The organism is Enterococcus sp. AZ129, from assembly GCF_051714505.1.
Classification (GTDB): Bacteria; Bacillota; Bacilli; order Lactobacillales; family Enterococcaceae; genus Enterococcus; species Enterococcus faecalis.
This window is the reverse complement of sequence record NZ_JBIORY010000001.1, coordinates 2,540,343-2,771,028: the sequence shown is the minus strand read 5'-3', so window position 1 is coordinate 2,771,028 and position 230,686 is coordinate 2,540,343. Positions and strand designations below refer to the sequence as shown.

The 230,686-nt window shown below is 39.5% G+C and carries 212 protein-coding genes, 2 pseudogenes, 1 riboswitch and 1 other annotated feature (2 of these 216 only partly in view); of the genes and pseudogenes, 167 read left to right on the top strand and 47 right to left on the bottom strand.

The genetic code is table 11. The annotated features are described in order from the left end of the window. The 15 genes and pseudogenes from IGJ90_RS13600 to IGJ90_RS13530 all read left to right on the top strand — a co-directional run. Window positions 1-921, top strand: the 3' portion of a protein-coding gene (locus IGJ90_RS13600) for an FUSC family protein (RefSeq protein WP_002354721.1). 114 nt of this gene lie to the left of the window's left edge; only the last 921 of its 1,035 coding nucleotides appear in the window; its start codon lies beyond the left edge, outside the window; its stop codon occupies window positions 919-921. A gap of 179 nt (window positions 922-1,100) precedes the next feature. Beyond that, a complete protein-coding gene (locus IGJ90_RS13595) occupies window positions 1,101-2,021 on the top strand; it encodes a peptidase U32 family protein (RefSeq protein ID WP_002367519.1) in 921 nt (306 codons plus the stop codon). Between the two features lie 27 nt (window positions 2,022-2,048). Next, window positions 2,049-3,296, top strand: a complete 1,248-nt coding sequence (locus IGJ90_RS13590; RefSeq protein WP_002367517.1) for a peptidase U32 family protein — start codon at window positions 2,049-2,051, stop codon at window positions 3,294-3,296. A 23-nt stretch (window positions 3,297-3,319) separates the two neighbouring features. After that, window positions 3,320-4,882 (top strand): PucR family transcriptional regulator, encoded by a 1,563-nt coding sequence (locus IGJ90_RS13585; protein WP_002367516.1) that lies wholly within the window; start codon window positions 3,320-3,322, stop codon window positions 4,880-4,882. Window positions 4,883-5,016: 134 nt separating this feature from the next. Continuing rightward, the gene (locus IGJ90_RS13580; RefSeq protein WP_002367515.1) at window positions 5,017-6,291 is read left to right on the top strand and encodes a cytosine permease; all 1,275 of its coding nucleotides are present in this window, start codon (window positions 5,017-5,019) and stop codon (window positions 6,289-6,291) included. A 19-nt stretch (window positions 6,292-6,310) separates the two neighbouring features. Then, window positions 6,311-7,405: a DUF917 domain-containing protein gene (locus tag IGJ90_RS13575; protein WP_002354727.1), complete on the top strand. Its 1,095-nt coding sequence runs from the start codon at window positions 6,311-6,313 to the stop codon at window positions 7,403-7,405. Beyond that, the gene (locus IGJ90_RS13570) at window positions 7,406-8,959 is read left to right on the top strand and encodes a hydantoinase/oxoprolinase N-terminal domain-containing protein (RefSeq protein WP_002367514.1); all 1,554 of its coding nucleotides are present in this window, start codon (window positions 7,406-7,408) and stop codon (window positions 8,957-8,959) included. A gap of 74 nt (window positions 8,960-9,033) precedes the next feature. Then, window positions 9,034-9,406 (top strand): annotated as a pseudogene (locus IGJ90_RS13565) (hypothetical protein). An 86-nt stretch (window positions 9,407-9,492) separates the two neighbouring features. Continuing rightward, window positions 9,493-10,842: a glutathione-disulfide reductase gene (gene gor, locus IGJ90_RS13560; protein WP_002372598.1), complete on the top strand. Its 1,350-nt coding sequence runs from the start codon at window positions 9,493-9,495 to the stop codon at window positions 10,840-10,842. Window positions 10,843-11,039: 197 nt separating this feature from the next. Continuing rightward, window positions 11,040-11,402 (top strand): dihydroneopterin aldolase, encoded by a 363-nt coding sequence (gene folB, locus IGJ90_RS13555; protein ID WP_252671902.1) that lies wholly within the window; start codon window positions 11,040-11,042, stop codon window positions 11,400-11,402. Continuing rightward, the gene (folK, locus tag IGJ90_RS13550) at window positions 11,403-11,888 is read left to right on the top strand and encodes a 2-amino-4-hydroxy-6-hydroxymethyldihydropteridine diphosphokinase (RefSeq protein ID WP_002365443.1); all 486 of its coding nucleotides are present in this window, start codon (window positions 11,403-11,405) and stop codon (window positions 11,886-11,888) included. Then, window positions 11,882-12,451 (top strand): GTP cyclohydrolase I FolE, encoded by a 570-nt coding sequence (gene folE / locus IGJ90_RS13545; protein WP_113794733.1) that lies wholly within the window; start codon window positions 11,882-11,884, stop codon window positions 12,449-12,451. The genes folK and folE overlap by 7 nt, the downstream gene beginning before the upstream one ends. A 3-nt stretch (window positions 12,452-12,454) precedes the next feature. Next, a complete protein-coding gene (locus IGJ90_RS13540) occupies window positions 12,455-13,048 on the top strand; it encodes a non-canonical purine NTP pyrophosphatase (protein WP_002367510.1) in 594 nt (197 codons plus the stop codon). Next, window positions 13,041-13,832 carry a dihydropteroate synthase gene (gene folP / locus IGJ90_RS13535; protein WP_002387594.1) on the top strand — a complete coding sequence of 264 codons (792 nt, stop codon included), beginning with the start codon at window positions 13,041-13,043 and terminating at the stop codon, window positions 13,830-13,832. Before IGJ90_RS13540 ends, folP begins: the two co-directional genes overlap by 8 nt. A 452-nt stretch (window positions 13,833-14,284) precedes the next feature. After that, a complete protein-coding gene (locus tag IGJ90_RS13530; RefSeq protein ID WP_438768337.1) occupies window positions 14,285-16,333 on the top strand; it encodes a hypothetical protein in 2,049 nt (682 codons plus the stop codon). Window positions 16,334-17,189: 856 nt separating this feature from the next. Here IGJ90_RS13530 and IGJ90_RS13525 read toward each other — a convergent pair. The 4 genes from IGJ90_RS13525 to IGJ90_RS13510 form a co-directional block, all read right to left on the bottom strand. Beyond that, the gene (locus tag IGJ90_RS13525; RefSeq protein WP_002358954.1) at window positions 17,190-18,176 is read right to left on the bottom strand and encodes a polyprenyl synthetase family protein; all 987 of its coding nucleotides are present in this window, start codon (window positions 18,174-18,176) and stop codon (window positions 17,190-17,192) included. A 37-nt stretch (window positions 18,177-18,213) separates the two neighbouring features. Further along, a complete protein-coding gene (locus IGJ90_RS13520; RefSeq protein ID WP_002354743.1) occupies window positions 18,214-18,771 on the bottom strand; it encodes a Gx transporter family protein in 558 nt (185 codons plus the stop codon). 11 nt (window positions 18,772-18,782) lie between these two features. Then, window positions 18,783-19,205 carry a NusG domain II-containing protein gene (locus IGJ90_RS13515; RefSeq protein ID WP_002358956.1) on the bottom strand — a complete coding sequence of 141 codons (423 nt, stop codon included), beginning with the start codon at window positions 19,203-19,205 and terminating at the stop codon, window positions 18,783-18,785. A gap of 217 nt (window positions 19,206-19,422) precedes the next feature. Next, window positions 19,423-21,369 carry an NAD(P)/FAD-dependent oxidoreductase gene (locus IGJ90_RS13510; protein ID WP_002354747.1) on the bottom strand — a complete coding sequence of 649 codons (1,947 nt, stop codon included), beginning with the start codon at window positions 21,367-21,369 and terminating at the stop codon, window positions 19,423-19,425. Between the two features lie 277 nt (window positions 21,370-21,646). Between IGJ90_RS13510 and pplA the strand changes: the two genes are divergently transcribed. From pplA to IGJ90_RS13485, 5 genes are all read left to right on the top strand, one after another. Continuing rightward, window positions 21,647-22,576 (top strand): extracellular electron transfer flavoprotein PplA, encoded by a 930-nt coding sequence (gene pplA / locus IGJ90_RS13505; RefSeq protein ID WP_002367507.1) that lies wholly within the window; start codon window positions 21,647-21,649, stop codon window positions 22,574-22,576. Window positions 22,577-22,830: 254 nt separating this feature from the next. Further along, on the top strand, window positions 22,831-23,898 hold the full coding sequence (locus IGJ90_RS13500; protein ID WP_002354751.1) for an FAD:protein FMN transferase: 1,068 nt from the start codon (window positions 22,831-22,833) through the stop codon (window positions 23,896-23,898). 13 nt (window positions 23,899-23,911) lie between these two features. Then, window positions 23,912-24,859, top strand: a complete 948-nt coding sequence (gene menA, locus IGJ90_RS13495; protein WP_002367506.1) for a 1,4-dihydroxy-2-naphthoate polyprenyltransferase — start codon at window positions 23,912-23,914, stop codon at window positions 24,857-24,859. A gap of 384 nt (window positions 24,860-25,243) precedes the next feature. Beyond that, complete coding sequence (locus IGJ90_RS13490; protein ID WP_438768284.1) at window positions 25,244-25,612, top strand: LPXTG cell wall anchor domain-containing protein; 369 nt, start codon at window positions 25,244-25,246, stop codon at window positions 25,610-25,612. Then, window positions 25,593-28,610, top strand: coding sequence for a WxL domain-containing protein (locus IGJ90_RS13485; protein ID WP_438768282.1), 3,018 nt, complete (start codon window positions 25,593-25,595; stop codon window positions 28,608-28,610). The genes IGJ90_RS13490 and IGJ90_RS13485 overlap by 20 nt, the downstream gene beginning before the upstream one ends. Window positions 28,611-28,839: 229 nt before the next feature. Here IGJ90_RS13485 and IGJ90_RS13480 read toward each other — a convergent pair whose 3' ends face one another. Beyond that, window positions 28,840-30,456 (bottom strand): phosphatase PAP2/LCP family protein, encoded by a 1,617-nt coding sequence (locus IGJ90_RS13480; protein WP_438768280.1) that lies wholly within the window; start codon window positions 30,454-30,456, stop codon window positions 28,840-28,842. 91 nt (window positions 30,457-30,547) lie between these two features. Next, a riboswitch (M-box (ykoK) riboswitch) is annotated at window positions 30,548-30,714 on the bottom strand. Between the two features lie 428 nt (window positions 30,715-31,142). Between IGJ90_RS13480 and IGJ90_RS13475 the strand changes: the two genes are divergently transcribed. Continuing rightward, the gene (locus tag IGJ90_RS13475; protein ID WP_173961900.1) at window positions 31,143-31,781 is read left to right on the top strand and encodes a lytic polysaccharide monooxygenase; all 639 of its coding nucleotides are present in this window, start codon (window positions 31,143-31,145) and stop codon (window positions 31,779-31,781) included. A 303-nt stretch (window positions 31,782-32,084) separates the two neighbouring features. On the opposite strand, the gene IGJ90_RS13470 is transcribed toward IGJ90_RS13475, so the two are convergent. Beyond that, entirely contained in the window at window positions 32,085-33,077 is a 993-nt protein-coding gene (locus tag IGJ90_RS13470; protein WP_002358973.1) for a biotin--[acetyl-CoA-carboxylase] ligase, read from the bottom strand. Window positions 33,078-33,215: 138 nt separating this feature from the next. Between IGJ90_RS13470 and IGJ90_RS13465 the strand changes: the two genes are divergently transcribed. The 5 genes from IGJ90_RS13465 to rpoC all read left to right on the top strand — a co-directional run bounded on the left by IGJ90_RS13465 (window position 33,216) and on the right by rpoC (window position 41,978). Further along, window positions 33,216-33,431, top strand: coding sequence for a zinc ribbon domain-containing protein (locus IGJ90_RS13465; RefSeq protein WP_002354768.1), 216 nt, complete (start codon window positions 33,216-33,218; stop codon window positions 33,429-33,431). A 170-nt stretch (window positions 33,432-33,601) separates the two neighbouring features. Further along, window positions 33,602-33,832: a type II toxin-antitoxin system PemI/MazE family antitoxin gene (mazE, locus tag IGJ90_RS13460; protein WP_002367500.1), complete on the top strand. Its 231-nt coding sequence runs from the start codon at window positions 33,602-33,604 to the stop codon at window positions 33,830-33,832. Then, on the top strand, window positions 33,832-34,173 hold the full coding sequence (locus IGJ90_RS13455) for a type II toxin-antitoxin system PemK/MazF family toxin (protein ID WP_002360937.1): 342 nt from the start codon (window positions 33,832-33,834) through the stop codon (window positions 34,171-34,173). The genes mazE and IGJ90_RS13455 overlap by 1 nt, the downstream gene beginning before the upstream one ends. Window positions 34,174-34,543: 370 nt before the next feature. Next, window positions 34,544-38,158, top strand: a complete 3,615-nt coding sequence (gene rpoB / locus IGJ90_RS13450; RefSeq protein WP_002389470.1) for a DNA-directed RNA polymerase subunit beta — start codon at window positions 34,544-34,546, stop codon at window positions 38,156-38,158. 166 nt (window positions 38,159-38,324) lie between these two features. Beyond that, window positions 38,325-41,978 (top strand): DNA-directed RNA polymerase subunit beta', encoded by a 3,654-nt coding sequence (gene rpoC, locus IGJ90_RS13445; protein WP_002354777.1) that lies wholly within the window; start codon window positions 38,325-38,327, stop codon window positions 41,976-41,978. 48 nt (window positions 41,979-42,026) lie between these two features. Here the strand turns inward: rpoC and IGJ90_RS13440 are convergent, their stop codons facing one another. Beyond that, window positions 42,027-42,719, bottom strand: coding sequence for a prepilin peptidase (locus tag IGJ90_RS13440; RefSeq protein WP_002367498.1), 693 nt, complete (start codon window positions 42,717-42,719; stop codon window positions 42,027-42,029). Between the two features lie 108 nt (window positions 42,720-42,827). Here IGJ90_RS13440 and IGJ90_RS13435 point away from each other — a divergent pair, with 108 nt between their 5' ends. The 6 genes from IGJ90_RS13435 (at window position 42,828) to IGJ90_RS13410 (ending at window position 47,561) form a co-directional block, all read left to right on the top strand. Then, complete coding sequence (locus tag IGJ90_RS13435) at window positions 42,828-44,348, top strand: gluconokinase (protein ID WP_002367497.1); 1,521 nt, start codon at window positions 42,828-42,830, stop codon at window positions 44,346-44,348. An 83-nt stretch (window positions 44,349-44,431) separates the two neighbouring features. Next, complete coding sequence (locus IGJ90_RS13430) at window positions 44,432-45,151, top strand: DUF5105 domain-containing protein (protein WP_002367496.1); 720 nt, start codon at window positions 44,432-44,434, stop codon at window positions 45,149-45,151. 127 nt (window positions 45,152-45,278) lie between these two features. Further along, the gene (locus IGJ90_RS13425) at window positions 45,279-45,746 is read left to right on the top strand and encodes a Dps family protein (RefSeq protein WP_002354782.1); all 468 of its coding nucleotides are present in this window, start codon (window positions 45,279-45,281) and stop codon (window positions 45,744-45,746) included. Between the two features lie 236 nt (window positions 45,747-45,982). Then, on the top strand, window positions 45,983-46,411 hold the full coding sequence (gene rplM / locus IGJ90_RS13420; protein WP_048670019.1) for a 50S ribosomal protein L13: 429 nt from the start codon (window positions 45,983-45,985) through the stop codon (window positions 46,409-46,411). A 13-nt stretch (window positions 46,412-46,424) separates the two neighbouring features. Then, window positions 46,425-46,817, top strand: coding sequence for a 30S ribosomal protein S9 (gene rpsI, locus IGJ90_RS13415; RefSeq protein ID WP_002354786.1), 393 nt, complete (start codon window positions 46,425-46,427; stop codon window positions 46,815-46,817). Window positions 46,818-47,000: 183 nt separating this feature from the next. After that, window positions 47,001-47,561: a hypothetical protein gene (locus IGJ90_RS13410; protein WP_002372704.1), complete on the top strand. Its 561-nt coding sequence runs from the start codon at window positions 47,001-47,003 to the stop codon at window positions 47,559-47,561. 146 nt (window positions 47,562-47,707) lie between these two features. On the opposite strand, the gene IGJ90_RS13405 is transcribed toward IGJ90_RS13410, so the two are convergent. The 5 genes from IGJ90_RS13405 to IGJ90_RS13385 form a co-directional block, all read right to left on the bottom strand. Then, window positions 47,708-50,227 carry a sigma 54-interacting transcriptional regulator gene (locus IGJ90_RS13405; protein WP_104659722.1) on the bottom strand — a complete coding sequence of 840 codons (2,520 nt, stop codon included), beginning with the start codon at window positions 50,225-50,227 and terminating at the stop codon, window positions 47,708-47,710. A gap of 148 nt (window positions 50,228-50,375) precedes the next feature. Continuing rightward, window positions 50,376-51,203, bottom strand: coding sequence for a PTS system mannose/fructose/sorbose family transporter subunit IID (locus tag IGJ90_RS13400; RefSeq protein ID WP_002360964.1), 828 nt, complete (start codon window positions 51,201-51,203; stop codon window positions 50,376-50,378). Next, a complete protein-coding gene (locus IGJ90_RS13395) occupies window positions 51,200-52,015 on the bottom strand; it encodes a PTS mannose/fructose/sorbose/N-acetylgalactosamine transporter subunit IIC (RefSeq protein ID WP_002365419.1) in 816 nt (271 codons plus the stop codon). The genes IGJ90_RS13400 and IGJ90_RS13395 overlap by 4 nt, the downstream gene beginning before the upstream one ends. A 16-nt stretch (window positions 52,016-52,031) precedes the next feature. Beyond that, a complete protein-coding gene (locus IGJ90_RS13390) occupies window positions 52,032-52,523 on the bottom strand; it encodes a PTS system mannose/fructose/N-acetylgalactosamine-transporter subunit IIB (protein ID WP_002354800.1) in 492 nt (163 codons plus the stop codon). Between the two features lie 12 nt (window positions 52,524-52,535). Continuing rightward, on the bottom strand, window positions 52,536-52,955 hold the full coding sequence (locus IGJ90_RS13385; RefSeq protein WP_002354802.1) for a PTS sugar transporter subunit IIA: 420 nt from the start codon (window positions 52,953-52,955) through the stop codon (window positions 52,536-52,538). 256 nt (window positions 52,956-53,211) lie between these two features. Here IGJ90_RS13385 and IGJ90_RS13380 point away from each other — a divergent pair, with 256 nt between their 5' ends. The 3 genes from IGJ90_RS13380 (at window position 53,212) to IGJ90_RS13370 (ending at window position 56,073) form a co-directional block, all read left to right on the top strand. Further along, window positions 53,212-54,147, top strand: coding sequence for an ABC transporter ATP-binding protein (locus IGJ90_RS13380; protein ID WP_010821951.1), 936 nt, complete (start codon window positions 53,212-53,214; stop codon window positions 54,145-54,147). After that, window positions 54,140-54,910: an ABC transporter permease gene (locus IGJ90_RS13375; RefSeq protein WP_174121003.1), complete on the top strand. Its 771-nt coding sequence runs from the start codon at window positions 54,140-54,142 to the stop codon at window positions 54,908-54,910. The genes IGJ90_RS13380 and IGJ90_RS13375 overlap by 8 nt, the downstream gene beginning before the upstream one ends. A 188-nt stretch (window positions 54,911-55,098) precedes the next feature. Then, a complete protein-coding gene (locus IGJ90_RS13370) occupies window positions 55,099-56,073 on the top strand; it encodes a tRNA dihydrouridine synthase (protein WP_174121002.1) in 975 nt (324 codons plus the stop codon). A 57-nt stretch (window positions 56,074-56,130) separates the two neighbouring features. Here IGJ90_RS13370 and IGJ90_RS13365 read toward each other — a convergent pair whose 3' ends face one another. The 5 genes from IGJ90_RS13365 to rpsN form a co-directional block, all read right to left on the bottom strand. Beyond that, the gene (locus IGJ90_RS13365; RefSeq protein WP_073437793.1) at window positions 56,131-57,666 is read right to left on the bottom strand and encodes a zinc ABC transporter substrate-binding protein AdcA; all 1,536 of its coding nucleotides are present in this window, start codon (window positions 57,664-57,666) and stop codon (window positions 56,131-56,133) included. A gap of 20 nt (window positions 57,667-57,686) precedes the next feature. Further along, complete coding sequence (locus IGJ90_RS13360; protein WP_002383181.1) at window positions 57,687-57,809, bottom strand: putative metal homeostasis protein; 123 nt, start codon at window positions 57,807-57,809, stop codon at window positions 57,687-57,689. Between the two features lie 33 nt (window positions 57,810-57,842). Further along, the gene (locus tag IGJ90_RS13355) at window positions 57,843-58,817 is read right to left on the bottom strand and encodes a CobW family GTP-binding protein (RefSeq protein ID WP_002367488.1); all 975 of its coding nucleotides are present in this window, start codon (window positions 58,815-58,817) and stop codon (window positions 57,843-57,845) included. A 15-nt stretch (window positions 58,818-58,832) separates the two neighbouring features. Next, the gene (rpmG, locus tag IGJ90_RS13350) at window positions 58,833-58,982 is read right to left on the bottom strand and encodes a 50S ribosomal protein L33 (protein ID WP_002354818.1); all 150 of its coding nucleotides are present in this window, start codon (window positions 58,980-58,982) and stop codon (window positions 58,833-58,835) included. Between the two features lie 110 nt (window positions 58,983-59,092). Then, window positions 59,093-59,362, bottom strand: a complete 270-nt coding sequence (gene rpsN / locus IGJ90_RS13345) for a 30S ribosomal protein S14 (RefSeq protein WP_002354822.1) — start codon at window positions 59,360-59,362, stop codon at window positions 59,093-59,095. Between the two features lie 200 nt (window positions 59,363-59,562). Here rpsN and IGJ90_RS13340 point away from each other — a divergent pair, with 200 nt between their 5' ends. The 8 genes from IGJ90_RS13340 to lrgB all read left to right on the top strand — a co-directional run bounded on the left by IGJ90_RS13340 (window position 59,563) and on the right by lrgB (window position 66,366). Beyond that, window positions 59,563-59,961 (top strand): OsmC family protein, encoded by a 399-nt coding sequence (locus IGJ90_RS13340; RefSeq protein ID WP_025186712.1) that lies wholly within the window; start codon window positions 59,563-59,565, stop codon window positions 59,959-59,961. 362 nt (window positions 59,962-60,323) lie between these two features. Then, window positions 60,324-61,046: a methionine ABC transporter ATP-binding protein gene (locus tag IGJ90_RS13335; protein ID WP_002354824.1), complete on the top strand. Its 723-nt coding sequence runs from the start codon at window positions 60,324-60,326 to the stop codon at window positions 61,044-61,046. Beyond that, the gene (locus tag IGJ90_RS13330; protein WP_002367485.1) at window positions 61,043-61,714 is read left to right on the top strand and encodes a methionine ABC transporter permease; all 672 of its coding nucleotides are present in this window, start codon (window positions 61,043-61,045) and stop codon (window positions 61,712-61,714) included. Before IGJ90_RS13335 ends, IGJ90_RS13330 begins: the two co-directional genes overlap by 4 nt. Before the next feature lie 12 nt (window positions 61,715-61,726). Beyond that, entirely contained in the window at window positions 61,727-62,545 is an 819-nt protein-coding gene (locus IGJ90_RS13325; RefSeq protein ID WP_002354826.1) for a MetQ/NlpA family ABC transporter substrate-binding protein, read from the top strand. Between the two features lie 91 nt (window positions 62,546-62,636). Then, window positions 62,637-64,406, top strand: coding sequence for a sensor histidine kinase (locus tag IGJ90_RS13320; protein ID WP_002367484.1), 1,770 nt, complete (start codon window positions 62,637-62,639; stop codon window positions 64,404-64,406). Beyond that, window positions 64,387-65,115 carry a LytR/AlgR family response regulator transcription factor gene (locus tag IGJ90_RS13315; RefSeq protein ID WP_002367483.1) on the top strand — a complete coding sequence of 243 codons (729 nt, stop codon included), beginning with the start codon at window positions 64,387-64,389 and terminating at the stop codon, window positions 65,113-65,115. The genes IGJ90_RS13320 and IGJ90_RS13315 overlap by 20 nt, the downstream gene beginning before the upstream one ends. A 151-nt stretch (window positions 65,116-65,266) precedes the next feature. Next, on the top strand, window positions 65,267-65,686 hold the full coding sequence (gene lrgA, locus IGJ90_RS13310; protein WP_002354829.1) for an antiholin-like murein hydrolase modulator LrgA: 420 nt from the start codon (window positions 65,267-65,269) through the stop codon (window positions 65,684-65,686). After that, the gene (gene lrgB, locus IGJ90_RS13305; RefSeq protein ID WP_002372721.1) at window positions 65,683-66,366 is read left to right on the top strand and encodes an antiholin-like protein LrgB; all 684 of its coding nucleotides are present in this window, start codon (window positions 65,683-65,685) and stop codon (window positions 66,364-66,366) included. The genes lrgA and lrgB overlap by 4 nt, the downstream gene beginning before the upstream one ends. 213 nt (window positions 66,367-66,579) lie before the next feature. Here lrgB and IGJ90_RS13300 read toward each other — a convergent pair whose 3' ends face one another. Then, entirely contained in the window at window positions 66,580-67,125 is a 546-nt protein-coding gene (locus IGJ90_RS13300) for a cysteine hydrolase family protein (RefSeq protein WP_002383189.1), read from the bottom strand. Window positions 67,126-67,290: 165 nt separating this feature from the next. On the opposite strand from IGJ90_RS13300, the gene IGJ90_RS13295 reads away from it, so the two are divergent. Together IGJ90_RS13295 and IGJ90_RS13290 are read left to right on the top strand one after the other, a co-directional pair. Continuing rightward, window positions 67,291-68,304, top strand: a complete 1,014-nt coding sequence (locus tag IGJ90_RS13295) for an alpha/beta hydrolase (protein ID WP_174120999.1) — start codon at window positions 67,291-67,293, stop codon at window positions 68,302-68,304. Window positions 68,305-68,670: 366 nt separating this feature from the next. Continuing rightward, window positions 68,671-73,530, top strand: coding sequence for a hypothetical protein (locus IGJ90_RS13290; RefSeq protein ID WP_438768273.1), 4,860 nt, complete (start codon window positions 68,671-68,673; stop codon window positions 73,528-73,530). 126 nt (window positions 73,531-73,656) lie between these two features. On the opposite strand, the gene IGJ90_RS13285 is transcribed toward IGJ90_RS13290, so the two are convergent. Then, a complete protein-coding gene (locus IGJ90_RS13285; RefSeq protein WP_002414768.1) occupies window positions 73,657-73,821 on the bottom strand; it encodes a hypothetical protein in 165 nt (54 codons plus the stop codon). Between the two features lie 19 nt (window positions 73,822-73,840). On the opposite strand from IGJ90_RS13285, the gene IGJ90_RS13280 reads away from it, so the two are divergent. From IGJ90_RS13280 to IGJ90_RS13235, 10 genes are all read left to right on the top strand, one after another. Then, the gene (locus IGJ90_RS13280) at window positions 73,841-73,939 is read left to right on the top strand and encodes a hypothetical protein (RefSeq protein ID WP_229201436.1); all 99 of its coding nucleotides are present in this window, start codon (window positions 73,841-73,843) and stop codon (window positions 73,937-73,939) included. Further along, window positions 73,896-74,630, top strand: coding sequence for a WxL domain-containing protein (locus IGJ90_RS13275; RefSeq protein ID WP_002365407.1), 735 nt, complete (start codon window positions 73,896-73,898; stop codon window positions 74,628-74,630). The genes IGJ90_RS13280 and IGJ90_RS13275 overlap by 44 nt, the downstream gene beginning before the upstream one ends. Before the next feature lie 4 nt (window positions 74,631-74,634). Next, window positions 74,635-75,435 (top strand): WxL domain-containing protein, encoded by an 801-nt coding sequence (locus tag IGJ90_RS13270; protein ID WP_002385162.1) that lies wholly within the window; start codon window positions 74,635-74,637, stop codon window positions 75,433-75,435. Then, on the top strand, window positions 75,436-76,194 hold the full coding sequence (locus tag IGJ90_RS13265; protein ID WP_025186889.1) for a WxL domain-containing protein: 759 nt from the start codon (window positions 75,436-75,438) through the stop codon (window positions 76,192-76,194). A gap of 105 nt (window positions 76,195-76,299) precedes the next feature. Further along, window positions 76,300-77,382 carry a DUF916 and DUF3324 domain-containing protein gene (locus IGJ90_RS13260; protein ID WP_438768271.1) on the top strand — a complete coding sequence of 361 codons (1,083 nt, stop codon included), beginning with the start codon at window positions 76,300-76,302 and terminating at the stop codon, window positions 77,380-77,382. Between the two features lie 101 nt (window positions 77,383-77,483). Further along, window positions 77,484-77,969: a hypothetical protein gene (locus tag IGJ90_RS13255; RefSeq protein WP_033594251.1), complete on the top strand. Its 486-nt coding sequence runs from the start codon at window positions 77,484-77,486 to the stop codon at window positions 77,967-77,969. Continuing rightward, window positions 77,944-79,404, top strand: coding sequence for a helix-turn-helix domain-containing protein (locus IGJ90_RS13250; RefSeq protein WP_002406503.1), 1,461 nt, complete (start codon window positions 77,944-77,946; stop codon window positions 79,402-79,404). Before IGJ90_RS13255 ends, IGJ90_RS13250 begins: the two co-directional genes overlap by 26 nt. 120 nt (window positions 79,405-79,524) lie before the next feature. Further along, entirely contained in the window at window positions 79,525-80,022 is a 498-nt protein-coding gene (locus IGJ90_RS13245) for an RNA polymerase sigma factor (RefSeq protein ID WP_002372752.1), read from the top strand. Between the two features lie 24 nt (window positions 80,023-80,046). Next, window positions 80,047-80,931 (top strand): RsiV family protein, encoded by an 885-nt coding sequence (locus tag IGJ90_RS13240; protein WP_002383197.1) that lies wholly within the window; start codon window positions 80,047-80,049, stop codon window positions 80,929-80,931. A 129-nt stretch (window positions 80,932-81,060) separates the two neighbouring features. Next, a complete protein-coding gene (locus tag IGJ90_RS13235) occupies window positions 81,061-82,197 on the top strand; it encodes an ArgE/DapE family deacylase (RefSeq protein ID WP_101732081.1) in 1,137 nt (378 codons plus the stop codon). Between the two features lie 52 nt (window positions 82,198-82,249). On the opposite strand, the gene IGJ90_RS13230 is transcribed toward IGJ90_RS13235, so the two are convergent. Beyond that, the gene (locus tag IGJ90_RS13230; RefSeq protein ID WP_002367471.1) at window positions 82,250-83,041 is read right to left on the bottom strand and encodes a hypothetical protein; all 792 of its coding nucleotides are present in this window, start codon (window positions 83,039-83,041) and stop codon (window positions 82,250-82,252) included. 163 nt (window positions 83,042-83,204) lie between these two features. Between IGJ90_RS13230 and IGJ90_RS13225 the strand changes: the two genes are divergently transcribed. The 3 genes from IGJ90_RS13225 to IGJ90_RS13215 all read left to right on the top strand — a co-directional run bounded on the left by IGJ90_RS13225 (window position 83,205) and on the right by IGJ90_RS13215 (window position 84,790). Then, window positions 83,205-83,588, top strand: a complete 384-nt coding sequence (locus tag IGJ90_RS13225) for a YccF domain-containing protein (protein WP_002358999.1) — start codon at window positions 83,205-83,207, stop codon at window positions 83,586-83,588. 88 nt (window positions 83,589-83,676) lie between these two features. Continuing rightward, the gene (locus tag IGJ90_RS13220; protein ID WP_002383201.1) at window positions 83,677-84,102 is read left to right on the top strand and encodes an Rrf2 family transcriptional regulator; all 426 of its coding nucleotides are present in this window, start codon (window positions 83,677-83,679) and stop codon (window positions 84,100-84,102) included. Window positions 84,103-84,160: 58 nt separating this feature from the next. Further along, window positions 84,161-84,790: an NAD(P)-dependent oxidoreductase gene (locus tag IGJ90_RS13215; RefSeq protein ID WP_438768267.1), complete on the top strand. Its 630-nt coding sequence runs from the start codon at window positions 84,161-84,163 to the stop codon at window positions 84,788-84,790. A gap of 77 nt (window positions 84,791-84,867) precedes the next feature. On the opposite strand, the gene IGJ90_RS13210 is transcribed toward IGJ90_RS13215, so the two are convergent. Further along, entirely contained in the window at window positions 84,868-86,073 is a 1,206-nt protein-coding gene (locus IGJ90_RS13210) for a sunset domain-containing protein (protein ID WP_438768266.1), read from the bottom strand. A 191-nt stretch (window positions 86,074-86,264) separates the two neighbouring features. Here IGJ90_RS13210 and IGJ90_RS13205 point away from each other — a divergent pair, with 191 nt between their 5' ends. The 12 genes from IGJ90_RS13205 (at window position 86,265) to pepG1 (IGJ90_RS13150) (ending at window position 99,823) form a co-directional block, all read left to right on the top strand. Continuing rightward, window positions 86,265-87,509, top strand: coding sequence for a competence/damage-inducible protein A (locus tag IGJ90_RS13205; RefSeq protein WP_104659720.1), 1,245 nt, complete (start codon window positions 86,265-86,267; stop codon window positions 87,507-87,509). Between the two features lie 113 nt (window positions 87,510-87,622). After that, on the top strand, window positions 87,623-88,669 hold the full coding sequence (recA, locus tag IGJ90_RS13200) for a recombinase RecA (protein WP_002367466.1): 1,047 nt from the start codon (window positions 87,623-87,625) through the stop codon (window positions 88,667-88,669). A 396-nt stretch (window positions 88,670-89,065) separates the two neighbouring features. Next, window positions 89,066-90,622, top strand: coding sequence for a ribonuclease Y (rny, locus tag IGJ90_RS13195; RefSeq protein WP_002354863.1), 1,557 nt, complete (start codon window positions 89,066-89,068; stop codon window positions 90,620-90,622). 159 nt (window positions 90,623-90,781) lie between these two features. Next, a complete protein-coding gene (locus tag IGJ90_RS13190) occupies window positions 90,782-91,579 on the top strand; it encodes a TIGR00282 family metallophosphoesterase (protein WP_002354864.1) in 798 nt (265 codons plus the stop codon). A gap of 73 nt (window positions 91,580-91,652) precedes the next feature. Beyond that, a complete protein-coding gene (locus IGJ90_RS13185; protein WP_002359008.1) occupies window positions 91,653-92,039 on the top strand; it encodes a RicAFT regulatory complex protein RicA family protein in 387 nt (128 codons plus the stop codon). Next, window positions 92,040-94,616 carry a DNA mismatch repair protein MutS gene (gene mutS, locus IGJ90_RS13180; protein ID WP_002354867.1) on the top strand — a complete coding sequence of 859 codons (2,577 nt, stop codon included), beginning with the start codon at window positions 92,040-92,042 and terminating at the stop codon, window positions 94,614-94,616. 31 nt (window positions 94,617-94,647) lie between these two features. After that, complete coding sequence (gene mutL, locus IGJ90_RS13175; RefSeq protein WP_438768263.1) at window positions 94,648-96,780, top strand: DNA mismatch repair endonuclease MutL; 2,133 nt, start codon at window positions 94,648-94,650, stop codon at window positions 96,778-96,780. 24 nt (window positions 96,781-96,804) lie between these two features. Further along, entirely contained in the window at window positions 96,805-97,359 is a 555-nt protein-coding gene (locus tag IGJ90_RS13170; RefSeq protein WP_002419630.1) for a Maf family protein, read from the top strand. 132 nt (window positions 97,360-97,491) lie between these two features. Beyond that, entirely contained in the window at window positions 97,492-97,929 is a 438-nt protein-coding gene (msrB, locus tag IGJ90_RS13165; RefSeq protein ID WP_010715474.1) for a peptide-methionine (R)-S-oxide reductase MsrB, read from the top strand. 174 nt (window positions 97,930-98,103) lie between these two features. Next, the gene (locus IGJ90_RS13160) at window positions 98,104-99,075 is read left to right on the top strand and encodes a ribose-phosphate diphosphokinase (protein ID WP_002381060.1); all 972 of its coding nucleotides are present in this window, start codon (window positions 98,104-98,106) and stop codon (window positions 99,073-99,075) included. A gap of 231 nt (window positions 99,076-99,306) precedes the next feature. Next, on the top strand, window positions 99,307-99,450 hold the full coding sequence (pepG1, locus tag IGJ90_RS13155) for a type I toxin-antitoxin system toxin PepG1 (protein WP_170965521.1): 144 nt from the start codon (window positions 99,307-99,309) through the stop codon (window positions 99,448-99,450). 229 nt (window positions 99,451-99,679) lie between these two features. Then, the gene (gene pepG1 / locus IGJ90_RS13150) at window positions 99,680-99,823 is read left to right on the top strand and encodes a type I toxin-antitoxin system toxin PepG1 (RefSeq protein ID WP_002367458.1); all 144 of its coding nucleotides are present in this window, start codon (window positions 99,680-99,682) and stop codon (window positions 99,821-99,823) included. A gap of 368 nt (window positions 99,824-100,191) precedes the next feature. On the opposite strand, the gene pgmB is transcribed toward pepG1 (IGJ90_RS13150), so the two are convergent. Both pgmB and IGJ90_RS13140 read right to left on the bottom strand, forming a co-directional pair. Next, on the bottom strand, window positions 100,192-100,842 hold the full coding sequence (gene pgmB, locus IGJ90_RS13145) for a beta-phosphoglucomutase (protein WP_438768260.1): 651 nt from the start codon (window positions 100,840-100,842) through the stop codon (window positions 100,192-100,194). A gap of 14 nt (window positions 100,843-100,856) precedes the next feature. Further along, window positions 100,857-103,601 (bottom strand): glycoside hydrolase family 65 protein, encoded by a 2,745-nt coding sequence (locus IGJ90_RS13140; protein ID WP_174120994.1) that lies wholly within the window; start codon window positions 103,599-103,601, stop codon window positions 100,857-100,859. A 260-nt stretch (window positions 103,602-103,861) separates the two neighbouring features. On the opposite strand from IGJ90_RS13140, the gene treR reads away from it, so the two are divergent. Then, a complete protein-coding gene (gene treR / locus IGJ90_RS13135) occupies window positions 103,862-104,575 on the top strand; it encodes a trehalose operon repressor (protein WP_002415630.1) in 714 nt (237 codons plus the stop codon). A gap of 398 nt (window positions 104,576-104,973) precedes the next feature. Further along, the gene (locus IGJ90_RS13130) at window positions 104,974-105,684 is read left to right on the top strand and encodes a WxL domain-containing protein (protein ID WP_192211684.1); all 711 of its coding nucleotides are present in this window, start codon (window positions 104,974-104,976) and stop codon (window positions 105,682-105,684) included. A 40-nt stretch (window positions 105,685-105,724) separates the two neighbouring features. Here IGJ90_RS13130 and mscL read toward each other — a convergent pair whose 3' ends face one another. Beyond that, window positions 105,725-106,174, bottom strand: a complete 450-nt coding sequence (mscL, locus tag IGJ90_RS13125; protein ID WP_002359018.1) for a large conductance mechanosensitive channel protein MscL — start codon at window positions 106,172-106,174, stop codon at window positions 105,725-105,727. A 208-nt stretch (window positions 106,175-106,382) separates the two neighbouring features. Between mscL and yfmF the strand changes: the two genes are divergently transcribed. The 5 genes from yfmF (at window position 106,383) to IGJ90_RS13100 (ending at window position 111,968) form a co-directional block, all read left to right on the top strand. Further along, entirely contained in the window at window positions 106,383-107,651 is a 1,269-nt protein-coding gene (gene yfmF, locus IGJ90_RS13120; protein ID WP_438768257.1) for an EF-P 5-aminopentanol modification-associated protein YfmF, read from the top strand. After that, window positions 107,644-108,948: an EF-P 5-aminopentanol modification-associated protein YfmH gene (gene yfmH / locus IGJ90_RS13115; protein ID WP_438768255.1), complete on the top strand. Its 1,305-nt coding sequence runs from the start codon at window positions 107,644-107,646 to the stop codon at window positions 108,946-108,948. Before yfmF ends, yfmH begins: the two co-directional genes overlap by 8 nt. A 167-nt stretch (window positions 108,949-109,115) precedes the next feature. Continuing rightward, window positions 109,116-109,982: a helix-turn-helix domain-containing protein gene (locus IGJ90_RS13110; RefSeq protein WP_010778005.1), complete on the top strand. Its 867-nt coding sequence runs from the start codon at window positions 109,116-109,118 to the stop codon at window positions 109,980-109,982. Window positions 109,983-110,106: 124 nt separating this feature from the next. After that, on the top strand, window positions 110,107-110,685 hold the full coding sequence (pgsA, locus tag IGJ90_RS13105; RefSeq protein WP_002365382.1) for a CDP-diacylglycerol--glycerol-3-phosphate 3-phosphatidyltransferase: 579 nt from the start codon (window positions 110,107-110,109) through the stop codon (window positions 110,683-110,685). A 494-nt stretch (window positions 110,686-111,179) separates the two neighbouring features. Continuing rightward, a complete protein-coding gene (locus IGJ90_RS13100) occupies window positions 111,180-111,968 on the top strand; it encodes a hypothetical protein (protein ID WP_002367449.1) in 789 nt (262 codons plus the stop codon). Between the two features lie 998 nt (window positions 111,969-112,966). Here the strand turns inward: IGJ90_RS13100 and IGJ90_RS13095 are convergent. After that, window positions 112,967-113,854, bottom strand: coding sequence for a MurR/RpiR family transcriptional regulator (locus tag IGJ90_RS13095; protein ID WP_002383224.1), 888 nt, complete (start codon window positions 113,852-113,854; stop codon window positions 112,967-112,969). A gap of 376 nt (window positions 113,855-114,230) precedes the next feature. On the opposite strand from IGJ90_RS13095, the gene gnd reads away from it, so the two are divergent. From gnd to IGJ90_RS13030, 13 genes are all read left to right on the top strand, one after another. Continuing rightward, window positions 114,231-115,166 (top strand): phosphogluconate dehydrogenase (NAD(+)-dependent, decarboxylating), encoded by a 936-nt coding sequence (gnd, locus tag IGJ90_RS13090; protein ID WP_002378821.1) that lies wholly within the window; start codon window positions 114,231-114,233, stop codon window positions 115,164-115,166. Window positions 115,167-115,178: 12 nt separating this feature from the next. After that, window positions 115,179-116,180, top strand: a complete 1,002-nt coding sequence (locus tag IGJ90_RS13085; protein WP_002375530.1) for a D-isomer specific 2-hydroxyacid dehydrogenase family protein — start codon at window positions 115,179-115,181, stop codon at window positions 116,178-116,180. A 14-nt stretch (window positions 116,181-116,194) separates the two neighbouring features. After that, entirely contained in the window at window positions 116,195-117,298 is a 1,104-nt protein-coding gene (locus tag IGJ90_RS13080) for an iron-containing alcohol dehydrogenase family protein (protein WP_438768252.1), read from the top strand. Window positions 117,299-117,310: 12 nt separating this feature from the next. Continuing rightward, window positions 117,311-118,147: a PTS mannose/fructose/sorbose/N-acetylgalactosamine transporter subunit IIC gene (locus IGJ90_RS13075; protein ID WP_002372794.1), complete on the top strand. Its 837-nt coding sequence runs from the start codon at window positions 117,311-117,313 to the stop codon at window positions 118,145-118,147. A 20-nt stretch (window positions 118,148-118,167) separates the two neighbouring features. Then, entirely contained in the window at window positions 118,168-119,040 is an 873-nt protein-coding gene (locus IGJ90_RS13070) for a PTS system mannose/fructose/sorbose family transporter subunit IID (protein ID WP_002354903.1), read from the top strand. Window positions 119,041-119,061: 21 nt separating this feature from the next. Then, window positions 119,062-119,568, top strand: a complete 507-nt coding sequence (locus IGJ90_RS13065) for a PTS system mannose/fructose/N-acetylgalactosamine-transporter subunit IIB (RefSeq protein ID WP_002354904.1) — start codon at window positions 119,062-119,064, stop codon at window positions 119,566-119,568. 77 nt (window positions 119,569-119,645) lie between these two features. Then, window positions 119,646-120,098: a PTS sugar transporter subunit IIA gene (locus IGJ90_RS13060; RefSeq protein WP_002354905.1), complete on the top strand. Its 453-nt coding sequence runs from the start codon at window positions 119,646-119,648 to the stop codon at window positions 120,096-120,098. 23 nt (window positions 120,099-120,121) lie between these two features. Further along, window positions 120,122-121,195: a mannonate dehydratase gene (uxuA, locus tag IGJ90_RS13055; RefSeq protein ID WP_438768250.1), complete on the top strand. Its 1,074-nt coding sequence runs from the start codon at window positions 120,122-120,124 to the stop codon at window positions 121,193-121,195. Between the two features lie 4 nt (window positions 121,196-121,199). Continuing rightward, a complete protein-coding gene (locus tag IGJ90_RS13050; RefSeq protein ID WP_002354907.1) occupies window positions 121,200-121,853 on the top strand; it encodes a bifunctional 4-hydroxy-2-oxoglutarate aldolase/2-dehydro-3-deoxy-phosphogluconate aldolase in 654 nt (217 codons plus the stop codon). 171 nt (window positions 121,854-122,024) lie between these two features. Then, on the top strand, window positions 122,025-122,495 hold the full coding sequence (locus IGJ90_RS13045) for an ASCH domain-containing protein (RefSeq protein WP_002354908.1): 471 nt from the start codon (window positions 122,025-122,027) through the stop codon (window positions 122,493-122,495). 175 nt (window positions 122,496-122,670) lie between these two features. Further along, complete coding sequence (locus IGJ90_RS13040) at window positions 122,671-122,889, top strand: YdbC family protein (protein ID WP_002381076.1); 219 nt, start codon at window positions 122,671-122,673, stop codon at window positions 122,887-122,889. A 16-nt stretch (window positions 122,890-122,905) separates the two neighbouring features. Then, window positions 122,906-123,790: a YicC/YloC family endoribonuclease gene (locus IGJ90_RS13035; protein ID WP_438768248.1), complete on the top strand. Its 885-nt coding sequence runs from the start codon at window positions 122,906-122,908 to the stop codon at window positions 123,788-123,790. Between the two features lie 55 nt (window positions 123,791-123,845). Continuing rightward, the gene (locus IGJ90_RS13030) at window positions 123,846-124,151 is read left to right on the top strand and encodes a hypothetical protein (protein ID WP_002383233.1); all 306 of its coding nucleotides are present in this window, start codon (window positions 123,846-123,848) and stop codon (window positions 124,149-124,151) included. A 42-nt stretch (window positions 124,152-124,193) separates the two neighbouring features. Here IGJ90_RS13030 and IGJ90_RS13025 read toward each other — a convergent pair whose 3' ends face one another. Then, the gene (locus IGJ90_RS13025; protein ID WP_438768246.1) at window positions 124,194-125,675 is read right to left on the bottom strand and encodes a DUF1958 domain-containing protein; all 1,482 of its coding nucleotides are present in this window, start codon (window positions 125,673-125,675) and stop codon (window positions 124,194-124,196) included. Between the two features lie 222 nt (window positions 125,676-125,897). On the opposite strand from IGJ90_RS13025, the gene gmk reads away from it, so the two are divergent. The 11 genes from gmk (at window position 125,898) to IGJ90_RS12970 (ending at window position 137,610) form a co-directional block, all read left to right on the top strand. After that, window positions 125,898-126,512: a guanylate kinase gene (gmk, locus tag IGJ90_RS13020; RefSeq protein WP_002354915.1), complete on the top strand. Its 615-nt coding sequence runs from the start codon at window positions 125,898-125,900 to the stop codon at window positions 126,510-126,512. Between the two features lie 4 nt (window positions 126,513-126,516). Beyond that, window positions 126,517-126,819, top strand: coding sequence for a DNA-directed RNA polymerase subunit omega (gene rpoZ / locus IGJ90_RS13015; protein WP_002354916.1), 303 nt, complete (start codon window positions 126,517-126,519; stop codon window positions 126,817-126,819). Window positions 126,820-126,973: 154 nt separating this feature from the next. Then, window positions 126,974-129,406: a primosomal protein N' gene (gene priA, locus IGJ90_RS13010; RefSeq protein ID WP_002415651.1), complete on the top strand. Its 2,433-nt coding sequence runs from the start codon at window positions 126,974-126,976 to the stop codon at window positions 129,404-129,406. A gap of 26 nt (window positions 129,407-129,432) precedes the next feature. Further along, a complete protein-coding gene (gene def, locus IGJ90_RS13005) occupies window positions 129,433-129,927 on the top strand; it encodes a peptide deformylase (RefSeq protein ID WP_002371656.1) in 495 nt (164 codons plus the stop codon). Then, a complete protein-coding gene (gene fmt, locus IGJ90_RS13000) occupies window positions 129,920-130,861 on the top strand; it encodes a methionyl-tRNA formyltransferase (protein ID WP_002368448.1) in 942 nt (313 codons plus the stop codon). Before def (IGJ90_RS13005) ends, fmt begins: the two co-directional genes overlap by 8 nt. A 5-nt stretch (window positions 130,862-130,866) precedes the next feature. Then, window positions 130,867-132,246 carry a 16S rRNA (cytosine(967)-C(5))-methyltransferase RsmB gene (rsmB, locus tag IGJ90_RS12995; protein ID WP_002354921.1) on the top strand — a complete coding sequence of 460 codons (1,380 nt, stop codon included), beginning with the start codon at window positions 130,867-130,869 and terminating at the stop codon, window positions 132,244-132,246. A gap of 1 nt (window position 132,247) precedes the next feature. Continuing rightward, entirely contained in the window at window positions 132,248-132,997 is a 750-nt protein-coding gene (locus tag IGJ90_RS12990; RefSeq protein WP_002354922.1) for a Stp1/IreP family PP2C-type Ser/Thr phosphatase, read from the top strand. After that, a complete protein-coding gene (gene ireK / locus IGJ90_RS12985; RefSeq protein WP_438768243.1) occupies window positions 132,994-135,150 on the top strand; it encodes a serine/threonine protein kinase IreK in 2,157 nt (718 codons plus the stop codon). Before IGJ90_RS12990 ends, ireK begins: the two co-directional genes overlap by 4 nt. 248 nt (window positions 135,151-135,398) lie before the next feature. Then, window positions 135,399-136,292 (top strand): ribosome small subunit-dependent GTPase A, encoded by an 894-nt coding sequence (gene rsgA / locus IGJ90_RS12980; protein WP_002372815.1) that lies wholly within the window; start codon window positions 135,399-135,401, stop codon window positions 136,290-136,292. A 23-nt stretch (window positions 136,293-136,315) separates the two neighbouring features. Beyond that, complete coding sequence (gene rpe, locus IGJ90_RS12975; protein ID WP_002354925.1) at window positions 136,316-136,969, top strand: ribulose-phosphate 3-epimerase; 654 nt, start codon at window positions 136,316-136,318, stop codon at window positions 136,967-136,969. Beyond that, window positions 136,966-137,610 carry a thiamine diphosphokinase gene (locus IGJ90_RS12970; RefSeq protein ID WP_002367432.1) on the top strand — a complete coding sequence of 215 codons (645 nt, stop codon included), beginning with the start codon at window positions 136,966-136,968 and terminating at the stop codon, window positions 137,608-137,610. Before rpe ends, IGJ90_RS12970 begins: the two co-directional genes overlap by 4 nt. 105 nt (window positions 137,611-137,715) lie before the next feature. On the opposite strand, the gene rpmB is transcribed toward IGJ90_RS12970, so the two are convergent. After that, window positions 137,716-137,904 carry a 50S ribosomal protein L28 gene (gene rpmB, locus IGJ90_RS12965; RefSeq protein ID WP_002354928.1) on the bottom strand — a complete coding sequence of 63 codons (189 nt, stop codon included), beginning with the start codon at window positions 137,902-137,904 and terminating at the stop codon, window positions 137,716-137,718. A 208-nt stretch (window positions 137,905-138,112) separates the two neighbouring features. Between rpmB and IGJ90_RS12960 the strand changes: the two genes are divergently transcribed. The 20 genes from IGJ90_RS12960 to IGJ90_RS12865 all read left to right on the top strand — a co-directional run bounded on the left by IGJ90_RS12960 (window position 138,113) and on the right by IGJ90_RS12865 (window position 161,230). Then, window positions 138,113-138,868, top strand: coding sequence for a LytR/AlgR family response regulator transcription factor (locus IGJ90_RS12960; protein ID WP_438768240.1), 756 nt, complete (start codon window positions 138,113-138,115; stop codon window positions 138,866-138,868). Window positions 138,869-138,963: 95 nt separating this feature from the next. Next, window positions 138,964-139,245, top strand: a complete 282-nt coding sequence (locus IGJ90_RS12955; RefSeq protein ID WP_002367429.1) for a hypothetical protein — start codon at window positions 138,964-138,966, stop codon at window positions 139,243-139,245. A gap of 87 nt (window positions 139,246-139,332) precedes the next feature. Further along, window positions 139,333-140,016: an ATP-binding cassette domain-containing protein gene (locus tag IGJ90_RS12950; protein WP_010713717.1), complete on the top strand. Its 684-nt coding sequence runs from the start codon at window positions 139,333-139,335 to the stop codon at window positions 140,014-140,016. Between the two features lie 85 nt (window positions 140,017-140,101). Further along, window positions 140,102-141,157 (top strand): ABC transporter permease, encoded by a 1,056-nt coding sequence (locus tag IGJ90_RS12945; protein WP_025186705.1) that lies wholly within the window; start codon window positions 140,102-140,104, stop codon window positions 141,155-141,157. Window positions 141,158-141,405: 248 nt separating this feature from the next. Further along, window positions 141,406-141,768 carry an Asp23/Gls24 family envelope stress response protein gene (locus IGJ90_RS12940; protein WP_002354933.1) on the top strand — a complete coding sequence of 121 codons (363 nt, stop codon included), beginning with the start codon at window positions 141,406-141,408 and terminating at the stop codon, window positions 141,766-141,768. Between the two features lie 82 nt (window positions 141,769-141,850). Further along, window positions 141,851-143,527 (top strand): DAK2 domain-containing protein, encoded by a 1,677-nt coding sequence (locus IGJ90_RS12935; protein ID WP_002354936.1) that lies wholly within the window; start codon window positions 141,851-141,853, stop codon window positions 143,525-143,527. Between the two features lie 251 nt (window positions 143,528-143,778). Beyond that, the gene (recG, locus tag IGJ90_RS12930) at window positions 143,779-145,815 is read left to right on the top strand and encodes an ATP-dependent DNA helicase RecG (RefSeq protein WP_002367426.1); all 2,037 of its coding nucleotides are present in this window, start codon (window positions 143,779-143,781) and stop codon (window positions 145,813-145,815) included. 102 nt (window positions 145,816-145,917) lie between these two features. Further along, window positions 145,918-146,919, top strand: coding sequence for a phosphate acyltransferase PlsX (plsX, locus tag IGJ90_RS12925; RefSeq protein WP_002354938.1), 1,002 nt, complete (start codon window positions 145,918-145,920; stop codon window positions 146,917-146,919). A 136-nt stretch (window positions 146,920-147,055) separates the two neighbouring features. Continuing rightward, window positions 147,056-147,295 (top strand): acyl carrier protein, encoded by a 240-nt coding sequence (acpP, locus tag IGJ90_RS12920; RefSeq protein ID WP_002354939.1) that lies wholly within the window; start codon window positions 147,056-147,058, stop codon window positions 147,293-147,295. A gap of 263 nt (window positions 147,296-147,558) precedes the next feature. Then, window positions 147,559-148,599, top strand: a complete 1,041-nt coding sequence (gene opp2D, locus IGJ90_RS12915) for an oligopeptide ABC transporter ATP-binding protein Opp2D (RefSeq protein WP_002367425.1) — start codon at window positions 147,559-147,561, stop codon at window positions 148,597-148,599. Then, a complete protein-coding gene (gene opp2F, locus IGJ90_RS12910) occupies window positions 148,599-149,543 on the top strand; it encodes an oligopeptide ABC transporter ATP-binding protein Opp2F (protein ID WP_002354942.1) in 945 nt (314 codons plus the stop codon). The genes opp2D and opp2F overlap by 1 nt, the downstream gene beginning before the upstream one ends. Continuing rightward, window positions 149,543-150,505 carry an oligopeptide ABC transporter permease Opp2B gene (gene opp2B / locus IGJ90_RS12905; protein ID WP_002354943.1) on the top strand — a complete coding sequence of 321 codons (963 nt, stop codon included), beginning with the start codon at window positions 149,543-149,545 and terminating at the stop codon, window positions 150,503-150,505. The genes opp2F and opp2B overlap by 1 nt, the downstream gene beginning before the upstream one ends. 27 nt (window positions 150,506-150,532) lie before the next feature. After that, entirely contained in the window at window positions 150,533-151,456 is a 924-nt protein-coding gene (opp2C, locus tag IGJ90_RS12900; protein ID WP_002365358.1) for an oligopeptide ABC transporter permease Opp2C, read from the top strand. 28 nt (window positions 151,457-151,484) lie between these two features. Then, window positions 151,485-153,263, top strand: coding sequence for an oligopeptide ABC transporter substrate-binding protein Opp2A (gene opp2A, locus IGJ90_RS12895; protein ID WP_002408275.1), 1,779 nt, complete (start codon window positions 151,485-151,487; stop codon window positions 153,261-153,263). Between the two features lie 329 nt (window positions 153,264-153,592). After that, entirely contained in the window at window positions 153,593-154,285 is a 693-nt protein-coding gene (gene rnc / locus IGJ90_RS12890; protein WP_002354946.1) for a ribonuclease III, read from the top strand. Between the two features lie 20 nt (window positions 154,286-154,305). Beyond that, window positions 154,306-157,884 carry a chromosome segregation protein SMC gene (smc, locus tag IGJ90_RS12885; protein WP_002367423.1) on the top strand — a complete coding sequence of 1,193 codons (3,579 nt, stop codon included), beginning with the start codon at window positions 154,306-154,308 and terminating at the stop codon, window positions 157,882-157,884. 24 nt (window positions 157,885-157,908) lie between these two features. Then, window positions 157,909-158,736, top strand: coding sequence for a Cof-type HAD-IIB family hydrolase (locus IGJ90_RS12880; protein WP_002367422.1), 828 nt, complete (start codon window positions 157,909-157,911; stop codon window positions 158,734-158,736). Window positions 158,737-158,738: 2 nt separating this feature from the next. Further along, a complete protein-coding gene (ftsY, locus tag IGJ90_RS12875) occupies window positions 158,739-160,067 on the top strand; it encodes a signal recognition particle-docking protein FtsY (protein WP_025186704.1) in 1,329 nt (442 codons plus the stop codon). 159 nt (window positions 160,068-160,226) lie between these two features. Then, window positions 160,227-160,712 (top strand): cupin domain-containing protein, encoded by a 486-nt coding sequence (locus IGJ90_RS12870; protein WP_002381091.1) that lies wholly within the window; start codon window positions 160,227-160,229, stop codon window positions 160,710-160,712. A gap of 119 nt (window positions 160,713-160,831) precedes the next feature. Beyond that, window positions 160,832-161,230, top strand: a complete 399-nt coding sequence (locus tag IGJ90_RS12865; RefSeq protein WP_002367420.1) for a VOC family protein — start codon at window positions 160,832-160,834, stop codon at window positions 161,228-161,230. A 50-nt stretch (window positions 161,231-161,280) separates the two neighbouring features. On the opposite strand, the gene IGJ90_RS12860 is transcribed toward IGJ90_RS12865, so the two are convergent. Next, entirely contained in the window at window positions 161,281-162,177 is an 897-nt protein-coding gene (locus IGJ90_RS12860; protein WP_002365354.1) for a YitT family protein, read from the bottom strand. A gap of 302 nt (window positions 162,178-162,479) precedes the next feature. Continuing rightward, entirely contained in the window at window positions 162,480-162,980 is a 501-nt protein-coding gene (locus tag IGJ90_RS12855) for a cysteine hydrolase family protein (protein ID WP_002372831.1), read from the bottom strand. A gap of 170 nt (window positions 162,981-163,150) precedes the next feature. Between IGJ90_RS12855 and gshAB the strand changes: the two genes are divergently transcribed. Beyond that, complete coding sequence (gshAB, locus tag IGJ90_RS12850) at window positions 163,151-165,421, top strand: bifunctional glutamate--cysteine ligase/glutathione synthetase (protein ID WP_438768236.1); 2,271 nt, start codon at window positions 163,151-163,153, stop codon at window positions 165,419-165,421. 188 nt (window positions 165,422-165,609) lie between these two features. After that, window positions 165,610-165,711, top strand: coding sequence for a putative holin-like toxin (locus IGJ90_RS12845; protein WP_021164441.1), 102 nt, complete (start codon window positions 165,610-165,612; stop codon window positions 165,709-165,711). Between the two features lie 181 nt (window positions 165,712-165,892). On the opposite strand, the gene IGJ90_RS12840 is transcribed toward IGJ90_RS12845, so the two are convergent. Next, window positions 165,893-166,345, bottom strand: coding sequence for a YueI family protein (locus IGJ90_RS12840; protein WP_010710887.1), 453 nt, complete (start codon window positions 166,343-166,345; stop codon window positions 165,893-165,895). Window positions 166,346-166,529: 184 nt separating this feature from the next. Here IGJ90_RS12840 and IGJ90_RS12835 point away from each other — a divergent pair, with 184 nt between their 5' ends. From IGJ90_RS12835 to IGJ90_RS12790, 10 genes are all read left to right on the top strand, one after another. Next, a complete protein-coding gene (locus IGJ90_RS12835) occupies window positions 166,530-167,477 on the top strand; it encodes an ABC transporter permease (RefSeq protein WP_002354960.1) in 948 nt (315 codons plus the stop codon). Then, the gene (locus IGJ90_RS12830) at window positions 167,474-168,439 is read left to right on the top strand and encodes an iron chelate uptake ABC transporter family permease subunit (protein ID WP_002367415.1); all 966 of its coding nucleotides are present in this window, start codon (window positions 167,474-167,476) and stop codon (window positions 168,437-168,439) included. Before IGJ90_RS12835 ends, IGJ90_RS12830 begins: the two co-directional genes overlap by 4 nt. Continuing rightward, entirely contained in the window at window positions 168,436-169,191 is a 756-nt protein-coding gene (locus tag IGJ90_RS12825) for an iron ABC transporter ATP-binding protein (RefSeq protein ID WP_002354962.1), read from the top strand. The genes IGJ90_RS12830 and IGJ90_RS12825 overlap by 4 nt, the downstream gene beginning before the upstream one ends. Before the next feature lie 38 nt (window positions 169,192-169,229). Further along, window positions 169,230-170,183 (top strand): siderophore ABC transporter substrate-binding protein, encoded by a 954-nt coding sequence (locus tag IGJ90_RS12820; protein WP_002367413.1) that lies wholly within the window; start codon window positions 169,230-169,232, stop codon window positions 170,181-170,183. A gap of 322 nt (window positions 170,184-170,505) precedes the next feature. Continuing rightward, window positions 170,506-170,751 (top strand) — a binding site (T-box leader). 49 nt (window positions 170,752-170,800) lie between these two features. Further along, window positions 170,801-172,444, top strand: coding sequence for a peptide ABC transporter substrate-binding protein (locus tag IGJ90_RS12815; protein WP_002368425.1), 1,644 nt, complete (start codon window positions 170,801-170,803; stop codon window positions 172,442-172,444). A 21-nt stretch (window positions 172,445-172,465) separates the two neighbouring features. Beyond that, the gene (gene pepT, locus IGJ90_RS12810) at window positions 172,466-173,686 is read left to right on the top strand and encodes a peptidase T (RefSeq protein ID WP_438768233.1); all 1,221 of its coding nucleotides are present in this window, start codon (window positions 172,466-172,468) and stop codon (window positions 173,684-173,686) included. A gap of 85 nt (window positions 173,687-173,771) precedes the next feature. After that, window positions 173,772-174,329, top strand: a complete 558-nt coding sequence (locus tag IGJ90_RS12805; protein ID WP_025186703.1) for a GNAT family N-acetyltransferase — start codon at window positions 173,772-173,774, stop codon at window positions 174,327-174,329. A 34-nt stretch (window positions 174,330-174,363) separates the two neighbouring features. Next, window positions 174,364-174,975, top strand: coding sequence for a YktB family protein (locus IGJ90_RS12800; RefSeq protein ID WP_010818564.1), 612 nt, complete (start codon window positions 174,364-174,366; stop codon window positions 174,973-174,975). Window positions 174,976-175,357: 382 nt separating this feature from the next. Next, window positions 175,358-175,726, top strand: a complete 369-nt coding sequence (locus IGJ90_RS12795; RefSeq protein WP_002367408.1) for an LPXTG cell wall anchor domain-containing protein — start codon at window positions 175,358-175,360, stop codon at window positions 175,724-175,726. Beyond that, window positions 175,707-178,715, top strand: a complete 3,009-nt coding sequence (locus IGJ90_RS12790; protein WP_438768230.1) for a WxL domain-containing protein — start codon at window positions 175,707-175,709, stop codon at window positions 178,713-178,715. Before IGJ90_RS12795 ends, IGJ90_RS12790 begins: the two co-directional genes overlap by 20 nt. A gap of 54 nt (window positions 178,716-178,769) precedes the next feature. Here IGJ90_RS12790 and lepB read toward each other — a convergent pair whose 3' ends face one another. The 3 genes from lepB to rpsD all read right to left on the bottom strand — a co-directional run bounded on the left by lepB (window position 178,770) and on the right by rpsD (window position 180,687). Continuing rightward, window positions 178,770-179,306, bottom strand: coding sequence for a signal peptidase I (gene lepB, locus IGJ90_RS12785; RefSeq protein ID WP_010712890.1), 537 nt, complete (start codon window positions 179,304-179,306; stop codon window positions 178,770-178,772). 61 nt (window positions 179,307-179,367) lie between these two features. Continuing rightward, on the bottom strand, window positions 179,368-179,916 hold the full coding sequence (locus tag IGJ90_RS12780; RefSeq protein ID WP_002354975.1) for a biotin transporter BioY: 549 nt from the start codon (window positions 179,914-179,916) through the stop codon (window positions 179,368-179,370). A gap of 159 nt (window positions 179,917-180,075) precedes the next feature. Then, window positions 180,076-180,687, bottom strand: a complete 612-nt coding sequence (gene rpsD, locus IGJ90_RS12775; RefSeq protein ID WP_002365342.1) for a 30S ribosomal protein S4 — start codon at window positions 180,685-180,687, stop codon at window positions 180,076-180,078. Window positions 180,688-181,010: 323 nt separating this feature from the next. On the opposite strand from rpsD, the pseudogene IGJ90_RS12770 reads away from it, so the two are divergent. From IGJ90_RS12770 to IGJ90_RS12760, 3 genes and pseudogenes are all read left to right on the top strand, one after another. After that, window positions 181,011-181,815, top strand: a pseudogene (locus IGJ90_RS12770) (formate/nitrite transporter family protein). A 71-nt stretch (window positions 181,816-181,886) separates the two neighbouring features. Beyond that, window positions 181,887-182,540 (top strand): DNA alkylation repair protein, encoded by a 654-nt coding sequence (locus IGJ90_RS12765; protein ID WP_002354978.1) that lies wholly within the window; start codon window positions 181,887-181,889, stop codon window positions 182,538-182,540. Window positions 182,541-182,549: 9 nt separating this feature from the next. Next, window positions 182,550-183,326 (top strand): HAD family hydrolase, encoded by a 777-nt coding sequence (locus IGJ90_RS12760; RefSeq protein ID WP_002361040.1) that lies wholly within the window; start codon window positions 182,550-182,552, stop codon window positions 183,324-183,326. 46 nt (window positions 183,327-183,372) lie between these two features. Here IGJ90_RS12760 and def (IGJ90_RS12755) read toward each other — a convergent pair whose 3' ends face one another. After that, entirely contained in the window at window positions 183,373-183,936 is a 564-nt protein-coding gene (gene def / locus IGJ90_RS12755; protein ID WP_002354981.1) for a peptide deformylase, read from the bottom strand. A gap of 279 nt (window positions 183,937-184,215) precedes the next feature. Here def (IGJ90_RS12755) and rpsO point away from each other — a divergent pair, with 279 nt between their 5' ends. The 8 genes from rpsO to IGJ90_RS12715 all read left to right on the top strand — a co-directional run bounded on the left by rpsO (window position 184,216) and on the right by IGJ90_RS12715 (window position 191,664). Then, on the top strand, window positions 184,216-184,485 hold the full coding sequence (rpsO, locus tag IGJ90_RS12750) for a 30S ribosomal protein S15 (RefSeq protein ID WP_002354983.1): 270 nt from the start codon (window positions 184,216-184,218) through the stop codon (window positions 184,483-184,485). 186 nt (window positions 184,486-184,671) lie between these two features. Next, window positions 184,672-186,786, top strand: a complete 2,115-nt coding sequence (pnp, locus tag IGJ90_RS12745; RefSeq protein ID WP_002367402.1) for a polyribonucleotide nucleotidyltransferase — start codon at window positions 184,672-184,674, stop codon at window positions 186,784-186,786. Window positions 186,787-186,967: 181 nt separating this feature from the next. Next, on the top strand, window positions 186,968-187,828 hold the full coding sequence (gene mreC, locus IGJ90_RS12740) for a rod shape-determining protein MreC (protein ID WP_002383273.1): 861 nt from the start codon (window positions 186,968-186,970) through the stop codon (window positions 187,826-187,828). Further along, on the top strand, window positions 187,825-188,334 hold the full coding sequence (gene mreD / locus IGJ90_RS12735; RefSeq protein WP_002354987.1) for a rod shape-determining protein MreD: 510 nt from the start codon (window positions 187,825-187,827) through the stop codon (window positions 188,332-188,334). The genes mreC and mreD overlap by 4 nt, the downstream gene beginning before the upstream one ends. 331 nt (window positions 188,335-188,665) lie before the next feature. After that, on the top strand, window positions 188,666-190,087 hold the full coding sequence (locus IGJ90_RS12730; protein WP_002394023.1) for a CHAP domain-containing protein: 1,422 nt from the start codon (window positions 188,666-188,668) through the stop codon (window positions 190,085-190,087). 177 nt (window positions 190,088-190,264) lie between these two features. Next, complete coding sequence (locus IGJ90_RS12725; protein WP_002354991.1) at window positions 190,265-190,834, top strand: TetR/AcrR family transcriptional regulator; 570 nt, start codon at window positions 190,265-190,267, stop codon at window positions 190,832-190,834. Between the two features lie 40 nt (window positions 190,835-190,874). Continuing rightward, window positions 190,875-191,345 (top strand): low molecular weight protein-tyrosine-phosphatase, encoded by a 471-nt coding sequence (locus IGJ90_RS12720; RefSeq protein WP_002367399.1) that lies wholly within the window; start codon window positions 190,875-190,877, stop codon window positions 191,343-191,345. A gap of 88 nt (window positions 191,346-191,433) precedes the next feature. Beyond that, a complete protein-coding gene (locus IGJ90_RS12715) occupies window positions 191,434-191,664 on the top strand; it encodes a hypothetical protein (RefSeq protein ID WP_010717733.1) in 231 nt (76 codons plus the stop codon). 47 nt (window positions 191,665-191,711) lie between these two features. Here IGJ90_RS12715 and IGJ90_RS12710 read toward each other — a convergent pair whose 3' ends face one another. Continuing rightward, window positions 191,712-192,446 (bottom strand): class A sortase, encoded by a 735-nt coding sequence (locus IGJ90_RS12710; RefSeq protein ID WP_002354994.1) that lies wholly within the window; start codon window positions 192,444-192,446, stop codon window positions 191,712-191,714. A gap of 233 nt (window positions 192,447-192,679) precedes the next feature. Here IGJ90_RS12710 and IGJ90_RS12705 point away from each other — a divergent pair, with 233 nt between their 5' ends. The 3 genes from IGJ90_RS12705 (at window position 192,680) to thiT (ending at window position 194,933) form a co-directional block, all read left to right on the top strand. Beyond that, window positions 192,680-193,465: a hypothetical protein gene (locus tag IGJ90_RS12705; protein WP_002354996.1), complete on the top strand. Its 786-nt coding sequence runs from the start codon at window positions 192,680-192,682 to the stop codon at window positions 193,463-193,465. Window positions 193,466-193,541: 76 nt separating this feature from the next. After that, entirely contained in the window at window positions 193,542-194,195 is a 654-nt protein-coding gene (locus IGJ90_RS12700; RefSeq protein ID WP_025186700.1) for a PepSY domain-containing protein, read from the top strand. Window positions 194,196-194,357: 162 nt separating this feature from the next. Further along, window positions 194,358-194,933, top strand: a complete 576-nt coding sequence (gene thiT / locus IGJ90_RS12695) for an energy-coupled thiamine transporter ThiT (RefSeq protein WP_002354998.1) — start codon at window positions 194,358-194,360, stop codon at window positions 194,931-194,933. Window positions 194,934-195,052: 119 nt separating this feature from the next. Here thiT and IGJ90_RS12690 read toward each other — a convergent pair whose 3' ends face one another. Continuing rightward, window positions 195,053-195,415, bottom strand: a complete 363-nt coding sequence (locus tag IGJ90_RS12690) for a hypothetical protein (RefSeq protein WP_002354999.1) — start codon at window positions 195,413-195,415, stop codon at window positions 195,053-195,055. 216 nt (window positions 195,416-195,631) lie between these two features. Here IGJ90_RS12690 and IGJ90_RS12685 point away from each other — a divergent pair, with 216 nt between their 5' ends. Both IGJ90_RS12685 and IGJ90_RS12680 read left to right on the top strand, forming a co-directional pair. Further along, window positions 195,632-196,408 carry a peptidase C39 family protein gene (locus IGJ90_RS12685; protein WP_002355000.1) on the top strand — a complete coding sequence of 259 codons (777 nt, stop codon included), beginning with the start codon at window positions 195,632-195,634 and terminating at the stop codon, window positions 196,406-196,408. A 76-nt stretch (window positions 196,409-196,484) separates the two neighbouring features. After that, window positions 196,485-197,036 (top strand): DNA-3-methyladenine glycosylase I, encoded by a 552-nt coding sequence (locus IGJ90_RS12680; protein WP_002367393.1) that lies wholly within the window; start codon window positions 196,485-196,487, stop codon window positions 197,034-197,036. Between the two features lie 37 nt (window positions 197,037-197,073). On the opposite strand, the gene IGJ90_RS12675 is transcribed toward IGJ90_RS12680, so the two are convergent. Beyond that, on the bottom strand, window positions 197,074-198,729 hold the full coding sequence (locus IGJ90_RS12675) for a peptide ABC transporter substrate-binding protein (RefSeq protein WP_002355011.1): 1,656 nt from the start codon (window positions 198,727-198,729) through the stop codon (window positions 197,074-197,076). 318 nt (window positions 198,730-199,047) lie between these two features. Next, entirely contained in the window at window positions 199,048-199,389 is a 342-nt protein-coding gene (locus IGJ90_RS12670; protein WP_002355012.1) for a PepSY domain-containing protein, read from the bottom strand. Window positions 199,390-199,695: 306 nt separating this feature from the next. Between IGJ90_RS12670 and pepA the strand changes: the two genes are divergently transcribed. From pepA to ytpR, 4 genes are all read left to right on the top strand, one after another. Beyond that, window positions 199,696-200,772 carry a glutamyl aminopeptidase gene (pepA, locus tag IGJ90_RS12665; protein WP_002355013.1) on the top strand — a complete coding sequence of 359 codons (1,077 nt, stop codon included), beginning with the start codon at window positions 199,696-199,698 and terminating at the stop codon, window positions 200,770-200,772. A gap of 11 nt (window positions 200,773-200,783) precedes the next feature. Beyond that, on the top strand, window positions 200,784-201,098 hold the full coding sequence (locus tag IGJ90_RS12660) for a thioredoxin family protein (RefSeq protein WP_002355015.1): 315 nt from the start codon (window positions 200,784-200,786) through the stop codon (window positions 201,096-201,098). A 147-nt stretch (window positions 201,099-201,245) separates the two neighbouring features. Next, window positions 201,246-201,701 (top strand): universal stress protein, encoded by a 456-nt coding sequence (locus tag IGJ90_RS12655; protein WP_025186699.1) that lies wholly within the window; start codon window positions 201,246-201,248, stop codon window positions 201,699-201,701. A gap of 210 nt (window positions 201,702-201,911) precedes the next feature. Then, on the top strand, window positions 201,912-202,532 hold the full coding sequence (ytpR, locus tag IGJ90_RS12650; protein ID WP_002361057.1) for a YtpR family tRNA-binding protein: 621 nt from the start codon (window positions 201,912-201,914) through the stop codon (window positions 202,530-202,532). Between the two features lie 46 nt (window positions 202,533-202,578). Here ytpR and IGJ90_RS12645 read toward each other — a convergent pair whose 3' ends face one another. Further along, on the bottom strand, window positions 202,579-203,877 hold the full coding sequence (locus IGJ90_RS12645) for a S1C family serine protease (protein ID WP_002368406.1): 1,299 nt from the start codon (window positions 203,875-203,877) through the stop codon (window positions 202,579-202,581). A 400-nt stretch (window positions 203,878-204,277) separates the two neighbouring features. On the opposite strand from IGJ90_RS12645, the gene rlmH reads away from it, so the two are divergent. Continuing rightward, window positions 204,278-204,757, top strand: coding sequence for a 23S rRNA (pseudouridine(1915)-N(3))-methyltransferase RlmH (rlmH, locus tag IGJ90_RS12640; RefSeq protein WP_002355021.1), 480 nt, complete (start codon window positions 204,278-204,280; stop codon window positions 204,755-204,757). Between the two features lie 47 nt (window positions 204,758-204,804). After that, on the top strand, window positions 204,805-205,647 hold the full coding sequence (locus IGJ90_RS12635) for an LEM-3-like GIY-YIG domain-containing protein (RefSeq protein WP_002367391.1): 843 nt from the start codon (window positions 204,805-204,807) through the stop codon (window positions 205,645-205,647). 97 nt (window positions 205,648-205,744) lie between these two features. On the opposite strand, the gene IGJ90_RS12630 is transcribed toward IGJ90_RS12635, so the two are convergent. Next, a complete protein-coding gene (locus IGJ90_RS12630) occupies window positions 205,745-207,148 on the bottom strand; it encodes a dicarboxylate/amino acid:cation symporter (RefSeq protein ID WP_025186698.1) in 1,404 nt (467 codons plus the stop codon). Between the two features lie 332 nt (window positions 207,149-207,480). Here IGJ90_RS12630 and gst point away from each other — a divergent pair, with 332 nt between their 5' ends. From gst to IGJ90_RS12590, 8 genes are all read left to right on the top strand, one after another. Beyond that, window positions 207,481-207,990 (top strand): DinB family glutathione transferase, encoded by a 510-nt coding sequence (gene gst / locus IGJ90_RS12625; RefSeq protein WP_438768226.1) that lies wholly within the window; start codon window positions 207,481-207,483, stop codon window positions 207,988-207,990. 137 nt (window positions 207,991-208,127) lie between these two features. Next, window positions 208,128-208,592 (top strand): RNA polymerase sigma factor, encoded by a 465-nt coding sequence (locus IGJ90_RS12620; RefSeq protein WP_002383292.1) that lies wholly within the window; start codon window positions 208,128-208,130, stop codon window positions 208,590-208,592. A 2-nt stretch (window positions 208,593-208,594) separates the two neighbouring features. Beyond that, window positions 208,595-209,521, top strand: a complete 927-nt coding sequence (locus tag IGJ90_RS12615; protein ID WP_002367388.1) for an anti-sigma factor — start codon at window positions 208,595-208,597, stop codon at window positions 209,519-209,521. A 151-nt stretch (window positions 209,522-209,672) separates the two neighbouring features. Further along, window positions 209,673-211,454 (top strand): hypothetical protein, encoded by a 1,782-nt coding sequence (locus tag IGJ90_RS12610; protein ID WP_002391386.1) that lies wholly within the window; start codon window positions 209,673-209,675, stop codon window positions 211,452-211,454. Window positions 211,455-211,565: 111 nt separating this feature from the next. Further along, the gene (gene truA, locus IGJ90_RS12605; RefSeq protein ID WP_002367386.1) at window positions 211,566-212,306 is read left to right on the top strand and encodes a tRNA pseudouridine(38-40) synthase TruA; all 741 of its coding nucleotides are present in this window, start codon (window positions 211,566-211,568) and stop codon (window positions 212,304-212,306) included. A gap of 102 nt (window positions 212,307-212,408) precedes the next feature. Beyond that, the gene (locus IGJ90_RS12600) at window positions 212,409-212,792 is read left to right on the top strand and encodes a potassium channel family protein (RefSeq protein WP_002367385.1); all 384 of its coding nucleotides are present in this window, start codon (window positions 212,409-212,411) and stop codon (window positions 212,790-212,792) included. A gap of 128 nt (window positions 212,793-212,920) precedes the next feature. Next, window positions 212,921-214,183, top strand: a complete 1,263-nt coding sequence (gene sstT / locus IGJ90_RS12595; RefSeq protein WP_002355037.1) for a serine/threonine transporter SstT — start codon at window positions 212,921-212,923, stop codon at window positions 214,181-214,183. A gap of 149 nt (window positions 214,184-214,332) precedes the next feature. Continuing rightward, complete coding sequence (locus tag IGJ90_RS12590) at window positions 214,333-216,885, top strand: cation-transporting P-type ATPase (RefSeq protein ID WP_438768223.1); 2,553 nt, start codon at window positions 214,333-214,335, stop codon at window positions 216,883-216,885. Between the two features lie 5 nt (window positions 216,886-216,890). Here IGJ90_RS12590 and IGJ90_RS12585 read toward each other — a convergent pair whose 3' ends face one another. The 5 genes from IGJ90_RS12585 to IGJ90_RS12565 all read right to left on the bottom strand — a co-directional run bounded on the left by IGJ90_RS12585 (window position 216,891) and on the right by IGJ90_RS12565 (window position 223,469). Continuing rightward, window positions 216,891-218,330 (bottom strand): helix-turn-helix domain-containing protein, encoded by a 1,440-nt coding sequence (locus tag IGJ90_RS12585; protein WP_002367383.1) that lies wholly within the window; start codon window positions 218,328-218,330, stop codon window positions 216,891-216,893. Between the two features lie 99 nt (window positions 218,331-218,429). Then, complete coding sequence (locus IGJ90_RS12580; RefSeq protein WP_002367380.1) at window positions 218,430-219,611, bottom strand: hypothetical protein; 1,182 nt, start codon at window positions 219,609-219,611, stop codon at window positions 218,430-218,432. 43 nt (window positions 219,612-219,654) lie between these two features. Next, the gene (locus tag IGJ90_RS12575; protein ID WP_002355045.1) at window positions 219,655-221,079 is read right to left on the bottom strand and encodes a DUF1116 domain-containing protein; all 1,425 of its coding nucleotides are present in this window, start codon (window positions 221,077-221,079) and stop codon (window positions 219,655-219,657) included. Continuing rightward, window positions 221,066-222,625: an acyl-CoA synthetase FdrA gene (gene fdrA / locus IGJ90_RS12570; protein ID WP_025186696.1), complete on the bottom strand. Its 1,560-nt coding sequence runs from the start codon at window positions 222,623-222,625 to the stop codon at window positions 221,066-221,068. Before fdrA ends, IGJ90_RS12575 begins: the two co-directional genes overlap by 14 nt. After that, window positions 222,603-223,469 carry a DUF2877 domain-containing protein gene (locus IGJ90_RS12565; protein ID WP_002367377.1) on the bottom strand — a complete coding sequence of 289 codons (867 nt, stop codon included), beginning with the start codon at window positions 223,467-223,469 and terminating at the stop codon, window positions 222,603-222,605. Before IGJ90_RS12565 ends, fdrA begins: the two co-directional genes overlap by 23 nt. Before the next feature lie 127 nt (window positions 223,470-223,596). Here IGJ90_RS12565 and IGJ90_RS12560 point away from each other — a divergent pair, with 127 nt between their 5' ends. The 4 genes from IGJ90_RS12560 to IGJ90_RS12545 all read left to right on the top strand — a co-directional run bounded on the left by IGJ90_RS12560 (window position 223,597) and on the right by IGJ90_RS12545 (window position 228,665). Beyond that, entirely contained in the window at window positions 223,597-225,258 is a 1,662-nt protein-coding gene (locus tag IGJ90_RS12560) for a PucR family transcriptional regulator (RefSeq protein WP_002367376.1), read from the top strand. A 103-nt stretch (window positions 225,259-225,361) separates the two neighbouring features. Continuing rightward, entirely contained in the window at window positions 225,362-226,951 is a 1,590-nt protein-coding gene (locus IGJ90_RS12555) for a type I restriction-modification system subunit M (protein ID WP_002367375.1), read from the top strand. Further along, window positions 226,948-228,051 carry a restriction endonuclease subunit S gene (locus tag IGJ90_RS12550; protein ID WP_438768220.1) on the top strand — a complete coding sequence of 368 codons (1,104 nt, stop codon included), beginning with the start codon at window positions 226,948-226,950 and terminating at the stop codon, window positions 228,049-228,051. Before IGJ90_RS12555 ends, IGJ90_RS12550 begins: the two co-directional genes overlap by 4 nt. 122 nt (window positions 228,052-228,173) lie before the next feature. Beyond that, a complete protein-coding gene (locus IGJ90_RS12545; protein WP_002367372.1) occupies window positions 228,174-228,665 on the top strand; it encodes a hypothetical protein in 492 nt (163 codons plus the stop codon). Between the two features lie 34 nt (window positions 228,666-228,699). Here IGJ90_RS12545 and IGJ90_RS12540 read toward each other — a convergent pair whose 3' ends face one another. Both IGJ90_RS12540 and IGJ90_RS12535 read right to left on the bottom strand, forming a co-directional pair. Continuing rightward, window positions 228,700-229,629, bottom strand: a complete 930-nt coding sequence (locus IGJ90_RS12540; RefSeq protein WP_002367371.1) for a site-specific integrase — start codon at window positions 229,627-229,629, stop codon at window positions 228,700-228,702. 83 nt (window positions 229,630-229,712) lie between these two features. Continuing rightward, window positions 229,713-230,686: the 3' portion of a restriction endonuclease subunit S gene (locus IGJ90_RS12535; protein ID WP_438768217.1), read on the bottom strand. The gene runs 85 nt beyond the window's last position; only the last 974 of its 1,059 coding nucleotides appear in the window; its start codon lies beyond the right edge, outside the window; the stop codon is at window positions 229,713-229,715.

The window sequence follows — 230,686 nt, the reverse complement described above, 5'->3', positions numbered from 1 at the left end:
AATCATCAATTATTGATTTCAAGCTTTGGCTCGTTAGGTATTTTTACTTTTTTATATTATCAGCCGTTACCATTAAAACAGTTAATGACTCGTTTATCTGTGGTCGGTAGTTACCTTTTTTTAGGAAATTTGTTAGGCATGTTATCGACCCATATTGCATGGCTCATTCCCATTGTTGTTGCACTGGTTGGTTTTGGCGGCCGCTTTTTCTTTGAAGTCTACGATATTTCAAAACCAGGGGCCTTCTTTGGTGTGATGGTGACAGCGATGGGTGCCAGTACGAGTATTCCGTTAGCAAAAATTCCGTTCATGAGTGGCTGTATGTTATTAGGTATTGGCTTTTCTATTTTGTTTGCACTAGTGTTGCATTTTACAGAGAAGGAAATCAGTGCCCCGCTAGCTAAGCGATCATTACGGGAACGAATTTATCGGCATCCAGAAGCGCCATTAGATAGCATATATTATAGCTTTGTCTTATTTTTTGCTGTATATATCAGCGAAAGTTTACATTTACAAAATCCGTATTGGTTAGTCGTTTCCTGTGCATCCATTTTACAAGGAGACAATTTACGTGCGATTAAGCAGCGAAATATTCAGCGAATTTTTGGCACAACGATTGGTTTGGTTATTTCCGCTTTTCTGCTTAATTTAGCTTTGACAACTTTTGAATCGATTGTCGTGATTACAATCTTATTTGTGACCGTTGAGTATTTTATTCGTCGTAATTATGGATTGGCGCAATTTTTCACAACGCCTATGGCTCTGATGCTTTCATTGCTCGTTCGTCAGCAGTACGTGATAACGTTGATTCAATTCCGCTTTTTAGGGATTGTTTTAGGCAGCTTGTTAGGCTTAGCAGCAGCGTGGCTATTCACCGTTGTAGTAACGTTTTATGAACGAAAATATCACTTGAACGAGTGACCAAAGAACAGATGACCAGTAATTAAAAAAAGAGCATTTGGTAGGTAAGCGGTTGGCGCTTTTCTACCAAAATTTTTTCGGAAACATTGTGAAAAATGTACGTTTAATACAGATAGGCTCTTTTAAAGTTTGTGAACGTATGATACTATTAAACGGTCATAAAGAAGGAGGCTATATTTATGATTGAACTGATTGCAACTGCAGAATCTGTTGAGCAGGCTGTAGAATTACTCGCAACAGGTGTGGATACATTATATATTGGAGAAGAAACATTCGGGTTGCGTTTGCCCGTATCTTTTACACGAGATGAACAACGCGAGATTGTGAAACGTGCACATGAAATGGGCAAACAAGTGCTAGTTGCAGTAAATGGCATTATGCACCCTGAAAAAATGAAATTAGTCCCAGAGTATCTGACATTTTTAAAAGAAATCAACGTCGATAAAATTACTTTGGGTGATCCAGGTATTGTGTTTATTATGCAACGAGATGGATTAGAAATTCCTTACGTTTATGATGGCGAAACCTTAGTAACGAGCTCACGTCAAATCAATTTTTGGAGTAAACGAGGAGCCATCGGAGCTGTCCTAGCTCGGGAAGTACCTTTTGAAGAAATGGTCGCAATGGAAGAAAACTTAGCAGTTCCAGCTGAAATTCTTGTCTATGGGGCGACGTGTATTCATCAATCGAAACGCCCATTAATTCAAAATTACTACAATTACACAAAGAACGACAAAGGGGTTACGAAAGACGAAGGGCTGTTTATTTCTGAACCCAAAAAACCAGAAACCCACTATTCCATTTATGAAGATAGTCATGGTACGCATATTTTTGCCAATAACGATGTGAACTTGATGAATGAGTTAACAAACTTGTATGACCATCACTATCGTACATGGAAGCTCGATGGCCTTTACACGCCAGGTGAAAATTTTGTCGCGATTGCTCGCTTATTTGCTGAAGCGAAAGCAGCACTTAAAGCGGGAACTTGGTCAGAAGATCAAGCAGCTCATGCAACAGCTGAAATTGAAAAATTACATCCAACAGGTCGTGGCTTAGACAATGGTTTCTTTGATTTAAGTGCCGATGCAATAAAATAAATTGATTCATTTAAGGGGAAGAAGAACATGAAAGTAATGACAGAACGAACATTGAAGCGTCCCGAGGTGTTGGCTCCAGCCGGGACGCTAGAAAAACTAAAAGTCGCAATTCGTTACGGTGCCGATGCCGTTTATATCGGAGGGAATGCCTACGGTCTGCGTAGCCGCGCAGGAAATTTCACGCCAGAAGAAATGGCGGAAGGCGTATCCTTTGCCCGCGAACATAATGCGAAAGTTTATGTCGCTGCCAATATGGTCACTCATGAAGGAAACCAGGAAGGGGCAGGAGCGTTTTTCAGAGAATTGCGAGACATCGGAATTTCAGCTGTGATTGTTTCCGATCCAGCTTTAATCGAAATTTGTGCGACAGAAGCACCAGGTTTACCCATCCATTTATCGACACAAGCTTCAGCAACCAACTATGAAACATTAGAATTTTGGAAAAATGAAGGCTTAGAACGTGTGGTTTTAGCGCGCGAAGTTTCAATGGAGGAAGTTGCAGCGATTCGTGAAAATACGGACATTGAAATTGAAGCCTTTATTCATGGAGCAATGTGTATTTCATATTCAGGACGTTGTACTTTATCCAACCATATGTCGATGCGGGATGCCAATCGTGGCGGTTGCTCTCAATCTTGTCGTTGGAAATACGAGTTATTTGATATGCCTTTTGGGACAGAACGTCGGAGCAAAACCAGCGAAGGGGAAGTTGAAGAAGAGTTTTCAATGAGCGCCGTAGATATGTCTATGATTGAACATATTCCAGAATTAATTGAAAATGGTGTCGATAGTTTTAAAATTGAAGGCCGCATGAAATCCATTCACTATGTTTCGACAGTCGCTAATGTGTATAAAAAAGCCGTCGATTCTTACATGGAAGACCCTGAAAACTATGTCTGCCAACAAGAGTGGATTGATGAATTATGGAAAGTAGCACAACGTGAATTAGCAACTGGATTTTATTACAATACACCAAGTGAAAATGAACAATTATTCGGCGAACGTCGTAAAATTCCGCAATATAAATTTGTTGGCGAAGTGATTGCGTACAACGAAAAGACGCAAGTCGCAACGATTCGTCAACGGAACCTTTTCAGTGTCGGCGATGAAATTGAATTTTATGGTCCTGGGTTTACCCATTTCCACCAAACCGTTAAAGAGATGTATAATGAAGACGGTGAAGCGATCGATCGGGCACCTAATCCCATGATGTTATTAACAATGGAAGTGACGCAACCTGTTGCAGTCGGCGATATGATTCGTAAGAAAAAATAAACCAGCCAAAAGGAGGAGTAAATATGAGTGTCCGCGTGAATGATTTATTAAAATTACCGTCTTTGCGAGAAGCAACGGTACTTTCTGGTAAAAACCAATTGGACACATCTGTTGCTTCTCTTTCTTTTTTAGAAGTCTCTGATATGTCTTTGTTTTCGGAAAAACTTCACAAAACAAATGAATACCATGCTGGCGAAATTTTGATTGGTTCATTTTGTGCCATTCGTCATGATGTGGTGAAGCAATGCGAAACGATTCGGCATCTCCATGAATTAGGCGAAGTAGGCCTAATCTTGTACTACGTTGGGATTATCGTACCGAAAGTTGCAGAGGAAGTGATTCAATTAGCGGATTCTTTAGGTTTTATTTTAATCCAAATGCCTAAAAACGATCCCACATTACGCTATAACGAAGTCATTTATGAAGTCATGAAATTGTTAGTCAATAAAAATAAAATGACTTCTTTTGCAACGGACCTCTTGGAAAAAGTTTCCCTTTTGCCTGAACAAAACCGCAGTGTGGAAATGACCTTGAAAATCCTATCCGATTTTTTAAAAGTCAACATTGCGTTAACCACCTATACCAATGAAATCATCAGCACCATCAATTGGCCGCGAAGCACGAAATTACCCTTAACCAAGTTACTTTATCAATCACAAGAGAAAGTAGCGCTGGGAGAAACGACCTACTTCATTACCTCGCAAAAACTTCCTCAGAAAGATGGACAAACATTGAAGCTTTACTTCATTCGAGAAGAAGAGCAGTTAACCTCTTTTGAGATGAATCAAGCGGTGGAAGTCGTTCAGATGGCTCTGAATTTATGGGGGAAAAACTATGACGAAGTCAGTGAGTATGCCTTAGTCCAAGCAATCATTAACGACGAAAGTGATAAGATGTACCAATTAGCCAAAAAATTAATGATTGATATTTCTTCTGTCGAAACGATGTGGCTTTTGCCTATTTGGCAACAAGGACAAGAAATCCACGCTATTCAGCAAGATTTGAAAGATTTCCTACGTTACTATTACCAAACAACGATTGTCCAGCAAACAGAAAATTACCTGATTGTTCTCTTAGGTAATTATTTACACAAGCAGCCTGAAGCCACGATTAGTAAAGAATACTTGCAAGCCACAGACTATCAGGACTATTTAGGTGAAATCATCCTTTGTCCGAAAGTTCGTAACACGACTGAAGTGCGTGTCAGCTACCAAACCGCTAATCAAGTCGCGCCGTTTTTAAAGCGCGTCTATCCACAAAGAAAAGTGTTATCAATCGCGGAAATTCGTACAGTTCAACAAATGATGACGTGTCTCCAAGCAGGAGAAGAAGCAATCCAACAACGCTTAGCAGTTATCCAACCTCTCTTAAAAGAATCAGAGCAGTTAATGACATTAGGAACGTTTTTACTAGATGCAAGTAGTGATTTTAAAGAATGCGGCGAACGCCTATTTGTTCATAAAAATACGGTCAAATATCGTATCAGTAAAATTAATGAAGCGCTCGGCTATGATATGACCAACGCCGCCGAAGCCTATGAAGTCTATTTGGCGATGATCTTATATCGCTTGGTCACGAATGAATGAAAAAAGCAGACAATCGGCAGTAGCCGATTTGTCTGCTTTTTTATTTTTAGCCAAAACTTCCTCGATATTTTTTTCAATTTGAAAAAGACCTATGACTGATTTTTCGTTATAATTGAAAAAATAATTAAGGAGGAATGAGAATGAAATTAAAAAACGAGCAACAACAATCGTGGCTTAGCTTAGCATTTGTTTGGGCGGGCGCAATGATTAGCGTGCCAGGATTAATTATTGGAGGAACGTTAGTTGCAGGCATGCCTTTATGGGAAGCTTTGTTAACAGGATTTATTGGTTACGGTATTATTGTTATTTTAATGATTTTACAAGGAATTCAAAGTTCCGACTTACAAGAACCTTCTGTCAAAGTCGCTTCTCAAGTGTTTGGCATTCAAGGTTCGCAAAAGATTATTTCCATTATTCTAGCGATTGCTTGCTTAGGTTGGTTTGGTTTGCAAGCCAATGTCAGCGGTGGCGCCTTCACGAACTTTTTAAAAATTTACGGCATTGATTTACCTGTGTCGCTTTCTTCCTTAATCTGGGGAATTATCATGCTTATTTCGGCTCTTTATGGCATAAAAATATTGAAAATTCTGAATTATTTTGCGGTTCCTGTGTTAGTTCTGGTTTGTATTTATGGCTTGGTGGCTTCGTTAAGAAACAACGGTTGGGAAGCTGTTAGTCAATATACACCTCAAACAGCAGGAAGCTTTATGTCGGGTCTTTCAATGACTGTCGGTTCTTTTGCATTAGGCGCAGTAATTGCCGGAGATTACTCTCAGTATGTTTCTTCTCGTAAAGATGTGGTTAAAGCGGCCACCTTAGGGATTTTACCGACAGGCTTGTTGATGATTGGCGTTGGTGCGGTCTTGACCATTGCTTCGAACACCGCAGATATCACGGAAGTTTTTATGAATCTCGGTTTTCCAGTTTTAGGAATTATTGCGCTAATTTTAGCAACTTGGACCACGAATGCCGTGAATGCTTTTTCTGGCGGACTGGCCTTGATTAATGTCTTTGATATTCCAAAAGAAAAAGAAAAAGTCGCTGTCGGTGCGGCCGGCGCCATTGGAACCTTATTAGCAGTTGTGGGGATTTTAAATTACTTTACGCCGATTATGTCTGTCCTTTCTGCGATGGTTCCACCAGTGGCTGGTGTAATGATTGCTGCCTATTGGCTGATTAACAAAGGCGATCGAACCAAATGGCAGCCAACGCCTGGCGTGAATAAATTAGGTGTTTTTTCATGGCTAATTGGTGCTGCAGTGGGGGGCATTCCGGTGATTATGAGTTTCTTTCCCAATGCCCCTCAATTGCCTAACCAACCGCTAATTGGCATTGTTTTATCGTTTGTTATTTATTATTTCGGTGCAAAACGTCAACAGATGAACACCGAATCATTAGAAATGGAATGAAGAAGAGGAGTGTCGGAGAATGCGTTATTTAGATGCAGAAGCAATTGAGAATATAGCCACAGGAGCAGCTTTTTTAGGGACAGGAGGTGGCGGTGATCCCTACATTGGTAAAATGATGGCTTTGTCCGCCATCGAAGAAAACGGACCTGTCAAACTGGTTTCTCCAGAAGAAATTGCCGCGGAGGATTTTTTCCTACCCGCCGCAATGATGGGTGCCCCATCTGTCGCAATTGAAAAATTTCCCAAAGGCGACGAATTCGTCCGTGTCTTTGAGAAGTTAGGAAAATATTTAGACCAAGAAACGATTGCGGGAACCTTTCCAATGGAAGCTGGGGGCGTCAATTCAATGATTCCAATTGTTGTTGCAGCGAAGCTAGGCATTCCCTTGGTGGATTGTGATGGTATGGGTCGGGCCTTTCCAGAATTGCCTATGGTAACGTTCCATTTGAATGGGATGTCAGCGACCCCTATGGCAATTACCGATGAAAAAGGAAATATTGGCATTATGGAAACGATTGATAATACTTGGACAGAACGTCTTGCTCGTGTTCAAACGGTTGAAATGGGCGCCAGTGCTTTAGTGAGCATTTATCCCGCGACAGGCAAACAATTACAAGACTATGGTATTCACAACATCGTAACATTATCAGAAGAAATTGGCAAAGTGATTCGAGGTACCTATGCAGATGAACAAGAAAAACGCCAAGCATTAGTAGAAGTTACGGATGGGTTTGAATTGTTCCAAGGAAAAATTCTAGATGTAGAACGAGAAGTAAAAGGTGGCTTCAATTTGGGACGTGTCAAATTGAGTGGCTTAAACAGTGATGCTGGTTCAGAAGCAGTCGTCCATTTTCAAAATGAAAATTTAATTGCCGAGAAAGATGGTCAGGTGATTGCGATGACGCCTGATTTGATTTGTATGGTAGATTTAGAAACTTTAACGCCTGTGACAACAGAAAGCTTGAAATACGGCAAACGTGTCCAAGTAATGGGCTTGAAAGCGAATGCCGCTTGGCGAACGAAAAAAGGTATCGAAACAGTGGGTCCTCGGTATTTCGGCTACGAAATGGATTATCAACCACTAGAAAACTTAGTAGCGAAGGAGGACAAATAAATGTATAAAATCGGTATCGATGTCGGCGGCACAAATACAGATGCTGTTATTTTAGATCATCAATTAAACTTGATTCATTCAGTGAAAGTTCCAACAACCGATGATATTCAAACAGGGATTGCCGGTGCCTTAAATAAAGTCTTGGCAGAATCAGCAGTGGACCCAACTAAAGTCACACATGCAATGTTGGGCACGACCCAATGTACGAATGCCATTGTTGAGCGAAAAAAATTAGCAAAAGTTGGGGTCCTTCGTTTGGGCTATCCAGCAACCGCTTCGGTCTTGCCTTACACAGCTTGGCCCAAGGATTTAGTGGTCACTCTTTCAGAAACGTATGCTTTAGCACATGGCGGCTACGAATATGATGGACAACCATTGACTGCACTGGACGAAGAAGAATTACGTGGGATTTTGGCCTCTTGGCGAGGAGAAGTAGAGGCAATCGCAGTAATTGGCGTTTTTTCTTCTTTAAAAAATGACCAAGAATTGTTTGTTCAAGCACTTGCGAAGGAAGTGTTAGGGGCAGATGTTCCTGTATCTTGCTCCTCAATGATTGGGTCTGTCGGTTTAATTGAACGGGAAAATGCGACAATTTTGAATGCTGCGTTGCACAAAGTAATTAAAGTGACCAGCGAAGGCTTTGAACAAGCCTTAGAACAAGAAAAAATTCATCACGCCCAAGTGTACTTATGTCAAAATGATGGTACGTTAATGTCGTTAACGTATGCCAAACAGTTTCCTATTTTAACCATTGCTTGTGGACCAACAAATAGTATTCGTGGCGCTTCTTACTTAGCTGGTTTGAAAGATGCGGTTGTTTTAGATGTTGGTGGCACAACGTCCGACATTGGCGTGTTAGTGGATGGCTTTCCAAGAGAATCTTCACTGGCCGTTGATGTTGGCGGAGTACGGACCAATTTTAGAATGCCAGATATCGTGTCAATCGGTGTCGGCGGCGGCAGTCTAGTGCGTGAACAACCAGATGGTTCTGTGACAGTTGGCCCCGATAGTGTCGGCTACCGTATTACACAAGAGGCCCTTGTTTTTGGCGGCACACAATTAACGACCACTGATATTGCGGTTCGCTTAGGTCATGCCCAAGTCGGTGATCCTAGCAAAGTGGCTCATTTAGACCAAACGTTTGCGGAAAAAGTGTACCAAAAAATTGGCGAATTGGTCAGTGAAGCGATTGATCGCATGAAAACCAGTTCCGCAGACGTGACGGTCGTTTTAGTTGGTGGTGGGAGTATTATCATCCCCGAAGAATTGACAGGCGTTAAAGCGCTAATTCGCAACGAAAACGGAGCAGTGGCGAATGCCATCGGTGCCTCTATCGCTCAGATTAGCGGACAATACGAACAAATTTATGTCTATTCAAAAATCCAACGGGACGCGGCGTTGGCCGATGCCCAAGAAAAAGCCGTCCAACAAGCCGAACTTGCGGGTGCAGTCCCTGGCACAATCGAGTTAGTCGAGGTGGAAGAAACACCACTCGCCTATCATCCAGAAAATGCAACCCGCTTACGAGTAAAAGTGGTTGGGAATATGTATTAAAAGAAAGGAAATCCTCTGGCATATGAGGGTTTCCTTTTTGTGCTATAGTAAAAGAAAAAGAAGGAGGAATAACTATGGCTAAATTATTCGCCTACCAAATTGGTCAAAACCCATGTATTCAAACGGACCTTTTGGTAGATCCTCAGCTGTTTGAAGATGAGCATGGCTGTGCGGGGGGTGTGGGCTTCGGGTTAGCAGATTGTGTTCAAACTGGAATGTTTACAGATATTGAAGTGATAAAACGGTATCTTCACGAAGCAACCTACGTTTTTATTAATGGTGACTTTGACCGACTAAGTTATTTAGACATTGGGATTGCACTTTCCGTAGGCAAAACACTTTACGTCATTTCAATGAATCCAAACGTAACGAAAGAAGATTTAGGAATTCCTTTCCCCAAATGCTATTACAGAACGAATCAACGAAACAGAAACAGCAGAAAACTAAACAAAAGTAAGTAATACGACTGTCTTTTTTTGCTATTTTTTGCGATAATAAAGGAGAAAGTTCAAATTGAAAGGGAGCCAGAATAAATGAAAACCTATGATTATATTGTTATTGGTGGCGGTAGTGGCGGGATTGCTTCTGCTAACCGCGCAGGAATGCACGGAGCCAACGTCCTTTTAATTGAGGGCAACGAAATTGGTGGGACCTGTGTCAACGTTGGTTGTGTGCCTAAAAAAGTCATGTGGCAAGCCAGCAGCATGATGGAAATGATGGAAAGAGACACAGCAGGCTATGGGTTTGATGTTGAAATCAAAAATTTTAGCTTTAAACAATTAGTTGAAAATCGTGAAAAATATATCGACTTCTTACATGGTGCGTATAATCGTGGTTTAGACAGTAACAACATTGAACGTATCCATGGTTACGCTACGTTTACTGGGGAGCAAACAATTGAAGTCAATGGGACAGAATATACGGCGCCGCACATTTTAATCGCGACAGGTGGTCGTCCGAAAAAACTAGGTATTCCAGGAGAAGAATATGCCTTAGATTCAAACGGCTTCTTTGCATTAGAAGAAATGCCAAAACGTGTGGTCTTTGTCGGTGCGGGTTACATCGCAGCCGAATTAGCAGGAACCTTACATGGCTTAGGCGCAGAAACACATTGGGCCTTCCGTCACGAACGACCATTACGAAGCTTTGATGACATGCTTTCTGAAAAAGTCGTAGAACACTATCAAGAAATGGGCATGCAAATTCATCCGAATGCAACACCAGCTAAAATTGAAAAAACGGCGCAGAATGAGTACGTTATTACATTTGAAAATGGTGAATCAATCACGACAGATGCCGTGATTTTCGGGACAGGCCGTCAGCCGAACACGGATCAATTAGGCTTAGAAAATACGAAAGTAGCTCTTGATGAAAAAGGCTACGTCAAAGTAGATAAATTCCAAAATACCACGCAAAATGGCATCTACGCAGTCGGCGATGTCATTGGGAAAATCGACTTAACGCCAGTCGCGATTGCCGCTGGTCGGCGCCTGTCTGAACGTTTATTTAACGGACAAACCGATTTATATTTGGATTATAACTTGGTACCAACGGTGGTCTTTACCCATCCACCAGTTGCGACAATTGGCTTGACGGAAAAAGCAGCGCTTGAAGAATATGGTGAAGACCAAGTGAAAATCTATCGCTCTAGCTTTACGCCAATGTATTTCGCTTTAGGAGAATACCGTCAAAAATGCGACATGAAATTAATCTGTGTCGGCAAAGAAGAAAAAATTGTCGGTTTGCATGGCATCGGCATCGGTGTTGACGAAATGCTACAAGGCTTTGCAGTCGCTATTAAAATGGGCGCGACCAAAGCAGATTTTGATAATACTGTTGCGATTCATCCAACAGGCTCAGAAGAATTTGTAACAATGCGATAAAAGGCTAATAAACCCCAAAAAAGAGCGTTGCATCAGCAACGCTCTTTTTTGAATACACGAGTTATACTATTTGATTCGTAAAAAGTAATTTTTTATATCATACCAATAACCACTTTTCCATCTTTTAACTACTGACTTTTCCAAGAAATATGCTATGATTAAAAAAATTAGCAAAACAGAGGGTAGGGAGTTAGAAGATGGATAAAATTAGAATTAACAACTTGAAATTTTTCACAAAAAATGGTGTTTTGGAAGAAGAAAAACGTCTAGGACAGCAATTAGAAATCGACCTTGAAATGCAGTTGTCACTAGCCGAGGCGGGGCGAACAGATGATGTCACCCAAACCGTCAATTATGCCGAAGTGAATGAATTGATTGCCCAACGAGTAAACAATCACTCGTACGATTTAATCGAAGGTTTAGCGAGTGCTATTTTAGATGATATTTCCGCAGATTATCAAGAACAATTGAACAAAATTATCATTAAAATTAGAAAATATAGTGTGCCGATGCCCGGCCTTTTTGACAATATTGAAATTGAAATGGAGCGAGAAGTATAGATGATTGGCTATGTAGCATTAGGTAGTAACGTCGGCGATCCATACGCAAATTTAGTGAAAGCCCGCAATTATTTAAACGAAGACCCGCAGATTCAGGTCGTGGCTTCTTCAAAACTTTATGAAACGGATCCTTACGGCTATACAGACCAAGATGATTTTTTGAACGCTGTATTGAAAATTGATACTAGCTATACCGCTGAAGAATTACTGGCTGTTACCCAAGGGATTGAGCAAGCAATGAAACGTAAAAAATTAATTCACTGGGGTCCGCGGATTATTGATATTGATATTTTATTATTAGGGGAGCAGTCAGTCACGTTGCCTCACCTACAAGTTCCTCATCAAGAATTAACAAAACGGTCATTTGTTTTGATTCCCTTAAGTGATGTTTACGCAGAGGAACAACTATTGGGCGCGCCAATAGCTACGTGGATTCAGCGCAGTGGCAATCAAGAAGAAGTGCGAGTAAGCGAAAAGGAATGGTAGAGATGGAACAGGAAAAACAAGCGCAAATTGAGCAGGCAGTTACCACAATCTTAGAAGCAGTGGGGGAAGATATTCAAAGGTCAGGACTCATTGATACACCCAAACGCGTAGCTAAAATGTATGCAGAAGTTTTTAGTGGATTAACCGAACCTGAATTTGACGATTATAAATTATTTGATAGCTTAAATGAAGGCGAAATGGTTCTAGTAAAAGATATTGCCTTTTATTCAATGTGTGAACACCATTTATTGCCATTTTATGGAAAAGTACATGTCGCTTATCTGCCAGAAGGTGGCAAAGTATTGGGACTAAGCAAGTTACCAAGATTAGTAGAACATTGTGCCAAACGTCCCACAGTTCAAGAAGATTTAACAGTGACAATTGCCCGCAAACTCCAAGAAAATATTCCCGTCAAAGGCATTGCAGTAGCCATTGAAGCGGAACATATGTGTATGACGATGCGCGGCGTGAAAACACCACAAAGTAGCACCAAAACATTTCAATTTACCGGACTATTTAAAGAACAAGAGTGGAAAAATCAATTTTTAATGGAGATACGTTAGAAAATGGAAATCATTGTTGGCACGAATAACCAAGGTAAGTTAAAAGAAATGCAATCAGGACTTAAGGACCCAACTATTCAACTTGTCTCTTATCGAAAGTATACCACCAGTCAAGAACAACCTGCAGAAACTGGCACTACGTATGCTGAAAATGCTTATCTAAAAGCACGCTTTTTCCAACAATTAATTGGACGCCCAGTGTTAGGTGATGATGGCGGCTTAACGTTAACTGCTTTTCCTGATTTATTAGGTATTTATACAAGCCGCTTTTTCCATTCAGCTAATCCGGAAGAACAGAACCGCGAACTGTTGCACTTATTTGAAGGGCAACAGTCGACTCGCGAGTTAACCTTATCAGCCACGTTGGTCTATGCACTCGATGACGACAAACTGTTGCAAACGGAAGCCACTTTGACTGGTGAATTAGTTGAACCGCGCGGTACAGGCGGTTATGGCTTTGATCCGATTATTTATTTACCAGACCGAGGCAAAACCTTAGCGGAGTTGTCCATGAGTGAACGAATGAAGATAAGTCCTAGGATGCGGGCTTTACGAAAGATGATTCAGCAGATAAAGGAGCAATGTGACAATGATTGATTTAAAAAAGAATTACCAAATTATGGGGATTGTCAACACGACCCCCGACTCTTTTTCTGATGGCGGTAGCTACACAACGGTCGACGTGGCCTATCAACATGCGCTTCATCTACTAGAAGCGGGGGCTGATATTTTAGACATTGGCGGCCAATCCACACGTCCTGGCTACGAAGAAGTTTCTCCACAAGTTGAGGCAGACCGAGTATTACCGTTAATTAAAAAAATACGTGAGACTTCTCTAGCGCCGATTTCTGTGGACACCTACTATCCCGAAGTAGCAGAAGCCGCGATCCAAGCTGGCGCCACAATGATTAATGACATTAAAGGATTAGACACTCCGGGGATGGCAGAAGTCCTCGCACAATATCCTGAAGTCCAAGTTGTGATTATGCATTCTAGAAAACGCCAATCCCTTTCTTTAAAAGAAGAGTTGCACCAATTTTATACAGAAAAAATTGAACAATGCCAAAAATATGGGCTTTCCTTAGAAAAAATTTGTTTCGATCCAGGGATTGGCTTTCATAAAACTGTTGCAGAAAACCTTCAACTGTTAAAAGATCCTAACGCCTTTCGCTACCAAGATTATCCGTTACTGTACGGCGTTTCTCGCAAACGAACCATCGGCGCTTTAACGAACGAACCAGAACCAGCCAACCGTGATTTTGGCTCAGCCGCTGCTTCCTTGTATGCAGCACAACAAGGCGTAGAAATTTTACGTGTTCATAATGTCCAAGGCTTAAAACAAACATTTGATGTCTGGCGAGCATTGTCGGAGAAGGAGTAAAGGCGGAGCAATAGACTAAACAGACCGACCATCTTTTTTGATGGTCGGTCTGTTTAGTCTATTGCTAAAATCAGTAATAAAAAATAAATCTGTCATAACTTTTACCGAAGGTTGATTATAATTAAAGATGACGTCTTAAACGTTCGCAACCTAATAAACGGCAGAAACAGAACCAACGCCTTCGGAACTAATTGGTTCTGTCCTGACCTCTTCATGTTTATCGTGTTTATTATGCTAAGTTGAAACGGGAAAGTCGATTGTTAAATAAGCTTTCGTTTTTTAGGTATTTTTAAGAAATATTTTAGAGTAGATACAGCATAGAAATTCTATTACAATTGTCTTTGGATCTTCAAATAATATCAATTGTTATTTAATATTTATTTTATTTTTTACAAGTAAAAGTAAGGAGGTTGTAATCTCAATTGAAAAAACATAACTATTTATTGATTTTATTGTGGATAGTTGGAGGGATCTTTTTAGGAGTTGAAAAAGTAGAGGCTGCTCCTAGACCATTAACAGAACTGGGCTATTTCCATTGGGCAAATCAATCGATTACACCAGCGGCAAACACATTTATTATGCATTACGGCGAAAATACATCCGTCGAACCAATTGAAGGCGAAGTGTATTCAAACTACATGGCAGTTAGTCGAACGACAAATAAAAGTAAAGCATTAGTAAAAAATGTGGGGTTCTATGAAGGAAAAGCAGTTAATTTATTAGTTACATTACAACGGAATAAAAGTAATTTGGATGGAGGATCAATTAGTTTTACTGAAAGCTATTTTTTAGGAATTACGATTAAAGGCGAAATGCTGGTTACCTATGATTTTGTTGATAATTATGGTCAGCCCTTAACGATAAAAACAACGTTTAATTACTATGGGTTAAATTCAAACAAATATGTTGGCTATAAAAACCCTGGAACGATAATTGATGCCTTATATGCGGAAAATCCTACACATATTCTTTACGATACGTGGGATGGCGGAGACGATGATTATTGGTTATATCTAAAAAACGTTACTGCAGGGGTACCTTGGCGGGACCCTCGCCAGCGTTTTGAAATGACGACCAAAAGTATTTCTACTGTTACGTTTGTAGTCCACAACAATGACACAACGCCGTCATCCATTGTTTACTTTACGGATTTTTTGGCAAAACCAGAATTTCCACCAGCCTACGCAATGGATACTTATTTTGAAAATGCAGAGACGGCTGTTTGTTTAAATGTGCAACAGACCATTCCCAATATTGATCAGTGGACAAAACCTAGTCAAATGGTTGTAAACGTTAACCTGAACCAAGTAAATCAAACAAAGCAATATCAATTTGACAAAGTCTTAGTTACAGACTTTAAAGGAGAAGATTTAACGGATTTATTTACTAGCCAAACAGATGGTGAAAATGTCCAAATTATGACAGAAAATCTGTCAGATAGTCGTCTCTACGATACCGTATTACAATATAAAGTTTACTTGAAATGGCAAGGGACTCAAAATCCAGTCGATACGGCGCTCATTTCAAGTGGAAAATTAGACTTGCCGTTTAGTGCAAGAACTCTTTTAGATGGAGAAAATTTAGAGGAAACGACTGCTACATCCAGTGTGAATTATGTGGGGAAAGCAACGGCTGTGTTTTTAAATGAACAAGATAATGCTATTCATGAACCAGTCACAAAAGAAGGGATTTTAACCACGCCTTTTGACTTGTCTAATCAGTATCCCAAAATAGCTGGCTATGAACCAATTAAGACCCAACAAGATCAAGGAATGTTTCTTCCAGAGGAGCAAACAATTATTCATCGTTATCGTGAAAAGAAGTTATTACAATTCAAATTGATGGATGAAGAAAATCCGCTATTGGTCTCACGTTTTACAAATCAGCGAGAAGTTACTTTTTCATTTTCTCATGATCCATCAACCAATATAACTTTAATAGCGAAGTGTGGCACGGAAGAAAAAGAATTAAAAAAATATGTAGATGCGCCAGAATCGGTTGTTGATAAAGTTACGTATACTTTTCCTGAACATTGGTTGAATCGAGAGGTTTTCTTTTATATAAAAGATGAGAACAATCAAGAGTCAGAAAAAGACAGTCGGACTCTTCAAAAAGAAGCTGGGCCCAAGCTCATTTTACCTGATACAATCAATTTTGGTGTGAATGAAATTCCCGCAACAGAGACAATGATTTCTTCTATTACAAATAAAGAAATCCGCATTGAAGATACAAGCAAACTTGATAAAAGTCGGTGGACAATTAAAGTAAAAGAAGAACAACCGTTAAAGAACGAAAGCGGTGAGTTACTCGACAAAAGAATAAGTTATGGTGAGAAGAATCAGCGTGTTCTAATTAATGCAGATAGCCAACCTATTTTGCAAGGAAGCGGCAACGCTACCGCTAATTTGACCAAACAACTTCAGTTGACGATTTTTCCTTCTGATCCAGTCGGAAGGTATAGTGGAGTATTGCGATGGTCTCTGGAAGATGCGCCAGAATAAAACCTTTGTTTAATAAGAAAAAAGTGTCCAAAGATCTATTAATAGATAATTGGACACTTTTTTATAGATCTCTCTGGGGCTCCTACTTTTTTAAAGAGAGCGCCTTCTAACAAAGTGCAAATGTGTTATACTACACAAGTAGGAAGTTTATGACGGTGGCAATTTCTCAAAAAAGGGGGACTGCCAATGTTTTTGCTTGTTTGCTCTTTCCCTAGAAAGGAATAGCAGTGACTGTCTTTGAAGCATTGATGCTTGCGATTGCTTTCGCAACATTAATTGTCAAAATCAGTAATAAAAACGACAAAAAATAAACCCGTCATAACTTTTAGCGAAGATTGACGGGTTTATTTATCCACAATTAAAGCTACCGTCTTAAACGGTCTACCCGAGAGCGTATATCTAGTACGCTCTCTTCGTGTTTATTATAGCAAGTTGAAACGGAAAAGTCGAATAGTAAATAAAAAAGAAAGCGTATTCTAGGAAGGCACAAATGTGTTATACTACACAAGTAGGAAGTTTATGACGGTGGCAATTTCTCAAAAAAGGGGGACTGCCAATGTTTTTGCTTGTTTGCTCTTTCCCTAGAAAGGAATAGTAGTGACTGTCTTTGAAGCATTGATGCTTGCGATTGCTTTCGCAACATTAATTGTCAAAATCAGTAATAAAAACAACAAAAAATAAACCCGTCATAACCTTTAGCGAAGATTGACGGGTTTATTTCCGTATTAAAATCAAGCTACCGTCTTAAACGGTCTACCCGAGAGCGTATGTCTAGTACGCTCTCTTCGTGTTTATTATACCAAGGTATCACCTAAAAAGCTAGCCGCTAAATCCTCAATAGGATCCAGCGGCTTTTTTAATTTTCTCTTGTCAAAATCGTTTGTGTAATTTCATACAATTGTTCTTTCGCTTGGGCCTTTGTTTCAGGAAGTTTGCTGATTTCTTTCAGCGCTTTTTCTGTGTAATGAGTGGCTAATTGTTGGGCCTTTTCTACGCCACCTAGTTCATGGACAAGACGATAAATTTCCTGTGTTTCTTCATCGGTCAAGGCTTCTTTTTTCATTAAAAGTGGCAACAAGACTTCACGATTGGCTTCAAGTGCATAAATCAAGGGTAAAGAATACACGCCTTGACGTACGTCTTCTAAGACGGGTTTGCCGATAGCGTCAGCAGTTTGTGTATAGTCCAAAATATCATCAATAATTTGAAAAGCCAGTCCGATATTTTCGCCGATTTCACCACAACGTTTGGCAAAACGTTGGGAGGTGCCACTTTCATAGGCACCGACAAAACAACTTAGCGCAAACAATTCCGCTGTTTTCCCGGAAATATTTTTTAAATATTGGTCAATCGTTACCTCGAAATTATAGCGATTGTCCATTTGACCAAGCTCACCAGTCAGGACTTTTTCCATACTGCGCGAATTTAATTGAATGCTTTTTAATGAAGAAGAATAATCAGATAAGAGCTTGAAACAGCAAACAAAAAGATAATCGCCTGTATACACGGCTGTGCTATTTCCAAAGCGCGAACGCAATGTTGGCAAGCCGCGACGCGTATCAGCTTCATCGACAATATCGTCGTGAACTAACGTGGCGGTATGCAGTAATTCAATGGAAGCCGCTAACGCTGTCGCCTTTTTAGGGTCCCGCTGTTCACCAAAATAAGAGAACAACAGTTGGTAGGCTGGACGTAGCAATTTGCCGCCAGAATGAATCATGTCATGGACAGCAGCTTGAATCTCTTGATTATCGATTTGAACCGCTTGTTCCATCAAGCGAAGAGTAGTTGTTAATTCTTTTGATAACGTAGGATAGGTATTCCACATAGGATGTATATTCATAAGATGACTCCTTTAATTGTGGCGGACAGGTTTTCAATTAGAAAAATTGACTCCACTTATGTTTCGTTGTTTGTTCATAATTCAGTTGGAATTTTCGTAACGTCTGGACATGTTGTAGTAAATAATTAGCGGCAATCCCAATGGCAATCCCTGAGAGTAACCCAAACAGAGATAAAAATGGTAAGTACAGCATCGGCGCCCACGAATGAGCAAAGAAAGAGGTCGTTAGCAACTGACCAACGTTGTGTAAGAAACCACCAACGGCACTAATCCCAATAATGCTGACCCGTTTTGGCCCCAGCTGCTTGACAAGCAACATGCCGAAATAACTTAATAAGGCACCACTGGCACTATAGAAAAAGGTCGAAAGTGTACCGCCCAGTAATGTCGTTAAAATCAAACGTAAACAGACTAGGAAAAAACTATCACGCTTACGCATGGTGAAAATCGCAATAATGGTAATTAAATTTGCTAGACCGAGCTTTGCCCCAGGAGCAAATGCGAAAGGGTAAGGAATCATATTTTCGATTAAGCCAATAATGACCCCTTGGGCAACGAGCATAGCAATATAAATATTCTTGTGTAATTTGCTCATAGTTGTCGTGCTTAATAAATTAAGCTACCGTCTTCACTCCCATCAGAAGCTTCCACGGTGATAAACAAATTGTGGGGTAGACAGGCAATCGGGGTTTCACCAGGTTTGGAAATCCAGCCTCGCCGAACATCCACTAAGTCAGCACAGTTGGCTTCCTTCACGCGGATACGATCACCATCTACTTCAATCAGGTTGTAATCACCGTCTTTTGCTTCGTATTTATATGTATAATGCGGGCCGTCCTTTTTTAAGTCAAAGACTTTGATTACTTTGTTGTCTACTTTCAAGACTGCTTGATACGTAGCCGCTTCTTGACCACGGTTTTGCATGGCAAAAACAACAAGGGGCAGAAAAGAACCAAGAACTAAAACAGCAATAATAATAACGTCCCATGTTTTCAAGCGACTTTTCTTAATGAATTCTTTGATCGTCATTTTCTTCTCTCTCCTTTGGTGTTTTTTTCTTGTCTATCATAACACAGTGAACGGAAAAGAAGTATTCTTTTCCAGTTGAGCCACCATATTATATAAAAGAAAATATGTGGGACAAAAGTCATGCTTGACTGCTGTCCCACATACTAAATCCTATGATAGTCAGCTGGAGACATGTGTCTCAGCTTTTGCTCGTAGTTGTCAATCGATTATCGATTGCTTACTTACCGCCGTATCTAGCTTTCGGTGTACCATACCACGCTTTACCAAGTTTGCGTTGAATCCATGGAATTACCCAGCGGTCTAAACCGACAGCACGGCCTGAACCGTTCATCAAAGCAAAAGCGACAAAGATAAACCAGATATTTACCCAATAGAACATGCCAGATAAACAGAAGGCAATTGTTAAACCAATTGTAGCAGCACTTGATAACCAAGTGAATAAACCAGCAATCAATGCTAAAGCAATACATACTTCAACGATTGTCATGAATTTTTGCATGAACAAAGCAACTTCTTGGTTTGGCATCATAAATTTCATTACGCTTTCGAACCATTTAGGCATGTGATCAAACACTTGCATTGGTGTTTCGCCGTAAGCGTAGCTTAACCCAAAGTGCGCTGCTTGTGTTGCCGCATCGGCACCACCGCTTGCCGCTGCATCTGCCGCACCACTTGCAGCAGTTGTTGCTGTTTCAGTTGCTTGAGAAGCACCTGTTGTTACTTGTTCTTGTAACCAAGGGAATGGGAAAACGACTTTATCTGTGAACCAAGAACCGTCACCAAACCAAGTGCTTGGTTTCAAGTAATCGCCGTTGCCGACAATTTTCTTCATTGATTCGACTAACCAAACCATACCATAGAAGACACGTAGCGGAACACTCCACAAGACATTGCCGTAACGAGACGTATGTCCGCGAGCAACAGAACGATCATCTTTAATATGGAAGATTTCGTGCATAATGTATTGGAACATGTAGTAACCAGAACGAATATCAAAGAAGTATTTCAAGTTAACGATATGTTTCATAATGATGGCTAAGAAACCACTCAAATGAATTTTATCGAATAAGTTGGCAACGCCCCATTTCGCGCCGATGGAAACCATGAATCCTTGGTAGTTTCCTTTAAAGGCGTGTTTTTCGCCGCCTTTAATATCTGCAACGATGTTGGCAGCCGCAGTATGACCTGTTTGTTCAGCTGCTTGAACGATTTGAGGAGTTGGTGTATTTGGTGTTTCTTCGTAATAAACCAAGTCACCAATGATATAAATGTTTTTGTCTTCGTAGCCTTTAGCTTGCATGTATTCATTAGCAACTAAACGACTACCACGTGCTGCTTCTAAACCAAAGTCAGCGGCATCAGAAGTTGCTTTCACACCAGCTGTCCAGATTAACGTATGCGTTGGTACTTCAGAACCATCTTTTAATTTAATGTGATCTGCTGCAACTTCAACGATTGGTGAGTTCAATAATAATTGAACATTTTTCTTTTCTAGATAACGTTCTGCTTTGGCAGCATCGTTACGAGATAACATGTTTAAGATGGTTGGCATTGCTTCAACAACCATTAATGTAATTTCGTCTGGATCAATTTTGGCATCTTTCGCTAAACGATCTTTCCAGTCGATTAATTCGCCGACCATTTCGATCCCAGTAAAACCAGAACCACAGACAACGAATGTTAACATTGCTTTGCGTACTTCAGCATCTGGTTCGATGGCTGCTTTAGCAACGGTTGCTTCAATGTGATGACGAATTTTCACTGCATCATCAAATGACCATAAGGTGAAACCATTTTCTTTCACGCCTGGTGTTCCAAAGTCGTTTGGTTCGCCACCCATACCCAGAATTAACTGGTCAAATGGATAAGAACCTGCTAAAGTTTTCACAACTTTGTTTTCTTTGTCGATCCCAGTAACAGTATCTGTTACCAATTTTACGTTTTTCTTGCGTGAGAACAAACGTTGTAAGTCGTATTGAATTGCTTCTGGTTCAACACGTCCGCCTGCTACTTCATGCAATTCGGTCATCATAGTGTGGTAAGAATGGCGATCAATCAATGTGATTGTTACGTCCGTATCTTTTTTAAATTTCTTTGCTAGAAATTTAGTAGCTGAAACGCCAGCATACCCAGCACCTACAACGACAATATTTTGCTTTGTCATTGACAATCCGCTCCTTAATATTGTAAGTAGTAAAATAGTGATAATGATTAATAAGTACACAATCGACTAACATTATATAAGTATTTCACGAATTTGTCTAATATAAATTTTAATTGTCAACAAATTTACTCCAACGATGAGTTTTTGATGAAAAAAAGACCGAAATGTAAATATTTTTAGGGGATGGTCTTGACAACGTTTTTAAAACCATTATAATGTGTAATGTATCACAAACTTTTAATGTTTGTGAAAATCATGAAAGAAAAGGTGACTATCAATGAAAGTGAATAAATTTGTTAAAGGTTTTGCGGCAATTGCATTATTTAGTTTAGTATTAGCAGGCTGTGGCGCAGACAAGAAAGACAACACAACGAACTCTTCTAGCGCAGCATCTTCAGAAACGAAAAAATCAACGGAATCATCAGCACCAGCGAAAAAAGTTGCCGGTGGCGATTTAAAAGATGGTACGTATAAATTAGAAGAAAAAAATGAAAAAAATGGTTACCGTGCAGTCTTTGAAATGACTGTAAAAGACGGCAAAATCACTGAATCTAAATATGACAACATCAATGCTGACGGCAAATCTAAAACAGAAGACACTAAGTATGAAGAAAGCATGAAAGCAAAATCTGGTGTTGGACCAAAAGAATACATCAAACAATTAAACGATTCTTTTGTTAAAGCACAAAGCGCAAGCGGTGTGGAAGTAGTAACTGGTGCGACTCATTCATCTGAATCATTCCAAAACTACGCACAACAATTAATCCAAGCAGCACAAGCTGGTAACACAGACACAATCGAAATCGATAATGGGGCAACATTGAAAGATGGTACGTACTCATTGAAAGAAAAAAATGACTCAAACGGCTACCACACAACATTCTCAATGACTGTGAAAGATGGTAAAGTGACTGAATCTAACTACGATAACGTGAACGCTGACGGCAAATCTAAAAAAGATGACACTGAATACGAAAGCAAAATGAAAGACGTTACTGGCGTTGGACCAAAAGAATATATCGAAACATTAAACAAAGAATTTGTTAAAGCAATGGGCGAAGAAGACGGCTCACCTGCAGGTGTTGAAGTGGTAACTGGTGCAACACACAGCACACATTCATTCATCAACTACGCACAACAATTAGTGAACGCTGCTGAAAAAGGCGACACAACTGAAATCGTTGTTGACAACATCGTAACAAAATAAGTAATAATAAATGAATCGTGAAGTAGTTCCTGAAATGCTTTTCAGCAATTACTTGACACCATTGAGGGGTTGGGAAAAAGTCGGTTGGCTGACTTTCCCGCCCCTTTTTCTTCGCTAGTTCTGTCCATCATTTCACAAATTTTTTCACAGAAATTTGTGAATTTCCAAGAGAAAGACTTTTCATTTTTTCCAAAAAAGGCTACTATGCAAGAGAACTTATTTTTTAATTAAAGAAGGAAAGAAGAGGGAATCCTATGAAAAAGAAACTTCTGCTCATGGTGAGTGTTCTAGCAGTGCTGTTTGTGGCAGCTGCTTGTTCCTCAAAACCAGAAGCGAAAATTAATACAGAACCATACTCTGACCGTCAAACAATGCTTGGTACCTACGTTCAAATTCGCATCTACGATGATGGCAAAGAAGACGTCTTACCGAAAGCCTTTGCCCGTGTCAAAGAACTAGGCGATAAAATCACCGTCAACCAACCAGGTTCAGAAATTGATGAAATCAACCAAGAAGCAGGCGTAAAACCAGTCAAAGTCTCAGATGACCTGTACCCTTTGTTGAAAAAAGCCTATGAATACAGCAAAGACTCCCGCGGCGGCTTCGACATGGCAATTGGCCCAATCACTTCTATGTGGCACATTGGCTTCGATGATGCCCGCAAACCAAGCCAAGCCGAAATTGATCAAGCCTTGAAACTTGTCGATTACACGAAAGTCAAATTCAACGACAAAGAGCAAACCGTTTACCTTGAAGAAAAAGGCATGCAATTGGATTTAGGCGCAATTGCCAAAGGCTTCATCACCGACGAAGTCGTGAAAGTCCTCAAAGACAACGGCGTTACCACTGCTATCGTCGATTTAGGCGGGAATGTTTACGTCTTAGGACACAGCCCACGTGGCAAAGACATGGACTGGACAGTTGGGATTCAAGATCCGAATAAAGCCCGCAACACAGTCTTAGGTCAAGTCAAAGAAAGCAACAAAACCTTAGTCACATCAGGAATTTATGAACGCTACTTAAAAGTCGATGGCAAAACGTACCACCATCTCTTCGATCGTGAAACTGGCTATCCGTTTGATAACGACATCGCGGGTGTCACCATTATCACCGACAAATCCATCGATGGTGATGGTCTCTCAACAGCCGTCTTCTCAATGGGCGTCAAAAAAGGACTAGAATATGTCGAAAGTCTGAAAGGAACCGATGCCATTTTCGTCACAAAAGACGACAAAGTCTACATCAGCAAAGATATCGAAGGCAACTTTGAAATCGGCAAAGACTCTGGCTATACGATGGGGAATCGGGCCGATTTGAAATAAGGAGCGACCAAAAATGTCTTTAAATGTGTTTTTAAAAGTAGTGGAAATTCAGACGAAGCTTGCCAGTCTCTTTCCCTTCATTATCGGGGTCTTGTTTTCAATGACCTATTTTGGGGAAGTTCAGTGGGGCAACACGCTGGTTTTCTTCATTGGCATGGTGGTCTTTGATATGGCCACCACCGCCATTAATAATTACATGGACTTCAAAAAAGCCAAATCGGACGTCTACAAATATGAAGAAAATATTATCGGACAATCAGGCGTTTCACCACAACTAGTCCGCAACATGATTTTCGCCATGATTGCCTTCACTGCCGTTGTGGGTGCGTACTTAACGGTTCAAACCGGTTGGCTCTTCCTTGTGTTAGGGGGGATTTGCTGCTTCATCGGGATTTTCTACACGTATGGACCGATTCCGTTATCCCGCATGCCCTTAGGGGAAATTTTCAGTGGCTTCACGATGGGCTTAGGCATCTTCGTCTTAACCGTTTACTTGAATGTCGTCACCAATCCGCCTTTTTACTTAACGGTTGATTTTGCTAGCGGCGCCTTTCGCTTAGACGGCAATCTCTGGGCGGTGCTTGCGATTGTCGTGGCGTCCTTGCCCTTGGTCTGTTCGATTGCTAACATCATGCTCGCCAACAATTTACGGGACTTAGATACGGATATTGAGAACCACCGTTATACGTTAGTCTATTATATCGGGCGCCCAGCAGGGATTGTGCTGTTTCAAGTGTTAGCGCTAGCTGGGTATCTGGTGATTTTATTCGGCTTCATTAGTGGTATTTATCAATGGCCGGTGTTAATTACGTTTGCCACTCTGCCAGTCATTTGGAAAAATATTCAAACGTTTAAACAAGAATTGCCGCAGCCGAAAAGTTTCCGTCATTCCATTAAAAACTTACTGGTTTTCAATGGGACCTATGCTTTAGGGTTATTAATCAGTGCCTTGCTTGGTTAGAACCTAAAAAAGTGCGAGGAATGCGAAAAAAATCTTGTTTTTTTTAAAAAGAACGCGTCGGAATAATTAAGAAAAGCTCAAAATGTTAGTCTTTAACGCTAACATTTTGAGCTTTTCTCGTTAAAAAGAGTAAAAACTTAAACTTTGAACGCGTGGTTTCGAGGGAAAACAAGCGTAAAATAACATTTTTGTTCGTCGATAATTAAATAACAAGCTTGTAAACGCTGTTCTATCAATGTATTTCAAAAAATTCGCATAGGGTGCGTAAAAATCGTCAACTTCTACAGGGGTTTCTTTGTTATCATAGAGGTATTAAAAAAGGTTGTTTGAGCAGTAATTGTACAGAAGCTCAAATCTGTTGTTGAATTAAAAGGAGGTTTTTAAATGAAAAAAAAGCGTTATTTAATGATTGTGTGTCTACTATCTTCTCCTAGTTTTTTTATAAATGTTGAAGCATCTGATGGTGGTTCTAGTTCGGTGGGGATTGAATTTTACCAAAATCCGACAACACCCGCTCCTAAAGATGCCCCGCCGAAAACAGATGCGCCAGCTGCTGATCCCAAGGGACCAGCTGGTCCTCCGCAAGGAGATCAACGAAGTGGTGGTTCGACACAGACCACCACGACTGGCTCGAAGCTCCCTAGCACAGGGAGCAAGAGTCAAGCAAATCTTAGCATTCTCGGCTTAGCCTTAATTGGCTTGGTGGGAATCGTACATAGAAAGAAGGAACAGCATGAAACAGATCAAATTTAAACAGTTAGCAACATTTGGCTTATGTTGTTCATTATTAGTCAATTCATTGACAGGCGTCACAGCGATTGCGGAAACTGTGACGATTGAAAGTAGCCCGACAGCAGAGTCTACGAAAGAAAGTACAGAGAAAAGCACTAAGGAAAGTACAAGAGAAACAGAATTACAGACAAATAAAACAGAAGAAGAGACTTCAAAAGTAGAAGTCACCAAGGAAGAAACTACTTCAGAAAAGCAAGAGACCACGGAAACGGTTGAAGAAGGAAACTCAAAGGCTACGGAAGAGTTTAACGACTGGGGGAGTCTGTTACAACCAAAGCAAATTTCTCCTAAAGAAGCTTTTAGCTTCCCAGAAGAAACCTTTCAATTTGGCTTTGTGAATGAAGCAGGACAATTAGTGCAGCCAACGGATATTAACATTACCTATGATTACAAAAGTATCGCTTATAGAAGCGATACTTCTGGAACAAATGCTACTGTTTCATTTGGGACTATTGCGACCAATCAAAGTGCTACAACAGTGGGTAACTTAAAAAACGTGACCTTTCCTGCAAAATCTATAGCTCGCCCTACTGAAGGAGGCTGGAACGGAGAGGCGTATTCTAATTTCTCAATCAAACTTCCAAGATATTATCAATCTCTCAATCTTTATGACAAAACAGACAAAATCAATCCCAAGTATCCCTTGCCATTAAGGACTACAAATTATAGTGTTACGGATAATCAAGAGGAATCTGAAGCAGTGGTGATTAGTGCTTTAGCATTAACACAGAGAACAGATCAGAGTTACACACCACGCGAGACCTATATAGGAGTTGATTCTAGTGTTAAGTATCCGACTTTTTTAAGGAGAAGTATTTATAGTGCTGACAGAGGCTTTGGAAATGCAGTCTATACTTCTTTCAGTGGCCCAGTTTATTATCACTTAACCAATCGCAAGGTCACTGAGAACTTCGTCGATGCCAGCGGAGCTAAAATCACGCCACCCACTGGTTTCACACAAGGAAAACAAACTGTGATTGATAGTGACCCGTACACTTTTAAACAAAGCGGTACATTACCAGAAGCTTATACAAGTGGTGGTAAAACTTATAAATTCACAGGCTGGTACAAAGGCAAAACGAAACCAGGCACATTAGAAATGAGCAAAACACCAAGCTACAAGGTAACCTATGACGACAACGATGATTTGAATGTGGTCTATGAGGAAGTAAACTTTCCAGAAGAAACCTTTCAATTTGGCTTTGTGAATGAAGCAGGACAATTAGTGCAGCCAACGGATATTAACATTACCTATGATTACAAAAGTATCGCTTATAGAAGAGCAACTGAAGGAGCAGATGCTACTGTTTCTTTTGGGACAATTGCGACCAATCAAAGTGCTACAACAGTGGGTAACTTAAAAAATGTTACACTACCTGCAACGTATATAGCTCGTCCTACTGAATCTGGCTGGAATGGAGATGCATATTCTAATTTCTCAATTAAACTTCCACGGTACTATCAATCGTTAAATCTTTACGATAAAACAGGCAAAATCAATCCAAACTATCCATTGCCAGTATATACAAGGAAATATAGTGTCCACTATGATGATCAGATTCTCCCAGAAGCATCGGTAATTGCTTTTTTAAGATTGACACAGAAATCAGATCAGAGTTATGCGCCATATGAGTCATATTCAGTGGTGGATCCTAGTGTAAAATATCCGGAATTTTTACAGAGAGTAATTTACAGTACTGACCAGGTCTCTGGATATGCAAAATATACAACTTTCAGTAGTCCAGTTTATTATCACTTAACTAATCGTAAGGCCACCGAAAACTTTGTTGACGCTACTGGCGCCAAAATCACGCCACCAACTGGTTTCACCCAAGGCAAACAAACTGTGATTGATAGTGACAACTTCACGTATACAAGCGCAAAAGCCTTGCCAGCTAGCTACACTGCAGATGGTAAATCCTACGTTCTCCAAGGCTGGTACAAGGGAACTGAAAAACCAACAACCTTGGAAACGAGTACCACACCAAGCTATTCAGTCACCTATAATGATCAAGATGATTTGACCGTGGTCTACAAAGAAGGAACAATCAGCGCAGACTTAACGATGCGTGGCGCAGTCGATGTCATTGACAATGGGGCATCTATGGAATATTGGGAAGTCCTCTTGAAAAATACTGGCGAAGTACCATTAACATCAATCAAAATCAAACCAACGACAGATTGGATGTCTGGGATTAGTACGCCTACTGAACTGTTTATTTTAGGTACGGGTCAAAATGCGAAAGCTCGACCAATTACGAAAGAACAGTGGGAAGCCGGTTTTGAGATTCCTTTAGACAGCAGTCTTCCTGTTGGTGGTCAACTAACGATTAATCTAATTGGAACAAAAGTCACAGGGCAACCAGGCCAAGTGTTAGAAGCCGCTGTGGAAGTCACGGGGAACTTTGGTAACTTAAAGGCTTCAGACACTGTTCGGATTAAAGATTTAGATCAAGAAATAAAGGAACCGACGGGCGAAGGGTTTATCAGCGTACCAACTTTCGATTTTGGTCAAGTTAGGGTAGCGAGCGCTACGAAGCAACATGGGTTGAAGAAAGCCGCTGATTACTATGGCAACGGCACTCGTAATCCGTATGTACGAATTAGCAAAACCCAACCGAATTGGAGTTTAACGGCACAACTGTCCCAACCAAAATCAGCTACAGACAGCTTGCCAACAGCAACTCGCTTATTATTAGGTGCGGCTCCTGTTTCAAGTTTCTCCAATTACAATCAACCAACGGAGTTAAAAAATGCCATTGGCACCACGAATGCCATTCACTTAACGGCAAATAATGCGGCGACCAGCATTATTGCCAACCAACAATTCACTGGTAGTGATGTCTATCAATTGGACTTTACGTTTGATAATATCAAACTAGAAGTACCAGCCAATCAAGGAACGGCTGGTCAACAATACCAAGCCGCCGTCACTTGGAATTTAGTGACTGGCCCATAAAATAAAGATGCCCGAGCCTCTTATTTTTCTAAGGCTCGGGCATTTTTATTGATGGTCTTTTGAGGGTCGTTGTGCTATAATGGTAATGAAAAGAGAGATATGCTGTAACATACCTCTCTAATGTAGAGCCGTTACTAACGGTGACAAAAATTAATATTTTTGAAATGTCCGTCTAACTAGGCAAAGTTAAGCAGCGCCCCTTTCATTAAGGGGCGCTGCTTTTTAGTCGTTATTGTGATTGTTCAGTGTCTTTCGTAGAGAGGTTCATTTGTTCTTTGATGGCATTTTCGACACGTTGGCGTTCGCTCTCTTCAACCAGCTGATAAGAAATACCTTCAATTCCTGTCACGCCATCGCCAGTATAATCGTAGCCTTTCAATTGATCGGTTTCAATCGTTTTTAGTGCGGGGGTGTATTTTTTTAGCATTGCCATCATTTGGTCAAAGGACAAGTCGGTTTCGCCATGTTCGCCGATTACGTCCAGAATTTCTTGATATTTTAGCAAGCTGTTAAAAGAAAGTAGCTTGTTGGTTAATTCGATTAAAACTTCTCGTTGGCGGCGTTGACGACCATAGTCGCCTTCGGGGTCTTCGTAACGCATGCGCGCGTATTGTAAAGCTTCCCAGCCCCCTAAGTGCTGTTTGCCTTTCGGATAATGAATCCCTTCAGCGTCAAAAGCAAAGGCATTGTCAACAGTGACGCCGCCCACCGCATCGCCAAGGTCCTTCATAGCATCCATATCAATTGAAAAGTAATGATTGATTGGGATGTGCAAGACATTTTCAACCGTTTTAATTTGCATATCGGCACCACCGAAAACGTGGGCCGCATTGATTTTATTGTATTCGCCATTGGTGCCAGCCATTTCCACATAGTAGTCACGCGGGATGCTGGTGATGGTAGTTTTTTGTAATTGATTATTCACTGTAACCACCATTAAGGCGTTGGAGCGGTAATCGGTTTTGCGTTTTGAGTCATTCGCAATTCCCATAATTAAGAAACTAACCAGTTCTCCTTTGGTTAAATCGGGACTCTTCGTGGAAGATTTTCTTGGTTTATACATGGTGTTCGCCGTTTTTTGCAAATTGCGATACATGCTGACGCCGTAAGCTGAAACAGAAAGTGTGCCTAAAAATAAAAGGGTTAAACTGAAGACCACGAATAAGCTTTTTCTTTTACGAGAATGGCGGCGCCGGCGTTGTGTCGGTACTTCTGCTTCCTCTGGTTCAGGTGCCGGCAAATAACGTTGAACAATTTGAAATGAAAAGTTGATCCAGCTATAACTTAGGAGCATCCCAGCGATGACATCACTAGGATAATGAACGCGTAAGATTAAGCGACCTAACACAATCAAAACTAAATAAGTGAGTAAGAAAATTTTGATGCCTTTGGTTTTTTCGACATGAAGATAGGCCAAAATGATCAAAATCGTACAGACTAGCGCCATTGCTAATAATGAATGTCCGCTGGGAAAGCTAGCAGAGCTCCGGTCAGCTAAAGCGCCTAGGTTTGGTCGAGCCCGACCCACCACATGTTTAAAAACGCTCCCTAAAAAGCCGACAGCTAATAGGTTACTGACAGCCCAAAAGGCTAGGATTTTTTCTTTTTTGCGTAAAAGGTATACCATCAATAATAAGAAGAATAGCAGCATTGGTCCAATCGTGGCTGTTTTTGCTAACAGATTGACCGCTGTTAAAAGTGGGGCATTTAATTGCCATTTGATGTGATAAATAGCTTCGTCCATTTGTTGAAACCAATTTGGACTAGCCGCCACTAACAAAGTGAGGAAAGTAAAACCAAGCGTTGTTAGGGCATAAAGTGGAAATTTTTTATTCGATGTTTGCATGAGAATCCCTTTCTTTTTCCCTTGAAAGAGTAGACTAAGCCAGCATCGATCGTAAATAAGCGCTTGCGACTAAACAGGACACAGCAAGCCAATCGGTTCTCATCGTCTGAGCTTTAGCACTATCCAACGTAAAGATTTCTCTTAGCTATTTTTAGAAGAGCCTTAATTCGACCATTCCTGTTTTACACATTGGTGTCTTTCGACATTTCTGCGCAATAGCCTATGTTTGGATAGGAGCCTCACCTAACAAGGTTATTTTATCTAACGCTAGAAGTATAGAATTTATGCAGCGGTTCTCACAATGAAGTTTAAGAAAATTTATTGTTTTTTAAATAAATTTAAAGGTGTGGGGAAGTGAAGCAGTTAAAAAAACAGTACTTGAGCATTCTAAAAAAAGAGTGGGCAAGGCTGTTCTCGGTTAATCGCTATAAATAGTTGGTGTTCAATAGTGATAAATTAAAAAACAAACATTTTTTATAAGAGTGCTATAAGTTTTTCTCAGTAAAAAAGGCGGACAGTTGCTATTGAATTGCTAGTTCATTTAAAATAAATATGTCGACAATAATTGTGCACAAAGTTGATGGTCGCTATCGAAAAAGTAAAAATGATGTTGTGGAGATTTTACGTTTCAGTTGATTAAGATTACATGTTTTTTGAAGGGTTTTGCTTATAAGGGAGCGATATACATGAAAAAAATGATGTTATTCATAATTGCAGTAGGCGCAACGATGATCAGTGTTTTTGCTTTAGGAGATGCACAGCAGAGTTATGCACACGGCTATGTTGATAGCCCAGTCAGTCGAGTCAAAAATGCGGAAGCAAACGGATTTGGATGGGGACCTGGTCAAGACAGCTCACAGCCAGAAATTATCACGACACCCCAAGGAATTGAAGCGCCAACTAAATTATTAGACACGGGTCAATTAAATGGAAGGTTGCCTTCAGCTGGATTAGCAATCTATTCCAAACTAGATGAACAAACAGCCACTCGTTGGGTAAAAAGTAATATAACAACAGGAGAGAATAATTTTAAATGGGTGATGACGGCAAAACATAAGACCAATCGTTTTAGATACTATATGACGAAACCTGGATGGAATCCTAATGCACCATTAACGATGGACGAAATGGAACTGATTGGCATAGTAGGGCAACCAATCGGTCAAGATTTACCTCCTGGTCAAGGATTTATGGTCAATGATACAGAAACACACAGAATAAATATTCCCGCTGATAGGAAAGGATACCATGTTATTTATGCCGTTTGGGATATCAATGACACGATTAATTCATTTTATCAAGCGATAGATGTTAATGTTCAATAATCAGGTATCAAGATAATGCGGCTGAGACAAAAGTGCTTAGCACCAAGAACCAAGTAGGTTCTGTTCAACACTTCCAAAGGCTCAAATACATCGAGTAATCGCAGATGTCATCTATTTACTTTGCAAATAGTATTTCTCAACACTTAAGAAGGCTAAACTGCGACGAATGCTCACATGAGAAAGCCAATAAGAAGAAATTTCCGAAGGGGCTGCTTTTGTTCAGCTGATTATCTTCAGAAGTAGCAAGTGGGACATCAGTCAAAACGACTGATGTCCCACTTGCTTTTTTCTAAACTTCCCCACTTATCCTCGACGCCATTCACCAATCTGGTCCAAACTAATTTCTCCAGAAGACAACGTTTTGGCCGTGCCATCAGGCAACTGGACAATCAATTCTCCATTTCCATTAATGGTTGTCGCAACGCCGCGGAAGTCTTGCCCGTTTTGGGTAAAAGCGACGTCTTTGCCAATCACAAAGGAGCGTTGTCGGTATTCTTCTAAAAAGTCTTTCGTTGAACGTTCGTCTAAAATTTGGTAAAAATGATTCCAAATGTTGGCGACTAATTCATTTCGCGTCGCCGTCGGTTCACCATCTGGGAAAAGGGAAGTCACTTTCTGTCGAATGTCCTCAGGAAATTCGGTTTCTGTAATTGAAAAATTAATCCCCATGCCGATGATGACATTGGAAATCTGCCCTGTTTCCACATTGCTCATGGCTTCCGACAAAATCCCGCAAACTTTTTTGCCATTTAAATAAAGGTCGTTGACCCATTTAATTTCTGTGTGAACGCCTGCCAGAGCATCCATTGCTCGAGCGACCGCTACGGCCATAATCACAGTATATTGGGCGATTTCTTCAAAATTTTGGTTCGGTTGAAGCACCATGCTCATGTAAATCCCTTTACCTGGCGTAGCGAAAAATGGTCGGCCGAACCTGCCCCGCGGCATTTCTTGCATGTCAGCAACAATCAAAGTATTGTCGGGCGTCTGGTCTAAAATCGCCCGCTTAGCATCAGTCATGGTAGATTCAGATGTTTCTAGGACGGTAATTGTTAAAGGCGGCGTTTGGGGCCATAATGCCAACTGAATGCCTTCTGCAGAAAGGACATCTGATTTTTCAAGGCGATACCCCTTATTTTGCACGCTAGTAATTTGATAGCCATCTTTTTTCAATTCATTAATTGCTTTCCAAATAGCTGTGCGAGATAAGGACAGACGTTGTGCCATCTCTTCGCCCGAAAGGAATGCGGGCGTTTGTTTCATCAATAAAGTTAGGACTTGGCTTTTTGTCGACATATTTTTTCCTCCGATTCGTTATGCTTATTGTAGCGGAAAGGAAAAGGCTTGGTCAACTAGTGAAAAAATCCATCTTAGGATGGAGGAAAATGAAGCAGGCGTTTGCTATACTTATTTTATTGAGAAGGAGTGAGGGGAATGGAAAAGCAACAATATGTTTGTGAGAAATGTGGCAACATGCACTATGTGTCGGACCAATTTCAAGCAACAGGTGGGAACTTTGCGAAAATTTTTGATGTTCAAAATAAAAAATTTATTACAATTAGCTGTACCCAATGCGGCTACACCGAACTTTACCGCAGCCAAACAAGCGGCGGCATGAATGTCCTAGACTTTTTATTAGGTGGCGGTTAGTCAAAAACGAATGCATCTTTGCATTCGTTTTTTTGTGTGAATGGAAGATAGGGGAAAATGCGTAATTATTTATTACACATTATATAGTAAACTCAGTCACATTAAGTGTGATTTAAAATTCTTTCCATCATTGCAAAGGCATAGTATAATGAAGCGAAGGGAGTGATTTCATGCTAACAACTAAATCAAGAAGACAAGGAAACTCGGTCGTCTTAACTTTACCCACTGATAATGGTAAAAAACCAAAAGTCGACCAAGAATATATTGTGATGTATTCTGACGACGGTACAATTACATTAGTCCCTAAAATTCAGGATCCATTTAGTGAAGGTCCAGAAGGTGAGTATTATGAAAAAGATGAGTGGCATGATCTTGCACCTGAGGGGAGAGAACTTTTTTAATGAATGTTGAAAAGAAGTACATTCCCAAAAAAGGAGATATTGTATGGATTGATTTTGATCCTGCTGCAGGCAAAGAGATTCAGAAGAGACGGCCTGGTTTAGTCGTGTCAAGATATGAATTTAATCGGAAAACCATGTTTGCTGTGATTTGCCCGATTACTTCCACCATTAAAAATATTCCCACTCGATATACGTTGCCCGATGACATAGAAACCCATGGGCAAGTAGTGATCTCACAACTGAAATCTTTGGACTTCACTGAAAGAAAATTAAGTCAAATTGAGCATTTGCCATTAAAAGATATGGCGAAAATTGACCAAATAATTGAATATATTTTCTAGTTGTTGAAAAAATGCGTAATTATTTATTACGCATTTTTTCATTTAAACCCTTTACAAAAAAACTCCTTTTTATGAAAAAGAAAACCTTAAAGAAACCCTTGACTTTTCTAGACAAAGGTAGTAGAATCTATAGAGCAAAAACTATCTGAAAGTGACGAAGCAGGAGCGAAATATTGTCCGTTCCGGTTTTTTATAGGAAAACAAAAGTAGAAACGCCAGAAAATTTTTCGGAAGCATGTTCTATTTTTGGTTTTTTTTTGCTTAAAAACTGCAAAAAATGCTTTTTGTTACATATATTTAATATATGTAACGTAAATGTAATTTTTCGGATCGGTGTTTTGATAGACTTATAACTAGAGGGGTGAAGAGCTTGGCTGGACACGTAGTAAAATACGGAAAGCATCGCGAACGTAGAAGTTTCGCACGTATCAGTGAAGTATTGGAATTACCAAATTTAATTGAAATCCAAACAGACTCTTATCAATGGTTTTTAGATGAGGGACTTCGTGAAATGTTTGAAGACATTTTACCAATTGATGATTTCCAAGGAAACTTATCCTTAGAATTTGTTGACTATGAATTAAAAGAACCAAAGTACACAGTAGAAGAAGCCCGCGCACATGATGCCAACTATTCTGCGCCATTACATGTAACATTACGTTTAACCAACCGTGAAACAGGTGAAATTAAATCCCAAGAAGTATTCTTCGGCGATTTCCCATTAATGACAGAAATGGGTACCTTCATCATCAACGGGGCAGAACGTGTTATCGTTTCCCAATTAGTTCGTTCTCCAGGTGTTTATTTCCATGGAAAAGTGGACAAAAACGGCAAAGAAGGTTTTGGCTCAACAGTCATTCCTAACCGTGGTGCATGGTTAGAAATGGAAACAGATGCGAAAGACATTTCTTATGTTCGGATTGACCGCACACGTAAAATTCCTTTAACTGTGTTAGTTCGTGCTTTAGGTTTCGGTTCAGATGATACCATCTTCGAAATTTTCGGCGACAGCGAAAGCTTACGCAACACAATTGAAAAAGATTTACACAAAAACGCAAGTGATTCTCGTACAGAAGAAGGCTTGAAAGACATTTATGAACGTCTTCGCCCAGGCGAACCAAAAACAGCAGATAGCTCACGTAGCTTGTTAACTGCACGTTTCTTTGATCCAAAACGTTATGATTTGGCAAACGTTGGTCGCTACAAAGTTAACAAAAAATTAGACTTAAAAACACGTCTATTAAACTTAACCTTAGCTGAAACGCTAGTTGATCCAGAAACTGGTGAAATCATTGTCGAAAAAGGCACGGTTTTAACACACCAAATCATGGAAACATTAGGCGAGTACATTGACAACGGCTTAAACAGCGTAACTTACTATCCAAGTGAAGATGCGGTAGTAACTGAACCAATGACAATCCAAGTGATTCAAGTTCTTTCACCAAAAGATCCTGAACGTATCGTAAATGTGATTGGTAACGGCTATCCAGACGACAGCGTCAAAACAGTTCGTCCAGCAGATATCGTTGCTTCAATGAGCTACTTCTTCAACTTAATGGAAGATATCGGCAATGTCGATGACATCGACCACTTAGGTAATCGTCGTATCCGTTCAGTAGGCGAATTATTACAAAACCAATTCCGTATTGGTTTAGCCCGTATGGAACGTGTGGTTCGTGAAAGAATGTCTATTCAAGACACAGAAACATTGACACCACAACAATTAATTAACATCCGTCCAGTGGTAGCAAGTATCAAAGAATTCTTTGGTTCTTCACAGTTATCACAGTTCATGGACCAAACAAACCCATTAGGTGAGTTAACCCATAAACGTCGTCTATCAGCCTTAGGGCCTGGTGGTTTGACTCGTGACCGTGCCGGTTATGAAGTTCGTGACGTTCACTACTCTCACTATGGTCGTATGTGTCCAATTGAAACGCCTGAGGGACCAAATATCGGGTTGATCAATAGTTTATCTAGTTATGCGAAAGTGAATAAATTTGGTTTCATCGAAACGCCTTATCGCCGTGTTGATCGTGCGACAGGCCGTGTTACTGATCAAGTAGATTACTTAACAGCAGACATCGAAGACCATTATATCGTAGCGCAAGCGAACTCACTTTTAAATGAAGATGGCACATTTGCCAATGATGTTGTTATGGCGCGTCTACAAAGTGAAAACTTAGAAGTTGCCGTAGACAAAGTTGACTACATGGACGTTTCACCAAAACAAGTAGTCGCAGTCGCAACAGCATGTATTCCTTTCTTAGAAAACGATGACTCCAACCGTGCCTTGATGGGTGCCAACATGCAGCGTCAAGCGGTGCCGTTAATTCAACCACGCTCTCCGTGGGTAGGTACAGGGATGGAATATAAATCAGCCCATGACTCAGGTGCTGCTTTACTATGTAAACATGACGGTGTCGTAGAATTCGTCGATGCAAAAGAAATTCGCGTTCGCCGCGACAATGGCGCATTAGACAAATATATGGTTACTAAATTCCGTCGTTCAAATTCAGGAACAAGCTACAACCAACGCCCAATTGTTCACTTAGGTGAAAAAGTTGAAAAAGGCGATACTTTAGCGGATGGACCTTCTATGGAAGAAGGCGAAATGGCTTTAGGGCAAAACGTCTTAGTTGCCTTCATGACATGGGAAGGTTACAACTACGAGGATGCCATTATCATGAGCCGTCGTTTAGTTAAAGACGATGTTTACACTTCTGTGCATATTGAAGAATATGAATCAGAAGCACGTGATACAAAATTAGGACCTGAAGAAATTACCCGTGAAATTCCAAACGTTGGGGAAGACGCATTGAAAGACTTAGACGAAATGGGGATTATCCGCATTGGTGCTGAAGTTCAAGATGGCGACTTACTAGTTGGGAAAGTCACACCTAAAGGGGTTACAGAATTATCTGCAGAAGAACGTTTACTACACGCAATCTTCGGGGAAAAAGCCCGCGAAGTTCGTGATACGTCTCTCCGTGTACCTCACGGTGGCGGCGGTATCGTTCATGATGTGAAAATCTTTACTCGTGAAGCTGGCGATGAATTATCACCAGGTGTCAACATGTTAGTTCGTGTCTATATCGTTCAAAAACGTAAAATTCACGAAGGAGATAAAATGGCGGGACGTCACGGAAATAAAGGGGTTGTTTCCCGTATTATGCCGGAAGAAGATATGCCATTCTTACCTGACGGAACACCTGTTGATATCATGTTGAACCCATTAGGGGTACCTTCTCGTATGAATATCGGACAAGTACTTGAATTACACTTAGGTATGGCTGCTCGCCAATTAGGTATTCACGTTGCAACACCTGTTTTCGATGGGGCAACCGATGAAGACGTTTGGGAAACTGTTCGTGAAGCTGGTATGGCTAGCGATGCTAAAACAGTTCTTTACGATGGACGTACAGGTGAACCATTTGATAACCGTATTTCCGTTGGTGTCATGTATATGATTAAATTAGCCCACATGGTTGATGACAAATTGCATGCTCGTTCAATCGGACCTTACTCTCTTGTTACGCAACAACCGTTGGGTGGTAAAGCTCAATTCGGTGGACAACGTTTCGGGGAAATGGAAGTTTGGGCACTGGAAGCTTACGGTGCTGCTTACACATTACAAGAAATCTTAACTTACAAATCTGATGACGTTGTCGGACGTGTGAAAACATACGAAGCCATCGTTAAAGGTGAACCAATTCCAAAACCAGGTGTGCCTGAATCATTCCGAGTATTAGTGAAAGAATTACAATCACTTGGTTTAGACATGCGTGTCTTGGACATTGAGGAAGCTGAGATTGAGTTACGCGATATGGACGATGACGATGATGATTTAATCACCGTTGACGCACTAACCAAATTTGCGGAACAACAATCAGCGAAACAGCTGGAAAAAGAAGCAGAATCAGTCGTGAAAGAAGAAGCACAAGACGTTGTTCAAGAAATTGAAACAGCCGAAGACAGAGACTAATTTGTCGCTACCACTCTGATGAGTTGATTCAACTGCGACTTTGTTGCAACTGCGCAAGCCATTACTTGTTCCAAGTGTCGTCAGACCTTCTTTCAAGTGATGCTTGCCATTTGCTAACAAGTTGCTGACTCAGCTTCTCTAAATAAGGAAATGGAGGGAATTCCTTTTGATCGATGTAAATAAATTCGAAAGTATGCAAATAGGGCTTGCTTCACCAGAAAAGATCAGAAGCTGGTCTTATGGGGAAGTTAAAAAACCCGAAACAATTAACTACCGTACATTAAAACCCGAACGTGAAGGGTTATTCTGTGAACGCATTTTTGGTCCAACCAAAGACTGGGAATGTGCTTGTGGTAAATATAAACGTATCCGTTATAAAGGTATTGTCTGTGACCGTTGTGGCGTTGAAGTCACTCGTTCAAAAGTACGTCGTGAACGTATGGGGCATATTGAATTAGCCGCACCAGTTTCACATATCTGGTACTTTAAAGGAATTCCATCTCGGATGGGTCTTGTTTTAGACATGAGCCCTCGTGCATTGGAAGAAGTCATTTATTTTGCTTCATACGTTGTCATCGAACCAGGTGACACAACATTAGAGAAAAAACAATTGTTAACGGAACGCGAATATCGTGAAAAACGTGAACAATATGGCCAAGCCTTCAAAGCTGCTATGGGTGCCGAAGCCGTGAAACAATTATTAGATAACGTCGATTTAGATGGCGAAGTTGCGCAATTAAAAGAAGAATTAAAAACAGCTTCTGGTCAAAAACGGACACGTGCCATCCGTCGTTTAGACATCTTAGAAGCCTTCCGTGCTTCTGGTAACCAACCAAGCTGGATGGTAATGGATGTTATCCCAGTTATTCCACCAGATTTACGTCCGATGGTTCAATTGGAAGGTGGTCGTTTTGCAACAAGTGACTTAAATGACTTATACCGCCGTGTTATCAACCGTAACAACCGTCTAAAACGTTTATTAGACTTAAATGCGCCAAGCATCATTGTTCAAAACGAAAAACGGATGTTACAAGAAGCGGTCGATGCTTTAATCGATAATGGTCGTCGTGGCCGTCCAGTTACTGGACCAGGTAACCGTCCATTGAAATCTCTTTCTCACATGTTGAAAGGGAAACAAGGTCGTTTCCGTCAAAACTTACTAGGTAAACGTGTTGACTATTCTGGTCGTTCCGTAATCGTCGTTGGTCCGTTCTTAAAAATGTACCAATGTGGTTTACCAAAAGAAATGGCGATTGAATTATTCAAACCATTCGTAATGCGTGAATTAGTACAACGTGAAATTGCGACAAACATTAAAAATGCGAAACGTAAAATCGAACGTGGCGAAGATGAAGTTTGGGATATCTTAGAAGAAGTTATCCAAGAACACCCAGTTTTACTTAACCGGGCACCTACGTTGCATAGATTAGGGATCCAAGCTTTCGAACCTGTTCTTGTTGAAGGTCGTGCGATCCGTCTTCACCCATTAGTTTGTGAAGCCTACAATGCCGATTTCGATGGAGACCAAATGGCGGTTCACGTGCCTCTAAATGAAGAAGCACAAGCAGAAGCTCGTATGTTAATGCTTGCTGCCCAAAATATCTTGAACCCGAAAGATGGTAAACCAGTTGTTACACCATCTCAAGATATGGTCTTAGGTAACTACTACCTAACAATGGAAGAAGAAGGCCGTGAAGGGGAAGGCATGATCTTCCGCGACATGAACGAAGCTGTTTTAGCATGGCAAAATGGCTACGTGCATTTACACTCACGGATTGGGGTTCAAACAACACTTTTAGGTGACAAACCATTTACTGATTGGCAAAAAGAACGAATCTTAATCACCACAGTTGGTAAGATCATCTTTAACGAAATCATGCCTGTTGAGTTCCCTTACTTGAACGAACCAACAGACTATAACTTAACTGTTCAAACACCAGATAAATACTTCGTAGAAGCTGGTACAGACATTCCTGCACACATTAAAGAGCAAGAATTAGTTTTACCATTCAAGAAGAAAAATCTTGGAAATATCATTGCTGAAGTCTTCAAGAGATTCCACATTACGGAAACCTCTAAAATGCTTGACCGCATGAAAGACTTAGGTTACAAACACTCAACTTATGCTGGGATGACGGTAGGGATTGCCGATATCATGGTTCTTCATGAAAAACAAGCAATCATTGATGCTGCCCACAAACAAGTTGAAACAATTACTAAACAATTCCGTCGTGGTTTAATTACTGATGACGAACGTTATGAACGTGTAATCGGCGTTTGGAACGGTGCCAAAGACGAAATCCAACAAAAACTGATCGAAAGTATGGAAGCTCGTAACCCAATCTTCATGATGTCTGACTCTGGAGCCCGTGGTAACATCTCCAACTTTACACAGTTAGCTGGTATGCGTGGTTTGATGGCCGCTCCGAATGGACGAATCATGGAATTACCAATCATCTCAAACTTCCGTGAAGGACTTTCTGTCTTAGAAATGTTTATTTCAACTCACGGGGCTCGTAAAGGGATGACCGATACGGCCTTGAAGACAGCCGATTCAGGTTACTTAACACGTCGTTTAGTTGACGTTGCCCAAGACGTAATCATTCGTGAAGACGACTGTGGCACTGACCGTGGTCTTGAAATCGAAGCAATTCGTGAAGGTAATGAAATTATCGAACCATTAGACGAACGTCTATTAGGTCGTTATACACGTAAATCAGTTGTTCATCCAGAAACTGGTGCAATCATCATTGGTGCGGATCAATTAATCACTGAAGATCTTGCCAGAGAAATCGTGGACGCTGGTATTGAAAAAGTAACCATCCGTTCTGTCTTTACATGTAACACAAAACATGGTGTATGTAAGCACTGTTACGGACGTAACTTGGCAACTGGTTCTGACGTTGAAGTCGGAGAAGCAGTTGGTACAATCGCCGCTCAATCAATCGGGGAACCTGGTACACAGTTAACCATGCGTACGTTCCATACCGGTGGGGTTGCCGGTGACGATATCACTCAAGGTTTACCTCGTATCCAAGAAATCTTTGAAGCACGTAATCCGAAAGGGCAAGCAGTGATTACAGAAGTAACCGGTGAAGTTATCGATATTTCTGAAGATCCTGCCACACGTCAAAAAGAAGTAACCATCAAAGGAAAAACAGATACACGTACCTATACTGTCCCTTACACTGCACGTATGAAAGTTGCTGAAGGCGACATCATCCACCGTGGTGCACCGTTGACAGAAGGTTCAATCGATCCAAAACAATTATTACAAGTTCGTGATGTTTTATCTGTTGAAAACTACCTATTACGTGAAGTACAACGTGTTTACCGTATGCAAGGGGTAGAAATCGGCGACAAACATATCGAAGTAATGGTTCGTCAAATGTTACGTAAAATCCGCGTAATGGATCCAGGTGACACTGAAATCCTTCCAGGAACATTAATGGACATCGCAGAATTTAAAGACCGTAACTACGACACATTAGTTGCTGGTGGCGTCCCTGCTACTAGTCGTCCAGTCTTACTTGGTATTACCAAAGCGTCATTGGAAACAAACAGCTTCTTATCTGCTGCATCCTTCCAAGAAACAACACGCGTGTTAACAGATGCTGCTATCCGTGGCAAAAAAGATCCATTACTTGGATTGAAAGAAAATGTTATCATTGGTAAAATCATCCCAGCTGGTACTGGTATGGCTCGTTACCGTAACATGGAACCAAAAGAAGTTGGCGTAGCTAGCGAAAACGTTTATAGTATTTCAGACATTGAAGCACAAATGGCTGCTGAAGATGCGATGAAAAACATCAATAAATAAACCCTAAAAAGCCGCAAGGAGCATGCTCCTTGCGGCTTTTTTTATTTGCTATAACCAACTGATTGTGAGTAAGCCCAAACTTAAAAAGGGGACAAAAGGAAGTTTCTGTTCAACTGGATACCCCCAAAATTTACAGCTGTAGCCATAGATTAGGCCATAACTACTGGCAAAAAATAGTAGCATCAGCAACTGAGGTACCTGTAAAAAACAGCCCCACAAACCCAGTAACAAAAGATCCCCTCGCCCCATGGCCTCCGGAAAATAGTGTAAGACGGCTCGGAAAAAACAAAAACAAAAAAGACCAGTCAGTAAGTAAAACGAATGCTGACCCGCCACTTTCAGTAAGCAAAGCACAAAAAAACTAGGATAAAGAATCTTCGGTTCAACCACTAAATACCAGTAATCAATCAAGGATAATGTGAAAGCACTCGTCAGCCACCACCAGAGAATCAAAGCATCGATCGTCAAGCCAGCTGAAAAACAGCTTGCGGTTAAGCCGCCCATGACAAGTTCTGCTAAAAGATAACTCTTAGCTACTGGCTGTTGACACTTTCGACAACGAAAGCGCTGCAGCAAAATCGAAACAACTGGAATTAATTCATAGAGATGTAGAGGCTGGTGGCAACCTTGACAGTGGGAAGGGGGCCACCACAAAGAACGCCCTACTGGTAAGCGCTCCGCCACTAAGCATAAAAAAGAACCGAAACAGGCACCAATCAAAAAGAGACTTAAGAAAAACATAGGTTACCTCCTTAAAAATAAACTACGCTTTTTTTAAACTTTTTCGTTTGACTAGACAAATCTTTTTTTGTTAGGAATAATAAAAGAAACAAGAAATGAGGGAATCAAATGGAAAAATTAGCGATTGGTGTCGACGTTGGCACCACGCAAGCCAAAGCAGTGGCTTTTCAAGCAAATGGCACAGTCGTAGCTTCTAGCTATGTGCGTTATCCATTAATTCAAGAGACTGAAGGAATGGCGGAGCAAGACCCAGAGACGCTGTTCCAAGCTGTGGTGAACTGTATTCGAACCGTCACACAGCAAGTGAAGAATCAACCAATTGGGCTCATTTCTTTTGCTTCAGCGATGCATGGCTTAATTGCCATGGATGCGCAAGGACGCCCATTGATCCAAGTGATTACTTGGGCTGACACACGAGCATCTGATTATGCGGAAGCGTTAAAAGAAACGCCAGCGGCCCAATTGTTTTATCAATTGACAGGCATGCCAGTTCATCCAATGGCGCCTTTATACAAGATTCGCTGGCTGCAGGAAAATCAGCCAGCCGTTGCGCAGAGCGCGGCCAAGTTTATTGGGATTAAGGATTACATTTTTTACCGTTTCTTTGGCGAATACTGGACAGATTATAGTAGTGCTTCAGGAATGGGTTTATTTAATATTCACACACGGCAATGGGAATCGTCGATTTTAGCGTATTTATCTATTGAGGAGGAACAGTTGCCAAAAGTTGCCCCGTCAACGTTCATTTTTCCAGCGTTAGCGCCTTCTTGGCAAGAGATGCTTGGTGTTACAGAGGAAACGGTTTTAGTTCTTGGTGGCGCGGATGGCCCGTTGTCTAATTTAGGTTTGGGAGCGCTAGGAACGGGTGTAGCGACTTTGACCGTCGGTACGAGCGGTGCACTTCGGTATATTGTCGAAGAACCTTTTTTGCATCCGCAAGGTGAAACGTTTTGTTTTGCTCTAGATGAACAGCACTGGGTGATTGGTGGCGCAAGTAGTAATGGTGCAGTTGCATTAGATTGGGCGAGCCAAACGATTTTTGCAGAAGAACGTCAGCAAGCTATTCAAAACGGGACCAATATCTATGACCCAATTATGGCCAAAATTGCAACCGTGCCAGCCGGGGCAAATGGCTTACTGTTTCATCCTTATTTGCTTGGTGAACGAGCACCGCTGTGGAATGCAGAGGCGAGCGCAAGTTTTATTGGCTTGCGCAAAAACCACCATGCTGGACATTTAGCTCGAGCGGTGGTGGAAGGAATCTGTTTCAATTTAAAAACCATTTTAGAGGATTTGAAACAACTCGGTGGACCCGTTCAGGAGATTCGGGCGACAGGCGGCTTTGCTGATTCCCCTGTGTTCCGTCAAATCATGGCTGATGTGCTGGGAGAAACGTTATCGTTCACTGATAGCACCGAAGCTTCGGCATTAGGCGCTGTTTTGCTAGGCTGGCAAGGCTTAGGGCAGTTACCAAATTTGCAAGCAGCGGCGCAACAGGTGCTGATTCATGAAACGGTCACGCCACGAGCGGATCAATTGCTAGTTTATCAAGAACTGTATCCTGTTTTTCAAGAAACCCAACAAATTTTAGCACAAAGTTATCAAAAATTAGCAGAATTCCGAAAATAATTGATAGTAAATAGCTTTGACAAATGGCTGAGAAGTTGCTTAACTAGAAGAGAGACGAAGACTTGAGGAAATGAGGATGAGGAATGAAGAAACAGCTACTACCACTATTTCTGTTATTCATTGGGGCGTTAGCAAGCTGCAGTGCACCGTCTCGTTCCGGCGAAAAAGCAGCGCAACAGTTGGTAGATTACTTTATTTATCAAGAAAAGCCAGAGACATTCTCTCAAACTTTTCGTGAACCGAAAGTCTTGGCGGAGCATTTGCAGACGAGCCGTCAACAGTTCCAGAAGCAATTTTTCAATAGCTTAAAAGAAATGAACGCTGAAGTCACCGAGACCGAAGCCCAGAAGCTTAGCGCAGAATTACTGGCTCAAGTGAAGAAAAAAGCGTCATATCAACTAGTAGCCACGAAAGAATTGAATGGGCAAGCGACAATCACTTTTCAGATTAAGGGCTTAGATTTTGTGACGGCGATTGAAGATACAACCACTGCTCTTCTTCAGCAAACGCAACAGGCGACACAAGCGCTAGACATGCAGCACACGTTAGTCGTTTTAAAAAAAGAAATCCAACAAATCAATGTCAGCCATGAGCCAGTTGAACTGCCATTAATGGTTAAGCAAGTAGAAGGACAATGGTACTTGCCAGCAGCGGAGCAACTGAGACTGAATCAGTTTTTTTTAGCTTTCGTCACAGGAAAAGAAGATACTGATCAGTTGACAGAGGCACTCGACATGATCCTCACTCAAGCGGAACAAAAAGTCGTCACTGCGGATGAAAAAACAGCGAGTTCAGGAAATTAATTAGATTCTTAATTGTAATTATTATAATTTGATAATAATTTTAAAAAAGAAAGGTTTTCAGTGTACTTTTTTCACAATTCATATTACACTAAGAGTGTAGAAATAATATTTAGGAGGATGACAAAGAATGAAATTTGAAAAAACAAAAGAAATTTTGAACCAACTCGTTGCAGATTTAAGCCAATTTTCCGTGGTAATTCATCAAACACATTGGTATATGCGTGGACCTGAATTTTTAACACTTCACCCACAAATGGATGAATACATGGATCAAATCAATGAGCAATTAGATGTTGTTTCAGAACGTTTAATCACATTGGACGGCTCTCCATTCTCAACATTGCGTGAATTCGCAGAAAATACAAAAATTGAAGATGAAATTGGTAACTGGGACCGCACCATTCCAGAACGTATGGAAAAATTAGTAGCAGGCTACCGTTACTTAGCAGACCTTTACGCAAAAGGGATTGAAGTTTCTGGTGAAGAAGGCGACGACTGCACACAAGACATTTTCATCGCAAACAAAACAGACATCGAAAAAAATATTTGGATGTTACAAGCCAAACTTGGCAAAGCGCCTGGTATTGACGCATAATTTAAAACAACTCCCAAAGCCGCTGACGTTGACGTTGGCGGTTTTTTTCTGTTTAAAAGGCACAAAAAAATAAGTGAAAATCTATTTTCTGAAAGCGCAGAAAAACATTGACTTTATCAGTGATTGAAGGTAAAATATTAAATGGTATTGTTTGCCCCACAATGAGCCCCGGAAACTCAAGTGTATGTCAAACATCGAAAACAAAATTGGAGGAAAGAAACGTGCGTACAACATATATGGCCAAAGCTGGCGAAGTAGAACGTAAATGGTACGTAGTAGATGCAACAGATGTTCCTTTAGGACGTCTATCAGCAGTTGTTGCTTCTGTACTACGTGGTAAAAATAAACCAACATTCACACCACATGTGGATACTGGAGATTTCGTAATCGTAATTAACGCTGATAAAGTAAAATTAACAGGTAAAAAAGCTACAGACAAAATTTACTACCGTCACTCAATGTATCCTGGAGGATTAAAATCAGTGACAGCTGGTGAATTACGCGACAAAAACTCTCGCCGTCTTATCGAAACTTCTGTAAAAGGTATGCTACCTAAAAACACTTTAGGACGTAAACAATTTACTAAATTGAACGTATACGGTGGAGCTGAGCATCCACATGCTGCACAACAACCAGAAGTATTAGATATCACGAACTTAATTTAAGGAGGGAAATTCATTGGCACAAGTACAATATAGCGGCACAGGCCGTCGTAAAAATGCAGTTGCCCGCGTACGCTTAGTACCAGGTACTGGTAAAATTACTGTAAACAAAAAAGACGTAGAAGAATATATTCCACATGCTGACTTGCGTGAAGTTATCAACCAACCATTTGGCGTAACTGAAACAAAAGGCGCTTACGATGTAATCGTAAACGTAAACGGTGGTGGCTATGCTGGACAATCAGGAGCTATCCGTCACGGAATCGCTCGTGCATTGTTACAAGTAGATCCTGACTTCCGTTCTGCTTTAAAACGCGCTGGGTTACTTACTCGTGACGCACGTATGGTTGAACGTAAAAAACCAGGTCTTAAAAAAGCTCGTAAAGCTTCACAGTTCTCAAAACGTTAATTATTTGGAGTCGTTGCGAACGTGTTCGCTTACGAATCAATTACAATGTTTCAAGACACTTTCTCGCAATGAGAAAGTGTCTTTTTTATCAATCTCTCTAACCCAACCCAATCCTCTCCAAAAAATGGTATCATTAAGTAATGAAACATAACCATAAAAAATAACAAATATCGGAGGCAGAAAATGAGTAGTGTGGTTTGTCAAAGTTGTGGGGCGAATGCGTTTAGATGGTACGATACCGCTGATCAAGTGGTGGAATGTAAGTATTGTCATTCCAAGCAAGCTTTTATAAAAGGTATGGGCGTCGAGTCAGCCATAAAAGTTGTTGGGGGAAAAGAAGAAGCGGAGACGGATTCTGAATACCAAGAACGGATTATTCATCAATTTGGATTGAAAGATCAAGTGATTGAAGTGAAGAATTATTCATTAATCGATATTCCGTTAACATTTATTGTTTGGTTGTATTTGGATATTTTATTAGGAGCGTTGTTTATCTGTGGTGGTTTTCTATCTAAAAACTATCGAGCTTGGTACGCCAATTTACTTCGTTGGCACTTTTATGGTTGGCGTTATACAAAGTCAGCGACTGAAAAAGAGAAGGCAAGTCAACGGATTAGAGGCAGTCTGTTGATTAAATGGCTACTTCAAGAGGACCCCAACAAAACGAAAAAATTAATAATGGTTGGCGTATCCATCCTGTTCACTGTCCTGTTCGTTTACACTACAGGAAATGGCGCTGCCTAAACGAAATATTTATTGAAACACTTTCTGTTGATAGAAAGTGTTTTAACACAAACTAAAAAAAGTGGGCCATAAGTCGAAATGACTTATGGCCCACTAGCTATATTTTAAGATAATCATCTGAACAAAAGAGACTCTCCCTATAACCCTCACCGAGAAGACAAAATTTCATAAATCACATAGAGTTCCCAGTTGGAAATCTCTATTCGATAAAACTGTTCTAGAGTATAGAAAATGTTTTTAGCATTTTGGAAAAATGGTTTTTGGTTAATGGTTAGTTCCTCTAGGTTAGCAGGGATTTCATAGTCTTCAACGCCGAGCATGGTTCGCTCTACCATGAGCGCGTTGTGCATCATTAAGTTAAATTTCATTTTGCCGCTGAGTGTGAGGTCGAAGCGTTTTTCAATGTTCTTTGTAACGTTTTCGACTTGTTTAATAATGACGTCAGGATTTAGAAATTCTAGTTTTTCTGACAAGCCCTCTTTCGAGAAGAAGTGAACAAACTCGTTAATCATGCTATCAATGTTATTGGGATGCATCAAGTTTTGGAAAGGTTCCATCAACTGGGTTCCTGCATCTTCGTCTAACATGTCTAAGAGATTCACGCTAGCAACATTCGTATGATTGTCTAAGTAGGACGTCGTCAAAATGAGCGAGGTTTCTTTTAAATAATTTTCTTCGGCGTTGGCAATGTCTAACGTGTTTACCAAATCTTTGTATTTTAGGGTAATGACTTTAATGTCAGTATACAGGTATTTTTGACAGATTTGTTTGATTTGCTTGGCAATATCCAGACCTGAAATACTAGAGACAATGATATTTTTTTCCACTGAAAAGCCTTCAAAGTACTGTACATCGGTTTTAAATTTTTTTTCAGCGGTTTTAGCAATACCATAGAAAAGTTGTTCGTTCATTAATTGATGACCAATTTCCAACGCATAGGCAGTGGTCAGGTTATTGATCACCAAAAGTTCTCCAAGAATTTGCGGTTTCAAACTTTTATAAAGTTGTGTCAGGGAACCCATATCGACGAGCATAATGACGCCTTGTGATGTGTCCCGCTGAGAAAGCCAGTCTTTAACTTCGGCGACGATATCTCGGACGGAAGAGGTTAAGGGCATGTTAATCGCATCGAAAATATAGGTACCACATAATTTGTTGGCAACGGCTTGAATACTTGTGGCAGTCGATTCACCATGCGCCACGAGGAGCGCTTGGTAAGGAATCGTTTCAGAAATTTCTCCGCTAAGTAATACAGATAAGAGTACCTCTGTCAAGAAACGGTATTCTTCTGGCAGCGGACTGACTAAGTTTTTCACGAGGGAAACCGTTCGCGGATAGTGTTCTTTTAACTGTGCTTGGACTGGAAGGAGCATTGTTTCGTTAAATGTTGGCGGTAAAATTTTCAGCAATTTAGCAACATCTTTCATCGGTTTTTCAGTTTGTTCAGGTTGGTTAATAATTAGTTTGTTTTTGGTTTGGACTTCCGTGACTAGGTTTTGTAAAAAGTAATCATTTTCCAAGGTTATTTCATCGTCTAAACAATATTTAATGAATTGTGTCAGTTCAGTTTTTAAGTGGGCCAGTGTTTTTTCTTTTGTAAATAAGGCTTCAAATGTTGCGAAAATATCGGAAGAAAGTGTGTCTTCTTCTAACACTTCTTTGTCTAAAGGAATCGCAATCATTGGTTGAGTCGCATCGCCAATGACGACGGGTTGATTGGGCAAAGTTTTTCGTAATTGCGACGCGCAAAGGAGCTGCACTTTGTTGGATAAACTCCCCACGTTGCCAGGTTCGTCATTTTCTAATAATGCCGTAAAGATTTCTTCGTCCACGTTGATGTCTTTGGTCATTCGTTTCGCTTCTCGGTGGAATAAGTTTTTTAAAATCGCAATCCGTTCTCGAATGGGGCGCTCTTTGAAGTTCGGAAGTGAGACGATTACGGAAATTCGGCGATAAAAGGTTGGTAATAAGACTTTTTTCGGGTTTTCGGTGGTCGCAAATAGTAGCCGGACCTTGGAATGGACCATTTTTCCTTCTTCACCAATAGGGCGGAAGGTCCCTGTATCCATAAACTGAAAGAGTTTTTCTTGGTTTTCGTTGGATAATCGATGTACTTCATCTAAAAAGAGTACGGAATTATTAGCTTGGGCCAAGAGTCCTTGCTTTTCTGATTCAGCTCCAGTAAATGCGCCTTTGGTATGGCCGAAGAGAATGGATGATAGCAATTCGGGATTGTTGGCATAATCGGCACAGTTAAAGGTGTAGAATTTTTCCAGGCCAATGATTTGTTCATTTTTCAGATACTCATAAATCAGTTTTGCCAAAAAGCTTTTGCCGACGCCACTGGCTCCATGGATTAATAAAGGCATACCCAATGGGGGATACAACATAGCGGCTTTGCATTGTTCGATGGCTTTTTTGGTGCTGCCTTGGCTACCGATGTATTGTCGAAACACATCGGTCGTGGGGGTTGTTGCACGGGTTAATTGCCAATAAACGGGTTTTTTTCCCGTTTGTTGGACTTCACCTTTTTCCAATAATTTATTTAAGTATAAGCTGGTTACCGAGCGGCTTAATTGAATTTTTGTGGCAATTTCTTGTGTGCTCATCGGGGTGTTGCTGGTTTCTAAAATATCAACTAAGTGTTGGTAGGTCTCCAAGCGCATGATTCATCGTCCTTCCAAAAGAGAGGTCGGGAAAAGGGGTTGCTTCTGTTCCCGCCGTTTATCAGCTTTTAAGCCTGAGATAAAAATCACTTTGGATTTTTGTCTCAGGCTCTAAGTGTTTAATAATTAAATGTTTATTGTTTCAATTTTAACAGATGCCTAGTAATCCTAGCAAGATGCCTAAGAACATGATACCAAACATCACCACGTTAACATTGACTTTTTTGCGTAATAGCCAGAAAGCAAGTAACGTCACGGCTAATGGTACGATACCGACGAATAGTTGATCCAAATAGTCTTGGATTTTAACTACGTCTTCGCTTCCTTTAACGGAAACTTCAAGAATCGTTTTGAATTTTACATTCGAAGCAGTCATACTGCCCATCATCATTAAGCCTAGCATACTTGATACTTTTGTGAGTATCTTCATTCCGCCTGATTCGTACATTTTTTGGATAAAACTTTCACCGATTGAGTAGCCGCTATACAACGCATAATAGTGAATTAAGAACGCAGGGACGTTGTATAAAAGTAAGAAGACAATCGCCCCTAATGGCGAACCAGTGCTGGCTAATGAAATCCCAATACCAGCAGCAATAACACGTAAGATGCCCCAGAAGAAGGAATCACCAATGCCTGAAAGTGGCCCCATTAATGAGGCTTTAACTGCTGTAATAGAGCTAGCATCAAAATTTTCGTCTTCACTGTTTTGTTTTTCCATCGAAGCAACGAGCCCCATGATGAAGTTATTGATATGCATGGTTGCATTGAACCAAGTGGTGTGACGCACCAATGCCTCGGCCCGTTCTTCCTTGGTTTTATAAAAACGATTGATAACTGGGAGTAAAGTGTACATGACACCCACTGCGTGGTATTGTGTAGCTCCTGTCCGGCTAGCGTTCATCGTCCAAGAACGCCAGAAAACAGAGCGCATCATTTTTTTCTCTTCTTTAGATAAATTCTCTTTTAACTTCATGCGAAAAAGTCCTCCTCTTCGATTTCTTTCGCGCTGCCTTCAACCGCAGAAGACGCCGCAGGTTTTCTTTTTAGAATGTCGCGAAATTCTACATCCCGTTGGGCACTCACGACACAAATTACTGTCCCGATGACCGCTACCGCAACGGCTGGTAATTGTAGGTACGCGGTTAAAACAAAGCCTAAAATGTAAAAGACGGCTAATTTATTATCCCATAACAGTTTCATTAACATGGCAAACCCAACGGCAGGTAAAAGTCCGCCAGCTGCGCTTAAGCCGTTCATCAAATTTTGTGGAATACTTTCAACAAACAGATTTACTGGCCCGCTTCCTGCTAAAATTCCGATAAATGAAATCGAAGCGATGATTAAATAATAAATAATCCACGTTCCGTAATGCAGTGTCACAACCATTTTTTGGTTGCCTTCACGTGCTGCTTTGTCAAGAGAAGGAGCAAAGATATTCATAAAGACATTTTTTAAAAACATCACCACGAAAGCGGCTAACATCCCAATTGGTACGGCTAACGTCATGGCGGCTTTTTGTTCGACATTTGAAATAATTGCAAACGTTGTGGCTAAAGTAGTCGCAGTTACAGGTTCCGCGGCGATAACACCACCGATATTAACATTTCCTAAGAAAATTGCTTCCAAAGAGGCCCCCATTAAGACCCCTGTTTTCATGTCGCCCATTAAAATTCCTGTGACTAATCCAACGACTAAGGGACGTTCCATCATACTTTGACCAGTTAAATAGTTCCCAGCAAAACAGATAAATACAGCTAAGGCTGCCATTGTTGCATGCATAAGCATTGTTCATTTCCTCCTTTTAATTGACGGCTTGTTTTAGACTTAATTTTGAGTTGGTTGGCAGTACTTGGTTATAGCTTTCCACGTGAGTCAAACTGGCTAATTCTTTGGCAGCTTCTAACTCTTCAGGATTTAATTGGACACTTGGGAAAACCATTGTTTTGGTGGCTGGATCTGATTTATCAAAGCGGCCAGCGTTGGCAACATTCACACTTTCAATATCTGTCACGTTTTTCGCAATTTTAGTAGCATCCGCTACACTGTTCACAATTACAAAAATTCGTTTGTCTTTACCACGAGGATCATTAAAGACATCAATCGCATCATCGACTGAGCGAATTAATAGTTTCATGCCGTTGGGAACCGCCATTTTTAACGTCATTTGCATTACTTCGTTTTTGGCTGCTTCATCATTCGCTACAACTAATAAAGGGGCATTCAATTCTTTGGTCCAAACTACGGCTACTTGGCCGTGAATTAATCTGTCGTCTACTCGTACTTGTGTAATCATTTTAATTTCCTCCTAAAAAAAGTTTTCTTCTTCATTTGATGGGTTTAATTCAACGAATTGAATTTGTGCTTCAGCAATTGCTGCTTGAATATCTTCTTTGGTTAGCTTTTCGCCTTCTTTTAAGAAAATCAGCGACAAGGCAATGGCTAAGTTGGCATTGGAAATGATAAAAACATTGTCTGGTTTTGTCGTCATGACTTCTTGAACAATTTTTTGATTGACACTACCACCATATAAATCTGTTAAAATAATAGCTTGTTCTTCTGCGCCAAGGGACTGAAGAAACGTTTGAATAATTGGCGTATAGTCCTCAGGAGTCACATAGGCATTGATGACCGCCAGCTCTTTTCCTTTGTCTGCGAGAATATCCAATGAACTTTGGAAGCCTTTCGCTAAGTTTCCGTGACTAGCAATTAAAAATTTTCTTTTCATTCTTTTCACCTCACTTTTATATAAAGCAAGTTCTGTGCCAAAAAAAGAGAACTCTAAATCCTTGATTTGAAAGGGTTTTAACGCTCTCGAAACTGTTTAAACAGTTTCAAGTCAAAATAAACACGTTATTCGTTGTTAGTTTGTTGTTGAAAAATAGCTAAGCAAAACTGTGAAATTTAATCAAAATAACCCCCGTTTTTATCGAGAAGTGTTACAATAATATTCATGAATATTTATACATTAAGGAGAGTTACGAATGACTGATGCTCTTGTGATACAAGATTTACGCAAAGTGTACGCTTCAGGTGTTGAAGCGTTGCGGGGGATTGATTTAACAGTCGAAGAAGGCGATTTTTATGCTCTTTTGGGACCGAATGGCGCAGGAAAATCAACGACGATTGGGATTGTGACCTCGTTAGTTAATAAGACTTCGGGGAAAGTCAAAATTTTTGGGTATGATTTAGATACGGAAATAGTGCGGGCGAAGCAACAGATTGGGTTAGTGCCGCAGGAGTTTAACTTCAATCCGTTTGAAACGGTCCAGCAGATTGTGGTCAATCAAGCGGGCTATTATGGGGTGTCTCGTAAAGAAGCCATGAAACGGAGTGAAAAGTATTTAAAACAATCCAATTTATGGGAAAAACGGAACGAACGGGCGCGAATGCTTTCTGGCGGAATGAAACGTCGGTTAATGATTGCTCGCGCGCTGATGCATGAGCCGAAGTTATTGATTTTAGATGAACCAACTGCAGGTGTCGATATTGAATTGCGCCGTGAAATGTGGGCCTTTTTACAAGAGTTAAATGCGCAGGGAACCACGATTATTTTGACGACCCATTACTTAGAAGAAGCTGAGATGTTGTGTCGCAACATTGGGATTATTCAGTCTGGTGAATTGATTGAAAACACCAGCATGAAGCACTTGTTAGCAAAATTACAATTTGAAACGTTTATTTTTGATTTAGCACCTTATACGCAGGCGCCTGTTATTGAAGGCTATCAAAGCGTATTTGAGGACGAGTTAACGTTAGCGGTGGAAGTGGAACGAAACCAAGGTGTCAATCACTTGTTTGAACAGCTAAGTCAACAAGGAATCAAAGTATTGTCAATGCGGAATAAGTCCAACCGTTTGGAAGAGCTCTTCTTGAAGATTACCGAGGATACGTACCATAGGGAGGATCAACATGTTTAGTCTGTATTTTACTGCTTTAAAAAGTTTAGCTGTGAAGGAAACCAACCGTTATTTACGGATTTGGGTCCAAACACTGGTACCGCCAGTGATTACGACGTCCTTATATTTTGTGATTTTTGGGAAAATGATTGGCGGGCGAATTGGCGACATGGGCGGTTTTTCTTATATGGAATTTATCGTGCCAGGTTTAATTATGATGTCAGCCATTACAAGCTCGTACGCCAATGTTTCATCTTCCTTTTTCTCACAAAAATTCCAGAAAAATATCGAAGAAATTCTCGTGGCGCCAGTTCCAACTCATGTGATTATTTGGGGATTTGTGATTGGTGGCGTTGGTCGTAGTATTTTGGTCGGTGCGTTAGTCACCATCATTTCTCTATTTTTTGTGCCATTGCACGTTGTTTCTTGGCTGATGGTCATCATGACTTTATTGATGACAGCGATTCTCTTTTCTTTAGCTGGTTTGTTAAATGGTATTTTTGCGCAATCCTATGATGATGTATCGATTGTGCCGACCTTTGTGTTACAGCCTTTAACCTATTTGGGTGGGGTTTTCTATGCCATTTCCATGTTGCCGCCATTTTGGCAATCTGTCTCAAAAGTTAATCCGATTGTTTACATGATTTCTGGGTTCCGCTACGGTTTCCTAGGGGTTCAAGATGTGCCAATTGGTATTTCTATGACCATTTTAATCTTATTTATTGTCGTTTTATATGGCATTTGTTGGTACCTTGTAGAAACAGGGCGTGGCTTACGTAGTTAAGCCGTAAAAAGATTAAACTGTCTGAATCACTCATTCTAGCGAGCAGATTCAGATAGTTTTCTTGTTTCTAAGTATGCCTTTTTTGATTCTTCGTGCATTTCCCTGTATAATAGCAATGTTTCGCACCAGAATATGTCGACAAGTTGTCGTTGAAAATAAAGAAAAAATCAGAAACGGAGTATATGAAGATGAGCAAGAATTTTTGGGCAACATTGCCAAAGCCCTTTTTTGTTTTAGCACCGATGGAAGACGTCACTGATGTGGTCTTTCGTCATGTCGTGAAAGAAGCTGGGGCACCAGATGTGTTTTTTACAGAGTTTACTAATTCAGATAGTTATTGTCATCCTGAAGGAAAAGACAGTGTGCGCGGGCGCCTCGTTTTTACAGAAGATGAACAGCCAATGGTGGCACATATTTGGGGGGATAAACCGGAATTTTTCCGTGAAATGAGTATCGGTGTAGCGGAGATGGGCTTTCAAGGATTAGACATAAATATGGGCTGTCCTGTGCCCAACGTGGCTGAGCGTGGAAAAGGCAGCGGATTAATTTTGCGCCCAGAAGTCGCGGCTGAATTGATTGACGCCGCCAAAGCAGGTGGCTTACCTGTTAGTGTCAAAACACGCATTGGGTTTACTGAAATGGCGGAAATGGAGGCGTGGATCACGCATTTATTAGAGCAAGACATTGCGAATCTATCCATTCATTTGCGAACACGAAAAGAGATGAGCAAAGTGGATGCCCATTGGGAGGTCATTCCGCAAATTATGGCTATTCGGGACCGTGTCGCACCGCAAACGACAATTACGATTAATGGGGATATTCCCGATCGTCAAAAGGGCCTAGAATTAGCAGAACAATATGGTGTAGATGGCATCATGATTGGTCGGGGGATTTTTAAAAATCCTTATGCCTTTGAAAAAGAACCCAAAACACATACGCCACAAGAATTACTGGGCTTGCTACGTTTACAATTGGATTTGCAAGACAAATATGCGGAATTGGTGCCTCGCTCCATCGTTGGGCTGCATCGCTTCTTTAAAATTTATGTCAAAGGCTTTCCAGGTGCCAGTGATTTAAGAGCACAATTAATGAATACAAAATCAACGGATGAAGTGCGCCAGTTGTTAGCGACGTTTGAAGTAGAACATGGTGTGCTTGACTAAATAAAAAAAGAGAGGAGGCAGCATTTTAGCTAATGCTATCTCCTCTCTTTTGAATGCTTAATGCGCAATCATTTCTTGGGCAATTTCTTGTTTGCTTAAGTCGCTTGGATAATACGTTGGCCAGTTGTCCATTTCATTGAACAGACTTTCTTGGCTATCGCCGCCGAAGAAGATGTGGAAATGAGCGGCTTTCGTTGGTGCGATGTTGTGGTCGCTAAATTGGACGTATTTAAACCGTCCAGCATTGGCATCGTCTGTTTCAAAAAGGAAACGGACGCCACGGTTGCCTTTTGCATAGTTTAAAATTTTATAACCGGCTGCTTTATAGGTGAATTTTTGTGGTTTGCCATTGACCAGAAATTCAATGGTGGAATCAGTGATGTTGATGTGGTCGACATCGGTTTGATAGCCGGCATCATAGTAGGTTTTGTATTCGGCTGGTGTTTTATCTTTTTTCAGTTTCGCTTTGTAATCGAAGACTTGGTCTAATGTGCCATCTTTTAATAAAGGATAGACGGATTGCCAATTTCCAGCGTAATCTGTCAGTGTTCTCTCAGCCACCTCACTGTCTTTGAAATAGCCGTTAGCCACGGTTTTTTCTGTTTTTTCAGAGGTTTCTGGCTGAACCTCTTTCCCGGCTGTATCTGTTGTTTTTTTCAAAGCAGTTAAGTTTTCTTTCATTACAGAAAGATAATCTTCGCCATTGTCCATTTGTTTTTGTGTCAAACTTTCTAGCGGGTTTAGGACTTCCAATTGAACATTCGCTTCGTCAGCTAACGTTTTAGCAATTTTATCGTTGGCATTTTTTTCAAAATAAATATAGCGAATTTGGTTGTCTGTGACATATTTTTTCAACTCTGCCAAGCGCCCTGCGGTTGGCTCTTGTTCAGGTGTTAAACCAGCTATTGGCACTTGTTTTAAGCCGTAATCTAAGGCAAGATAACCAAATGCAGCATGTTGGGTAACAAAACTTTTTTGCTTAGCGTCTTTCAAAGCTGTTTGGAACTCTTTGTCTAAGGTTGTTAATTTTGTTAAGTATTTTTCTGCGTTTGTTTCAAATGTTTTGGCTTTTTTAGGGTAAAGTTTGACTAATTGTTCTTTGATGTTTGTGACTTCTTGGATGGCACGATGGGGCGAAACCCAAGTATGCGGATCTAATTCATGGTGGTGGCCTTCTTCGCCGTGTTCGTGGTCATGGTCGTGTCCGTCTTCGTCACTGCCAGGAAGTAAGACCATGTTTTCGGTACCTTTAATGACGTTCGGGGCTCCTTTTTTCCAGCCTTTAGCAGCTTTTGGTACCCAAGATTCCATATTTTCATTGTGGTAAACGAAAACATCCGCATCATGGATGGTAGCCATATCTTTGGCGGATGGTTCATAATCGTGTGGTTCAGAACCAGCAGGGATTAACAATTTGACGTCTCCTTCATCGCCTACAATATTTTTAGTGAAATCGTACATAGGATAAAAAGTCGTGACAATGGATAGTTTTTCTTTACCGTCAGCGGTTTTATCAGAGGTGTTTGTTTTGCCGCAAGCGCCGAAAAGGATTAGCGATAAGGCGGCTAACAGGGGAAGAGTAAATTTTTTCATAGGTGTGCTCCTTTAGTGAATTACGCAATTTTCTTTTGTTTATTGCGCTTATGTTCTTTAATGATTTTAAGTGCGCGTTTTCGTGTTTTGATGTTGGGACTTTTCAGTCGACGATAAGCGCTAGATAAGTCAGTTTTTTCCATTATATATAGGACCTCCATTTCGTAAAAAATAATTTACGGAGTAGCTATTTTGTTGAGGGTTTGAAAGGTTTCTTGAATTTTTTTTGTCTCTAATTCTTTGCCAATCAGAACAATTGTCGTTTCTTGAGGGGGTTGATTCGTCATTTGAAAGGCCACTTGCTGGTTGACGCCTTGCATGGCAATGGCCAAGTCATGCTCCTGTAAGGCGAGAATCCCTTTGAAACGGTATAACTTTTCCTGATGTGTATACATTAACCAATCAAGCCAACGAGTGAAAAGAGGTTCGTTGAGGGCTGAGGACGCCGTTAACGTAAGGGAGTGAAAGGTATGGTGATGATGCTCGTGGGCGTGCTCATGCGGGGAATGAGTCATTTCGTGTTCTGTAAGTGTTGCCGTAAACTTATTTAATTGAAAAAAGTCACTAGCCAAAAGAGGCTCGTTGGCTTGAAAGGATAAAATATCAGCAAAAGGATTAATGGTACGAAGGGTTTCTTGGAACGTTGGTAGCTGAGTGCTGTCTGCTGGTTCCTTGACAGAAAAAAAGAGGCGATCTGCTAAGGCCAGTTGTTTGATGGCTTCGGCTTCTTGAAGCTGCTGTTGCCAATGATGCCCATCAACGACCGTTAAGAGACTGTCTATATAGAAATGATTTTTGATGTGCGGGGTCGTTAAAATTGTTTGAATGATTGGTTGCGGATCAGCAATGCCCGTTGTTTCTAAAATGACTTGGGCAATGGGTTGTTGTTCTTCTTGATACACTTCTAAGATTGCTGATAAAGAGGCAAGAAGATCTCCTCGTAAGCTGCAGCACATGCAACCGTTATTTAATTGAATAATTCGTTCCGTGGTTTGTAAAAGTAATGCGTGGTCAACGCCTGTTTGACCAAATTCATTTTCAATAATAATAATTTCTTCTTTAGGAAACGGTGATTGCGCAAGCGCATGGTTAATTAAGGTTGTTTTTCCTGCGCCTAAAAAGCCAGAAACAATGGTGATTGGAATGCCCATCAAGTTTTCCTCCTGTTATTTGACTTCAGTGAAAAGTGCGCGGCGCCGTAGTTTTGGTGAATATTTTTTCAGCTGTAATTTTTCTGGTGTATTTCGTTTGTTTTTACTTGTTAAGTAAAGGCGCTCGCCAGTTTCAGCGCAAGCTAACGTAATGGTTTGGCGCATAGTGCCGTCCTCCAATTTGATTTTTTTAATTGCGTATAAAAGATAAAGGGGGCTGCGAGGTCAGCCCAAATGCGACTGTCCTCGCTAGTTGTCTTTATCGAAATAATGAGTTACCAGCTTGCTTTTTTGACGCCAGGAATCAAGCCTTGGTGAGCCAATTCACGGAAACGAATCCGAGACATGCCAAATTTACGCATGTAGCCACGTGGGCGCCCATCTGTTTGATCGCGGAGTTTTAAGCGACTTGGATGAGCATCTTTTGGCAATTTGCTAAGACCTTCATAATCGCCAGCTTCTTTTAAGGCTTGGCGAATAGGCGCATATTTTGCAATCATTGCTTGTTGTTTTTTTGCTTTAGCAATTTTTGATTTTTTAGCCATAAGGCACTTCCTTTCTTTTTGGATTTATAAAATATAAATCGTAATGGTTACGATTTGAACGGAAGTATATTATCAGGTGTTGCGTTGTTTGTCAAGTGAGAATTTTGTTTTTTTTAGGACTTGCTAAGTTGAGAAGTTAGAAATGTTTGTTTTAGCGCTGTTTTGTAGTATCTTTTAAAAAAGAGTAAAAAGGAGTGAAGATGGCAATGGTAGAACGTTTGACGATTATTCGTGGTGTGGAAAAATTTGAATTACAAACGAAAACAGCGCACTGGGTGCTAGCAAAAGAAGAGGGATATTCGCCAGTTCAAATGCTCGTTTCGGCAATTGGCGCTTGTGGGGGATACGTGTATCAATCCGTTTTGGAAAATTCGCACATTCCCTTTGAGTTTGAAAAAATAGAAGTCACGTATTCAAGAGAAATAGAGAGACGCGCACAACCATTAAAACAGGTGACGATTCTCTTTTATGTGTCTGTTCCAGAAGCCTTTCAAGCACGGGCGACACGGTGTTTGAAGCTTGTCTCCCCAAACTGTCCAGTGATTCAATCATTGGCTGAAAGAATTACTGTCGAAGAAACAGTTGTATTTAAAAAGTAAACTATTAGAGACATTATCGTTACGAGCGCTTTTCCCTTTTTGGATGCCTCGTTTCTGAGAATGTCTTTTTTTAGTAGGAGCGTGGGGAAATAGCTGTAGAAACAGGAAATTTTTAATTCATTTGTACAAAATAATACAGACAAAAAACAGATAGTGTTTTTTTCACAAATAAAAAGGTTGCTTTTTTTTCTGTTTTAGTAGATGATGTAAGTAGTTACATCTCTGATATAACGCTGTTTTTCGAAACGTGTGTTATTTTTTAATTCGTAATAGTTTTTTTAAATCGTTTCACAGAATTACTTTAATTGTTATACAGTTTTTTTAGTTGTTATAGTTTGTTTGTCGGCCTTTAGGAGGTAATCATGATTGAGTTAGTGAATGTGTCGAAAGTCTATCAAGAGACACACGCGTTAAAAAATATTCACTTTTCTGTCCAACCAGGAGAAATCGTTGGGATTGTTGGGAAAAGTGGCTCTGGCAAGTCCACGTTGTTACGTTTGTTGAATTTAATGGAACAACCGAGTGAAGGGGAGATTCGTATTGATGGCAGAAATGTTCAAACCTTCTCTAAAAAAGAAGTTCGCCAGCAGCAACAACAAATGGGGATGGTGTTTCAGCATTACAATTTGTTAGAAAATTTGAAAATTTATGATAATGTTGCGTTGCCTTTGAAACTTTTAAAAGAGAAACAGCCTGAAAAAATTGAGCGTTTATTAACGTTTGTTGATATGGCCCATAAGGCAGAAGCGTATCCTGCTCAGCTTTCTGGTGGGGAAAAACAGCGTGTCTCTATTGCTCGAGCGTTGAGCCGTAATCCAAAATGGTTATTATGTGACGAGGCAACGAGTTCATTAGATGAAGAAAATACAGAAAGTGTCGTTCGACTATTACATAAGACGCATCAGGAATTCCGGCCGACTATTTTCTTTGTCAGTCACGAATTAGAAACCGTGAAGCGCTTATGTAATCGTATCTTAGTGATGGAAAAAGGTCAGTTAATTGGCGAATTTCTGAATAATCCTCAGCAATATGAGGAAGAACCGCTTTCCTATTTAGAAAAAGTGGAAAGGAGTTTGCGTCCATGACTTTTTCAGAAACCTTTGCCGAATATTGGCCATCTATGCTGATTGGTTTAAAAGAAACAGGGATTATGATGTCGATTTCGATGGCTATCTGTTTGCTTGTCGGCTTGCCTTTAGGATTAGGACTATTTTTGGCTAATCCGAAAGTCAAAGGGCATCAACCTTGGCTGTATTTGGTTTTAAATTTCATTGTAACTGTTATTCGCTCGTTTCCTTATTTATTATTTGTGATTGCGTTGATTCCAGTCACTCGTTCTGTTTTAGGAAAGGCATTTGGCCCAATTCCTTCATCTGTGCCATTGAGTATTGTTGCGATCGCGATTTTTGCTCGCTTGGTTGAACAAGTGCTGTTGGATGTTCCAGAAGAAATTTATTTTTTAGCTAATTCGTTAGGTACCTCGAAAGTCCAATACATTTGGCACTTTTTATTGGTGGAAGCACGTAGCGGATTGGTTCTTGCTTACACAACCACGACAGTGAGTATGGTTTCATATTCCACGGTGATGGGTGTTGTTGGTGGCGGCGGGATTGGCGATTTTGCAGTTCGTGTCGGGTATCAACGGTATGAATACGGTATTATGTATGTTGCCATTGTGATTATGATTGCACTGGTCTTCATTTTACAAATGCTTGGGAACTTCATTGCCCAAAAACTAGACAAAAGAAAGTAGGAGGACAAAAGAATGAAGAAGTTTTATTTAGCAACATTCGCTGTTATTGCAACAGTTATTTTAGCTGCCTGTGGGGGAAATAAACAAGCAGACCAGAAAGAAGACAAGGAGATTACCGTTGCCGTGCAATTGGAATCTTCAAAAGATATCTTGGAGATTGCCAAGAAAGAAGCTGAGAAAAAAGGGTACAAAATTAACATTATGGAAGTGAGCGACAATGTTGCCTACAACGATGCCGTGCAACATGACGAAGCGGATGCTAATTTTGCGCAACATCAACCTTTCATGGAAATGTTTAACAAAGAGAAAAAAGCTGATTTAGTGGCTGTGCAACCGATTTATTATTTTGCTGGTGGTTTCTATTCAAAAGAATATCAAGATGCGAAAGATTTACCTGAAAATGCCAAAGTGGGGATTCCTAGCGATCCAACCAATGAAGGTCGTGCTTTAGCAATTTTAAATGCAAACGGCGTGATTAAATTAAAAGAAGGTGTCGGCTTTAACGGCACGGTGGCAGATGTCGTGGAAAATCCTAAAAACATCACTTTTGAAAGCATTGATTTACTGAATTTAGCTAAAGCCTATGATGAAAAAGACATCGCTATGGTGTTCTGCTACCCAGCCTACTTAGAACCTGCTGGTTTAACAACGAAAGATGCGATTTTGTTAGAAGATGAAGAAGCAAGTAAACATTACGCATTGCAAGTTGTGACACGCAAAGGCGAAAAAGATAGCGAAAAAATCAAGGTTTTAAAAGAAGCGATGACAACAAAAGAAGTTGCTGAATACATCAAGAAAAATTCTAAAGGTGCCAATATTCCTGCGTTTTAATGAATAGAAAAAATGAAGCTTCTTTTTTGAGAAGCTTCATTTTTTTCTTTTCCTTGATTTATAGTATAGTTAATAGGAAGGAGGTGCCGGTGTGGTCGAATTATTTATTTTAATGATGGAACGGGTAGGCTTAATTATTTTACTGGCCTTTCTTTTAGTGAATGTGCCTTATTTTAAGCGTGTTTTATTAAGTCGTGAAAAAATGTCTTCAAAAGTTCAATTGATTTTGATTTTTGGTTTATTTGCTATTATTTCTAATTTTACAGGTATCGAAATCGCTAAGAATCAGATTGTTCCCAATAATTTACTAACCTATTTAAGCAGCAATGCTTCCATTGCGAATACGCGTACGTTAGTAATTGGCGTTTCTGGATTAGTGGGTGGTCCGATTGTCGGCAGTACGGTTGGTTTAATTGCTGGCTTTCATCGGGTTATTCAAGGCGGGGGGCATAGTTTCTTTTATGTGCCTGCTTCTTTAATTGTTGGCTTAATTGCCGGTTTTTTAGGGAGCCGCATGGCAAAGCAAACCGTTTTTCCGTCTGCCGGCTTTTCTGCCATTGTCGGAGCGTGCATGGAAATGATTCAGATGATTTTTATTTTCTTTTTCAGCGGTGATCTAGCGGATGGGGCCACGTTGGTTCGTTTTATTGCGCTGCCGATGATTTTGTTAAATAGCGTAGGAACGTTCATTTTTATGTCGATTCTAACAACGACATTGAAACAAGAAGAGCAGGCCAAAGCGGTTCAGACGCACGATGTTTTGGAATTAGCAGCGGAAACACTGCCATATTTTCGAGAAGGACTCAATAAAAATTCCAGCAAAAAAGTTGCGGAGATTATTAAGCATTATACAAAAGTCAGTGCGATTAGCATGACAAACAGTCATCAAATTTTAGCTCATGTTGGCGCAGGAAGCGACCATCATATTCCAGAGCTAGAAGTCATCACGGAGCTTTCTCGGGAAGTGTTACGGACGGGCCAAATGACCATCGCGCATGCCAAAGAAGAAGTTGGTTGTTCGGACCCTAATTGTCCGTTGCAAGCGGCGATTGTGATTCCATTATTTTCCCATCAGCAAATTGTTGGTACCTTAAAAATGTATTTTACGGATCCAGCGCAATTAACGCATGTCGAGGAACAGTTAGCAGAAGGTCTTGGGACAATTTTTTCTTCACAAATTGAATTAGGTGAAGCGGAAGTACAATCAAAATTACTTAAAGAAGCTGAAATTAAATCTTTGCAAGCGCAAGTGAACCCGCATTTCTTCTTTAATGCCATCAATACTATTTCCGCATTAATGCGGAAAGACAGTGAAAAAGCGCGGAAACTATTGCTCCAATTAAGTAAATACTTTCGAGGCAACTTGCAAGGAGCCGTGCAAACTACGATCCCAGTTTCACAAGAACTAGAACAAGTAAAAGCCTATTTGTCATTAGAACAAGCACGGTTTCCGAATCGTTATCAAGTAACATTTGACGTGGAAGAAGCGGTTGCTTCAGAAAAAGTACCGCCGTATGCGATTCAGGTGTTAGTGGAAAATACCATCAAGCATGCATTTGGCAGCCGGAAGGAGAACAATCAAGTCCGGGTAGTGGTCAAAGCAAAACAACATAAATTACATGTGGATGTGTATGACAATGGGCAAGGGATTCCTGAAGAACGCCGCTTGCTATTAGGAAAGACGACAGTGACTTCGGAAAAAGGCACCGGCACGGCCCTGGAAAACTTGTCCCGCAGAATGGCGAACCTTTATGGATCAGAAGGTTGTTTTTTAATTGAAAATTTAGAGACAGGCGGGAGCCATGTTCATTTAGAAATCCCGATGGAACAGGAGGAATTAGATGCACGTATTAATCGTTGATGATGAGCCCTTAGCACGAGAAGAATTGAGCTATCTTGTTTCCCAACATCCGCAAGTGACGAGCGTTGCAGAAGCGGATTCTGTGGCGGAGGCAATGGAAGAGATGATGGATCAAAAGCCAGATCTGTTATTTTTAGATATTCATTTGACTGATGAAAGCGGGTTTGATTTAGCGGAAAAATTAACTCATCTTAAAAAAGCGCCCTACTTGGTCTTTGCAACCGCCTATGATCAATATGCGTTAAAGGCCTTTCAAGTGAATGCAAAAGATTATATTTTGAAACCTTTTGAAGAAGAAAAAATAACACAAGTCATTGAAAAAGCATCGAAAGAAATGGGTCAAGCTGTCCCAGAAAACACTGCTGAAAAAGGACCGAAATCTGAAGCAATACCTATTCAAGGGGAAGACCGCATTTATCTTGTGGCGCCAGAAGATATTTACCTCGTTTCTGTCGAAGAACGGCAACTGAGCATTTTTGTAGATCAACAGGTCTACAAGATGACAGGGACCCTCAACAGTATCGAACAAAAATTACCTGCCACGCTCTTTATTAAAACGCATCGAAGTTTCATCTTGAATCGAACAAAAATTCAAGAAATTCAGCCGTGGTTTAATAACACGTTGCAAGTAATTTTAACCAACGGCTCAAAAGTACCTGTTAGCCGTTCATACGTCAAAGAATTTAAAGAAAAACTTGGCTTAAGTTAAAAAATCACCACTTGAAATGTCGAATGCATTTCAAGTGGTGATTTTTGCATTTGGTGAAGAAATTCTGGCATTTCATGAAAAAAAGCCCTTAAAAAAACGTTTTCTTTATATACTTAACCCATAGAAAACAGAGAAAAGGGAGCGAAGAAGAATGGAAAAGAAAGTATATTCATTTTTACAACAAGCAGCAGTTTTTGCCATTATTATGTTAATCGCCAACGGCTTGGCGTTCATTTCCCCAATACCAATGCCTGCTTCAGTAATTGGCATGGTGTTATTGTTCATTGGTTTATGTACAAAAGTTGTTAAATTGGAGCAAGTGGAAGGGCTAGGTAATAGCTTATCAACGGTTATTACATTTTTATTTGTTCCTTCAGGGATTTCCTTAGTTAATTCTTTAGGGATTATGCAACAATTTGGCGTTCAAATTGTTTTTGTTATTTTAGTAGCAACATTAGCGTTACTAGCAACAACTGGTTGGACGGGCGCCTTTTTATTGCATATGAAAGATGCTCGAAAAGAAAAAGAACCCGCAGCAACGAAGAAAGCGAAAGGAGAGGTTCGCGCATGAATCCGTATGTTGGCATTATTATTTCATTAGCTGTATTTGGCATAGGTACTTGGTTGTTTAAAAAAAGTAAAGGTTTCTTCTTATTTACGCCATTATTCGTTGCGATGATTTTAGGCGTTGTCGTTTTAAAAGTAACAGGAATTAGTTACGAGCAATACAATGAAGGCGGCAAATATATCAGCTTCTTTCTAGAGCCTGCGACAGTAGCGTTTGCGATTCCTTTATATAAAAAGAGAGACGTGTTGAAAAACTATTGGTTAGAAATTTTAACGGCGTTAACAATTGGTTCTTTTGGTTCGTTAGTGGCTGTTTATTTTGCAGGAAAAGTGATTGGCATGGATAATCATTTAGTGGCCTCAATCTTACCACAAGCAGCTACAACAGCGATTGCCGTACCTATTTCTCAAACTGTTGGCGGAATTGCTTCCATTACGGCGTTTACTGTAATCTTCAATGGTGTACTAACCTATGCCTTGGGCCGAATTGCATTGAAATGGTTTAAGATTAACAATCCAATCGCCAAAGGTTTAGCTTTAGGTGCGGCCGGACATGCCCTAGGTGTGGCAGTTGGCATGGAAATGGGCGAAACAGAGGCTGCTATGGCTAGTATTTCTGTCGTAGTGGTTGGCGTAGTTACTGTTTTAGTAGTTCCTTTCTTTGCAACGGTCATTGGTCTATAAAAAAGTGGGATTCCTCACTTTTTTATGAGTAGCTAATTTCTATCAGCTAGCAGTCTCTGCTTATTCTGTGAATGCTAGTTATTACTAATCCGCAGGCTCGGAGTTAAAATGAGCATAAAAAAGCCAACCTTATCCATAGTAAGGTTGGCTTTTGTGTTGTTTACACGATTTTTTGAGTATAGATAGGGCGCATGGAAGGATTGACCAGTCTTTTTATAGAATGGTTGCTCCTAAAGTTTGTTTAAAGTGGCGTAACGCCCATTCGTGTCCTTGTTCATCAAAACTAGCAACGGCGCGTTCAGGAATCATTAATTGATAGCCTAAATTATAGGCATCGACAGCCGTATGCAACACGCAAATATCTGTACAAACACCAGTTAAACAAAGCTCTGTAATTCCTCGTTCTCGTAACCGAATGTCCAAATCCGTGCCACTAAAAGCAGAATAGTGCCGTTTGTCCATCCAATAAACGGTTGCCTCATTTTTGTGAGCTTGATAAAAATCAGCTAGCGAGCCAAACAGATTACGCCCGTCAGTTCCTAAGACATTGTGGGGTGGGAAAAGTTTATTTTCAGGATGATAGTGATCTAGGGGGTCATGCCCATCAATGGCAAAAACCACAAAATCGCCATTGTCAAAATAGTGCTTTGTTTGTTGAACAAGGGCCGTTTCAATAGCTTGTCCAGCGGCACCAGTGGTTAGTTTTCCGTCTGTGGCGACAAAATCATTCGTATAATCAATGGAAATCAGAGCTTTCATTTGGCAACCTCCTAAAGGTTAAAGTCATTTTGTTCATTTTACAGCTTTTAAGAAAGCATTTCAAATGATAAAAGTACATCAAATTCTAAAAAAGCTGTTTCAAAATAAACGCTTTGGCTAAAAAACATGCTATAATTTTGCTACAAATTAAAGCAGGTGAATAGAGTGAAAAGAAAAATCGTACGTTTTATCCTTTGTTTGTTAGGAATCCTTGTGGTTATTTGCTTAGGCGTGTTTCTCGCCTTTCAATTATCTCCTAAGCCAGGCGCTTGGGTCATCAACCGGTTATTCGCAGGTGAAGTTGAAATAAAAGATTCAGCTTCCTATGATAAAGCATTGCCCAATGTCCAATTGCAAGAAAATCAAACATACCCTTCTTCAAGAAAAAAGAATACCTTTGATTTGTATTATCCCCAAACGTCAAAACAAGCGGTACCAGTCGTTTTATGGGTCCATGGTGGTGGCTATGTGGGAGGAGATAAGTCTGGGATGAAAGAGTTTGCGACACGTTTAGTGGCTGATTCCTCAGTTGCTTTTATTTCAATGAATTATGAATTAGCACCAGATGCACCTTATCCAAGCCAGCTCCAGCAGGTCAATGAACTTGTTCAATTTTTATTAGAAAAGAAACAAGCGTATCCCATGTTAGATTTATCTAAGCTTTTTATTGGCGGGGACAGTGCGGGTGCACAGATTGCTCTACAATATGCAACAGTTCAAACCAATGCCAACTATGCCAAAGAACTAGGGATGACTGCAGCGTTGCCGGCTAGCCATTTAAAAGGCACACTCTCGTATTGTGGTCCGGTGGATTTGAAACAAATGGCCAACCAACAAAGTGATAATCGTTTTATGAAATTTTTCGTTAAAACAGTGGCTTGGTCCTTGCTCGGCACTAAAGACTGGCAGACGAGTGCAGAACTGCAAGAAGTGAGTTTAGTGGATAAAGTCACCAAAGAATTTCCCCCGACGTATCTAACAGATGGCAATAGTTTTTCATTCCAAGAGCAAGGACTAGCCTTGGTTCAGCGGTTAAAAACTTTAAATGTTCCAGTTTCAGCTCTCTTTTTCAAAGATAAGAAAGCAACGATCACCCATGAATATCAATTCGACTATCAAACAAAAGAAGCTAAACAATGTTACCAAGAAACAGTCCAGTTTGTGAATACGTATAAATAAACAGAGGCCTTAGAAATATTTCTAAGGCCTCTGTTTATTTATTTTTGTCATTTTTTTAGCTGGGAAATATGTATAAATTAAACAAAAATGTTTATTTAATGATGTTTACATGAGAAAAAATCCGTGCTATACTACGAACTCGTTTGTTAATTTTAATGTTAAAAACAACGTTTTTGTTATTTTTGTGAACAAATTAACATTTTATCTTACAAAAAATAGCAAAAAATTCGTTTAGTTAACAAAAAGAAAATTAAAAAATAAATTTTTTTTTTGAAATTAAGAAAATATCTTTAAAAAAATCAGAAGAAAACTTCGTATACTTGAGCCATAGGTTGGTTGTGGAAAGTTTACTTCGAGGGAGGAGTGATGAAGTTAATGAAAAAGAAAATCGCTGTTTTATTGGCAACTTGTTTACTTGTACAACCATTTTTATCTGTTTCAGCGTGGGCGATTGAAGGGGAGCAACAAACGGAACGTACGCAGACACAGCCAAAAACAGCAGAAACCAGTACAAGTGAAGCAACAAAAGAAAGCAGCGCACATTCTATAGAACAGTCATCAATGACGGAATCTAGTGCTATCACAGAAAAAGTAACCACCTCTTCCACAGAAACAAAACCAAGCGAAGAGCAGAAGCAAATCACGTTGACCTTTGAAACAACGGATCAAGCTTTGTTTCTAAATGATGCCAAAAGTTATCAAGTGGTAAAAGAAAAAAATCAGCCACTTCGGACAGAAGAATTACCAAAATGGGCGAATAGTGAGGAAAATGCGACTTTCGTTGGCTGGTCTTACCAAGGAAAAACATATACAAATGAAGAACTTCTTCAATTAGAGTTTTCAGAAGATACACAACTTACGGCTGTCTTTAAACAGAAACTGACACGCATGGCCAGAGCTGTTTCAGTTGATCAGTCCATTGCGGACACAATTGCTCCTGCGGATAAAACAAAAGTGATTGTTGTGCCAAGTCCTGCAGGAGATGGAGCAGCGTACAAAGAATATGCATCGACAGAGGCTGGCTTGAAAGAAGCCTTGTTTGATTTGTATCAACAGGGGAACAATGGCGATTTCACTCTTTATATAGGAAACAATATTACGACGAGTGCGGCGACCACCGCTAAAGTGATTCCTGACACCATTACGGCAAGTAATATGACCTTTTACGCCTTGAAAGGCAAGGTCAATCATTTAGTGATTACTGGAAACAGCGCGGATCCGATTAGTATGGATCAAACGGCGCCAACGGGTTCTAAGACGTTAGGATTTAATCAAAATATCTATTTTGGCTCAAACATCACTTTGAGAAATCTAAACTATACAGGTACGAATATGTATTTAAATGGTTACAGTTTGAACTTGAATGGCGGTTCTAGTGGAAACGGTCTGACCGTATACGGTGGAACGGATACAGGAGATGTTTCAGGAAACCCAACTTTAACAGTAAATAGTACAGGTACAGGGACATGGAATTTCTATGGCGGAAACCAAAATGGTGGTAATTTAGCTGGAAATCCTACGATTGTTATTAACAATACACGGAGCGGACTAAATACATTAAGTGGGGGCGCCAATATTGGGACAGTGACTGGGAATACTTCATTGGTTGTCAATGATTCTGGTGGCAGAATTGCTTCAATTTATGGGGGCGGTTATGGGACCAACGCAACCAACACAGCGAATGTTACTGGTAACGTCTCAACAAAGGTTGCGATTACGAATGCTGCTACAGGTTTCCAATTAAGTACGTATTATGGCGGTGTTCAATACGGAAATATTGGTGGAAAAGTAACAAACGATATTTCTGGATATGGCCGTTGGTATACAGCGGGTCAACGTTTTATTGGTGGCTCTTCCCGCGGCGATATAGGAACGAATCGTGTGACTGATGGAATTACTACAAATTTAAATACACAGTTGTATAGTGCGGGTCGTGCAGATTTTGAAGGAGGCAACCAATATTCTGGAACGATCATCGGAGATATTACGAATGTGGTTACAGCAGGAACGAATACCGCTGGTGGTATTAATGATTTTAACGGCGGTGCTGGTAACAATGTTTCGAAATTTAACAAGAGTCAAATTGGGGCCTCAAATGAAGCAACGTATGATGCTTATACACCACAGCAAAGAGCAGAATTAGCCAAATCGGCAGCAGCTTTTAAAGTTTTCGGAAATATTTCTTCTAAATTAGTCAGCGGTTCGTTTAATAATGGTGCAATTTATTCAACTGCAGCTGGCCGCGGCGGTTATATCGAAGGAAATACAACAATTGAAGTGGGAACAGCGAATGGTGATGGGTCCTTAGGTGGCGATGGTATGGCTTATTCAGGCGCAAAACCGACAAGCTTAGATTATTCAACGACCGATAAAAGTCGTGGGTATAATTCAGGTTGGGATATTGTTGGTGGCGGCGGCTATCCTGCTAGTAATGATACTTGGGATATCTATATAAAAGGAGATACTAAGACTGTTTTAAATAATACCATTGCTCGCTGGACATATGGTGGCTCTTTTTCAGGTGTCGTTGAAGGCAATACTTCTAACACATTGAATGGCGGGATTGCTGACACATTAGAAGGAACAGGCTATCAAGCAGCTCGAGTTTATGGAAACGGTCAAACAATCGTTAATAATGGTCAAGTCGATTGGTTTCTTTCAGGCGGTGGCTGGAATGATGCCAAAAATGTTGGGAATGTCGGTGTAACGGTTTATGAAGGAGTAATTAATGCTTCGATGGGCGCTTCTTATGGAGCAAGCGGTGGCCATACAATTACTGGTAATTCAGACAATCGCATCTACGGAGGAAATTTCTCAGGAACTCCTCGGACAGGCGCGAACGGTTTTTCAGGTGGGATTACCAATGCGGGCTCACTTCTTGGAAATGCCAAACTCTTAATTGATTTAAGAAATTACAACGGAGAGTTTAAGTTGCCTGGTAATACCTACATTACTGGTGGTCGGCCCTATGGTCAAAATACGACACTAGGAACGGATGAATCAAACACAATTACTTTAAATATTTTCACTAAAACAGGTGTGGAATCTCTAAATGGGGCCAGCATTTACGGTGATGGTGGAACCAATGCTGCGTATACCAAGAACGGCAAGATTACAATGAATATTCAAGCAGCGGGTTCTAGTATTGGAAATTTATATGCGACACAGTATTCCAATATCAGTGGCGGAAAAATCTTACGTGATGTTACCGCAAATGTTCAAGGTGCAGTTAGTATTAACGGTTTATCCGGTGGTTCATCAACAGATAATTTTACTAATGCAATTGTGAATGCTAGTTCAAATAAAGTGGCCTTTAACTTTGGGACTAACGTTGACGGCACCAATAACTATCAAACAGAACCACTAAATGCGACAGGCTTAGGCGTTGTCAACTTTACGGAATTAAATGTCACCAATGGCATTAAATTAATGGCTAATGGTGGGAACATCAAAAATGGCGTTTCTGCTACTGCCGCGAATCATAGTACGACTTACAATGAATTCGGATCAATTCATCTATCTAAAAACGCTGGAATTGGGATCACCAACACGGCCAATTTAATTTCAGCTAGCAAACTAACGGTTCAGGATCATGCAACATTAGAAACAATTCCTGGTACAGGTAAAGTAAACATTGCGGATTTTGAAGCTGTCGATCCAACAAAAGATGAACTTTTATGGATTAAACCAACGACAGATACAACTGCTTTGGTGGATAGCACAGGGACTTGGTTTGGAAATGTCAAAGCCTATCAGGTCTTGACGATTAATCCAACGGTCAATAATGCTACAAAACTTACGCCAACAACGTTTCATGGGATTGAAAAAGCGACTGGAAAAACATTTATTGGCGATAACGATGTGACCAAGGGCGCCAATGGCTATGGAATAGCAATTCCTGGCTCTATCATCGATTATGAAGTGGAAACGCCTGGAATTGTGGCAGGTGCAGGTACTATTTCTCATGATGTAAAAGAGGTCAAAGCCGGCAATGCGCCGTTAACCTTACAAGCGTGGGGCACCGAAGTAGCTGGACAAAAAGTTCAAAAAGGACGTTTGATGATTCCGACCTCAAGTACTTTAACACCAACCCTAAGCTTCCTTCCTGACGAAGTAACAGGTTCTTGGTTGCACCAAGGAACGGTTAAATCTAGTGAAGTTGGGAGCACGATAGAGCAAATTCCAGAGCAAAAAGATACCACCCCGCTTTCATGGAAAGCGACGAATATGAACTACAGTTATCAGGTGAAAGTTCAATTTTCAAATAAAGTGGAACTTTCGGGGCAATCGGTGATTGTCACAGAAGATGAGGCAGCGCAACTAACAACTGTTGATAAGGTAGTGGAAATGCTTGGCGCAAAAGGTCGGCCGTTTTTCAAGACCTCATTAAAAGAGACGGATTTACCACAAATTCAAGCGCCGTTAGCAGAAAAAACTGTATCGCGGACACATGATATTCAATTAGAAGCAGGGACGTCAGGAGATAATTTGCAAAACAAAACGGTTCATTTAGTTGTTGTGAAAAATGAAAGTGTCCTTGCCAAAGATCGTTCGTTTGCCTTGTATGCGACAAGTGCGCATTTGAAATTAAAAGAAGCAAATGGCTTAACGAATTCAGACGAGTTGGCACAATGGACACAAGCAACGGTGATTTTCGCAGATGGTCGGGCCAATCAAACACCAAGTCTTGATGCCGCAACCTTCCAAGCCATTCAGCAAGCGAAACCAGAAGAATTAGCCAAAACGGTGCCAGCCAATTATCAATTTACAGAAGCTGGTGAAACGTTAAATAAAAAAGTCAATGTGTCTATTTCAGGTGAATTAACGTTAGAAAAAGTACCTAAAACAATTGATTTTGGCAAACAAAAAATTTCTGCCAAGCCAGAAGTTTACTGGCCAACTCTTTCAGATGATTTAGTCGTTCAAGACACACGCGGAACAGAAAGTACGCCTTGGAAACTGAATGTTCAGGTAACGAATCCCTTAACGAACGGCACAGATCAATTGGAAGATTTGTCATTGGTTACAGACAAAGGAGAATTTTTACTCAATAAAGGAGATACGGTTGTTACAGAAAATGAAGGCTCCGGTTCAGGTAGTTATACAATTAACCAAGGTTGGGGTGCGGCAAACCAACGGGGACTTAAACTATCTGTGCCAGTCGAGAAACAAAAAGTTGGCGAATTCAAAGGGACATTGTCATGGTCATTAGTCATGGCACCATAACAAGGAGGAGAGAAGTGAGATGAAAAAATACCTTTTGCTTAGTTGTTTTTTAGGTCTTTTCAGCTTCTGTCATTCAGACACTGCGTTTGGGGAAGCAGCTTATGAAAATAGTGGTGTTGTCTCCTTTTATGGAACGTATGAATATCCCACAGAAGAGTCGACAACAGCGACTAGTAATTCTTCCACAACGACTGAACCCACCAAGCCAGCTGACGGAGGCGCTTCATCCGTCCTTTCTTCTGGCGTATATGGGTCGCGACAAGGAAGATTACCAGCGACAGGTACCACCAATCAAGGACCATTTATTTATTTGGGAATCAGCCTTATCACTATAGGCATATTATTTATTAAAAGGAGAAGAGAAGATGAAAAAAACAGTATTAGCAGTAGTAGGGATTGTAGGATTTAGCGGTGTCCTAGCGACACAACAAGCATTTGCGGAAGACATTAACGTGAACTATACAAGTAATGGCGCCATTACATTTGAACCAGATACAGATCCAACGAAGCCAGTTAACCCAACCAATCCAGATGAAAAAGTTGAACCAGAAGATCCAACTGACCCAACTGGACCAAAACCAGGGACTGCAGGCCCCTTATCAATTGACTATGCTTCAAGCTTTCAATTTGGCGCCCAAAAAATCACTTCCGATACGAAAGATTATTACGCACAAATTCAAACATTTAAAGATGGAACAACAGGTCCCAACTATGTTCAGGTAACGGATAAACGTGGGACACAAGAAGGCTGGACGTTAAGCGCTGTACAAAATGGGCAATTCAAAACAGCCCAAAATGAAGAATTAGTGGGGGCCGCTTTATCGATTGCCAATGCAGGTGTGACATCGATTGTTGATGCCGCATACGCGCCAACACCAACAGCAGCACATACCTTTGTTCCTGGAACAGAAGTAGAATTAGTCAAAGCAGAAGATGGCAAAGGGATGGGGACTTGGGTCTATCGTTTTGGGAAAGATGCGACAGAAGGTGCTACTGCCGTGAAATTAAATGTCCCAGGTAAAGCGATTAAATTAGCAAAAGAATATCGTACGACCTTAACATGGACATTGAAATCTGTACCAACGAATGTTGGAGGCTAAGTAAATGAAAAAAACAGTCGTCTACTCCTTGTTATTCGGAACAATGTTGCTTGGCGCCACTGTTCCTGCTGAAGCGGCGACGGTCGTTTTTGATAGCGAACAGTCGATTGTTTTTACCCCAAGCACAGATGGGACGGATCCAGTAAATCCAGAAAATCCTGATCCAGAAAAACCAGTTCGACCAGTCGATCCAACGAATCCTGATGGACCTAATCCAGGCACACCTGGGCCGCTTTCCATCGATTATGCCTCAAGTTTGGATTTTGGGAGTAATGAGATATCGAATAAGGATCAAACGTATTTTGCCAGAGCGCAAACCTATAAAAACCCAGATGGTTCAGCAAGTGAATTGGCAACTGCTAATTATGTACAAGTAAGTGATTTACGGGGAACCAATGCTGGCTGGGTTTTAAAAGTGAAACAAAATGGTCAATTCCGTAATGCAGAAACATTACACAAAGAATTAACAGGCGCCACCGTTGCCTTTACTGAGCCCAGTGTTCGCTCAAATGCGACGGACGTATTGCCGCCAACAGCTACCGCAAACATTCAATTAGATGCTGCGGGCGCAGAAACTGTTGTCATGCAAGCCCCAGAAAAGACCGGCGCCGGAACGTGGATCACGCTGTGGGGGCAAGCAGAAAAAGTGACCGAAAAAAATCAACAAGGACAGCAAGTAAATGCCACAATCACACGGGCAATCTCACTAACTGTTCCCGGGAAAACCCCTAAGGATGCAGTACAATATAAAACAACATTGACTTGGCTACTTTCAGATGTACCAGTAAATAATGGAGGGAAATAAATGAAAAAGACAAAAGTAATGACATTGATGGCAACCACAACTTTAGGCGCACTGGTACTTGTACCAATGAGTGCATTAGCAGTCGACGGTGGTGAATACCAAACAAACGGAGCGATTCAATTTGCACCAAATACGAACCCAACGAATCCAGTTGATCCGACGAATCCAGATCCGGATAAACCAATTACGCCAGTTGATCCAACTGATCCGACAGGGCCTAAGCCAGGGACAGCAGGTCCGTTATCCATTGACTATGCATCTAGCTTATCTTTTGGGGAACAAACGATTACCTCAAAAAATATGACCTACTATGCAGAAACACAAAAATACAAAGATAATGCTGGTGCCGACCAAGAAGGCCCGAACTTTGTTCAAGTCTCAGATAATCGTGGGACTGAAACAGGTTGGACGTTAAAAGTAAAACAAAATGGTCAATTCAAAACTGAAGCCAATCAAGAACTAACAGCGGCTAAAGTAACTTTAAGCAACGGACGCGTGGTTTCAGCTTCACAATCTGCAAAACCAACGACAGCGCCAGCTACGATTGAATTAAACCCAACTGGAGCTGAATCAGTGGTCATGGCTGCTGGCGATAAAGAAGGTGCGGGTACGTACTTAATGAGCTGGGGCGATAGTGTAGATGCCGCTAAAACAAGTATTTCATTAGAAGTACCTGGTTCAACCACAAAATATGCGAAAAAATACACGACAACTTTTACTTGGACTTTGACAGATACACCTGCTAACACAGGAAACTAAGAACGACAGCATACACGCAAGATCGGGATATAAGTCAAAAATTTTTGGCTTATCTTTCGGTCTTTTGGTGCTTATAATACAACAAAGAATGACAGACATAGGAGAATGAATATGAACAGATGGAAAGTATATGCAACGGTAATCGCTTGTATGTTATTTGGCTGGATTGGCGTGGAGGCGCACGCTTCTGAATTTAATTTTGCGGTCACACCAACAATTCCCGAAAATCAAGTGGATAAATCAAAAACTTACTTTGACTTAAAAATGGAGCCTGGTGCCAAACAAACCGTAGAAATTCAGTTACGCAATGATACAGATGAAGACATTACCATTGAAAATACGGTGAACTCAGCGACAACAAATTTAAATGGCGTAGTAGAATATGGCCAAAATGGGATCAAACCTGACAAAACTTTACGCTTTAACTTAAAAGATTATGTGGAAGCACCGAAAGAAATCATCTTGCCGAAGCATTCCCAAAAGACCTTACCTTTAACCATCACGATGCCTAAAGATTCTTTTGATGGCGTGATGGCTGGCGGCATAACACTCAAAGAGAAAAAGAAAGAAACCACGACTTCTGCGGATCAATCAAAAGGGTTAGCTATTAATAATGAATACTCCTATGTTGTGGCTATTATTCTTCAGCAAAATGAGACAAAGGTTCAACCAGATTTAAAATTACTGGGGGTTAAACCAGGCCAAGTCAACGCGCGAAACGTCATCAATGTTTCTTTACAAAACCCACAAGCGGCCTATTTAAACCAATTACATTTAATCAACACTGTTTCAAAAGGAGGCGAAACGCTTTACCAATCCGATACTGAGGATATGCAAGTGGCGCCAAACTCTAACTTTAGTTACCCAATTTCTTTAAAAGGGGAACGATTAACGCCAGGGAAATATGTCTTGAAATCAACGGCCTATGGTGTAAAAGATGAAAAGGGCACCTATCAAGTCAAAGGCGCCAATGGTGAAGAACGGTACCTGTACAAATGGGAATTTACAAAAGAATTTACTATTTCTGGGGACGTCGCTAAAGAATTAAATGAAAAAGACGTAACCATTAAAGGAACCAATTGGTGGTTGTATCTACTGATTGCATTAATCATTCTAGCGCTGCTCTTATTGATTTTCTTCTTGTATCGTAAAAAGAAAAAAGAGGAAGAACAACAATCTGAGCAATAAAAAGGGCTATCTATTGACAAAAAGGGTTTTCCTTGTAAAAGTAAAGGTACTTTTACAAGGAATTGCTTCCCATAAAGTAGAGGTAGAGAGAGTGAGAAGCCATGAGAAAAAAGTATCTTTTTTTATTTAGTTCTTTGCTAATTTTTACGGCTGTCGAAATAGAACCAATTCAAACATTGGCGACACCTATTTATAATCCCTTAGAACCAACGGAAGAAATTCAACCAAAACCAGAATCAATCACCCCTCAGGAAAAGTCAGAACCGGAACAACCTGCGCCAACCCCTCCGGAAGATCAAAAAACTACGGTTCCTTCTGAAGAAAAAAAGCCTTCACCCAAGAAAAAAGACAAACCTGTGGAGAAACCGGCAATGTCAAAAGAAAAAAAGAAACAAACAAAAGAAACAACGGCTCATTCCTTACAAGTGAATAAAGATTTTGTCTTTCCTAACGGACTTGGTGCAGGCGGCGATGAAGAATCTGAAAGCTATTTAGCAGCGGTTGGGTACTTTCTTTCAGGAAATGGATTGTATGGGAAAAAAATGGATGTGAGAGAAGTCTATGATATTGATGATGTTTTTAAATAAAGTGGATAAAAGAAAAATCGCCTTATTTCAGTTACTGGAAAATGCACCGATGTTAACAGAGTCAAAAGAAACCGTAATGCAGGAGTTAGAATTATCTGAATTTATCGTGAACAAAACGGTCGCTGAATTAAATGCTGATTTTATTGAATTTGGTTTATCAGAGGATTTTCAAATTGTGAGCGATGGTATTTTCTTAACGCTTAATGAATCAGGAACGGAAACTTCCGCTACTTTGATTGATTGCTATATTAAAGAGTCGTTACGTTTTGCTATGTTTCAAGATTTCTTTTTTCAGCGTTTTGATTCTGTGAATGAGTTTGCTTTAGAACACTTTGTTAGTCACACATTGGCTTATAAGGAGTTCAAGGAATTAAAGAAAATGCTGGAAAATTACCAAATTACAATTAATAAAGAATTTCACTTAGTGGGAAATGAAACCAATTTACGCGAAGTAACAACACTGGTTTTTTTACAATTATACCAACGTGATTTTTCATTGTACGGTAAAAAAGTTTTAGAGCAGATTCGGAACTTTGAGCTATTTTTTTCTGAGAAGGTTCATCTTAATCAGCGTGCAGGCTATGCACAAGCTAAATGTTTTCATTTTTTGGCGGTTTCTTTAGTACGAACGCAGCAACAGTTTTATGTAGAGAAAAAAGTAGATTCGCAAGTGTTAAAACAATTAGCCGGTGACAATCAGCAGAATGTTTTCAATTGGTTAGAGAGTCTTCAAGTCCCAGAACCACAACGAACAAACGAAGGCAATTATTTACTCTTATTTTTAATTGCTGAAGAGTGGCTTCAAGTAGCTTCAGCAGCACTTTGCCAAAGATTTGCAGAAATTCAACAATTGAATCGTGACTTGTTAAGCTATTTAAAAATACAATTTCAGCTTTCCGAGGAAGTCCTGCAAGGTTTTGAACAAAAAGTAACAATCGTACATTTTAAATTGTTCCATTTTCCAATAGAAGCAAACTATAGTTATCGCAAAATGGATATAACCTACTTTGCAGAAACGTATACAGAGTATTTTTCTGCTAGTCGACAATTTATTCAAGAACAAAAAACGAATCCCGCTGTTTGGGATGCCAGACAGTTTTTATTTTATCGGTATCTGTTGTTAATGGTGGATGCGTTACCATTGAAAAAAGTTTTGGCTCCGATTACATTGTGTGTCGACTTTTCCTTTGGTGAAGCCTACAACCGTATGATACAAAAAAATATTGAAAAAATTACGGAATGGAATATCATTTTCAAAGCACATGTAGATGAAAGTGTACAATTAATTTTATCGGATATTCATTTTGTCGATTGGCCTGAGATTACTCAAATTATTTGGCTAGCGCCACCACGTCCTGTTGATTGGTCGCATTTTATTAAAACGCTGAGTGCACTAAGACCGCACTCGGGAGAAGAGAACAAGAAATCATCGTAGACTAGACGGTGATTTCTTTTTCTTTTAGAATATAAAAATTAAAAATAATAAAAAAGTTGAAACTTTTTATGCTTGTGATTCGTCTATATAAGTGTACAGGAAAGGAGGTTCCAGAAATCGATGGTTTTCGATGGTTGGAAAAGAAAAAAACAAATTCGCGCGTTAGAAACGCTTGTGGATACCAAATATGAAAAAATGTATCGCATTGCCTTTAACTATACACATTCGAAAGAAGATGCCTTGGATGTGATTCAAGAAAGCTTTGAAAAGGCACTGAAGGCCATCCAAAAAGGACCAGATATTAATGATTTTGACGCGTGGTTCTTTCGAATTCTGCTTTCTGTAGCGACAGATTATTGGCGTAAAAAGAAACGAGAAGCTGTTCATATTGAAAAAGATGAACATGTGTTAGCCCTTTTAAATAATCCCCAACGCAGTTTTTTAGAAATTGAAGAAATTATTAATCAATTAGATAGTCCCAATCGTGAAATTATTCTATTAAAATTTTTTGAAGGATTTACGCTAAAAGAAATCGCCTTGATCCTGGATATTAACGAAAATACGATTAAAACGAAGATGTACCGCAGTTTGAATGAACTCCGAAGTCTATTGAATTAGTAAAAGAAAGGAAGCGAAAAAATAATGGAAGATTTTGTAAAAAGCGTTGTTAAAAACTTTTCAAAAGAATACCGCCAACAACCGTTGCCAACGGATCTACAAGCGGAAGTCAAAGCGCGTTTTCATAAAGAGAAAAAGCGGTACACCTGGCTTCGTTTTAGAAACCGCTCACTGCAAAGTAGTCTAGTAGTAGCTTGTGGCTTTGTCTTATCAGTCAATTTGTTTCCAGGTTTTAGTGAAGCAGCCCGCAACATCCCTGTGTTAGATAAAATTGTTCAATTAGTCACCATCAAAACGTTGACAGCGAAAAAACAGGAAAGTGAAGTAAACATCGATGTCCCTAAAATCCAAACATCCCAAGAATCTTCAGTAGCTGACACGCTCAACAAAAAATACTTGAAAGAAGCCCAAACAGAATTTCAACAAGTCAAAGGGCAATTGTTTGATGGTTCTCGTGTTTCAGTCACTGGAGATTATGAAAAAGTCGTGGACGACCGTCGCTTCCTAGTGGTCAAACGAACCTTCACAGAAATTAAAGGCAGCTCTGCGACGACAACGAAATATGACACCATCGACAAACGAGCCAATGTTGTCGTTTCACTCCCCTTAATTTTTAAAAATGATTTTTACATTGATGTCATTAGTAGTGAAATTAAACAACAAATAGCAGACCAAATGAAGAACGATAGCAATAAAATATACTGGTCCGAAAAAGAGGATGCCCCCAGTGATGTTCAACCCTTCAAAAAAATTAAAAAGGACCAACCTTTCTATATCAATGAAAAACACCAATTAGTGATTGTGTTTCCTCAAGGAGAAATTGCGCCTTACTATATGGGCACCCCTGAATTTGTGATCCCTAATCAAGTCATTGAGAATGAATTGGCAGCGCCTAATTATTTTAAATAAACTCAGCAAAAAACACGCGACATTTCTTAAAACTGTCGCGTGTTTTTTGCTGACCTAACCAAGTCAGTTGCGGTTTTACTGAGAGAAGCGTACACTAGAATTAAGCATAACAAGAAAGGGCGAATGGCAATGGAAAAATCAGAAAAAATTAGTATTTTACAAGATGTGGTTAAAATTAAATCTGTAAATGGAAACGAAGAAGAAGTGGCAATCTATTTACAAAATCTTTTGAAAAAATATGAGATCCCTTCTGAACTTGTTTCTTATGCACCAAATCGTAGTAGTTTGGTTGCTTATTTAGGTGAAAACCGAGAAAAAGTCTTAGGGTTTAGTGGCCACATGGACGTGGTTTCTGAAGGGGACGAAAGTCAATGGACTTTCCCGCCATTTGCGGCCCATATTGAAGGAAATAAATTGTATGGACGTGGCGCAACAGACATGAAAAGCGGCTTAGTCGCAATGGTTTTAGCAATGATTGAATTAAAAGAAAATAAAGTCCCATTAAATGGAGCGGTTAAATTTTTAGGTACAGTCGGCGAAGAAGTAGGCGAACTAGGAGCCGAACAATTAACTGAAAAAGGCTATGCGGATGATTTAAGTGCCTTAGTCATTGGAGAACCAACCAATTATAACTTGATGTATGCGCACATGGGTTCAATTAACTATTCTGTTGTGTCACACGGAAAAGAAGCCCACAGTTCCATGCCAGAAGAAGGCATTAATGCGATTAATAATTTGAACGAATTTATTACAGAAGCGAACCAACAAATGGCGGAAGTCACAGCAAACTATGAAAATCCTGAATTGGGTCGAACGATTCACAATGTAACCGTCATTAAAGGTGGTACACAAGTGAACAGTATTCCAGGTCAAGCTACCTTGCAAGGGAATATCCGTTCAATTCCAGAATTCAGCAACGACCAAGTTATTGCGTTATTACAAAAAATTGTTGATGAATTGAACAAAAAAGAAAAACATCAGTTAGAATTAACGATTGATTACAATAAAATTCCTGTAAAAGCTGAGAAAGATTCTGCGTTAATTCAAGCCATTCAAGCCCAATTTGACCAACCGTTGCCATTGATAACAGCAGCAGGAACCACAGATTTAGCTGAATTCACTAAATCAAAAAATAAATTTGATTGCGTTGTCTTTGGACCGGGCGTTCCAACTTTGCCACACCAAATCGACGAATATGTCGAAATTGATAATTATTTAGATATGATTGATAAGTATCAAGCGATAGCAAAAAGTTATTTAAATTAAAAAAATGTCGCGCCTGAATCATAAAGTTCAGGCGTGACATTTTTTATAAGGGTTATTCCACCACAGTCCATTCATTTAAGGTTTTGCCGTTCTCATCAACTAGCTCTAACCAGCTGTTTGTTCCAGCAAAATAGAGAAACAAGCCGACTTCATTAACGCTTTTTAAGACGATATCTTCCGTTGTGACAAAGTCTTTAAATTGGCCCTTGCGTTCATCACGAAGTTTTTCACCAAATCTGGCGGAGAAACCGACAGACCCGTCTTTATTTAAAGGGGCTTCTGGCATCATTGTCGCGCCAGCTTTAATAAGCATTTCATTGCGCTTTTGCCAAAAAACCGTTGCTTTGCTTTGTCGAGTATCAATATAAAAAGGAATTTGGCTAACTTCTTTTGTCCATTTGTGGCGTGCTTTGGCTGGTCTGGCTTTCTTCGGCGCCGGTTTTTTAAACAGAGAGTAGCCAAAACGTTCCAAGATAAAGGTGACCGTTTCTTTATAGTTAGTCACTGTCGCTACCGCACTTTTCGGAATTTTGACTGTCGTTGGGGTTGCTTCCAATGTTAAACCACTTTCTTTCGCATCATCTAGGAAAGCTTGCGCTAAATAGGCAAGTTCTGTGTCCCAAGTCGGTTTCAACAAAATCGAGTGATCAAAAGAAACTTCTTTATATGTAGCTTTTTCTTCAGCAAGTCCTAAAGCAACTAGTTGGTTATCTCTTAGCAAGAAAAGAATCGCTGCTTCTTTTTTCGGTAATTTAGTTGTTTGTTCAATGATTAAGTGGGCCTGATCGGCTAAGTCAATGAGTGTCTTTGTTTTTTTTAGATCAACGGTTAAATGTAAGTCCATGAAGTCTGCTCCTTTATCGTTAGTTTCTTCATTGTATCATGAAACAGTGTCTTCGTCTTTTAACGAGTCAGCAACCTTACAATATTGTTTGAAACAAAAAGAAGCTTTCATGATATACTTACTCACATGCATAATTTTTAATGAGGAAAGTAGAGGAACAAGAATGAAAACACTTGGCAATATTTTATGGTTTATCTTTGGCGGCTTTTTTGGTGGCTTATCTTGGCTATTCGCAGGCGTGATTTGGTGTATTACAATTATCGGTATTCCGATTGGTTTACAATGCTTCAAATTAGCGGGGTTGAGCTTTTGGCCGTTTAAAAAGCGAGTCGTGTATAGTGATAGCGGCGTATCTTTGGTGGTAAACATTATTTGGCTGATTATCAGTGGACTACCATTAGCAATTGGGCATTGTATTAGTGGCTTGTTGCTTTGTCTGACAATCATCGGTATTCCGTTTGGGCAACAGTCCTTTAAATTGGCGAAATTAGCATTAATGCCGTTTGGGGCCCGTGTGGTTTCAACAAATGATTTTTATTTTGAATAGTCAGAGGTTTCTCATTGACAAATAAAACGAAACAGCGTATTCTATAAATGTAACAAATAACGTTACATTTAGTTTGGAGTGATTAGACATGGCCATGTCAACGAAATTAAGTGTTGCGATTCATATTTTAAGTTTGATTGAAACAGGTCCTCAAGAACAAGTGACTTCTGAATACATTGCTTCGAGCGTGAATACGAATCCAGTCGTTGTTCGACGACTAATGAGCCAGTTAAAAAAAGCCGGCTTGATTCATTCCATGCGTGGAGCCAATAAAAATACCTTATTAAAGAAACCAGAAGAGATCTCACTGTATGAAATTTATACAGCGGTTGAATTGGAACGAGAGATTTTCAATATTCATCAGAATCCTAATCCAAACTGTTCCGTTGGGGCAAATATCCAATCGGTACTAGAAACTGAATTTACTAAAGTGCAACAAAAAATGGAAGAAGAATTGAAAAGCATCACCTTAGCAGATGTGATTCATGAAATAGAAGTTAAGAGAGATAAGTAATCTCTCTACTTTTAAAGTGTCAAATGTAACTATTTTAGTTCTATTTAAAAATGAAAGGATGATTTACATGAAAGTAGCAGTATTAGGAGCAACAGGAAAAGAAGGACAATTACTTTTAGCAGAAGCTAAACGTCGCGGGATGGACGTGACAGCCATCGTTCGTAATTCCTCAAAAATAACAGATGGCACACCGACCATTGAAAAAGATGTTTATCAATTAACAACAGAAGATATTCAAGCGTTTGATGTATTAATTAGTGCCTTAGGATTCCCTAATGTGCAAGATTTCCCCAAATCTACCCAGCATTTGATTGAGATTTTAACCAATCAAAAAACGCGCTTGTTTGTCGTTGGGGGCGCTGGAACCTTGTATGTGGACCCAGAACACACAACTCAATTAAAAGATACACCATCATTCCCAGCAGAAATTCAGCCATTAGCTTCGGCGATGGGCGAAGCTTTAAACTTATTGAAAGAAGCTCAAAACATCCACTGGACCTATATTAGTCCTGCAGCCATGTTTGATGCTGATGGTCCTGCGACAGGCCATTATGAAGTCGCTGGCGAAGAATTAACAACCAATAGTCAAGGTGACAGCTACATTAGTTACGCAGACTACGCCGTTGCCATGTTAGATGAAGTGGAAAGTAATGCACACCCAAATCAACGAATTAGTGTGTATCAATAAAAGAAACAAGAAAATGGGGCCTCCGTTAAAACAACGGAGGCCCCATTTTCTTGTTTGATTAATTATTGCTAATGTATTTACTGTTTGGGTGCTCGGTATCCTGCTGCTTCTGCTTCTTCAACAGTAGAGAACCAAGCCACTGGATTAGTGGTTCTATTATAATATCTACTTCCAGGCACATGATAAATTCCATTACGTGACCCTTTAATTAAGGCGTTACCGCTTGGTGCTTCCGCAGCAGCCGTCTCGACTTCCGCTGGTGCCTGTGCGGCTTGTTGCGCCTCTGCTTCAGCTTGCGCTTTTGCTGCCGCTTCGGCTTGTTCTTTTTGCGCTTTTTCAGCGGCTAGTTTCTGAGCTTCTGCTTCTTTTCGTTGTTTTTCTTTGTGGGCATTTAATTGAGTTTTAACAACGGCTACCCGTTTTGTTAAAGCTTGATTTGGGGAGTTTAAAGCGTCAATTTGTTTGACCGCTTCATTATAGTAAGCTTCATTGGTTGGTTCTTGTTCAGCTTTTTCAACAGCGGCAGTTGCACTGGCGACTAATTGTTCATTTTTTTCTTTTTCAGCGATAGCGGTTTGAACAGTCGTTAATCGTTGTTGAAATCCTTCTTTGCCAACTGGGGCAGCAGCTACTAATTTTTCAGCTGCTTGATAATCGCTTTTACTTTTAGATTTTTCAGCAGTTGTAACTGCTTCATCAACAGGTACTGCTTCTTTGATTTTTTCAAGGCGATCATTGTATTCCTCGTATTCTTGACTTAATGAAGATACTAAGGTTGCGGCTTCATCATAGTTTTTCTGAGAAGGTTGTTTTTCAGCGTAAGCTAAGGCTTTTTCTGTTTTGGCCAATTCTTGCTCAGAATCTGTGATGCTCGCAATAAATTCTTTTGACGGTGTGACTTCGACTGATTTTTCAACTTTGGTATCTTTCTTCTCAGCAACAAAGGTGATTTTTTGCGTTTTTTCATCGGACAGTTTTACCTTGTAAGCAAACGTTTTGTCTTTCGTTTTTACTTCCTTGCCATTGGCCGTTAGTTTGCTGTTGCCGTTGTATTCGCCTTTGATGGTGGCTGAGCCATTGGTATCGGTTTCAACACTCTCTGCATCAAGTGAAAGCGTTGGGGAAGAATCTGTCGTGGCAACCCCACCAATAAATAGAGCGGCACTTGCTAATGCAGCATAGCCATATTGTTTTTTCGGTTGTTTCTTAATTAATGCTTTGATAGTCAGTCCCCCGCTGACAAGTAACCCTAATAGACCCAAAAGTCCTAATACTACACTCATTCATTTCTCTCCTTTCGATATAACGTTATTATACAATGTATTGTGAGAAAATGAACATTTTTTTCGTAATAATTAATAAATTTCCTGATAAAAAAATTATTTCCTGAAGCTCAAATTCTTTTGTAAAAATTTTGTTGTGCTAAAATGGAAAGTGAGTTTAACTACGTATGTTATTAGAGAAGGGGAAATCAATGAAAGCAGAAATCATTGCAGTCGGAACAGAGTTATTACTGGGACAAGTAGTGAATACCAACGCCACCTTTTTATCAGAAGAGTTAGCTGCGCTAGGCATCGATGTTTACTATCAGACCGTTGTTGGTGATAACGGCGGCCGCTTAGAAACGCTACTAACAGAAGCAGAACAAAGAAGTGATTTAATTGTCCTTTGTGGAGGGCTAGGACCTACAGAAGACGATTTAACCAAGCAAGTTGTCGCACAACATCTCCATAAATCATTAGTAGAAGATCAAGAAGGATTGAACCGCTTGCACCAGTTTTTCCAACAGTCTAAGCGGCCAATGACGGAAAATAATCTACGACAAGTGTTAGCCATTGAAGGTGGACAAGTTCTTCAAAACCCGACAGGATTAGCGGTTGGTTCTTTCGTAACAGAAGGGACAACAAGCTATTTGCTCTTACCAGGGCCGCCCAATGAATTAATTCCGATGTTCCAACAAGCGGCACGACCTTTATTGATTGATGCGTTTCCACAAGAAGAACAATTGATTTCGAGAGTCTTGCGTTTTTATGGCATTGGGGAATCCCAGCTGGTGACCGAGATTCAATCGTTGATTGCGCACCAAACGAATCCAACCATTGCGCCTTATGCTAAGCCTAATGAAGTGACACTTCGTTTAACAGTTAAAACAAAAGACTTAGTAGCTGGCGAAGAATTATTAACAGCGACGGAAGAAAAGATTTTAGCTAAAGTGGGAGACTATTTTTATGGGTATGGGGATGACAATAGTTTAGCCAAGGTAACAGTGGATTTGTTATTACAAAACGGACAAACCGTTACGGCTGCTGAGAGCCTCACCGCTGGCCTATTCCAAAGTACACTGGGGGAAATTGCGGGTGCTTCGAAGATTTTTAAGGGAGGCTTCGTGACGTATTCGCAAGAAACAAAAGAGAACTTTTTAGGAATTTCTCATGAACTTTTAGAAGAACATGGCACGGTAAGTGAAGCGTGTGCCAAAGAAATGGCAGAGAAAGCGCGTCAGTTAGCTAAATCTAACTATGGTTTATCATTTACTGGGGTCGCTGGTGACCCAATCGAAGGTCAACCGACAGGCACTGTTTGGATTGGGCTGGCGGAAGAAGGCCAACCAACTGTTGCAGAATGTTTCCATTTTAACCGTGACCGAAATTATATTAGACAGAGTGCGATTATGCGAGGGTTAGATCTTTTGCGGCGCCGAATCATTAATAAAAAATAAATATGCGAATGTTTGTTCGGTTTTTTCTTGCTTTTTTGGTACAAAAGAGATATGATAGACCTACTAACAGGAAATGAAAAATAAGTTTATATAAATTAAAGGAGGATTATCCATTGGCAGATGATCGTAAAGTGGCTTTAGATGCCGCACTGAAAAAAATTGAAAAGAACTTTGGGAAAGGCTCTATTATGAAATTAGGCGAAAAAGCTGATCAAAAAATTTCAACTATCCCTAGTGGTTCTTTAGCGTTAGATGTTGCATTGGGCGTAGGTGGGTATCCACGTGGCCGAATTATTGAAGTATATGGTCCTGAGAGTTCAGGTAAAACAACTGTTTCTTTACACGCAATTGCAGAAGTGCAACGAAATGGTGGAACAGCCGCTTTTATCGATGCTGAGCATGCATTGGATCCTCAATATGCGGAGAAACTAGGCGTTAACATCGATGAATTACTTTTATCTCAACCAGATACGGGCGAGCAAGGCTTAGAGATTGCCGATGCCTTAGTTTCAAGTGGTGCGATTGACATCGTTGTCATCGACTCGGTTGCTGCGTTAGTTCCTCGTGCAGAGATTGATGGTGAGATGGGAGCGAGCCATGTCGGCCTACAAGCTCGACTAATGTCTCAAGCACTACGTAAATTATCAGGCTCAATTAATAAGACAAAAACAATTGCTATTTTCATTAACCAAATTCGTGAAAAAGTTGGCGTGATGTTCGGAAATCCTGAAACAACTCCTGGTGGACGTGCATTGAAATTCTACGCAACGGTTCGTCTAGAAGTCCGTCGTGCAGAACAGTTAAAACAAGGAACAGACATCGTCGGTAACCGCACAAAAATTAAAGTCGTTAAAAACAAAGTGGCGCCACCATTTAAAGTGGCAGAAGTTGATATCATGTATGGCCAAGGTATTTCCCAAGAAGGCGAATTACTAGATATGGCTGTGGAAAAAGACCTTATCAGTAAAAGTGGTGCTTGGTATGGCTACAAAGAAGAACGAATTGGCCAAGGCCGTGAAAATGCCAAACAATACATGGCGGATCATCCTGAAATGATGGCAGAAGTGTCTAAATTGGTCCGTGATGCATACGGCATCGGTGACGGTTCAACCATTATAGAAGAAGCAGAAGGTCAAGAAGAATTACCCTTAGACGAATAAATAACGAGTGAATACGACTCGTTAAGAAGAAGGACAACACTTACTGAACAGGACAGGTGTTGTCTTTTTTTGTTTAGAACTAAATTGTTAAATAGACTGTTGTTCATGTCCGAACCCATCCACATCAAGCAGCTTAGTCAAACAGCAGACTATGCGGCGTTTGTTCTAAAATTTAAACAATTCGTGACGGCGGAAACCTAAAAATGTGACGTTGTCTAATATTTGCTGCCCTTTCCAAAAGAAAGGGCTTTTTTAAGTTGACACCTTTCGCGACAAACATTAGAATAAAATTGTGTGTATGCACAAATATGCAAGTAGGCATATTGATAATTGATTTTAGTTTATCAAAAAACTACAAGATATGAATTAACAAAAAGATAGTATGGAGGTGGAAATATGGTTTTAAATATTCTCCTCGCTATCGTCGGTTTGATTGTCGGTCTTGGTTTAGGATTTGTTATTGCAAAGTCACGTCATGATAAAGCAATAAATGGTGCAAAAATTTCAGCGTCGAGTATTCTCGAGAACGCTCGGAAAGAATCAGAAACACTGAAAAAAGAAGCATTGCTAGAAGCTAAGGAAGAGAACCAGAAGTATCGTTCAGAAATTGAAAGTGAGTTGAAAGAAAGCAGATTAGAACTTAAATCTCAAGAAAATCGTTTAATTCAACGGGAACAAACGTTGGATCGTAAAGATGACTCTCTTGAAAAACGTGAAGGCTCACTGGAAGAAAAAGAAGAGAAACTTGGTGCTAGACAGCAATTAATTGATGAGCGAGAAAAAGAAGTAGAAAACTTAATTAATCAGCAACATCAAGAATTAGAACGAATTGCTTCCCTTTCAAAAGAAGAAGCAAAATCGATTATTATGAAGTCAACAGAAGAAGAGTTGAATCATGAACTAACCTTGATGGTCAAGGAGTCAGAACAACGTGCCAAAGAAGAATCTGATCGCAAAGCGAAGAACTTGCTTTCCCTAGCAATTCAACGTTGCGCCGCCGATTCTGTTTCTGAAACAACTGTTTCCGTGGTCACTTTACCAAATGATGAGATGAAAGGTCGCATTATTGGTCGTGAAGGACGTAATATTCGTACATTGGAAACATTAACAGGGATTGACTTAATCATTGATGATACGCCAGAAGCGGTTGTGTTATCCGGATTTGATCCAATCAGACGAGAAATCGCTCGAATGACCTTGGAAAAATTAATCCAAGATGGTCGGATTCATCCCGCTCGTATCGAAGAAATGGTAGAAAAATCACGTAAAGAAATGGATGAACGGATTCGTGAATACGGAGAACAAGCAGCCTTTGAAGTAGGTGCTCATACGTTACATCCTGATTTAATTAAAATTTTAGGCCGTTTACGTTTCAGAACAAGTTATGGTCAAAATGTCTTGAACCACTCAATCGAAGTAGCAAAACTGGCTGGCGTTTTAGCCGCCGAATTAGGCGAAGATGTTCAATTAGCCAAACGTGCAGGTTTACTACATGATATTGGGAAAGCATTAGATCATGAAATTGAAGGTTCTCACGTTGAGATTGGCGCAGAATTAGCTGCGAAATATAAAGAAAATTCAGTAGTTATTAATGCCATTGCCTCGCATCATGGTGATGTGGAAGCAACCTCAGTTATTTCTGTTTTAGTGGCAGCCGCAGATGCGTTATCTGCAGCCCGTCCAGGTGCACGTAGTGAATCGTTAGAAAACTACATTCGCCGCTTAGAAAACTTAGAAAATATTTCTAATAGTTTCGAAGGCGTGGATTCAAGTTTTGCTGTTCAAGCAGGACGTGAAGTTCGTGTCATGGTGAAACCAGAAGAAATTTCTGATTTAGAATCTGTTCGTTTAGTTCGAGACATTCGGAAGAAAATTGAAGATGACTTGGATTATCCAGGACATATCAAAGTAACGGTTATCCGTGAAACACGTGCCGTTGACTATGCGAAATAAAATAAAAAGCGAATAAGTATCGCGTGTAGTGTCTCAACGAACAATTGCAAGGATTGTTCGTTGAGGCACTTTTTTTAATCTTTTAAAACCAAAACTTTCTTTTCAAAGCGAAAACAACTATAATAAACAAGAGATGTTAAAAAGAGAAGAGGAACCTTTTTGCGTATATTATTTATAGGAGATGTTGTCGGTTCTTTAGGAAGAGAAGCCTTAGCAACGTATGTCCCTAAATTAAAGAAGAAATATCGTCCACAAGTGACCATTGCTAATGGTGAAAATGCGGCATCTGGTCGGGGAATTACTGGCAAGATTTATAAGAAATTTTTGCAAGATGGTGTCGATGTTGTTACGATGGGTAACCATACGTGGGACAACAAGGATATCTTTGAATTCATTGATGATGCGAAGAAAATGGTTCGTCCAGCGAACTTTCCAGAAGATGTGCCTGGTCAAGGAATGGTTTTTGTGAAAGTCAATCAATTGGAACTAGCGGTGATTAATTTACAGGCCCGCACATTTATGGTGCCATTGGAAGATCCTTTCAAGAAAGCCGCCGAGCTAGTGGCTATCGCTCGCAAACGGACACCGCTCATTTTTGTGGATTTTCATGGCGAAACGACGAGTGAAAAACAAGCCATGAGCTGGTTTTTAGATGGCCAAGTTTCAGCCGTTGTTGGAACACATACGCATGTTCAAACAAATGATGCTCGGATTTTACCGAAAGGGACAGCCTTCTTAAGTGATGTCGGTATGACCGGACCTTATGATGGGATTCTAGGAATGAAGCGTGAACCGATTATTGAGAAGTTTATGACAGCATTGCCGAAGCGCTTTGAGGTAGTCGAAACAGGGCGGACAATTTTATCTGCCTGTATTTTAGAGATTGATGACCAAACGGGCCAAGCGAAGATGATTGAGCCGATTCAGATTAGCGAAGATCGCCCGTTTCAAGAATAATAGAAGAAAAGTTAATCTCGGATCATTAAGAGGTTAACTTTTTCTGCTCTTATAGAAAAAGTGCCGGTGAAAGATGAAGGTGAAAAAAATGGAGCCGTTGAATTTAGATGCACAAAGTAATAAAGAATTAGAAAAATTGTTACATTTAATTGGACAAGATGAAGTCATTCAGCGCTACCAAGCGATTGAAGAAAAGGTAAAGAAAAACAAAAAGCTGACAGAATTAGTGGAAGAAATTAAAGCTGCGCAAAAAGATGCGGTTCAATTTGCTCACTATGGCAAACCAACTGCTGAAAAAGAAGCCATTCAACGAGCTGATGCGAAAACAAAAGAATTTGATGAGCATCCACTCGTTGTAGCCTACCGCGAACAACTGATCGAAGCCAATGACTTAGTCCAACATGTCACGGCGCTCATTCAATACCGCGTGAACGAAGAGCTAGAGAAGGAAGGGAATTAAATGCCACAAAAGACAAAAAATACACCCATGATGGAACAATATTTATCCATTAAGGCCCAATACAAGGATGCGTTTTTATTTTATCGCTTAGGTGATTTTTATGAATTATTTTATGAAGATGCTATCAATGCAGCGCAAATCTTAGAATTGACGTTAACCAGTCGTAACCGCAATGCGGATGATCCGATTCCTATGTGTGGCGTTCCTTATCATGCCGCGCAAGGCTACATTGATACGTTGATTGAGCAAGGCTATAAAGTAGCGATTTGTGAGCAAGTGGAAGATCCAAAGACTACCAAGGGCATGGTCAAACGAGAAGTGGTCCAGTTGGTAACGCCAGGAACGGTGATGAATAGTAAAGGCTTGGAAGCCAAAGACAATAATTACTTAACCGCTGTGCTAACAGATGGTAATCAGTTCGGTTTTGCCTATGTAGATTTGAGTACAGGCGAATTAAAAACAGCAGTCTTGGCTGATGAAGAGGGCGTTTTAAACGAAGCTTCTGCGTTGCAAACAAAAGAAATGGTCCTAGGTTCAGGGATCCCTGAATCGTTAAAAGAGAACTTAAGTTTACGTTTAAATATTATCTTTTCGACACAAGAAACGGTGGAAGAAAATGCCGAGTTTAGTTTTTTAACCAATGAACTGATTAATCCATTAGAAATTGAAATTACAGGCAAGTTATTATCTTATTTATCTGTTACCCAAAAGCGGAGCTTGTCCCATATTCAGAAAGCTGTGGAATATCAGCCAGATCATTTCTTGAAAATGGATCATTATTCTAAATTCAATTTAGAATTGAGTCAGTCGATTCGAACAGGACAGAAAAAAGGGACTCTTTTGTGGCTATTAGATGAAACGAAAACAGCTATGGGCGGCCGTTTGTTGAAACAATGGTTGGATCGTCCGCTAATTCAGGAACGTCAAATTAAGGCGCGTCAAGAAATGGTGCAATCCTTATTAAATGCCTATTTTGAACGCTTAGATTTGCAAGCAGCATTGACGAACGTTTATGATTTAGAGCGGTTAGCAGGACGCGTGGCATTCGGCAGTGTGAATGGGCGTGATTTAATTCAATTACGGACCTCTTTAGAACAAGTACCAACGATTCGACAGTTAATTGTCGGGATCAATCAAGGGGAATGGGATGATTTATTAGTCGACTTAAACCCTGTTGAAGATTTAGTGGCATTGATTGCGACGGCGATTAATGAAGAAGCCCCTTTACAAATTACTGAAGGAAATGTTATTAAAGACGGCTATAACGACCAATTAGATGAATACCGTGATGCCATGCGTAATGGTAAGCAATGGTTAGCGGAGTTAGAAGCGAAAGAACGCCAAGAAACAGGCATTAAAAACTTGAAGATTGGCTACAATCGTGTCTTTGGTTATTTCATTGAAATCACTAAGTCAAATTTAGCGAATTTAGAAGAAGGAAAATACGAGCGTAAGCAAACATTAGCTAATGCGGAGCGCTTTATTACGCCAGAACTAAAAGAACTAGAGCGTTTAATCTTAGAAGCCGAAGAAAAATCAGTTGAACTAGAATATCAATTATTCTTGGCCGTGAGAGAACAAGTGAAAACGAATATTGATCGATTGCAAACACTGGCTAAAACCATTAGTGCGGTTGATGTTTTACAATCTTTTGCAACAATTAGTGAACGGTATCAATACGTTCGACCAACGTTAAGAAGTAACACGAAAAATTTGGCGATTGTCGAAGGACGACACCCAGTCGTGGAAAAAGTTTTAGGGCATCAAGAATACATTCCAAACAGTATCCGCATGAACCCAGAAACAGATATTCTCTTGATTACTGGACCAAACATGTCAGGGAAAAGTACCTACATGCGTCAATTGGCTTTGACGGTGGTCATGGCACAAATTGGCTGTTTTGTACCAGCGGAAAGTGCTGAAATGCCAATTTTCGATCAAATTTTTACACGGATTGGGGCCTCTGATGATCTAATTGCAGGGCAAAGTACCTTTATGGTAGAAATGATGGAAGCCAACCAAGCACTGCGGCACGCCACGCCTAACAGCCTAATTTTATTTGATGAATTAGGACGCGGCACGGCAACCTATGATGGAATGGCGCTAGCGCAAGCCATCATTGAATATATCCATCGTGAAGTACAAGCTAAAACGCTATTCTCTACACATTATCATGAACTAACTGTTCTAGATGAAACCTTAAAAGGCTTGAAGAATATTCACGTGGGCGCTGTCGAAAAAGATGGCGAAGTGGTCTTTCTTCATAAAATGATGGAAGGACCTGCTGATAAGAGCTATGGGATACATGTTGCTAAAATCGCTGGTTTACCAAGTCCGCTTTTAGAACGAGCAGCCACCATTTTATCCGCTTTAGAAGCGGAAGAAACAACGATTCCAAGTTCAGTTCATCATGAAGAAGTTTCAGAAGTCCATGAAGAAACCGAGCAACTTTCATTATTTAAAGAAGTTTCAACAGAAGAATTAAGTGTCATTGACACATTGAAGAAAATGAATCTATTAGAAATGACACCACTAGATGCGTTAAACATGCTTCATCAATTGCAAAAACGTATCTAATTAGGAACCGAACCGGTTAGGAGGTCGTGAAATGGGGAAAATTCAAGAACTATCCGAACAACTAGCCAACCAGATTGCTGCTGGTGAAGTTGTTGAACGTCCCGCTTCTGTCGTCAAAGAATTGGTGGAAAATGCATTGGATGCAGGAAGCACCCAAATTGATATTTTTATTGAAGAAGCTGGCTTGAAAACCATTCAAATTATTGATAATGGTGAAGGAATTGCCAAAGAAGATGTACTGAATGCCTTCAAGCGCCATGCCACAAGCAAAATTCATACAAGAGATGATTTGTTCCGAATTCGCAGCTTGGGGTTCCGAGGCGAAGCCTTACCAAGTATTGCCTCAGTTTCTGAAATGATTGTCGAAACTGCCACAGCTGAGGAAGAAGAAGGCAGCTATGTGATTCTAAAAGGGGGAAAGGTCGAAGAAAACCGACCAGCAGCACTCCGTAAAGGCACAAAAATGACCGTTTCTAATTTATTTTATAATACGCCCGCTCGTTTGAAATACGTCAAAACGATCCAAACAGAATTGGCCAATATCGGTGACATTGTCAATCGTCTGGCGTTAAGTCACCCTAAAGTCGCTTTTCGCTTAGTTCATGACGGCCACAAAATGATGAGTACAACAGGCAATGGTGATTTAAAACAAACAATTGCGGGGATTTATGGCATTAGCACCGCAAAGAAAATGTTGAAAATTGAAGGGAAAGACCTTGATTTTACTTTGACAGGGTATGTCTCATTGCCAGAAGTCACACGGGCCAGCCGCAACTATTTATCAACGATTATCAATGGTCGCTATATTAAAAATTTCGCGTTAAATAAAGCAATTGTAGCCGGCTATGGTTCGAAACTAATGGTGGGGCGTTTTCCAATTGCTGTGTTAGAAATTGAAATGGATCCGCTGTTAGTCGATGTCAATGTCCATCCTACTAAGCAAGAAGTTCGTTTAAGTAAAGAAAAAGATTTAATGGCATTAATTGAACAGGCGATTCAAGAAGTGTTGAGCCAAGAACAGTTGATTCCCAATGCGGCAGACAATTTGCGTTTTAAAAAGAAACTACCGCCAGAACCTAAAGCCGAACAAATGGAAATTCCTTTATCGACTGAACAACCTGCGGTAAAACAACGACCGGGCAGCTTAAGCTATAATCCCGCAACGGGTCGCTTCTATGCGGAACATGCGACAGACGAAACACCAGTCTCAAGCGCCCCAGAAACTGTCAACCAGACAGAAAGAGCAGTGGACCCAATGGACGACCCATTTGCGCCGCCAGTACCAGAATCAACAAGTGTAGCGGAAGAAACGTCAGCTTACGAAATCTCTTCGGCAGCTGTTGATTCCGCAAATCATTGGGAAACAGCTAGTAATGAGCAACAGATAATAGCCGAAGAAACGAAAATAACTGAAGTATCTGATTCAGAACCTTCTCTGCGTTCATCAGAGGCTGCTGACGAGGTTTTCCAAGAAGAAATGAAACTTCACCCAGAATTTGATGCCAATAGCGCTGCGAGTCAAAGAGAACTGAAACAAGCCCTGAATAAGTTGGAAGAAGAACGACCGACAGAACGTTTTCCTGAGCTAGAATACTTCGGTCAAATGCACGGAACTTATTTATTCGCACAAAGCAAAGATGGCCTGTTTATTATCGACCAACACGCTGCCCAAGAACGAATTAAATACGAGTACTTCCGTGAAAAAATTGGCGAAGTCAGTGATGATTTACAAGAACTATTGGTACCAATCGTTATTGATTATCCAAATAGTGATGCCTTGAAAATTAAAGAGCAGAAAGAAACCCTTGCAGAAGTCGGCATCCATTTGGAAGACTTTGGACAAAATAGTTTCATTGTGCGGGCTCACCCAACTTGGTATCCTGCAGGCGAAGAGGAAAGCATTGTTCGCGAGATGATTGACATGTTGCTAACAACTGGCTCGGTCAGCGTGAAAAAATTTCGTGAAGCAACCGCCATTATGATGAGCTGTAAGCGATCCATCAAAGCCAATCATTACCTCAATGAGCAACAAGCACGCGTGCTATTAAAAGATTTAGCTTTGTGCGAAAATCCGTTTAATTGTCCGCATGGACGTCCGGTGCTGATTCATTTTACGAATTCAGATATGGAACGAATGTTTAAACGCATTCAAGACCCCCATTAAAAAGAAACGAGGCGTCATCAATTTATGCAAATTATTTTAGCATCCCAATCTCCTCGCCGTCAGGAGTTATTAAAGCGTGTGGTCCCAACTTTTACGATTGCACCAGCCGATATCGATGAAACTGTTGGCAAAGACGGCTTACCAGCAGAATATGTGGCGCAAATGGCTGCCCAAAAAGCAGCGGCTATAGCAGAACAAACCCCCGAAGCACTAGTCATTGGCTGCGATACAATTGTGGCATTGGCGGGAGAAATTCTCGGCAAACCCACTTCTCGGGAAGACGGTTATCGCATGTTGCGCCTCCTAAGTGGCAAAACACATGACGTGTATACAAGTGTGACGTTGAAACAAGGGGAAAAAGAGCGCTCCGCGACAGTTCATTCAACCGTGACGTTTTATCCACTGACAGACACGGAAATCCATGCTTACTTAGATACCGCAGAATATGCCGACAAAGCAGGCGCTTATGGTATCCAAGGACAAGGAGCATTATTAATTGAAGCAATCGCTGGCGATTATTACGCCATTATGGGCTTACCAATTGCCAAAGTAGCCCGACTACTAAAAGAATTCAACTAATAAAAGACAGTCCTTTTCATTCGTCAAAAAGAGAAAGGACTGTCTTTTACTATGCAAACTATTAGGTGCCTGTTTGGCAAACGTGGTATCATTGAACCCAATAAATTGAACAGAAGAAAAGGAGTGGACAGAATGACAAAACCAACAGAAGAAGAATTAAAACAAACCTTGACGGATCTTCAATATGCCGTCACACAAGAAAACGCAACAGAACGCCCTTTTTCAGGAGAATATGATGACTTTTACCAAGACGGAATCTATGTAGACGTTGTTAGTGGCGAACCGTTGTTTAGCTCCCTGGACAAATACGATGCTGGTTGCGGCTGGCCATCCTTTACCAAACCAATTGAAAAACGTGGCGTCAAAGAAAAAGCTGATTTTAGTCACGGCATGCACCGAGTAGAAGTTCGCAGTCAAGAAGCGGATTCACATTTAGGGCATGTTTTCACTGATGGCCCACTCCAAGAAGGCGGCTTACGTTATTGCATTAATGCGGCAGCTTTGAGATTTGTGCCAGTGGCAGATTTAGAAAAAGAAGGCTATGGCGAGTACCTTTCTTTATTCAAATAATCCTCATTTTTTAGACAAATACGATAAAATAGTTAGAAGAAAGCGACTTTTGATGAATATCTTGTATGAAATACAGAAAATCTCTTGATTTATTTGGCTAGGACTACTATTATTTTAGAAGGAAAGTATTGTTCAGTTTTAACGAATTGGCTGAAATAGAAAGTGGAGGTTCTAATGTCGAAACATTATTTTGATCCAAGATTGAAAATCTTTTCTTTGAACTCTAATCGTCCCTTAGCAGAAAAAATTGCGGATGCTGTGGGTGTGGAGCTAGGAAAGTGCTCTGTAACACAATTTAGTGATGGCGAAATTCAAGTGAATATTGAAGAAAGTATTCGTGGTGCACATGTTTACGTCATTCAATCAACAAGTAGCCCTGTTAACGATAACTTAATGGAACTATTAATCATGATTGATGCGTTAAAACGTGCGAGTGCTAAAACAATTAACGTGGTTATGCCTTATTATGGGTATGCACGTCAAGACCGTAAAGCACGTGCCCGGGAACCAATCACTGCTAAACTTGTTGCAAACATGATTGAAAAAGCTGGCGCAACAAGAATGTTGACATTGGACTTACATGCGGTCCAAATTCAAGGATTCTTTGATATTCCAGTGGATCATTTGATGGGTGCACCATTAATTGCCGATTACTTCATCGAACACGGCATTCAAGGCGATGACGTCGTTGTTGTTTCCCCTGACCATGGTGGTGTAACGCGTGCGCGTAAATTGGCAGAATTCTTAAAAGCACCAATTGCGATCATTGACAAACGTCGTCCAAAAGCGAACGTAGCAGAAGTAATGAATATCATTGGTCATGTGGAAGGCAAAACATGTGTCTTAATTGATGACATGATTGACACAGCGGGGACAATTTCTCTTGCTGCAAACGCATTGAAAGAAGCTGGAGCAAAAGACGTTTATGCTTCTTGTACACATCCCGTTTTATCAGGACCAGCCTTACAACGTATTGAAGATTCAGCAATTGAACGCTTAGTTGTAACAGACTCTATTTACCTATCTGATGATCGTAAAATTGCAAAAATTGACGAAGTCAGCGTTGGTGAATTAATCGGAGATGCGATTAAACGTATCCACGAAAACAAACCAGTTAGTCCGTTATTTGAAACAAAAAATAAATAATTACAAAAAACCGCCCACATCATTTTTCTGATGTGGGCGGTTTTTTCTCTAAATCATTTTATCTAAAAATATATTGTAACCTGAATATTTATTAGGCATTCATGATATACGATAAGTGTAGAGAAGTTAATGCGGAGGCAAGCGCAAAGGAACATGCGCTTTGCGACGAGCATCGCAACAAAGTGAGAAGCGTAGGAGCAGAGACTTTCCTCTTTCGGTGAGGTGGTGCGTATGAGCGTACTTCCAAAATTTACAGAAAGGAGAGGCCTTTTGTCAGCATATGAAACAATTCAGACGATCCTAGGGTTTGGTATGTTTACCATTGCTTCGATTGCGCTGATTGTGAAATTGCTTAAAAATGACAATAAAAAATAACCGTCAACTTTGACCGGTACGGTTATTTTTATAACTAAATTGGTCACCGTCTTAAACGGCTCTACATCAGAGAGGTATGTTGAAGCATATCTCTCTTTTCGTTTTCATTATAGCACATTTTCCTAAAAAAATATATTTGAAACTAATTATTTTTTAGTTTTACATGATATACTATAAGAGTAGAGAAGTTATGGCGGTGGCTATCTAATCTGAAAGTGAGGTGGTGCGTATGAGCGTACTTCCAAAATTTACAGAAAGGAGAGGCCTTTTGTCAGCATATGAAACAATTCAGACGATCCTAGGGTTTGGTATGTTTACCATTGCTTTGATTGCGCTGATTGTTAAATTGCTTAAAAATGACAAGAAAAAATAACCGTCAACTTTGACCAAGCACGGTTATTTTTAAATAATTAACATGGTCACCGTCTTAAACGGCTCTACATCAGAGAGGTATGTTGAAGCATATCTCTCTTTTCATTTTCATTATAGCACATTTTCCCGAAAAGTACGAATAAATTTAGCGTTAATCCGTGAAATCCTAAAAGCTGTTAAAAATGACAAGAAAAAATAACCGTCTACTTTGACCGGTACGGTTATTTTTTATAACTAAATTGGTCACCGTCTCGGACGGCTCTACACTAGAGAGGTGTGTTGACGCATCTCTCTCTTTTCATCTACATTCTAGCATAGATACAATGTAGATGAAAAGAGGTGCCTACTGCTAAAGGTTCTTGTCCTTCTTTAGCGATTGAGCAGTGCATCAACGCTTAGTTCAGTCATTTCAGAGACTTGCATGTCGGCTCCGATTAAGGGTTGGCTGGCCGACAAGCCGACGGCATAGATGCCCGCGGCTTTCAAGCCGTCAATGCCTGATTGGGCATCTTCAAAGCCAATGGCGTTTTGCGGTAGCACGCCAATACTGTCAGCGGCGGCTAAAAAGATTTCAGGATCAGGTTTGCCTTTGCTTAATGAGTCGGGATCGACAATTGTGGCGAAGTACGCGCGCACGCCTAATTTTTCCAAAATCAGGGGCGCGTTTTTTGAAGCCGAAGCCACGGCACAGGGAATGTGACGTGCTTGGGCTTGCTGTAGCAATGGCACGACACCAGGTAAAACATCTTCTGTTGTTAAATGTTCTAATAATTGAACGTAGTGGTCATTTTTTTGCTGAGCTAAGGCTTCTTTTTCTGCTGGAGTAAACGCATTTTCACGGTGGCCATGGGCTAAAATGCGGTCCAAGGAGTCCATCCGACTAATGCCTTTTAATGTTTCGTTGAAGGTTTCGTCAATGGGGATACCTAGCGAATCTGCCAACGCTTTCCAAGCTTGATAATGAAATTTGGCGGTGTCAGCAATGACACCATCCAAATCAAAAATAAATCCAATCGTCATTGTGGTTCGCTCCTTTATTGATAATGTACTTCTTTTGGTCGTTCGGCGGTTAACGGAATCAACGCGCCCTGAACCAATAATTGTGTGTCTTTATCTGCTGTAATCGTGACACTGGTTTGTGTTAATGAAAATTGGTACGTCACGCCTTGATGAATAAACTGGAAGGCCAGCGCTTGCCAATGTTCAGGTAAGTTTGGACAAATTGATAACTCGTTTTGGCGCGTGTCAACGCCTGCATACGTCGCTAAAGTAACGTGGATCGTCGCAGCCATGACCCCTGTATGAATCCCTTCAGCGGTCGTGCCACCTTGAATGTCACGATAATCGGAATACAACGCTTCTTGATAAAGTTGCCAAGATAGCTCATGGAATTGCGCCATTTCTGCCAATTGGGCATGAACAATTCGTGACAAAGTCGAACCATGAGACGTCCGTTTTAGATAATACAAAAGATTTTTTTCCAAATAATCCGCAGGCAATTGATACCCTAAATCTTCTAAAATTTGATCCACCCGAGTTTTGTCTAAGTTGTAGAACAACATTAACGTGTCGGCTTGTTTCGCCACTTTGTAATCATCGGGAGATTCTCCTTCGGCTTTTAAAATCCGATCCATGCGGTAAATATTGCCGTATTTCTCTTTCATCGCCGCCCAGTCAATCTCTTTTAAGCCGAAATACCCTTCATATTGCGCAATAATACCGTCAGAATTAACTTCAATTTCCAGTGAATTTTGAATTTGTTGCATGCGGACTAAATCAGCCGAAGTGGTCTGAGTTTTGGCAAAAAGTTGTGCCTGTTCTTCCTCAGAGAAAAGTGCCAAAATGTTGGTTAATTCTTCGAATAGCCAAACCACCATCAAATTCGTATAGGCGTTGTTTTTCAAGCCGCTTTCCGCTTGGTCTGGATAGCCCTCGTGAAACTCATCAGGTCCCATCACTTTATCAATAAAGAACCGTCCTGTTGCGTCATCTAACGTCGCAGCGCTGTTCCAAAATTGAGCGATTTCTAACAACATTTCGCCGCCATATTGTTTCATAAATTCATGATCCTGTGTACTATGCCAATACAACCAAGCATTGTAAGCAATCGCCAAGGACACATGCCGTTGCAGAATGCTATGATCCTCGCCCCAATGTCCATTCAACGGATTTAAGTGAAGTTTTTGCGTGGTTTCACGCCCGTCACGTCCTGATTGCCACGGATACATTGCGCCACGATACTGGCTGGCCGCCGCATTTTCCTTCGCCTTCTCTAATCGGTGGTAGCGATACAGCAACAATTGTTTCGCTGTGTCAGGATAATGTTGAATATAAAAAGGTAAAATAAAAATTTCATCCCAGAAAATATGTCCACGATACGCTTCACCATGCAAGCCTCGGGCGGTAATCGAGACGTCCAATGCTTGGGCTTGGTTACTAAAAGGCGAAGCCGAAGCCAGCAAGTGATAACTGTGAATCCGTAAAAGTTTTTGAGACATCAAATCGCCTGTCACGGTAATGTTGGCTTGTTGCCAAAGGGTTTGCCAAGCGCGGGCGCTTTCCTGAGCGGCGGCCGCAAAAGAGTCCTTCGGCGTAAACGGTACCTGCCAACTTTGTTCGGCGTGGCTGGCTTGCACAAAGACTTGTTTTTCTAGCGTATAGCGCGTGCCTTGGAGCGCCATCACGGTCACCACTTGGGCGATTTTTTCCGCTTCTTCTTGAATCATAATGGCCTCTTTTTCAAAAAAATCACCAGTTATCAAGGCCGTTTCTCGGACGCTTAAGTTAGATTGATTGGTACAAACCTCAATCACGGTTTTGTTTTCCTGCGCGTTTAATGCTGTCACCTGAAAATGTTTCGCTGTTAAGTTACGATACCGCGCCACGTTATAGTTGTAGACACTGCCATCCGTGACGGTTTTCAAAGTAATCGGGGCTGAAAAGTTTAACGGCTCAAACGTATATTGCAGATGATAGTCATTCGGCTGTGCCATATTGGCGATTTTTTTCGTCGTTAATTTAATTTGCTGATTGTGGGCATCTTTCAAAATCATTTCTGCGACAAACAACCCCGTTTTCAAGTTCAATTGACGATGTAATTGTTGTAGCGTTTCTGGGGAAATCGTTAACCAGTCAGTGGCATCGCCAATTTTTAAAGCGATATGTTGGTTGTCAGGAGCATTGACGAAATCTTCATTTTCCACTACTTGACCCGCAACTTCCGAAGCCGCTGTATTATAAAGCCCCGCAATGTAGGTCGCTGGATAATGATCATCAGAAATCGTCATCTCAGGTGTCGTGCCGCGCAAGCCTAAAAAGCCATTGCCGACAGTTAACAGGGACTCCACCGCATATTCATTTTTCCCAGGCACGTAGCCATAATAGTCCAAATGCCAAGCCAAATACTGCCGTTTTTCTTCAAATGCTTCCAGCAGATTCGGTGCCGCCGCTTGTTCGGCTGCCGTTAAAAGTGGCGTGTTCAACTGTTCCGCGAATGCTTGAATCACCGCTTGCGGAACTAGCGCCAACGTTTCCTCTGGCGAAAAGAAGTCCGCTGGAAAATCAGCCACAATCCCCCCCAGAATCGGCGCAGCCTCTGCCAAAATCAATTGGCACAGTTCAGGAACCGTTTCTTCGATAGTCAAAGCTTCAAAAGGGAACGTTTTTTGGTGAAGCGGTTCCAATTTATGGTTAAAAAAAGTCGTCGTTAGTTGGTTCGTTGCGAATGTTAATTCTAAAATGGTCATGTTTGGCGCCTCCTTACAAACTTGTATAGACATGTTGTGTTTGACTACAGTATAGTATGAACGAATCAGAATTACAAGGATTTTCCCTAGATTCTTGGGAAAACTTTTCCAGAAGGGGGCTGCAACAGACTGCGCTGGATCCGAAAAAAGGCGGTCAAGCAGTGGTTTGGCTGGGGGAGTCAGTGGCGTAAGCAGGTCAGAAAGTGCGGGGGATTTTTCTGACCAGCTCTAGGTTTTTCGGAGGGAATATGCTATGCTTTTAGAAAAGAAATTGTTGGTAGAGGAGGATCGGCATGAACAAGTTTCATGACATATTTTTAGAATTAGAACAACAAATTGTCCAAGGTGAGTATCAGCCGGGCGATTTATTACCTAGTGAAAATCAATTAGTGGAAACCTACAATGTTTCCCGTGAAACAATTCGGAAAGCCTTGAATTTACTGATTAACGCTGGCTACATTCAGAAAAAACAAGGCAAAGGCTCGATTGTCTTAAACTTTAAAAAATTTAATTTTCCTATTTCAGGGGTGACCAGTTACAAGGAGTTACAACAAACGCAACATATTGAAAGTCATACTCATGTGGTTTCCTTAGAAGAAATTCCTGTAGAGCGCAACTTGGCTCAGTTGACTGGTTGGAGGGAAGGGGCCCCTGTTTGGCGCTTAGTCCGGCAACGGGAGATTGAAGGGGAAGTCGATATTTTAGATATTGATTACTTGATTAAAGAGATTGTCCCTGAACTGCCGAAGCATCGTGCCGAAGATTCGATTTTCGATTATCTGGAAAACGACCTTGGCTTGGCGATTAGTTACGCCCAGAAAGAAATCACCGTGGAACCGCTCACAGAGATGGACAAGCAGCTGATTGGTGAAGTCGAAGGCAATCATGTCGTCGTGGTCCGCAGTATCATGAACTTGGAAGATACCCGCTGTTTTGGTTATACGGAATCCCGTCACCGCTTAAACAAATTTAAGTTTGTGGAATTTGCGCGTCGCCGTAAGTTGTAAGTCTTGGCGACTAGCCAATGCAAAAATGGCTGTCATTAAATGGCTTTTGCCGTTTTTTTCGCCGCAATCGCTGATAAATGTATAAGAATTTAGGAGAAAACGTCACAAAGTAGAGGTTCACCTCTAACATTGTGACGTTTTCTCGTTGTTTATTAAAGAATTTCGCCAAGAAATGCATTAAATAACAGACATAGATGTTAAAAAATATTGTAAAAATGGCTTAAAAGTTGGCTTAAACGTTGATTTTAAGCGGAATTTCGTTTTTTGATTAGAGTGGTTAAATATTTAAAATCACAGGGAAATGAAATTCTTGTATAATAAGGCTATAGCTTCAGAAGCGCTGAAGAAACAACTAGCGACTTCTGGCAATTCAGACAGCAAAAGGAGACGTACATAGAATGAAAAAGAAAGTTTTAGCAAGTTTATTGGTTGGTAGTGCTGTGGTGGGCGCTAGTCTGGCACCCCTGTCGGCACAAGCGGTAACGACAGGGAATACGCCGGTGACAGTGGGCTTTGAAGGGGGAAACTTGCCAGATGGTGGCGGGACTCCGAATACAGTAAGACCTGATCCAGATGCTACAAATAGCAATTTCGATTTACTATTTATTCCTAGAGAATATGATTTTGGCAAATTATCGCTTTCAGATGATTTAACGCAACCGATTCCTAATAAAGAGGATGGAGGTCTTAGTGGGCATGTGGAATCTGTTGGTGTAGGTGATATACGAGGGAGCAAAGAAGGCTGGCATGTGACTGCTCAATCCACGGGTATGAGGCTTGGCGAGGAGAGTTTGGAAGGTAGTATTACAACTGGTACAATTAATTTGTATCCCTTAATCTATAATGAGGAAACTAACACGTATGATTTTCAAGGTACCGATCTTGCCGACCCAGATGCCAAACCGGAAAATGTGAAAACAGGACTTTCAATTCCTTTAGGTGGCGATGCAGTGCTTCTTGCGAATGCCACAGCAGGAAGAGGGCAAGGATTATGGCAATTTTCAATGTTTAATACCTCATTAAATATCACCACTTCAGCGAACAACATCAAAGCCGGAAACTACACAGGTAACGTCACCTGGAACCTCGTGGCAGGACCATCAATCTAAGGCCAAACAAAAAAGTCATCCCCTCAGGATGACTTTTTGCTTATTTCTCTGTGACGGTGCTGTCTGTTTTGACAGTTTCAGCAGGCGGTGTTTGTGCCGCTAGCAAGTCGCGAATTTCTTTTAAGTAATCTTCGCTCGTTGGTACCACTTCTTCTTCTGCCGCTTCTTCTTTTTTGCCACGGTTTTTCATTTTGTTGGCCGCTTTGACAATCAAGAAGAGGACGAAGGCCGTAATTAAAAATGTAATAAGTGCACTAATCACGCTACCAATATTGAATTCAACGCCTTCGACTTTATAGACAAGGGCACCCAATGCATCGTCGGCACTCTTTTTCCCAGTCGTCAAGACAAAAATCAGACTAATTAACGGGGTAATCAAGCCTTCCACCACTTGTGTCACGATTGCCGTAAACGCACTACCAATGACAACACCGACGGCTAGGTCTAAGACACTTCCGCGCATGATAAACTCTTTAAATTCTTTAATCATTCTTTTTTCCCTCCTCACTTTAAAAACAGTATACCGAATCTTCTTGAAAATTTGAACTGAAAAACTCTTATCATTCAGAAAGCACCTTAAGCTGTGTTATAATGGAGCTATTGGAAAAAACATTAAAAAATGCTTTAGAATTTACGCGATACATATATTTCACAGCATTCTTTAGGTAAGATGAAGCAAATGAAGGAGCGATGCGGCAATGTCTGTTCAATTAGTTAAAGGCGTGAATTTACACGTCATTCCTACAGAAAAATATAAAACGGTGCGTCTTTTAGTCCGCTTTAATACACGATTAAATCATGAAACCATTACAAAAAGAACGCTGTTGTCCAGTTTGATGGAAACCAACAGCTTGAATTACCCGAATCAAGTCAAGTTAAGTGAGCGTTTGGCGGAACTTTACGGTGCCAGCTTTGGGATTGGCGTTTCCAAAAAAGGCAATCAACATTGGTTTAATATTTCTATGAACATTGTCAATGATCATTATTTACAGGATAGTCAGGTGCTCGCCGAAGCGGTGGACTTTTTGAAGGAAATTATTTTTGCCCCCAATATTCAAGCGGGCCAATTCGAGGCGGAAACCTTCCAACGGGAGAAAGAGAACTTGAAAGCGTACTTGGAAAGTATTGTGGAGGATAAGCAAACCTATGCCTCTTTGGCGCTTCAAAGTGTCTATTTTAATCAATCGGAGGATCAAAAAATCCCTAGTTTCGGGACCGTTGCGGCGTTAGCTGAGGAAACAGCGGCATCATTAGCAGCGTATTATCAAAAAATGCTGGCGGAAGATCAAGTGGATATTTTTGTTTTAGGTGATGTCAAAGAGGCGGAGCTAGTGCCGTTACTCAAGCAATTACCGTTTACGCCTCGTGAAGAAGGCAAAGCCGCGATTTTCTACAATCAACCAATTCGCAACGTGATTGAAGAGCGGACCGAGCGTGAGGTGTTAGCCCAATCGAAATTAAACTTGGCTTACAACACGGATATTTATTATGGCGATAGCTATTATTTTGCATTGCAAGTGTTTAATGGAATTTTTGGCGGTTTCCCGCATTCTAAATTATTTATGAATGTCCGTGAAAAAGAACATTTAGCGTATTATGCTTCTAGTAGTATCGACACTTTCCGTGGCTTCATGACGGTTCAAACAGGGATCGATGGCAAAAATCGGAATCAGGTCTTGCGTTTGATTTCGACAGAATTGGAAAATATTCGCTTAGGTAAGATTAGCGAATTAGAAATTGAACAAACGAAAGCAATGCTAAAAAATCAGTATATCTTAGCGTTAGATAATGCAGGCGCGTGGCTGGAAAAAGAATACTTGAACCAATTAATGCCGCAGACGATGCTGACGGCGGAGGAATGGATTGCGCGGATCAATGCCGTGACTATTCCAGAAATCCAAGAAGTAGCCAAACGCTTGGAACTTCAAGCGATCTTCTTTTTGGAAGGAGAAACGGAAAATGATTAAAAAAGACTATGCACAAATTAAAGAAACATTGTATACAGAAACACTGGCGAATGGTTTAAAAGTTTACCTATTGCCGAAAAATGATTTCCAAAAAACGTATGGCTTGTTTACGACCGATTATGGTTCCATTGACAATACGTTCGTGCCAATTGGTCAAGAGGAAATGATTGAAGTACCTGACGGAATCGCCCACTTTTTAGAACATAAAATGTTTGAAAAAGAAGATGGCGATGTCTTCCAAAAATTTGGGCAACAAGGGGCTTCAGCGAATGCCTTTACCAGTTTTACGAAAACGAGTTATTTGTTTTCAACGACGGATCAAGTGACACAAAATCTAGAAACGTTGCTTGATTTTGTGCAATCGCCGTATTTCACGAAGGAAACGGTCGAAAAAGAAAAAGGCATCATCGGACAAGAAATTCAAATGTATTTAGATGATCCTAACTGGCGCTTGTTCTTTGGTATTTTAGGCAACCTTTATCCGAAACATCCATTGCACATTGATATTGCCGGTACAGTGGCAAGTATTGCGGAGATTACCGCAGAAGATTTGTATACATGCTACAATACGTTTTATCATCCAAGTAATATGACCTTATTCGTGGTAGGGAAAATGGACCCTGAAGCGTTAATGGCGTTCATCCGTGAAAACCAAGCGGCGAAAGAGTTTCCTGCCGCCCAACCTATTCGTCGGCATTTTCCTGAAGAAACAGATGCTGACATTGTCAAAGAGAGCGCCATTGAAATGGCGGTCACACGGGCAAAAGTGCTTGTTGGCTTGAAAGGTTTAGATGAAGTGCCAACAACGGGTCGTGACTTAATGAAATATCAAGTCACCGTGAACTTGTTGTTACAATTATTGTTTGGTAATACCTCTCAAAACTATTTGGCTCTTTATGATGAAGGCTTGTTAGATGATAGTTTTAGTTATGACTTTAATTTAGATCGCAGTTTCCATTTTGCGGATATTGGCGGCGATAGTGAGCAACCAGAAGTCTTAGCAGAACGAATTGAAGCTATTTTATTATCTGCCACAACAAGTCCAGAATTAACGGAAGAAAATTTGTCCTTATTGAAGAAAAAAATGATTGGTAAATATTTCCAATCCTTAAACTCTTTAGAGTATATCGCCAACCAATTTTCACAATCATTGTTTGGGGAAACCACGCTGTTTGATAAGATTGAAGTCATTGAAAGCATTCAATTAGCCGACGTCCGCCAAGTAGCAGAGACCTTTATTCGTGAAGAAGGATTGAGCCGTTTCTACATGTATCCTAAAGGAGAAACCGAGCAATAAACCAACTGTTTAAGAAAAAGAAAAATCTTTGAAATCTTTCAATTTTGTTATCCTCAGTTGGCTTCTTTTGTGGTATTCTTAAAGGACGGGAATGTTTTCCTTGGCAATTGAAAAAGACTGATGAGACAATCGATAAATTAACAAAATAGACTGGAGAAGATGGACGAGTGGCCAGCGTAAATATTGGAGAAACACTAAAAGAAGCAAGATTGCAGAAGAACATCTCAATTGATGAACTGCAACAAATGACAAAAATTCAAAAAAGATATTTAGAAATTATTGAACAAAACGATTTTGAGTCCTTACCAGGCACCTTTTATGTGCGGGCGTTTATCCGCCAATATGCAAGTGCGGTCGGCTTAGATGGCAATCAATTGGTAGATATCTATGATGGCAAAGAACCTGAAATTGTCGAAGAACCCAAGCCAGTGTATGAAGAGCTTGAAGGATCACGTAAGCAATTGCATGACGAAGAAAAGCAATCCAGTTGGTTACTGCGGAACTTACCAGCCATTGCCTTTTCGTTAATTGGTTTAGCCATTGCGGTCGTGGTGCTGTATATTATGTGGCAAGATCAAAAAGCCGAACCGATTATTCAAACACCGGCAACTAGTGCCAGTGTGGAAAAACCCAAAGAATCAAGTCAAGCCCCAGAAAGTAGCACACAAAGTAGTACACCGCCGTCTTCTTCAAGCGAACCAGAGAAGAAAACAGCTGTGGCTGTGGTGAGTGATGCTAACAATCAAGTGACTGCAACGGTTAAAGATGCGAATAGTCCAATCAACATTACCTTTAAAGGGACTGAAGGCTCTTGCTGGATTGGCGTGATGGTCGATGGCAACTATACGTACCAACACACCCTGCAAGCAGGAGAGACCCAAACAACAGCTTTACCTGCGAATGCCGCCAACGCGACACTGATTTTAGGCGCCTCAAATAACGTCGCCATCCAAGTCGATGGCGCCGATTTAACACTGGAAAAAACGCCAGTTTTAATTCGTAAGGATGTTACATTAGGGATTACGTATCGTTAGAAATGGTGTAAGAAGAATCTGGATAAACTGTCAAACGGCAATTATTCCAGATTCTTTTCTTTTTTTCGTGACACTGCCAGCAAGATAACGTAAAATAGAACAGGAGAAGGAAGGGGCAATTGAAGTGAATTTACCAAATAAATTAACAGTTTTAAGAATATTTATGATTCCGATTTTTATTATTATTGTGTCGGTGCCGATGGACTGGGGAACGATTAGTTTTGGCGACACAACGTTAGCCGTTACCCAATTAGTGGGCGCGATTATTTTTGCAGTTGCTAGTTTTACAGACTGGTTGGATGGCAAAATTGCCCGTGCACAAGGCTTGGTGACGAACTTCGGGAAATTTGCGGACCCATTAGCGGACAAAATGCTAGTGATGACCGCCTTTATCGTCTTAGTTGGTCAAGGCAAAGTACCTGCTTGGATTGTAGCAATTATTGTTTGTCGTGAATTGGCAGTAACTGGTTTACGGTTGTTATTAGTCGAACATGGCGAAGTAATGGCAGCAGCTTGGCCAGGAAAAGTAAAAACAGCTACCCAAATGGTTGCAATTATTTTACTATTCATTAACAACATTCCATTTTCAGCACTTCATCTACCACTAGATCAAATCATGCTATATGCCTGCTTGATTTTCACCATTTACTCTGGTGTTGATTATTTTGCTAAGAATAAAGATGTTTTTAAAGGTTCGATGTAAAGAGAGAATCAAAACGCTTGGCTTGTGCCAAGCGTTTTTTTGATTATTTTTTACCTATGAATAATTACCGGCTTTCTACCCACTAGTTAAAGACTCAAGTGGATTTAAAAGCAACAGATAAATAGTTTAAACGAATTTATTTAAAGCCAGCCATAATTAATAGATAAATAAAATAAGAACAAAATATAATTATAGTGATATCTGCGATTATTATTGATATGTGTAAAATATAGGATTCTTTTAAATTCTTTACTGATTTATAGACTGAAAATAGACATATGACTATGGCTATTAACAAGGGGAAAACTAAAGGTCCTGTAGAATTTATAATTTCAAAAAAAAGTCTCATCATCTATCAACTCCTGTTTTTGTTTATATTATAACATAAATATTTAATAAAATATAAAAACATTTCTGTTTTGGGTTAGGAAGTGCTATAATTTAATAACTAGTGAAAATAATCATTAGTTATTAAATTAAAAAAGGAGAAGTCTATGAAAAAAATTGTATTTGTTTTGTTAGGGTTGGTTACTATTTTTTCATATCCGCTTACAACTAAAGCGGATGAAATTGATGATGTAGTGAGTAAGTGCAGTTTGGTAGGAAAAGAATTGGATGAATTTGAGCAACAAGAGAGGTTAGGCAACTTTCAACGTTCTACGGATATTAATAAAGCTGAAATTGCTAGTGATTATAAAAATCTCATGGAAAATGGACAATTAAATGATGATACTTCGTATGAAGAGTATTATAATTTTAGAACATATCCTGAACCAAAGGATCCTGTTGTTGATTATGCTAGAAATTCTAGAGGTATTCAAAGTCCAAATGTAGGAGATATTTTAATAACTAATAGTACAAATCCTGATGTTATAGGACATGCAGGTATTTATATTGGAAATAGTAAGATTTTAAGCATTGAAGGGTATGGGGCCACTCCTTCGGTAAAGTCCATTTTTCAGTGGATGGTAGAAAGAAATTCTAAGAGAGATAAATGGACAAAAGTATATCGACCAAAGGCAGCATATAATCCATCAAAAGCTGCTAATTGGGGAGCTAAGAACATTTTAGGGAAGAATATTTCTTATGGATTTCGTGGTGCACCAACAGATTTAAATCCCACATATTGTTCTAAAATTGTATTCCAAAGCTATTGGTATGCTAACAATGGCAGAGGGATAGTCTTTCCAAGGTATATTTCTCCATATGCTTTACCAAATATTTTTGTAAATTATGGGCAACCTGACCATGTAGCGACTTGGACATGGAGAAATATTGCTTAATCTAAACGAATCTTTAAGCTCTTTGTCAAATAATCTTGATAAAGGGAATTTGTAGAATTGTGTTAAGTCCAGAGGAGAAAATCCTCTGGACTTTTTAATTGGGCTTGTACAGCTTGTCCTTATTGGACGAACATCACAATCTGAAATGATAAGAGTTGCGAAATTTGGGGGATTTCGTTTTAATGCTTTGCATAAGAAGCATTAAAACATAAGCTTGGTTTCATTTCTAAAAAGCATACAAAAATTTGGAAAGTAACAATTTTTCTATAAATAAACTGCCAAGTAAATGTTTAGACAGGATATGTTGCTCAACTTTTACGTTTTAAAACACCAAACAACGTTCTGTTTCTTTGAACGATCATGTGAGAAAATGGGAAACGTGATTTACCTAAACCTTGAATAGTTAAGCAAGTTGAGTGGAGATGAAACGAAAAAAATTATGAATTATGAACATTTTTTTACTTATAAAGATATCATTATTAGTTTACTAATTTTCTTTGGATTGTTGTATGTAATAAGGCTGGAAAGCGTGACTAAATATTTTTCGTTAGTAATAGTCGCCATTGTTTGGTTTAATCCAAGACTAGTTCAGCTATTTGACAAGCACACGATTACTGTATCGATAGTTGTTACTCAAATGGTTATGCACTTCATCTTTGTTCCTTTATTTTTATTAACGCTATTAATTATTTCAATAACGGAAAAAGAAGATAGGTTATTTTGCCTACCCATTATATTTTCAGTCTTTCTTGTTTGTTCGCAAGCAACTTGGCTGTATGAGTATAATCTACTTTTCAGAGTAGTCGATATTTGGATGATTCTAATGATACTGTTCGTAAGGATAAAAAATATAAATCCTGAGTAGTTACACTGAGAAAGCCAAGGATTAAAACTTCAAAGGAAAAGCCTGGGACATCAATCATTTTGGATTTTTGTTCCAGGCTTAAAAATGATAAAGGGTGGGAGCAGAAGCAACTACTAACAAACAAGACTTTTCTTTACGACAAATAATGCGGATCTGTCTTAGTCGTGCTAATGTTGTCGCGGATTTTTTTCAAGGAATCGGCATTTTGATCAAAATTGTGATACATCGTATTTGTGTATAAAATATCCATTACCGTTAAGTAACTAATCCGTGAAGCCAAGGATTCCGCACGAAACAAGCCTTCTTCGGTGACGACAATAATTGCTTCGTCGGACAAGCCTGCCAACTCTGAACCGCTGTTACCGGTTAACGTAATCATTTTTGCGTTGGTTTTTTTAACTTGTCGTGCTAGGTTGATTGATTCTTTGGTTTTGCCTGAATGGGAAAAAATAAACACGCAATCTTCACTGGTTAATTTTGTGACAAAACTTAACTGCATGTGGTAATCAAAAATGTAGTTGCATCGATAGTTGGTCCGAATGAATTTATGGAAACTATCAAAAGCCACAATCGAGGACCCGCCTTGCCCAAAAAAGTGAAGCGTTTTGGCAGAGTACATCAAAGCCAACACGTTATCTAACAGCTCTTTTGTTAAGAACTGTGTGGCGTTACTGAGGGAATAAATATTGGCTTGTAAGACTTTTTTAGCAATCGTAATACTATCATCATCTGGTGAAATATCATCGGCGCCATTCACGCTATTGACGTTTTGAAAAGTCGGCTGATAATTAGAATTCCTGGCGATATCAATTTTAAATTCTTGGAACCCAGAATAGCCAATCTTTTTTACAAATTGATACACGGAAGATTGGGAGACGCCAATTTCGTTGGCAAGACTTTCTAACGTCATTTGTGTCAATAATGATTCAGAATGAACAAAGTAATCGGAAATTTTCTTTTCTGTGAGGCTCAAATTCGGTTTTTTGATCCGAATCCGTTGATCCAAATAGTGGTTTTTCATTAACACGTTCCTCCAATCTTATTTTTTTAAAAATAAAATGAATGCCTTTTCATTGTTGGTATAGACTGATTATAGTGGAAAAAGAGGACAAATACAATTTCTCTTTTTCTCCACAAAAAAGAAATTCTTTAAAAAAAGCCCAAAAAAAATAAATAATCTTTTTTCTGAAAAATGAAGGGGTCTTGAAAAGACTTCTCTCAACTAAAGAAAGTAGCCAGTAAAAAGAACGTGATACCAAGAGATTTACTTGTGTTTTTTGTATGAAAGCTCCTTAAAAATAAAAACGTTTTACCTTTTGAGCAGGCAAGATTTTTGCTAAAAAATAAAAAATATTTTTTAATTAGTGTAATCGTTTACATTATTTTTTTTATCCTTTATGATTGAAGTATCAAAAGAGGCAGGTGAAAGAAAAATGGACATTGGCTTTATTGGACTTGGGAAAATGGGTTTGAACATGGCATTAAATGTTCACGAACAAGGCTGGCCCATTATTGGCTTTGATGTAACAAAGGAAGCAAGAGCGACTGCTAGAGAACAGGGTCTTTCCGTTGTAGATTCGTTGTCAGAATTATTGAAAGCGCTTAATAAAAGGAAGGTGATTTTTTTAAGTACCCCCGCTGGTCAGATTACCAATCAATTAGTGGCAGAATTGGTAGAGCAATTAGCACCAGAGGATATCATTGTGGATAGTGGCAATTCAAATTTTCATGATAGTGTTGCGAATGCTCAGCTTGCTAAGGAAAAAGGAATTTATTTTATTGATTGTGGTACTTCTGGTGGCATCAAAGGAGCGCGGGAAGGAGCGTGTTTAATGGTTGGCGGTGCGCCTGAAGCCGTCAAGGTGTTAACCCCATTTTTTGAAGATTTAGCTTGTGAACAAGGGTATCTTTATGCTGGGAAATCAGGAGCTGGTCACTATTTGAAAATGGTGCATAACGGGATTGAGTACGTCATGATGCAAGCCATGGGCGAAGGATTCAATTTATTAGAAGCCGCCGAATATGATTTTGCGTTGGAGAAAGTAGCCGATGTGTGGAATCACGGCTCGATTATTGAAGCTCGCTTGATGGGCTTAGCGAAAGAGGTTTTTGCGGAAAATCCTACGTTAGCCAATCTAGAAGGGAAAGTGGCAGCAAATGGCGAAGCCAAATGGATGATTGAAGAAGCATTGCGTTTGGAGATGCCCGTCCCAACTACGGCGTTGTCCTTATTTACTCGAAATGAAAGTATGCTAGCAAATCATTTTTCAAACAAAGTGGTCGCTTCTTTGAGACAAGGATTTGGCGGGCATGAAGTCGTAAAAAGTCAGTAAAGGAGTTTAGTCATGTTAAAAAAACAAAAAATTGCCATAGTGAATTCCAGTAGTTTTGGTCAAATTTTTCCTGAACACTTGACGCGCTTAGAAAAGATAGGCACCGTGAAGCATTTTACAGTCGACAGTGAAATTGGTGGCAAAGAGTTAGCGGAACGTTTACAAGGATATACGATTATTATTGCTAGCGTGACGCCATTTTTCACGAAAGAATTTTTTGAACATAAAGATGAATTATTGCTGATTTCTCGCCATGGTATTGGGTATAACAACATCGATTTAGACGCTGCAAAACAGCACGACACAATTGTTTCCATCATCCCAGCTTTAGTAGAACGAGATGCCGTGGCGGAAAACAATGTCACAAATTTACTAGCTGTTTTACGACAAACCGTGGCTGCAGATGCCAGCGTTAAAGCGGATCAATGGGAAAAACGAGCGAATTTTGTCGGTCGGACGTTATTTAACAAAACTGTGGGTGTCATTGGTGTTGGGAACACAGGAAGTTGTGTCGTGGAGACGTTACGAAACGGATTTCGCTGTGACGTGTTAGCGTATGATCCCTATAAATCCGCCACTTATCTGCAAAGTTATGGAGCCAAAAAAGTAGACTTAGATACGTTGCTAGCTTCAGCTGACATCATTTGTTTATGTGCCAATTTAACTGAAGAAAGTTATCACATGATTGGCTCGGCGGAAATTGCCAAGATGAAAGACGGCGTCTATCTTTCCAATAGCGCACGAGGCGCCTTGATTGATGAAGAAGCCATGATTGCCGGCTTGCAATCGGGCAAAATTGCTGGGCTTGGGACAGATGTTTTAGAAGAGGAACCAGGTCGGAAAAATCATCCTTATCTTGCGTTTGAAAATGTAGTAATGACGCCGCACACCTCCGCTTATACCATGGAATGCCTGCAAGCGATGGGAGAAAAATGCGTGCAAGATGTGGAAGACGTGGTGCAAGGTATTTTACCTCAACGGGCAGTGCAAGAAGTCAGTCGTTACGTTAGTTAAGAAGGAGGAGGAGCATGTTAACTGATTTAAAAGTGAAAGTTGGACCGCAATTTTATCGTTACCACGAAGGCGCCTTAGCTTCGGTGCCGTCACTTTTCAAGGAATATCACGCCCAACGAATTTTGGTGGTGCATGGCACCGTATCCTTTGAAAAAGCTCAGCCATTTTTGCCCTTCTTGGCAGATTCAGAGTATCAATTCTTCTATCACACTTACACAGGAGAATGTAGTTATTTTGGCGCCGAACAAATTTCACAGCAAATAAAGGAACACCAGATTGACTTTCTTCTGGGAGTCGGCGGCGGTAAGTTAGCCGATTTAGTGGGCTACAGCGCCCATTTAAACAATCTGAATTTTGGCTTGGTCCCCACTTTGGCTAGTAACTGTGCGCCGTGGACACCGTTAGCTGTGATGTATCAAGAAAATGGCGCGGCCGAAGGCAAAACGGAACATTTCTTTCGCCAAGCTGCGTTTTTAATCACTGATCCTAAGTTGCTTCTGGATGCACCCCGTGATTATTTTGTCGCTGGTTTAGCTGATACGTTAGCGAAATGGTATGAATCAGAGACCATTTTACGCCAAGCCCATTTGCAAGGGGAACCCTTTTTACAATTAGCGGGAGCGACCGCCAAGCTTTCGCAAGAAGCGATTATGCGGGACTCAAAAGCAGCCTTAGCAGCGATGGACGAGGGCAAACTCACGCCTGAATTTGTCCATCTTTCAGAAATTGTTTTCGCTGTTTCTGGATTAGTCGGCGGCTTCGGCGACAAATACGCCCGCAATGCAGCAGCACACGCCATGCATGATGCTATGAGTAAATTTTTACCAAAAAGTCATGACTATTTACATGGCGAAAAAGTAGCTTACGGCATCTTCTATCAATTAGCATTGGAAAAAAGGTGGGCCATCATAGACGCATTAATCCCCTTTTATCAAGAGCTAAACTTGCCCATGTCGTTACGACAAATGGGCCTTTACCCAGAAGAAGCAGTACTCGAGGCAATGGTTCAATTTATTGATTCAAAAGAAAAGGTTCATTTAATTCCTATTGAGATTTCGGAAGAACGTTTACGTCAAGGGATTGAAGAGCTAGAAAAGTATATCCAAAACCAAGGATAAGAAGGAGGAACTATGGAAACGTTAAGTGTTTTACAAAGTTTGATAATGGCGCTTTGGGTGGCAGCAATTATGTCCAGATGGCTTGGAGGAGGAGCAACGTTAACGTTGCGTTTCTCGCCCTTAATGACAGGGTTAGTAGCAGGTTTAGTGATGGGCGATGTCCCGAAAGCGATGATTGTCACCGCAGCATTACAAATGATTTACATGGGTGTTTTTTCACCAGGTGGCTCTATGCCAGCAGAACCATCAATTGCGGCAGCGATTGCTGTGCCAGTTGCGTTGCTAGGGAATTTGAAGCCGGAAGCGGCTATTGCCGTAGCGGTTCCTGTCGGTCTTTTAGGAAGTTATTTATATCAATTCCGTTTCTTTATTAACACGTTTTTAGGGAAGTATACCGATCGTGCGGTGGCTGAACTAAATTCTAAAAAAATTGCCCGCTCAATTATCTGGTATCCAACGATTGCCTCATTTATTTTATTCGTTCCATTAGTCTTTTTTGCTCTTTATTTAGGGGCACCAGTCATTGCCGATATTATTAAAGCATTAGAAGGAACCGTTGTGATTCACGTGTTAGAAGTAGTCGGTGGTGGTTTAGCCGCAATTGGGATTGCGACAACGGTCTATGTCATTGGTCGAAAAGATTTCTTGGTTTTCTTTTTCCTTGCATACTTCATGAGTATCGTCTTTAAGTCATTGGAAATTACCATGGTAACGTATGCCATCTTTGGCGTAATTATTGCGTTAATTTTTGTGCAAGTCCAAAAAGGCAAACCTGTAGCAGAAAGTGCTAGTTCCGCCAGTGCCACCACTGATTTTGATGATGATGACGATTACGATGACGGGTTTTAAAAGAAAAAGGAGGAACTGAAATGACGGAAACAACAGAAAAAGTCGTGCCGAAAACAACGAATTTAGCACCAGAAGAAATTACCAATAAAGATGTTACAAAAGCCTATCTCCGTTGGCATTTTGCCAATGAAATTCCCCATTCCTTTGAACGTTACTTGGCGCCTTCGTTACTGTACGCAATGATGCCACTTTTAAAGAAATTATATAAAGACGATGAACAATTAAAAGCCGCTTATATGCGTCAACTGCTGTTTTTCAATACGCAATTAAGTTGGGGCGGCGGGGTCATTACTGGATTGATGGCTTCTATGGAACAAGAGCGGGCCAAAGAAGAACATGAAGGCCGCGAAATCATGATGCAAGATGATTTAATGTATAACACCAAAGCTGGCTTGATGGGCGCGTTAGCTGGAATTGGTGATGCGATTGACTCAGGTACGGTTCAATATATTTTTATTGCGATTGCGGTGCCGTGGGCGCAACAAGGTAGCGCATTAGGTGCGATTTTCCCCTTTGTCGCGTTTGCCCTTTATCAAGTACTGTTAGGTGTGTTCTTTGCGAGACAATCCTTTAAAATGGGGCGGAATGCCACAGGCTTAATGCAAAGTGCTGGGATTCAAAAAGCTATTGAAATGTTATCTGTTTTAGGGTTGTTCATGATGGGAATTTTAGCTGGTAATTATGTCAAAGTTTCTTCAACCCTTCAATTTAAACTTTCTGGCCGTGAGTTTGTGGTCCAAGATATCCTTGATCAGATTGTCCCAGGACTCTTGCCGCTAGCTGTCGTAATGGGCGTGTATTGGTTCTATACGAAAAAAGGCTTGAAAGTTACGCAAGCATTATTGTGGTTAACAGGTATCTTAATTGTCTTAGCAACAGTCGGTATTTTATAAAAAGAAAAGGACGTGAATCAGATGGGCGTAGTAAATTTAGCAAGAGTAGATGAACGATTAATTCATGGACAAGTGATGGTGACCTTGTCTCAAAAAAGTGGCGTTAATTCCATTTTCGTTGTCGATGAAGTGGTGGCAAAGGATAAATTTATGCGTGATTTATACAAAAGTGCAGGCAGTCGGACAGGACAAAAAACCATTGTCATTACGCCGGAAAAAGCCAAATTTTATTGGGATGAATACCAATTCAAAGAGTACAACTGTATTTTAATCGCTAAAACCGTCTCTGTAATTTATGACTTAGTAAAACACGGAGTCCCTATGAAGGAGTTAAACATCGGCGGTATTGCACAGAAGAATCCAGAAAAAGATTTATTAGTAACCAAATCAGTTTATTTAAACAAAGAAGATGCTGAAAAATTAAAAGAACTACATGAGGTGTATGGCGTAGAAGATATTTATTTCCAAGCAACGCCTTCTGCACCAAAAACTAGTTTAAAAGAGGTTTTAGGCAAATTTAATTTATAAAAAAGGCCAGTCGCTTGAGTCATTGCATGACTGTTTGAAGTAATGACTCAAGCCACTGAATTGAAGGAGGAACTTTTATGTTAGGGATTGTGATTGCTACACACGGTGCACTAAGTGACGGTGCGAAAGACGCAGCTACCGTGATTATGGGCGCAACCGAAAATATCGAAACCGTTAATCTAAATAGTGGAGACGATGTCCAAGCACTAGGCGGACAAATTAAAACAGCGATTGAGAACGTCCAACAAGGGGATGGCGTGTTGGTCATGGTTGACTTATTAAGTGCGAGTCCTTACAATCAGGCAGTTTTGGTGATTAACGAACTCGAACCAGCACTACAAAAGAAAATCTTTGTGGTGAGTGGTACCAACCTACCAATGGTCTTAGAAGCGATAAACCATCAATTATTAGGCACACCGATTGCTGAAGCGGCGCAAGCGATTGTTGCGCAAGGCAAAGAAAGTGTGCAAGCATGGGATATTTCTATGACTTCCTTTGAGGACGAAGAGGATGAGGACGATGATTTTTAAGAATGTAGTAAAGGGTGAAAGCAATGAAATGGGGATTTAGATGGTACGGAGCGGCAGGCGATGCCATTCCGTTAAAACACATTCGACAGATTCCAGGAATTACTGGCGTTGTCGGTACCTTGTTAAATAAACTACCAGGTGATGTTTGGACAGTAGCCGAAATTCAGGCACTTAAACAATCGGTGGAACAAGAAGGATTAGCACTTTTAGGAATTGAAAGTGTCGCTATTCATGATGCCATTAAAGCGGGAACGGATCAACGAGACCACTATATTGATAATTATCGCCAAACGTTACGTAACTTGGGGAAATGTGGAATTTCCTTAGTGTGCTACAGTTTCAAGCCTATTTTTGGTTGGGCTAAAACGGACTTGGCGTATGAGAATGAAGATGGCAGCTTATCGTTGTTATTTGATCAAGCTGTGGTAGAGAACATGCAGCCAGAAGACATGTATCAATTAATTCACAGTCAGTCAAAAGGATTCCGGTTACCAGGTTGGGAAGAGGAGCGTTTGCAACAATTTCAAGAATTGAAAGCCATGTATGCCGGCGTAACGGAAGAAGATTTGGTCGAAAATTTGCGCTACTTTTTAGAACGTGTGATTCCTGTCTGTGAAGAAGAAAATATCAAAATGGGGATTCACCCCGATGATCCACCTTGGGAAATTTTTGGTTTGCCAAGAATCACTAAAAATTTAGCGGATTTAAAACGGATCCTTTCCTTGGTGGACTCACCAGCAAATGGGATTACATTTTGTACAGGTTCCCTCGGTGCGGACCCGACGAATGATTTGCCTACTATGATTCGTGAAATAGGTCACAGAATTAATTTTGTTCATTTCCGCAATGTGAAGTATTTAGGCGAGCATCGTTTTGAAGAAACGGCGCATCCGAGTGTCGTTGGTTCGTTAGATATGGCGGAATTAATGCAAGCACTGGTAGACGTAGGGTATGAAGGCGTTATTCGCCCTGACCATGGGCGGGCAATTTGGGATGAAAAAGCGATGCCTGGTTATGGTTTATATGATCGAGCAATGGGGTTGACCTATATTCAAGGACTGTACGAAGCAACCAAAGCCAAACAAAATAGGAAGTGACAGAATGGAAACAAAAGTTGAAAAAAATCAACTGTATCAACAATTAGCGACATGTAAACTTTTACCACTATACACTGCAACAGATTTACGCTATTTGCCACAAGTAGAATCAGTCTTAGTAGAAAACGAATTACCGTTTATTGAAGTCACTTTTCGGAGTCAGCTGGCCTTGCCTGCTATCAAACAACTTGCTGCTTCAGGGAATTTAATTGTGGGCGCAGGAACTGTTAGAACCTTGAAAGAAGCCCAAGAGGCAGTAGCGAACGGTGCACAGTTCATTGTTTCCCCAGCAATTGTTCCAGAAGTCATTGATTTTTGTCTGGCAAATGAGGTGCCTATTTTTCCAGGAACAGCTACGCCTGGGGAGATTCAGCGAGCGCTGGCGTATGGCTTACGAGTGGTTAAATTTTTCCCAGCCGATATTTATGGCGGATTAAAAGCCATTAAAAGTTTAAGCGGTCCGTTTTATGATGTTCAATTTTTACCAACTGGTGGGATTGATGAAACAAACTTTATAGAGTATGTGGAAGCAAAAGAAGTATTAGCAGTGGGCGGCTCCTTTATTTTATCAGAAAAGATGCTTCAAGAAGATGAAGCTTCGGCACGCCAGCATGTTCAATCTTTACTCACGAAAATCAAAGAACGACAAGCAAAATAAAAAGATGGGCTAAGTTTTGTTACTTAGTCCTCTTTTTTTTCTGTCCAAATACTACTGACATTATTTTAGTTTTCATTTTGTAAAAATAGTATAGGAGAAAAGCAATCAGTTATGTATAATTAGTGAAAGAAGGTTGCGTGAATGAAGTAAAAATAAAAAGGAGAGCAAAGGATGTTAAAAAATGTAGAAGTGTTTTGGCAAAACTTTTTAGATAAACATGAATTAGATATGTTGATGCCCGATGTGTGGATGTTTGGTGATGGCTCTTCTGAGATGGGTAATCGTTTGGGTCAATTGGTTGTTTCTGGTCGTAAGACAGCGACATGTTCTTCTTTAGATATTTATAAAATGGAAGAAGAACAACTCCCTAAAGCTGGTCAATACGACATAATTTTAGATGGTCAGTCTCAACCGCTGGCTATTATTCGAACAACCAAAGTTGAAATTATGCCCATGAATAAGGTCTCAGAATCTTTTGCACAAGCGGAAGGTGAAGGAGATTTGACGTTGGATTATTGGTATGAAGAGCATGCGCGGTTCTTTAAAGAAGAACTGGCCCCCTATCAGCTACAATTTTATCCCGACATGCTGTTAGTTTGCCAAAGTTTTGAAGTAGTGGATCTTTATACAGAAAAAGAATAGACAGAGAAGCGGTGACTGACACGATTGAAACGAGCAGTTGTCGCTTTTTTTACTGATTTTTTGAAAAAGTTGCGTATGTTTATATAGACAGGGTGATAGAAAAGAGATGTGTATTTTAAGTGTCGAGGAAAAGATGGTACAATAACCTAAGGAATACTAACAAGGAGTGAATGTTATGAAAGAAGAATTTTCATATGAAATTTTAGAAGAAGTCGCTGTGTTATCTGAGAATGCTCGTGGCTGGCGTAAAGAATTGAATCTAATTAGTTGGAATGGTCGTCCACCAAAATTTGATTTGCGTGAGTGGGCCCCTGATCACGAAAAAATGGGTAAAGGCATCACCTTAACCAACGAAGAATTTGCTGAATTAAGCAAAACAATTAAATCCATGTAAAAGGAGCACCCTGTCAATGAAAAGTATGACTGGATTTGGAAAAAAGACCATTCAAAATGAAAATTATCAATTGGATATCGAAGTCAAAAGTGTTAATCAGCGGTTTTTAGATATTCAATTGCGTATGCCAAAGGAACTGAATGCCTATGAACTGGTGATTCGGCAAGTAATCAAACGCACGTTAAAACGTGGACGTGTGGAAGTCTATGTAAATCTCCAAAAAATCGGCAACAATCAAAAAGAAGTACTCGTGCAGTGGGACTTAATTGATCAATTATTAACTTCGGTAGATAAACATTTAAAGGAAAACTATCCGGAAGCAACGTTTGATGCAGGGAGAACGGTCAACCATTTATTAAAGCAAAATGATTTTGTCGAAATAGTGGAAGCAGAAATCGTTGATCAGACATTTGAACCATTTCTTGTTCAAGCATTTGAAGCAGCCATCGCTAGTCTTGACCAAAGCCGTGTGCAAGAAGGAACGCAAATTAAACAAGTCCTGCTTGACTATGTAGCAGTGTTGACCCAATCAATTCAAGAGCTGCAAGCGTTTGTGGGTGTTTTTGAACAAGAATACCGTCAGCGTTTTGAAGCGAAATTAAACGAATGGTTAGGGAGCCAAGTGGATGAAACACGCTTATTAACAGAAATGGCCATTTTATTGGAAAAAGGCGATATTCATGAAGAATTGGATCGTTTGGATATCCATATTGATAAGTTGCATCAGTTGCTTGATGAAACAGAACCAGTGGGCCGAGAACTAGATTTCTTAATTCAAGAAATGAACCGTGAAGTCAATACGATTGGTTCGAAATCAAGTCCAATTGAAATAAAAAATAGTGTCGTTCAAATGAAAACAACCTTAGAAAAGATTCGTGAACAAATTCAAAATGTCGAATAGAGAAAATGGTTTCGTGTTTTTCCAGAAAACGCTATAATATAGAAGTAACGAATAAATGACAGAGGTGAAAGCAATGACTAAATTTTATGATGTAACCTTTCAAGAATTAAGTGGTCGTTCTGTGGTAAAAACAGAAGTCGCTTCAGACAGAGAACCATTTGACGTCTGGCAAGATGCTTGTGCAAGCTATTCTGAAACAGAATTAAATATCCAAATTAACGAAGACACGTTTGTAACTTTAAATCGTCACTTTGTTGTTCGCATTGACGTGAAAGAAGTTGACGGCCCTGTCGACAAACAAGTTCGTCGTCGCGATGAATTGATGAACGTGGTCAATACGCTTTCTAATATGGGCTTATAAAAAATACCACCAAGCATTTCACGCTTGGTGGTATTTTTTTAATTAGAATAAAAGAAACAAGCCAACGGCGCATAGGAAAGAAAGAACTGCGGCACTTAAAAAGATTGTCCGCATGGATGCAGTTTTACTGCTTTCTTTGCCGTGTTTTTTCTGACGTTCTAAACGTTTTTGAAGCTGACGGGTAATTACTGAGAAAATCAGCCCGAAAAGGACTAAAACACTTGTGGCAATCGATTTAGGAATAAAATGATTCGGTTCTGCAACGGTGGTATCCCCAGAATGTTCGTTTGATTCTGCCGCAGCTTCAGCTGTTGTTTGTTTTGGCTTAACTTCTTGGTAAGCCACTTTAGGCGCTTGAACAGTACTATTTAACAATGTCAACGGCGTGTCGACTTGCACCTGCCCTGCTACTAATTTAAAAGTAGGCTGACTGCCTTTGGGAACGACACCGTATAAATCGTTAGCCAAAGTGACTTTTTTGTGATCAATGGTTTGTGGTCCTTTGTCTAAAAGTTTTTTGCGTTCGTATGTCGTATAGGCATAGTCCAGCAAAGCATTCCCAGCCACATGACGTTCGTATTCACCATCTTGGTTTTGCCAATTACCAACGCCTAAAATGACTTCAATTAAACGGAAATCCCCTTGTTTGACAGTCGCAATATAGTTAAAGCCACCTGTTGGACTAGAGCCTGTTTTTAAACCATCCACGCCTTGGTAGCCATACTTAGCGCCTGGCAAAGAATAATTGTACGCTTCAAAAGTTTCCTCGTAAGGCGTGCCGACCATTGTTTTCACCACTGGTTTATTGGTGATTTCTAAAATTTCTGGATAATTTTTCAGAAAATGATAGGTTAGTGAAGCTAAATCTCTAGCTGTAGAGACGTTATCGCCATTTGGGTCAATTCCTTGCATTTGATACAGGCCGTTAAAGGCACTTGCTTGCGCCCCACTGCAGTTGTAATAGGTAGTATTTGTCATCCCTAATTCAGCCGCTTTTTGATTCATTAAATGAACAAAGTCAGTAGGCTGGTTCCCTGAAATTAAATTTGCCAACATGAGAGTCGCCACATTAGAAGAGGGGACAGCAATCATTTTTAACAGTTCACGGACTGGATAAGCCACACCTAACGTAATTTTGTTATTACTAATGGCATATATTTTAGAAATATCGACATCTTTTTGCGTAGCAGTCACAGTCGTATCCATTGTAAATTTTCCTTGCTCCATTGCTTCAAAGGCCAAGTACATGGTCATCACTTTGGCAATACTGGCAGGATTCCACGCTAAATCTGGTTGCTGCGACCAGAGAATTTCTCCAGAATCAGCATCAACAACGATGGCTGCTTTGGGAATGCCATCCGCTTTCAGAGTCGTCCCCATTTTTTTAGCAATCGCGGTAATATCTTCTTCTGCGTGAGTCACAGTAGGTTGGGCAAAAAAGGCCCCGCAACTGACAACTAAGCCTAGCAGAAACAATGTAAATTGTTTAATTCGTGCGATGTTTCTCAGTCCTTTCTTATTCACGTTTTTTCATCCTAAAGGAGTCATCACTTCATTTTACTTAAAAAATGGCTGCCTGTATAGGAATTCTAGGTAATTTGTTTAAAAAAAGAACAAGTTATGAAAGCCAAATTAAAGAAGAAATGTTATTTTTTCAGTGAATCTCCAAGAAAGTCTTGAAAATTGCAGAAAAAAAGTGCAAAATAGAACTAATACTGTGAAATTATGTTTTGAAAGGAAGTCGTTATGTCAGAGCGCGGGTTATTAATCGTATTGTCAGGTCCTTCAGGAGTGGGGAAAGGGACTGTAAGAAAGGCTATTTTCGACAGTGAAGAAAATGATTTTCAATATTCAATCTCAATGACCACTCGGAAACAGCGAGAAGGCGAAGTGGATGGAGTAGATTACTATTTCCGTTCAAGAGAAGAATTTGAAGCGATGATTGAAGCTGGAGAAATGTTGGAATATGCGGAATATGTTGGTAACTATTATGGGACACCATTAACGTATGTTAACCAGACGCTAGATGAAGGCAAAGACGTCTTTTTAGAAATCGAAGTCCAAGGGGCTAAACAAGTCAAAGACAAAGTGCCTGATGGCGTATTTATCTTTTTGACACCTCCCGATTTAGCGGAATTAAAATCAAGAATTATTGGCCGCGGAACAGACGAAATGTCTGTGATTGAAGAACGAATGGCTGTGGCCAGAGAAGAAATCGAAATGATGGCGCTGTATGATTATGCGGTAGTGAATGATGAAGTTCCTTTAGCCGTGCAACGAATTAAAGACATTATCGCGAGTGAGCACTTCCGTGTTGACCGTGTAATTGGAAAATATATTAAAATGTTAGAGGAGATGTAGCCTTATGATGTTAAAACCGTCAATTGACTCATTGTTAAAAGAAGTCCCTTCAAAATATTCTTTGGTTATTTTAGCAAGCAAACGTGCGCATGAATTAGATGAAGGCGTTCAACCAACCGTTGAATCCTTTGATTCTGTAAAAAGTGTGGGTCGTGCGTTAGAAGAAATCGAAGCAGGAACAGTGATCAGTGATCCAAATCCTGAAGAAAAACGCGAACGTCTACGCATTGAACGTGAAGAACGCAAACGCCAACGTGAACAAGAACAAAAAGAATTAGAAAACCGTTTACGTGACGAAAAAAATTAATTGAATGATTGTCAACGAATGGAGAAAGCCGTCTGTCTATTTCAGAGGCTTTCTCTTCGTTTATTCTGAAAGGTGCCAACGAGACACACAAGACAAATCAGTCAATCTTTAGTACAATAGGCAAAGAGAATTTACATAAAAAGGAGGATGCACCATGCAAAAAGTAGCCAAAGTTATTGTGGATGTACCAACGATGCAAACCGATCAACCATTCACTTATTTAGTTCCTGAAAATTTAAATGAGCAATTGGCTGTCGGCATGCGTGTAGAAGTGCCTTTTGGTAATGGTAATCGGCATGTTCAAGGGTTTGTTCTAGCCATTGAACCAATGGCTGCAACGGTTCTTGACGAAACCAATGTTCAGTTGAAAGAACTAGTGGCGGTGTTGGATTTAAAACCTGTCTTAAATACAGAAATGTTGGCTTTAGCTGATTATATGAAGGAAAAAACGTTTGCCTTTAAAATCACTTGTTTGCAAACCATGTTGCCTAGCGTAATGCGTGCCGATTACCAAAAATATATTTATTTAACGGATGAGCTTTCTGAAGAATTACAAGATCAGTTATTTTATGGTTTAGAGGAAATTTCGTGGGACCAAGCGCAAGAACGTGGGATTTTGCCTCAACTAATGGCGTTGCGTAAACAGCAAAAAGTCGATATTCGCTACGAAGTTACGACGAGAAATAAAGTCAAAATGGTCCGCTTTATTCAAGCCGCTAAGGAATTTGAACAATTAGAGGAAATTCGTTTGGGTTTACGCAAGGGAGCCAAGAAGAAAGAGCAACTTCTTTACTATTTACAACGCTTGGGTACTGAAAAAGTCACTGCCGTGAAGGAAATGAAAGAATTAGGTTTCAGTACCGCGCTTTTAAATGAAGCGGCCAAAAATGGTTGGTTAACGTTCGTTGAAAAAGAAGCGTATCGTGATCCGTTTGCTAATCAGACGTTTGAAAAAACGACTGCGTTATCTTTGAATGCAGAACAACAGGTGGCTGTGGAAACAATCTTACAATCGGTCCAAGAACAGCAAAGCCAAACCTACTTATTGGAAGGTATTACAGGAAGCGGGAAAACAGAAGTTTATCTACAGGTCATTGCAGAAGTTCTTAACCAAGGCAAAACAGCCATTATGCTTGTCCCTGAAATTTCTTTAACTCCGCAAATGGTGCAACGCTTTAAAAGTCGCTTTGGCGAACATGTTGCTGTAATGCACAGTGGCTTATCGCAAGGTGAAAAATATGATGAGTGGCGGAAGATTGAACGAGGAGAAGCGGAAGTTGTGGTTGGTGCGCGTTCAGCCATTTTTGCGCCAATCGAAAACATCGGTGTGATCATTATTGATGAAGAACACGAGGCAAGTTATAAACAAGAAGAAACCCCCCGCTACCACGCGAGAGATTTAGCGATTTGGCGTTCAGAGTATCATCATTGCCCTGTTGTTTTAGGCAGTGCCACGCCGTCCTTGGAATCACGCGCTCGCGCACAAAAAAATGTTTATCAGCGGTTACGATTAACACAGCGGGCCAATCAAGCGGCAACCTTGCCTACGATTGATGTAGTGGATATGCGGCAAGAAGTAGAAAATGGCAATGTCTCTTCTTTTTCCATGTCGTTGCAAGAAAAACTCCAAGAACGCTTAGAGAAAAACGAACAAAGTGTTCTCCTACTTAATCGCCGTGGCTATTCGTCATTTGTGATGTGTCGCGATTGTGGCTATGTGTTGCCGTGTCCGAATTGTGATATTTCCTTAACTTTGCATATGGATAGCAAAACAATGAAATGTCATTATTGTGGACATGAAGAACGGATTCCTTATCGCTGTCCTAACTGTGGCCAAGATAAAATTCGCTACTACGGAACAGGCACACAAAAAGTAGAAGAAGAATTACAAACGTTGTTACCAGACAGTCGCATTCTCCGAATGGATGTTGATACGACCCGTCGCAAAGGTGCGCATGAAAAGATTTTGCGAACATTTGGTGAAGGACAAGCGGATATCTTATTAGGCACACAAATGATTGCCAAAGGACTGGACTTTCCAAATGTGACATTAGTCGGTGTCTTAAATGCTGATACCGCCTTGAATTTACCCGATTTTCGTTCCAGTGAACGGACCTTCCAATTATTGACACAGGTCAGCGGTCGCGCTGGTCGCGCTGAAAAACCGGGGGAAGTCATCATTCAATCTTTTAACCCCGAGCATTATGCGATACAATTGGCAAAAGCCCAAGATTATGAAGATTTTTATACAAAAGAAATGTATATCCGCCATCGTGGGGATTATCCACCGTACTATTTTACGGTCCAAATTACGGCCAGTCATCCTGAAGAGAATGAAGCAGCGAAACAAATGTTTCAAATTGCGACGAAATTAAAACAAGGCTTATCGCCGCAAGCTATTTTGTTGGGACCAACGCCCAACGCAATTATGCGTGTCAATAATCGATACTTTTATCAAGTGATTATCAAGTATAAACAAGAACCAATGCTTCAACCATTATTGAAAGAAATTTTAACCGATACACAACGAGCAACGGCTCGTGGCTTAAAGCTTTCCATTGATGCAGAACCCATGAATTTTATTTAAAAAATACAGCTTTGAAAGGAGCACTTATGCGCTATCCAGTTGTGATTCACCCGAACGAACACTTAAAAATGAAGGCTCAACCTGTGACGATTATTACCGATGAAATTGTGCAGTTACTAGAGGATATGTATGAAACAATGCTGGCCCATGATGGGATTGGCTTAGCGGCCCCGCAAATTGGGAAAAATTTGCAAATGGCAGTGATTGAAATCGATGAAGAATCTGGTCGTTTTGAACTAATTAATCCTGTGATTATTGAAAAAAAAGGAACCAGTATTGATGTGGAAGGCTGTTTAAGTATTCCAGAAACATATGGAACCGTTGAACGAGCAGATGAAGTGACTGTCCGTTATTTTGACCGTGAAGGTGAAGAAATGGAAGTTACGGCTTACGGCTATTTAGCTCGAGCTTTTCAACACGAAATTGATCATTTGAACGGCGAGTTATTTATCGATAAAATGATTGAGAAAATTGCACCAGAAGATTTAGAAGCGTATATGGAGGAACATTTTGATGACTAAAATTGTATTTATGGGCACACCAGCCTTTTCTGTTCCGATTTTAGAAAGTTTAATCGAGGCAGGCTATGACGTTCAAGCGGTTGTCACGCAACCAGATCGACCAGTTGGCCGAAAAAAAGTGATTACCCCAACGCCTGTCAAAGAAGCAGCTTTAAAACATAACTTATTAGTCTTACAACCAGAGAAAATTTCAGGTTCTCCTGAAATGGAAAAAGTGATTGACTTAGCACCAGATTTAATTGTGACAGCAGCCTTTGGACAATTTTTACCAGAGAAAATTTTAAAAGCGCCCAAACTAGGTGCGATTAATGTCCATGCCTCACTTTTACCAAAATATCGTGGCGGCGCACCTGTACATTACTCGATTATTGAAGGAGAAAAAGAAACAGGCGTCACGATTATGGAAATGGTGAAAAAAATGGATGCTGGCGCGATTTTAGCGCAACGTGCAATTCCGATTACGAAACAAGACGATGTAGGCACCATGTTTGAAAAATTAAGCATTCTAGGAAAAGAACTTTTATTAGAGACGTTACCTAAGCTAATTGCTGGCGAAATCACGCCTATTCCACAAGTGGAAGAAGAGGCTACTTTTTCACCAAATATTACCCGGGAACAAGAACGAATTGACTGGCAAAAAACTGCTGAGGCAATTGATAACCAAGTGCGTGGTATGCGTCCTTGGCCAACAGCGTTCACAACCTATCAAGGGACCAACTGGAAAATTTGGGCAGTGACACCACTGACTGAAACAACAACCAGCGCCCCAGGAACGATTATCCAGCGTAGTAAAAAAGCGCTATGGATTGCTTGTGGTGAAGGGACAGTCCTTCAAATTGATCGCCTGCAACCAGCAGGTAAAGGTCAATTAACGATTCAAGAATTTTTAAATGGCGTTGGTCAAAATGTCGCAGAAAAAGATAAGGTGGACTAATAAAAATGGCTGAAAAAATCCCCAAGAAATTAAAACGTTCTGTTCGATACGTTGCTTTAGAAACCATCGAACGTGTGGATAAAGGTGGGGCGTACTCCAATCTTTTACTTAATGAAATGATGACAAAATCAGAACTAAGCGAGAAAGATGGCCGCTTGTTTACAGAACTTGTCTACGGCACAATTAGTCGCAAATTATTGTTGGAATACTACTTAACACCATTTGTTAAGAAACCGCAAAAAGTCGATAATTGGGTGAAAAATTTATTGATTTTATCGTTATATCAATTACTTTATTTAGATAAAGTGCCTGATCACGCAGTCATTAATGAAGCGGTTGAAATTGGCAAACGTCGTGGCAATCCTGGGATTGGTAAATTCGTGAATGGCGTGCTGCGGGCGTTCCAACGAAATGGAGCACCTAGTTTGGCCGCAATTAGCGATCCAGTTGATCGTTTAGCAACGGAAATTAGCATGCCACGTTGGTTAACAGAAAAATTACTTGCCCAATTAGGCGAAGAAGAAACACGGCAGTTAGGTTTATCATTATTTGAAAAAAGCCATGCGAGTGGCCGAGTAAACACACGGTTTATTTCACGAGAAGAAGCGCTGGAAGAATTACAAGAAACAGGGATTGCCGCAAAGGAAAGTCAACTTTCCCCTTATGGTGTTGTCGCTGAAAAAGGCTATTTAGCTGGCAGTGAACTGTTTATTAACGGTTGTTTAACCATTCAAGATGAAAGCTCTATGCTCGTGGCTCCAGCGATGCAAATTGAACCGCATCATCGTGTTTTGGATGCCTGCGCGGCTCCTGGTGGTAAAACGACTCATATCGCAACTTTTTTAGAGGCTGAAGCAGGTGGTCGTGTGACTTCTTTAGATATTCATGCGCACAAAATTAAGCTAATTAATGAAAATGCGCAACGCCTCCATGTGGCGGATGTCGTCCAAGCAGAAAAGCTTGATGCGCGACAAGTGGCAGAAGAATTTCCCGCAGAAACCTTTGATCGGATTTTAGTTGATGCGCCATGTTCAGGCTTAGGGCTGATGCGCCGTAAACCAGACATTAAATACCATAAAACGGCCAATGATTTTCAAAATTTACCTAAAATTCAGTTAGAAATCTTAGAAAGTGTTGCCCCAACACTAAAACAATGGGGTATAATGGTCTATAGCACTTGTACTATTACGCCAGAAGAAAATCAGGAAGTGGTGGCAGCCTTTTTAGCCAAACACCCTGAATTTGAAAAAATTGAAATTGTTGCAAATGAAAACGTCCAAGCAGTAGTAAAAGAGCAAGAACTGGTTCTGTATCCCCATCAATACATGACAGATGGCTTCTTTATTTGCTGTATGCGGAAAGTTAGTTCAAATGAGGTGAAATAATTTGGAAATCAACGTTCAATCAGATGTCGGTCGCAAAAGAAATACGAACCAAGATTATGCCAACGTTTTTGAGAACCAACAACACATAACCTTTGCTGTTTTAGCAGATGGCATGGGTGGTCACCAAGCAGGTGATGTCGCTAGCCAAATGGCAGTCAATAATTTAGGTGAGAGTTGGTCCAATGCGTCTGTCGACTCAGCTGAAAAATCTGCACAGTGGTTAATTCAAGCAATTCAAAAGGAAAATGAAAAAATTTATGAACGCGGACAATCGAAACCAGAGTATTTAGGAATGGGGACAACCGTGGTTGGTGCCATCCTTTTACCGGATTCATTTGTCTTAGCAAATGTGGGGGACAGTCGTGCTTATTTAGTTCGTGACCAACACATGTTACAATTAACAGAAGATCATTCTTTAGTGAATGAACTAGTAAAATCAGGGGAGATTACTCGTGAGATGGCTGCAAATCATCCACGAAAAAATGTCCTAACACGTTCTTTGGGAATGCCTGGCACTGTTGAAGTCGATGTAACCAATCATGAATGGCTGCCTAATGACTATTTACTGTTATGTTCGGACGGTTTAACCAATATGGTTCCTGAGACAAAAATTTTAGAAATTTTAGAGACGTCAGATCCCTTAGAATCCAAATTAAGCCAACTCGTTGCCCAAGCAAATGAAGCGGGTGGTTTAGATAACATTACCGTGTTAGTGATACACTTTGACGAACAGAAGGAGGAAAACCAATGATAGAAATCGGCAAGAAGCTGAATGGTCGATATCACATTATTGGCAGCATCGGAAGCGGCGGCATGGCCAACGTTTATTTAGCACACGATTTAATTTTAGACCGAGACGTTGCAGTAAAAGTCTTGCGCTTTGACTTCCAAAACGATCAAGCCGCCATCCGACGTTTTCAGCGTGAAGCACTAGCCGCAACTGAGCTGGTTCACCCGAATATCGTCAGTGTGTACGATGTAGGCGAAGAAGATGGACTTCAATATTTAGTCATGGAATATGTGAAAGGAATGGACTTAAAACGTTACATCCAAACGCATTTCCCAATCCCTTATTCCACAGTTGTGGACATTACGCAACAAATTTTATCTGCTGTCGCAATGGCACATGAACATAGAATTATTCACCGGGATTTAAAACCGCAAAACATTCTGATTGACGAACACGGCACAGTCAAAATTACTGACTTTGGGATTGCGATTGCTTTGTCAGAAACGTCAATTACGCAAACGAACACAATGTTAGGTTCGGTGCATTACTTATCGCCAGAACAAGCGCGCGGAAGCATGGCGACTAACCAATCAGATATTTACGCTGTGGGAATTATTCTCTATGAAATGCTAACAGGGAATGTACCTTTTGATGGTGAATCAGCCGTAACGATTGCCTTAAAACATTTTCAAGAAGAAATTCCCTCTGTTAAAATGTTTGATCCAGGGATTCCTCAATCATTGGAAAATGTGGTTCGTCATGCAACCGCAAAAGACCCAAGCGATCGCTACAAAACAGCGAATGAGATGGCAGAAGACTTATACACGTCCTTGTCAGCCAGTCGTTTAAACGAACCTGCGTGGGAACCAACGGCTTTATTAGGAGAAACGAAAGTATTAACTCCGATTCCCGAAGACATCGCTGAACCGGAAGAGACAACGCCTATCGAAGTCCCAGAAGATATCGCAGATGACATTTTAGCTGAACAACCACCGAAGAAAAACCGTAAAAAATTGTGGATTGGCTTAGCAATTGCGGCATTAATTGCTTTAGCAATAGGTGGCTTAGCCTTTGCAATGTCGGGTGGTAAAGACGTTGAAGTTCCTGATGTTACAAATGAAACGAAAGCGGACGCTTCACAAGCGCTAAAAAGTGCCGGGCTGAAAGTCGATAGTGAAACCAAAAAAATTCCCGACGATAAGATTGAAGAAGGCAAGGTGGTCAAAACAGACCCCGAAGCAAAATCATCTGTGAAAAAAGGCCGATCTGTTACTTTATATATCAGCTCTGGAACAGAAAAAATTGAGATGGCCGATTATACAAAGGAATCGTATGAATCTGCTGTCGAAGCCTTGAAAAAACTAGGGTTTTCAGAAGACCAAATTACAACGAAAAAAGAATACAGCGATTCTGTGTCTACGGATAGCATTATTAAACAAAAACCAGCTGCAGGTAAAAAAGTTGATCCGAAAAAAGACAACGTCACTTTAACGGTCAGTGAAGGACCAGAAGCGGTTACTTTGCCTAGTTACGCCGGTTATTCTTACACAAATGCAGTAAATGCGCTGGCACAATTAGGCATTTCTGACTCTCAAATTACGCGTGTCGACCAAGCAAGCGATACGGTAGAACCAGGTTTAGTCATTACGCAAGACCCCGCACCAGGTGGCACCGTGACACCTAAAAATGGCCAAGTGACGTTATATGTAAGTAAAGGTAGCGACAAAGTGACACTTTCTGATTATAGCGGAATTTCTTACGATAATGCGGTAAGTCGCTTAATTGCTTTAGGTATCCCAGAATCTCAAATTAAACGAGTGGACGAAGAAAGCGACAAGGTTGAAAAAGATACCGTGATTAGTCAAGAACCAGCTTCTGGTACCGCTGTTGATCCGAAAAATGACACGATTACTTTACATGTCAGCAAAGGCAGTGACTCAGTAACTGTTCCTGATATTTCAGGTTATTCGCCAAAAGCTGCAGAAGACAGCATCAATAACGCTGGCCTTAAAATCAATGAACAAGGATTATCTGGCTCTGGCGATGGCCAAGTCGTTGAACGAACTAGCCCATCCGCTGGCAGCAAAGTCAAAAAAGGCGACTCTGTTACGGTTTATTATTCAAAAGCAAATGATTCAAAAAGCACCACTAGTGAAAGTAGTACGAGTAATTAAGACAAGAGGTTGGGACAGGAGTGTTTAGCTTCAAGAACCAAGTAGGTACTGTTTAACATCTATTTGCTTTTCAAATAGTGTTTCTCAGCAATAAGAAGAAGCTGCTCCTGTCCCGCCGTTTATCTTAAGGTTTAAGTCTAGGAAGGTAAGTCATTTCGACTTATGTCCTAGGCTCTTTTTAATTAATAGAATCGAGAGGCTCCCTTGATTTCTCTGCCACTATCCTGTATATTCGAAAGTAGTTAGGAGTGGTTTATCTGAAAGGTCAAATCAGAAAAGCGTTAAGCGGTTTTTATTATGTATACGCAGATGGAGAAACATATCAAACAAGAGCGCGAGGGAATTTTCGTAATCGAAAAATTACGCCACTCGTGGGAGATGAAGTACTTTTTGAAAGCGATAATTTAACAGATGGTTATGTGTTGGAAATTTTACCAAGACGAAATGAATTAGTGCGCCCGCCTGTTGCAAATGTGGATCTAGGTGTGGTTGTCATGAGTATGGTTTCGCCAAATTTTTCGTTTAATTTGTTGGATCGTTTCTTAGTCAGCTTAGAGTATAAGGATATAGAACCAGTTATTTATTTAACGAAAGTTGATCTATTAGATGAGCCGCAACGTCAAGAAGTCACTGAAATTAAACAGATTTATGAAGCGTTAGGTTATGCGGTGATCGCTTCGGAAGACGTAGAAGCCACCAAAGAATTAGAACGCTTTTTCCCAGAACGGTTGACTGTTTTTATGGGACAATCAGGCGCTGGAAAATCAACATTGTTGAATCAAATTTCACCAGACTTACAACTAGCAACTGCGGAAATTTCCCAATCTTTAGGACGGGGCAAACATACGACCCGTCACGTGGAATTGATTCCGTTATACGACGGTTTGGTTGCTGATACACCAGGATTTAGTGCCATCGATTTCTTGGAGATGGAAGCAGTGGAATTACCAAAGCAATTTCCTGAATTTGTTGCCGCGGCCTCTCACTGTAAGTTTCGTGAATGTATGCACCACAAAGAACCTGGTTGTGAAGTGAAACGCCAAGTGGAAGCGGGAACCATTGCGACGAGTCGTTACGAAAATTATTTACAGTTTTTAATGGAAATCGAGAATCGACGACCTGTTTATAAGAAAAAATCATAGCAAATATAAAGGGAGCGAGCCAAATGAAACTAGCACCATCCATTTTAAGTGCCGATTTTGCCAATTTAGAAAGAGATATCCGTTTAGTAGAAGAATTAGGAGCAGATTATATTCATGTTGATGTCATGGACGGTCAATTTGTGCCCAACATTACCTTAGGACCGAATATCGTTTCAGCGATTCGTCCAGTGACAAAACTACCATTGGATGTTCATTTGATGATTGTACAACCTGAAAATTATATCAATGCTTTTGCGGAAGCTGGTGCGGATATTATTACTGTCCATCAAGAAGCAACACCCCATATTCATCGTGCCTTACAAATGATTAAAAATGCGGGTGTGAAAGCTGGCGTAACCATCAATCCTGGGACACCACTTTCGATGATCGAAAATGTATTAGATTTGGCAGATCAAGTCTTGGTAATGACTGTCAATCCAGGCTTTGGCGGACAATCATTTATTGAAAACTCACTAGAAAAAATTGCTCAATTAAAAGAATGGAAAGAAACAAAAGGATACACCTATGAAATTGAAGTCGATGGCGGGATTGTTCCTGAAACTGCCGCACGTTGTAAAGAAGCCGGTGCGGAAGTGTTTGTTGCAGGCTCCTACATTTATAATGCTGAAAATCCTCAAGAACGAATCGATGCACTGAGAGCAGTGCTAGACAAATGAGTCGTGTCTTACTGGTAGCTGGGGGCAATCCAAGTGATTGGCCAACCATTGAACCAGCTACGTATGATTATTTCGTAGGTATTGATCGCGGCTGTCTCCATTTATTAGAGACCGATTTACCGTTACAATTAGCAGTGGGCGATTTTGATTCATTATCACGAGAAGAATACCATTTTGTCCAAGAAACTGCCGAAACACTCATTCAAGCACCTGCTGAAAAAGATGATACAGACACACAATTAGCGCTTCAAGAAGCTTTACAACGATTTCCACAAGCAGAGATGACGATTATCGGTGCGACAGGGGGCAGAATTGACCACCTGTTAGCCAATCTTTGGTTACCCTTTGAACCACGATTTCAAGGCGTACTTCGTCAAATCCGTCTATGCGATCGTCAAAATAGCATCCAGTATTACGCCCCTGGTTCGTATATCGTACCAAAAGAGCCAGATAAAGAATATCTGGCCTACTGCTGTTTGACGCCTGTAGAAAACTTGACGCTACGACGTAGTAAATATTTATTAACCAATCAAGATGTTCCTTACCCAACATCGTATGCAAGTAATGAATTTATCGAAGAAGCCGCTGCTTTTTCCTTCGATGCAGGGATGATTGCGGTTATTCAAAGTAAAGATAAGTAAAAAGAAGTTGGACCTTCATCAAAGTGATGAAGGTCCAACTTCTTTTTTTTTTTTGCAATAAAAAAAGCCGAACAACGAACGTCCAGCTTTGCTTATTTAAGTTTATTAAACACGTTCGATTTTACCAGATTTCAAAGCACGAGTTGACACCCAAACTTTTTTAGGTTTACCATCGATTAATACGCGAACTTTTTGTAAGTTAGGTTTCACAGTGCGTTTTGTTGAGTTCATCGCATGTGAACGGTTATTACCACTTGAAGTCTTACGACCAGTGAAGTAACATACTTTTGCCATTTTAAGTTTCCTCCTTTGCCTTGATCTTGGAGCGATAATATTCAGCTCATACTAACTTAATTTATCATATTAGGCACTGATTTGCAAGAAGATTTTTAGTTGATAGTGATAAAAGTAGCTTTTCAACAAACCACAAGTCTAGAACAAAGTTGACAGGAAATTACTAATTAGATTAGAATTTAATTAGAAACGTGAAAGGAGAACTGGAATGATTGAAATAATTATTTGTGAAAAACAAAAAAGGCGCAGAGAATGGCTGGAGAAATGGATTCCTCGTTTGATACTGATAGAAAAGTTTGAAATGAAAATCGTCTTATCTGTTAATGAGGGCTCCGAAGTCATTACTTATATTCAAAAAAATCCTCTAAAACCGAGGCTGATTTTTTGGGAAATTGAAGAGAATGAAGATGTACATAGTTTAGAAGCAGCGATAGCAGTTAGAAAATTGGATGATGGTTTCAGTAAATTAGTATTTTTAGCAAGTAATCCTTGTTTTCTAAGGAAATCCTATGATTATAAGCTAGAGGCAATGGATTTTATTACAGAAACGGAAAAAGAACGATTGAAAAAAAGGGTGCATGAGTGCATAAGAGTCGCAAATCAACGTTTTAAACAAATAAACTTATTCAGAGGAACAGTTCAGTTAATAGAAAAACATCAAATAAGAACTGTCGATTTATCAGAAATATTATATTTAGAATCTTCTGATATTCCGCATAAAATAGTTATTCATCGAGCAACTGAGTATTTTGAAATTTATGGAACTTTAAGGGACTTTGAAAAAGAGTTTGAAATCCTATGTAGATGTCATCAATCTTTTCTGGTTAATTTAAACCATATAAAACAAGTATCAATAAAAGACCGATTAGTTAGAATGAGCAACGAGGATATTTGCTTAGTCTCGGTACGAGGAATGAAACAATTAAAACTAAAATTAATAGAACGGAATATAAAATACAAGTAGGCTGTTTTAGTAGTCGTTTAAGAAAAAACGGGTATTTTATTTAAGAATTATGCTAAGTTTATTCTAAGAGCTGATAGTAATTAGGAGGAAAGTCTATGAAAAGAAAACAACTTAAAATAATTGTTGCGATGTTCTTATTGGTAGGTTTGAGCTTGTTTTATTCTGGAAGAAAGGTAGAAGCTGCTTCAATGGCTACTACAGTGAAGAGCTCAATGGTCTATAATTATAATTTGGCTGGAAATATTTTTCGTATTGATAACTATTGGCGAACAATTTATTATAATCAATATTGTTATCGCAGTGGTCAAGGCACATATTGGGGTTCGAACGGAATCTATAAAACGAAAACAACTGCTTATTATTACAGCTACAGGTAGTGATAGGAAAAAATCAGCTCTCAGGATACAGGATTTTTTAAACTATCCTGTATCCGCTTACATAACATTTTGGTGGAGGCTAGTAAAATGATTGAACTTGATAACATAAGCAAGCGTTACGGAAATAACGAGGTTTTAAAAAATGTGACACTATCTATTGATAAGGGGAAACTGATATCATTTGTGGGGCCAAATGGTGCTGGGAAAAGTACCTTACTGAAAATAATTGCAGGGATGGCCCCCGTGGATGAAGGAACTGTTCATTTGGCTGGGACCAAAGTCAGCAATACCTTCGATGTCGTAGGCAAAGTTAGTTTCTTTTTGAATGATACAATTTTAGTGGATGGATTAAGTGGAGAAGAACATCTTTTATTATTAAATGAAACGCAATTACAAAAAGCGTATGAATTACTTGCTTATTATGCTGTACCAGAGATATTAAAGAAAAAAGTGGGTAACTATTCTTTAGGAATGCGTCAGCTCTTGCTGATTGTTTTAGCAGTGAGTTTGGATACGCCAATTATTATCTTCGATGAAGTGATGAATGGCTTAGATCCAATAAATAGAAGAAAAACGATTCAATTAATGAAAAAGTTGAAAAAAACTAAACTTGTTTTAGTGTCCTCCCATCAATTATATGATGTCCGTGATATATCAGACAGGATTGCCTTTGTTTATGACAAGAAAGTAGAAATTTATAGCAACAAATCAGAATTAGATTTGAATCAATTATATGAAAACTTGATAGAGGGGGGAGCCCATGAAATTTGAATTGTTGAAAAGTTTGAAAAATAAAAAAAATAGCATCCTTGCAATTGTTTTTTTCTTATTATGTACCTTGCAATTATTTTCGGCAATGAGAATGGTGGGAACATTTGCAATAAATAGTGAAAATAGCATAAAAGAAAATATTACTATTCTATCAGAAGAGATAAAAACTGCTAAAAATGATGAGCAACAAGCTTCGATTGATTATAAGACAAAACAATTTATTCAAGAATATATTGCATCGACAGAAAAAATGCTAAATCTTTTAGAAAAACAGTTAGATAGTTTGGCAACAAAAAATTACAAAACATATTGGAATTTGGAAAGTAAGAAGAAGGATATCCTTTTAAATTCACAATCTGTGCAAGGGCAAGATTCTTTACAAGAAAGAATTCGTTTGGAAAATGATCAGCTTTTAATTACAGAATTAAATAAAAGAAAACTGGACTTTGAAACGGACCTTGGATTGCCGATTAGAGCTTTTCCTTTTTTAATCGGGTTATGTCAGTTTCTCTCATCGGTCTTAGTTATTATTTTATTTATCGTTTTAATGGGTGACAGCCTTTCACGAGATTTTGAAAATAAAAGTTTTTATCTCTATGCTCCCGTGTTGCAAGGTTTTAAACAACTGATTTTAAAAAAGAATCTCAGTAATACGTTCCTAAGTTTTGCTCTTTTACTGGGGAGTGCAGGACTTGTTTTTCTAGTTGCTGGAATTCTCAACGGTTTCAATACAGGGGATTATCCACTGATTATCGGTAATGAACAATTAGGCTATTCTACGATAACTGTCTGGGAATTAATATTTCGCTTTATTCCTTACTATTTAGTGGTTATTTTTTTTCTGAGTTCTTTCCTAACAATGATTAGTGCTCTCGTCAAAAAATCTCTAGCATCAATAGGAATTGTAATTATTTCCTATTTTGGTTATACATTAGTGGCACAAAGCGAACTACTTACTAATGTGAAAAAATTTATTCCTTACAGCTATATCGATATATTTAAAGTTGTTACATTACAAGAATTACAGATGCCACAGAACGTCTATTTAGTTGGTTTTATTATATTAGGCGCCTGTGCGATGGCATTTAATTATTTGACAGCTGTTTTTTTAAATAACGTAAAGATTTTTGAAACGATGTAATAAATTCCTAGGCTTACTTAATTTACAGTTGAAACAAAATCACCAGACAAGATTCAATGAACCAAGTCGAATCTTGTCTTTTTCTGCATTGACAATGCACGACAAACGTTGTAAATTGTACAAATGTTGGTAATTATGAGGAAGGGTCTATAATATCTGACGAACTTCCTTTTAATTAAAGGCTGGATATGATAAAATGTTATGGAAGAAAATAGGGCGAATGTGCTCTTATAAGGAGGCTTTCATCAATGGCTGTAAAAATTCAAACACCCGCAGGTACCATTGAGATTACCAATGATGTGATCGCTACAGTAGTTGGCGGAGCTGCGACAGATATTTACGGAATTGTCGGAATGGCAAGCAAAAATCAAATTAAAGATAACTTAAACGATATTTTACGTCGTGAGAATTACTCACGTGGTGTCGTTGTTCGTCAAGAAGACAACGGAATCGCAGTGGATGTCTACACGATTGTTAGTTATGGTACAAAAATTTCTGAAGTTTCTCGTAACGTCCAAGAAAAAGTAAAATATAATCTTGAAACATTATTAGGTGTCACTGCGAATTCAGTTAACGTTTTTGTTCAAGGAGTTCGTGTATTACCGGATTAGAGGTAGTGTACTGTCAACGATGCAATTGCACAAGAAAGTCGTGTGTTGCCGTTAGCGGTAAATCTGAAGGAGGATTTTTTAGGTGAATGTAACAGAAATCAGCGCAGGTCAGTTCCAGGAAATGGTCCAGGCAGGTGCGACTCGTCTGCACACAAATGCAGAATATGTCAACTCATTAAACGTTTTCCCTGTACCCGATGGTGATACAGGAACAAATATGAACTTATCAATGACCAGTGGTGCAAAGGCAGTGGCCGATTCTCGCTCTGAAAAAGTAGGAGAATTAGCAGGTGCGTTATCCAAAGGGTTATTAATGGGTGCTCGTGGAAATTCTGGGGTTATTTTATCTCAATTATTCCGCGGCTTCTCAAAACAAATTCCTGAGGTTACAACATTAAATGCCAAAGACTTGGCCGCTGCCTTTACACATGGTGTAGAAACAGCGTATAAAGCAGTGATGAAACCCGTTGAAGGAACAATCTTAACTGTTTCTCGTGAAGCGGCGCGTTCTGGTGAACGTAAAGCGAAAGAAACAGATGACTGTATCGAAGTTATGACAGCTGTTGTAGCAGGTGCTAAACGTGCCTTAGCGAAAACACCTGATTTATTACCTGTCCTAAAAGAAGTCGGCGTTGTAGATAGTGGGGGTCAAGGACTACTATTTATCTATGAAGGATTTTTAGAAGCGCTTAGTGGTGAATTTTTACCAACTGAAACCTATGAACCAAGTCCTGCCGAAATGGACGAAATGGTGAATGCTGAACATCACCGTGGTGTTAGTGGCCACGTTGCGACAGAAGACATTAAATTTGGCTATTGTACAGAAATTATGGTTCGTATCGGCGAAGGCCCAACCGTGGACAGCGCTTTTGATTATGAAACATTCAGAAACTACTTAAATGAACTAGGCGATTCTCTATTAGTCGTTAACGATGACGAAATTATCAAAGTTCACGTACACACTGAGCATCCAGGTGAAGTAATGAACTACGGCCAAAAATTTGGTTCGTTAGTAAAAATAAAAGTAGACAATATGCGTTTACAACATGAAACGTTAGTTGAACGCGATGCTCAGCAAGAAGCGTTGACTGAAAAAGTTCGCGTACCGTTTGCTGTGATTGCTATTGCAGCCGGTGAAGGCGTTCAAGAATTATTCCGAAGTTTAGGTGCAAGCTACATTATTAGTGGTGGCCAAACAATGAACCCAAGTACGGAAGATATTTTAAAAGCAGTCAAAGAAGTGAATGCAGAGCAAGTCATTATCTTACCAAATAACAAAAACATCTTTATGGCGGCTGATCAAGCAGCAGAAGTTGCCGATGTACCAGTAGCGGTTGTTCCATCTAAAACCATTTCTCAAGGAATGACAGCAATGTTAGCTTTCAATGATCAACAATCATTAGAAGAAAACAAAGCAAGTATGACGGAAATGTTAGACAGCGTTGTGAGTGGTCAAGTAACCACAGCTGTTCGTGACACAACCATTGATGACGTTGAAATTAAAAAAGATGACTTCTTAGGAATGATTGATGGTAAAATCGTCGTTTCTGAAGCAGATCGTTTTAATGCATCATTAGACACGTTGAACCGCATGATCGATGAAGACACTGAAATCGTGACAATTATTGTCGGCGAAGATGGTTCGGTTGAAGAAGCTGAAAAGCTAATCGCTATTTTAGTTTCTGAAAACGATGAACTAGAAACAGAACTTCATGAAGGTGGACAACCTGTGTATCCATACTTATTCTCAGCAGAATAGGTTTTCGTGATGAAAAAATAAAAACGAATAAAGCCTGGAACAAAAATCACTTTGGATTTTTGTTCCAGGCTTAAAAATTGATAAACGGCGGGAACAGAAGCAACTCCTTCGGAAATAAGCCGAAATTCTCCAAAAATTATAAAACAATTTTCGGAAATTCCTTCTTATTTCTTGGAGTTAAACACTTCTGTCCCGACCTCGATTTAATGAATGATCCATTTTTTTGCGTATATTAATGAGGAGGGGATTTTATGGACATCACAGATTTAGTCAGCGTATTGCCCGGTGTTGGCCCAAAACGTGCTGAAAATTTACAAGAACTGGGGATTGCTACAATTGAAGACTTATTGACGTATTATCCCTTCCGCTACGATGATATCCAAGAAAAGGATTTAAGCGAGATTCAGGATCAGGAAAAAGTTACGCTAAAAGGGCTAGTGGTTTCGGAAGCAGTCGTTAGTCGGTACGGTTATAAGAAGAGCCGGTTAACGTTTCGAATGATGCAAGAACATGCGGTCATTAATGTTTCCTTCTTCAATCAACCTTTTTTAAAAGACAAAGTAGTTCTTTCCGAAGAAATTGCTGTTTATGGCAAGTGGGATGCCAAGAGAAAATCATTAAATGGCATGAAAATCTTAGCTTCTAAAGGAGACAATGAAGATTTCTCCCCTATTTATCATGTGAATAAAAAAGTCCGCCAAAGCACGTTGGTTCAGTTAATCCGCACTGCTTTTGAAGAGTATGGTTCGCTGGTTGAAGAGATTTTACCGAATGATTTATTAGAAAAGTATCGCTTGATGCCTAGAAAAGAAGCAATGTGGGCGATGCATTTTCCCAGTAATCCAGAGGAAAGCCATCAAGCCAAACGGCGAGTAGTCTTTGAAGAGTTTTTCCTTTTCCAACTTAAAATGCAAGGATTGAAGAAACAAGAAAAAGCGGAAAAAAATGGTTTAGCCATTCAATATGACGTGGATCGCTTAAAAACGTTCACCCAAGGACTGCCGTTTGAATTGACAGGCGCCCAAAAAAAAGTGACCAATGAAATTTGTCGAGACTTGCGAAGTCCGAAGCATATGCAACGATTGCTTCAAGGTGACGTGGGGAGTGGGAAAACGGTAGTGGCTGCGATTGCGCTATACGCCACCATGACCGCTGGCTTTCAAGGAGCGTTGATGGTTCCGACTGAAATTTTAGCGCAACAACACATGGAAAGCTTACAGCAGTTGTTTGATCCATTAGAAGTGCGAACGGCCTTATTAACAGGTTCCACCAAAACGAAAGAACGTCGTCTAATTCTCGAAGAACTGGCCAATGGCGAGATTGACATTGTGGTAGGAACCCATGCTTTGATACAACAAGATGTCAGTTTCCATCAATTAGGTTTGGTAATCACCGATGAGCAACATCGTTTTGGTGTGAATCAGAGAAAAATATTAAGAGAAAAAGGCTTAAAACCAGATGTTTTATTTATGACGGCCACTCCGATTCCTCGAACGCTGGCCATTACAGCCTATGGCGAAATGGATGTATCAATCATTGATGAAATGCCAGCTGGACGGATTCCAATCGAAACACGTTGGATTCGGCCGCCGCAGTTAGATACTGTTTTAGAATGGATGGAAAAAGAGCTAGCTCGAGGACATCAGGCCTATATTATTTGTCCCTTGATTGAAGAATCAGAAGCTTTAGATGTGAAAAACGCAACAGAAATTTTTGAACATATGCAAAGCTTTTATTCCCCAAGATATCAAGTGGGATTACTACATGGTAAAATGAAAAACCAAGAAAAAGATGACATTATGCAGGAGTTCAAAGACAATCAGCTGCAATTATTGGTTTCTACCACGGTTATTGAAGTTGGCGTGAATGTACCAAATGCCACGGTGATGTTAATTATGGATGCGGACCGGTTTGGGTTAGCACAGTTACATCAGTTACGGGGACGTGTGGGGCGTGGCTCCAGTGCATCTTATTGTATTTTAGTGGCCAATCCGAAAAATGAAATGGGCGTTGAGCGTATGAAAATCATGACAGAAACCACCAATGGTTTCGTCTTGAGTGAGCGTGATTTGGAACTTCGCGGACCTGGGGAAGTGTTCGGTGCACGGCAATCAGGGGTGCCTCAATTTGCGGTAGGAGATATCGTGACGGACTTTAACATTTTAGAAGTTGCGCGCCAAGAAGCAAGTGCCCTATGGCAAGTGAAAGAGTGGTGGCAATATCCTGCTTATCAAGCCTTAGCCAATCGAGTGAAACCCCAAGATGAGGCGGCCCAATTTTTCGATTAGAAGAGGTAATTTTTGAAGCCAGAAAGTAAAAGCCAATGCGTATTTCTTTGAAAAAAATATGTTATACTTGTTAGGAAACAAAAAAGTAGGAGGGAATCACTCATGAAAATTGCTGTAGATGCAATGGGTGGAGATAACGCCCCACAAGCGATTGTTGAAGGGGTTATGCTAGCCAAACAAGACTTCCCAGACATTGAATTTCAATTATATGGAAAAGAAGCCGAAATAAAAAAATACATCACCGATGAAAAAAACATTACGATTATTCATACCGATGAAAAAATTGCTAGTGACGATGAGCCAGTTAAAGCAATCCGTCGTAAGAAAACTGCTTCCATGGTTTTAGCAGCGCAAGCAGTTAAAAATGGGGAAGCCGATGCGATTTTTTCTGCAGGCAACACCGGAGCGCTATTAGCAGCGGGTCTGTTCATTGTCGGCCGTATAAAAAATGTGGAACGTCCCGGTTTGATGTCAACTTTACCTGTCATGGGAGAACCAGACAAAGGGTTTGACATGTTAGATTTAGGAGCCAATGCAGACAATAAACCAGAACATTTGGTTCAGTATGCCGTTTTAGGTTCATTCTATGCTGAAAAAGTTCGGAACGTTCAGAATCCTCGTGTCGGTCTATTAAATAACGGAACTGAGGAAACAAAGGGCAGTGAATTAACGAAAAAAGCCTTCGAATTGTTAGCAGCAGATGAAACGATTAATTTTGTCGGAAACGTTGAAGCACGAGAATTATTAAATGGCGTAGCTGACGTGGTGGTGACAGATGGCTTCACAGGAAACGCCGTTTTAAAATCCATCGAAGGCACAGCTATGAACATGATGAGCTTGCTGAAAACAGCGATTCTTTCTGAAGGTGTCAAAGGAAAAATGGGCGCCTTATTATTAAAGAATGCGTTGCGTGGCATGAAAGACGAAATGGACTACTCAAAACATGGGGGAGCGGTTTTATTTGGCTTAAAAGCGCCAGTCATTAAAACGCATGGGGCCACGGGTCCTGATGCCGTCCGCTACACCATTCGTCAAATTCATACAATGTTAGAAACCCAAGTTGTCCCACAATTAGTGGAATATTATGAAGGCAAAGCAGAGTAATTTGCAATTGTCTTGACATCAGTTTGTTACTCAAATGAAAAAAAGATGGACAAATACCCAAATTGTGAGTACAATGTATCTTAGCGTTTTAGTAAAAGAAAGAACCTTTTTTCAAAAGCAGTGGAGGTGAATACAGTTGACTCGTGAAGAAGTACTTCAAAAAGTAGCGAAGATTATCTCAAACCACTTTGATATTGAAGCGGATCAAGTAACAGATCAATTAAACATTAAAGATGATTTGAACGCTGACTCAATTAGCGTAATGGAGTTTGTTTTAGAACTTGAAGATGAATTTGGAACAGAGATTTCAGATGAAGATGCAGAAAAAATTGAAACAGTTGGTGCCGCTGTAGATTATATTGTGAGTAATTCATAAAGAATAATAAGACAAAGTCGATTGACATTCGTGTTGATCGACTTTTTTTGCGTACATAATGGTTATTTTATTAAGCAATAAGGCTATTTTTACACATATTTTTGTAAAAAAAATCATACATGTAAAAAAATAACTGCGAAAAAAGTTATTTTATCTTGCTTTTTATGGAATAATTCTATAAAATTATGAAAAAACAATGAGCTGTAAATTAACATTGATAAAAATTAGAAAGTGCTATCATTAAATATTAGTTAATTTATATAATGTTTTTGAAAGGACGTAAGGGGTGCGTATGGATGCAAGGAAATGAACAATTACTAGAGGTTTCAGGATTAGAAACAGCATTTAGAATCAAAGATGATTATTATAATGCCGTCGATGATGTTTCATTTGAATTGAAGAAAAATGAGATTCTAGCAATCGTCGGAGAATCTGGTTGTGGAAAAAGTACCTTAGCAACAACGATTATGGGCTTACATGATCCCAATCATACCAAAATTACTGGGGAAATTTTATACAACAATTTAAACTTAACTACGTTTAATGAAACATTGTACAACAAAGTCAGAGGAAACGATATTGGGATGATTTTCCAAGATCCGTTGTCTGCACTGAATCCGCTCATGCGAATTGAAGACCAAATTAAAGAAAGTCTCACGTATCATACCAAAATGACCGCACAACAAAAACAAGCACGGGCCATTGAACTGTTAGATCAAGTGGGGATTCCCAACCCAGAGCGTGTCGGGAAACAGTATCCTCATGAATTGTCTGGCGGCATGCGTCAACGGGTAATTATCGCCATTGCAATCGCGTGTAAACCACCGATTTTAATTGCAGATGAACCAACAACGGCCTTAGACGTTACCATTCAGGCACAAATTCTCGATTTGTTAAAAGATTTACAAGAAGAAACAGGGAGCGGCATTATTTTAATTACCCATGACTTAGGTGTAGTTGCGGAAATGGCTGATCGTGTAGCGGTTATGTATGCGGGTCAGTTTGTAGAAGTAGCCACTGCTGAAGAATTGTTTAGTCATCCGAAACATCCATATACACGTTCCTTACTTCAGTCCATTCCCCAAGAGAATTCAGATGAAGAAGAACTTCATGTGATTGAAGGGATTGTTCCTTCGTTAACCAAATTACCTAGAAAAGGTTGTCGGTTTGCCCCACGAATTCCTTGGATTGATGCATCGGAACATGAAGAAAATCCAACATTACATGAAGTTGCACCGAATCATTATGTTCGTTGTACATGTTATAAACATTTTCATTTTAGAGACGGGGAAGGGGAAGCGTAATGACAGAAATTATTCAAATTAAAGATTTAAAAGTTCATTATCCAATTCGCAGCGGCTTCTTCAATCGAATCACTGATCATGTTTTGGCGGTTGATGGTGTGGATTTCATGATTGAACAAGGTAAAACATATGGGTTAGTTGGTGAATCGGGTTCTGGAAAATCAACGACAGGAAAAGCAATTATTGGTTTAGAAAAAATTACAAATGGTGAAATTATTTATCAAGGACAAGATGTAACCAAGCCGCGAAGTCGAAAAGCGATTGGATACAACAAAGATGTCCAAATGATTTTCCAAGATTCAATGTCAAGTTTAAACCCTAAAAAACGAGTACTAGATATTATCGCCGAACCAATTCGAAATTTTGAACGGTTAAGTGACCAAGAAGAAAAGAAAAAAGTCAAAAGTTTGTTGGATATTGTGGGGATGCCAGAAGATGCGTTGTACAAATATCCTCATGAATTTTCTGGTGGACAACGCCAACGTTTAGGCGTCGCCCGAGCGGTGGCTACCAGCCCCAAATTAATTATTGCAGATGAACCTGTTTCAGCACTGGACTTATCTGTGCAAGCACAGGTATTGAATTTTATGAAAAACATTCAACAGGAATATGGGTTAAGTTACTTATTTATTTCCCATGATTTGGGCGTAGTTAAACATATGTGTGACAACATTGCCATTATGTACAAAGGCCGTTTTGTAGAAATCGGTACACGCCAAGATATTTACACTAATCCACAACACATTTATACCAAACGCTTACTTTCAGCAATTCCTAAAATTGACGTAGCGAACCGAGAAGCTCACAAAGAAGAACGAAGAAGAGTTGAGCAAGAGTATCGGGAAAATCATAAAGACTATTATGATGAAAATGGGCGGGTTTATAACTTACATGCGATTAGTCCAACCCACCAAGTAGCGTTAAAAAATGGAGGTGCTGAATAATGTGGAAAACAATTTTACGCCGTTTGTTATTGATGATTCCGCAAGTGATTATTTTAAGTGTCTTGATTTTCCTGTTGGCTAAAATGATGCCAGGTGATCCGTTTACAGGATTGATTAATCCGAACCAAGACCCGAAAGTGATTGAAGCCATGCGCGAAGCTGCCGGGTTAAATGATCCTTGGTACGAACAATATTTCCGTTGGATTGGCAATGCCTTACATGGAGATTTTGGGCATAGTTTTATCTTTAAGTTACCTGTGTCCACGCTCATTGCTGGTCGAGTGGGGAATACGATTGCATTGGCCGCTGTGTCAGTTATAATCACGTATTTAATCGCCATTCCTTTCGGTTTAATTGCTGGCCGTTACCAAAATTCATGGTTTGACAAAATGGTGGTTATCTACAACTTCTTCAGTTTTGCTGTGCCATTATTCATCTTTGCCTTGATTATGCTCTTTATTTTTGGGTATCGCTTAGACTGGTTCCCAACGAGTGGAACCGTGACTGTTGGTTTGGCTGAAGGAACGTGGCCGTATTATTTAGATAAACTGAAGCATTTAATTTTACCAGGGGTCACTCAAGCGTTGCTAGGGACAGCGGTCACTATTCAATATTTGCGCAGTGAAGTGATTGATGTTAAAAACATGGACTTTGTTCGTACTGCTCGTTCAAAAGGAGTGCCAACGAATAAAATTTTTAATCGACACATTTTTAGAAATGCAGCATTACCAATTGCCTCTCAATTAGGTTATGAAATTACTGCTTTGATTGCCGGATCAGTCGTTATTGAAAAGATTTTTGCTTTCCCAGGAATTGGAAAATTATTTATTGATAGTATCATTCAACGTGACTATTCCGTTATTACCGCTCTCGTGTTGATTTTGGGATTGGCAACCCTTATCGGAACCTTAATTTCTGATATTGTAATGAGTATTGTTGATCCAAGAATTCGAATTCAGTAGAAAAAACACGAAGAAAGGGTGATAAAAATGGAATTGACAGAAGAAAAAAGAGAAGAAGTCTTACAAGAAAGTATTCCACCAATGGGCTTTCGGATGATTGCGCGAGAATTCGTCAAAGAAAAAATGGCGATGTTTTCTTTAATCCTTTTGGTCATTATCTTATTAGCCGTTTTTATCGGTTCGTTAGTGTTAGACCAAAGTGCCGTTATGCATGTAAGTATTTTAGATAAATATGCGGAACCAGGTACCGTTACAATGAATGGCACCAAGTTCATTTTAGGTGCCGATGAAGGTGGTCGTGATGTTTTAGGACAATTGATTATCGGGGCTAGGAACTCGATTTTAATCGGTTTTGCCATTACGATTATTACGTCTATTATCGGGGTCGGTTTAGGGATTATTTCCGGTTATTATGGGGGCATGATTGATAATATTTTGATGCGTATCGTGGATTTTATTATGATTTTGCCAATTATGTTAATTATTATTGTGTTCGTTTCCGTGATTCCTAAATATAGTATCTGGTCCTTTATTTGGATTATGTGTGCGTTTTATTGGGTTGGAAAAGCGCGGTTGTTCCGCAGTAAAACGTTATCTGAAGGGCGCCGAGATTACGTTAGTGCCTCTAAGACAATGGGAACAAGCGATTTTAAAATTATGTTTCGAGAAATTATGCCGAATTTAAGTTCATTAATTATTACGAACTTAACGATTAATTTCGCGGCCAATATCGGGATCGAAACAACGTTAACTTTCTTAGGCTTCGGGTTACCACAAAGTGTCCCAAGTTTAGGAACCTTAATTGGCTACGCCAGCAGTGGGGATGTATTAGTCAATAAACAATGGGTTTGGTTACCTGCATCAATTCTAATTTTAGTCTTGATGTTAAGTATAAACTATGTTGGACAAGCATTTAAGCGCTCAGCAGATGCACGACAACGATTAGGCTAATTAGCCAAAAAATGAGGGAGGAAAAGAGATGAACAAGAAACGGATTTTAGGTGCAATCACGTTAGCTTCTGTGTTAGTATTCGGGTTAGCTGCATGTGGTGGCGGCAATAAAGGCGGGGGCAATAAAGCAACGGAAACAGAAGATATTTCAAAAATGCCAATCGCTGTTAAAAATGATAAAAAAGCAATTGATGGCGGGACATTAGATGTCGCTGTAGTTATGGATACACAATTCCAAGGACTTTTCCAGCAAGAATTTTATCAAGACAACTATGATGCACAATACATGCTTCCAACGGTACAGCCATTATTTAACAATGATGCAGACTTTAAGATTGTCGATGGGGGTCCTGCGGATCTGAAATTAGATGAAGATGCCAATACAGCAACCATTAAATTACGTGACAATTTGAAATGGTCTGACGGTAAAGATGTGACGGCAGATGACGTGATTTTCTCTTATGAAGTCATTGGTCATAAAGACTATACAGGGATTCGTTATGATGATAACTTTACGAATATTGTTGGCATGGAAGACTACCATGATGGTAAATCGCCAACCATTTCCGGCATAGAAAAAGTCAATGATAAAGAAGTTAAAATCACTTATAAAGAAGTTCACCCAGGAATGCAACAATTAGGTGGCGGTGTTTGGGGTTCAGTTTTACCAAAACATGCCTTTGAAGGAATTGCTGTTAAAGACATGGAATCAAGCGATGCAGTTCGTAAAAACCCTGTAACTATTGGACCATACTACATGAGTAATATTGTGACAGGTGAATCTGTTGAATACCTACCAAATGAGTATTACTACGGTGGCAAACCAAAATTAGATAAATTAGTGTTCAAATCTGTGCCTTCTGCGAGCATTGTAGAAGCGATGAAAGCGAAACAATACGATATTGCATTATCAATGCCAACAGATACGTATCCAACATATAAAGATACTGAAGGGTATCAAATCTTAGGACGTCCCGAACAAGCCTACACGTATATTGGCTTTAAAATGGGTACGTTTGACAAAGAAACAAATACAGTGAAATACAATCCAAAAGCTAAAATGGCAGATAAAAGCTTACGTCAAGCCATGGGTTATGCAATTGACAATGATGCAGTCGGCCAAAAATTCTACAACGGCTTACGAACAGGGGCAACAACGTTAATTCCACCAGTCTTCAAGAGCTTGCATGATAGCGAAGCGAAAGGCTATACGCTTGATTTAGACAAAGCGAAAAAATTATTAGACGATGCTGGTTATAAAGACGTAGACGGCGATGGCATTCGCGAAGACAAAGAAGGCAAACCACTAGAAATCAAGTTTGCTTCAATGTCAGGCGGCGAAACTGCACAACCACTTGCTGATTACTATGTCCAACAATGGAAAGAAATTGGCTTAAACGTAACGTATACAACAGGACGCTTAATTGATTTCCAAGCATTCTATGATAAATTGAAAAATGATGACCCAGAAGTAGATATCTATCAAGGCGCGTGGGGCACAGGTTCAGATCCTTCACCAACCGGCTTATATGGTCCAAACTCAGCCTTTAACTATACACGTTTTGAGTCAGAAGAAAATACTAAATTACTTGATGCGATTGATTCAAAAGCATCATTTGATGAAGAAAAACGTAAAAAAGCCTTCTACGATTGGCAAGAGTATGCCATTGATGAAGCGTTTGTAATCCCAACGCTTTACAGAAATGAAGTCTTGCCTGTCAACGACCGTGTAGTTGACTTTACTTGGGCAGTTGATACGAAAGATAATCCATGGGCAACAGTGGGTGTCACTGCGGAAAAACGTTAAACAACGTTCCGCTGATTTAATAGAGATAGAACGAGGTCGGGACAGAAGTGTTTAACTCCGAGAAATAAGGAGGAGTTGCTTCTGTTCCCGCCGTTTATCAGTTTTTGAGCGTGGCGCAAAAATCCAAAGTGATTTTTGTCCCACGCTCTTTCTATCTCTTACGTAAACAAACGCTTTTATCTCAGTCATAGCTCTATTTATTTATTTTTTTCTAAAAAATAATGAGAACACAGTGAATAACAGGCTTTTTCTGAATAGAACCATTTAAAAAAAGTGAAAAAAAAAGTATAATGAAACAAGGTGTAAATAAATGTAAAGGAATGTGGAGAATGGACAATCAGTTAACAACAGAGTTAAAAGAACGTTACGGCATTGTTTTCCATGATGTCAATCTATTAGAGCAAGCTTTTACTCATTCATCCTATGTGAATGAGCATCGCTATTTAAAATTATCCGATAATGAACGTCTTGAATTTTTAGGAGATGCAGTTTTAGAATTAATTGTTTCACAATATTTGTATTTAAAATTCCCAGAACTTCCAGAAGGAAAATTAACGAAGATGCGCGCAGCCATCGTTCGGGAAGATAGTTTAGCCAAATTTGCGAAAGAATGTCACTTCGACAACTACATTTTATTAGGTAAAGGAGAAGAAGCATCGGGCGGACGAACACGTGCATCATTATTATGTGACTTATTTGAAGCCTTTTTAGGTGCCCTCTACTTAGACCAAAAAGTTGGCGCAGCCAAGAAATTTATTGAAGACGTTATTTTTCCGAAAATTGATGCCGGTGCTTTTTCACATGAGATGGATCACAAAACACAATTACAAGAAGTTTTACAACGCAAAGGCGATGTTTCAATTGAATATCGCTTAATTAAAGAAGAAGGCCCTGCTCATGACCGCACCTTTTTCACTGAAGTTTACATGAATGGTGAACTCATTGGGTTAGGCCAAGGAAAATCGAAGAAGTTAGCTGAACAGGATGCCGCTGAGCGGGCACTGAAAAGTATTCCTCAGTAAGGCTGGAAGGAGCAATATTCGTGTATTTAAAACGAATTGAAATTACAGGATTTAAATCATTTGCAGATAAAACCATTATTGAATTTGAAGATGATGTGACAGCAGTGGTTGGTCCGAATGGAAGTGGGAAAAGTAATATCACGGAAGCCGTTCGCTGGGTATTAGGTGAACAATCTGCGAAAAACCTTCGCGGTGGCAAAATGAACGACATTATCTTTGCCGGTTCGGAAGGTCGTAAGCCGCTAAATATTGCGGAAGTTACCGTGACGTTAGACAACAGCGACCATTATTTAGCATTGGATTATAGTGAGATTAGTGTCACCCGTCGTTTAAAACGAACGGGCGAAAGTGACTTTTTTATTAATAAACAAGCGTGCCGTTTAAAAGATATTCAAGATTTATTTATGGATTCAGGGTTAGGCAAAGAATCTTTTTCAATTATTTCGCAAGGGAAAGTTGAAGCGATTTTTAATAGTAAACCTGAAGACCGTCGAGGGATTTTTGAAGAAGCAGCGGGCGTTTTAAAATACAAACAACGAAAGAAAAAAGCTGAACAAAAGCTTTTCGAAACCGAGGACAACTTAAGCCGTGTCCAAGATATCATTTACGAATTGGAAGACCAATTAGTTCCTCTAGCCGCCCAAGCAGATGCGGCTAAAAAGTATTTAGCTTTGAAAGAAGAACTTACCGAAATTGATGTCAATTTAACTGTGACCGAAATTCAAGAAGCAAAAGCTATTTGGGAAACGAAAACGCAAGAATTAACAGCCATTGAAGAAAAGTTAGCTGGCGCAAGTAAGCAAGTCCATGACTTAGAAGGCAAATTGGTACGTTTACGAAGCAAGCGCAATCGTTTAGATGAACAAATTGAAACGGAACAACAACAATTATTACAAGTGACAGAAGCGTTGAAACAAGCAGAAGGACAAAAAAATGTTTTAATTGAACGTTCCAAACACACCTCCCAAACGGCAAGCGAATACGAAGAGACATTGGCAGAAACGGCCGAAAAAATTGTTCGTTATCGAGAAGAATTGCAGACGCTGGAAACAGCAATCGCAGAAAAAACGGCACAACGTCAGACGTTAAAAGAAGCATTGGCTTTGGCAACGAAAGATGTGGAAAAATATAGTAAGTCTTCTAAAGAATTAATGGAAGAATTGCGCAGTCAGTATGTGGAAGTCATGCAAGAACAAGCCAATACAGCCAATGACTTAAAATATTTAGAACGACAATATCAACAAGAAACAGCTAAAAATCAACAATCGCTAGCAAAACACGAAGCGCTAGAAGAACAGATGGTTGAAGCTCTCGCAATGAAAGAGACGCTAGAAAAAGAGCAAAAAGTCGCAAAACAAGGCTTACAAGAACAGCTGGAAGAATACACTGCGTTGAAAGCAACGCTTGAAGCTAAGCGTGAACGATTAGCACAGCGTCAAAACGATATGTACCAAGCGATGAATCAAGTGCAACAAGCGAAGGCACGCCAAAAAAGTTTGCAAGAAATTCAAGAAAATTACGCTGGCTTCTATCAAGGCGTGAAAGCTGTATTGCGTCACAAAAACCAATTAACTGGGATTGTTGGCGCAGTGGCTGAGTTAATTGAAGTGCCTAAAGAGTATACGTTGGCGATTGAAACGGCCCTAGGTGGTGCGGCGCAACATATTGTTGTGGAAAATGAGAAAGATGGTCGAGCAGGCATCACCTTCTTAAAACAACAACACAGTGGCCGAGCAACCTTTTTACCATTGACTACCATTAAACCGCGCTCTGTATCGGCGATGGTTCAGAATCGTTTGGCTGGTGCACCGGGCTTCGTGGGGATTGCCAGTGAATTAGTTCGTTATCCAGAACAAGTACAAACCGTTATTCAAAATCTCTTAGGCGTCACGATTTTAGCGGCAGATTTAACGAGTGCCAACCAGTTAGCAAAATTAGTCAATTACCAATATCGCGTTGTCTCATTGGAAGGCGATGTGATGAATCCTGGCGGTTCGATGACTGGGGGAGCCAATAAACGTGGCAACCAAGGAAGCCTATTTTCACAAGCGCAAGAACTTCAAACAATTACTGAACAAATGACTCAATTAGAAACACAACTGAGAAGTGTAGAACAAGAAGTCCAAGCGCTCTCACAAGAAGTGAAAACAGCCACGGAACGTGCAGAAATGTTGCGCTCTGCTGGTGAACAAAATCGCTTAAAACAACAAGAAATTGACAATAAATTAGCCAATCAAACAGAAACGATTACTCGTTTAACAAAAGAAAAACGCTTGTTTGAATATGAATCACGGGAATTGCATCAATTCTTAACCGAATATCAAACGAAAAAAGCCACATTGACAGAGCAACAAGCAAACTTAACGGCAACGAAAGAACGTTTAGATGCTGAAATGAAACAAGTGGAACAAGAAGCTAGCCAAATGGAAACCTTTAAAGCCCAAGCGCAAGAACGCTTGACGACAGTTCAAGCAGAACAAGCAGTAGCGGCGGAACAATGTGCCCATTTTGCTCGTCAAAAGCAAGACAAACAAGAACAATTGGACGAATTGTTGATTCGAGAAACGGCCATCCGTCAACAGCTACAACAACTAAGTAGCCATTCTAGCGATCACCAGTTAACCGAAGAAGGCTTAGCGGCACAAGTCGCGCAATTAGCGGAGAAACAAACAGCGTTGCAAACCTCTTTACAAACGGCACGCAGTCAACGACAAGCGTTGCAAGAAGAAGTAGACGAGTTAGATACAAAATTAGCGGAAGAAAACAAACGCCAACAACAGTATTTATCAGATAAAACACAAATTGAAGTCCTAAAAAATCGTGCAGAAATGCAATTAGATAGCTCATTAAGTTACTTACAGGAAGAATACAGCTTAACCTTTGAAGCTGCCTATGAAGCGTATTTCCCAATCGATGATTTAGCGCAGGCGCAGCAAACAGTGAAACGCCTAAAACAAGAAATTGAGCGGTTAGGACCTGTTAACTTAAGTGCTATCGAGCAATTTGAACAAGTCGATGAACGCCATCAATTTTTAGTCAGTCAACGTGATGATTTATTAAATGCGAAAGAACAATTATTTGAAACCATGGATGAAATGGACCAAGAAGTGAAAGAACGGTTTAAAGAAGTCTTTGAAGCAATTCGTGCCCAGTTCAAAGTGGTATTTCCTAATATGTTTGGTGGCGGACGGGCAGAACTGGTGCTAACCAACCCAGAGGATCTCTTGAATACAGGGATTGAGATTGAGGCGCAACCACCAGGGAAAAAATTACAACATTTAAGCTTGTTGTCTGGAGGCGAACGGGCATTAACGGCGATTGCGTTACTCTTTTCAATTATTCGTGTTCGACCAGTTCCGTTCTGTATTTTAGATGAAGTAGAAGCAGCTTTAGATGAAGCCAACGTTGCTCGTTTTGGCCATTATTTAAGCGAATTTGAAGATGGCACACAGTTTATTGTGGTGACGCATCGTAAAGGGACAATGGAAGCCGCAGATGTTTTATATGGCGTGACTATGCAAGAATCTGGGGTTTCAAAAATCGTTTCAGTTCGCTTGGAAGAGGTCAAAGAAGGTGGCGCAATTGAAAAAAGCAATTAGCCAGAAGCAAGGAGGAGCGAACGTTTGATAAAATTAGTTGCTATTGATTTAGATGGAACATTATTAAATAGCCAAAAAGAGATTTCTTTACGGAATAAACAAGCACTGATGGCTGCGAAACAAGCAGGCGTGAAAGTTGTTATCTGCACAGGTCGACCTTTGGCAGCTATTGGTCCTTACTTAGAAGAATTAGGTTTACAAGATGAAGGCGATTATAGCATTACTTTTAACGGCGGGTTGGTTCAAAAAAATGATACAGGGGCCATTATTGAGAAAACATTGATGCCCTTGGAAGCGATTCATGAGCTGTACCAATTAGCAACCACACTCAACATGCCGTTTGATGTCTTATCTGATGAGGTCGTGATGCAACTGCCTTCTGCACCTAATTATCCTTCAATTTATAGTTCTCTAAACAAATTATTAACCTTTGAGTCCTACAAATTAGAAGAGTTAACCCCGAATCGAATTTATAACAAAGTTGTTGTTGCGATTGATGAAGCGTATTTAAATGAACGCATCAAGGAAATTCCGGCCTCTTTTTATGAGCGCTTTGAAATTATTAAAACGCGAAATAACTTATTAGAATTTATGCCAAAAGGGATTACGAAAGCCTATGGTATTTCCTTGTTAGCCAAAGATTTAGGAATCCATGCAGAAGAAATCATGACCTTAGGGGACGAAGAAAATGATTTACCGATGATCGAATACGCTGGCTTAGGTGTCGCCATGGCAAATGCGATTCCATTAGTTAAAGAAGCCGCAGATGTCGTTACAGACACGAATGACCAAGATGGTGTTGCCAAAGCGGTCGAAAAATATATTTTAACGCCGTTGGAAGGAGGCCAATAAGAATGGGATTTTTTGATAAAATTAAAAAAGCTTTTTCCGCTGAAAAAAAGGAAGAAGAAAAACAAGAGATCGTTGAAGAAACAGTAGACGAAACACCTAGTGATGAATCAGCGCCTGCTGAATCAAAAGAAACCGCAACAGAAGAGGCGCAAACAACGCCAGAAACGACAGCGGAAGAAGTTACAGAAACAGCCGATTTAACAGACAACGCTGAAATGGAAAAATTAGCTGGCGTAGAAGAAGCATTAGAAGAAGAGCCAGAAGAAATCCTGACAGAGGAAACACAAGAAGTTGTTGTGGAAGCGCCTGAGGAAGAAAGTAGTGTCGTAACTCCGTTGGCAGAACCAACAGACACGCAGGTTTCAGAAGAAATTGAAGAGTCAAAAGAAGAGCAGGTCCAAGAAAAATATGAAAAAGGCTTGGAAAAAACGCGTAAAACATTTGGTCAACGGTTGAACGAATTGTTTGCTAATTTCCGGAGCGTTGATGAAGATTTCTTTGAAGAATTAGAAGAAACGTTAATTGGTGCAGACGTAGGCTTTGATACATCCTTAAAAATTACAGAAGCCTTGCGACAAGAAGTGAAACTGCGAAATGTGAAAAAACCAGCTCAAGTTCAAAATACCATCATTGAAAAAATGGTTGATTTGTATGAAGAAGCAGGAATTAATGAAAATAATGCGATTAACATACAGCCAAATGGCTTAACCGTGATTTTATTTGTTGGTGTTAATGGAGTTGGTAAAACAACCAGCATTGGTAAATTAGCCCATCAATACAAGTTGGAAGGAAAGAAAGTTTTAATGGCCGCTGCCGATACGTTCCGAGCGGGCGCCATCGATCAATTAGTTGTTTGGGGCGAACGGGCTGGCGTTGAAGTTGTACGTGGGAATGCTGGCGGCGACCCAGCAGCGGTCGTTTTCGATGCAGTGGAACGTGCCAAAGCAGAACAGGCCGATGTTTTATTAGTGGATACAGCAGGTCGTTTACAAAATAAAGTCAACTTAATGAAGGAATTAGAAAAAATCAAACGAGTCATCCAACGAGAAATTCCAGATGCGCCTCACGAAGTTCTCTTAGTCGTGGACGCAACTACTGGGCAAAATGCGATGACACAAGCCAAACAGTTCAAAGAAACAACCGATGTCACTGGCTTAGTTTTAACCAAACTAGACGGAACAGCCAAAGGTGGTATTGTCATTGCTATTCGGAATGAATTACACTTGCCAGTGAAATTAGTTGGTCTAGGTGAAGGAATTAACGATTTAGAACCATTTAATGCCAACGATTTCGCAATGGGCTTATTTAAAGGCTTATTAAAAGATGTTTAGTTGTAGAAAATAACAGGTTTGGGAAGAACGTGGGACAGGAGTATTTAGCTTCAAGAATGAAGAAGCTACTCCTGTCCCGCCGTTTATTTTAGGATTAGGACGGATGTTCTAAGTTCTTCCTAAATTGTTTCTGAAAAAAATGAAGGAGTGAGGGAGAAGATGACAGAACAAATGTGGATTGAGAAGTTAGGACTAGAAGCGCATCCGGAGGGCGGTTATTTTAAACAAACCAATAAAAGTGAACAATTGATTCCGACCAAACGAGGCGAACGGGCGTTGCATACAGCGATTTTGTTTCTATTGAATACAGAAAGTCCGTCACATTTTCATCGTTTAAAAGCGGATGAATTATGGTTTTTTCACGATGGTCAGCCATTAACCGTTCACTGTATTTTTCCTGATGGAACGTATCAAGCTGTTCAGTTAGGGAAAGACTTAGTTCAAGGACAACAGCTTTCGTTCTCAGTTCCTGCCGGCACAATCTTTGGCTCTACAGTAGCGACAGGATTTGCGTTAGTCAGTTGTGTGGTTACACCAGGCTTTGAGTTTGAAGATTTCGAGTTATTTACTCAAGCGGAATTGTTAAACGATTATCCACAACATAGTGAAATCATTCAGCACTTGGCTTATCGAGAATTACCTTAAGAAAACGTTTTAGTAACATTTCTTTTATGAATATGCTAGTATAAATCAAACAAGCTTGTTGATTTTGTCGCAACGCACACTTAGCTGTCGTAGATGATTAAAAGAAAGGGATGAATCACATGGACACAATGGTTTTTGTTAACTTCCCAGTAGCGGATGTCCAACGTTCTACAGCATTTTATGAAAAACTTGGATTCAAAAAGAACGAGGAATTTTCAACAGAGGAAGCTAGTTCGATGATGTGGGATGATCAATTTTGGATTATGTTGTTGAACCATGACTTTTATGGAAAATTTATCCAAGAAAAGCAAATTATTGATGCGCAAACAACCAGTGGAGCATTAATTTCCTTTAGTTTAGAGAGTGCCGAAGCCGTAAAACAGTTTGGTGAAACCGCCAAAGCTAACGGAGGCAACTGTTACCGAGTTGATATGGGAATACCAGAAGAGCAAATGTATGGCTTAGAAGTGCAAGATTTGGATGGCAATAGCTTAGAACCTGTCTGGATGAAGATGTAAAAAGAGCCGCAAAATCTCTACAGATTTTGCGGCTCTTTTCCTACAAAAAACTATTGTAAATTATTGGCATTAGTTGCTTCAACACCATAAGAATCAGCTACTTTTTTCAAGCTAAATCCTTTTCCGTAGACTTCACTCGCACTCATTGAAATCAAAAAAGCTTCTTCATCAATCTCAAGAATGGCTTCTTTTAAGCGGGGAAAATCTTTTTCACGAATGACAGTCATTAAGAGCATGCCTTTCGCGCTTCGATAACCGCCTTCGATTGGCACCAAGGTCACACCTTTATCTAGTTCACGTAATAAGCGTTCTTGAATAGCAACATATTTTGGTGAAATAATCATCACATTCTTCGAGCGAACCAGACCAACTTGAATCATGTCAACGACACGACCAATTGTAAATAAACAAATTAAAGAGAATAACACAATATCTGCATTAAAAGCATACATTGCTGATAAAATGACTAAACCATCGACGAATAAAATAGCAATACCTAAGGAAACTTTGAAGTATTTATTGACAATTTGTGAAATGATTGCTGTCCCACCAGTTGAAGCATTGCCACGGAAAACCAAGCCTAGGCCAGCACCTGTAATAATACCGCCAAATAATGCTGCTAGAAAAATATTATGTGTTAAAACAGGCATCCCCGAAGTAATTCCTACAAAAAATGGATAAATAAGACTGCCATAAATGGTTTTGACACCGACCTCTTTCCCAAGAAGTAGGAAACAAAGCACTAAAAGAGGAATATTGATGGCGTAAAGAACAATGGCGGGACTAATCCCGAAAACATAATTAATAACAATACTAATGCCATTGGCTCCGCCTGCGACAAGTTTATTTGGCAATAAGACCGCATTGATTGAAATGGCCAAAATGAATGCACCGACTGTTACATAGGCGGTGTCTTTTAAACGTTGGGCTGTAAAAAATTTGTTCATAAAATACCTCCAATTATTTATTAGTTTAGTGAATGATGACATAAAAAAAGACAGAACATGAGAGACAAGCCTAATCGACTTATGTCCCACACTCTAAATCTTCAACTAATCAACTGAACACTTTTTCCTTATACTAACATGAAATACGACAAGAAAACATAGTGAACAAACAATTTTTTGGAAAAGAGGTCGGGACAGAACCGTTTAGCTCCGAGAATTTCGGCTTATTTCCGAAGGAGTTGGTTCTGTTCCCGCCGTTTATCAGATTTTGAGCCCGGAACAAAAATCCAAAGTGATTTTTGTCACAGGCTCAAAAAAGTCAAAAAGCGGCCAGCCCAAATAGCTTCATGATGTTGGATAATTTGTGCCGCGGTTAAATGTCCATTATCCAAGGTGGAAGTGGTTTTCGGTGTCATCAAACACGTATAGCCTAAACCATGAGCCATCCGAATTGTAGTGTCCACACAAAACTCGGTTTGGACACCAGCGATTTCTAACGTTTGAATGTCGTGTTCCGTCAATAAATCATTTAAATTTGTTTGGTAAAAGGCATTCGCATGTGTTTTGCGGATGAAAAAATCTGTGGGTTGTGCATCCAGTTTTTCAAAAAGTTGCCAAGAGTCTGAGCCAAAAGCTAATTCGGTTTCTTCATGTTGAACAAAAATAATGGGCGCATGGTGTTGGCGGTAGACAGCAATACGCTGATTGACCTTTTCCAACACTGCTGGCAGACGGTACAATTGCTGCGTCGGACTTTCGATGCCTTTTTGAAAGTCAATTAAAAGTAATGCACGATTTTTCATGAGCAATCCCCACTTTCTATAAACTAGTTGTTTTCAGTATAACGGAAAAAGGCGCTCTCTAAAAGTGTCTCGAAAATTCCCAAGTGAACGTTCAAAAAAACAGCATATTTACTCGTTTTCCTATATAATAGTAAGAGAAACAGATAGTTTGTAGAAAGAAAGGCGACAAGATGAATTATAGAGAATTAATGCAAAAGAAAAATGTTCGTCCTTACGTATTGATGGCTCGTTTTGGTTTAGAAAAAGAAAACCAACGTAGTACACGAGAAGGGCTTTTAGCGACAACTGATCATCCCACGGTTTTTGGTAACCGTTCTTATCATCCATATATTCAAACAGATTTTAGTGAAACACAATTAGAACTAATCACGCCTGTAGCAAATAGCGGCACAGAAATGCTTCGTTTTTTAGATGCCATTCACGATGTGGCTCGTCGTTCGATTCCAGAAGATGAAATGCTGTGGCCATTAAGTATGCCGCCACGATTACCAACAAAAGATGAAGAGATTAAAATCGCTAAATTAGATCAATATGATGCGGTGTTATATCGTCGTTATTTGGCAAAAGAGTATGGCAAACGAAAACAAATGGTCAGCGGAATTCATTTTAATTTTGAATATGACCAAGCCCTGATTCAGCAATTATATGATGAACAATCTGAAGTGACAGATTGCAAACAATTTAAAACGAAAGTATACATGAAAGTTGCCCGTAACTTTTTACGTTATCGCTGGTTAATTACGTATCTTTTTGGGGCTTCACCAGTTAGTGAAGACGGCTACTTTAGAGTCTATGACGACCAACCACAAGAACCTATTCGCAGTATTCGGAATAGTACGTATGGCTACAGAAATCATGACAATGTGAAAGTATCGTATGCCTCATTGGAACGCTATTTAGAAGATATTCATCGCATGGTGGAAAATGGTTTACTTTCTGAAGAAAAAGAATTTTATGCGCCTGTGCGTTTACGTGGTGGGAAACAAATGTCTGATCTGCCTAAAACAGGTATTCGCTATATCGAGTTGCGTAATTTAGACTTAAATCCTTTTTCACGTTTAGGCATTGTGGAAGATACTGTGGATTTCTTACATTATTTTATGTTGTATTTATTGTGGACAGATGAAAAAGAAGAAGCGGATGAATGGGTAAAAACTGGCGATATTTTTAATGAACAAGTGGCTCTTGGTCATCCTCATGAAACGATTAAGTTAATTGCAGAAGGCGATCGGATTTTTTCAGAAATGATTGATATGTTAGATGCTCTAGGCATTCGCAAAGGCAAAGAAGTTGTCGGTAAGTATTATCAACAACTGCGGAATCCACAAGACACCGTTTCTGGCAAAATGTGGACGATTATTCAAGAAAACTCCAACAGTGAACTGGGAAATATTTTTGGAAACCAATATCAAAGTATGGCCTTTGAACGCCCTTATCAATTAGCTGGTTTCCGTGAGATGGAATTATCCACACAAATTTTCTTATTTGATGCGATTCAAAAAGGTTTGGAAATCGAAATTTTAGATGAACAAGAGCAATTTTTGAAACTGCAACATGGCGAGCACATTGAATACGTCAAAAATGCCAACATGACTAGCAAAGATAACTACGTGGTACCATTGATTATGGAAAACAAAACCGTGACAAAGAAAATTTTGTCTGCAGCAGGTTTCCATGTGCCTGGCGGTGAAGAATTTTCATCTTTTATTGAGGCACAAGAAGCACATTTGCGCTACGCCAATAAAGCGTTTGTCGTGAAACCAAAATCAACGAATTACGGTTTAGGAATTACCATTTTTAAAGAAGGCGCTTCGTTGGAAGACTTTACGGAAGCGTTACGGATTGCTTTTAAAGAGGACACAGCAGTTTTAATTGAAGAATTTTTACCTGGAACAGAATATCGGTTCTTTGTGTTAGATAATGATGTAAAAGCCATCATGTTGCGCGTGCCAGCCAATGTTACCGGAGATGGCAAACACACTGTAGAAGAATTGGTGGCCGCTAAAAATAGTGATCCATTGCGGGGGACCAATCACCGTGCACCACTAGAGTTAATCCAGTTAAATGATTTAGAAAAACTAATGTTGAAAGAACAAGGTTTAACTATTTATTCTGTGCCAGAAAAAGAGCAAATCGTGTACTTGCGAGAAAATTCTAATGTTAGCACGGGCGGGGATTCGATTGATATGACCGATGTCATTGATGATAGTTATAAACAAATCGCCATTGAGGCCGTAGCTGCTTTAGGAGTCAAAATTTGTGGCATTGATTTAATCATTCCTGACAAAGACGTAAAAGGCACACGTGATAGCTTAACGTACGGGATTATCGAAGCGAACTTTAATCCAGCCATGCACATGCATGTGTATCCTTACGCTGGACAGGGTAGACGCTTGACAATGGACGTTTTAAAACTTTTATACCCAGAAGTGGTTCAATAAAAAAAGAATACCGCCAAAAAATTCATAATAGATTTTTTGGCGGTATTCTTTATAAAAACGTTTTCTTGGTGAACCCAATAGGTTATACTAAAACTATTACCAATGAAAGTTGTATGACGGTGGCTCTGAGTTAGAGAGGCAGGTGATGCCTATGTGTATCCGATGCACTTTAACGAAAGGAGCATTTTTTGTCAATCGAAGCGGCATTGGAATTGATGATTAGTTTTGCAGCGTTTGTTGCACTACTGATTTTCGGTATCCTTGAAGCAACGAAAAACAATAAAAAATAACCGTTCACAAGCTTCGTAGGCCGAACGGTTAAGATTCAAAACTTAACTCAGTAAGCCACCAGTTCTTATAACTGGTGTTGGTATAAAAGGAGAGGTATGTACCCGCATACCTCTCTTTTTCATCTTTATAATAGCATAATTCTATTATAAATGGAAGCGCTCATAACTTTCCTTGAGCTTTTTATGATTGAAATAGTTTTTGCCAAAAGCCTTTTTTAGCTGTTGGCTCTTCTTTTGGCGTTTCTGTTGCTTGAGGATATTTTTCTGTAACGTCAATCACAGGTTCATCGACTGCATGTTTTTCAGCTAACAGTAAGCCGAGAGAGTCAGGGTTGTTCTCCACAAAATTGTTAACAATCTTAAAGTTTGCGCCATGCTGATTTAATAATTTAATATAGGTACTTTGCAAGTCAGAAGAGATTTCGCCATTTAAAAGTACTGTAACTTCAGGATGCTTCGCTAATTCTTCTAATAAATGTTTTTGGTTCTGTGCATCTTTCATTTCAGCGACGGTCATGGAGAGACGGCAGCGTTCACGAAATGTGCCCATATATTTGTGTTGTTCTTCAGGATTAACGAGGGGCGTACCGTACATTCCTTTATCCAGACGTTGTTGTAAGTCATCATTCGCCATTCAGTAACACTCCTTTCCTAACATTTCCCTCCATTATAGCATATCTTAGATAAGTCGTTGGTCAGTCGGCTTGAGAAGAAGTTTTTAAGAAAGGAAAAAAAGTGGTTGCATTTGTGATGGTTTTCTCATACACTGTAACTAAGAATGAGAATCATTCTCAATTAAATAAAAATGGAGTTTTCTCATGAAAAAGATTGGTTTGTTTGTTCTACTATTACTTTTCAGCTTATTGTCATTAGTGATAGGGGTGAAGGACATTGCACTTTCTCAATTGTTTCAATTAGATGCGCAGCAACAATTTGTTTTATTTACCACCCGTGTTCCCCGCACGTTGAGTTTAATCATTGCTGGTAGTACGATGAGTATTTCTGGATTGATTATGCAGCAACTCACACAAAATAAATTTGTCGCTCCTAGTGTCGCTGGAACAACCGATAGTGCAAGGTTGGGTATTTTAGTCGCAATGTTATTTTTCCCAACAGCTCCGTTTCTCTATCGAACGGCAATTGCTTTTATTTTTGCGCTAAGCGGGACCTTATTATTCTTAGCGCTCATTCGATTATTACCAAGTAAGAATCAAGTGATGGTCCCTTTGGTGGGCGTGATGTTTGGTAACATTCTAGGCTCAATTGCCACATTTTTTGCCTATCAATACCAATTGGTTCAAAATATGTCTGCTTGGTTACAAGGAAATTTTTCCACAGTTATGAAAGGGAATTATGAATGGTTATTCTTAATGATTCCTTTGTGGTTTGTTATTTATTTATTTGCTTATCATTTCACTGTCGTTGGTATGGGTGAAGCATTTGCAAATAGTCTTGGCGTCCATTACCAGCGAATTCAGTTTTTAGGTTTGACGCTGGTTGCTTTAGCAAGTGCCATCGTTTTATTGATGGTGGGGAATATTCCGTTTTTAGGGGTTGTGATTCCTAATCTCGTGTCTTTACGTTATGGCGATCATATGAAAAATACCTTGTGGTTAACTGGGATTTGCGGGAGTTTGTTCTTGTTAATCTGTGATATTTTAGCACGAGTATTGATTGCCCCCTATGAAATTCCTGTCAGCGTGGTTGTCGGAACATTAGGGAGCATTTTGTTCATTTTATTATTACTAAGGGGGCGCAAACAATGAAACGGCCTTTAAAAAAATGGCTTTCATTACTTTTGCTTTTAGCTGCCGTAGTAATTGTGAGCCTTTGTTATTTAACTTATAACACGTATGGCAATTGGTCCTTTGCTTTGGCGTTACGAGGCAAAAAGTTATTGGCTTTTATTTTTGTTGGAATCGCTGCGGCTTTTTCAACTATTAGTTTTCAAACGGTCACGCAAAATCATTTCCTAACGCCAAACATTTTAGGGATGGATTCCTTGTATGTCTTTGTGCAGACGGTGTTATTTTTTCTTTTAGGAGGCGCACAAGCGTTAGGTCAAGTAAGTCTTGGGTCGTTTTTGATGAACGTCTTTTTAATGGTGTTTTTAAGTACTAGTTTATCGTATTTTCTATTACGCAAAAATCAATCCGATTTATTTTTATTATTGATGATTGGCATGATTTTAGGTACTTTTTTCAGTAGTATTAGTACGTTTTTACAAGTGATTATGGATCCTAACGAATACGACTTACTCCAAGGAAAGTTGTTTGCCAGTTTCGGTAACGTCAATAGTCAGTATCTCGTTTTCGTTGGTGTGGCGGTACTCATAATTTGTGGGATACTTTGGCGGGAAAGTTACCGTTTAGACGTTTTACATTTAGGGAACCATCAAGCCCAGAATTTGGGGATTGCTGTGAATCAGTTTCAATTAGTGTTGTTGTGTTTGATCAGTAGTCTGGTCGGCTTATCAACAGCATTAGTGGGACCGATTACATTTTTAGGTTTTATCGTGGCCAATATGAGTTATCAATTCATGAAAACCTATCGCCACCGAGAACTGTTTGTGGCAGGGAGTTTAATAGCAGTCTTTTTACTGGTGTTCGGTCAATTGATGGTTGAACAGGTCTTTCATTTGAATACCCCGCTAAGTGTGGTGATTCAATTTGTTGGGGGCGTTTATTTTATATGGAAAATTATTGCAGAAAGGAAGCAACGCACATGATCCAGATGAGTGATGTATCAAAAAAATATGGCGATAAATTTGTCGTTTCAGACATTGATTTACCTATTTCTGAAGGCAAATTAACGGCCTTTATTGGACCAAATGGCGCTGGGAAAAGCACGCTGCTAGCCATGATGAGTCGCTTAATTCCCAAAGATACCGGGGAAATTTATCTGGACAAGCAAGAAGTAAAAACCTGGAAGCAATCGGCTTTTTCACAAAAAATTGCCCTTTTAAAACAAGCCAACGGTGTACAACTTAAATTAACTGTGCGAGAACTGGTCAATTTTGGTCGTTTTCCTTATTCCAAAGGTCGCTTAAAAAGCGCTGACCACGAAAAAGTAACAGAAGCACTGGAACAATTGGGCTTAACTGAAATGGCGGAAGAATACATTGATACCCTTTCTGGGGGCCAATTACAAAGGGCGTATATTGCCATGATTTTAGCCCAAGATACCGATTATATTTTATTAGATGAGCCCTTAAATAACCTCGACATGAATTATGCGGTTCAAATGATGCAGATTCTTAAACGCTTAGTGGATGAACTAGGAAAAACGATTCTGATTGTTCTACATGATATTAATTTTGCCGCAAGCTATGCAGATGAAATTGTCGCCATGAAAGGCGGAAAGCTCTATGCGCATGGCGCAACAGAGGAAGTTATTCAAACAAGTATTTTAAATGATCTTTATGAAATGAATATCCGGATTTGTGAAATTGAAGGAAAACGCTTTTGTCTTTATCACTAAATCGGGCAATTTAAAAATAACGTTTTTGGAGGAAAAGAATGAAAAAGAAATTTTTAGCAATGATGGCAGTTTCAATGATGGGACTGTTAATGTTAAGTGCTTGTCAAACAAATAAAAAAACAGCAGATTCTGCAACAACAGAAACAGCAGCTAAAACGGAAGTCACAGTCAAAGACACCAATGGTCAATTAACCGTTCCCAAAAATCCTAAGAAAGTCGTTGTTTTTGATAATGGTTCCTTGGATACAATGGACGCACTAGGTGTTGGTGACCGCGTGGTAGGTGCGCCAACCAAAAATATTCCTGCGTATTTGGAAAAATACCAAAAAGTTGAATCAGCAGGCGGTATTAAAGAACCAGATTTAGAAAAAATCAATCAACTAAAACCAGACTTAATTATTATTTCTGGTCGTCAACAAGATTATCAAGAACAATTAAAAGCCATTGCGCCAACCATTTACTTAGCTGTAGATGCCAAAAATCCTTGGGCATCAACGAAACAAAATATTGAAACGTTAGGCACTATTTTTGGTAAAGAAGAGATAGCTAAAGAAAAAATAACTGGCTTAGAAAAAGAAATTGCTGACGTGAAAAAACAAGCAGAAGCTAGCGCGAATAATGCGCTTGTTGTGTTAGTTAACGAAGGACAACTTTCCGCTTACGGAAAAGGCTCTCGTTTCGGTTTAATTCATGATACATTTGGCTTCAAAGCAGCAGACGATAAGATTGAAGCTTCCACTCATGGGCAAAGTGTTTCTTACGAATATGTTTTAGAAAAAAATCCTGGGATTCTCTTTGTGGTAGATCGCACTAAAGCAATTGGTGGTGACGATTCAAAAGATAACGTCGCTGCAAACGAATTGATTCAAAAAACCGATGCTGGTAAAAATGATAAAGTCGTTATGCTTCAACCAGATGTTTGGTATCTAAGCGGTGGTGGATTAGAATCAATGCATTTGATGATAGAAGATGTTAAAAAAGGATTAGAGTAAAAAAAGCCTAGGACAAAAATTACTTTGGATTTTTTTCCTAGGCTTAAAAGCTGATAAACGGCGGGAACAAAAGCAACTCCTTCGGAAATAAGCTGAAATTCTCCAAAAATTAAAGAACAATTTTCGGAAATTTCTTCTTATTGCTTTCTCGTCAAAGACTCGTCGCAGTTTTGTCCTTGAGAGTTCTCGGAGCTAAACACTTCTGTCCCGACCTTCTTAATGAAAAACAAAAAAGTTTTAAATTAAAAATGTGGTTGACGGCCTCGAAAATGTTTGCTAAACTATCCGTAAATCAGTATGATTGATGAAACAAATAAAAGAACAAAATGTGATGAGAAGGAAAGTACTTTTTAAAATAGCTTGCAGAGAGCCTCGTTTGGTGAGAAGAGGTAGTGACGTTAAAGGGGAAAATGGCCTTTGAACAGGTTGGTTGAAGCCGTTTGCTTAAACCAATTCAGGTGCGCCTGTTATAGCGCTACAGTATGATTGTACTGGAAACGAGCGGATCTTTTTTAGCGAAGAGATCAACAAAGGTGGTACCGCGATTGCATAAGCATTCGTCCTTTTTAGGACGAATGCTTTTTTTATTTGTTTAAAAAATATGAGGGGGCAACAACATGAAATTGGGGAAAAAAGTAGTAGGTTTGATTGCAACAGGGTTTCTTTTAGCCGCATGTGGCGGAACCAAAGAAGCGGCAGAGAAAGTAGATTCGGGAAATTTAGCAGCTGAACAAAAAATCAGTATTAGTTCACCTGCACCAATCTCAACATTGGATACAACACAAACAACAGATAAAAATACCTTTACAATGGCACAACATTTATTTGAAGGCCTTTATCGGTTTGATGATGATAGTGCCACGGTGCCAGCTCTAGCTAAAGATGTCAAGATTAGTGACGATGGGCGCAAGTACCACTTTACCTTGCGGGAGGGGATTAAGTGGAGCAACGGCGAGCCAATCACGGCCCAAGATTTTGTTTATTCTTGGAAAAAACTGGTGACACCAGCGACGATTGGACCGAATGCCTATTTACTAGACAGTGTTAAAAATAGTTTTGAAATACGCAACGGTGAAAAGTCAGTCGATGAATTAGGGATTTCAGCCCCTAATGACAAAGAATTCATTGTTGAATTAAAACAGGCCCAACCTTCCTTCTTAGCAGTCGTTTCGATTGCTTGGTTAGCGCCACAAAATCAAAAATTTGTCGAAGCGCAAGGCAAAGATTACGCCTTGGATAGTGAACATTTACTTTATAGTGGGCCATTTACGCTAGCCAATTGGGATGCGACTTCAGATACTTGGACATTGAAAAAAAATCCAGAATACTATGATGCGGATCAAGTGAAACTGGAAGAAGTTGCGGTTAGCACAATCAAAGAAGATAATACTGGGATTAACTTATATCAAGCGAATGAACTAGACTTAGTTCGCATTAACGGACAATATGTTCAACAATATCAAGAGGACCCAGGCTATGTCAGTCATCCAGATGTGGCCAACTACTTCTTAGATTTCAACAAAAAAGAAGGAACGCCATTAGCGAATGTTCATTTACGAAAAGCGATTGGCCAAGCAATAGATAAAGAAGCCTTAACACAAAGTGTCTTAAACGATGGGTCAAAACCCCTCAACGGATTGATTCCAAGTAAACTTTATGCGAATCCAGAAACAGATGAAGATTTCCGTGCTTACAGTGGCGAATATTTGAAAAATGACGTCAAAAAAGCCCAAGCTGAATGGACGAAAGCCCAAGCGGATGTCGGTAAAAAAGTGAAACTTTCATTGCTGGCGGCAGATACAGATCAAGGAAAACGAATTGCTGAATATGTTCAAAGTCAGTTGCAAGAAAATCTGCCAGGTTTAGAAATTACCATTTCATCGCAACCAAGTAATAATGTGAACCAATCGCGACGTGAAAAAAATTATGAGTTGTCTCTTTCAGGATGGATTGCTGGCAGTAGTGAATTAGACTCTTACTTTAACTTATATGCGGGAGAATCAAGTTACAATTATGGCAATTATCATAATGCCAAATACGACCAACTAGTAGAAGATGCACGAACGATTAATGCCAATAATCCAGAGAAACAGTTTGCAGAATACAAAGAAGCGGAAGACATCTTGTTGAACCAAGATGCTGCCCAAGTACCGCTGTATCAAAGTGCCTCAAATTATCTAATCAATCCTAAATTGAAAGGCATTAGTTATCACTTGTATGGGGATTATTTCCACTTGCGCAATGCTTATTTAACAGAATGATTCAGGAAGAAGGAGTAAAAAATGGAAAAATTAGTCGAACGATTTTTAACTTACGTGAAAGTTAACACCCGTTCAGATGCCAATAGTCAAACCACACCGACGACGGTCGGTCAAGTGGTTTTAGCCAAAATGATTGAAACAGAACTTCATGAATTAGGCTTGGCCGATGTGCATTATAACGAACAAAACGGCTTTTTAACGGCACGGTTGCCTGGTAACCAACCTGCAGCGAAGAGTATCGGCTTGATTGCACATCTGGATACGGCGGATTTTTCAGCAGAAAACATCCGTCCCCAAGTCATCACTAATTATGATGGTCAAGATGTCCTCTTGAATCAAGAACAAGGCATCGTTTTATCAGTTGCTGAATTTCCCAATTTAAAAGAGTATCAAGGGGAAACGTTGATTACTACAGACGGAACCACACTTTTAGGAGCAGATGACAAAGCGGGAATTGTCGAGATTTTAGCTGCTGTTGAATATTTTTTGGCACATCCAGAAGTAGCGCGGGGGGATGTTTGGCTCGCCTTTGGTCCAGATGAAGAAATTGGACGCGGCGCCGATCAATTTGATGCGCCGAACTTCCCAGTCGCTTTTGCGTATACGATTGACAGTGGCCGCGTGGGGCATTTCGAGTATGAAACGTTTAACGCTGCCCAAGCTGTGATAACAATTGATGGAACCAGTGTCCATCCGGGAACGGCCTATGGTTCGTTAGTAAATGCCATTAAATTAGGCGAACAACTTGATCAATCACTGCCGCAAAAGGAAGTGCCAGAACAAACACGTGGAAATGAAGGATTTTATTTACTCAATAAATTTACAGGAAGTATTGAAAAAGCAGAACTTGTCTATATCATTCGGGATCATGATCGAGAAAACTTTCAAGCGAGAAAGCAATTTTTGGAAAAACAAGTCCAACGTTTAAATGCGCTGGCGGATAAACCCAGACTAACAATTACTTTCCAAGACCAATACTATAATATGAAGGAAATCATCGAAAATGATTGGACCCCTGTGGAATTAGCCGTCCAAGCAATGGAAAGTTGTGACATTGAACCAATTATCACACCTTTTCGTGGCGGGACAGATGGTTCTAAGATTTCTTTCATGGGCATTCCCACGCCTAATCTATTTACAGGCGGCGAGAATTTTCATGGGCAATATGAATTCATTACCGTTGAATCAATGGCCAAAGCTGTTCAAACGCTCATTGCCATCATTCGCTTAAATGCTAATTAAAGAAACACGCGAGGAAAATGCCGATTTTCCTTGCGTGTTTCGCTGTTTTTCTGTAAAGTATGTAGAAAAGTAGGGAGTTTTGCTCATGAATTATCCATTGATTTTTGCAGAAAACCAACGAATCGAAACCGAACGCTTGATTTTAAGACCTGTCACATTAGCCGATGCAGAAGATATGTACGAATATGCTTCAGATGAGGAAACGGTCCGCTATGTGTTCTTGAAAAACCAAACAATCGCTGAAACACGACAAAACATTGCTAAATATTTTATGGGAGAACCTTTAGGAAAATATGGGATTGAAGTGAAAAAAACGGGCAAAATGATTGGCACGATTGATTTGCGGGTCAATGAAACCAATAATGTTGGAGAATTAGGCTATGTCTTGAACCGTGCCTTTTGGGGCAATGGCTACATGCCTGAAGCCGCGACGGCGTTAATTGAACTGGGTTTTGCAAAAATGAAACTCATGAGAATCTTTGCTTTACATGATCAAGACAATCCAGCTTCTGGTCGTGTCATGGAGAAAATTGGTTTTACCTACGAAGGAACACTGCCCAATGCCCGAATTAGTAAAGGGAAAATTGTCACAGAGGTTTATCGTGGGATGACACTGGAAACATGGCAAAACCGACAAAAATAGAAGCGGAAGACAAGTTAAGAGAGGAATTAGAGAAATGTTGATGTTTACAGAAAAAGAATTCGCAGCCTTTGAAGTTGCTGGATTAGATGAACGAATGGCGGTTATCCGTGCGCAAATTCAACCGATTTTTCAAGAATTAGACACGTATTTTGCCGAACAACTAGCGCCTGAACTAGGAACGGAGTTGTTTGTCCATATTGCACAACATCGCCGTCGCACCGTGTATCCACCAGAAAATACTTGGTCAGCACTTAGTCCGAATAAGCGCGGTTATAAAATGCAGCCGCATTTTCAATTAGGTATTTGGGGCGACTATGTGTTTATGTGGTTGTCATTCATTGATAATCCTAAAAATGAAAAGCAGATTGCGCAAGCCTTTTTAGAGAATCAGCAATTATTCCAAGCATTACCAGAAGATACGTATGTTTCCTTGGATCATACGGTTCCTCAAATTACTCCGCTGCCAGAAACGGATTTAGAAAAAGCCTTAACTCGTTTTAGAGATGTAAAAAAAGGTGAGTTTGAAATTGGGCGCATCATTCCCAAAGATAGTGCCTTGTGGCAGAACCCTGAAAAAGCACGAGCGTATATGTTGGCAACCTATCAACAACTCCTGCCATTGTATCAATTAGCTGTTGCCCAATAAGAGAAACAGACAGTTATTTTGTATTTTAGTGTTATTTTATCGAATTATCCAATCGTCAAAAATGAGAAAAGCTCACAATGTTAGTATCGAAAACTAACTTTGTGAGCTTTTCTGAGGTTTGGTTAGTAAAAATTTAAGAAATTAAAGGTGATTTCTAAAGGATAAACGTGTTTCGACAATCATTTTCAAAGGATAGCTTTAAATAACAAAGTGCGAAACCCTTTCCATATAAGAGTTTTGTAGAAAATAGGGTTGTCAAATGGAAAATAATGGTGTTTTGGAAAGCTTTTTCTTTGTTATTATAGAGATATGAAAAAAGGTGGTTTGAGCAGTAATTGTAGAGAAACTCAAATCTGTTGTTGAATTAAAAGGAGGTTTTAAAATGAAAAAAAAGCGTTATTTAATGATTGCGTGCCTACTATTTTCCCCTAGTTTTTTTATAAATGTTGAAGCGTCTGAACGTGGTTCTAGTTCGGTGGGGATTGAATTTTACAAAAAGGCACCCCCGAAAGAAGAGCCCTCACCGAAAACAGATCAACCAGGGGCAAGTCCTAAGAGGAAAGGATCAGGACAGACGAGCACTAATCAAGGTGTGGCAGGTGGTCAAGGCACCATTACCACTGGCAATAAACAGCTACCGCGCACAGGGAGTAAGCGGCAGGCGAATCTTAGCATTCTCGGCTTAGCCTTAATTGGCTTAGTGGGAATGGTACATAGAAAGAAGGGGCAGCATGAAACAGATAAAATTTAAACAGTTAGCAACATTTGGTTTATGTTGTTCATTATTAGGCAATTCATTGACAGGCGTCATAGCGGTTGCGGAAACTGTGACGATTGAAAGTAGTCCGACGGTGGAAAGTAGTGTGAAGCAAGAAACGACGAAAGTCAGTACAGAAGAAAGTGCAGGCGCAAGCACGAAAGAGAGTGCAGAAGAAAGCACTCAGAACAATGAAGTCTCGAAGCAAGAAACAAAGACAGAAACGACAGAAGAAATTAAGCAAGCTGAGGAAGCGAAGGTTATATCTCAAAGGTTAATTCAACCTATGATTGGTACAGAAGATTATTATAATGCTATTCGAGCTGATCTTGTTAGTTTTGCAGCAGGTGATAGTAGAGAGGATCTCTCTTTTACTCTACCAGCAGGGAAAATAGCATTTAATATTAGTACATCTGATACGCCAACTTTAAACATGGCTGACTTTAATCTAAGTGCAGAGTTGAAAGTATTAGTTAGTCCAAGAGCTAATGATAATTTAGTAAATATTACAAGTAGAGAGGTATTGATAGAACAAGCACAAGACAGTCTAGCCATTATTATGCCAGAAAAAACTAGCGTACTTCCATATGCAGAGTCTTACAAGTCTTCTATAGATTATTTGGACAATATTCAGTTAACAGTTCCTAAATATGTCCAATCAACAAATATTGTAGGTGATATAGTAAATCAATACGTAAGTAGTCCATCCACATCAAGCTTGTTAAACGGGCCTTACGAGCTTGTTGCAGCTCAAGCTATTTTATCAAAAATCAATGATTCTGATTTTGAAATTCATACGAATTTTAATGAATCCACTTACTTTTATGAAGAACCTGGCACAACCGTAACGATTCCAGTCATATTCCGATGGTGGCTTCAGAGAAACGGGCTCAATATTTTAAATAGCATATATATGCCGAAACAAAACCCTGTTATTACTGTTGTATTAAAAAAAGTCACCGAAAACTTCAAAGACATAAACGGTACAGCAATCCCAGCACCAACTGGTTTCACTCAAGGTAAACAAACAAGTATCACCAATAATGATTATACGTTTACTCAAGGTGGCACCTTGCCAGAAGTTTACACAGCTAATAATGGCAAAGCATACAAATTCAAAGGCTGGTATAAAGGGAAAACTGAACCAGCTACACTGGAAACAAGTAAAACACCAAGTTATGCTGTTACTTATGATGACAACGATGATTTGAATGTGGTCTATGAGGAAGTGGCAACCAAAGCGTACACACTGCCAAGTAAAGAAATTTCTTTTGGCTATGTTGATGAAAAAGGAGAATTAATCAATCCAGCCAACTTTACTATTGAAACTGAATTAGGCGATAGCAGTGAAACAGAAACTACAGTTTTATCAAAGATTTATGGTACGAATGATACGAGTAACATGCTAAAAAAACTTGCTATTCCAGGGAAATCGTACACAATTCCAGAGGGGAGTATAAAAACATATGGCACTCGCTATGTGAATCACACCATTCCTAAATACTATAAGACATTATCAATCAGCCCAACAGCTACTTATACAGGCGATAAGACAAAATATCCTATGGCAAATGAAGTTCGTAAAAATATTGAAGCTCCGAATGCTACTGTAAGTACAACTAGTGGTACAACTTCCTATCGTTTATCAACAAATGGTACTGTTTTTGGCACTCGGCGATTACCTTGGTCCTGGGATACCAATAAAACTGCGTATGCAATGGGAATCTATTCTGGATTGGTTGGTAATAACTACAATTTAGCAGCACCAGATAAAACCATTTATTACTACTTAGAAAACCGCCGTGTCACCGAAAACTTCGTTGATAGTAATGGAACGAAAATTACACCGCCAACTGGTTTCACACAAGGCAAACAAACCGTGATTGATAGTGAGAACTTCACCTACACCAGTGCCAAAGACTTACCAGATACCTACACAGTAGGGGACAAAAACTACAAGTTCAAAGGTTGGTACAAAGGCACTGATCAAACCAAAATGGAAACGACGAAAACACCAAGTTATGCCGTCACTAACGATGACAAGGATGACATGACGGCAGTCTATGAGGAAGTCCAAGCAACGGCAGAAATGACCGTTAGTCGGTTACTAGAAGTTGTCTCCAATGAAGCTTCTATGATTTGGACAGTTAGGCTAAAAAACACTAGTGAAGTTCCATTGACCAACGTTAAACTAGCACCAACGGCCAAATGGGCGGCAGGTATTTCGGCGCCGACCCAATTAGCTGTTCGCCTTGGTAATACGCCAAATAAAATTATTCCAGTGACGGCAGAACAATGGCGCACAGGAGTAAACTTGGGTGTGGAAATTCCGGTGAATGGTGAAGCTTTAGTGACAGTGAACACAGCGAAAATCACTGGGGAACCAAGGCAACTATTAACCGCAGAAATGACAGCTAGTGGGAATTTTTTCCCAGTGACAGCTAGTAACTTTGTACGTATTCAAGGCGAAGATCAAACGATTGAGCCAACACCAGCAGAAGAAGGCTTCATTAGTATGCCGACGTTTGACTTTGGAAAAGTTATGATTAGCGGTAGTACTAAGCAGTACGGCCTGAAAAAAGCAGCTGATTATTATGGGAATGGCACACGTAATCCGTATTTGCGGATAAAGAAAAGCCAACCCAATTGGCAGTTGACAGCACAATTATCACAGCTAAAAGCGTCTGCCGATAGTTTGCCAACTAGTACGCGCTTATTATTAGGCAATGCAGACGTTGCAACAATCGAAAACTATAATCAAGTCACAGAATTAACGAATAAAGTTGGAATTACGGAGCCGTTAGCTTTGACGAGTGACGGCACATCTACACCAGTAATTCTTAATAACCAATTTACAGGTAATGATGTCTATCAATTAGATTTTGATTTTGCCAATGTGAAATTAGAAGTCCCTGCCAATCAAGGGAAAATAAATGAGAAATATCAAGGAACGGTGACGTGGAACTTAGTCACTGGACCTTAAAAAAATAGTAAACCGCCCCCAAAAAGTTAGACTTTTTGAGGGCGGTTTACTATTTTATGGAAAGCCAATTTTATCTAATGGATAATAACGAAAAGTCAAAACACCTTCCACACTCTCTTGTTTAACAAAGCCAAAATAACGACTGTCATCTGAGCGCGGGCGATTATCCCCCAAGACAAAATACATGCCTTCTGGAACGGTCAGGGATTGGGTGGCTTCTAAGGTCTCTAGCGTAAAATCTTGGGTATAATTTTCATTTTTAGAGACATTTCGTTTAGCACTTGCTAAGTAATCTTCACTGAGTGATACACCATTAATATAAAGGGTATCATCGCGATACTCGACTGTTTCGCCAGGTAAACCAATTAAACGTTTGGCTACTCGTTGGCCGTTGCGCGGGCTAGGAAAAGCGATAATATCAAAGCGCTGTGGCTTTTTAATCGAGGTCACCCATAAACGGTCGTTGTTATGAAGTGTTGGTTCCATTGAAGAGCCGTTCACCGCAGCAGGGGAGAAAACATAGTGTCGAATCAGCAAGACAGCGACGACTAACAAAACCAACTGAACCAATCGTTTTAATAATGAGGACATGGACTTCACTCCTTTGTCCTTTTAGTGTACTACAGGCAAGGAAAAGAAAAAAGTTTTCCCCTTAAGAAAGGTGTGCTAAAAAACGTTTCATAAAGCGTTGGCGAATTAAAATACCAACATAAGCAGCTGCGACAGCCTTGATGATACCAGGAATAATAAACGGAGCAAACCCGCCAGCAAAAGCGTTTGGCCACGGTAGATTTGCGGAATATTTCAACCAAATCATACCGAAAACTAAGGTAACTAAGGCGCCGGCAATATTTGCGATAATGGCCCAAGTATAGTTAAAGGTTGTTTTTTCTAAAATATAACCAGTTAATAAGCCGTTGAAGATAAACCCGATTAAATAGCCGCCAGTTGGTCCGAAGAGTACACCGAACCCGCTAGACATCCCCGCGTAAACGGGTAAACCTATTAATCCTAATAAGAAGTAAATTAAAATAGCGTAGGTCCCCGTTCGCTTACCCAAAACGGTAGCGGTTAAGCCAATGGCAAATGTTTGTCCAGTTAAGGGGACAATCCCCAATGGAATTGTAAATTGTGAAAGTACAGCAATAATCACAGCGAATTCTGCTGCTAAAATTAAAGAACGTAACGATGCTTTATTCATAAGAAGCCTCACTTTCTATTGTTAACCAATTATTTTTATTTGGTTAACAATAGTTTAGCGGAAGTAAACAATTTTGTAAAGAGGGCAAAGAAAAAAACCTTGCCAAGAAAGGCAAGGTTTTGAAAGAAGGTAAGAACCGCAGTTCGACCTTTTGAAATCTTAAAGTTTTTGGTTGTAGTATTCAACGACAAGTGCTTCGTCGATTTCTGGGTAAAGTTCATCACGTTCTGGTAAACGAGTGAAGCTACCTTCTAATTTTTCAGTGTCAAAGCTTACGAATGCTGGACGTCCAACAGTTGCTTCAACCGCTTCTTTAATTGTTGAGATGTTTTGAGATTTTTCACGAACACCGATCACTTGACCAACTTCAACGTGGTATGATGGAATATCAACACGTTTGCCGTCTACAGTGATGTGGCCATGGTTAACTAATTGACGTGCTTGACGACGAGTAGTTGCAAGACCTAAACGGTAAACAACGTTATCTAAGCGTTGTTCTAGTAAAACCATGAAGTTAACACCGTGTTTACCTTCTTTGATTTTGCTTGCTTTAATGAACAACGTACGGAATTGACGTTCGTTCATGCCATACATATGACGTAATTTTTGTTTTTCAGTTAATTGCATTCCGTATTCAGAAACTTTACCACGGCTGTTAGGTCCGTGTTGTCCTGGTTTGTAAGGGCGACGAGCTAGTTCTTTACCAGTACCTGATAAAGAGATACCTAGACGACGAGATACTTTCCATGATGGTCCAGTATAACGAGACATTAAAAATTCCTCCAATAAATAAATGTTTTTTTGGAGTAAAATAATTAGATGAAAAATTCATATTCGTTCAGTTCATTCTTCAACCTTCGCCTTTGCAGCCGCGGTTACGCAGTTGAACCAAGTTTGGCAATGAACTGTTGACGAGTTATTATTCTTCTGCTGCAATTATTTTACACAAAGTCTAGTATACTTAATAGGATAGGAAACGTCAAGGTTTTAAAGTGAAATCTGAAAAAAAGGTAGACAAAAACACTTTTCCTCATTAGAATAAGGGGAGATGTTTTGAAAATATAAGTTGAAAACGGAATGAAAGGGAGTTTACAATGAAGTCTGGTTCACCATTGTTTGAACAAATTGATAAATCTATCGACAAGAAAGTGAATTTATTCTCAAACAGCTTTTCCCGTTACGCTGTTCGTGCAATGCTTGCTTGCCTATTTTTAACGTTGGGAACAGCCGTTGCTTTTGCAATCGCAATTAAAGGAGAAGGAATTTCTCATGGTTTAGGGAAAATGCTTTACGCCTTCATGTTCAGTTGGTCACTTGTAATGATTTTATATATGAATGCCGAACTTGGTACCTCGAATATGTTGTACATGACTGTTGGCGTCTATCGTAAAAAAAGTCAACTTTTCCTTAGCTGCAAAAATTTTATTTACCTGTATCTTATTCAATTTAATTGGTGGCGTCTTGTTTGGTTTCTTGGTATCACTTACGGTGCCGTTCCAAGATTTGCCAAAAGATAGTTTCTTCTTTACATCGATTGCTGGAAAATTAGAAAAAACTACCCTACAGATTTTAGTTGAAGCTATGTTCGCCAATATTGTGGTTAATACAGCCGTATTAGTGAGTATGCGAATGAAAGATGACGCCGGCAAAGTCGCGGCCATTATTTTCATTATCTTTATCTTTGCTTTCCTTGGTTTTGAACACGTGATTGCCAATTTCCCAGCCTTCAGTTTAGCTTACTTTGCTTCAAACGGCGCAATTGAAGCTTTCACAGCTGGTAATGTTATTCATAATCTTTTCTGGGCCTTTATTGGTAACTTTATCGGTGGTGGCTTAATTATGGGTCTCGGCTATGCCTGGTTAGATAAAGACAACAAAAACTTAACGTATTTTGATTAATTGACCAACCAACTATACTAAAACATGGTACACTGTTTTAGTATAGTTTTTTTATTATAAGGAGCGAAGGAATGGACACACTTCAATTTCAGAAGAACCCAGAAACAGCAGCAAAAATGTCTGCTTATATGAAACACCAATTTGTTTTTGCAGGCATCCCCGCCCCAGAACGTCAAGCGTTAAGTAAACAACTTTTAAAAGAAAGTCATACGTGGCCAAAGGAAAAATTATGCCAAGAGATTGAGGCTTACTATCAAAAAACAGAACGAGAATATCAGTATGTCGCTATTGATTTAGCCCTTCAAAATGTTCGGAGATTTTCATTAGAAGAGGTCGTAGCGTTTAAAGCCTATGTTCCACAAAAAGCGTGGTGGGATAGTGTGGATGCTTGGCGAAAATTTTTTGGGTCGTGGGTGGCGTTGCATCTGACTGAATTGCCAACGATTTTTGCCCTTTTTTATGGCGCTGAAAATTTCTGGAATCGGCGTGTTGCGCTGAATTTACAGTTGATGTTGAAAGAAAAGACCAATCAGGACCTGTTGAAAAAGGCGATTATTTATGATAGAACTACAGAGGAGTTCTTCATTCAAAAAGCGATTGGCTGGTCATTACGCCAATATAGTAAAACGAATCCGCAATGGGTCGAGGAATTGATGAAAGAATTAGTGTTGAGTCCTTTAGCACAACGAGAAGGCAGTAAATATTTAGCGAAAGCGAGCGAATAAGGAGAAATGATGGAAAGAAAACTTTTTGCATTTGATATTGATGGGACGTTGTTAAATTCGGAGAAGAAAGCATTGGATAGCACGAGAGAAGCGCTAGCAAAATTGCGGGAGCAAGGACACTTAGTTACGCTGGCAACTGGCAGAAGTCGTTATATGGCGCAAGAGGTGATTTGGGATTTAGATTTTACTAATTACGTATTATGTAATGGCGCCGCGGCTTTTGTGGATCATGAGCAATATTATCAAAATTTATTGCACGCTGAAGCGTTGGAACGTTTGGCACAAGACAGTGATCAACGCGGCTTAGGGTTTGCTTGTGTGGGCTTAGATGATATTAAGAAGAGCAACCAGCACCGTGCTGAAAAAATGGAAATTGCGATGAACTCTTTTCATTTTCATTCACCTGCTTATGATGAACACTTTTATCGTCAAAATGATATTTACCAAGCGCTGGCTTTTTATGACGCAGAAGATCAGTGTACGTTTGAAGAAGAATACCCAGAATTTCGCTTTATTCGCTGGCATCAACATAGCGTAGATGTTGTGCCTAAAGATGGCTCAAAATCAGCTACGTTAACGTATTTAGCTAAACGTGTGGGCATTGATGCAAAAAATATCATTGCCTTTGGGGACGGCGAAAATGACCGAGAAATGTTAAGCCATGCAGGGATTGGCGTCGCAATGGGCAACGCGAGTCCTTCCATTCAAAAAGTGGCCACGATGGTCACAGATACAAATGATAATGATGGGATTTGGAAAGCCTTAAAAGAAATGAAGGCCATTTAAAAAAACTGGGCCGTTTGTCTGAAAACAAACGGCCCAGTTTTTTTCTTTATTCGATGACTAAAACGCCCTCTTTTAAAGCAAATGGATTTTCTTTGTTAATATGATCGTAGAACATGATGCCATTAATATGATCAATTTCATGTTGAACCACAATCGCTTCGTAGTTTTTTAAACGAACTTTGTGTTTTTCGCCAGCCATGTCAAAATAACTGACGGTAATTTTGTTATGGCGAACGACATACCCAGGTACATCCCGATCGACAGATAAACAGCCTTCCCCTTCACCTAAACAGACATCTTGCACAGAATGGCTCAAAATTTTAGGGTTGTACATCACCGTACTTAATGAAGGCGTTTCGTTTTCTGGGTCGTTACTAGGAACATGGACAGCAATAATTCGTTTAGAAATATCTAATTGTGGTGCAGCTAAACCAACGCCACCACGTAATTGTAATTCTTCGGCTTTGACTGGATCTTGACTATTTTTTAAGAAAGTCAACATGTCTTCACCTAATTGTCGGTCTTCCTCAGTGATAGGGACAGGCACTTCTTCTGCCACAGCACGAAGTGTGGGGTTCCCTTCACGAATAATATCTTTCATTGTAATCATTCAATGGTTCCTCCTTTGAAACATAAAAAAATTCTTCTTTTATTTATTCATGCGCTGAAATAATCAGTTGTTTACCACCATTTAGTGTATCACAAAATCACCAAAAAAGGGGCTAGATTGTTTAAAAAAACTATCGAATAATAGAGATTAAGCTTGCATTTTAGCGGTGTTTCCTGTAAAGTAAGCTTGTGTGGAAACACACCATCTATCACTTGGTTTAGCGAGTCACCAACGCTTCACTCAGTGATCAGACGAATAATAGAGAAAGAGGTGGAACAAATGGCAATTTCACAAGAAAGAAAAAACGAAATCATTAAAGAATACGCACGTCATGAAGGAGATACTGGTTCTCCAGAAGTACAAATTGCTGTCTTAACTGAAGACATTAACCAATTGAACGAACATGCGCGTACACACAAAAAAGATCACCATTCTTACCGTGGTTTAATGAAAAAAATCGGTCACCGTCGTAACTTGTTAGCTTACTTACGTAAAACTGACATCCAACGTTACCGCGAATTGATCCAACGTTTAGGATTACGTCGTTAATCATTACGTATAAAGCGAGGTTCAATCAGAATCTCGCTTTTTATCTTATTGTCACTATTGAAGGTCCTCTTTGGAAAGTTTTTAGGAACTACTAACCAAATGAAAGAGCAGCAACGACTTGTTACTTTTTCATTTGTTTAGTAGCCGTCTGACTTTTCCAAAGAGCAAGAGTAAAGGAGAAGAATTATGACAGAAAAACAAGTCTTTAAAACAACTTGGGGCGGCCGCCCACTAGAAGTAGAAATCGGCCAATTAGCCAAACAAGCCAATGGAGCTGTCTTAGTACGTTACGGCGATACGGTCGTTTTAAGTGCTGCTGTTGCCTCTAAAGAAGCAAAAGATGTAGACTTTTTCCCATTAACTGTAAACTATGAAGAAAAAATGTATGCGGTAGGAAAAATTCCTGGTGGCTTCATTAAACGTGAAGGTCGTCCAAGTGAACGTGCGACATTAACCGCTCGTTTAATCGACCGTCCTATTCGTCCAATGTTCTCAGAAGGCTTCCGTAACGAAGTCCAAATCACAAACATCGTTATGAGTGTGGATCAAGATTGTACACCAGAAATGGCTGCAATGTTTGGGTCTTCCTTAGCGTTAGCAATTTCAGATATTCCGTTTGACGGACCAATTGCTGGTGTTGACGTTGGTCGTATTAATGGCGAATATGTTTTAAACCCAACGGTAGAACAAGCGGAACAAACAGATATTGAATTAACTGTTGCTGGAACAAAAGAAGCCATCAACATGGTTGAAAGTGGTGCCAAAGAAGTATCAGAAGAAGATATGTTAGGTGCCTTACTTTTCGGTTTTGATGCCATTAAAGAACTAGTGGCGTTCCAAGAAGAAATCGTTGCCGCTGTAGGTAAACCAAAAATGGACGTGGACTTATTACAAGTGGACGCTGATCTTAAAAAAGAAATTTTTGATGCGTACTACAATACAATGAAAACAGCCGTAATGACGGAAGAAAAATTAGCACGTGAAGTTGAAATTGACAAAGTAAAAGATACAGTCAAAGAAGTTTACGCTGAAAAATTTGCGGAACACGAAGAAGAAGCACAATTACTAAAAGAAGTGAAACAAATTGCGGAAGATCTTGAAAAAGATGTTGTACGTGAGTTAATCACGATTGATAAGATTCGCCCGGATGGCCGTAAATTAGACGAAATTCGTCATTTATCATCAGAAGTAAGTATTTTACCACGTGTGCATGGTTCTGGCTTGTTTACTCGGGGTCAAACACAAGCTTTATCCGTTTGTACATTAGCGCCTTTAGGGGAACATCAAATTATCGATGGGTTGGGTGTCCAAGATAGCAAACGTTTCATCCATCATTATAACTTCCCACAATTCTCTGTTGGTTCAACAGGACGCGCGGGCTCACCAGGTCGTCGTGAAATCGGTCACGGTGCGTTAGGTGAACGTGCCTTAGCACAAATTATTCCATCAGAAGAAGACTTCCCTTACACAATCCGCTTAGTAGCAGAAGTGTTAGAATCAAATGGTTCTTCTTCACAAGCAAGTATTTGCGCGGGAACATTAGCATTAATGGATGCGGGTGTGCCAATTAAAGCGCCAGTTGCAGGTATTGCAATGGGTCTTGTTAGTGATGGCGAAAACTATACAATCTTAACAGATATTCAAGGTTTAGAAGACCACCTTGGCGATATGGACTTTAAAGTAGCGGGAACGAAAGACGGAATCACTGCTTTACAAATGGACATCAAAATCCAAGGAATTACAGAACAAATTTTAACGGAAGCATTAGACCAAGCGAAGAAAGCACGGATGGAAATTCTAGAAGAATTAACAACAACGATTGCTGCTCCTCGTGAAGAATTAAGTCAATATGCACCGAAAATTGAAATGATTCAAATTAAACCAGCGAAAATTAAAGATGTCATTGGTAAAGGTGGCGAAACAATCAACAGCATTATTGATGAAACCGGCGTTAAGATTGATATCGATCAAGACGGTAACGTAAGTATTGCTTCATCAGATGCTGAAATGATTAAAAAAGCCATCAAGATTATTGAAGAATTAACCAAAGAAGTTGAAGTCGGTCAAGTTTACTTAGCAAAAGTTGTCCGCATTGAAAAATTTGGTGCGTTTGTTAACCTAATTAAAGGCAAAGATGGCTTGATCCATATTTCTCAATTAGCAAACGAACGTGTGAACAACGTTGAAGATGTCGTGAAATTAGGCGACGAAGTCCTTGTCAAAGTAACTGAAATTGACAAACAAGGCCGTGTCAACGTGTCAAGAAAAGCATTATTAAACGAAGAAAACAAAGAAAAATAATTTCTTTTTAAACCAACGAAAACCAAGGAAGTTTCCTTTCTTTTCGTTGGTTTTTTCGTTGAAAACAAGCCCTAAAAAAGAAATGATAAAAAAAGCTAAAGACGGTCGCCAACTCTTTTGTTTATAGTCAATTAGTGGTAAAATTAATACTATCAGTCTGAAGAATATCTGGGGTGTCTTTGTGAAAAAATTTAATCCAAATAAAAATATAATCATTACCTTAATTTTAGTTATTATTTTAGTAACCATTATTAGTTTAACTGCTGCGCAACGTTCTGAAAAAGGCAAAACCAATGTCGTTCAAGGTGGCGTCAATAATAGCGTTAGTATGGTGGATCGTGTGATTTCTTTTCCAGCTCGTGTGGTGGAAAACGGCTTGTCTTCAATGGGCAATTTAATTAACACGTTTAAAGAAAACGAACGTCTAAAAGAAAAAATTGATAGCTATAATGAATTAGCTGTCCAAAACAATAACTATAAACGCGAAATTGATAGTTTAAAACAAGAATTGAATCTGAACGAAACGTTGGCCAACTATGAAAAAGTAACTGCGAATGTCATTACGCGTTCGCCTGATACTTGGCAAGACTTATTAATTATCGATAAAGGAACCAATGACGGCATTGAAGCGGGCATGGCGGTCATGGCGCAAAAAGGGTTAGTGGGGCGTGTTATTGAAGTCAATGCAACGACTGCAAAAGTGGAACTACTAACGTCTAAAAATGTCAACTCGAACCATTTCCCTGTGCGAGTAACTTCCGCAAATGGCGAATCGTTTGGTTTACTTAAAAATTACGACAATAAGACAAATGCATTAATTGTGTCACAATTAACTGGCGATGCTACGCTGAAAGAAGGCGATGTCGTTCAGACTTCTGGCTTAGGTGGTAATTCCCCAGCCGATTTAGCGGTAGGGACAGTTATTAAAGTGAAACCAGATAGTTTTGGTTTAGATCGTGAAGTGTATGTGAAACCTTATGCGGATGTCTATGGTATCTCTGTTGTGACGGTCGTGAAAAGATCGGCAGGGGAAAGCGAATGATTCGGAAAGAGTATTTAAAATACGTCACACCTATTCTCTTGTTTTTCTTAATGTTAATTGATGCTCATTTAACAAAGTCTTTTGAAACGTGGACAAGCAATGTTTACTTCGCCAGTTCTCATCTGTTATTACTTGCGTTTATGTTTGCCGTTCCTAATTTTTCTAAACGTTATTTATTAATTACTTCGTTAATTTTAGGCTTCATTTGCGATAGCTACTACATTGGCATTATCGGGATTTATACAGTCGCACTGACGCTTTCGGTTATGTTGATGTATACATTTAAAGAAGTAATTCAAACAAATTTACTAACTGGTTTTTTTGGGATCGTTATTTTTACCACGTTGTATGAACTGATTGCGGTACTGATTCAAGTGGCCTTTCATTTAGCGGATGTCAGCCCAATTTTATTTATTACACGTGTGTTGGGCCCTACACTGCTATTGAACATGGTGTGGTATGTTATTTTATCTTATCCGCTGAAAAAACTGTTTTCCGTAAAATAAAAATTGGAAATTTTGTTCGTTTGCGAAAAATGCTCATTTGTTAGCATTTTTCGCTTTTTTTATTTTCTTTAAATAACAAAACGATGAGAAGCTTACCCTGGAGCCTTGAAGAAAGTTGTGAAAAAAGTGAAGCTTTTTTTTGTCATTTACAAGAAGAAAATTGAAATATTACTGTAACATCCATATTATCTCAGTGACATACAGCTATGCTACAATTGCTCTATCGTTGAAAAAGAGAAATTTATTCAAATTTTAATAAATAATAAAAAAGCTTAACAAAAAAGGATTTTCGGAGGACAACAGATTGAAGAAAAGTGTATTATCGGCTCTAATGGTATGTTCCATTACATTAACAAGCGTAGCGTTGCCATCCGCAGCATTTGCAGATGAATACGATACAAAGATTCAACAACAAGATCAAAAAATTAATGCGTTAACTAGCCAAATGTCAGATGCAGAAGCAAAAGTTGCCGCGATTGAAAATGATATGGTTGAAACGGCCAAACAAATCGATACATTAACAGCTAAAAAGAACAAGCTATCATCAGAAGTATCTAAATTATATAGTGAAATTTCTGATTTGAATGTCCGTATTCAAAAACGTGAAGTACAAATGACAAAACAAGCACGCGATGTCCAAGTGAATGGTCAAAGTGATTCAATTATTGATGCTGTCTTAGATGCAGATTCAGTAGCAGATGCAATTGGTCGCGTTCAAGCGGTCTCAACAATGATGAGCGCCAACAATGAATTACTAGAACAACAAAAAGAAGACAAAGCGACTGTTGAAAAGAAAACAAAGAATGTTGAAAAACAAATTGCTGAATTAGAAGCAGCAACAAAAGAACTAAATGACAAAACAGAATCATTAAAAACATTGAAGATTCAACAAGAAGTGGCTAAAAATGATTTAGAAGCGCAACGTTCTGAAGAACAAGGGAAAAAAGACGGCTTCATTAAACAGAAAAAAGAAGCGGAAAAACGTTTAGCAGAAGAACAAGCACGCCAACGTGCAGCTGCTAAAAAAGCAGAAGAACAAGCGGCAGCGCAAGCACAAGCCGCAGCACAAAAAGCGGCAGCAGAGCAAGCGCAAGCAACAAAAGCAGCCAATGAGGCAGCAGCATCAGCCGCTGAAGAAAAAGCCGCAACACCAGCAGTAGAATCATCAACAACTACTGAAAGTACCACAACGCAAGAAACAACAACTTCAAGTACTGAAACAGAAAGTGTTGTAACAACACCTGTGGCAGCAGCACCTGAAAAAGAAAAAGAAGTTCCTGTAACTAACCCAACGACTCCTGAAAAAGGTAATGAAGCAAAACCAGGGAATGGTGGCGTGACTTCAGGAAAACAAGCCGCAATTAATGCAGCTTTAGCAGATGTTGGTAATTCTTATGCAACAGGTTGGAATCAGCCAGGCGAATGTTTAGTATCTGTTCGTCGCTGGCTAGCGGCAGGCGGTATTAACTTCGGTTATGGTGGTCCAAACAGTGGCTATGTTGCTTCTGGCGCAACACAAGTTAGCTGGAGTAACGTGCAACCAGGCGATGTTGTTCAATATGAAAGTGCCTATAGTCCAGATAGCTGGATTGGTGGCGTGCATACTGTCTTAGTTACAGGTGTAAGTGGTGGAAGTGTCCAAATCGTTGAAGCGAACAACCCAGGAGGTTCTGGTTATGTTTCTTCTAACTCTAACTGGTCACCAGCACCACCAGCAGGATTCCGCGCTGTTGTATGGCGTTTTCCAGGCTAAATAGTCATCTATTAATAATTGATAACAAGGAGTGGTAACTAACAAAAATCGTTAGTTGCCGCTTTTTTTATTCATTTAATTTTAAATATATGCATAAAATGTATCTGAAAATATTGTAATCTGGCCGTTTTTTTGCAATTATAGAGGTATATACATATTAGGAGCGGAGGAATCAGCATGAGCGGAACGCACGATACAAAACAAGCAATCGCTTCAGCTTTAATAGAATTATGTGAACAAAAGGATTTTCGTAAAATAAGTGTCCAAGATATTACCAAAAAAGTGGGCTTGAATCGCCAAACATTTTATTATCACTTTACAGATAAATATGATTTATTACGTTGGATTTATCGTCACGATGCATTGATTTACTTAGAAACAGATATTTGTTTGGAAAACTGGGAGGAACAAGCCCTGAAGTTATTAAAAGCGATTAAAGAGAAGAGTCATTTTTACTATACAACGGTGACCTCAGATTCAGAAGTTCTTCTTAATGTTTTTTCCGCTTCGACCAATCGCTTATTTATATCATTATTTGAACAAGTCGATGTTGAGAACCATTTAACAGATAAAGACAAACAATTTTATGCGAATTTCTTTTCCTATGGATGTAGCGGCGTCTTAACGAAATGGATTCTTGAGGAATATCCTCAGACTCCTTTGGAAATGGCGACGCAATTATTCCGTTTAGCGAAAGATACAGAATTTATGGCTTATCATTTGTATGAACAAGAAGCCAATGAGTAATGTGTGAAGGATAAAAAGTCTTATGAAGGAGTGAAACGTTGTGGTAACTGTGTTATTTGTTTGTTTAGGCAATATTTGTCGCTCGCCAATGGCAGAAGCGATTTTTCGTCAGAAAGTCCAACAAGCCGGTTTAGAATCGACTATTCAAGTATTTTCAGCAGCTACTAGTCACTGGGAAGTTGGCAGTCAGCCACATAAGGGAACCAGAAAAATTTTGGAGCAACAAGGAATTTCCTATCAAGGAATGCGGGCGACACAAATCCAGCCAAGTGATTTTAAAAAATATGACTATATCATTGGGATGGATGCGAATAATGTGGCAGATCTAAAAGCATTAGCTCCTCAAGAAGAGCAATGGCGGATTCATTTATTTATGGAAGTTGTGGTTGGTAAAGAAACCATGGACGTACCTGATCCTTATTATACTGGTGATTTTGAGGAAACTTACCGCTTAGTGGAAGCAGGTACCTCAGAATGGTTGAAAAAAATAAAAGCACAGCTGAAAGATTAGGACTATAGTCCGATAGTACTTTCTGTTTCCCCTTGGTACAATAGTGTTAACAAATTGTTCAGGGAAAAAGAGACAGGAGGGAAGTAAGATGAACAGTAGTTATTTATCCTATGTTTTTGAATTGAGTTTGTATTATTTATTGTTGATAATGAGTCTGCCGCTAGTGTATGCTGTCACGTATCATTTATCTTTTAGTAGTATGTATACAAGTGAATGGTTAATGATCTCTGTTTTCTTATCTCCGTTAGTTTTATTATTTGCAGGTATTCGTTATGGTTTTGCTCGTTTGAAACAGCAAGAACGCCAAGTGACGAAATAAAGCAAAAAATCCTTGAAAAGTGTCAAAACTTTTCAAGGATTTTTTTATTAAGCCACCCAATCGGCTAAAGTTTTTTGCTCCAATTGGAAAGCCTTCAACATATCGTCGTTGGCGTCTTTAATAGGCGTCGTTGCTGCTAATGTTCCTTGAACAGCAATTCGCGTCGTTGCTTGTAAATCGCCACAGGTAATTAAGGTAATCATATTTTGACCAGGAACGTCATCAATTAACTCAACACGGGTTGGTTCGATTTTTTCTACAGAAGTTATTTTGTATGTATAAACAGTAGATAAATCAGTGATATAAATGAGTTCGTCTTTTTTGGTTCTTTCTAAAGGTGAAAATAAGGAAACACCATCTTCCGTTCGATGACTAGCCAAGGCATAATTGTTTTTCCCCATGACTTGATCTTCTTTCATGGTCCCCGCACCAGTTAATAAAGCGACATTTGACAATCCTTTAAAAATGGGCAAATTAATTTCGACACTTGGTATCGCAATGGCACCAATCACAGGTAAGTTTTTGTTTTCAAATTGGGCTTTCATCACTGCTTCTGTGCTCAAGGACTCAACTGAATCAAAGTCAAACGTTGTTTCACGAGCCATATTTTTCTTCACATCAGCTGGTTTCAACTTGCTAACGGCGTACGAGCGGCTATTTTGTTGAACCACCCAACTACGTATCTGATTGTTAAAAATTAAGGCCAAGCCAATGATAAATAGTAAAACTAATAAGCTGTTGATTAACCAATTTTTTCCTCTTTTTTTCTCTTTTGGGCGCATATTCTCCCTCCTTTTAATGTATCAAGTTTACCACAATTTATTTGAAAAACCTATTTATTTTCTTTGGGGAATAGGTAAGCTGGCCGGACCTTGATTTAATAAAAAACAACTGAATCGATTGATTTTTCAAAAAAATCCTCATTTTGTAATGGAATTTTAAAGTAAAAGAAACAAGCTTTTCTTTTGAAAATATTGTAAAATGGTAAGGAGGCTAGTAGAGGGGAGATGGGAATTTGCTTGATTTAATTTATGTACATATAGATGTAACCAGCAACGCGGTTTTATCTAAAGGAATTACCCATTCCGATTTTGTTCGTTCAATTGTGCATCATCCACAGAACTTACTATTATTAGATCCTTCTGCCGAAGCTGGCGAATACGATATGCATTCAGGCTTGAAAATTATTCGTGGAGAAGAAAGCGTCAATCGCTATTTTCAATCGCTACAACGTCGTTGGATGACTGAAGAGATTAAATGGATTGACTTTTCCGATGTGACGATGCTAAAAGAGCTAACGCCATTAGAAATTTCGGAACTTCTTTATTTTGGACACATGAAGAATAGTTTGCATTCGCCTTTCTTTTATAAGCTACAAAATGATTTTGTCTTTTTTGAATTTGCAGATCAGATGACGCGTGTCTATTATCGTTATATTGATGAATTTTATCGAATCTTTGCTGATAAAATTACACGTGTTGTTTTAGAGAAAGTCAACCAGAAAAAGGCCTTCTTTAAACGAAATACGCCTGTCGAAAAATTAAGTCCTGAATTACTTAAAAATATGAAAGGTATCTTGCAAGAAGGTGTTATTTTTTGCTTCCAACAAACGGAAGTGGATAAAGAAGAATATCGGATTCCTATTTACTTGGTGGAAGATTCACTTAGCAAGATGAAAAATACCTCTTACCAAAAAGAAGAAATTTTGGCAACGCTTGTCTATAATAGTGAAAAACGCATTTGGCACATTGAACAAGAGAATGATTTCGGTGAAATTTTTATGTTAGCCCATGAAGGCTGAGAGAGCTCTAACTTTATCAACTAAAGTAGGGCTTTTTTTGTAGCTATGATTTGAATGAGAAATCAAGTATAATAAAATGATAAAAAGGAAAGAAGGTTGTTTAATGAAAAAAATACTCTATGGCGCTCTGACTGGTTGTGCCCTCTTTTTGGTAGCTGGCTGTACACCCCAAACGCCTACTGCTGTTTCATCAACAAATGAACAAAAAGAAACAGTAATATCAACTACTGAAACAAGTTCATCCGTACAACAAGAAGCAACGACGACATCAGAGAAGACAAGTGCGGTAGCTGTCTCTTTAGAAAAAGTAACGACAGCATTTGAGAAAAAATATCCAGAAGCAAAAATAACAAGTCTGCAGTTAGATACAGATTTTGGCCGTTATTTTTATGAAATAGAAGGCGTGGATCAGCAAAAAGAATATCAAGTTGAAGTGAACGCAGAAACAGGCGAATTCACAAAAGAAAAAGTCGAAACCTTGGATGCCGATGAACAAAATGGCGTTAAAATGCAAGAAGAGGCACTTGATTTAACAAATATCATTTCCAGAGAACAAGCCACAACCTTGGCTGAAAAAGAAGCGAAAGTCGGCCAGGCAACAGATTGGAAGTTAGAGAAAGAATTAGGAATCACCTATTGGAAAGTGAAAGTGAAAGAGGGCCAACAAAAAATAGAGGTAAAAATCGATGCTCATTCTGGTAAAATTTTGACAACTGAGCGGGACGATTAATGGATAAAAAGTAGCTGGCATGCGTTTGAGTAGGAGTTGATTCCCTTAAATGCTGATCAGCTATTTTTTTGCTTGTTCGACAAACGTGTTTTTCTAAAGTCTCTATGGTAAAATAACGATGTATTAGTGGTTGAGAGCGTCAGAACATAGGAGGAAATTTGTTTGGCTAGAAAAATGGATTTACGTATCTGGGTAGAAGGAACAGTCGTCGCAGCAATGGCAATGGCCCTCTCTTTTTTACCGATTGAATTTGCCAATAGTGGCTTGGACCTATCGTTGGGAATGGTCCCATTAGTTCTTTATTCGTTTCGTCGTGGGTTGCTTCCTGGAGTTGCAGCAGGCTTTGTTTGGGGCATGTTAAATATTATTCTCGGTACAGCCATGAAAAATTTCTTGTCCGTTCCACAGATTATTTTTGAATATCCCTTTGCTTTTGCGTTTGGAGGAATGGGTGGCGTATTCGCTAGAAAAATTCAACTGTATTTTCAAGCGAATCGTTTAAAATCAGCCATTCGTACGATTATTTTAGGAAGTGTTGTCGCAGTCTTCGCCCGTTGGTTTTGGCATTTTTGGGCGGGTGTATTGGTTTGGGGCATGTATGCACCAGAAGGGATGAGCCCATACCTCTATTCTTTTGTACTAAACGGTACGAGTACCGTCGTCAATTGTTTGTATGTAAGTCTAGTTCTAGGCTTATTGGCAAAAGTAGCACCGCAATTATTTGTTCCTAAGAAATAAGTTGAGTCCTAAGTCAGAAGTTTCATGGGATTTTGACTAAAGTCATAAATAATAGAAACCACCAACCTGCAATCGCCAGGGTTGGTGGTTTCTATTTATTTTATAAAGACTTCAATATTCTAGTGAATTTGACGTTGGTGACGATTGGCTAACGTGCTGACTTTCATGACAGAAGCAACAGGAATCATGCGCAACTGTTGTTCATCCGTTTGTAAACGAACGACGATATTGTCCGAAATATTTTTTGAGACAATCCAGCCGATCACCGTTTCGAATTTATGCGCTGTAGGGACTTCTTTCAATTGTAAGACCACTAAGGATTTTTGGGCGGCAGCGACTTGGAGCTCTTGTAAAAGCGCACTGCGTTCCTTTTCTTTATTCTTTTGATCTTGAGAATCTTCTAAAAATGCCGAAAAGAAATGTTGGGAAGAGAGCGTAATCAGTTTAGAAATGCTCTTGATGGTAGCTTTATGTTGATCCATTCTTCTGCCTCCTTTACGAATAAAATAGAATAAAACTCAAATGACTAATTACCTGTATTTTACCTAATTTTGTGATAAAATTCAAGAAAATATGTTCGCCTTCAATAATTATGAGAATTTACCAACGTTTCTGTTTTTCGAAAAAGAAAGTAGTATAATGTGTGAGCATATAAGAAATACATAAGATTATCGGATGTAGTCAATAGATAGAAAAGGATGAATAGTATGTCAAAAAAACCATCAGGTTACCAAAAAAAAGTTCTCACGGTGTTGTTGGTATCGTTTGGCTTTGGCGGGTTGTTAGCGCAGTTTTCGCCGATGAAATCAGGTGGGTTTTCAAGTTGGTTTGATGATTCATATGTCAAAGCTAGTGCTGAATCAAGTAAAACAAAAGAACCAGCACCAGTTAAAATTGAGAAAAAAGTCAAACCTTTAAGCTATGGACAACAGGTCAATCAAGAAATTGAAAAGAAGCAATATAATGGACATCTGGATTTGCCGTTAGAATTGCAGACAGATGCTAAATGGAAAGACACCGCATACGGATTTGGCAATGTGGATAAGCCGAATACAATCGAAATTAATGGCTGTGCGATTGTGTCGCTTGCAATGGTTGGTTCATACATGGATCACCAAGAAGTTACTCCTCTAGATGTGTTAGCTTGGGCAAAAAATGACTTCTTTATGGAAGGGCAAGGAACGGCGTGGTCTATTTTTAGTGCATATGCTGAAATGAAAGGCTATAACTGTCAAGAAATTGGGGATATTGAAACAGTGGCAGCTTTCTTGAAGGAAGGTCATCCAGTCATTATTTCTGTAAAACCGGGCTATTTCACTACAACTGGTCACATTATGGTGATGAGTGGTGTGGATGAAAAAGGCGATTTCTGGATTAATGATCCAAACGATTCAGAAGAAAAGGGCCATTCAAAACGGACATTTACAGCCGAAGAAGTGATGAATGAAGCGTTAAACTTCTGGGCATTTTATTAGGAATAAGAAAAGGTGTGGAACAAAAGGCAGTACCCTTTGTTCGCATCTTTTTTAGCAAATAAAAGGAGGCTGGACAATGGAGCGATGTACTTGGGCAACGAATACAACGGAAGAGATGCAAGCCTATCATGATGATGAATGGGGACGTCCAATTCATGAAGAACAACAGTTATTTGAGTTATTGACCTTGGAAAGTATGCAAGCGGGCTTAAGCTGGGCGATTATTTTGAATAAACGAGAAACGCTCAGGGCAGCTTATGATGCGTTTGATTATCGGAAAATTGCGCGATATGATGAGGAAAAAATTTTAGCTTTACTAGCAAATCCTGATGTGATTCGTCATCGTTTAAAAATTCAAGCGACCATCACGAATGCGCAAGTTTTTCAAGAAATTCAGGCAGAATTTGGCTCCTTTGATCGCTACCTCTGGAACTTTGTTGATCAGCAACCAATCGTTAATCACTGGCAGCACCCAGAAGAGGTTCCAGCCTCCACGGAATTATCGCAACAGATTAGTCGAGCGTTAAAAAAAAGAGGATTTAAATTTTTAGGTGCCACGACAGTCTATTCCTTTTTACAGGCGGCGGGATTGGTGAATGATCATTTAGAAACGTGTCAGTATAAATAATAAAGGTCTCCTTCCAAAATTGAAGGAGACCTTTACTTTATTCTTTATACGCCCACTTGAAGTCGTATTTAGCACCTGTTGGATGATAAATAATTTCTTTCACGTTTGGTGCACGTAAGTGTGATTCTGCTTTTTGGTAAATTGGCACAACACCCATATCAGCAATTACTGTTTTTTCAGCGTTGATTAGATCTTCCCAGCGTTTTTCAGGGTCGTTAACATCTGTGGTTTTGGACGCAGCAATGAATTTATCGTATTCAGGATTGCTGTAACGTCCACGGTTATTAGAAGTTGAGCTTTCTAATAAATCTAAGAAGTTAATTGGGTCTGAATAGTCGGCACTCCAACCACGAACAGCGATTTGGAAGTCCCCTTTTAAGGTACGATCTAAACGAACGGCCATTGGGACAGGCGTCACAGTTACTTTTAAGCCTTCCAAAGTATCAGACAGTGATCCTTGAAGATATTCGCCCATTTTTTTAGCGCCTTCAGAGTCGTCTACCATTAAATCAACCGTTAAGTTTGAAACACCAAGTTCTTGTTTCGCTTTGTTCCAGTATTCCACAGCTTTTTTCTTGTCGTATTTGACTAATTTGTCGCTACCAGCTTCTTTAACAAAGTCTTCACCCGTTTTTGGTGATTTCGCGACATCCACAGGGACGAAGCCTTGTGAAGGAAGAGAGCCATTGGCTAAAATGTTTTTAGCTAATGAATCGCGATCGATGGCATAAGACATAGCACGACGTAAGTTTGCGTTGGTCAATGGTGATTTTTCATCTGCTTGATTCATTTCTAAATAGAAAGAAGAAGCGGCTTTTAATTGGACCAAGTCAGGCGAGTTTTGCATTTGTTGGGCCAGTTCGCCAGATAAATACGTATCATCCACTTCACCAGTTTCATAAAGATTTAAGGCAGTTGGGGCTTCTTTCACCACGTTGATAGCGACTTTATCTAACTTGACAGTCTCTTTGTCCCAATATTCTTCATTTTTAGTTAAAGACCATTTAGTATCTGTTCCGGGACCATCAAACTCAGTTAGCGTAAACGGACCATTGTAGACTGCTTTATCGCTACTCTTTGTATAATCTTTACCAAAACGTTCAACGATATCTTGACGTTGCGGCAAGAAAGAAGGGAAAGCCAATAAATCGTCAAAATATGGTGTTGCTGTTTCTAAAGTGATTTCCAATTCATGATCATTGATTGCTTTAATGCCCAATTCTTCTTTAGGTAGTTCCCCTTTAGAAATTTTTTCAGCATTTTTTACTGGTTCAAACATGTAGGCATATTCTGAAGCAGTGGCAGGATCCACTGTTCGTTGCCAACCATAAACGTAATCTGCAGCAGTAACTGGTTTGCCATCAGACCATTTTGATTCTTCACGTAATTTAACTTTGTAAACTAAACCGTCTTCTGAAACAGTCGCTTTTTCGGCTGCACCAGCAGGCGCGGGTTTGTTGTCTTTATCTAAACGATAGATTCCTTCGTAGACATTATTTAAAGTGGTAAAACTCACTTCATCTGTCGCAAGGGACGGATCGGCACTAGGCATTTCTTGGGATTCAACCATTGTGTATACTTGGTTGTCGCTGCCGCCGTTGCTTGCTCCTTTATCGTCACTGCCACCGCCGCAGGCCGCTAAAGCTAAGCTTGATAATACAAGTAATGAAGTAAATAAAACAGATTTCTTCATTTGACACGCTCCTTTTCATTTTTAGCAATACTCTCAGTATAATGTAAAAATGAAAAGGAGAAATTAAAAAATCGTTAGAAATGATTATTCTTTTATCAATTTTTAAAAAATGTCTAATCTTTTTTATGAAAAAAGTGGACAAACGTTGATAAGTAAAGATTTAAGCTAATTTCCATGCAGAAAACATTCGATTTTTGAGTATTTATTCATCATTGATTTGATTTTTTTGACATAAAATAAACATCCCTTTTACAAAAAACAAATGAGAAGAAAAAAAGATTGTTACAAAAGCAAATAAGTGCTTTTGTAACAATCTTTTTAATCTTTTAATCGTTGGATGTCAATGACAGTTCCTGTGTAGGCATCTGCAGTGAATTCGTATTGAACAATGCCGTCGTCTTCAATGCGGCAAATTCCTCCAGTATATGTTTTGGAGTGGATGGCGAATTTCCGCAAGGGCTTTTTCTCAAACTCAATCCACGAACCTTCAATCGGTCCTTCTTTTAAAAAAGCAGCTTTTACATTTTCTAAGACGAGATCAGCGGAGATTGTTTTTTTCTTATGGTAGAACAAGGTTGAGGCAATGCCGCCTACTAAACCAAGACCAACACCTAGCGCTAAGCCGCCTTTAAAGTATGTCAACTCATTTTCTTCGTTCATTTGTATGACCTCCCTTGGTCGGTTTCTGCTTACTATTACTTTTGTCAGTATCACTCTTATTTTACCATAGAGAAGGGGCCGCTGAGAAATAAAAAAAGTTTTTCAATCATTCTTTTAGGGCATTCTCATTGTCACGTTTAAAAAGAGAAAGCGATGTGCATTTTCTAGTATTTGCGTTATAATAAGAGTGAAATCATATGAAAGGAGTACCTATTTTTATCGACAGGATAAAGTGACTTTTTAGAGGAAAAGTGACGCTTGGTTGGCGTAATTTCCAACAAATCAAAAGCAATAGGACATACATCTATGGAAGAAAAAACATTTCAACGAATCAAGGAATTAACTGAATTACAAGGAACCAGCGGATTTGAAGACGACATTCGCGCGTACATGAAAGAACATATCACCCCGTTAGTGGACGATGTTCAATATGATGGTTTAGGTGGTATTTTTGGGATTAAACGTTCAAAAGTGGAAGCAGCGCCACGTGTAATGGTAGCAGCCCACATGGACGAAGTTGGCTTCATGTTAACTCAAATTAACGATAATGGTTTATTCCAAGTAGTTCCTTTAGGTGGCTGGAATCCCTATGTTGTTTCAGCACAACGTTTTACGTTAAAAACAAGTAAAGGGAACTATCCATGTATTTCTTCATCTATTCCGCCACACTTGTTGCGTGGTACGAGTGGTCAAAAACAATTAGAAGTCTCTGATGTGTTATTTGATGCAGGATTCTCTTCAAAAGAAGAAGCTGAAAGCTTTGGTGTTCGTCCAGGGGATTCTATTGTTCCACAAACAGAAACGATTAAAACAGCCAATGGCAAAAATATTATCAGTAAATCATGGGATAACCGCTATGGTTGTACGTTGGTATTAGATGCATTGGAAACGTTACAAAATGAAGAATTAGGCCACACATTAATTGCTGGAGCAAACGTACAAGAAGAAGTCGGTTTACGTGGTTCTAAACCATCTGTTCATAAATTTAATCCAGATATCTTCTTTGCGGTGGATTGTTCAGCGGCAGATGATATTCACACGAAAAAAGGGACATATGGTCATTTAGGTGAAGGGACGTTATTACGGATTTTCGACCCAGGTTTGATCACATTGCCTCGCTTACGTGAATATTTATTAGATACAGCAGCGACACACAATATTCCGTATCAATATTTTGTTTCTAAAGGCGGAACGGATGCTGGGGCAGCGCACACAACTAATAATGGTGTACCAAGTACAGTCATCGGCGTTTGTGGTCGTTACATCCATACGCATCAAACAATGTTTAGTATTGCGGATTATGAAGCAGCGCGGGAAATGTTGTTACAAGCATTACGTGGCTTGGATAAATCAACAGTTAATACAATTGTTTACGGAAAGTAGAGGATGTTTAAATGATTTATCCCAATTCATTAGAAGAACTAGCCACTTATGTTGAAAAAGGTAAAAATGTTTTCTTCTTTACTGCTGATTGGTGCGGAGACTGTCGTTTCATTAAACCAGTCATGCCTGAAATTGAAGAAGCATTTCCAGCGTTTCAATTTATCGAAGTTGACCGTGATCAGTTTATTGACGTGGCTGCCGAGTGGAATATTTTTGGTATTCCGAGTTTTGTCGTAATTGAAAACGGTCAAGAGTTAGGACGCTTAGTAAATAAAGATCGAAAAACAAAAGAAGAAATCAGTGCATTTTTAACTAGCTTAGGCTAATTTTCATGAACCAGAGGAACCATTAAATTAAGAGAGAATCAGCTGGACAAAAGGGCGTTCTGCGTAAGGATCCTAAATTCATTTTTGACTCTAGTTTCTTAGTCAAAGAAGCCTTTTAGATCAGCCTCCATCGGGAAGGTGACGAAAATGGAAGAACAAATGTATAAAAATATTCTTGTCGGCGTAGACGGTAGTGATCAAGCCAATTTAGCTTATGAACGTGCAATTGAGGTTGCTCGTCGAAACGGAAGCCGAGTCATTGTTGCAAATATTTTAGAAAATCAAGTGTATACAATGATGGGGTATTCGACGCTAAATGATCAATTAATTGATCAAGAAACAGCTGCTGCGGAAGAATTAATGGCCAATTGTAAAAAGTATGCTGAAAGCGTTGATTTTCATAATGTTGAAACAGTTACCATGTTTGGTTCACCCAAAGAAGTCATGAGTCATGAATTACCTGAAAAATACAATGTTGATTTAATTATGGTGGGACAATCAGGATTAAACGCAGTCGAACGTGTGGTCATGGGAAGCGTCAGTAGCTACATTATTCGTCAAGCCCCTTGCGATGTCTTAATTGTTCACTCTGAAGAAAAATAAGCAAAAAGAGTTATTGATTGAATAGAGAGTTGACCTAACGTTTCTTTTGTTTTTTCAAAGGATCAGCGGCTTGTCACTCAAAATTGAGGACTTGGAGAATAAGTCGTAGCGACATATTTTCCAAGTCTTTTAGTTTTTCGACAAAAAAGTATGCACAAGGGGTCAATTTTTGATAAGATAAGACAGGAAAACGACAGAGGAGGAACAAAAATGATTTTTGCATATAACAAAGAACACGTTGGCGATGTCTTACTTGTCATCGTTGCGGACGATCAAGGGGCGGAAAACCAAGTAAAACGTGTCGGGGATGTGGCACGTGTAAGTTTAGTTGAGGCGCCAGAAACAGTGGTAGCTTGGAATATTTTCAATGCTTCAGCGCTTCTAGGTGACATTAATGGCACCGGCCAAGTGACTTTAACAGACGAACAAATTGAAAAAGTCAATACAGCGATTAAAGATGCGGGATTTTCAGAAACCCTTGAAAAAGACGACACCCCTAAAATTGTGGTCGGCTTTGTCAAATCATGTAAAAAACACCCGGATTCAGATCATTTATCTATCACACAAACAGAAGTAGACAACGGCGAAATCTTACAAATTGTTTGTGGCGCACCGAACATCAAAGCAGGACAAAAAGTAGTTGTGGCCAAACCAGGCGCAATGATGCCTGATGGTTTAATGATTTGGCCAGGGGTTTTACGTGGTGAAGAAAGTTTTGGAATGATTTGTTCAGCAAAAGAATTACGTTTACCAAATGCACCTGCTAAAAAAGGAATCTTAGAATTGCCTTTTGATGCAGAAGTCGGTTCTGCATTTGCGGTAGGAGAATAAAAGAAAGAAACGACCTGTTGTCTGAACAACAGGTCGTTTCTTTCTTTTATTGATTGCTGCGATTATTTTGTTGTGTTAAAGCTGATTTATCAATGGTTAAATCGATGGTTGCTTTCATTTCTTTAGAACCACGATAATAAGTCACTTCCATTTTGTCGCCAACTTTTTTCTTGTAAAGCGCGCTTTGTAAATCTGTAGTAGAGCTTACGTCTTGGCCGTCAACTTTCGTGATAACATCGTATTTTTCCAATCCAGCCTTTTCAGCAGGGGTCGCTGCTTCAACACCACGAACCACTACGCCAGTTTTTACAGAAGCTGGAATTTTTAAAATTTGTTCTTGTTGTTGTGAAGAGATACCTGTTAAATCAGACATCGTAATCCCGAGAGCTGGCCGCGTCACTTTACCATCTTTTTCTAATTGGTTGATAATGTTGACTACGTCATTACTTGGAATGGCAAAGCCCATCCCTTCAACGCTCACTTGACTAGTTGATTGCACAATTTTTACTGAGTTAATGCCAATGACTTGTCCTTCAATATTGATTAGTGGACCACCAGAGTTTCCTGGATTAATGGCAGCATCGGTTTGAATGGCATTAATATTGATGGTTTCACCAGACTCGTTTTTATTGGTAATATTTCTATTCACAGAAGAGATGATTCCTTGTGTGACAGAGTTAGCATAATCAGAACCTAGCGGGGAACCAATCGCAATCGCAGGCTCACCGACTGTGATTTTACTAGAATTTCCAAACTCAGCGACTTGATCAACTTTGTCGGAAGAAATTTTAATCACGGCTAAATCCGTGTAAGCATCGGTTCCGACTAATTCGCCTTTCACTTTGGTACCATCAGATAAAACAACTTCCAATCCTTGCGCTTTATCTACGACGTGGTTATTTGTCACGACATAAGCCGTTTTACCATCTTTCTTATAAATAACCCCACTACCTTCACTGGCTGCTTCTAAATCGTTACCATTGTTGCCGGAAGAGTCTTGAGTACCTTCATTCCCACCGAACAATCCCCCAAAAGGATCATCTGCCGAAGAATTGTTGCTAGCACTTTGCATATTAATGACAGAAACCACAGAATTTTGAACTTTTTTCACGGCTTTTGTGACATCGCTAGAAACATTGTAACTCACATTGCTGACTTTTGTGTCGCCGTGATTAGTGGATGTCGTCGTCGCCGCATTATTTCCGCCGTTGGGTGTGGGAATAATCCCAGAATAAGCGCCTCCTAGAATAAGGGCGCCACCAAGTAAGCCGCCAGCTAAACCAATCCCAAATTTTTGCAATAAACTTTTTTTATCTGAATTAGGTGTAACATCTTTTCGTTGCATAAAATAACCTCCCAATAAGTGCATCTGAATTTTCTATATTAAGTATATCTGTTTCCTACTCCTTTAGTCTATCGAATAGCTTTGAATTTTTTATGAACAACTTAGGGAAAAATTACAGAAAAAATACGAATGAAAAAGTTATACACAGAAAAATGTGAACAAATCGGGAATAACTCTGTGTATAGTTTTTAAGAAAGTTATCCACAGAATGTGGATAATGTGGACAAATCAGTGGCGAATATGTGTTTGTATTGAAAAAGCTGTTAAATAAAGTAATTTTTTAGTTTATTCTGTGGATAACTCTGTGTATATGTGTATAAGTATGTGGAAACGTTGTGGAAAGTAGCCAAACTTCGTGCTAAAATAAGAAAGAAGAGAAAACGAGAAAGTAGTGGAATAGGTGAAAATTAAACTAGTAACAGTCGGAAAACTGAAAGAAAAATACCTGATTCAAGGCATTAATGAATATCTGAAACGTTTAAATAGCTATGCCAAGATGGAAATCATTGAAGTACCAGATGAAAAAGCCCCAGAAAAACTCAGTGACGCTGAAATGCTTCAAGTCAAAGAAAAAGAAGGCCAACGTATTTTGGGGAAAATTAATGACAACGAATACGTCTTTGTTTTAGCCATTAATGGCAAACAATTATCTAGTGAAGAATTTTCAAAAGAAATTGAACAATTAGGGATTAGTGGCAAAAGTAATCTAACCTTTGTCATTGGTGGCTCCTTAGGTCTCAGTGATTCAGTCCTTCAGCGAAGTAACCAACAAATTTCTTTTGGCCGCTTAACTTATCCACATCAGTTAATGCGTTTGGTATTAGTGGAACAAATTTATCGCGGTTTTCGGATTATGAAAGGGGAACCGTATCATAAATAGGGGCGGTGTTTAAGAAGCGGAAATTTAGAAAGAAGGAGTCAAAATAGATGTTAGATAAATTTTCTGCCCCAACACTAAATAAGTTACAAAAAGATGATCAGCATATTTATTATGTATACTGTTTGGTTGATCCAAGAAACAACCAACCTTTTTATATTGGTAAAGGGAAAGATAATCGTGTTTTTGCTCATCGACAAGCTGCGCTAAATTTGTTGCGACAATCAAATTTATTAAAAAACGATGAAACAGCGGGAACATTAAAAATAAAAACGATTCAAGAGATAAATGCATTGGGGATGCAAGTACTAAGCTATATACTTAGTTATGGATTATCTGAAGCTGAGGCTTTTGCAAGTGAAAATGCGTTGATTAATTATGCACGGCTTATTCAAAGGCTACCGTTGACAAACTTAGTAAAAGGGCATGGTTCTAAAGCTATGTTAGTGGAAGACATTGAAGAATGTTTTGGTTTTCAACCTATGTCAATAAGTGAAATAGCGACAGATGAGTTGATTCTAGCGGTGAAAGTAAGAGATGCTTTTCGCCTTAGTAAGGATGAAACGAAAGAGTATCCATTAGATGATACATTACGTGATGTTGATAACTTGAAGTCGCGTACCTTGGGTAACTGGGTAATTGGTCGTGATAAAATACACCGTATTCGCTATATTATAGCCATTAACACTGGAGCGGATAATGCTGTTGTTGCTGCATACAAAGTTTCTTCAAAGTATTCAGAATCAAAAATATTTGAGAATGGCCTGACTCGTTATGCATTCCAAGCTTTATCAAGTAGAAAGGACACGTTAAAAGAGCTCAATTTATATAAAAAATGTTTGCCAGGAATTAAGTTTGGTAGCGGTAGTGCTGTTGCATATATTAATAACTAGAATTTTTATTTAAAATAATTATTGTTTTATGAATATATTCAAAATAACAATAACGAAAAAAGCAGACTTCCATACAAGAAGTCTGCTTTTTCATTAATTACTCCGCTTCCGCATTTTGCAAGTCAGCGACATCAGTCAGATAAGTGGCTTCATCCAACAAATCTTCCGAATGTGCAACATAAATCGCAGTGGCGCTATCACCAATCACGTTTAGGCTAGTAACGAGCATTTCGATTGGACGATTAATGGCTAAAATCAATGAATACGTCGCAATCGCAATCTCATTGTTATAGTTTAAACCAGTTAAAATAGTGAAAAGGATAATTCCGCCAGCGCCAGGTGCCGCCGGTGTACCAATAGATGACATTAAAGCTAAAATGGCAATCAAGGCAATATTAGCTGGTGTCACTTCATAACCAGCTACGCCCGCCACAAAAATAGCCGCAATTACTTGCATAATCGCTGTGCCGTTCATATTAATAGTCATTCCTAACGGCAAGACAAAGGCGGCAACATCGCTGTCGACACCTAACTCTTCAACCGTTGTTTTTGTATTTAACGGTAAAGTGGCTGCTGAAGAAGAAGTAGAAAATCCAAAAACCACAACTTTCATAATCTTTTTAATAAAAGGAACAGGATTTAATTTTGTCGCAAATAAGATAAATAACGGGTAACCGATCATCAAAAAGGCTAAGAGCGTCGCTGTCGTTGTTACAACGTAGACTAACGCTGGTTTTAAATAATCAATCCCGTAAGAAGCAAACGTCCGAACTAACAACATAAAGACGGCGATAGGAGCAAATTTAGTAATTACAAAGGTTAAAAATAACGTGACCATCGCATTGACTTCTTCAATTAATTTTTTGAAAACACGAATTTTATCTCCTAATGCATTAATACATAAACCAGTAATCACTGCCAACACAACAACGGCTAAAATCGCACCATTGTCGCTAAATGCAGAACCGATATTTTTCGTGACAGCATTGACAATCACCATTAATGGGTTGCCGCTCGTACTTACTTCGACAGGAGCTAGCGTTTCAGATAACGACACATTAAAAGCGCCAGTTAAATATACGCTATAGCCCACAATTCCAGCCGTTAATAGAGCAATCAGTGACATCGATAAAAAGCCAAAAATCGTTTTATAGGAAATTCGTCCTAATTTTTGCGTATCGGTAATATGACAAATGGCTAAAGTAATTGAAGTAAAGACCATCGGCACAATCACTAATTGTAGGCCGTTGATAAATAGTTGACCAATAATATAGAAAAGCCCAATCGCAGATTGTCCTTTTTCAGGATCTGAAATATCTTGGAAAAGAATCTGATTGATTGTCTGCCACACAGCGCCTTGATTGCTGCGAATAAGGTGCTCTCTTAAAAATAAAAAGCCGAGCCCAACGATTAATCCTCCCACCAATGAAATCACCATTTTTTTGGTAAATGAGATACCTTTCACTTCACGTTTTTTCTTTTCCACTTTGTTGCCTCCCAAATAAATTGATTAAGCACCGCGCAAAAAAAGCCTTGCACACAAAAAAAGGGCAAGACATCTCGTATCATTCACTATACAAAAATACAGAATTTTACAGAACTTTGCCTTGTTAGCCTCTCGGACTATCTTAAAGGTACTTTTCCACATACTAAGGGAAACTACGAGAATTGTCAATTCTTTTTTACTTAGGGGGGTGTTATTTTTGAAGAAAGAAAGTGATCTTTACCCTTTCCGCAGATACCGCAGCCAAAAAAGAGCTACAACGGATTCTTTTGCAGTATAATAGAAAATAGAAATGAAAGAACAGGCACCAACACAAAGGAGGTATTTTTATGAAAGTCACTCAACTTTCTAGTGAAACTCTTGACCGAGCGCATGAACGTTTTGAAGAAACACTTGCGCAAATGACCGTTGCCGAAGCAAACACGATGCCCGCACCATTAATCAAGTCTGTTACTTGGCTGATGTGGCACACAGCCAGAGAATTAGACCTACAAATTTCCGCACTTAATCATAGTGAACCGTTATGGCTTAGCCAACACTGGACAGAAAAATTTGCCTTGGATTTGCCAGATGAAACAGAAGACTGGCATCACACACCAGAAGAAGCGGCGAAAGTCGTGGTGGCAGAAAAGCAATTGCTTAGTGACTATTTGGCTGCCAGTGTGGCACTTACCAAAAGCTATTTAGACCAAATCAAAGAAGAACAATTGTCAGACGTGATTGATAAAAATTGCACCCCGCCGGTGACTAGACAAGTGCGTTTAGTTTCAGCGATTGATGATGCAGTGATGCATTCTGGGCAAGCCGTTTATACACGAAGATTAGTCATTGGAAAATGATAAATAAGCAAAAACAAAAATGCTTCTGCTTAAGCAGGAGCATTTTTTATTGAGAGAAAAATACATAAAAATAATGAACGAAGAACTGTCCACTTTTTCCCTAGTTGAAACGTTGTATAAGTGAAAGGAGAAATCAGATGAAAAAGGAGGCAAATTTTGACGAAGTACTATTTTCTTTGGGACAAGAAGTCATCCAAGTCTTGATTCGCCGAGGAGCAAGTCTTGAAGATGCACAAGATGCAGTGTCGCAAACATATACAACGATTTTTTCAATATTACCTGAAATTACATCAGAAAATCTACGCCCGTGGTTTTTCCGAGTAACATTTAATTACTACATTACGATGTATCGAAAAAAGAAACGAGAACGCACTTTTGTGGCAAACAGTCATCCTGTGCAATCAATAGAAAAAATGGAGGGGCAAGAGTTATTATTATTGATCGATTCCTTAAAAGACGAGGAACAAGAACTATTGCTTTTGAAATATTATTATCAATTATCGTATGCCGAGATTGCGTTGATTTTAGAATTATCTGTTGAAAATGTTCGCAAAAAATTGTATCGCACACGTCAAAAATTAAAAAAAGAACTGGAGGAATAGAAGTGGATTTAAAAAAAAGTATTCGTAAAGCGAAAAGAAAACAATTTATCGTGATTGGTGCCATAACCGTTGTTAGTTTTGCCGTATTGTTTGTCGGTTTTTTTGTGGGAATGGATAAACTTTCGACGAAAAACTATCAGGCCTTACTAGAAGTAATAAATGATCAAGAAATGATTGCTTCACCAAACACTCAATTAGACTCCCAAGTAATTGCTAATAGTTCGCCTTTTGGGGGCGAAGTTGTGACCAATCGTTCAAAAAATATTGATGGTTACACGGTGGAGTGGAGTAATTTACGTAGCAGATATAGCTTTTTCAGAAATTCGATTGACTGGAATGAAGTCTATCCTGGTAGCTATTATTCTTCTAAGAATTTTTATGAATACAACCGACAAACCAAGCAGAAAGTAGCATCTTTTTATAACCCAGCGATTACCAATTACTATGGTGATGTTAAAAACGAATTAAGTGAATTAGATAAAATGGAAAACCAAGTAGCGGAAGTGGCGATTTCTTTTGATAAACCTTATCCATATGAAGAAGTCCGCAAAATGTTACCGAGCAATGTCAACTTAGTTTGGCTCTATGTTTACTCCAAAACGGTTAATGAAAAAGAAGGTCCTTCTGGTACGCTGCCTTATGGTTTTCAATTAAGCATGGACGATCACAACGAAATATTTGATCCTGAAAACGACAAGCAACACTTTTTTGAAACCTTAGAAAAATCCCCGTTGTTTGCTGACAACCAAGAAGGCCAAAAGTTTATCCAACAAAATAAAAATAAAAAAGTCGAAAAATTACCTATTTGGGGAGTCATGCTCACCGGACAAACCAAAAATTTCAAAGCCTTACAAAATGAACCTTTTGTTCGTGGTGCTTCAATTGGCGTGACCGCACCTATCGTTCCTTATATTCAGCCAGAGAAATAAACGTTCTTCAGAACTCTAAGCCTTCCGACTGATTTTGCTTCAACGATATTGTCAGTAAAAATAGAAAACGTTATAATAGAATGGATCACAGGAAGTGCTTCTACAATGAGTGGGAGCACTTTTTTTACTTATCCATGAGGAGGGCAAGTGAATGTTTTTTAATTTTATTGGGTTAACGTTATTTTTTGGTATCGGGATCTTAGTTGCGAATGGCGCCAAAATCGTAGCGAATAAAGGGAAAAAGAGTAAGGGGACCATTCTATTAATGGCGATTGAATTGCTCTTGTTAGGTATCTTTTTATTTGTGACTTTGCCAAGTAAAAATCTTTCAACCGTGTTATGGATTAATCTGATTGGCGCAGTGATTGCTAGTGGGGTGTTATTAAGTACACGCTTAGCTAGTAAAGTCGAAGTTCCTGGTATCCAAAAGGGCCGCAAAGAAGTAGGGAAGAATACCAACAAAACGGCTAACAAAGACTGGTCTGGCAAAATTTTGGGTGTTGCCGTTTTGGCAATGATTTTGTTGACTATTGTCAGTAGTATTACCAGAATCTCTTCTATTGATGAAATTTATCAAACGATTCCTTTAAAAACGGAAGAAAAAGCTGAAGTTTTAACTTCGGCGAAAGAAACACCCATTGCGATTGCACCACAAACGGCGAAACGAAAAATGTTACAAAAATTTTCCGTCATTCCCAATTCCAATATGTTTACTTTGGATGGTATAACGGCACAAGTTGTCAATGGCGAGTATGTTTATGTAGCAACAGTCGAATTTAATGGCTTCTTTAAATGGCTAAAACTGGGGGAAGTACCTGGCTATTTCATCATTAGTGCGACAGATATCAACGCACAGCCAGAATTTGTAGAAAAACCAATTGTTTATACTCCTTCAGCTTACTTTGGCAAAGATGCCGCACGAAAAATTTATTCCGCTTATCCAGGCTATGCAGCAACTGGCACAATCAATTTAGAGCTGGATGACCAAGGGAATCCTTACTATATTCAAACGCTTTACAAAGAGTATGGGGTTTCTGGTCGCATGCACTATAATGAATTTAAAACGGCCGTATTAAATGCTACAACAGGAGAAGTTAACGTTTATGACAGTCAAAAAGCCCCAAGTTTCGTTGATGCGCCGATTACTAGTTCAGCGGCGAATAGCTTAAATGAATTCTTTGGTCGTTACAGTCAAGGCTGGTGGAACCAGACAATGTTTGGTGCCAAAAAAGATGTTAAAATTCCAACTGAAAATGGTATTTATGCATCAGGACAAATTACGCCGATGATGAACAAGGAAGGGAACCAGTTGCTTTATTTTACGGACTTTACAAGTAGTGAAAAAGACCAAGATTCCGCTTTAGGTTATTCCTTAATCAATGCCCGAACAGGCCAAGTTACGTATTATCGTGATACTAAAGTCGGCATTATGGATAGTGATGGCGCCATTTCTATCGCTTCAAAAATTTATCCAGAAAAGAAATGGAAAGCTAGTATGCCAGTCCTTTATAACATTGATGGCGTGCCAACGTGGATTGTTTCGTTAATGGACAGTAAAGGGATTTTCAAAAAATATGTCTATATAAACGCCGTAGATAATGATATTGTGATTGATGCAGACACGGCACAAGGCGCATTAGACGCTTATCGAATTGAGTTAGTGACCAAAGGAAGCAACAATGAAAATACAGACAAAGCCAACTTGAAAACGATGCAAGGTAAAGTAGCTCGTGTCTCAGTAGTAGCTGGGGAAGCGCAAACGGTAGTTTCGTTTTTACTAGAAGATGAAAAAACCATTTTTAGCGTAACGACTAATAACAGTCCGCTGGCGCTATTCTTAAAAGAGGGCGACCAAGTGACATTTAAAGCCGTAGTGACTGAAAATGCTAAAGCAGCAAATGTTGAAGAATTGAAAATTGCAGGATTAAACTAAATAAAACACCTCTTTTCTATGGAAAAGAGGTGTTTTATTCTTGGAAAAGAAGAAAAATCCACCTATTTCTGCTATGATAAGAGAGAAAAAGAATACGAAGGAGCTTCGCCCATGCGCAACATAAAATTAACCATTGAATACGATGGTAAAAGATACTTAGGTTGGCAACGACTAGGTAATTCAGAGAAAACGATTCAAGGGAAAATTGAAAGTATTTTAACACAAATGACGGGTGAACCGATTGAAATTATTGGCTCAGGCAGAACGGATGCCGGCACACATGCACGTGGTCAAGTAGCGAATTTTAAAACGACTAGTTCACTAACAACAACCGAAATGTTATCCTTTTTAAATCGATATTTACCTGGCGATATTGTTGTTAAAGAAGTTACAGAAATGCCTGAACGTTTTCATGCACGGTATAACGCCACAGGCAAACAATACAGCTACTATGTTTGGAATAGCCCAATTCCTAATGCCTTTGAACGGTATCATAGTTTTCACTTTCCCAAAGCGTTGGATCAAGAAAAAATGGAACAAGCTTGCCAAAAATTAATAGGGACCCATGATTTTATTGGCTTTTCAGCATTGAAAAAAACCAAAAAATCGACTACTCGAACGATTGAAAAGATTACGATTGAAAGAAACGGCGAAATGTTACAGTTCACTTTTGTGGGTAATGGTTTCTTGCATAAAATGGTCCGCATCCTCGTTGGGACACTTTTAGAAATTGGTGCAGGCACCAAAGAATTAGCGATAATTGACGAATTATTCGCAACAAAAGTCCGAGAAGGCGCAGGTGAAACGGCTCCTGCACAAGGGTTGTTTTTAGATGAAGTGTATTATAAATAACAAAAAAATAAATTTTCTTTAACCACACCAATTAAAAAGTTGAACTTTATCTAAAAAGTGCTAACGTTAAGAAGAGATTAACAATAGAAAGAGGTCATTTTTTTGCTATCTTTACTTATTTCTGTCAAAAAATTATTTTCATCTTTTTTAGGTATCTTAAAAAAAGAAGACACTCGTGCCTTGTTCTTTTTACTGGCAACCACGTTGTTGAGTGGGACTATTTTTTATTCAACAGTGGAAAAATTGTCGCCATTAGATTCGTTATATTTAAGTTTTATGACGTTAACCACGATTGGTTATGGAGATGTTCATCCAGTTACTGACTTGGGAAAAATTTTCACCATGATTTATGCTACAGTAGGCTTGGGGATTATGGCTATGTTTATTTCGGTCGTAGCAAAATCCTACTTGTATTCTAAACAAAGTCATCACCACCATCACCATAAAAACAAAGAACATTCAGCGGAAAAGTCTTCAGAAAAATAGACGAAATTGATGAGTTGACCAAGTGTTTCTCGAAAAATGAAAGTTTTTTGAGAAACACTCTTTTTTTATCTTAATAATTATGGTAGTATGTCCCAAACTGTATTTTATTTTAAAGGAGCGTGAAGTGAATGGTCAAAGCGATTCGGAAATTATCGTTAATTCAAAAAATCATGATAGGGATTGTGATTGGAACCACCTTGGGTTTCTTGGTGCCAGAATGGACCTTCATCAGCGTTCTTGGTGAATTGTTTGTGGGCGCCTTAAAAGCAATTGCGCCGATTTTAGTTTTTGTCTTAATTATTGCGTCGCTAGCCCAACAAAAGGCTGGGGCGAAAACATATGTTGGATCAATTTTAGTTGTGTATCTGTTAGCGACATTTTTGGCAGCTGTTGTTGCCGTGACGGCAAGCTATCTGTTTCCCGTTAAGATTGTTTTGGAGGCGGCGCAGGAAGCGCAAGCAGCCCCAACGCAACTTAGTGATGTTTTAAGCAATGTGTTAACAAGCGTTGTCCAAAATCCGATTCAAGCGATGATTGAAGGCAATTATTTATCTGTTTTATTTTGGTCCTCATTAATCGGTATTGGGCTACGTCAAAGTTCGGTCGCTACCAAGGATGTGATTGCCAATCTTTCAACAGGGATTACCACGGTCGTTCAAATGATTATCGGCATTGCGCCAATTGGAATTCTAGGTTTGGTGTTTCATTCGGTGGCAACAACAGGCATTGCAGGGTTAGCCAAGTATGGTCAGTTACTATTATTGTTAATTGGTACGATGGCCGTGGTTGCTTTAGTCGTTTATCCAGCGATTGTTTTTTGGAATATTCGGCAAAATCCGTATCCGTTAGTCTTTTTTGTATTAAAGGAAAGTGCGATTCCCGCATTCTTTACACGCAGTTCTGCGGCCAATATTCCCATTAATATGGAATTGGCGAAAGCAATGGATTTAAATGAAGAATCTTATGCGGTCTCTATTCCGCTGGGCGCAACGATTAATATGGGCGGCGCAGCCATTACGATTACCATTATGACATTGGCGGCAGTCCACACATTAGGCATGTCCGTGCCAATCTATTTAGCATTATTGTTGAGTATCATCGCCGCTGTTTCTGCTTGTGGGGCTTCAGGAATTGCTGGTGGTTCCTTGTTGTTAATTCCGCTTGCATGTAGTTTGTTTGGCATTTCCAATGATATTGCCATGCAAGTCGTCGGCGTTGGCTTTATCGTCGGCGTAGTCCAAGATTCCATTGAAACAGCGTTGAACTCTTCTAGTGACTTGTTGTTTACCACCTCAGTTGAGTTAGCAGACCGACGTAAAAATGGTGAAATTATTGATGTCAAAGCGTTAATTGGCAAAAGTCAATTGGTGGTCGAACAAGAAAATATTTAAAAGAAAGGAACAACCCGCTAAAATGCGGGTTGTTCCTTTCTTTAATAATCTCGGCCCCATTTTTTTCAGGGGCCACTGAAATTATCGACCATTTTGTGAAGAAAATCCTCTCTATAATAAAGGTATCAAGTAAATAGGAGGTACACGAAATGAAATGGTATCAACTTTCCTCAACAAAAGTAATCGAGCAGACTAAGACGAAGCAAACGGGTCTTTCTAGCGAAGAACGTCAGCAACGTTTACAAACGAATGGTCCAAATAAAATTGAAGAAAAACAACAACTGAAAACGTGGCAAAAGCTAGCCAAACATTTTACAGATTTACTAATGGTGGTCTTACTCGCTGCCGCAATTCTAAAATTTGCCACAGGCGAAGTGGTCGAAGGAAGTATCATTTTTCTAGTGGTGCTTGTCAATGGCTTTGTCGGTTATTGGCAAGAGCGTAAAGCAGAAGAATCATTAGACGGCCTGAAACAGATGATGGGCCAAGAGGCAGTCGTTCTAATTGATGGACAAAAAACAACCGTTTCTTCTGAAACATTGGTTCTGGGAGATGTAGTCACGTTACAAGCTGGCGATGTAGTTCCAGCAGATTTGCGCTTATTTGATGTTCATAATCTGATGATTGAAGAATCAATTTTGACAGGCGAATCAGAAGCCGTGGAGAAAATTACCGGTTCCTTGAATGAGGAATTGCCAACAGGCGATCAAAAGAATTTGGCTTTTTCAGGAACACTTGTCCAAGCAGGTTCGGCCTTAGGTGTTGTAGTAGAAACAGGAGATTCCACTGAAGTTGGAAAAATTAATCACGCGTTGCAGTCGGTAGATCAAAAAACAACGCCGCTCGTACGGAAAATGCACCAATTAAACAAGCAAATTTTCCAAGGGATTATGGTCTTGATCGTGTTTCTGATTTTCTTTACCACTTTTCGTCATGGCATGGAATGGAGCCTCTTATTTTCTGCGATGATTGCATTAATTGTAGCAATGATTCCAGAAGGCTTACCTGCTGTGTTAACGATGATTTTATCGATGGGTGTTCATGAGATGGCTAGAGAAAATGCGATTATTAAAGGCATGCCTTCCGTTGAAACATTAGGTTCAATGACAGTTATCTGTTCAGATAAAACAGGAACGCTAACTAAAAATGAAATGACGGTAATGGATGTAGTGACTGAAGAAATGACCATTGTCAAAGAGATTATGGCCAACTGTCAAGAATTGAAATTACAAGACCAACAAAAAATCGCCGACTTACAAGGGAATCCTACCGAGTTAGCTTTACTACAATATGTTGATCAGGATCAACTGTCTTTACGCCCTGTAGAAAAGAAAATTCCGTTTAGTTCAAGTTACAAATACATGGCCACTCGCCATCCGCAAGCAGAAGGTTCAATTATTTATGTCAAAGGTGCGCCAGAAGTATTGTTACAACTTTCTACGTTATCTGATAATCAAAAAGGTGCTTGGCAAGCACAAGCTGCGCAATTAGCGCAAAAAGGACAACGGGTATTAGGTTTCGCTTATAAGACAGTTACGTCACAACAGGAACTGACGCATGAAACATTGTCAGGATTGACGTTTGCTGGACTGGCAGGCATCATCGATCCCCCAAAAGAAAGTGCCATTCAAGCCGTCAAAGAATCTCAAGAAGCAGGTATTTCCGTCAAAATGATTACCGGAGACCATAAAGATACAGCGCAAGCCATTGGCGAGCAAGTTGGTTTAAAGCATACGAAAAAAGTCCTTGAAGGATTAGAAATTGATGCTATGTCAGATGAAGAATTAGCTCAGCACGTTCAAAAAGTCGATGTATTTGCACGAACGACGCCAGAACATAAATTACGAATTGTCACGGCTTTACAAAACAATGGCGAAATTGTCGGAATGACCGGCGATGGTGTGAACGATGCGCCAGCACTAAAGAAAGCTGATGTCGGAATTGCCATGGGAATTAAAGGAAGTGAAGTAACCAAACAAGCCGCAGATATGGTTTTGGCAGATGATAATTTCCATACGATTGCTAAAGCCGTGAAAGAAGGACGCCGCATTTTTGATAACTTGAAAAAGACGATTACCTTCTTCTTGCCAACCTCTTTAGCACAAGGTTTAATTGTTGTCTGGGCGCTTTTAATGAATCATCCTCTACCGTTGACACCTGTCCAGATATTATGGGTAAACATGGTAACTACGATTACTTTGTCTTATGCATTAGGTTTTGAAAAAGCGAGTGCTGATATCATGAAACGACCACCAAGAGATGTCAACGAAGGCATTTTAACAAAGTACAGTATTTTTAGAATCGTCTATGTGTCGGTACTCATTATGGTACCAGGTTACCTCATGGCGTTACAATTTGAGGGCCAAGCCTTACAGCAAACGTTCCTCTTACAAAGTATCGTCTTAGCGCAAGCAGCGTATATGATCAACTGTCGTAAGTTGGTTGATCCGTCGTTAAGCACAGGCTTTTTCCAAAATAAAGTGTTGTTTGCTTCATTAGGAATCCTCTTTTTACTACAAGCACTAGTGGTCTACTTGCCAGTAGCGCAGCAATTAATTGGCACAACTTCTTTAAATGGCCTTCAATTAGCAATGATTTTCGTCCATGTTGTGAGTCTGTTTTTCCTTGTTGAAGGGGAAAAATATATAACCAAACGATTCATGACGAAAGAAAGCCAAAAAACTAGCGAATGTCCTCGCTAGTTCCTTTAAAAATAAGAATGAAGAGTGAGCTCTGCTAGTCGGCGGAGTTCATTTTTTGTTGGAATTAAAGAGAGATAAAAGACAGGAAGATCAAGATGATCCAAGGGGAAATTGGAAATAATTATGTCGGCTTCATTTAACGTCAACTGGCTTAGTTCCACATATTCAATAGCTTGTAATTTCACACGAGTACCTAAATAAGCAGCTAATTCTTGTTGTAAAAAAGCTTTCCAAGCAGGTTCCCCTTGAAAGAGGAAATAGGCAGTCATCGTTTGCGCCTGAATGGAATAACTGGCTTGTTTTTCTAACAAAGAAGCCAAACTAAGAAAATAAGTTGGTTCTTCAATCGTGGTGTAGCGAGATAAAATCTCCAAAAGTTCTTGGTTGCTCTTTGATAACGCAAGGTCCTCCGCGGCTTGTTCGGTCATTAATTCTTGATATTCCAATTGAAATTGCTCAGAAAGTGTTGGGGACTCGGTATATTTAATGAATAACAATAACAGATTATCCAATAAATTTGTTTGGATTAAATCAGGCCGGGCTTCTTCAGTGGACAAATTAGTGACAAACTGCTGTAACGATTTTCGCAGCTGACTGTAATGAGTGTGGAGCGCAGAAGCCAACGTTTCGCCATAGACATTATCGTAATTCCAGCTTTCTAAGAAACAAAAGAAGGCGAAAAAACTTTCTTCTCCTTGCAAATAGATACCTTCAGAAGCATAAAGTTTTGCCAAGGACGGTTGATAAAGTTGAAACAAGACATCTTTTGAATCAAAAGAAAATTGACTCACTCGGCAATTGGCTTTGTTGCGAATCGTGTTAATGAAAAACCAACAAGCACCAAAAATTTCTTCCGTTTCCACCGTCAACTCACTACTGTAAACTTGTTTCAAAAATTGAAAATAATGCTCCTCATGAATAGAATAATCGTCAAAAAAATAATTATTATGAGTAAAAGGCACCAACAAACGATGATAAAAAATCCGAATATTGCTTTCTGCCCCGATTAGCTGAATGGTGGTTGTAGTTAGCTGAATCATTAAATGAAAATCCCGTAAGGCCTGATTCATTTTCTTGATATGTCGCTTCAAAGTTTCATAAGAAACACCACTAGTGCTCAAAAAAGAAGTTGTCACTAACTCTTTCGTAAATAGTAGCTCTTTTAATAGTTGAATACTAATGGATTGAGGTAAAAATAATGACCAAAGCTCATTGGTTTGCGCATTCCCCTGATTACGTAACCGAATACCACTGCTATCGGTTTCAATGGACCAGTCGGCGGGTAATTGACTGCGAATATACTGTAAATCCGAAAAAACGGTTCGCTCTGTCGTTTGGATTTGCGTGGCTAAACGCTTGGCTGTCAGCTGGGGAACATTTAACAACTGTTCCAACAAACGAATTTGCCGAAGCAAATCTTTTTCCGTTATCACACGTTTTAACATGGAGTACATGGCAAAACCTCCTTTTGCTTAAGAATACGGATAAAAAGGGGATTGGTCAATTAAAAAAGAAGCGAATCGTCATTCGCTTCTTTTTATTCACTATACAAAAATATCAAATGTATGCAAAACGGCTGACAATAAAATGGTTACAACAGCCATTCCTGATACAAAGCCGACAGCACCAGGAACAAACGGAGGTAATCGTTTAGCAATATAGCTACCGACAGGGGCCGCACTAATTCCTGCTAAAACGGCGATGGTCAGGGAAAGCCAAAAGCCACCACCCATCATTAAAATCACACCAGGAACAATGCTGACCAGTGGCATAAACGTTGGATACCAACCTTCTTCAGCGAAATGTTTTCGATAAAGAAAAACACCAACAGCCGAAGCAATCATTTGTCCCATTAAAATGTCAGGAACCAAGCCAGAACCATTTGTAATATGATTAATATTGACAAACCAATCTGTTAAAACGCCTAGAATTACCAAACCTCCAACTAACTCATTTCCATAAAACCAAGCTTCGGAGAAGTCAGCAAAAGTGCGTCGTATTGACCATTGAAAGGTTTGCGTATTTTCAATTTTAGGTTGTTTTTGCCGCTTCTGAGCGATTGGTGCAACAGAAGGAACCATCCAAGGAAGTTGATGACAGATGGCTGAAACAATCCAGCCAACAAAAGCCATTGTGGTAACGTTGGAAACTGTCCCAGGTACATTTAAAAGGGGCATCAATTGCGCATTCAGCCAATTGGCAAACGGAAAGGTGAAAAGCGCACTCAACAGAGAAATCGTTCCTAATTTTTTCCAGCCAGGACCATAAACGAGCGTTAAAGCTGGCGGCGTGCCGACCACCACAATAAACGTTGGTAACCACAACACTTCTTTTGTAAAAAAGCGTGTAAAATCAAAAACATAAATAGTTAAAAAGAGGGAAAGTAGCTGAGAAGCAAGTACCCAAGGCCAAGCACCAGAGCCACCAGCAATTGCAAATCCCTGCCATTTTGAATTTTTTCGATAAAGTTGCCAAGCAATCAGACCGCCGATTAGTAAGAAAAACGTTGTAAAAAGTCCACCGTAAAATTCCCCTTCCGTGAAGTTCATAACAAAATAGATAAATTTGTAAAATCCCTGCTGATTCACTTTGGTAACTACGTCATTGTAAGGAAAAAAGTTAGACACATGTCGAAAGCCATTCATGATCCAATACAGGAACATTCCCAAAAAAATTTTTACAACAAGAGCTAAAACGGCTTCGTAATTGATCGATTTATTTTTCATATGATCGCTCCAAAAAAAATGACATTTTACTAAGTTTTTGAAATTAGTTTATTTTAGCTACTAAAGCTTTTAGTGCCTCGTTAAAGACATTTGCTGGCGGATTAGTCAATCCAGCGCCAATCATACCAATCCCCGGTTCTTTATGAGCAATAGCAGTATTAATGACAGGCAGCATCCCTGTTTCTAAGACTTTTAAGACATCGATGCCTGAAGGAATCCCCATAAAATCTAAAACAGGAATCGTGACATTGGGATTTTCTTTCGTAGTAATTTCCAGCATTTCTTTTGAATAATTCAATGCTTCTGCCACTGTTCCGCCAACTAATGGGACAATTGCTGGTGCAGCTGCCATAGCAAATCCGCCAACACCATACGTTTCTGTAATAGCACTATCGCCCATATCCAAACCAGCATCTTCTTGTGTGTAACCAGCAAACATCGGACCAATCACCCGTTGGGCAGGCCCCGTAAACCAGTGATTTCCGCCAATCCCACTGACACGAATCCCAAATTCGACCCCGTTGCGACACATGGTGGTGACAATTGTACTATTCTCCACATTATGCCCAGCATCTAACGCACATTTAGCGGCGCCCATCCAAGTCGGACCAGAAAAATAGTCAGAACTGCCAAGAAATTCAAATACTTCTTTTAATTGTTCACGAGAAAAATCAGTTTGAACCATGTAAGGCGTTAATGCTTGGACTAACAACGTACTTCCAGCTACATTGCGATTATGGCACTCATCGCCCATATGCAAGGCTTGCGAAAGCATTAAGCGTAAATCAATGCCTTCTGGACAAAAAGTCATGGCATCATGAAGTAATGGACCTAAAACATCGCGCATCCAAATCAGGCGATCCACGACGGATTGATCATTTGCACCAAATCGTAAAACTTTCGCCAATTGTTCACTTAAATTAGTAAAAGCCGTGTTGCCGTACGTTTCATTTTTGATAATATGAACGTACATATTCGGAGAAGTCACGCCAGCCATGGAACCAACGGCATCATGTTCATGACAAGGAGAAAACGTAATCGCGCCAGAACGAGCAACCCGATCGGCATCAGCTAGATCTTTTGCTAATCCTTCAAAAACAAGCGCTCCTTGAACGGCACCTTTCATCGGTCCGCACATATTTTCATAAGTAATGGGTGGCCCAGCATGTAAAATGGTCGTTTCAGTCATATCGGGCATGACATTAATTGCTTTATCAAATCCTACTAAAATAGGTTTTGATTGAATAATGCGGGTAACCGCTTCTTCGTTGGCTTGTTGGATTTTTTCATAAAGTGTTGGATTTTTTAATTGATCCAATAATTTCAATAGCTCTGGGTCACCATTGGCTGGCGGTGCCCAATTTACTTGATGTGAAGGAATCCCTTGTTTTTTCATATCTTCATGAATAAAGTCAATGCCTACATTGATCGTATCTAAAGGCTGTTTAAAAAGATCATTTCTGCTCATGTTCGTTCGCTCCTTTTACAAAAGTTTTGGTGGCTTCGCAAAGTTGATGACTGCTGTCGACAACGAGAACCTCTAAATCTTCTAAAATTTTCCGCTGTTCATGAATATCTTGTGGATCTTCTTCGGTCCCTAAAACATAGCCAATAATGGCTAACTCACGACCATCTGCTTTTGCTATTGCTTTGGCTTCCTTTAACGCCTCCGCTAACACGCCAACAGGATTTTCGTGAGAACCATAACCTAATTCAAAATCTAACGCTAAAACTGCCACTTCAGGATCTTTGGCTTCTTGAAGAATGCGAGTAATCCGAGAAGTCGGATCGATCATTGGATGTGGGCGGCCTTCTGTGAAACGATCATCACCGAAATCAATCAATGTATGTGCTTGGCTGTGGTCAGGATTTGCTAATTGTCGTTCAGGAATTTTATGAATATTACTATAAACATCATCAGAGACTTCTGTTAAAGCATATAAAAGTTCATCACAAAGAGTGCCACCACAGAACAACCCACGAACAAATTTTTGAGAAGGGGCTTGTTGCTGTTGGATGGCTGTTAACGTTGCGCCTGTCGGATTTTGATAGAGGCTGGTTTCCGCTTCCTGTGTTTGACTAAATTGAATCACCTTTTGAACTGCATCCAGAGAAGAAGTAGCAAAAGTGACGTTGTCTATTTTTCGTTCCGTTTGTTCACTGCCGATAAAATAAATAACAACTGGTTTAGTTGAAACAGCTAATTTTTTTAAAATTTTCTCTGTTACTTCTGGAGCAGGCGGTTTAGAAATAAGTAAAATTGCCTTAGTTTGTTCGTCAGCCATTAAGGCATCCAGCCCGTCAAGCATCATCAGCCCACCAATTTCAGCAGACAAATCACGGCCGCCAGTACCAATTAATTGTGAAATCCCATAACCATATTTATGGATTTGGACACTAACTTCTTGGCTGCCTGTACCAGAAGCGCCGACAATTCCAATATCTCCTGAACGTACCTCGTTAGCAAAACATAACCCGACGCCATTAATAATCGCTGTTCCACAATCAGGGCCCATCACAAACAGTTCTTTTTCGTGTGCTTTTTGTTTTAATGCTAATTCCTCGTCAACCGTCACGTTATCACTAAAGAGCATGACGTGTTTTTGCTGATCTAAAGCTTTATGCGCTTCTCGTGCAGCAAATTTTCCATTGACAGAAATTACAACTAAGTTGGCATCAGGCTCTTCATGAAGGGCTGAATCTAACGTCTTATAGGTTACTTCAGAAGAAGCGGTTTTCTTTTTCTTCGTAAATAACTCGTCGACTTGCTGTAAAATTTCTTCTGAGTTCGCTTGGTCATCAAGATCTAAAACAATTAATAAATCACCTGTTGTAACATGCTCCAAGGCGGGTGTATATAAACCAACATTCCGAATCACTTCAAGATTCATGTCGGTTCCCATCCCAATCATTGCAGTTTTAACTCCAGCCAGTTCATTGGCTCGTGTTGAAATGGTCATTAAAGTAACTGAATCAAAATAGGCGTTCTCTTTAATTACTGTTTGAATTGTCATGATTATTCTCCTCACAAAATAGTTTTAAACCGAAAATAATGCCGCAAAGTATGTCGCTTCCTGAAGTTGAGCCCACCTCCTCTAAAGCTGAAACCGCTTGAGCCATTTCGTTTGTATTTCCGCTTTCAATTGATAAAAAAACACGCTGAACTAGCTGAGAAAACCGTTCGTTCACTGCTTCATGAATTTCCGCATAACTGACCGCATTCGTTCGTTCCTTGGCTAGCACAGCCAGCTGTTGGAAATTCGAGGGAAGCTGCTGTAATGCAGAAAAACTAGCAAGTAATCCTGTGATAAAATCATCGCCAGTGGGGGTTAAACCAATCCCCAATCCCAAAATCTTCGTTAAACAATCAAGAGCTATTTTAAAAGATTTTTGCTCCCAAGCCTGTTGAAAATGAACCATTTCTTTTTGAATCTGGGTCCGACTATAAGAATCAAAAAGAAAGGTTGACGACGAAGCAGGAAAAAGCGCTTGCCAAGGATTGAAACGAGTTTGCTGAATATACGTTAAAAAAATAGCTATCTTTGTTTTACTGGGTGTTAAATAAAGTGGCGTTGGTTGCCAAATTTGGGCATCGGCTAGGGTTAATTGTCGTCGGCCTAACCGGATAAACAGGGGCTCAATTTGGACAGGTAAATCAGCGAAATGGCTAAGTTTTTTTTCATCGAGTATAATCGTGTTAGGTGCTATATGTTCGGGATGCGTTGAAATGGTCAAGAGAATTTCTTGGGTGTCTACATGACCATAATTAATAGCGTGCGTAAAACATTGCAAACTAGTCAATGTTTGATGAGGGAGTTTCGATAAAATCGTTTGGTCATAAGCTAAAATTTTTGTCATTCCAACGACCTCCTTTTTAATAGCGCTTTCACGACTTCATAATAAAAGAATCCAGCACGCTAAACAATTGCTAAAAATGACATTGATTTACAAGTTTGAATGGACAATTTGTACATTGGGAGGATAAATGATGTTAAAAGTGAGTGATTTATTAACGTTAGAAGAATTACCTGGCATTACCTTAGTGGCAGGACATAAAAATCAGGACCAACCGATTTTAAAAGTCAATATTTTAGAAAATCCTGATATTTTAGATTGGCTAACAGCAGGTGAGCTGCTGTTAACGACAGGGTACATATTTAAAGATGATCGGAAATTACAGAAAAATTTTTTGAAAGAACTAGCTAAACACCATTGTGCTGCCTTAGGATTTAAAACCCAACGTTATTTTGAAGAAGTTCCACCAGACCTAATCAAATTAGCAGATGAAATGAACGTTCCTATTTTAGCAATTCCTTACAATTACACCTTTTCGCAAATTGCTGACGTGTTGAAAAGTCGTGTCACGTTAGAACAATTTGACATGAATGCGCAAGAAACCGCATTGCATAATAAAATTTACCAAATCTTAGAAACGGGAAGTAGCAGTTTTCATTTGCTGCAGGATCTAGCAGAAACCATTCAAAATCCTGTCTTGTTATTGAATGACCACTTTGAAGGAGTTAATTTTTTTGACTTGCCTAAAAATCCAATTCGTATTTCTAGCATTTTAGAAGATAGACAAGAAACCTCAGAGTTCCAAAAACAATTGCTGGAACAAAGTCATCCATTATTACGCTTTTATCAAGAACCGATTCATTTACAGTTGAAACTCCAGAACCAAGTGGTGCCAATTGAAATTTATCCAATTAAAAAGAAAAATGTTATTTTATATTATTTACTCGTCTGGAACACCTTGGCCCCATTACGGCCAGTCGATGTGGCTCATTTTAAAATCACAGCTCATTACTTACTTTTACAATTGCAATTGGAATACTCACGGAAATTTGAAGAATACCAACAACGAAACGAATTATTTTTTAAGCTGATTGCGCATGAAAAGAGGGATCAAGCTGTTTTCCAACAATTTCAACAGTATTATCGCTTGGCAATAGATAAGCCCTATGCGATTTTGCTAATTTCATTAACCTTAAATGAACGCCAAAGGCAAGAAAGAATGTCTATTTTAGGTAACCAGTTAAACCAAGTTATCTTAGGGGACAAACAAAAAATTGTTTGTATTGAAATTGACAGTTCCTTTGTCTTATTAGTTGAAGATCCACCTGAAAAAGAAGGCGATTATCTGAAAATGATGCAACGCCTAGCAAAAAGCAGCATAAATCAGTTAATGAAAGTACAAGAAGATGTGGAACTTTTCCTAACAATAGGACCTAAGATTCAAGGTCTGACCCAGATTCATGAATCGTATCAACAAGCGATTGACGTTTTAGCCTTTCAACGCCAATTCGTTGCAGAAAAACCTGAAATGAGGATTGCTTCCTACGCGAATTTTCATCTTAGACAGACATTGCAACGTTATTTTTTAGCAGAAGGACAAGCAACCCTCAGAAAAAAATATCTTCAACCATTGCTGAAAAGTGATCAACAGCAACATACCGACTTTGTCCATACACTGAATGTCTATTTTCAATCAAAACGAAACTTGTCTCAAACAGCCAAAAAACTCTTTATTCATCGTAATACTTTATTACAGCGATTGGAGAAAATTGAACAGCTAGTGCTGTTGGATTTTGATAAGGAAGTGGACTTGTTGGCGCTGGAAGTGGCGTTGTTTGTGGGATTCGAGTAGTGAAAATTTGTCGATGATATTGCTTTTCTAGCAAAAAAGACTTACACTGTAAGGTTGTGTAAGTCTTTTTTTATTTGTCTTGAATAAATAGGAGGTTATAAATGTGGGAGCAGAATTAAATCAACGGTTATTCAGCGCTGCAGACAATCTTAGAAGTAAAATGGATGCGTCTGAGTACAAGAACTACTTATTAGGATTAATCTTTTATAAATATTTATCTGATAAATTATTACAAACAGTAGTGACTTTAGCAGATGAGTCACTAGAAGAATATGATACGCCAACAAAACAAACAGAGCTATATAAAGAATTGCTAGCAGATGAGGACTCTCGTCAAGACTTAGTTGACACCTTAGTCGATACATTAAGTTATGATATTGAGCCAGATTATTTATTTAACAGTTTAGCAGAACAGGCAAAACAAAATGTTTTCCAATTAGATGACTTGAAAAAAGCCTTTGTTTATTTATCTTCAAATTATAAACAATTTAATGGCTTATTTGATGATGTTGATTTACAATCGAAAAAATTAGGTTCCGATGACCAACAACGAAATGTAACAATTACGGAAGTATTAAAAAAATTAAATGATATTGATGTCACGGCTCATGAAGGCGATGTGATTGGTGATGCGTATGAGTTCCTGATTTCGCAATTTGCGTCTGAAGCTGGAAAAAAAGCAGGAGAATTTTACACTCCGCATCAAGTTTCGGATATGATGGCGCGGATTGTGGCATTAGGTCAAGAAGATAAAAAGTTGTTTAGTGTTTTTGACCCGACAATGGGCTCCGGCTCGTTAATGCTGAATGTCCGTAACTACTTGAATTATCCAAAAAGTGTCAAGTATCATGGACAAGAGCTGAATACGACTACCTTCAATCTTGCAAAAATGAACCTAATTTTGCATGGTGTGGAAGCGGAAGATATGAACTTACGGAACGGAGATACGCTCAATAAAGATTGGCCAACAGATGAGCCATATACCTTTGATTCTGTAGTTATGAACCCGCCATACTCGGCAAAATGGTCGGCGGATGCCTCATTTTTAGATGATTCACGTTTTAACCGTTATGGCAAATTAGCACCGAAATCGAAAGCAGATTTCGCCTTTTTACTGCATGGTTATTATCATTTAAAAGATTCAGGAACTATGGCGATTGTCTTGCCGCATGGGGTTCTTTTCCGTGGTGCTGCCGAAGGTGTTATTCGTAAAAAATTATTAGAAGATGGTAGTATTTACGCAGTTATTGGCATGCCTGCCAACTTATTCTTTGGTACATCAATCCCGACTACGGTTATTATTCTTAAGAAAAATCGTGACAATCGAGATGTTTTATTTATTGATGCAAGTAAAGAATTCACAAAAGGGAAAAACCAAAATAAATTAGCAACCGAACATATTGACAAAATTGTTTCAACTTATATTGAACGTCAAGATGTAGAAAAATATGCGCATGTAGCGACTTTTGAAGAAATTGTTGAAAATGATTATAACTTGAATATCCCGCGCTACGTGGATACATTCGAGGAGGAACCGCCTGTAGATTTGGTGGCATTAAATAATGAAATCAAATCCACAAACCAGGAAATAAAAAAAGTAGAAGCTGAGTTATTAGCTATGCTTGATGACCTGGTGGTAACGGAGGAAACCCAAGCACTAATTGATGCCACGAAAGAGGTGTTTGGAGGATGAGGGAGGAGATGAAAAAGGTCCCTCGGATCCGGTTTCGTGGGTTTCAGGAAGATTGGGAACTGTGTAAGTTAGAAGAAATAGTAGACGTTCGTTCTGGACGTGACTATAAACATCTGGGTTCTGGAAATATACCTGTCTACGGTACGGGAGGATATATGCTAAGTGTCAGTGAAGCATTGTCGTATGATGAGGATGCTATCGGCATTGGTCGAAAAGGAACGATAAATAATCCTTACATTTTAAAAGCACCTTTTTGGACCGTAGATACACTATTTTATACAGTTCCTAAAAACAATTTCGATCTTAACTTTATTTATTCTATTTTTAGAAAAATAAATTGGAAATCTAAAGATGAATCAACAGGAGTTCCTAGTCTTTCAAAAACAACGATTAATGCTGTAACGGTTTATATACCAAGTGGTAGTGAACAACAAAGAATTGGAAAATTTTTCAAACAACTCGACGATACTATCACACTTCATCAGCGTAAGTTAGATCAGTTGAAAGAGTTGAAAAAAGCGTATTTGCAATTGATGTTTCCTGTAAAAGATGAACGAGTACCGAAGTTACGTTTTGCTGATTTTGAGGAAGAATGGGAACTGCGTAAGTTAGGAGATATTACTAAAATCAGTACAGGAAAACTTGATGCTAATGCTATGGTCGAAAACGGTAAGTATGATTTTTATACTTCTGGCATTAAAAAATATAGGATTGATGTACCAGCTTTTGAAGGCCCTGCAATTACAATTGCAGGCAATGGAGCCACAGTCGGCTACATGCATTTAGCAGATAATAAGTTCAATGCTTATCAGAGAACTTACGTGTTGCAGAAATTTGTAGTAGATAGAAGCTTCTTGTTTTCAGAAGTTGGGAATAAACTGCCTAAGAAAATAAATCAAGAGGCTCGGACAGGGAATATTCCGTATATTGTTATGGACATGTTGACTGAACTAAAGTTATCTATTCCACAGGATGAAGCTGAGCAATCAAAAATCGGTTCATTCTTCAAACAAATCGACAAGACTATCGCTCTTCATCAAAAGAAATTAGAGCAATTAAAGGACTTGAAAACATCTTATCTCCAAAACATGTTCATCTAATTCAATCCCAGTTACTGCTACACGTAAAAGTAACTGGGATTGTTTACATAAAATATTGTTCAATGTTGCACAATGTCATTAAAAGGAGTATCCTTGTTATGAAAAAGAAAGGATGACTATCATTGGCAAACAGCTTGCAAGAAGAATATCAAAAACTTGTGAAAATGAATTATTCTGAACTTGTCACGTACTTAAATAATAAGTATGGTCCAGTTCCAGGTTCTTATTTCAGGACTCCAACTTGTAAATCTAAAAATCCTAAAATTACTCGGTCAATGGAGGGATTGGAAATTCATCATGTTGGAGAGGATAACTATCCGAATTTATCAACTACAGATTATGCTCTAGTTGCGCCATGGGAAGAACAATTACCTGACCGTTTAGTTTATTGTAATTTATTGGAACATACTTTACTACACACTTTGATTTCAGAAAAATATGGAACGGCTCAGCCTTATTTTACGTTTAAAGCTCAGCTTGTTCAAGATATTATTAATGATTATGAATTTCAAAAAGATTGGCTAAAAGTTGTTTATTTGCAAATGAAAGACAATAAAGAATTGTTAATCGAATTGTATGATCGTGTAAATGCAAAATCTTTACTTAACTTATAACGAAAGAAGCACTCCGAAATTTGGAGTGCTCTTTCTACATCAACATCGCCAAATGGCGCATAATTTTATCATTATCTTGATTCTCTAGTTCCTGAATAATATGCAGATAAGTTTCTTGCGTAGTTGTCATACTAGAATGGCCTAACCGAGTCGCCACGCTGGCAATTGAAACACCAGCAAATAATAACAGCGAGGCATGTGTATGACGCAAACTATGGACAGTAATCACTGGAATCTGCGCACGTTTACATAAGACTTTTAAGCGACTATTAATCGTAGAATTAAAGACACGTCCTTTCACAAAAATTGGTTCCATTGGTGGCATATTTCTTATCAATTGAGAAAATTGCATTGCCGTTTGCCAGTCAATTTGTACTTTGCGTTTAGAAGATTCATTTTTTGTTGATTGGAAAAAACCAGTGGGGTTCTTATAATTCCATGTTTTTTCAATAGTTATTTTTTGTTTAGAAAAATCAAAATCTTTCGGCGTTAGCGCCAATGCTTCGGAAAAGCGTAGGCCCGTTTTAACTACCAATAAAATAAACCAATCCCAGTTTAGCTGCTCGCCTAACTCTAATTCTTTCAAAAGAGCTTGAACTTCAAATTGGTTTAAAAATTTTGATTTTTTAGGACGTGGTGTTTTTCCTTTAATGACAATTTTTCGTGTTGGATTTTTTGAAATAAGTCCTTCATCGACTGCATCTAAAATTGCCCCTTTTAATTGATGATGAAAATCCATGGTTGTCTGCCGTTCGTGGGTTAACGCGTAGTCATTTAATAACTGCTGATACCGTTGCCGATCCAAATGTTTTACTTTTAAACCAGGTGCCAACTCAGCAAGCCATTGTTCCGCAATATAATATTTTTGCAACGAAATATCCCGAATCGCCCCTACCTTATATAGCTCCACCCATTCACTAAAATACTCATGAAATAACTGCTCTGTTCTCTTTCTCTTAACCAAAATAAAACCTCCTTGATAATTGTTGATGAACGAATCATCTTTTTTATTATCTCGGAGGTAGGAAAGTGTGTAAATATTCAGTTTTATATGAACATATTTTGGAGGTAGGATTTTTTTAAGTTCTTTAGTTGGTTAAGCTTGTTTTGGTAAAGTGCTGTGATATCATCTAATTGTTTACAGAGTGTACTAATCTTAAGCTGTTCATCTTTTGAAGGAGTATTGATTTCCAAATTCATCATAACTTCAGAATTTAATTTTGAACGTCCTCCACCAACTAAAAAAGGCTCTATATTGATACTTTTTATTGCATTCATTAAAAATTTGTTATCAGCTTTAGACCTTTTTGCTTGGAGAACATGTGCATGATTATTAACCCAAACTTTACCATTGACGTATTGAACCGGATAATCCTTTAAATTGCTAGCTCCATCTTCTGCTACTAAAATGAACTCTCCATCATGTGTGTATCCCTCAACAAAATCTTGAATTCCGTTAGCTCCATAGTAGGGTGTATTTCCATAAATACGTTTAGATGCTGTTATTGGTATACGCAAATTATTATATTTGTTTGCTAAATCTTCCAACTTACACTGTTCCCATTCTTCCTCAAAATCAGCAAAACGAACCTTAGGTACTCGTTCATCTTTTGCAGGAAACATTACTTGCAAATACGCTTTCTTCAACTCTTTCAACTGATCAAGCTTACGCTGATGAAGATCCAATGCATAATCTATTTTTTCTAAAAAACTACTTACCAATTTTGTTTCATCATTTTTGGGAATATACGTAGTAAAATCTAGCACTTTACTAGAGCTTATACCAAACACTTTCATCCCTGTTCCAACCTTGTAACCATACTTGCGAAAAGTCGGTGCTTTAATTAAATAATACAAAAACATAGGGTCTATATTCTTAGGACGCAATGCTATCGTATGAAGACCTGCTACAATATCAAATGATGTGTTTTCCCTGATTACAGCAGGCGTAGCAATGCCCTTATAATCTTCTGAAGCATCTGTCAAAATTAAATCACCAATTTCTAAAAGGGCGTAATTTT

Coding starts and splice junctions, on each gene's coding strand:
- IGJ90_RS13595 (WP_002367519.1), top strand. CDS start 1,101: ATGATTGAACTGATTGCAACTGCAGAATCTGTTGAGCAGGCTGTAGAA.
- IGJ90_RS13590 (WP_002367517.1), top strand. CDS start 2,049: ATGAAAGTAATGACAGAACGAACATTGAAGCGTCCCGAGGTGTTGGCT.
- IGJ90_RS13585 (WP_002367516.1), top strand. CDS start 3,320: ATGAGTGTCCGCGTGAATGATTTATTAAAATTACCGTCTTTGCGAGAA.
- IGJ90_RS13580 (WP_002367515.1), top strand. CDS start 5,017: ATGAGAATGAAATTAAAAAACGAGCAACAACAATCGTGGCTTAGCTTA.
- IGJ90_RS13575 (WP_002354727.1), top strand. CDS start 6,311: ATGCGTTATTTAGATGCAGAAGCAATTGAGAATATAGCCACAGGAGCA.
- IGJ90_RS13570 (WP_002367514.1), top strand. CDS start 7,406: ATGTATAAAATCGGTATCGATGTCGGCGGCACAAATACAGATGCTGTT.
- gor (WP_002372598.1), top strand. CDS start 9,493: ATGAAAACCTATGATTATATTGTTATTGGTGGCGGTAGTGGCGGGATT.
- folB (WP_252671902.1), top strand. CDS start 11,040: ATGGATAAAATTAGAATTAACAACTTGAAATTTTTCACAAAAAATGGT.
- folK (WP_002365443.1), top strand. CDS start 11,403: ATGATTGGCTATGTAGCATTAGGTAGTAACGTCGGCGATCCATACGCA.
- folE (WP_113794733.1), top strand. CDS start 11,882: ATGGTAGAGATGGAACAGGAAAAACAAGCGCAAATTGAGCAGGCAGTT.
- IGJ90_RS13540 (WP_002367510.1), top strand. CDS start 12,455: ATGGAAATCATTGTTGGCACGAATAACCAAGGTAAGTTAAAAGAAATG.
- folP (WP_002387594.1), top strand. CDS start 13,041: ATGATTGATTTAAAAAAGAATTACCAAATTATGGGGATTGTCAACACG.
- IGJ90_RS13525 (WP_002358954.1), bottom strand. CDS start 18,176: ATGAATATACATCCTATGTGGAATACCTATCCTACGTTATCAAAAGAA.
- IGJ90_RS13520 (WP_002354743.1), bottom strand. CDS start 18,771: ATGAGCAAATTACACAAGAATATTTATATTGCTATGCTCGTTGCCCAA.
- IGJ90_RS13515 (WP_002358956.1), bottom strand. CDS start 19,205: ATGACGATCAAAGAATTCATTAAGAAAAGTCGCTTGAAAACATGGGAC.
- IGJ90_RS13510 (WP_002354747.1), bottom strand. CDS start 21,369: ATGACAAAGCAAAATATTGTCGTTGTAGGTGCTGGGTATGCTGGCGTT.
- pplA (WP_002367507.1), top strand. CDS start 21,647: ATGAAAGTGAATAAATTTGTTAAAGGTTTTGCGGCAATTGCATTATTT.
- IGJ90_RS13500 (WP_002354751.1), top strand. CDS start 22,831: ATGAAAAAGAAACTTCTGCTCATGGTGAGTGTTCTAGCAGTGCTGTTT.
- menA (WP_002367506.1), top strand. CDS start 23,912: ATGTCTTTAAATGTGTTTTTAAAAGTAGTGGAAATTCAGACGAAGCTT.
- IGJ90_RS13490 (WP_438768284.1), top strand. CDS start 25,244: ATGAAAAAAAAGCGTTATTTAATGATTGTGTGTCTACTATCTTCTCCT.
- IGJ90_RS13485 (WP_438768282.1), top strand. CDS start 25,593: ATGAAACAGATCAAATTTAAACAGTTAGCAACATTTGGCTTATGTTGT.
- IGJ90_RS13480 (WP_438768280.1), bottom strand. CDS start 30,456: ATGCAAACATCGAATAAAAAATTTCCACTTTATGCCCTAACAACGCTT.
- IGJ90_RS13475 (WP_173961900.1), top strand. CDS start 31,143: ATGAAAAAAATGATGTTATTCATAATTGCAGTAGGCGCAACGATGATC.
- IGJ90_RS13470 (WP_002358973.1), bottom strand. CDS start 33,077: ATGTCGACAAAAAGCCAAGTCCTAACTTTATTGATGAAACAAACGCCC.
- IGJ90_RS13465 (WP_002354768.1), top strand. CDS start 33,216: ATGGAAAAGCAACAATATGTTTGTGAGAAATGTGGCAACATGCACTAT.
- mazE (WP_002367500.1), top strand. CDS start 33,602: ATGCTAACAACTAAATCAAGAAGACAAGGAAACTCGGTCGTCTTAACT.
- IGJ90_RS13455 (WP_002360937.1), top strand. CDS start 33,832: ATGAATGTTGAAAAGAAGTACATTCCCAAAAAAGGAGATATTGTATGG.
- IGJ90_RS13440 (WP_002367498.1), bottom strand. CDS start 42,719: ATGTTTTTCTTAAGTCTCTTTTTGATTGGTGCCTGTTTCGGTTCTTTT.
- IGJ90_RS13435 (WP_002367497.1), top strand. CDS start 42,828: ATGGAAAAATTAGCGATTGGTGTCGACGTTGGCACCACGCAAGCCAAA.
- IGJ90_RS13430 (WP_002367496.1), top strand. CDS start 44,432: ATGAAGAAACAGCTACTACCACTATTTCTGTTATTCATTGGGGCGTTA.
- IGJ90_RS13425 (WP_002354782.1), top strand. CDS start 45,279: ATGAAATTTGAAAAAACAAAAGAAATTTTGAACCAACTCGTTGCAGAT.
- rplM (WP_048670019.1), top strand. CDS start 45,983: ATGGCCAAAGCTGGCGAAGTAGAACGTAAATGGTACGTAGTAGATGCA.
- IGJ90_RS13410 (WP_002372704.1), top strand. CDS start 47,001: ATGAGTAGTGTGGTTTGTCAAAGTTGTGGGGCGAATGCGTTTAGATGG.
- IGJ90_RS13405 (WP_104659722.1), bottom strand. CDS start 50,227: ATGCGCTTGGAGACCTACCAACACTTAGTTGATATTTTAGAAACCAGC.
- IGJ90_RS13400 (WP_002360964.1), bottom strand. CDS start 51,203: ATGAAGTTAAAAGAGAATTTATCTAAAGAAGAGAAAAAAATGATGCGC.
- IGJ90_RS13395 (WP_002365419.1), bottom strand. CDS start 52,015: ATGCTTATGCATGCAACAATGGCAGCCTTAGCTGTATTTATCTGTTTT.
- IGJ90_RS13390 (WP_002354800.1), bottom strand. CDS start 52,523: ATGATTACACAAGTACGAGTAGACGACAGATTAATTCACGGCCAAGTA.
- IGJ90_RS13385 (WP_002354802.1), bottom strand. CDS start 52,955: ATGAAAAGAAAATTTTTAATTGCTAGTCACGGAAACTTAGCGAAAGGC.
- IGJ90_RS13380 (WP_010821951.1), top strand. CDS start 53,212: ATGACTGATGCTCTTGTGATACAAGATTTACGCAAAGTGTACGCTTCA.
- IGJ90_RS13375 (WP_174121003.1), top strand. CDS start 54,140: ATGTTTAGTCTGTATTTTACTGCTTTAAAAAGTTTAGCTGTGAAGGAA.
- IGJ90_RS13370 (WP_174121002.1), top strand. CDS start 55,099: ATGAGCAAGAATTTTTGGGCAACATTGCCAAAGCCCTTTTTTGTTTTA.
- IGJ90_RS13365 (WP_073437793.1), bottom strand. CDS start 57,666: ATGAAAAAATTTACTCTTCCCCTGTTAGCCGCCTTATCGCTAATCCTT.
- IGJ90_RS13360 (WP_002383181.1), bottom strand. CDS start 57,809: ATGGAAAAAACTGACTTATCTAGCGCTTATCGTCGACTGAAAAGTCCC.
- IGJ90_RS13355 (WP_002367488.1), bottom strand. CDS start 58,817: ATGGGCATTCCAATCACCATTGTTTCTGGCTTTTTAGGCGCAGGAAAA.
- rpmG (WP_002354818.1), bottom strand. CDS start 58,982: ATGCGCCAAACCATTACGTTAGCTTGCGCTGAAACTGGCGAGCGCCTT.
- rpsN (WP_002354822.1), bottom strand. CDS start 59,362: ATGGCTAAAAAATCAAAAATTGCTAAAGCAAAAAAACAACAAGCAATG.
- IGJ90_RS13340 (WP_025186712.1), top strand. CDS start 59,563: ATGGCAATGGTAGAACGTTTGACGATTATTCGTGGTGTGGAAAAATTT.
- IGJ90_RS13335 (WP_002354824.1), top strand. CDS start 60,324: ATGATTGAGTTAGTGAATGTGTCGAAAGTCTATCAAGAGACACACGCG.
- IGJ90_RS13330 (WP_002367485.1), top strand. CDS start 61,043: ATGACTTTTTCAGAAACCTTTGCCGAATATTGGCCATCTATGCTGATT.
- IGJ90_RS13325 (WP_002354826.1), top strand. CDS start 61,727: ATGAAGAAGTTTTATTTAGCAACATTCGCTGTTATTGCAACAGTTATT.
- IGJ90_RS13315 (WP_002367483.1), top strand. CDS start 64,387: ATGCACGTATTAATCGTTGATGATGAGCCCTTAGCACGAGAAGAATTG.
- lrgA (WP_002354829.1), top strand. CDS start 65,267: ATGGAAAAGAAAGTATATTCATTTTTACAACAAGCAGCAGTTTTTGCC.
- lrgB (WP_002372721.1), top strand. CDS start 65,683: ATGAATCCGTATGTTGGCATTATTATTTCATTAGCTGTATTTGGCATA.
- IGJ90_RS13300 (WP_002383189.1), bottom strand. CDS start 67,125: ATGAAAGCTCTGATTTCCATTGATTATACGAATGATTTTGTCGCCACA.
- IGJ90_RS13290 (WP_438768273.1), top strand. CDS start 68,671: ATGAAGTTAATGAAAAAGAAAATCGCTGTTTTATTGGCAACTTGTTTA.
- IGJ90_RS13275 (WP_002365407.1), top strand. CDS start 73,896: ATGAAAAAAACAGTATTAGCAGTAGTAGGGATTGTAGGATTTAGCGGT.
- IGJ90_RS13270 (WP_002385162.1), top strand. CDS start 74,635: ATGAAAAAAACAGTCGTCTACTCCTTGTTATTCGGAACAATGTTGCTT.
- IGJ90_RS13265 (WP_025186889.1), top strand. CDS start 75,436: ATGAAAAAGACAAAAGTAATGACATTGATGGCAACCACAACTTTAGGC.
- IGJ90_RS13260 (WP_438768271.1), top strand. CDS start 76,300: ATGAATATGAACAGATGGAAAGTATATGCAACGGTAATCGCTTGTATG.
- IGJ90_RS13255 (WP_033594251.1), top strand. CDS start 77,484: ATGAGAAAAAAGTATCTTTTTTTATTTAGTTCTTTGCTAATTTTTACG.
- IGJ90_RS13250 (WP_002406503.1), top strand. CDS start 77,944: ATGATATTGATGATGTTTTTAAATAAAGTGGATAAAAGAAAAATCGCC.
- IGJ90_RS13245 (WP_002372752.1), top strand. CDS start 79,525: ATGGTTTTCGATGGTTGGAAAAGAAAAAAACAAATTCGCGCGTTAGAA.
- IGJ90_RS13240 (WP_002383197.1), top strand. CDS start 80,047: ATGGAAGATTTTGTAAAAAGCGTTGTTAAAAACTTTTCAAAAGAATAC.
- IGJ90_RS13235 (WP_101732081.1), top strand. CDS start 81,061: ATGGAAAAATCAGAAAAAATTAGTATTTTACAAGATGTGGTTAAAATT.
- IGJ90_RS13230 (WP_002367471.1), bottom strand. CDS start 83,041: ATGGACTTACATTTAACCGTTGATCTAAAAAAAACAAAGACACTCATT.
- IGJ90_RS13225 (WP_002358999.1), top strand. CDS start 83,205: ATGAAAACACTTGGCAATATTTTATGGTTTATCTTTGGCGGCTTTTTT.
- IGJ90_RS13220 (WP_002383201.1), top strand. CDS start 83,677: ATGGCCATGTCAACGAAATTAAGTGTTGCGATTCATATTTTAAGTTTG.
- IGJ90_RS13215 (WP_438768267.1), top strand. CDS start 84,161: ATGATTTACATGAAAGTAGCAGTATTAGGAGCAACAGGAAAAGAAGGA.
- IGJ90_RS13210 (WP_438768266.1), bottom strand. CDS start 86,073: ATGAGTGTAGTATTAGGACTTTTGGGTCTATTAGGGTTACTTGTCAGC.
- IGJ90_RS13205 (WP_104659720.1), top strand. CDS start 86,265: ATGAAAGCAGAAATCATTGCAGTCGGAACAGAGTTATTACTGGGACAA.
- rny (WP_002354863.1), top strand. CDS start 89,066: ATGGTTTTAAATATTCTCCTCGCTATCGTCGGTTTGATTGTCGGTCTT.
- IGJ90_RS13185 (WP_002359008.1), top strand. CDS start 91,653: ATGAAGGTGAAAAAAATGGAGCCGTTGAATTTAGATGCACAAAGTAAT.
- mutS (WP_002354867.1), top strand. CDS start 92,040: ATGCCACAAAAGACAAAAAATACACCCATGATGGAACAATATTTATCC.
- mutL (WP_438768263.1), top strand. CDS start 94,648: ATGGGGAAAATTCAAGAACTATCCGAACAACTAGCCAACCAGATTGCT.
- IGJ90_RS13170 (WP_002419630.1), top strand. CDS start 96,805: ATGCAAATTATTTTAGCATCCCAATCTCCTCGCCGTCAGGAGTTATTA.
- msrB (WP_010715474.1), top strand. CDS start 97,492: ATGACAAAACCAACAGAAGAAGAATTAAAACAAACCTTGACGGATCTT.
- IGJ90_RS13160 (WP_002381060.1), top strand. CDS start 98,104: ATGTCGAAACATTATTTTGATCCAAGATTGAAAATCTTTTCTTTGAAC.
- pepG1 (WP_170965521.1), top strand. CDS start 99,307: ATGAGCGTACTTCCAAAATTTACAGAAAGGAGAGGCCTTTTGTCAGCA.
- pepG1 (WP_002367458.1), top strand. CDS start 99,680: ATGAGCGTACTTCCAAAATTTACAGAAAGGAGAGGCCTTTTGTCAGCA.
- pgmB (WP_438768260.1), bottom strand. CDS start 100,842: ATGACGATTGGATTTATTTTTGATTTGGATGGTGTCATTGCTGACACC.
- IGJ90_RS13140 (WP_174120994.1), bottom strand. CDS start 103,601: ATGTCTATACAAGTTTGTAAGGAGGCGCCAAACATGACCATTTTAGAA.
- treR (WP_002415630.1), top strand. CDS start 103,862: ATGAACAAGTTTCATGACATATTTTTAGAATTAGAACAACAAATTGTC.
- IGJ90_RS13130 (WP_192211684.1), top strand. CDS start 104,974: ATGAAAAAGAAAGTTTTAGCAAGTTTATTGGTTGGTAGTGCTGTGGTG.
- mscL (WP_002359018.1), bottom strand. CDS start 106,174: ATGATTAAAGAATTTAAAGAGTTTATCATGCGCGGAAGTGTCTTAGAC.
- yfmF (WP_438768257.1), top strand. CDS start 106,383: ATGTCTGTTCAATTAGTTAAAGGCGTGAATTTACACGTCATTCCTACA.
- yfmH (WP_438768255.1), top strand. CDS start 107,644: ATGATTAAAAAAGACTATGCACAAATTAAAGAAACATTGTATACAGAA.
- IGJ90_RS13100 (WP_002367449.1), top strand. CDS start 111,180: ATGAAAAAAATTGTATTTGTTTTGTTAGGGTTGGTTACTATTTTTTCA.
- IGJ90_RS13095 (WP_002383224.1), bottom strand. CDS start 113,854: ATGAAAAACCACTATTTGGATCAACGGATTCGGATCAAAAAACCGAAT.
- gnd (WP_002378821.1), top strand. CDS start 114,231: ATGATTGAAGTATCAAAAGAGGCAGGTGAAAGAAAAATGGACATTGGC.
- IGJ90_RS13085 (WP_002375530.1), top strand. CDS start 115,179: ATGTTAAAAAAACAAAAAATTGCCATAGTGAATTCCAGTAGTTTTGGT.
- IGJ90_RS13080 (WP_438768252.1), top strand. CDS start 116,195: ATGTTAACTGATTTAAAAGTGAAAGTTGGACCGCAATTTTATCGTTAC.
- IGJ90_RS13075 (WP_002372794.1), top strand. CDS start 117,311: ATGGAAACGTTAAGTGTTTTACAAAGTTTGATAATGGCGCTTTGGGTG.
- IGJ90_RS13070 (WP_002354903.1), top strand. CDS start 118,168: ATGACGGAAACAACAGAAAAAGTCGTGCCGAAAACAACGAATTTAGCA.
- IGJ90_RS13065 (WP_002354904.1), top strand. CDS start 119,062: ATGGGCGTAGTAAATTTAGCAAGAGTAGATGAACGATTAATTCATGGA.
- IGJ90_RS13060 (WP_002354905.1), top strand. CDS start 119,646: ATGTTAGGGATTGTGATTGCTACACACGGTGCACTAAGTGACGGTGCG.
- uxuA (WP_438768250.1), top strand. CDS start 120,122: ATGAAATGGGGATTTAGATGGTACGGAGCGGCAGGCGATGCCATTCCG.
- IGJ90_RS13050 (WP_002354907.1), top strand. CDS start 121,200: ATGGAAACAAAAGTTGAAAAAAATCAACTGTATCAACAATTAGCGACA.
- IGJ90_RS13045 (WP_002354908.1), top strand. CDS start 122,025: ATGTTAAAAAATGTAGAAGTGTTTTGGCAAAACTTTTTAGATAAACAT.
- IGJ90_RS13040 (WP_002381076.1), top strand. CDS start 122,671: ATGAAAGAAGAATTTTCATATGAAATTTTAGAAGAAGTCGCTGTGTTA.
- IGJ90_RS13035 (WP_438768248.1), top strand. CDS start 122,906: ATGAAAAGTATGACTGGATTTGGAAAAAAGACCATTCAAAATGAAAAT.
- IGJ90_RS13030 (WP_002383233.1), top strand. CDS start 123,846: ATGACAGAGGTGAAAGCAATGACTAAATTTTATGATGTAACCTTTCAA.
- gmk (WP_002354915.1), top strand. CDS start 125,898: ATGTCAGAGCGCGGGTTATTAATCGTATTGTCAGGTCCTTCAGGAGTG.
- rpoZ (WP_002354916.1), top strand. CDS start 126,517: ATGATGTTAAAACCGTCAATTGACTCATTGTTAAAAGAAGTCCCTTCA.
- priA (WP_002415651.1), top strand. CDS start 126,974: ATGCAAAAAGTAGCCAAAGTTATTGTGGATGTACCAACGATGCAAACC.
- def (WP_002371656.1), top strand. CDS start 129,433: ATGCGCTATCCAGTTGTGATTCACCCGAACGAACACTTAAAAATGAAG.
- fmt (WP_002368448.1), top strand. CDS start 129,920: ATGACTAAAATTGTATTTATGGGCACACCAGCCTTTTCTGTTCCGATT.
- rsmB (WP_002354921.1), top strand. CDS start 130,867: ATGGCTGAAAAAATCCCCAAGAAATTAAAACGTTCTGTTCGATACGTT.
- ireK (WP_438768243.1), top strand. CDS start 132,994: ATGATAGAAATCGGCAAGAAGCTGAATGGTCGATATCACATTATTGGC.
- rpe (WP_002354925.1), top strand. CDS start 136,316: ATGAAACTAGCACCATCCATTTTAAGTGCCGATTTTGCCAATTTAGAA.
- IGJ90_RS12970 (WP_002367432.1), top strand. CDS start 136,966: ATGAGTCGTGTCTTACTGGTAGCTGGGGGCAATCCAAGTGATTGGCCA.
- rpmB (WP_002354928.1), bottom strand. CDS start 137,904: ATGGCAAAAGTATGTTACTTCACTGGTCGTAAGACTTCAAGTGGTAAT.
- IGJ90_RS12960 (WP_438768240.1), top strand. CDS start 138,113: ATGATTGAAATAATTATTTGTGAAAAACAAAAAAGGCGCAGAGAATGG.
- IGJ90_RS12955 (WP_002367429.1), top strand. CDS start 138,964: ATGAAAAGAAAACAACTTAAAATAATTGTTGCGATGTTCTTATTGGTA.
- IGJ90_RS12950 (WP_010713717.1), top strand. CDS start 139,333: ATGATTGAACTTGATAACATAAGCAAGCGTTACGGAAATAACGAGGTT.
- IGJ90_RS12945 (WP_025186705.1), top strand. CDS start 140,102: ATGAGAATGGTGGGAACATTTGCAATAAATAGTGAAAATAGCATAAAA.
- IGJ90_RS12940 (WP_002354933.1), top strand. CDS start 141,406: ATGGCTGTAAAAATTCAAACACCCGCAGGTACCATTGAGATTACCAAT.
- recG (WP_002367426.1), top strand. CDS start 143,779: ATGGACATCACAGATTTAGTCAGCGTATTGCCCGGTGTTGGCCCAAAA.
- plsX (WP_002354938.1), top strand. CDS start 145,918: ATGAAAATTGCTGTAGATGCAATGGGTGGAGATAACGCCCCACAAGCG.
- opp2D (WP_002367425.1), top strand. CDS start 147,559: ATGTTTTTGAAAGGACGTAAGGGGTGCGTATGGATGCAAGGAAATGAA.
- opp2F (WP_002354942.1), top strand. CDS start 148,599: ATGACAGAAATTATTCAAATTAAAGATTTAAAAGTTCATTATCCAATT.
- opp2B (WP_002354943.1), top strand. CDS start 149,543: ATGTGGAAAACAATTTTACGCCGTTTGTTATTGATGATTCCGCAAGTG.
- opp2C (WP_002365358.1), top strand. CDS start 150,533: ATGGAATTGACAGAAGAAAAAAGAGAAGAAGTCTTACAAGAAAGTATT.
- opp2A (WP_002408275.1), top strand. CDS start 151,485: ATGAACAAGAAACGGATTTTAGGTGCAATCACGTTAGCTTCTGTGTTA.
- rnc (WP_002354946.1), top strand. CDS start 153,593: ATGGACAATCAGTTAACAACAGAGTTAAAAGAACGTTACGGCATTGTT.
- ftsY (WP_025186704.1), top strand. CDS start 158,739: ATGGGATTTTTTGATAAAATTAAAAAAGCTTTTTCCGCTGAAAAAAAG.
- IGJ90_RS12870 (WP_002381091.1), top strand. CDS start 160,227: ATGACAGAACAAATGTGGATTGAGAAGTTAGGACTAGAAGCGCATCCG.
- IGJ90_RS12865 (WP_002367420.1), top strand. CDS start 160,832: ATGGACACAATGGTTTTTGTTAACTTCCCAGTAGCGGATGTCCAACGT.
- IGJ90_RS12860 (WP_002365354.1), bottom strand. CDS start 162,177: ATGAACAAATTTTTTACAGCCCAACGTTTAAAAGACACCGCCTATGTA.
- IGJ90_RS12855 (WP_002372831.1), bottom strand. CDS start 162,980: ATGAAAAATCGTGCATTACTTTTAATTGACTTTCAAAAAGGCATCGAA.
- gshAB (WP_438768236.1), top strand. CDS start 163,151: ATGAATTATAGAGAATTAATGCAAAAGAAAAATGTTCGTCCTTACGTA.
- IGJ90_RS12840 (WP_010710887.1), bottom strand. CDS start 166,345: ATGGCGAATGATGACTTACAACAACGTCTGGATAAAGGAATGTACGGT.
- IGJ90_RS12835 (WP_002354960.1), top strand. CDS start 166,530: ATGAAAAAGATTGGTTTGTTTGTTCTACTATTACTTTTCAGCTTATTG.
- IGJ90_RS12830 (WP_002367415.1), top strand. CDS start 167,474: ATGAAACGGCCTTTAAAAAAATGGCTTTCATTACTTTTGCTTTTAGCT.
- IGJ90_RS12825 (WP_002354962.1), top strand. CDS start 168,436: ATGATCCAGATGAGTGATGTATCAAAAAAATATGGCGATAAATTTGTC.
- IGJ90_RS12820 (WP_002367413.1), top strand. CDS start 169,230: ATGAAAAAGAAATTTTTAGCAATGATGGCAGTTTCAATGATGGGACTG.
- IGJ90_RS12815 (WP_002368425.1), top strand. CDS start 170,801: ATGAAATTGGGGAAAAAAGTAGTAGGTTTGATTGCAACAGGGTTTCTT.
- pepT (WP_438768233.1), top strand. CDS start 172,466: ATGGAAAAATTAGTCGAACGATTTTTAACTTACGTGAAAGTTAACACC.
- IGJ90_RS12805 (WP_025186703.1), top strand. CDS start 173,772: ATGAATTATCCATTGATTTTTGCAGAAAACCAACGAATCGAAACCGAA.
- IGJ90_RS12800 (WP_010818564.1), top strand. CDS start 174,364: ATGTTGATGTTTACAGAAAAAGAATTCGCAGCCTTTGAAGTTGCTGGA.
- IGJ90_RS12795 (WP_002367408.1), top strand. CDS start 175,358: ATGAAAAAAAAGCGTTATTTAATGATTGCGTGCCTACTATTTTCCCCT.
- IGJ90_RS12790 (WP_438768230.1), top strand. CDS start 175,707: ATGAAACAGATAAAATTTAAACAGTTAGCAACATTTGGTTTATGTTGT.
- lepB (WP_010712890.1), bottom strand. CDS start 179,306: ATGTCCTCATTATTAAAACGATTGGTTCAGTTGGTTTTGTTAGTCGTC.
- IGJ90_RS12780 (WP_002354975.1), bottom strand. CDS start 179,916: ATGAATAAAGCATCGTTACGTTCTTTAATTTTAGCAGCAGAATTCGCT.
- rpsD (WP_002365342.1), bottom strand. CDS start 180,687: ATGTCTCGTTATACTGGACCATCATGGAAAGTATCTCGTCGTCTAGGT.
- IGJ90_RS12765 (WP_002354978.1), top strand. CDS start 181,887: ATGGACACACTTCAATTTCAGAAGAACCCAGAAACAGCAGCAAAAATG.
- IGJ90_RS12760 (WP_002361040.1), top strand. CDS start 182,550: ATGGAAAGAAAACTTTTTGCATTTGATATTGATGGGACGTTGTTAAAT.
- def (WP_002354981.1), bottom strand. CDS start 183,936: ATGATTACAATGAAAGATATTATTCGTGAAGGGAACCCCACACTTCGT.
- rpsO (WP_002354983.1), top strand. CDS start 184,216: ATGGCAATTTCACAAGAAAGAAAAAACGAAATCATTAAAGAATACGCA.
- pnp (WP_002367402.1), top strand. CDS start 184,672: ATGACAGAAAAACAAGTCTTTAAAACAACTTGGGGCGGCCGCCCACTA.
- mreD (WP_002354987.1), top strand. CDS start 187,825: ATGATTCGGAAAGAGTATTTAAAATACGTCACACCTATTCTCTTGTTT.
- IGJ90_RS12730 (WP_002394023.1), top strand. CDS start 188,666: ATGGTATGTTCCATTACATTAACAAGCGTAGCGTTGCCATCCGCAGCA.
- IGJ90_RS12725 (WP_002354991.1), top strand. CDS start 190,265: ATGAGCGGAACGCACGATACAAAACAAGCAATCGCTTCAGCTTTAATA.
- IGJ90_RS12715 (WP_010717733.1), top strand. CDS start 191,434: ATGAACAGTAGTTATTTATCCTATGTTTTTGAATTGAGTTTGTATTAT.
- IGJ90_RS12710 (WP_002354994.1), bottom strand. CDS start 192,446: ATGCGCCCAAAAGAGAAAAAAAGAGGAAAAAATTGGTTAATCAACAGC.
- IGJ90_RS12700 (WP_025186700.1), top strand. CDS start 193,542: ATGATAAAAAGGAAAGAAGGTTGTTTAATGAAAAAAATACTCTATGGC.
- IGJ90_RS12690 (WP_002354999.1), bottom strand. CDS start 195,415: ATGGATCAACATAAAGCTACCATCAAGAGCATTTCTAAACTGATTACG.
- IGJ90_RS12685 (WP_002355000.1), top strand. CDS start 195,632: ATGAATAGTATGTCAAAAAAACCATCAGGTTACCAAAAAAAAGTTCTC.
- IGJ90_RS12680 (WP_002367393.1), top strand. CDS start 196,485: ATGGAGCGATGTACTTGGGCAACGAATACAACGGAAGAGATGCAAGCC.
- IGJ90_RS12675 (WP_002355011.1), bottom strand. CDS start 198,729: ATGAAGAAATCTGTTTTATTTACTTCATTACTTGTATTATCAAGCTTA.
- IGJ90_RS12670 (WP_002355012.1), bottom strand. CDS start 199,389: ATGAACGAAGAAAATGAGTTGACATACTTTAAAGGCGGCTTAGCGCTA.
- pepA (WP_002355013.1), top strand. CDS start 199,696: ATGGAAGAAAAAACATTTCAACGAATCAAGGAATTAACTGAATTACAA.
- IGJ90_RS12660 (WP_002355015.1), top strand. CDS start 200,784: ATGATTTATCCCAATTCATTAGAAGAACTAGCCACTTATGTTGAAAAA.
- IGJ90_RS12655 (WP_025186699.1), top strand. CDS start 201,246: ATGGAAGAACAAATGTATAAAAATATTCTTGTCGGCGTAGACGGTAGT.
- ytpR (WP_002361057.1), top strand. CDS start 201,912: ATGATTTTTGCATATAACAAAGAACACGTTGGCGATGTCTTACTTGTC.
- IGJ90_RS12645 (WP_002368406.1), bottom strand. CDS start 203,877: ATGCAACGAAAAGATGTTACACCTAATTCAGATAAAAAAAGTTTATTG.
- IGJ90_RS12635 (WP_002367391.1), top strand. CDS start 204,805: ATGTTAGATAAATTTTCTGCCCCAACACTAAATAAGTTACAAAAAGAT.
- gst (WP_438768226.1), top strand. CDS start 207,481: ATGAAAGTCACTCAACTTTCTAGTGAAACTCTTGACCGAGCGCATGAA.
- IGJ90_RS12620 (WP_002383292.1), top strand. CDS start 208,128: ATGAAAAAGGAGGCAAATTTTGACGAAGTACTATTTTCTTTGGGACAA.
- IGJ90_RS12610 (WP_002391386.1), top strand. CDS start 209,673: ATGTTTTTTAATTTTATTGGGTTAACGTTATTTTTTGGTATCGGGATC.
- truA (WP_002367386.1), top strand. CDS start 211,566: ATGCGCAACATAAAATTAACCATTGAATACGATGGTAAAAGATACTTA.
- sstT (WP_002355037.1), top strand. CDS start 212,921: ATGGTCAAAGCGATTCGGAAATTATCGTTAATTCAAAAAATCATGATA.
- IGJ90_RS12590 (WP_438768223.1), top strand. CDS start 214,333: ATGAAATGGTATCAACTTTCCTCAACAAAAGTAATCGAGCAGACTAAG.
- IGJ90_RS12585 (WP_002367383.1), bottom strand. CDS start 218,330: ATGTTAAAACGTGTGATAACGGAAAAAGATTTGCTTCGGCAAATTCGT.
- IGJ90_RS12580 (WP_002367380.1), bottom strand. CDS start 219,611: ATGAAAAATAAATCGATCAATTACGAAGCCGTTTTAGCTCTTGTTGTA.
- IGJ90_RS12575 (WP_002355045.1), bottom strand. CDS start 221,079: ATGAGCAGAAATGATCTTTTTAAACAGCCTTTAGATACGATCAATGTA.
- fdrA (WP_025186696.1), bottom strand. CDS start 222,625: ATGACAATTCAAACAGTAATTAAAGAGAACGCCTATTTTGATTCAGTT.
- IGJ90_RS12565 (WP_002367377.1), bottom strand. CDS start 223,469: ATGACAAAAATTTTAGCTTATGACCAAACGATTTTATCGAAACTCCCT.
- IGJ90_RS12560 (WP_002367376.1), top strand. CDS start 223,597: ATGATGTTAAAAGTGAGTGATTTATTAACGTTAGAAGAATTACCTGGC.
- IGJ90_RS12550 (WP_438768220.1), top strand. CDS start 226,948: ATGAGGGAGGAGATGAAAAAGGTCCCTCGGATCCGGTTTCGTGGGTTT.